The 183367-nt window shown below is 60.9% G+C and carries 159 protein-coding genes, 1 tRNA gene, 1 rRNA gene, 7 pseudogenes and 1 riboswitch; of the genes and pseudogenes, 82 read left to right on the forward strand and 86 right to left on the reverse strand.

Translation table 11 applies throughout. From position 1 onward, the window contains the following. From rrf to CAF73_RS20690, 4 genes are all read left to right on the forward strand, one after another. A 5S ribosomal RNA gene (rrf, locus tag CAF73_RS20675) occupies positions 1-97 on the forward strand; the annotation flags it as partial. A 124-nt stretch (positions 98-221) separates the two neighbouring features. Continuing rightward, positions 222-677 carry a VOC family protein gene (locus CAF73_RS20680; protein WP_085703668.1) on the forward strand — a complete coding sequence of 152 codons (456 nt, stop codon included), beginning with the start codon at positions 222-224 and terminating at the stop codon, positions 675-677. Between the two features lie 79 nt (positions 678-756). Next, a complete protein-coding gene (locus tag CAF73_RS20685) occupies positions 757-2301 on the forward strand; it encodes a class I SAM-dependent methyltransferase (protein ID WP_085703669.1) in 1545 nt (514 codons plus the stop codon). Positions 2302-2430: 129 nt separating this feature from the next. Then, a complete protein-coding gene (locus CAF73_RS20690; RefSeq protein ID WP_085700411.1) occupies positions 2431-3564 on the forward strand; it encodes a diguanylate cyclase in 1134 nt (377 codons plus the stop codon). Positions 3565-3586: 22 nt separating this feature from the next. Here the strand turns inward: CAF73_RS20690 and CAF73_RS20695 are convergent, their stop codons facing one another. The 3 genes from CAF73_RS20695 to CAF73_RS20705 all read right to left on the reverse strand — a co-directional run bounded on the left by CAF73_RS20695 (position 3587) and on the right by CAF73_RS20705 (position 7387). Next, positions 3587-4525: an AraC family transcriptional regulator gene (locus CAF73_RS20695; protein ID WP_085703670.1), complete on the reverse strand. Its 939-nt coding sequence runs from the start codon at positions 4523-4525 to the stop codon at positions 3587-3589. 21 nt (positions 4526-4546) lie between these two features. Next, on the reverse strand, positions 4547-5380 hold the full coding sequence (locus CAF73_RS20700) for an oxidoreductase (protein WP_085703671.1): 834 nt from the start codon (positions 5378-5380) through the stop codon (positions 4547-4549). Between the two features lie 147 nt (positions 5381-5527). Further along, complete coding sequence (locus CAF73_RS20705) at positions 5528-7387, reverse strand: ABC transporter ATP-binding protein (protein ID WP_085700408.1); 1860 nt, start codon at positions 7385-7387, stop codon at positions 5528-5530. A 168-nt stretch (positions 7388-7555) separates the two neighbouring features. Here CAF73_RS20705 and hchA point away from each other — a divergent pair, with 168 nt between their 5' ends. From hchA to CAF73_RS20720, 3 genes are all read left to right on the forward strand, one after another. Continuing rightward, entirely contained in the window at positions 7556-8434 is an 879-nt protein-coding gene (gene hchA, locus CAF73_RS20710; protein ID WP_085703672.1) for a glyoxalase III HchA, read from the forward strand. Further along, positions 8431-9150, forward strand: coding sequence for a PA1136 family autoinducer-binding transcriptional regulator (locus CAF73_RS20715; RefSeq protein ID WP_085703673.1), 720 nt, complete (start codon positions 8431-8433; stop codon positions 9148-9150). The genes hchA and CAF73_RS20715 overlap by 4 nt, the downstream gene beginning before the upstream one ends. A 120-nt stretch (positions 9151-9270) precedes the next feature. Further along, positions 9271-12153, forward strand: coding sequence for a winged helix-turn-helix domain-containing protein (locus CAF73_RS20720; protein WP_085703674.1), 2883 nt, complete (start codon positions 9271-9273; stop codon positions 12151-12153). On the opposite strand, the gene CAF73_RS20725 is transcribed toward CAF73_RS20720, so the two are convergent. The 3 genes from CAF73_RS20725 to CAF73_RS20735 form a co-directional block, all read right to left on the reverse strand. After that, a complete protein-coding gene (locus CAF73_RS20725) occupies positions 12140-12754 on the reverse strand; it encodes a response regulator transcription factor (protein WP_085700404.1) in 615 nt (204 codons plus the stop codon). The genes CAF73_RS20720 and CAF73_RS20725 overlap by 14 nt on opposite strands. A 78-nt stretch (positions 12755-12832) precedes the next feature. Further along, complete coding sequence (locus CAF73_RS20730) at positions 12833-13204, reverse strand: response regulator transcription factor (RefSeq protein WP_085700403.1); 372 nt, start codon at positions 13202-13204, stop codon at positions 12833-12835. Beyond that, a complete protein-coding gene (locus CAF73_RS20735) occupies positions 13204-15165 on the reverse strand; it encodes a PAS domain-containing sensor histidine kinase (protein ID WP_085703675.1) in 1962 nt (653 codons plus the stop codon). The genes CAF73_RS20730 and CAF73_RS20735 overlap by 1 nt, the downstream gene beginning before the upstream one ends. 339 nt (positions 15166-15504) lie before the next feature. Here CAF73_RS20735 and CAF73_RS20740 point away from each other — a divergent pair, with 339 nt between their 5' ends. Further along, positions 15505-16470 (forward strand): quinone oxidoreductase, encoded by a 966-nt coding sequence (locus CAF73_RS20740; RefSeq protein ID WP_176247752.1) that lies wholly within the window; start codon positions 15505-15507, stop codon positions 16468-16470. Here the strand turns inward: CAF73_RS20740 and CAF73_RS20745 are convergent. Continuing rightward, positions 16457-17686 (reverse strand): MFS transporter, encoded by a 1230-nt coding sequence (locus tag CAF73_RS20745; RefSeq protein WP_085703677.1) that lies wholly within the window; start codon positions 17684-17686, stop codon positions 16457-16459. The two genes, CAF73_RS20740 and CAF73_RS20745, sit on opposite strands and share 14 nt — an antisense overlap. 216 nt (positions 17687-17902) lie before the next feature. On the opposite strand from CAF73_RS20745, the gene CAF73_RS20750 reads away from it, so the two are divergent. The 4 genes from CAF73_RS20750 to CAF73_RS20765 all read left to right on the forward strand — a co-directional run bounded on the left by CAF73_RS20750 (position 17903) and on the right by CAF73_RS20765 (position 21699). Then, positions 17903-19249, forward strand: a complete 1347-nt coding sequence (locus CAF73_RS20750) for an epoxide hydrolase family protein (RefSeq protein WP_085703678.1) — start codon at positions 17903-17905, stop codon at positions 19247-19249. 71 nt (positions 19250-19320) lie between these two features. Beyond that, positions 19321-20364 (forward strand): alpha/beta fold hydrolase, encoded by a 1044-nt coding sequence (locus CAF73_RS20755; protein WP_085703679.1) that lies wholly within the window; start codon positions 19321-19323, stop codon positions 20362-20364. A 24-nt stretch (positions 20365-20388) separates the two neighbouring features. Then, positions 20389-20898, forward strand: coding sequence for a cytochrome P460 family protein (locus CAF73_RS20760; protein WP_085703680.1), 510 nt, complete (start codon positions 20389-20391; stop codon positions 20896-20898). A gap of 24 nt (positions 20899-20922) precedes the next feature. Continuing rightward, positions 20923-21699, forward strand: coding sequence for an alpha/beta fold hydrolase (locus CAF73_RS20765; RefSeq protein WP_085703681.1), 777 nt, complete (start codon positions 20923-20925; stop codon positions 21697-21699). A gap of 46 nt (positions 21700-21745) precedes the next feature. Here the strand turns inward: CAF73_RS20765 and CAF73_RS20770 are convergent, their stop codons facing one another. Further along, positions 21746-22960, reverse strand: coding sequence for a CynX/NimT family MFS transporter (locus CAF73_RS20770; protein ID WP_085703682.1), 1215 nt, complete (start codon positions 22958-22960; stop codon positions 21746-21748). A gap of 134 nt (positions 22961-23094) precedes the next feature. Here CAF73_RS20770 and CAF73_RS20775 point away from each other — a divergent pair, with 134 nt between their 5' ends. From CAF73_RS20775 to CAF73_RS20785, 3 genes are all read left to right on the forward strand, one after another. Further along, positions 23095-23910, forward strand: coding sequence for a helix-turn-helix transcriptional regulator (locus tag CAF73_RS20775; RefSeq protein ID WP_085703683.1), 816 nt, complete (start codon positions 23095-23097; stop codon positions 23908-23910). 134 nt (positions 23911-24044) lie between these two features. After that, positions 24045-24794: a creatininase family protein gene (locus tag CAF73_RS20780; protein ID WP_085703684.1), complete on the forward strand. Its 750-nt coding sequence runs from the start codon at positions 24045-24047 to the stop codon at positions 24792-24794. Positions 24795-24860: 66 nt separating this feature from the next. Then, on the forward strand, positions 24861-25322 hold the full coding sequence (locus tag CAF73_RS20785; protein ID WP_234204888.1) for an aldehyde dehydrogenase family protein: 462 nt from the start codon (positions 24861-24863) through the stop codon (positions 25320-25322). Between the two features lie 57 nt (positions 25323-25379). Here the strand turns inward: CAF73_RS20785 and CAF73_RS20790 are convergent, their stop codons facing one another. From CAF73_RS20790 to CAF73_RS20800, 3 genes are all read right to left on the reverse strand, one after another. Beyond that, positions 25380-26813 (reverse strand): catalase, encoded by a 1434-nt coding sequence (locus CAF73_RS20790; RefSeq protein WP_085700392.1) that lies wholly within the window; start codon positions 26811-26813, stop codon positions 25380-25382. A 136-nt stretch (positions 26814-26949) separates the two neighbouring features. After that, on the reverse strand, positions 26950-27366 hold the full coding sequence (locus CAF73_RS20795; protein ID WP_085700391.1) for an organic hydroperoxide resistance protein: 417 nt from the start codon (positions 27364-27366) through the stop codon (positions 26950-26952). Between the two features lie 40 nt (positions 27367-27406). Next, the gene (locus CAF73_RS20800; RefSeq protein ID WP_085703685.1) at positions 27407-27811 is read right to left on the reverse strand and encodes a hypothetical protein; all 405 of its coding nucleotides are present in this window, start codon (positions 27809-27811) and stop codon (positions 27407-27409) included. 811 nt (positions 27812-28622) lie between these two features. Here CAF73_RS20800 and CAF73_RS20805 point away from each other — a divergent pair. The 6 genes from CAF73_RS20805 to CAF73_RS20830 are packed head-to-tail and all read left to right on the forward strand — an operon-like array spanning position 28623 to position 52599. Next, a complete protein-coding gene (locus tag CAF73_RS20805; protein ID WP_085703686.1) occupies positions 28623-37631 on the forward strand; it encodes a non-ribosomal peptide synthetase in 9009 nt (3002 codons plus the stop codon). Beyond that, on the forward strand, positions 37628-41740 hold the full coding sequence (locus tag CAF73_RS20810; RefSeq protein ID WP_085703687.1) for a non-ribosomal peptide synthetase: 4113 nt from the start codon (positions 37628-37630) through the stop codon (positions 41738-41740). Before CAF73_RS20805 ends, CAF73_RS20810 begins: the two co-directional genes overlap by 4 nt. Then, positions 41740-50829, forward strand: a complete 9090-nt coding sequence (locus tag CAF73_RS20815; RefSeq protein ID WP_371918977.1) for an amino acid adenylation domain-containing protein — start codon at positions 41740-41742, stop codon at positions 50827-50829. Before CAF73_RS20810 ends, CAF73_RS20815 begins: the two co-directional genes overlap by 1 nt. Beyond that, positions 50826-51515 (forward strand): hypothetical protein, encoded by a 690-nt coding sequence (locus tag CAF73_RS20820; RefSeq protein ID WP_085703689.1) that lies wholly within the window; start codon positions 50826-50828, stop codon positions 51513-51515. The genes CAF73_RS20815 and CAF73_RS20820 overlap by 4 nt, the downstream gene beginning before the upstream one ends. Next, positions 51508-51714, forward strand: a complete 207-nt coding sequence (locus CAF73_RS20825) for an MbtH family NRPS accessory protein (protein ID WP_085700385.1) — start codon at positions 51508-51510, stop codon at positions 51712-51714. The genes CAF73_RS20820 and CAF73_RS20825 overlap by 8 nt, the downstream gene beginning before the upstream one ends. 15 nt (positions 51715-51729) lie before the next feature. Beyond that, the gene (locus CAF73_RS20830; protein WP_085703690.1) at positions 51730-52599 is read left to right on the forward strand and encodes a TauD/TfdA family dioxygenase; all 870 of its coding nucleotides are present in this window, start codon (positions 51730-51732) and stop codon (positions 52597-52599) included. A gap of 45 nt (positions 52600-52644) precedes the next feature. Here the strand turns inward: CAF73_RS20830 and CAF73_RS20835 are convergent, their stop codons facing one another. From CAF73_RS20835 to CAF73_RS20855, 5 genes are all read right to left on the reverse strand, one after another. Then, the gene (locus CAF73_RS20835; RefSeq protein WP_176247753.1) at positions 52645-53334 is read right to left on the reverse strand and encodes a hypothetical protein; all 690 of its coding nucleotides are present in this window, start codon (positions 53332-53334) and stop codon (positions 52645-52647) included. Continuing rightward, positions 53303-54343 carry a GSCFA domain-containing protein gene (locus CAF73_RS20840; RefSeq protein WP_085703691.1) on the reverse strand — a complete coding sequence of 347 codons (1041 nt, stop codon included), beginning with the start codon at positions 54341-54343 and terminating at the stop codon, positions 53303-53305. The genes CAF73_RS20835 and CAF73_RS20840 overlap by 32 nt, the downstream gene beginning before the upstream one ends. Positions 54344-54380: 37 nt before the next feature. Beyond that, complete coding sequence (locus CAF73_RS20845) at positions 54381-54896, reverse strand: GNAT family N-acetyltransferase (RefSeq protein WP_085703692.1); 516 nt, start codon at positions 54894-54896, stop codon at positions 54381-54383. A gap of 166 nt (positions 54897-55062) precedes the next feature. Next, positions 55063-55476, reverse strand: coding sequence for a cupin domain-containing protein (locus tag CAF73_RS20850; RefSeq protein WP_085703693.1), 414 nt, complete (start codon positions 55474-55476; stop codon positions 55063-55065). Positions 55477-55508: 32 nt separating this feature from the next. Continuing rightward, positions 55509-56264, reverse strand: coding sequence for an SDR family oxidoreductase (locus CAF73_RS20855; RefSeq protein WP_085703694.1), 756 nt, complete (start codon positions 56262-56264; stop codon positions 55509-55511). Between the two features lie 250 nt (positions 56265-56514). Here CAF73_RS20855 and CAF73_RS20860 point away from each other — a divergent pair, with 250 nt between their 5' ends. Beyond that, positions 56515-58083 (forward strand): winged helix-turn-helix domain-containing protein, encoded by a 1569-nt coding sequence (locus CAF73_RS20860; protein ID WP_085703695.1) that lies wholly within the window; start codon positions 56515-56517, stop codon positions 58081-58083. Positions 58084-58099: 16 nt separating this feature from the next. Here CAF73_RS20860 and CAF73_RS20865 read toward each other — a convergent pair whose 3' ends face one another. The 4 genes from CAF73_RS20865 to CAF73_RS20880 all read right to left on the reverse strand — a co-directional run bounded on the left by CAF73_RS20865 (position 58100) and on the right by CAF73_RS20880 (position 61940). Further along, entirely contained in the window at positions 58100-58615 is a 516-nt protein-coding gene (locus CAF73_RS20865; protein WP_256574764.1) for a phage infection protein, read from the reverse strand. Between the two features lie 83 nt (positions 58616-58698). After that, positions 58699-58953, reverse strand: coding sequence for a transmembrane sensor/regulator PpyR (locus CAF73_RS20870; protein ID WP_085700375.1), 255 nt, complete (start codon positions 58951-58953; stop codon positions 58699-58701). 227 nt (positions 58954-59180) lie between these two features. Beyond that, the gene (locus CAF73_RS20875) at positions 59181-59819 is read right to left on the reverse strand and encodes a response regulator transcription factor (protein ID WP_085703697.1); all 639 of its coding nucleotides are present in this window, start codon (positions 59817-59819) and stop codon (positions 59181-59183) included. Between the two features lie 153 nt (positions 59820-59972). Then, positions 59973-61940 carry an alkyl/aryl-sulfatase gene (locus tag CAF73_RS20880; protein ID WP_085703698.1) on the reverse strand — a complete coding sequence of 656 codons (1968 nt, stop codon included), beginning with the start codon at positions 61938-61940 and terminating at the stop codon, positions 59973-59975. Between the two features lie 105 nt (positions 61941-62045). Between CAF73_RS20880 and CAF73_RS20885 the strand changes: the two genes are divergently transcribed. The 3 genes from CAF73_RS20885 to CAF73_RS20895 all read left to right on the forward strand — a co-directional run bounded on the left by CAF73_RS20885 (position 62046) and on the right by CAF73_RS20895 (position 64543). Continuing rightward, positions 62046-62969, forward strand: coding sequence for a LysR family transcriptional regulator (locus CAF73_RS20885; RefSeq protein ID WP_085703699.1), 924 nt, complete (start codon positions 62046-62048; stop codon positions 62967-62969). 91 nt (positions 62970-63060) lie between these two features. Beyond that, positions 63061-64281, forward strand: coding sequence for a colicin E3/pyocin S6 family cytotoxin (locus CAF73_RS20890; RefSeq protein WP_085703700.1), 1221 nt, complete (start codon positions 63061-63063; stop codon positions 64279-64281). A 7-nt stretch (positions 64282-64288) separates the two neighbouring features. Further along, positions 64289-64543: a colicin E3-like toxin immunity protein gene (locus tag CAF73_RS20895; RefSeq protein WP_007958170.1), complete on the forward strand. Its 255-nt coding sequence runs from the start codon at positions 64289-64291 to the stop codon at positions 64541-64543. 68 nt (positions 64544-64611) lie between these two features. Here the strand turns inward: CAF73_RS20895 and CAF73_RS20900 are convergent, their stop codons facing one another. Then, entirely contained in the window at positions 64612-65943 is a 1332-nt protein-coding gene (locus CAF73_RS20900; protein ID WP_085703701.1) for an amidohydrolase, read from the reverse strand. A gap of 193 nt (positions 65944-66136) precedes the next feature. Between CAF73_RS20900 and CAF73_RS20905 the strand changes: the two are divergent. Then, positions 66137-66571: pseudogene (locus CAF73_RS20905) on the forward strand (FAD-dependent oxidoreductase); the annotation flags it as partial. A 710-nt stretch (positions 66572-67281) separates the two neighbouring features. Here the strand turns inward: CAF73_RS20905 and CAF73_RS20915 are convergent. Continuing rightward, complete coding sequence (locus CAF73_RS20915) at positions 67282-67644, reverse strand: DUF6124 family protein (protein ID WP_085703702.1); 363 nt, start codon at positions 67642-67644, stop codon at positions 67282-67284. Positions 67645-68191: 547 nt separating this feature from the next. Between CAF73_RS20915 and CAF73_RS20925 the strand changes: the two genes are divergently transcribed. Continuing rightward, positions 68192-69406 (forward strand): aldose 1-epimerase family protein, encoded by a 1215-nt coding sequence (locus tag CAF73_RS20925; RefSeq protein ID WP_085703704.1) that lies wholly within the window; start codon positions 68192-68194, stop codon positions 69404-69406. A 13-nt stretch (positions 69407-69419) separates the two neighbouring features. Here the strand turns inward: CAF73_RS20925 and alaE are convergent, their stop codons facing one another. Then, positions 69420-69881 carry an L-alanine exporter AlaE gene (alaE, locus tag CAF73_RS20930; RefSeq protein WP_085703705.1) on the reverse strand — a complete coding sequence of 154 codons (462 nt, stop codon included), beginning with the start codon at positions 69879-69881 and terminating at the stop codon, positions 69420-69422. Between the two features lie 20 nt (positions 69882-69901). After that, positions 69902-70162, reverse strand: a pseudogene (locus CAF73_RS20935) (LysR family transcriptional regulator); the annotation flags it as partial. Between the two features lie 5 nt (positions 70163-70167). Here CAF73_RS20935 and CAF73_RS29915 point away from each other — a divergent pair. Further along, positions 70168-70335, forward strand: a pseudogene (locus tag CAF73_RS29915) (GABA permease); the annotation flags it as partial. Between the two features lie 209 nt (positions 70336-70544). Here the strand turns inward: CAF73_RS29915 and CAF73_RS20940 are convergent. Together CAF73_RS20940 and msrA are read right to left on the reverse strand one after the other, a co-directional pair. Beyond that, a complete protein-coding gene (locus CAF73_RS20940; protein WP_085703706.1) occupies positions 70545-72056 on the reverse strand; it encodes a sensor domain-containing diguanylate cyclase in 1512 nt (503 codons plus the stop codon). 149 nt (positions 72057-72205) lie between these two features. Beyond that, complete coding sequence (gene msrA, locus CAF73_RS20945; RefSeq protein ID WP_085703707.1) at positions 72206-72712, reverse strand: peptide-methionine (S)-S-oxide reductase MsrA; 507 nt, start codon at positions 72710-72712, stop codon at positions 72206-72208. 374 nt (positions 72713-73086) lie between these two features. On the opposite strand from msrA, the gene ycaC reads away from it, so the two are divergent. Beyond that, a complete protein-coding gene (ycaC, locus tag CAF73_RS20950) occupies positions 73087-73719 on the forward strand; it encodes an isochorismate family cysteine hydrolase YcaC (protein WP_085700364.1) in 633 nt (210 codons plus the stop codon). A gap of 87 nt (positions 73720-73806) precedes the next feature. Here the strand turns inward: ycaC and CAF73_RS20955 are convergent, their stop codons facing one another. After that, positions 73807-74796 carry a zinc-dependent alcohol dehydrogenase family protein gene (locus CAF73_RS20955; RefSeq protein ID WP_085703708.1) on the reverse strand — a complete coding sequence of 330 codons (990 nt, stop codon included), beginning with the start codon at positions 74794-74796 and terminating at the stop codon, positions 73807-73809. Positions 74797-74922: 126 nt separating this feature from the next. Between CAF73_RS20955 and CAF73_RS20960 the strand changes: the two genes are divergently transcribed. Next, positions 74923-75804: a LysR family transcriptional regulator gene (locus CAF73_RS20960; protein WP_085700362.1), complete on the forward strand. Its 882-nt coding sequence runs from the start codon at positions 74923-74925 to the stop codon at positions 75802-75804. 11 nt (positions 75805-75815) lie between these two features. On the opposite strand, the gene CAF73_RS20965 is transcribed toward CAF73_RS20960, so the two are convergent. The 4 genes from CAF73_RS20965 to xylA all read right to left on the reverse strand — a co-directional run bounded on the left by CAF73_RS20965 (position 75816) and on the right by xylA (position 81044). Next, the gene (locus CAF73_RS20965; RefSeq protein ID WP_085700361.1) at positions 75816-76952 is read right to left on the reverse strand and encodes a sugar ABC transporter permease; all 1137 of its coding nucleotides are present in this window, start codon (positions 76950-76952) and stop codon (positions 75816-75818) included. Next, the gene (xylG, locus tag CAF73_RS20970; RefSeq protein ID WP_085703709.1) at positions 76953-78509 is read right to left on the reverse strand and encodes a D-xylose ABC transporter ATP-binding protein; all 1557 of its coding nucleotides are present in this window, start codon (positions 78507-78509) and stop codon (positions 76953-76955) included. 74 nt (positions 78510-78583) lie between these two features. After that, the gene (xylF, locus tag CAF73_RS20975; RefSeq protein ID WP_085700359.1) at positions 78584-79585 is read right to left on the reverse strand and encodes a D-xylose ABC transporter substrate-binding protein; all 1002 of its coding nucleotides are present in this window, start codon (positions 79583-79585) and stop codon (positions 78584-78586) included. A gap of 142 nt (positions 79586-79727) precedes the next feature. Next, positions 79728-81044, reverse strand: a complete 1317-nt coding sequence (xylA, locus tag CAF73_RS20980; RefSeq protein WP_085703710.1) for a xylose isomerase — start codon at positions 81042-81044, stop codon at positions 79728-79730. Positions 81045-81247: 203 nt separating this feature from the next. Here xylA and CAF73_RS20985 point away from each other — a divergent pair, with 203 nt between their 5' ends. Beyond that, entirely contained in the window at positions 81248-82423 is a 1176-nt protein-coding gene (locus CAF73_RS20985; protein WP_085703711.1) for a XylR family transcriptional regulator, read from the forward strand. 8 nt (positions 82424-82431) lie between these two features. Here the strand turns inward: CAF73_RS20985 and CAF73_RS20990 are convergent, their stop codons facing one another. From CAF73_RS20990 to CAF73_RS21010, 5 genes are all read right to left on the reverse strand, one after another. Next, entirely contained in the window at positions 82432-83694 is a 1263-nt protein-coding gene (locus CAF73_RS20990; RefSeq protein ID WP_085703712.1) for an FAD-binding oxidoreductase, read from the reverse strand. Continuing rightward, positions 83684-85276 (reverse strand): aldehyde dehydrogenase (NADP(+)), encoded by a 1593-nt coding sequence (locus CAF73_RS20995; RefSeq protein WP_085703713.1) that lies wholly within the window; start codon positions 85274-85276, stop codon positions 83684-83686. The genes CAF73_RS20990 and CAF73_RS20995 overlap by 11 nt, the downstream gene beginning before the upstream one ends. Before the next feature lie 80 nt (positions 85277-85356). Beyond that, on the reverse strand, positions 85357-86304 hold the full coding sequence (locus CAF73_RS21000) for a dihydrodipicolinate synthase family protein (protein ID WP_085703714.1): 948 nt from the start codon (positions 86302-86304) through the stop codon (positions 85357-85359). Positions 86305-86359: 55 nt separating this feature from the next. Beyond that, on the reverse strand, positions 86360-87286 hold the full coding sequence (locus tag CAF73_RS21005) for a 4-hydroxyproline epimerase (protein WP_085700353.1): 927 nt from the start codon (positions 87284-87286) through the stop codon (positions 86360-86362). Positions 87287-87308: 22 nt separating this feature from the next. Further along, positions 87309-88940: an APC family permease gene (locus CAF73_RS21010; protein ID WP_085700352.1), complete on the reverse strand. Its 1632-nt coding sequence runs from the start codon at positions 88938-88940 to the stop codon at positions 87309-87311. 224 nt (positions 88941-89164) lie between these two features. Here CAF73_RS21010 and CAF73_RS21015 point away from each other — a divergent pair, with 224 nt between their 5' ends. The 11 genes from CAF73_RS21015 to catA all read left to right on the forward strand — a co-directional run bounded on the left by CAF73_RS21015 (position 89165) and on the right by catA (position 99928). After that, entirely contained in the window at positions 89165-89935 is a 771-nt protein-coding gene (locus tag CAF73_RS21015; protein WP_085700351.1) for an AraC family transcriptional regulator, read from the forward strand. Positions 89936-89993: 58 nt separating this feature from the next. Beyond that, entirely contained in the window at positions 89994-90275 is a 282-nt protein-coding gene (locus CAF73_RS21020; RefSeq protein WP_085703715.1) for a hypothetical protein, read from the forward strand. A gap of 142 nt (positions 90276-90417) precedes the next feature. After that, positions 90418-92544 (forward strand): TonB-dependent receptor domain-containing protein, encoded by a 2127-nt coding sequence (locus CAF73_RS21025; protein WP_085703716.1) that lies wholly within the window; start codon positions 90418-90420, stop codon positions 92542-92544. Positions 92545-92692: 148 nt separating this feature from the next. Beyond that, positions 92693-93649 (forward strand): AraC family transcriptional regulator, encoded by a 957-nt coding sequence (locus CAF73_RS21030; protein WP_085700348.1) that lies wholly within the window; start codon positions 92693-92695, stop codon positions 93647-93649. A 141-nt stretch (positions 93650-93790) separates the two neighbouring features. Then, entirely contained in the window at positions 93791-95146 is a 1356-nt protein-coding gene (gene benA, locus CAF73_RS21035) for a benzoate 1,2-dioxygenase large subunit (protein ID WP_085703717.1), read from the forward strand. Next, positions 95146-95634, forward strand: coding sequence for a benzoate 1,2-dioxygenase small subunit (benB, locus tag CAF73_RS21040; protein ID WP_011333747.1), 489 nt, complete (start codon positions 95146-95148; stop codon positions 95632-95634). The genes benA and benB overlap by 1 nt, the downstream gene beginning before the upstream one ends. Before the next feature lie 46 nt (positions 95635-95680). Then, positions 95681-96688 carry a benzoate 1,2-dioxygenase electron transfer component BenC gene (gene benC / locus CAF73_RS21045; protein ID WP_085703718.1) on the forward strand — a complete coding sequence of 336 codons (1008 nt, stop codon included), beginning with the start codon at positions 95681-95683 and terminating at the stop codon, positions 96686-96688. Positions 96689-96715: 27 nt separating this feature from the next. Continuing rightward, positions 96716-97477 (forward strand): 1,6-dihydroxycyclohexa-2,4-diene-1-carboxylate dehydrogenase, encoded by a 762-nt coding sequence (locus tag CAF73_RS21050; protein ID WP_085703719.1) that lies wholly within the window; start codon positions 96716-96718, stop codon positions 97475-97477. Positions 97478-97499: 22 nt separating this feature from the next. Beyond that, positions 97500-98621, forward strand: coding sequence for a muconate cycloisomerase family protein (locus CAF73_RS21055; RefSeq protein WP_085703720.1), 1122 nt, complete (start codon positions 97500-97502; stop codon positions 98619-98621). An 18-nt stretch (positions 98622-98639) separates the two neighbouring features. Further along, positions 98640-98930, forward strand: coding sequence for a muconolactone Delta-isomerase (gene catC / locus CAF73_RS21060; protein WP_085700343.1), 291 nt, complete (start codon positions 98640-98642; stop codon positions 98928-98930). 83 nt (positions 98931-99013) lie between these two features. Next, complete coding sequence (catA, locus tag CAF73_RS21065) at positions 99014-99928, forward strand: catechol 1,2-dioxygenase (protein WP_085703721.1); 915 nt, start codon at positions 99014-99016, stop codon at positions 99926-99928. A gap of 165 nt (positions 99929-100093) precedes the next feature. On the opposite strand, the gene CAF73_RS21070 is transcribed toward catA, so the two are convergent. Both CAF73_RS21070 and CAF73_RS21075 read right to left on the reverse strand, forming a co-directional pair. After that, on the reverse strand, positions 100094-101125 hold the full coding sequence (locus CAF73_RS21070) for an NAD(P)-dependent alcohol dehydrogenase (RefSeq protein ID WP_085703722.1): 1032 nt from the start codon (positions 101123-101125) through the stop codon (positions 100094-100096). A gap of 51 nt (positions 101126-101176) precedes the next feature. Then, positions 101177-101422: a hypothetical protein gene (locus CAF73_RS21075; protein ID WP_085700340.1), complete on the reverse strand. Its 246-nt coding sequence runs from the start codon at positions 101420-101422 to the stop codon at positions 101177-101179. A 164-nt stretch (positions 101423-101586) separates the two neighbouring features. On the opposite strand from CAF73_RS21075, the gene CAF73_RS21080 reads away from it, so the two are divergent. Both CAF73_RS21080 and CAF73_RS21085 read left to right on the forward strand, forming a co-directional pair. Continuing rightward, on the forward strand, positions 101587-102234 hold the full coding sequence (locus tag CAF73_RS21080) for an ATPase (RefSeq protein WP_085700339.1): 648 nt from the start codon (positions 101587-101589) through the stop codon (positions 102232-102234). A gap of 86 nt (positions 102235-102320) precedes the next feature. After that, the gene (locus CAF73_RS21085; RefSeq protein WP_085700338.1) at positions 102321-102662 is read left to right on the forward strand and encodes a hypothetical protein; all 342 of its coding nucleotides are present in this window, start codon (positions 102321-102323) and stop codon (positions 102660-102662) included. A gap of 264 nt (positions 102663-102926) precedes the next feature. On the opposite strand, the gene CAF73_RS21090 is transcribed toward CAF73_RS21085, so the two are convergent. From CAF73_RS21090 to CAF73_RS21115, 6 genes are all read right to left on the reverse strand, one after another. Beyond that, positions 102927-103001, reverse strand: a tRNA-Gln gene (locus CAF73_RS21090). Positions 103002-103230: 229 nt separating this feature from the next. Further along, entirely contained in the window at positions 103231-103437 is a 207-nt protein-coding gene (locus CAF73_RS21095) for a hypothetical protein (protein ID WP_085700337.1), read from the reverse strand. A 96-nt stretch (positions 103438-103533) separates the two neighbouring features. Next, positions 103534-104997: a GDL motif peptide-associated radical SAM/SPASM maturase gene (locus tag CAF73_RS21100; protein ID WP_085703723.1), complete on the reverse strand. Its 1464-nt coding sequence runs from the start codon at positions 104995-104997 to the stop codon at positions 103534-103536. A 103-nt stretch (positions 104998-105100) separates the two neighbouring features. Continuing rightward, on the reverse strand, positions 105101-105679 hold the full coding sequence (locus CAF73_RS21105) for a DUF1842 domain-containing protein (protein ID WP_085700335.1): 579 nt from the start codon (positions 105677-105679) through the stop codon (positions 105101-105103). A 39-nt stretch (positions 105680-105718) separates the two neighbouring features. Next, on the reverse strand, positions 105719-106345 hold the full coding sequence (locus CAF73_RS21110; RefSeq protein WP_085703724.1) for a DUF1842 domain-containing protein: 627 nt from the start codon (positions 106343-106345) through the stop codon (positions 105719-105721). A 34-nt stretch (positions 106346-106379) separates the two neighbouring features. Then, positions 106380-106565: a DUF1843 domain-containing protein gene (locus CAF73_RS21115; RefSeq protein ID WP_085700334.1), complete on the reverse strand. Its 186-nt coding sequence runs from the start codon at positions 106563-106565 to the stop codon at positions 106380-106382. A 245-nt stretch (positions 106566-106810) separates the two neighbouring features. Here CAF73_RS21115 and CAF73_RS29920 point away from each other — a divergent pair, with 245 nt between their 5' ends. From CAF73_RS29920 to CAF73_RS21125, 3 genes are all read left to right on the forward strand, one after another. Next, positions 106811-107140, forward strand: a complete 330-nt coding sequence (locus CAF73_RS29920) for a hypothetical protein (protein ID WP_139834858.1) — start codon at positions 106811-106813, stop codon at positions 107138-107140. Positions 107141-107256: 116 nt separating this feature from the next. Then, on the forward strand, positions 107257-107964 hold the full coding sequence (locus CAF73_RS21120; protein ID WP_085700333.1) for a TetR/AcrR family transcriptional regulator: 708 nt from the start codon (positions 107257-107259) through the stop codon (positions 107962-107964). Further along, positions 107954-108730, forward strand: coding sequence for a pyrroline-5-carboxylate reductase (locus CAF73_RS21125; RefSeq protein WP_085703725.1), 777 nt, complete (start codon positions 107954-107956; stop codon positions 108728-108730). Before CAF73_RS21120 ends, CAF73_RS21125 begins: the two co-directional genes overlap by 11 nt. Before the next feature lie 48 nt (positions 108731-108778). Here the strand turns inward: CAF73_RS21125 and CAF73_RS21130 are convergent, their stop codons facing one another. Continuing rightward, positions 108779-110815 carry an NADH:flavin oxidoreductase gene (locus CAF73_RS21130; RefSeq protein WP_085700331.1) on the reverse strand — a complete coding sequence of 679 codons (2037 nt, stop codon included), beginning with the start codon at positions 110813-110815 and terminating at the stop codon, positions 108779-108781. Positions 110816-111021: 206 nt separating this feature from the next. Here CAF73_RS21130 and CAF73_RS21135 point away from each other — a divergent pair, with 206 nt between their 5' ends. Next, positions 111022-111918: a glycine betaine ABC transporter substrate-binding protein gene (locus tag CAF73_RS21135; protein ID WP_085703726.1), complete on the forward strand. Its 897-nt coding sequence runs from the start codon at positions 111022-111024 to the stop codon at positions 111916-111918. A 103-nt stretch (positions 111919-112021) separates the two neighbouring features. Continuing rightward, complete coding sequence (locus CAF73_RS21140) at positions 112022-112939, forward strand: LysR substrate-binding domain-containing protein (RefSeq protein WP_085703727.1); 918 nt, start codon at positions 112022-112024, stop codon at positions 112937-112939. 37 nt (positions 112940-112976) lie between these two features. Here CAF73_RS21140 and leuD read toward each other — a convergent pair whose 3' ends face one another. From leuD to CAF73_RS21165, 6 genes and pseudogenes are all read right to left on the reverse strand, one after another. Continuing rightward, a complete protein-coding gene (gene leuD, locus CAF73_RS21145; RefSeq protein ID WP_085703728.1) occupies positions 112977-113585 on the reverse strand; it encodes a 3-isopropylmalate dehydratase small subunit in 609 nt (202 codons plus the stop codon). A gap of 3 nt (positions 113586-113588) precedes the next feature. After that, positions 113589-115010: a 3-isopropylmalate dehydratase large subunit gene (gene leuC / locus CAF73_RS21150; RefSeq protein WP_085703729.1), complete on the reverse strand. Its 1422-nt coding sequence runs from the start codon at positions 115008-115010 to the stop codon at positions 113589-113591. Positions 115011-115138: 128 nt separating this feature from the next. Further along, positions 115139-115651, reverse strand: coding sequence for a GNAT family N-acetyltransferase (locus CAF73_RS30515; RefSeq protein WP_256574772.1), 513 nt, complete (start codon positions 115649-115651; stop codon positions 115139-115141). Beyond that, positions 115649-116206, reverse strand: a pseudogene (locus tag CAF73_RS30520) (HD domain-containing protein); the annotation flags it as partial. The gene CAF73_RS30515 and the pseudogene CAF73_RS30520, both read right to left, overlap by 3 nt. Before the next feature lie 85 nt (positions 116207-116291). Continuing rightward, complete coding sequence (locus CAF73_RS21160; protein ID WP_085700325.1) at positions 116292-116849, reverse strand: helix-turn-helix transcriptional regulator; 558 nt, start codon at positions 116847-116849, stop codon at positions 116292-116294. A 78-nt stretch (positions 116850-116927) separates the two neighbouring features. After that, positions 116928-117332, reverse strand: a complete 405-nt coding sequence (locus CAF73_RS21165) for a RidA family protein (protein ID WP_085703731.1) — start codon at positions 117330-117332, stop codon at positions 116928-116930. A 134-nt stretch (positions 117333-117466) separates the two neighbouring features. Between CAF73_RS21165 and CAF73_RS21170 the strand changes: the two genes are divergently transcribed. Next, positions 117467-118384 carry a LysR family transcriptional regulator gene (locus tag CAF73_RS21170; protein WP_085703732.1) on the forward strand — a complete coding sequence of 306 codons (918 nt, stop codon included), beginning with the start codon at positions 117467-117469 and terminating at the stop codon, positions 118382-118384. On the opposite strand, the gene CAF73_RS21175 is transcribed toward CAF73_RS21170, so the two are convergent. Further along, a complete protein-coding gene (locus CAF73_RS21175) occupies positions 118371-119231 on the reverse strand; it encodes a LysR substrate-binding domain-containing protein (RefSeq protein ID WP_085703733.1) in 861 nt (286 codons plus the stop codon). The two genes, CAF73_RS21170 and CAF73_RS21175, sit on opposite strands and share 14 nt — an antisense overlap. 137 nt (positions 119232-119368) lie before the next feature. Here CAF73_RS21175 and CAF73_RS21180 point away from each other — a divergent pair, with 137 nt between their 5' ends. Genes CAF73_RS21180 through CAF73_RS21195 form a run of 4 tightly spaced genes read left to right on the forward strand, consistent with a single transcriptional unit; the run spans position 119369 to position 123605 of the window. Beyond that, the gene (locus CAF73_RS21180) at positions 119369-120421 is read left to right on the forward strand and encodes an agmatine/peptidylarginine deiminase (RefSeq protein ID WP_085703734.1); all 1053 of its coding nucleotides are present in this window, start codon (positions 119369-119371) and stop codon (positions 120419-120421) included. A gap of 3 nt (positions 120422-120424) precedes the next feature. Further along, entirely contained in the window at positions 120425-121333 is a 909-nt protein-coding gene (gene aguB, locus CAF73_RS21185; RefSeq protein ID WP_085703735.1) for an N-carbamoylputrescine amidase, read from the forward strand. A 1-nt stretch (position 121334) separates the two neighbouring features. Then, the gene (locus CAF73_RS21190; RefSeq protein ID WP_085703736.1) at positions 121335-122438 is read left to right on the forward strand and encodes an extracellular solute-binding protein; all 1104 of its coding nucleotides are present in this window, start codon (positions 121335-121337) and stop codon (positions 122436-122438) included. A gap of 48 nt (positions 122439-122486) precedes the next feature. Further along, positions 122487-123605 (forward strand): agmatine/peptidylarginine deiminase, encoded by a 1119-nt coding sequence (locus tag CAF73_RS21195; RefSeq protein ID WP_085700317.1) that lies wholly within the window; start codon positions 122487-122489, stop codon positions 123603-123605. A gap of 105 nt (positions 123606-123710) precedes the next feature. On the opposite strand, the gene CAF73_RS21200 is transcribed toward CAF73_RS21195, so the two are convergent. From CAF73_RS21200 to CAF73_RS21210, 3 genes are all read right to left on the reverse strand, one after another. After that, positions 123711-124118, reverse strand: coding sequence for a RidA family protein (locus CAF73_RS21200; protein WP_085703737.1), 408 nt, complete (start codon positions 124116-124118; stop codon positions 123711-123713). A 24-nt stretch (positions 124119-124142) separates the two neighbouring features. Next, entirely contained in the window at positions 124143-124637 is a 495-nt protein-coding gene (locus tag CAF73_RS21205) for a PaaI family thioesterase (protein WP_085700314.1), read from the reverse strand. A 115-nt stretch (positions 124638-124752) separates the two neighbouring features. Then, complete coding sequence (locus CAF73_RS21210) at positions 124753-125037, reverse strand: DUF4880 domain-containing protein (RefSeq protein WP_085700313.1); 285 nt, start codon at positions 125035-125037, stop codon at positions 124753-124755. Positions 125038-125251: 214 nt separating this feature from the next. On the opposite strand from CAF73_RS21210, the gene CAF73_RS21215 reads away from it, so the two are divergent. Further along, entirely contained in the window at positions 125252-127162 is a 1911-nt protein-coding gene (locus tag CAF73_RS21215) for a tyrosine-protein phosphatase (RefSeq protein ID WP_085703738.1), read from the forward strand. Positions 127163-127190: 28 nt separating this feature from the next. Here the strand turns inward: CAF73_RS21215 and CAF73_RS21220 are convergent, their stop codons facing one another. Both CAF73_RS21220 and CAF73_RS21225 read right to left on the reverse strand, forming a co-directional pair. Next, a complete protein-coding gene (locus CAF73_RS21220; RefSeq protein ID WP_085703739.1) occupies positions 127191-128117 on the reverse strand; it encodes an AraC family transcriptional regulator in 927 nt (308 codons plus the stop codon). A gap of 171 nt (positions 128118-128288) precedes the next feature. Beyond that, positions 128289-129965: an MFS transporter gene (locus CAF73_RS21225; RefSeq protein ID WP_085703740.1), complete on the reverse strand. Its 1677-nt coding sequence runs from the start codon at positions 129963-129965 to the stop codon at positions 128289-128291. A 397-nt stretch (positions 129966-130362) separates the two neighbouring features. Between CAF73_RS21225 and CAF73_RS29925 the strand changes: the two genes are divergently transcribed. Then, positions 130363-130608, forward strand: coding sequence for a hypothetical protein (locus tag CAF73_RS29925; protein ID WP_139834859.1), 246 nt, complete (start codon positions 130363-130365; stop codon positions 130606-130608). Positions 130609-130803: 195 nt separating this feature from the next. Here the strand turns inward: CAF73_RS29925 and CAF73_RS21230 are convergent. Continuing rightward, positions 130804-130971 (reverse strand): annotated as a pseudogene (locus tag CAF73_RS21230) (transposase); the annotation flags it as partial. Positions 130972-131264: 293 nt separating this feature from the next. Between CAF73_RS21230 and CAF73_RS21235 the strand changes: the two are divergent. After that, complete coding sequence (locus CAF73_RS21235; RefSeq protein WP_085700308.1) at positions 131265-132623, forward strand: hypothetical protein; 1359 nt, start codon at positions 131265-131267, stop codon at positions 132621-132623. A 125-nt stretch (positions 132624-132748) separates the two neighbouring features. Here CAF73_RS21235 and CAF73_RS21240 read toward each other — a convergent pair whose 3' ends face one another. Then, complete coding sequence (locus CAF73_RS21240; RefSeq protein ID WP_085700307.1) at positions 132749-133132, reverse strand: DUF6124 family protein; 384 nt, start codon at positions 133130-133132, stop codon at positions 132749-132751. A gap of 504 nt (positions 133133-133636) precedes the next feature. Between CAF73_RS21240 and CAF73_RS21245 the strand changes: the two genes are divergently transcribed. After that, positions 133637-134017, forward strand: coding sequence for a RidA family protein (locus CAF73_RS21245; RefSeq protein ID WP_085703741.1), 381 nt, complete (start codon positions 133637-133639; stop codon positions 134015-134017). A 126-nt stretch (positions 134018-134143) separates the two neighbouring features. Further along, complete coding sequence (locus tag CAF73_RS21250; protein WP_085703742.1) at positions 134144-136132, forward strand: U32 family peptidase; 1989 nt, start codon at positions 134144-134146, stop codon at positions 136130-136132. Positions 136133-136205: 73 nt separating this feature from the next. On the opposite strand, the gene CAF73_RS21255 is transcribed toward CAF73_RS21250, so the two are convergent. After that, positions 136206-137516, reverse strand: coding sequence for an MFS transporter (locus tag CAF73_RS21255; RefSeq protein WP_085703743.1), 1311 nt, complete (start codon positions 137514-137516; stop codon positions 136206-136208). A gap of 464 nt (positions 137517-137980) precedes the next feature. Here CAF73_RS21255 and CAF73_RS21260 point away from each other — a divergent pair, with 464 nt between their 5' ends. Beyond that, positions 137981-139006 carry a GlxA family transcriptional regulator gene (locus CAF73_RS21260; protein WP_085703776.1) on the forward strand — a complete coding sequence of 342 codons (1026 nt, stop codon included), beginning with the start codon at positions 137981-137983 and terminating at the stop codon, positions 139004-139006. A 21-nt stretch (positions 139007-139027) separates the two neighbouring features. Here CAF73_RS21260 and CAF73_RS21265 read toward each other — a convergent pair whose 3' ends face one another. Then, entirely contained in the window at positions 139028-140092 is a 1065-nt protein-coding gene (locus CAF73_RS21265; RefSeq protein WP_085703744.1) for an alpha/beta fold hydrolase, read from the reverse strand. Positions 140093-140302: 210 nt separating this feature from the next. Then, on the reverse strand, positions 140303-140497 hold the full coding sequence (locus tag CAF73_RS21270; protein WP_007955366.1) for a PLDc N-terminal domain-containing protein: 195 nt from the start codon (positions 140495-140497) through the stop codon (positions 140303-140305). A gap of 167 nt (positions 140498-140664) precedes the next feature. Here CAF73_RS21270 and CAF73_RS21275 point away from each other — a divergent pair, with 167 nt between their 5' ends. The 3 genes from CAF73_RS21275 (at position 140665) to CAF73_RS21285 (ending at position 142950) form a co-directional block, all read left to right on the forward strand. Beyond that, entirely contained in the window at positions 140665-141501 is an 837-nt protein-coding gene (locus CAF73_RS21275; RefSeq protein WP_085703745.1) for an AraC family transcriptional regulator, read from the forward strand. Positions 141502-141552: 51 nt separating this feature from the next. Beyond that, entirely contained in the window at positions 141553-142149 is a 597-nt protein-coding gene (locus tag CAF73_RS21280; protein WP_085703746.1) for a LysE family translocator, read from the forward strand. A 105-nt stretch (positions 142150-142254) separates the two neighbouring features. After that, positions 142255-142950, forward strand: coding sequence for a tRNA (adenine(22)-N(1))-methyltransferase TrmK (locus CAF73_RS21285; protein ID WP_085700301.1), 696 nt, complete (start codon positions 142255-142257; stop codon positions 142948-142950). Positions 142951-142958: 8 nt separating this feature from the next. On the opposite strand, the gene CAF73_RS21290 is transcribed toward CAF73_RS21285, so the two are convergent. After that, complete coding sequence (locus tag CAF73_RS21290) at positions 142959-143855, reverse strand: AraC family transcriptional regulator (protein WP_176247754.1); 897 nt, start codon at positions 143853-143855, stop codon at positions 142959-142961. 138 nt (positions 143856-143993) lie between these two features. Between CAF73_RS21290 and CAF73_RS21295 the strand changes: the two genes are divergently transcribed. The 5 genes from CAF73_RS21295 to CAF73_RS21315 all read left to right on the forward strand — a co-directional run bounded on the left by CAF73_RS21295 (position 143994) and on the right by CAF73_RS21315 (position 146939). Further along, a complete protein-coding gene (locus CAF73_RS21295) occupies positions 143994-144737 on the forward strand; it encodes an SDR family NAD(P)-dependent oxidoreductase (RefSeq protein WP_085700300.1) in 744 nt (247 codons plus the stop codon). Positions 144738-144752: 15 nt separating this feature from the next. Next, the gene (locus tag CAF73_RS21300; protein WP_085700299.1) at positions 144753-145154 is read left to right on the forward strand and encodes a VOC family protein; all 402 of its coding nucleotides are present in this window, start codon (positions 144753-144755) and stop codon (positions 145152-145154) included. Then, positions 145151-146128, forward strand: coding sequence for a trans-acting enoyl reductase family protein (locus tag CAF73_RS21305; protein ID WP_085703747.1), 978 nt, complete (start codon positions 145151-145153; stop codon positions 146126-146128). Before CAF73_RS21300 ends, CAF73_RS21305 begins: the two co-directional genes overlap by 4 nt. 67 nt (positions 146129-146195) lie before the next feature. Next, complete coding sequence (locus tag CAF73_RS21310) at positions 146196-146660, forward strand: nuclear transport factor 2 family protein (RefSeq protein WP_085700297.1); 465 nt, start codon at positions 146196-146198, stop codon at positions 146658-146660. A 114-nt stretch (positions 146661-146774) separates the two neighbouring features. Continuing rightward, positions 146775-146939 carry a DUF2986 domain-containing protein gene (locus CAF73_RS21315; RefSeq protein ID WP_085700296.1) on the forward strand — a complete coding sequence of 55 codons (165 nt, stop codon included), beginning with the start codon at positions 146775-146777 and terminating at the stop codon, positions 146937-146939. Positions 146940-146967: 28 nt separating this feature from the next. Here CAF73_RS21315 and CAF73_RS21320 read toward each other — a convergent pair whose 3' ends face one another. Beyond that, positions 146968-149358 carry a DUF3772 domain-containing protein gene (locus CAF73_RS21320; RefSeq protein WP_085703748.1) on the reverse strand — a complete coding sequence of 797 codons (2391 nt, stop codon included), beginning with the start codon at positions 149356-149358 and terminating at the stop codon, positions 146968-146970. Between the two features lie 158 nt (positions 149359-149516). Between CAF73_RS21320 and CAF73_RS21325 the strand changes: the two genes are divergently transcribed. The 4 genes from CAF73_RS21325 (at position 149517) to CAF73_RS21340 (ending at position 155626) form a co-directional block, all read left to right on the forward strand. After that, entirely contained in the window at positions 149517-149858 is a 342-nt protein-coding gene (locus tag CAF73_RS21325) for a hypothetical protein (RefSeq protein ID WP_085703749.1), read from the forward strand. Positions 149859-149958: 100 nt separating this feature from the next. Next, positions 149959-151215, forward strand: a complete 1257-nt coding sequence (locus tag CAF73_RS21330) for a TolC family protein (RefSeq protein WP_085703750.1) — start codon at positions 149959-149961, stop codon at positions 151213-151215. Beyond that, the gene (locus CAF73_RS21335; RefSeq protein ID WP_085703751.1) at positions 151212-152459 is read left to right on the forward strand and encodes an efflux RND transporter periplasmic adaptor subunit; all 1248 of its coding nucleotides are present in this window, start codon (positions 151212-151214) and stop codon (positions 152457-152459) included. The genes CAF73_RS21330 and CAF73_RS21335 overlap by 4 nt, the downstream gene beginning before the upstream one ends. Then, the gene (locus CAF73_RS21340; protein WP_085703752.1) at positions 152456-155626 is read left to right on the forward strand and encodes an efflux RND transporter permease subunit; all 3171 of its coding nucleotides are present in this window, start codon (positions 152456-152458) and stop codon (positions 155624-155626) included. Before CAF73_RS21335 ends, CAF73_RS21340 begins: the two co-directional genes overlap by 4 nt. A 63-nt stretch (positions 155627-155689) precedes the next feature. Here the strand turns inward: CAF73_RS21340 and arsH are convergent, their stop codons facing one another. The 5 genes from arsH to CAF73_RS21365 all read right to left on the reverse strand — a co-directional run bounded on the left by arsH (position 155690) and on the right by CAF73_RS21365 (position 158910). Beyond that, positions 155690-156379, reverse strand: a complete 690-nt coding sequence (arsH, locus tag CAF73_RS21345) for an arsenical resistance protein ArsH (RefSeq protein ID WP_085703753.1) — start codon at positions 156377-156379, stop codon at positions 155690-155692. An 11-nt stretch (positions 156380-156390) separates the two neighbouring features. Further along, positions 156391-156861: an arsenate reductase ArsC gene (locus tag CAF73_RS21350; protein ID WP_085700293.1), complete on the reverse strand. Its 471-nt coding sequence runs from the start codon at positions 156859-156861 to the stop codon at positions 156391-156393. Positions 156862-156870: 9 nt separating this feature from the next. Beyond that, on the reverse strand, positions 156871-157218 hold the full coding sequence (locus CAF73_RS21355) for a metalloregulator ArsR/SmtB family transcription factor (RefSeq protein ID WP_085703754.1): 348 nt from the start codon (positions 157216-157218) through the stop codon (positions 156871-156873). A 117-nt stretch (positions 157219-157335) separates the two neighbouring features. Beyond that, the gene (locus CAF73_RS21360; protein ID WP_085703755.1) at positions 157336-157956 is read right to left on the reverse strand and encodes a LysE family translocator; all 621 of its coding nucleotides are present in this window, start codon (positions 157954-157956) and stop codon (positions 157336-157338) included. 144 nt (positions 157957-158100) lie between these two features. After that, positions 158101-158910 carry a DUF1206 domain-containing protein gene (locus CAF73_RS21365; RefSeq protein ID WP_085703756.1) on the reverse strand — a complete coding sequence of 270 codons (810 nt, stop codon included), beginning with the start codon at positions 158908-158910 and terminating at the stop codon, positions 158101-158103. A 207-nt stretch (positions 158911-159117) separates the two neighbouring features. Between CAF73_RS21365 and CAF73_RS21370 the strand changes: the two genes are divergently transcribed. After that, positions 159118-159348, forward strand: coding sequence for a hypothetical protein (locus CAF73_RS21370; protein WP_085700289.1), 231 nt, complete (start codon positions 159118-159120; stop codon positions 159346-159348). Positions 159349-159453: 105 nt separating this feature from the next. Then, a complete protein-coding gene (locus tag CAF73_RS21375; RefSeq protein ID WP_085700288.1) occupies positions 159454-159693 on the forward strand; it encodes a hypothetical protein in 240 nt (79 codons plus the stop codon). A gap of 171 nt (positions 159694-159864) precedes the next feature. Here the strand turns inward: CAF73_RS21375 and CAF73_RS21380 are convergent, their stop codons facing one another. After that, the gene (locus CAF73_RS21380; RefSeq protein ID WP_085703757.1) at positions 159865-160782 is read right to left on the reverse strand and encodes a helix-turn-helix domain-containing GNAT family N-acetyltransferase; all 918 of its coding nucleotides are present in this window, start codon (positions 160780-160782) and stop codon (positions 159865-159867) included. Positions 160783-160838: 56 nt separating this feature from the next. Next, positions 160839-161531 carry a phytanoyl-CoA dioxygenase family protein gene (locus CAF73_RS21385; RefSeq protein ID WP_085703758.1) on the reverse strand — a complete coding sequence of 231 codons (693 nt, stop codon included), beginning with the start codon at positions 161529-161531 and terminating at the stop codon, positions 160839-160841. A 244-nt stretch (positions 161532-161775) separates the two neighbouring features. Between CAF73_RS21385 and CAF73_RS21390 the strand changes: the two genes are divergently transcribed. After that, entirely contained in the window at positions 161776-162222 is a 447-nt protein-coding gene (locus tag CAF73_RS21390) for an anti-virulence regulator CigR family protein (protein ID WP_085703759.1), read from the forward strand. A 79-nt stretch (positions 162223-162301) separates the two neighbouring features. Here the strand turns inward: CAF73_RS21390 and CAF73_RS21395 are convergent, their stop codons facing one another. The 4 genes from CAF73_RS21395 to CAF73_RS21410 form a co-directional block, all read right to left on the reverse strand. Then, positions 162302-162523, reverse strand: a complete 222-nt coding sequence (locus CAF73_RS21395) for a hypothetical protein (protein ID WP_085703760.1) — start codon at positions 162521-162523, stop codon at positions 162302-162304. A 99-nt stretch (positions 162524-162622) separates the two neighbouring features. Beyond that, positions 162623-163549 (reverse strand): ABC transporter substrate-binding protein, encoded by a 927-nt coding sequence (locus tag CAF73_RS21400; protein WP_085703761.1) that lies wholly within the window; start codon positions 163547-163549, stop codon positions 162623-162625. After that, a complete protein-coding gene (locus CAF73_RS21405; RefSeq protein WP_085703762.1) occupies positions 163546-163905 on the reverse strand; it encodes a ferredoxin in 360 nt (119 codons plus the stop codon). Before CAF73_RS21405 ends, CAF73_RS21400 begins: the two co-directional genes overlap by 4 nt. Then, a complete protein-coding gene (locus tag CAF73_RS21410) occupies positions 163905-165842 on the reverse strand; it encodes a TonB-dependent siderophore receptor (RefSeq protein ID WP_085703778.1) in 1938 nt (645 codons plus the stop codon). Before CAF73_RS21410 ends, CAF73_RS21405 begins: the two co-directional genes overlap by 1 nt. A 90-nt stretch (positions 165843-165932) precedes the next feature. After that, positions 165933-166139, reverse strand: a riboswitch (cobalamin riboswitch). 195 nt (positions 166140-166334) lie between these two features. Here CAF73_RS21410 and CAF73_RS21415 point away from each other — a divergent pair. Further along, positions 166335-166592, forward strand: coding sequence for a DUF2790 domain-containing protein (locus tag CAF73_RS21415; RefSeq protein WP_085703763.1), 258 nt, complete (start codon positions 166335-166337; stop codon positions 166590-166592). 45 nt (positions 166593-166637) lie between these two features. Here CAF73_RS21415 and CAF73_RS21420 read toward each other — a convergent pair whose 3' ends face one another. The 5 genes from CAF73_RS21420 to CAF73_RS21440 form a co-directional block, all read right to left on the reverse strand. After that, complete coding sequence (locus CAF73_RS21420; protein ID WP_085703764.1) at positions 166638-167573, reverse strand: LysR family transcriptional regulator; 936 nt, start codon at positions 167571-167573, stop codon at positions 166638-166640. Positions 167574-167644: 71 nt separating this feature from the next. Then, on the reverse strand, positions 167645-168595 hold the full coding sequence (locus tag CAF73_RS21425; protein WP_085700276.1) for an aldo/keto reductase: 951 nt from the start codon (positions 168593-168595) through the stop codon (positions 167645-167647). Between the two features lie 22 nt (positions 168596-168617). Next, entirely contained in the window at positions 168618-170036 is a 1419-nt protein-coding gene (locus CAF73_RS21430; protein ID WP_085703765.1) for an efflux transporter outer membrane subunit, read from the reverse strand. Between the two features lie 18 nt (positions 170037-170054). Beyond that, complete coding sequence (locus CAF73_RS21435) at positions 170055-171521, reverse strand: DHA2 family efflux MFS transporter permease subunit (protein WP_085703766.1); 1467 nt, start codon at positions 171519-171521, stop codon at positions 170055-170057. Then, entirely contained in the window at positions 171521-172645 is a 1125-nt protein-coding gene (locus CAF73_RS21440; protein ID WP_085703767.1) for an HlyD family secretion protein, read from the reverse strand. Before CAF73_RS21440 ends, CAF73_RS21435 begins: the two co-directional genes overlap by 1 nt. 223 nt (positions 172646-172868) lie before the next feature. Here CAF73_RS21440 and CAF73_RS21445 point away from each other — a divergent pair, with 223 nt between their 5' ends. Continuing rightward, positions 172869-173492, forward strand: a complete 624-nt coding sequence (locus CAF73_RS21445; protein ID WP_085700272.1) for a TetR/AcrR family transcriptional regulator — start codon at positions 172869-172871, stop codon at positions 173490-173492. Continuing rightward, on the forward strand, positions 173489-174001 hold the full coding sequence (gene mug / locus CAF73_RS21450; protein WP_085703768.1) for a G/U mismatch-specific DNA glycosylase: 513 nt from the start codon (positions 173489-173491) through the stop codon (positions 173999-174001). The genes CAF73_RS21445 and mug overlap by 4 nt, the downstream gene beginning before the upstream one ends. On the opposite strand, the pseudogene CAF73_RS21455 reads toward mug, so the two are convergent. Next, positions 173965-174324 (reverse strand): annotated as a pseudogene (locus CAF73_RS21455) (TetR/AcrR family transcriptional regulator); the annotation flags it as partial. The gene mug and the pseudogene CAF73_RS21455 sit on opposite strands and share 37 nt — an antisense overlap. Here CAF73_RS21455 and CAF73_RS30525 point away from each other — a divergent pair. Then, a pseudogene (locus CAF73_RS30525) lies at positions 174311-174421 on the forward strand (O-methyltransferase); the annotation flags it as partial. The pseudogenes CAF73_RS21455 and CAF73_RS30525 overlap by 14 nt on opposite strands. A 100-nt stretch (positions 174422-174521) precedes the next feature. Here CAF73_RS30525 and yfcF read toward each other — a convergent pair. Both yfcF and CAF73_RS21465 read right to left on the reverse strand, forming a co-directional pair. Next, positions 174522-175154, reverse strand: a complete 633-nt coding sequence (gene yfcF, locus CAF73_RS21460) for a glutathione transferase (protein WP_085703769.1) — start codon at positions 175152-175154, stop codon at positions 174522-174524. A gap of 84 nt (positions 175155-175238) precedes the next feature. Next, entirely contained in the window at positions 175239-176201 is a 963-nt protein-coding gene (locus CAF73_RS21465; RefSeq protein WP_085703770.1) for a GlxA family transcriptional regulator, read from the reverse strand. Positions 176202-176307: 106 nt separating this feature from the next. Here CAF73_RS21465 and CAF73_RS21470 point away from each other — a divergent pair, with 106 nt between their 5' ends. Beyond that, positions 176308-177108: an SDR family oxidoreductase gene (locus CAF73_RS21470; protein ID WP_085703771.1), complete on the forward strand. Its 801-nt coding sequence runs from the start codon at positions 176308-176310 to the stop codon at positions 177106-177108. A gap of 196 nt (positions 177109-177304) precedes the next feature. Here the strand turns inward: CAF73_RS21470 and CAF73_RS21475 are convergent, their stop codons facing one another. The 3 genes from CAF73_RS21475 to CAF73_RS21485 form a co-directional block, all read right to left on the reverse strand. Next, positions 177305-177664, reverse strand: coding sequence for a DUF6124 family protein (locus tag CAF73_RS21475; protein ID WP_085700267.1), 360 nt, complete (start codon positions 177662-177664; stop codon positions 177305-177307). Between the two features lie 355 nt (positions 177665-178019). After that, positions 178020-178376 carry a hypothetical protein gene (locus tag CAF73_RS21480; RefSeq protein ID WP_085703772.1) on the reverse strand — a complete coding sequence of 119 codons (357 nt, stop codon included), beginning with the start codon at positions 178374-178376 and terminating at the stop codon, positions 178020-178022. Between the two features lie 222 nt (positions 178377-178598). After that, entirely contained in the window at positions 178599-178817 is a 219-nt protein-coding gene (locus CAF73_RS21485; RefSeq protein WP_011333849.1) for a hypothetical protein, read from the reverse strand. Between the two features lie 375 nt (positions 178818-179192). Here CAF73_RS21485 and CAF73_RS21490 point away from each other — a divergent pair, with 375 nt between their 5' ends. Together CAF73_RS21490 and CAF73_RS21495 are read left to right on the forward strand one after the other, a co-directional pair. Beyond that, entirely contained in the window at positions 179193-181280 is a 2088-nt protein-coding gene (locus CAF73_RS21490; protein WP_085703773.1) for an ATP-dependent endonuclease, read from the forward strand. Then, a complete protein-coding gene (locus CAF73_RS21495; RefSeq protein ID WP_085703774.1) occupies positions 181265-183187 on the forward strand; it encodes a UvrD-helicase domain-containing protein in 1923 nt (640 codons plus the stop codon). Before CAF73_RS21490 ends, CAF73_RS21495 begins: the two co-directional genes overlap by 16 nt. Positions 183188-183367: the final 180 nt, after the last annotated feature.

Raw genomic sequence — 183367 nt, forward strand, 5'->3', positions numbered from 1 at the left:
TGGAACCACCTGATCCCATCCCGAACTCAGAAGTGAAACGATGCATCGCCGATGGTAGTGTGGGGTTTCCCCATGTAAGAGTAGGTCATCGTCAAGATTAAATTCCGAAACCCCAATTGCGAAAGCAGTTGGGGTTTTGTTTTGCCTGCAGGAAAGTTTTTGCTCGCGTCAGCGAGCACGTTGACGGTTACCATGAGCGTCCGTTTTCCAGGAGGCAGGCAATGCAACTCCAGTTCAGTCACGTCGATGTACTCGTCAATAACCTCGAAGAAGCCTGTGCGTACTACGCTCGGATATTGAAGGCGAGAATCTCCAGGACACTGTTGTGGGAGCGGGGCGGCTTGCATGTGCGATATGCGATTGCGTTGATCGGGCAGGAGCGTTTCATGCTGGTCCAGCCATTGGCCGGGAATCTGCGAAAGCTCCTGGATAGCGCGGGCGAGGGCATGATCTACCGCCACTGCTATTCGACTCCCGACATCGAAAAAGCCTACGACGAACTGGTCGCCGATGGGGTACAGCCAGAAGATGAAAACGGTAACCCGCTGGCTCGCGAACACCTGCAATCGCCGGCAGGGGCACGCATCATCTGGCTGCCCAAACGCTTTGGCCACTTCTCGATTGAAATTCTGGAGGAGGCGACGTTGGAAGCGTTTATCAAGGACGCGTTTGCCTGACGTTTTTCCTCTTGTGATACGCCACGACTACCCCGTATAAGAGCGACTTTCACTTCCGATATAAGAAAAGGGTGCACGCATGAGCAATGCCTGGAACGAAGGATATTTCACGGACGAAGGCTACACCTACGGGTATAGCCGGGAAATCAATCCGGTTTTCCAGCGTTATTGCCTGCTGTTGCGCGGTTTCGCCACGCTGGAAAGCACGGACGGTTACCACTGTGAGCTGGGCTTCGGTCAGGGCGTTTCGATCAACATCCATGCTGCGGGCAATCCGGGCTCCTATGTCGGCACCGACTTTCACCCCGGGCAGGCGTCCCATGCCATCGCTCTGGCCAGAGACTGGGGCAGCGATGCGCGACTGTATGACGATAGCTTCGAGCAATTGCTGGCCCGTCACGACTTACCTCAGTTCGACAGCATCAGCCTGCATGGCATCTGGACCTGGGTCAGTCGAGACAACCACAAGCTGATCGTGGAGTTCGTCCGCCGTCATCTCAAGCCAGGTGGAATGCTCTACGTCAGCTACAACTGTTTCCCGGGCTGGTCGCCTCAGGCACCCTTGCGCCAACTGTTCAGTTTGCACGACCGGTTCGCCAGTCCGGCCTCTGTACGTCCTGATCAACGTATCGACGCTGCGCTGCAGTTTTCCGAAGCGCTGCTGGCTGCAAACCCCAAATATGCCAACTCGGCGCCTGGGCTGGATGCCAAGCTTCAGAGCATTAAAGGCCAGGATCGCCAGTACGTCGCCCATGAGTATTTCAATCGCGACTGGAACTGCATGTATTTCACCGACGTGGTTGATGCCCTGGCGCCCGCCAAGCTCGATTACGCCACGACAGCCGTGCCGTTGGACTCCGTCGACCCGCTCAACCTGAGCGCCGAAGGCATGGACTTTCTGGAAGGTATCGAGCATCCCGTCATGCGTGAGCAGGCGCGTGACTACTTTGTGAATCAGAGTTTCCGGCGGGACCTTTATGTACGCGGCGCCAACAGACTGTCCGCCTCCGAGCACCGCGAGCGTATGCTCAGCACGCGCTTCGTCCTGTTGCAGGTGGCCGAGAGTGTACCGGTCAACGTCACCGGTCCGGCAGGCGCAGCCACTTTGCAGGCAGAAATCTATGGTCCGGTACTCTCTGCACTGGCGGATGACGCTTATGTGCCGAAGACCCTGCGGCATTTGCTGGATCTCGTGCCCTCATTGGGCTATGGCGATGTGGAGCAGGCGCTCAACGTGTTGATCGGCATGGGAGCCGTGGCGCCCTGTCAGAGCGAGGCAGCCGAAAAACTGGTGCAGGCCCGCTGCAATACCCTCAATCTGCAGCTGTGCAAGCGTTCGTTGTATGGCAACAAAATTCAGACTCTGGCGAGTCCAGTGACGGGGGGAGGTGTGACGGTCAGTCGCTTCCAGCAGTTGTTCCTGATATCGATCAAGCAGGGCAAAAAGCACCCGGCTGAATGGGCGCAACTGGCATGGGGCATCATTGGCGGCCAGGGCGAAGGTCTGCTGAAGGATGGCAGGGCCCTGACCACCGCCGAAGAAAATCTTGCCGAGCTGACCGGGCAGGCCCAAGTGTTTGCCGACAGTACGCTGGTCATTCTCAAGGCGTTGCACATCGTTTAGGCACGAGAATTGATGGAGGACAGGCGCCAGAACGAGATTCTGGCGCCTTTGTATCAAAGGCGTCGTCACGGGCGGCGCCGAAATGGGCTTCTGTCGGTTTTATGTAGCAGTCAGGCGTGGGTGGATCGAATGGAGTTATCAGATCTTCGGCGTGAGCACGGTGCTTCGATCGACGAGCAGGTCAACACTGATCGATTGCATCAGTTGTTTCGCCAATCCGTTTCAGCCGTTATCGGCAGCTACCTGGCCGCGCTCATGCTCTGTGGGCTGTGTTGGGATCGTTTTGAACAAGCCTGTATTTTCGTGTGGCTCGGCCTGCTGACGGTGTCCACGTTGTTGCGTATATCGATGTTCGTCGCCTGGTTTCGCAGCGATGAGAGCGAGCGAACACCCAAGCGCTGGGAGCGCAAATACTGGGCAACCCTGGTGCTGTCCGCCGGCATATGGGGCGCAGGTGCGTTGATCATCATGCCGGCCGACGACCTGTTGGCGCAGGCATTGGTCATGCTCTTCACGGTCGGGATGTCGGTCAGCGCGGTGTCCTGTTATTCGGCTTATCGATACATGACGCTGGTCTCCGTGGCTCTGGTGCTGCTGCCGTGTACGTTCTGGCTGCTGTTTCAACCGTCCACGCTTCAAGTGGGCATGGCGCTGGCGGTCCTTGTCTTTGCGTCGTTCGTCGCCCGTGCTACGCGCAAAATGACTGAAGCGCTGGAGGCGGCCTTTCGCCTGACCCGGGAAATGGAGCGCGCGCACAACATCTCCAGGCTCGCCGCACGAACCGACGAACTGACTGGCCTGAACAACCGGCGGGCGTTTTTCGAGCGGGCACAGCAACTGTTCGATGAGTGCCGGCGACGCCAGTCGAACCTGTGTGCCGTCATGCTGGACATGGATCATTTCAAACACATCAATGACACCTACGGCCACCAGGTCGGGGATCGTGTTTTGCAGCAGATGGGGAGCATCATCTGTACATATTTTCGGGACACCGATGTGCATGGTCGATTAGGCGGCGAAGAGTTCGCGATCCTGCTTCCGGATACCTCGATCGAGAAGGCGCTGGAGCTGCTGGAAAACCTGATTGTGACCATGCCCAGGATCATGACCGGCCCGGTTCATCGCATCACCGCCAGCCTGGGCGTTGCTTCGATGCAGAACGAAGACTCGGATCTTCACAGTTTGATGAACAACGCCGACAAAGCCTTGTATCGGGCCAAAGCCCTTGGACGTAATCAGATCGTGGTGGCTGAAACGGTTTAATCAAGCGCGCCCGAGCACGGCGTCAATGCGAAGACACATAAACAGACGGCGACGTCGGTGCAGGCAGCGCATACGTTGCCTTCATCCATTCAATCTCCGCCTGCGGCGTTCGCCCGAAAAAACGTTTGAACTCGCGGCTGAACTGCGAGGCGCTTTCATAGCCGACACTGAACGCCGCCGCTGATGCCGTCATTGCGTGGCGCAACATCAAAAGTCGCGCTTGATGCAGGCGCGTCGACTTCAGGTACTGCATGGGCGAGGCATCCGTCACGCTGCGAAAGTGCAGGTGAAAACTGGGCACGCTCATGCTTGCTTCGCGGGCCAGTTGCTCGACGTCCAGGCGCTCCTGATAGCTGCTGTGGATCTTGCGGATCGCCCGCGTCACCTTGCCGAAGTGTCCCTGTCGATTGAGTGCGGCACGCATCGAACCGCCTTGTTCACCGGTCAGGATGCGGTAATAGATCTCGCGCAACAGCGACGGTCCCAATATCTGCGCCTCACCCGGAGTGCTCATGGCTTGGAGAAAACGCAGCGTCGAAGCGCGCAGGCGGTCGTCCATCGGTGAGGCAAACATGCCCTTGGGTGGCGCGCCGCTCGGACCGTGAACGTCATCCACTTGCTGCATCAACTCGCTGGCCACCTGGAAATCGAGTTGCATATAGATCGCGAGCATTGGCTCGTCTTCAGAGGCATCGGTCTCCATGGTGAAGGGGATCGGAACCGACACCACCAGATAATGCTGAGCGTCATAGACGTAGACGTCATTGCCCAGATACCCGCGCTTCTGCCCCTGACAGAGAATCACGATGCCGGGATCGTACAGCACCGGCGTGCGAGTCAGTGGCCGGTTCGAGCGCAGGAAGCGCACGCCCTCCAGTGCACTGAGGTTGTAGCCCTCCACCGGTGCGAGCGCTTCCATCAGCTGCACCATGCGAGAAATACTTGAGTCGGCCTGTTTCATTGCGTTCTCTCTGTGGGCCGTTCAATGGTCGGTGGAGCGCGTCAGCGTTTCCCATTGATCGATCTCGCTCGCGGCGCGTTTCAGCTCGTCGCGCACCAGGCTTAATGCATCGCTGCCCAGCAACAGATGCGCTGGTGGAGCAGGGCTGGCAATGATCTGCAACATCGCTTGCGCCGCTTTCTGCGGATCCCCGAGCTGCTTGCCGCTTTTGTCTTCGCGCGCCTTGCGCACGGGGTCGAAGCTGGCGTCATAGTCAGCGATGCTGCGGGGTGTACGCTGCATCGAACGACCGGCCCAGTCGGTTCGAAATGAACCCGGCGCGACGGCGGTCACGAAGATATTGAATGGCGCCAGTTCCTTGCTCAGCGTATCGGAGATGCCCTCAAGCGCAAACTTGCTGCCGCAGTAGTACGCAATGCCCGGCATGGTGATCGTGCCGCCCATCGACGTGATATTGAGAATATGGCCCGCCCGCCGCCGGCGAAAGAACGGCACAAACGCCTTGGTCACGGCAACCGCGCCGAACACGTTCACGTCGAACTGGCGGCGCATGTCCTCCAGCGGCGATTCTTCGAAAATGCCTTCGTGGCCGTAGCCGGCGTTGTTGACCAGCACATCGACCGGGCCGTGTGTCGCTTCGACGGTCGCCACGACGCTATCGATCCGGTCGAAGTCCGTGACATCCAGCAGCACGCCGTATGCCTTATCGATGGACAGCGCCTGAAAGGCTTGCAGGTCGGCTTCGTTGCGCACGGTGCCGATGACGCGGTGACCGGCTGCCAGCGCTTCCTTGGCCAGCGACTGGCCGAAGCCGCTGCTGACGCCGGTGATGAAGAGGGTTTTGGTGTCAGGCATGACGTTCTCCGCAAATCAGGTGTGCCGTCATGGTAGCCAGCGATAAATGGTTCACCTATGCCGGTTTGTCTTCGAGCCTTGCCTAATCCTCTCAGCGGCGATCAGCCCCACAGTGGTCATCGCGGGGCTGATCAACGTGACCCGGATTTATGCCTGATCCAGCGTCTCGGCCACGCCCTGATCTTCACCCAGAAACCCGCCGCTCTGATGCTGCCACAGCCGCGCATAGGTGCCGTTTTTAGCCAGCAGTTCAGTGTGAGTGCCTTGCTCGATGATGCGCCCTTCATCCATGACAATCAGTCGATCCATCGCCGCAATCGTCGACAGACGATGGGCGATGGCGATCACGGTCTTGCCTTGCATCATTTCATCGAGACTTTCCTGAATGGCGACTTCGACTTCGGAATCCAGCGCACTGGTGGCCTCGTCAAGTAGAAGGATTGGCGCGTTCTTGAGCATCACCCGTGCAATGGCGATACGTTGGCGCTGGCCACCGGAAAGCTTGATGCCGCGCTCGCCCACCAGCGTGTCGTAGCCGGTGTGGCCCTGACGGTCGCTCAACTGGTTGATGAAACCGTCGGCCTGGGCGTTCGCCGCAGCGCGCTGGATTTGCGCGTCGGTCGCGTCCGGCCGGCCGTAGGCGATGTTGTCGCGAATGGAGCGGTGCAGCAAGGACGTGTCCTGCGTGACCATGCCGATCGCGCTGCGCAGACTGTCCTGCGTCACCTGTGCGATGTTTTGCCCGTCGATGCGAATCTCGCCGCGATCGACGTCATAGAAGCGCAGCAGCAGGTTGATCAGCGTGGACTTGCCGGCACCGGAGCGGCCCACCAGACCGATTTTCTCCCCCGGCTGGATGCTCAGGCTCAAGCCGTCGAGCACCTGGCGTTCGCCGTTGTAGTTGAAGCTCACGTTGTCGAAAGTCACTGCACCGCCGGAAGGCACCAGCACGCCGGCGTCCGGTGCATCCTGCACCTTGGGGCCTCGGGTCAGGGTGCCCATGCCGTCCTGCACGGTGCCGATGTTTTCGAACAGCGACGTCATCTGCCACATGATCCAGTGCGACATGCCATTGATGCGCAACGCCATGGCCGTGATCGCCGCCACGGCGCCGGTACCGACTTCGCCCTGATGCCACAGCCACAAGGCGTAACCGCCGGCACCCATGATCAGCCCGACCACCAGCGCCTGATTGACGATCTCGAACTGGCTGACCAGACGCATCTGGCGAAAACCGGTCTGTTTGAAGTCCTCCATCGCCGCCCGCGCAAAGTGCGCCTCACGTTTGGAATGGGAGAACAGTTTCACCGTGGTGATGTTGGTGTAGGCATCTGAAACCCGCCCCGTCATCGATGACCGCGCATGAGCCTGCTCTTGTCCAACCTGGCCCAGGCGTGGCACGAAATACAGCATCGCCAGCCCGAACAGCACGACCCAGGCAATGAACGGCAGCATGAGTTTCAGGGCGAAACCGCCGGCCAGGGCGATGATCGCGATGAAGTAAACGCCGATGCCGGGGGCGATTTCGATGACGGTGAACAACACCTCGCGCACGGCCAGTGCGGTCTGCATCACTTTGGTCGTGACCCGGCCGGAAAACTCGTCGGAAAAGAACGAAAGACTCTGCCGCAACATCAGTCGATGGAAATCCCAGCGCAGGCGCAGCGGCAGATTGATCGCCAACACCTGATGCTGAACCATCGTGCGCAACGCCACCAGCCCGACGCTAGTCAGCAGCACGATGCCGATGCCCCACAGCACGCGGCTCTCTTGGCCGTTCACATCGCCGCCGGCCTGCCAGCTCGAGAGCAGGTCCACGACCTGGCCCAGAAAGGAAAACAACCAGGCTTCGTAGATCGACACACCGGCACTGAGCAGCGCCAGCGCGAGGATATAACCACGAGCACCGCGGGTGCAGGCCCACAGAAACCGCGCCAGACCGACCGGCGGTGGCGGCGCTTCGTCGGGCGGGAAGGGGTCGAGCCGTTGTTCAAACAGGCGAAGCATTGTGGGTCTCCGAAACGATCAATTGCGGGGATTCTGCCATCTAACGACGCTCTTGAGGGTTTGCAGGTTCCCGGACATGTCCTCGTTGAGGGAAAACCCTCATTGCCGGAATACCGTCGCGTTACTAGCATGAGGGCTCGGCAATCGACCCTTTCGATGGAGAGCACCATGGCTACCACGCAGACTGACGACAAGCGCCCAACCCCCGATCCGGCTGAGGACAACGCTTTTTTCCCCTCGCCGTATTCCCTCAGCCAGTTCACCTCGCCCAAATCCGATCTCAGTGATGCCGAGTACCCTAATCGCTACAAGGGCGGGCGCTGGAAGATCCTGATGATCGGCGCGGACGAACGCTATCTGTTGACCGACAACGGCACCATGTTCTCCACGGGCAATCAACCGGTTGAAACCTTGCTGCCGATGTATCACCTGGACAAGGCCGGTTTTGGCTTTGACGTCGCGACGCTGTCGGGCAATCCGGTCAAGTTCGAATTCTGGGCCATGCCCTCCGAAGACGCCGAAGTGAAAGGCTTCTACGAGCACTATCGCGATCAGTTCAAGCGTCCGCTCAAACTGTCCCAGGTGATCGAAGACGCGCTGGGCGAGGACTCGGATTACATCGGCGTGTTCATCCCTGGCGGGCACGGTGCGCTGATCGGCCTGCCGGAAAGCGAGGACGTGAAAAAGGCCCTGCAATGGGCCGTCGCCAAGGACAAATTCGTCATCACTCTGTGCCACGGCCCGGCGGCGCTGCTGGCGGCCGGCCTCGGTGAAACAAAAGACTCGTGCATCTTCAACGGTTACCGGATTTGCGCGTTTCCCGATGCTCTGGATGCGACAACCCCTGACATCGGTTACATGCCTGGCCACCTGACCTGGAAGTTCGGCGAGCAGTTGCAGGCGCTCGGTGTGGAAATCACTAACCAGGACATTTCCGGGGCCACGCTTCAGGATCGCAAGTTGCTGACCGGTGACAGTCCGCTGGCGGGCAACGCGCTGGGCAAACTGGCGGCCGCCGCGCTCCTGAAAGAGGTCACGTCGGGGTGAGTCCCGGACCTGCCGAAGCACTCTTGCGCGCCGCCCTCGAGATCGAGGTGGCGCCCACGCTGGTGGCAATCCAGAAGGCCGTCCGCGGTTTCGCGGGGTCCTATGGTTACGATCGATTCGTGCTGTTCTCTGCCACCTCGACGGCAGAGGAAGTGGTCGAGCGCATTTACTGGGTGGAGGGCGACTGGTTCGGCGACGACATGGCTGTCGACGCCCAGACCTATGTTCAGCGCTGCCCCGTGACTCGCCATCTGCTGGACACCCGCGAATCCTTCTTCTGGAGCAAAGTGCAGGAGCCGAGCGGTGAACTCTATCGGGTGGTTCGCTTGCCAAGCGGGCCTGGCCTGCATGGCTTGCAGATTCCGGTCTTCGGCCCGCGAGGGCTTGAGGGCGCCATGAGTCTGGGTGGCGAGCAGATCGATGCTTCTGCGCGGATTCGTCTGGTGCTGGGCATGCTCGCTTCGGTGGCGTTTTATTCCGCTCGACGCTTGCTCGAAGCGCCGCTGGACGAGACGTCCGGCAAACTCTCGACCCGCGAGCGCGAAGTGCTGGCGTGGGTCGCTGCCGGTCGCCGGCAGGCGGACATCGCCGCTACGCTCGGCCTCTCCGGACGCACGGTGGAAAATCACCTGCGTTCGGCTCGTCGGCGTCTGGGGGTGGCAACCACTGCTCAGGCCATCAAGATTGCCATTCGCAAGGGTGAAATAAAGGGGTGAGGTTCTCACTCTGCCCGTGCCGCGCTTGAACGGTCGAGCAAAACTCCTATGATGCAAAGGGCCTGCGCTGGCTGCCTGTAACCGGCGCCGCCCCTATGCTTTTTAGAGAGATCGATCCTCGTGGAGTCTTTTCCGGACGCATTGCACGAATCCCTCACGACTGAATTCATGTTCGGTCCGTTCTGCGTCGTACCAGGCAAACGGCTGCTGACCCGCAACGGGAGGGCGGTCGAGATCGGCGGACGTGCTCTGGATCTGCTGATTGCCTTGCTCGAGCAACCGGGGCGCGTGCTGTCCAAGTACGATTTGATCGACAAAGTCTGGCCCGACAGCGTGGTGGCTGAAGGCAGCCTGCGCTTTCATATGACCGGTTTGCGACGGATTCTCGGGGATGGCGAGGAGCAGGCGCGCTACATCGCGACTCAGGTGGGTGTGGGTTATGCCTTCGTCGCGCCGCTGGAAAGAAAACAGACTGCTGTTCAACCGACGCCCATCGTGTCCCGAGCCACCGAGGGCGTCTGCAGTTTGCCGCCCCGGGCCAGACTGATCGGCCGCGAGACCGACCTGCAACTGGTCATCGACCACATGCAGCAACCAAGACTGTTTACCATTGTCGGCCCCGGTGGTGTCGGCAAGACCAGCCTGGCCATCGAAGTGGCGCATCGCATTGCCGCCCAAGGCTACGAGCGCGTCTGCTTCGTCGATCTGGCGCAGGTGGAAGACTGTGCGCTGGTGCCGTCGGCGCTGGCCCGATCACTGGACATTCCGGTGCAGGCGGAGGACCCGATGTTCGTCCTGCTCGCGCATCTGCGTGAGCAGCGGTTGATGCTGGTGATCGACAACTGCGAACACCTGATCGACGCGGTGTCGACGCTCCTGGAACAGATCAGCGATACCGCGCCGGATGTCGGGGTTCTGGCCACCAGCCGCGAACCGCTGCGGGTGCGTGGCGAATACGTGCACTGGCTCAATCCGCTGGAATTTCCCCGTGAGTCGCAACACCTTTCGGTTGAGGAACTGCTGGCATTCCCGGCCATCAAGCTGTTTGTCGAACGCGCGTCGTCGAGCAATGCGGCGCTGTTGCTGGAAGCGGGCGGAGGGCAAATGATTGCGGACATTTGCCAGCGGCTGGAGGGCATGGCATTGCCGATCGAACTGGCGGCGATGCGGGTCGCCAGCCACGGATTGAAGGCCACCCACGCGTTGCTCGGTGAGCGCTTTTCGCTGGGCTGGTCGGGGCGCAGGACGGCGGTGCCGCGCCATCAGACCCTGCGCGCCATGCTCGACTGGAGTTATGACTTGTTGTCGCCGCAAGAGCGTTTGGCGCTGGAGCGGTTTTCGGTCTTTGTCGGGCCGTTTTCCCAGGAAGCCGCCGCTCAGGTGGTGGCCGAGTCGCAACATGGGAGCGCTGCGGCGGCCGCGATCCTTGACGATCTGGTGTGCAAGGGGCTGGTCACGGTCGATCACAGCGATTCGACAGATTCTTATCGATTGCTGGAGATGACGCGCGCCTATGCCCGGGAGAAGTTGACGGCGCGGGGCGACGCCGAGGTCAATGCGCTGGCGTTCCGGCACGCAGCGTTTTACATGGATCTGCTTGGGCATCTGGGGACTTCCCCCGACGAGATCTTCCGTAATTCGACGCGCCTGGCCAGCCAGTTGGGCAATGTTCGCGGTGCGCTGGAATGGAGCTTCGGCCCCCAAGGCGATCCAGGGCTGGCGTTGCCGCTGGCGGCTGCGAGCGCGCCGTTGTTCCTGCATTTTTCATTGCTGGTCGAGTGCCGCACCTGGTGCTCCCGGGCGGTGGAGCTGCTGCAGCTGGGATACTACGGCACGCCCACCGAAATGGAACTGCAAGCCGCGCTCGGGCTTGTGCTGATGTTCACCCGAGGCAACAGTGAAGCCGCCGAAAAAGCCTTGCTTCGCGCCCAAGACATTGCAGTCGCGCTGAATGACTACGGCTCACAATTGCGGCTGCTGGGCCGCTTGCAGATCTTCTACGAGCGCATCGGTGATTTCCCTTCGTCGCTGGCGTGGGCAGAGCAGGCCGCCGTGGTCGGCAACATTCTCAACGAGCCCGCTGCCATCGCGATTGCCTCATCGCTGACCGGCATCTCCCATCATCTGCTCGGCAACCAGCGTCTGGCCCGTGAGGAGCTGGAAAGCTCGCTGCGCAACAGCTTGCCGTCTCATCCCAGCAACACGATTTACTACGGCTTCGATCATCGCAATCGCACGGGGCTGGCGCTGGCGCGTTCACTCTGGCTGCAGGGCTACCCCGATCAGGCCCGGCGCCGGGCCGAGCAGATCGAGGCCGAAGCGTCGGCGCTGCAGCATCCGGTCACTTACTGCATCGCAATGGTCTGGATTCTGTGCATCTATATCTGGACCGGTGATCTGGCGAAGGCAACTGCCAGCCTCGAACGGTTCAGTACCATCGCCGAAACCAACGCACTCGGCCCCTATATTGCCGCCTGCCACGGGTTGCGCGCGGCGATCGCCATCCGCGCCGAAGAGCCGGGGGAGGCAGTTGCCATGCTGGAAGAGAGTCTGGCGCGGTTGCGCGGCATGCGATACGAACTGCTTACCACTTCATTCGAAATTGCACTGGCCGAGGGCCTGATTCTGGGGGGGCAACACGCAAAGGCCCTGACGCTGGTCGAAGGCACCATCGATCACTGCCGTCGAAGCGGCGATGCTTTTGCACTGCCGGAGTTGCTGCGAATCAAGGCCGGTATTCTCAAGGCCATCCACGTCGATGATGACCAGGCCATGCTGGCGGTTCTTGAGGACTCCATAGCGCTGAGCCGCGAGCAGGGCGCGTGGGCGTGGGAGTTGCGGTCATCGATGGATCTGGCGCGGTTCTGGCTTGAGCAGGGTCGACCGGATCAGGCCCGGGAGTTGCTCGGCGCCTGCCGCGAGCAGGCTTCGGAAGGCTTTGACAGCCTCGATCTGCGGCGGCTGGAACGCTTCTGGCAGAGCCTGCCTGCTACGCCGGCGTAATCAGTGCCGCCATTTTCACCAGGTCTGCCAGCGAGCGGGCCTTCATTTTGCGCATCACCTTGCCGCGATGGGCCTTGACGGTGATTTCGCTGATGTTGAGGTCGGCGGCGATCAGTTTGTTCAGCCGTCCGCTGACCACCGAAGCCATGATCTCCTGTTCGCGCGGCGTCAGGGTCTTGTAGGCCTCGAGCAGGGAGCGCAGGTTCTTTTCGCCCTCGAGCGCCACGCGACTGCTTTGCAGCGCATCGGCCATGGCGGTGAGGATCACCTCGTCGTTGAACGGTTTGGTCAGAAACTCCACCGCACCGGCCTTCAACGCCCGCACCGTGCGCGGAATATCGCCGTAGCCGGTGATGAAGATGATCGGCATGTTGTGACGTTCATCGGCAAGGGCGGTCTGCAGGTCCAGGCCGCTCAGGTCGGGCAGGTTGATGTCCAGCACCAGACAACTGGGCACCAGCGTCCGAGGCGCGTCGAGAAACTCCTGCGCGGACTCGAACAGCCGTGGCTGCCATCCGGCGAAACGGATCATCAGCTCCAGCGACTCGCGCACGGAAATGTCGTCATCGACAACGAATACGACGGGCGTGACATCACTCATCGGTATTGCTCCACGAGAAAGGGCCATTGCGTTGTTCGCGTTCAACATGTCGATTCCTTGTTCTGTTCGGCTGCACGCTCAGTCGAGGGGCAGGGCGGCACTCAGGGCCTTGAGCAATTGAGCTTCGCTGAACGGCTTGAACAGGCACTCCACCGCGCCACTGTTCAGCAGCTTTGCCTGTTCGCTGGTGTCGCCGTGAGCCGTGATGAAAATCACCGGAATGCGATAGTCACGGCGCAGCAGTTCCCGTTGCAGATCAGGGCCCGACATGCCGGGCATGGCCACGTCGAGAATCAGGCAATGCGTCAGGTCCAGGTAGGGCGATGACAGAAACGCCTGCGCCGAGGCAAATGCCTGGACGGTAAAGCCGAATTCCTTGATCAGGTCAGGCAGTGATTCACGAACCGATTCGTCGTCATCGACCACCGATACGAGCAAATGCGTACCCATCAATCATTCTCCACGGTGCGATCGGTGAGGTCGCGGTTAGCGGTTTGCGGCAAGTCCGTCGAATTCGGGATGGCAAAGGTAAACGTCGCGCCCGGGCCATCGTTGGCGGTCGCCCAGAGTTTGCCGTCGTGGCGCTCGATGATGGAGCGACTGATGGACAGACCAACGCCCATGCCCGAGCTTTTGGTGGTGTAGAAGGCATTGAAGATGCGCTCGATGTCCTGCGGATCGACGCCGTTGCCGCTGTCCTTCACCGCCAGGTAAACGCTCTCGTCCGGCGCCAGACCGGTGCTGACGATCAATTGCCGGGCCCGCTCGTGGATCGCACTCATGGCCTCGGCGGCATTCATGATCAGGTTGAGGATCACCTGCTGAAGCTGAACCCGGTCCCCCCTGACCAGCGGCAGGGCTTCGGCAAACTCCGGATGCAGCACCACACCATTGCGTTGCAGTTCGCCCAGCAGCATGGCGATGACTTCCCGTGCCGCGTCATTCAGATTGACGTCTTCAATGGTGATGCTTTTCTTCGAGAACAGCGCCCGCAGTCGGTTGATCACATCGGCAGCACGATTGCCATCGCGAATGGTGCGGCGCGCGGTTTCCCTGGCGCCATCGACGTTCGGCGGGTCGGCACCGAGCATGCGCAGGCAGGTGCTGGCGTTGGTGATGATGCCGGCCAGCGGTTGATTGACCTCGTGGGCAATCGACGCCGTCACCGCGCCGAGGCTGGCGACTCTGGCCAGGTGCGTCAGTTCCGAGCGCGCCTTGCTCAAGACCTCTTCGGCAAGCCGGCGCTGGGTGATGTCCTGCAGCGCGGCGATGTATTCGAAACCGTCCGGTGCGTGGGGGATCGAGTGCGCCACCAGCCGCACGTATTTCACCGTACCGTCGGGCATCAGCAGCCGGTGCTCATGTTCGAAGTCACGCCCCTTGCGGCGCTGGCGCTTGATCATTTCCCGATGGCTGGAAATGTCGTCCGGGTGCACGCGGCGATAGATCGCATCGAAGCCGGGCGGGGTGTCCGGGTCCAGTTCAAGGATGCGGTAGACCTCGTCCGACCAGGTGATCTCGTCGGTGCTCACCCGCCAGGAAAACGTACCGGTGGCGCTCAGGCGCTGGGCCTTGGCCAGAAAGACTTCCGCCCGTTTGCGGTCTTCGATGTCGGTGTTCTCGCCGTACCAGCGCACGACCTGCCCGGTGTCATCGCGCTGTGGCACGGCGCGGATCAGAAACCAGCGGTAAATCCCGTCGAAGCGCTTCAGGCGGGCCTCGTACTCACCGGCGTTGCCCGATTGCAGAATCGTTTGCCAGTAAACCGCCAGCCCCGGCGCATCGTCCGGGTGGATGGACGCCGTCCAGCCATGGCCGCAAGCCTGTTCGAGGGACATGCCGGTGTAGTCGCACCAGCGTTGATTGACGAAACCGACGCTGCCTTCAGGCGAAGCGCTCCAGACAAAACCGGGAACGGCATCGATGATCCCGCGCAGACGTTCTTCCGAAGCGCTGACTTCGGCGAGGGCACTGGCGATCAAGATCTTGTCCCGCCGGCGTTCATCGATATCGACCTGCAGCACACACCAGCGCGTAATGGCACCTTCGCTGTCTCTGATCGGCAGGCCGCGCACATGGAACCAGCGATAGACACCGTCGGCGCGACGGATGCGATGCTCGTTCTCATAGGGTGTGCCGGTGCCGACTGAATGCATCCACGCGGCGATGACCGAGGGCAGGTCGTCCGGGTGCACGGTTTCGCTGGTCTGCCATTTTTTCAGTTCGTGGAGCGGGGCGCCGATGTAGTCCATGATTTGCCGGTTGACCTGTTCCAGCTCACCGGAAGGCGTCATGAAGGCGACCATGGCCGGGATGCTGTCGATGATGGCTTCGACCCCCGGCGCTGGCATGACCGCGTCATCCGCGCGGCCTGAAGCGTCCTCGATGACGCGCTCCTGCTCGTTCGTCATACCGATTCTCGTTGTGTGCAGTCACCGTTGAACAAAGATGCGCCTTCGGATGGCGCGCGCCCATCATACTTTGGTGTCGCCCGTCGCGAATATCGGCCGCCATCGCACGCTGCGACGGACATCACAGTGGCACTTTTGTAAGCCACTGTATCTACGGCCCCTCGAGCCATACAAACATGCAAATCAGCCTGTTCGAGAAACCGCGAGGATACATCCGCCGCGCAGTCTTGGCCCTGGTTTCAACGTCCTCCGACGATTGAATGAAAACGATGTGACGTCCGCACTCCTGCCACCGCAAAGGCAGCAGGACAGGCCGTCCCTTTGACAGGGCAGAACATTATGAAAGCAGTGGTAATCGAGGCCTTCGGCGGGCCTGAAGTCTTGATGGTGAAAGACATTCAACTGGCAGAACCGGGGCCCGGACAGGTCCTGGTCAAGGTCATGGCGGCGGGTATCAATTTCATGGACACCGGTGCCCGACGCGGGCTCGGCGCTGCCTGGGAACTGCCGCTGACACTGGGCGCAGAAGGCGCCGGCATCGTTCTGGCCACCGGCCCGCAGGTGACGGAGTTCAGTGTCGGTGACCGCGTGGCCTGGCATTACGTGCCGGGCAGCTACGCTGAACAGGTGATCGCCCCGGTCAGCCAGTTGGTGCCGTTGCCGGACGAGATCGACTTCACCACCGCCGCCAGCCTGATGATGCAAGGCCTGACCGCCAGCAATCTGGTGGACAAGGTGCATGCGATCCAGCCGGGCGACGTAGCCTTCGTGCATGCGGCGGCCGGGGGCGTGGGGTTGATGCTGACCCAACTGATCAAACTGCTGGGCGGCAAGGTCATAGGCCGGGTTTCTCATGCCGACAAGGTCGAGGCGGTACTCGCGGCGGGGGCGGACTATGTGGTGATCGGGCGGGCGCAAAACATTGCCGGACAGGTCCTGCGCCTGACCGACGGCCAGCGGGTGAATGTGGTGTACGACGGCACGGGCGCGGAAGGTTTCGCCGACTCGCTGGAGATGTTGGACTACTTCGGCACACTGGCCTTGTACGGACCGTTCATGAACCCGACACCGCCGATCGATATCTTCAGCATGCCGCGCAGCATCAAGCTGACGTATCCCTCGGTCATGCACTACGTGCGCAACCGCGAGGTGCTGCTGGAAAAATCCCGGCAACTGTTCGCGTGGGTCAGTGCCGGCAAACTGAAAGCCGTGATCGGCAAGCGTTATTCACTGGATGATGCGCAACAGGCCCATCGCGATATCGAGTCGCGCAACACGACGGGCAAGTTGATCATCGTTCCCTAGTGCCACGCCGGATCAGCAGGACCGCCAACACCTGGCTAGCGGCGAAAAACATGAACAGGTGTTGTGCGGTCCATCCGGCATCCAGCAGAAACCCGGCGACCACCGGCGAAATGATCGCCCCCAGACGCCCCATCGCCAGCACCACACCGACGCCGGTCGTGCGAACCGACGTGCAGAACGCTTGAGGGGCCAGGACAAACAGAGCCGCGACTGCACCATTGAGCATCAGCCCCAGCGTGACCGCCACGAGTGCCGCCAGACCGGGGACGTGCGAGGCCGGCACCATCAGCGGCAGCAGTGCTGCGTCAAGCAGCAGAAAACCCGACAACAAACGTCGGCAGCCGAAACGATTGGCTGCCAGACCCAGAAACAGGGCGCCGAGCATGCCACCCAGCGCCAACAGCATCCCGATCCGGGCGCCTTGCTGGTCGGTAAAGCCATTGTCGACCAACAGGGCCGGCGTCCAGCTCATCACGAAGTAAAAGCAGAACATCAACAGAAAGAGTGCCAGTGCCAGCGACAGAGTCTGTTGCCACTGACCGGGTGAAAACGGCTGGCTGACGTCGTCAGGCGATAGAGGAGGAATTGGCGCGCGGTGTTCAAGTGCCAGAAATGACGGCGACTCTCGCAGCCAAAAGACACCGGCCAACGCCGCCGCCAGCGTGATGCAGCCCCCGGCGAGAAAGACATACCGCCAGCCCATCAAGTCATTCAGTCCATGCGCCAGCACACCGCCCAGACTGGCGCCCATGGCGAAGGCGAGAGATTGCAACGCGACGGCCAGATTGCGCCGCTGCGGGCTGGCGTGTTCGAACGTCAGCACGTTCGCGCCGACCAGCACCGCCCCAGTGCCGATGCCGGTCAGCAGACGCAGGAACATCAGCACGTGATGATCCGGACTCCAGAACGACAGCAACATACCCAGGCCACTGAGCAGCAGGCCGGCAAGCAATAAAGGTCTGCGCCCGAAGCGGTCGGCCCTGGGCGCAGCCAGCAACGAACCGAGCGCCATCCCGACCAGGCTTGCGCTCAACAACAGGCCCAGTTGCGCGCCGTTCAACGCCCACTCCGCCGCAACCCGGCTGGCGGTGAAGGCCATGGCCATCACGTCGAGTCCGTCGATCACGTTGAACAGCATGCACAGCCCGATCACCCACCATTGCGAAGTGGTCGATGGCGTAGTGCTCAGGCGTTCGAGCGCTGTTTCCCCACGCATCCGCAATCCTTGTTCCGCTCTGTCATTCAAATGGGCCGTTTCCCCGCCGCATTCTGCCCGTTAACCGCTGCTGAATTCGAGCGCGATTTTGCGCGCCAGGCCAGCGCGTCATACCAAGGTATCGACCGACACCATCGTGTAATCGTCCCGATGCCAGCGCGGTGGTCTGATCCGATTGGCGATGCCTTTCGAATAATGACTACAAGGAGATCCATCATGGTTGCGGTTCTGTCCGGTCTCACCTGGCGCCATTGCCTGGCGTCATCCATCAGGGGCGGCGCGCTCGGCCTTGCCGTACTCGCTGGCAGCAGCGGCGCCTGGGCCACGACGCCGGCCGCGGATTCATCGCAAGCCATTCGCCCGTACACCGTGCATGTCGACGAAGCGAAGTTGAGCGACTTGCGCAAACGCATTGCCGACACCCGCTGGCCGGACAAGGAAACGGTCAACGACGTGTCCCAGGGTGTGCAACTGGCGCAGGTCCAGGCACTGGTCAAGTACTGGGGCAATGGCTATGACTGGCGCAAGGCCGAAGCGAAGCTCAACGCCTTGCCGGAATTCGTGACCACCATCGACGGCGTCGATATCCAGTTCATTCATGTGCGCTCGCGCAATCCCAATGCGATGCCGCTGATCCTCACCCACGGCTGGCCGGGTTCGCAGTTCGAGTTCCTCAAGACCATCGGTCCGCTGACCGATCCCGTGGCCTACGGTGGCAAGGTCGAGGACTCGTTCGATGTGGTGATCCCGTCGATTCCCGGCCATGGTTTTTCCGGCAAGCCGACCGAACTCGGCTGGGGGCCTGACCGGGTGGCGAAGGCCTGGGATGTGTTGATGCAACGTCTGGGCTACAGCCATTACGTGTCCCAGGGTGGCGATCATGGTTCGGTGATTTCCGATGCGCTGGGCCGCCTGGCGCCGCCCGGCTTGCTGGGCATCCACCTGAACATGCCGGCCACCGTGCCGCCGGAACTGGTCAAACCGATCAACAGCGGTGATCCGGCTCCAGCGGGACTGACCGCACCGGAGGTCACGGCCTTCAATTCGCTCAGCCAGTTCTTCGGCCGCAACGCCGCTTACGGCGCAATGATGGTGACCCGGCCGCAGACCATCGGCTATCTGCTGGCCGACTCGCCCGCCGGCACGGCAGCGTGGATGTATGAAAAATTCGCCGCGTGGACCGACAGCGACGGTCAGCCCGAGAAGGTCCTGAGCCGCGATGAAATGCTCGATGACATCAGCCTGTACTGGCTGACCGACAGCGGGGCGTCGTCCTCCCGTTTCTACTGGGAGAACAACAACAATAACTTCAGCGCCGCCGCGCAGAAGACCGCGGACATCAAGGTGCCGGTGGCGATCACCGTATTCCCCCACGAAATCTACCGTGCGCCGAAAGTCTGGTCGCAGCGCGCCTATCCCTCGCTGGCCTACTTCAGCGAAGTCAGCAAGGGCGGGCACTTCGCGGCATGGGAACAACCGCAACTGTTCAGCGAAGAACTGCGCGAAGCCTTCCGGCCACTGCGTGCGGCTGCGCAGAAAACCGCTGCGCAGGCAGCGCGCTAACCCTTCAATCCGCAAGCCCTTCAAACCAAAGAACGGAACCGCCGCCCGGCGGTTCACGAGGGAGACTCGGCATGACTGACTCTAATGCTCTAACCCCATCCCGGCGCTTGCTCACCGTTTCGATGCTGGCGCTTGCGCTGGGCATTGCCTCGGCATACGCCAGCGCCACCGAAGTGCCCGCCGGCAAGATCGACGCCATTACCGCCGGCACCAACGTATCCTTCGGCGCGCTGAAACACGTCAAGGCCGGATTGCTGGACGTGTCCTACGCCGAAGTCGGGCCCGCCGACGGTCCGGTGGTCATCCTGCTGCACGGCTGGCCATACGATATTCACAGCTACACCGACGTGGCACCGGCACTGGCGCAGAAGGGTTATCGGGTGCTGATTCCTTACGCGCGCGGCTATGGAGACACACGTTTCCTGTCTGCCAAAACCGTGCGCAACGGTCAGCCGGCGGCGCTGGCGAAGGATCTGATCGACTTCATGGACGCACTGAAGATCAAGCAGGCCGTGCTCGGCGGTTATGACTGGGGCGCGCGCACCGCCGACATCGTCGCCGCGCTCTGGCCCGAACGGGTGAAAGCGCTGGTGGCGGTGAGCGGTTACCTGATCGGCAGCCAGGACGCCGGCAAGACGCCGCTGCCGCCGGCGGCGGAGTTGCAGTGGTGGTATCAGTTCTACTTTGCGACCGAGCGCGGCCGCCTGGGCTACGAAAAAAACACCCATGACTTCGCCAGACTGATCTGGCAGCTGGCCTCGCCGAAATGGAACTTCGACGACGCCACCTACGACCGCAGTGCCGCCGCGTTGCAGAATCCGGATCACGTCGCCGTGTCGATCTTCAACTATCGCTGGCGCCTGGGGCTGATCAAAGGGGAGGCGCAATACGATCCGCTGGAGAAAAAACTGGCGGCATTCCCCTCGATCGGCGTGCCGACCATCACCCTCGAAGGCGACGCCAATGGCGCGCCGCACCCACCGGCCGAGGCCTACGCCAAACGCTTCACTGGCAAGTACGAATACCGGCTGATCAGCGGCGGCATCGGCCACAACCTGCCACAAGAAGCGCCGCAGGCGTTCGCTCAGGCGGTGATCGATGCCGATCATCTCTGATCGCTGGCTAAAGGGGATCCGACGATGAAACTCAACCATTGGGCCGTGCTGCCAGCGGCCATTGCGCTCGCGGCACTGGCGGCTGCCGGTGTCGCTTTGGGCCAGGCCGATGACGGCGAAGCGTCGCCGATCTACGGCGTGAAGCTGCCGAAAAACTACCGCCAGTGGGCACTGATTGCTCCGGCACAGGAAGCCGCGCCGCTGAATGAACTGCGCGCGGTACTGGGCAATGACCGGGCGATCAAGGCTTACCAGGGCAAGACGCTGCCGTTTCCCGAGGGCACGGTGCTGGTGAAGCTGGCGTGGAAGCACGTGCAGTCGCCGGAATTCGAGCCAGCCTCGATTCCGGGGGCGGCCACCACCGTTCAGGTGATGGTCAAGGACTCGCGCCAATACGCCTCGACCGGTGGCTGGGGATTCGGCCGGTTCATCAACGGCAAACCCGCCGATGAAGCCCAGCACCAGACCTGCTTTGCCTGCCATCAGGCGCGGGTGCAGAACCACGATTTTGTCTTCACCCGATACGCCCCCTGAATCTGTCATACGAGGAACATCCACATGAAAAAAACACTGACTGCACTCAGCATCGCTGCCGGCCTGTGCCTGGGCGCCAATGCCTTCGCCCAAACCGCCAAACCCACGGTCGTGCTGGTGCACGGTGCGTTTGCCGACGCGTCGAGCTGGAATGGCGTGGCGAAAATTCTCGAGAAGGACGGCTACACGGTGATCGCCGCCGCCAATCCGTTGCGCGGCGTCAAGAGCGATGGCGCAGCGGTATCGGCATTGCTGAGCAGCATCCAGTCGCCGGTGGTGCTGGTTGGTCACTCCTATGGCGGCAACGTCATCAGTGAGGCAGCCAACGATCATGCCAATGTCAAAGCACTGGTGTACGTCAGCGCCTTCGCCCCCGAAACGGGTGAGACCGTCGCAGGACTCGCCGGCAAGTTTCCCGGCAGCACCCTCGGGCCAACGCTGGCGCCACCCGTTGCGCTGGCCGATGGCGGCAAGGACTTGTACATCCAGCAGAGCAAATTCCACGACCAGTTCGCCGCCGACGTGCCGGCTGCACAAGCGGCCCTGATGGCCGCGACCCAACGCCCGGTGACCGAAGCGGCGCTGAACGAACAGGCCGGAACGCCGGCCTGGAAGCATATTCCGTCGTGGTACATCTACGGCGACAAGGACAAGAACATCCCGCCCCAGGCGATGGCGTTCATGGCCAAGCGTGCAGATGCCAGGGCGGTCGAGGTGGTGAAGGGCGGCTCTCACGTGGTGATGGTGTCGAACCCGGCGCCAGTGGCCCGATTGATTGAAAAAGCCGCGGCGGCCAACTGAAACCCTGCGACGTGCCGAGGCGCGTCGCAGGTCTGTCACTTCGCGCTCAGGCAGCGGACACCTGCGGCGATCTTGCCGGTGCCAGTCTGAGCAGCGGGGTGATGCCGAGCATCAACAGCAGTACCGCGAACAGCAAGGTGTACGCCGGGCCATAGTGCCCGGCGTATCCGCGCAGGGCACCGAACAACAGCGGCCCGAGCGCGGCAATCAGGTAACCGATGAACAACATGAACACCGTCCACAATCCGGCCTGTTCGCTGGTGCTGGCGTGATCCAGCGGCAAGGTCATGGCCACGGTGAAACCCATGCCCAACCCGATGGCCGCGAGCACCACGTACAGCATCGGCCAGTACGCCGGCAGGAACGCCATGCCGCCCACCCCGAGCAGGGCCAGCAACGCCGACAACCCGAGCAAACCGCGCCGGTCGTGGGCCTTGCCCGGAATCAGTCCCGCACCCACGCTGGCGACGGCGAACACCGCCGTAAAAATGCCCAGCAGGATGCCAGGGGAAATACTCGACGTGGCCGCTTCCACCGAGGCAGGCGCCATCCAGGCGAAGAGGGCGTAGACCACGAATTGACCGGCACCGAAGTTCAACGCGATCAGCCACGCCTGCAGCTTGCCCCATGGCAGGCGTTTGCTCGGGTTCGACGGCGATTTCACCGCTGGCGCCGGTGTCGCAAAACGCCGTGCCATCCACACCCAACTGACGATGGCGGTGAGGCACAGCACGCTCCAGACTCCGGCGCTGACCCGCCAGTCCTGCGCCAGCTCGGCAATCGGCGCACTGAGCACCGCCGCGAGGGTCGCGCCCAGACTCAGGCCGCCGGCATAAATGCCCATGAACAGCGCCGGCCGTTGCGCAAAGTGGGTCTTGATCCACGCACCGGTCATTGCGCCGGCGACGGCAATACCGATGCTGGCGAAGAACGTACTGCCGAGCAGGAACAATGCGTTTGGCGAGATCGCCCGCAGCAAGGTGGAAGCGCCCAACAGTGCCAGCGCGACGACGACACTGCGATCAATCCCGAAACGTCGGGCCAGGCTCGGAACCAGCAACGCGAACACGCCCATGCACACGTCGGGAATCGAGGTCAGCAGCGCGGCCTGGGTGTAGCTCAACTGGAAGTGCTGCTGGATCAACAGCAGAATCGGGCCCACCGAGATGATCGGCGGACGCAGGGCGATGGACAGGATCAGCAGGCCGATCACCGCCGTGACGCTCTGCTGGTGGCCGGAGAGATTGCGGGTGATTGCCATGGGAAAGGCCTCATTGATGAACAATGAGCGCAAGGCTAACAATGGGCCGGCCATGGCAAATGCCAGGATTTGTCGCCAAAGTGACAATCGCCGCTTTACCACGATCAACGTCTGTTTTCAGGAGAAAACACTCGATGAAACAAGAGGTGCGCAAGGTCGTCGCAAAGCGAGAATCCGCGCCGCGCAGCGAACGTTATCCCGACTATCAGGATGTGCCGCGCGTAATGACCGTGCTGGTGCGCGATCAGGCCACCGGCGAGTACAACGAACCGCATGTACATCGACACGGGCAGTTGCTGTATGCCTCGAACGGCGTGATGCGGGTAGCCACCGAACGAGGGTTGTGGATCCTGCCGCCGAAGCGGGCGCTGTGGATTCCGCCCGGAATGATCCACGATCAGTTGATGCTGAGCGCCGTCAAAATGCGCTCGATCTACATCGACCCGCAGGTCTGCGCCGGGCTGGGCCCTCACTGCAAAGTGCTGGAGATCCCCGGACTGCTGCGCGAGTTGATTCTGGCCCTGGCCGAGCAGCCGATCGAGTATCCGCAGGAGGGGCGCAACGCGCACATCGTGGCGCTGATAATCAATGAGTTGCAGGCGGCGCGGACGTTGCCGATCGAAGTGCCGTGGCCGCTCGACCGGCGACTGGTCACGGTCTGCGAGGCGATTCTGCAGGACCCCGGACAAGACCATTCGATCGGCTATTGGGCAGACCGGGTCGGCGCCAGTTCGCGCACGCTGATTCGCTTGTTCGTCAATGAGACAGGCCTGAATTTTCGCCACTGGCTGCAGCAGGTGCGGCTGGCGACCGCCATCGACCGGCTCGACAAGGGGCAGTCCGTCGGGCTGATTGCCCGGGATCTGGGCTACGCCAGCCAGAGTGCATTCAGCGCAATGTTCAGACGGGTGATGGGCGAATCGCCCCGCGAATTTCTCGTCCGCGATTAGGGTGTTTTTACGATTCCGATACCTTCGTATTCTGTCGTTGAAGGGAGGCGGGTGGTATCAATGACGCTGCTGTTGCAGGTGCATTGAACACCCAGCCTCGTTCCGCGAGGAACCTTCGAAGAGTGAGAATCCTGATGCTTTTATACCTATCGACCTGGTCCGAAATAGCGCAATTTCTCGAACGCAGCCGCACCATCGTCATCCCGATCGGTTCCAACGAACAGCACGGGCCGACCGGCCTGCTGGGCACCGACTGGATGTGCCCGGAAATCATCGCCCATGAAGCGCAGAAGAACACCGACCTCCTGATCGCCCCGACTTTCAACATCGGCATGGCGCAGCATCACCTCGGTTTCCCCGGCACCATTTCGCTCAGGCCTTCGACCTTCATCGCTGCTATCGCCGACTGGACTCGTTCGCTGGCCGCCCACGGCTTTGAAAAGATCTTTTTCCTCAATGGCCACGGCGGCAACATCGCGTCAATCGAAGCCGCGTTTTCGGAGCTGTACGCTGAAGCGAGTTTCGCCCGCCGCAAAGCCGGGTTCGCCCTGAAGCTGTGCAACTGGTGGGACCTGGAAGGAGTTAACGAGCTGGCCCGTGAGCAGTTCCCGACCGGCCACGGCATTCATGCCACGCCTTCGGAAATCGCCGTGACCCAGTGGGCATACCCCGATTCCATCAAGTCGGCGGACTATTCGCCGCAGATCGCCAATTGGGGACCGATCCGTGAGGCGGCGGATTTTCGCGCCCGTCACCCGGACGGCCGAATGGGCTCGGACCCGGCGCAGGCTTCGCCGGAAAAGGGCCGGCAACTGGTGGAAATGGCCGCTCGCGGCCTGGTGCAGGAGGTGCAAGCCTTCAGCCGTGAATCATTACCCGACTGAGCCGTCGCCCTGACCAGCGCCCGGATTTTCCGGGCGTTGCTGTTTCAACCCTTTGGGAATATCGACATGTGGACTATCAAGCACAGCTACATCGATGGCGTGTTCGTGCCCGTTCAGGGCCGCGAAACGATCGAATGCATCAACCCGGCAACGGAATCTGTCATCGGCACCGTCACCCTGGCCAACCGAGACGACGCCAGGCAAGCCATCGCCGCCGCCCAGCGTGCGCAAAACACGATGGGGCGTACCTCCAAAGCCGAGCGTATCGACATGCTCAAGCGCCTTCAGGCGGCGGTACTGGAGAGCACCGACGAAATACGCGACACCGCCATCGAGAAATACGGCGCACCGTTGGCCCGTGCGCAATGGGTCAGCCAGTACGCGTCGCAGTCCTTCGCCAACGCAGCGCAGGTGCTGGAGAACTACGAGCTGGTCCGGTCTGTGGGGCATGCAGGGGTGATCATGGAGCCGGTCGGGGTGTCGGGGCTGGAAGCGTTTCTTGAAGCGAAAAGCATCGTAGAGGACTGACAACGGCAGCAGGGCCAGCAGGATCAATCCTGCCGGCCCTGCTTGCATCATTGCGGATCAGCCCAGCGCTTCGATGGCCTGCGCAACACCTGCACCGTACGCCGGATCGGCACGGGTGCAGTTATCGATGTGGCGTTGTCGGGTCTGGGCGCTGGCGCCATGGATCGAGCGCGCCGTGTTCTCAAACAAGACCTGTTGCCGGGCGGGCGACATGGCCCGGAACAGCGCACCCGGTTGCGAGAAGTAATCGTCGTCCTCGCGATGATTCCAGTGTCCGGCACTGCCTTTGAGGGCCAGCGGTGGCTCACTGAAATCCGGTTGCTCGGCCCACTGGCCGTAGCTGTTGGGCTCGTAGCCGATTGTGCTGCCCGCGTTCGCATCGGTGCGCATCTGGCCGTCCCGGTGATAGCTGTTGACCGGGCAGCGCGGCGCATTCACCGGGATCTGATGATGATTGACGCCGACGCGATAGCGCTGTGCATCGCCGTAGGAGAACAGTCGTGCCTGAAGCATTTTGTCCGGCGAGAAGCTGATGCCGGGCACCACGTTGGCCGGGTTGAAGGCTGCCTGTTCGACGTCGGCAAAGTAGTTGTCGGGGTTGCGGTTGAGTTCGAGCACACCGACTTCGATCAGCGGGTAATCCGCGTGGGGCCAGACTTTGGTCAGGTCGAACGGGTTGATCGGATAAGTCTCGGCATCCAGCTCCGGCATCACTTGCACGTAGAGCTTCCATTGCGGGAAGTGACCTTCCTCGATCGCGTTGTACAGGTCGCGCTGGGCGCTTTCGCGGTCATCGCCGATCAGGGTTGCGGCTTGTTGGTCGGTGAGGTTTTCAATGCCTTGCTGGGTCTTCCAGGTGAATTTCACCCAGAAACGCTCGTTCGCCGGGCTGATGAAACTGAAGGTATGGCTGCCGAAACCGTGCATATGGCGATAGGTGCGCGGCAGTCCGCGGTCGCTCATGACGATCGTGACCTGATGCAGCGCCTCGGGCAGCAGTGTCCAGAAATCCCAGTTGTTGCGGGCGCTGCGCAGGTTGGTGCGCGGGTCGCGTTTGACCGCATGGTTGAGGTCGGGGAATTTCAACGGATCGCGCAGAAAGAACACCGGCGTGTTGTTGCCCACCAGGTCCCAGTTGCCTTGCTCGGTATAGAACTTGATGGCGAATCCACGGATGTCGCGCTCGGCATCCGCCGCGCCACGTTCGCCGGCCACGGTCGAGAAGCGCACGAACACATCGGTGGTCTTGCCCACGCAGGAAAACACTTTGGCCTTGGTGAAACGGGTGATGTCGTGGGTGACGGTGAAAGTGCCAAACGCACCCGAACCCTTGGCGTGCATGCGCCGCTCAGGAATGACTTCGCGATCGAAGTGCGCAAGTTTTTCCAGCAACCAAACGTCCTGCAACAGCATCGGGCCTCTCGGGCCGGCGGTCTGTACGTTGTTGTTATCAACCACGGGCGCGCCCGCGGCAGTCGTCAGCTTGTTCATGCGCAACTCCTGGCTTTTGTCGGTTTCCCGCCATCACATCAAAAGCCCCGGGCGCGATCTATTGCACCATGGTGTCGCCGGATAGTACGAAGGTGTGGTTGGAAGACTGGGCGTTTTGCTGTGGGCAAAAGGCGGATCAGGCGAGGGTGATGCTGACCTTGATGTTGTTGCGCGTGGCCTTGGAGTAAGGGCAATTCTGGTGCGCCGCGTCGATCAGTTGTTGCGCCACCTCAGGCTCGATCTCCGGCAGTGACACCGCCAGTCTCGCCTGCAGGAAAAAACCCTGCTCCCCATGGACCAGATCGATTTGAGCATCGACTCCGGCCGTTGCCGGAAAACCGATCTTGCGCGCGTTGCAGGCATGGCGCAGTGAGCCCAGAAAACAGGCCGACCAGCACACGGCAAACAATTGCTCGGGGTTGGTTCCGCTGCCGGGTGCGCCCGGTGGAGAAAGCTTGAGATCCAGTCGGCCATCCTGACTGCGCCCTGTGCCCTCGCGACCTCCTGTGGTGTGGGTATGCGCGGAGTAGAGGGTTTTTTCGATATCAATCATGGGCATTCCCTGAAGAGCATTGCACAGCGAGAAGGGCGGTTCACGTTGCCCGTGTGGCTTCATGGCATTCGCGTATGGGCGCACCCGCTAAAGCGTCGGCCGTGGCCACGGCGTCAGTGCCGCGATGGCCCGGATTGTTGAGCAGAGTCGAGCGCGCGATCTCGATCAGCCAGGCGCGAAACGGAAAGCTCGGGTCATGGGCGGCCTGTTCCTGATAGAGCATCCTGAAAGCTTGCTGGACGAGGTTGCCGGTGTCTTCACGACGGATCCGCCCGGCCTGCGCCTGTCCCTCGTAAAAGGCGATGAGTAACGGCGTCACCGTCGCGAACAGTTGTTGCGCCTCCCCCCGGCCATGGCTGACGGCACCCGCGACCAAGGCATACAGTTCGTCATTGCCGAGCCGGTCAGCCTCGCGCAGGCAATTGTTGCGATAACCTTCAGCCATGGTCGAATCCCTCGCAAAACCATCGTTCGACTGAGCGAGGCGACCGAAAAGGTTCGCAGGTGGCCTGGCGTTCAGCGGTGAGATTCAAGCCTGCCTTCACGGCCGAATGACTGCCAGTTATGCGTTGTTAGCGTTTGTTAGCGCTGGGTGATTGCAACACGTCGCGCGGTGGTTTTTTCACTGGCCGGTCAAGACTCTGCGCGGGTTTCGAGGCCCGTTGCATGGGCGAAACGGTGGGGCGGTGTTCGAGCATTTTTGACATTCCTGTCTCTTTGCCATCGTCACAAGGGTGTAGGAAACAGCTGATATTTATTTCGTCGAATTCCTACATTTTGTTTGCCTCACCAGCAAAAAACGTGGTTATTATCCGCCGGCGCTTCGGGTCATAAACCCGGCGCCAGAAGATTGCCGTGTGTCTACAGACCCGGCAGTCGCAGCCGATCGGGACCACCCTGGCGCTGTCATCCCCGCGCAGGTTGTTCCTCGTCGTTGACCCTCAAATGGAAGTCGAGGTTTCAATTGGTCACGCGGTTTGCAATTGTCGATGCAATGAACGGGGCGACATCTGTCGCCAATGATTCGGCCCACTTTCCAGTTGCCTGCGCCGACCGCGCGGCGGCGTTCTTCTCCAGCCTGTCTCCCCCCGATTTTCTGCGTGTGCCCGCGTTCAACGCGAGTCTGCACGCGCGCGCCGCGCCATCCTCCTGAATTCGAATGACCGTGCCGGCACCTGATGCCGGGGCCTGACCGGCAGGGCGCGTGCTGTCTCTGCCTGATCACAAAAATAATGTAGTCACGGACGGTATCTCCGATGCTCGACAACACTTCCTTGCGTGGGACGAATCCCGCGCAGCCCGACTTTTCCTCGTTGAAACCGTTCGATGCAGACCTGTGCGTGCACGGTCTGTTTGAGGCGCAGGTGCTGCGCAACCCCGAGGCCATCGCTGCACGCTGGCAGGAGCAAGCGCTCGGTTACCGTGAACTGAACACCCGCGCCAATCGGCTGGCCCATCACTTGCGCAACCTTGGGGTCGGACCGGACGTGCGAGTCGGGCTGTGTCTGGAGCGTTCGCTGGAGATGTTGGTCGGCGTACTCGCCGTGCTCAAGGCCGGCGGCGCCTATGTGCCGCTGGACCCGGCATATCCGCAGGCGCGGCTGGCGCACATGCTGGCCGACAGCGCACCGCCGGTGGTGCTGACCCATGGCTTGGCGCGCGAGGCATTGCGGGCGGCGCTCGAACAGTCGGCGACTGCCCCCGCGATATTGGATCTGGCCGACGCCTCCGATTGGTCTTCGCTCCCGGCAGACAACCTCGATCCTCACGCTATCGGCCTGACATCCCGACACCTGGCTTACGTGATCTACACCTCCGGTTCCACCGGCACCCCGAAAGGCGTGATGGTCGAGCATCGCGGGCTGGTCGCCGTGAGCGCCGATTGGGCGCAGCTCTATGGCTTGGCCGGCCCGATCAACCACCTGCAAATGGCCGGTTTTTCCTTCGACGTGTTCAGCGCGGACCTGATCCGTTCGCTGGGTTTTGGCGGCACGCTGGTGCTCTGCCCACGGGACACTCTGATGGATCCTCCGGCCCTGTATCGCCTGATGCGCGAGGCGCAGATCGGCTTTGCCGACTTCGTGCCGGCACTGCTCAATCCGCTGCTGGCGTGGGTCGAAGAGACCGGCCATGACTTGTCGTTCCTGCGCACCGTGATCTGCGGCTCCGACATCTGGACCGCCCACAGCGCGCGGCAATTGCGCAGGCTTTGCGGTGATCGGGTGCAGATCGTCCAGGCCTATGGCGTGACCGAAGCGAGCATCGACAGCACCTGCTTTGAATTCACCGAAAACAGCCAGATCGACGCGGTGCTGCCTATCGGCCGGGCACTGCCCAACACCCGGATTTATCTGCTCGACGCTGACGGCACACCGGTTGCCGAGGGCGTTGCGGGCGAGCTGTACATCGGCGGCGTCGGCGTGGCGCGCGGTTATCTGAACCGGCCGCAACTGACTGCCGAACGCTTCATCGACAGTCCATTCGTGGCGGGCGAACGCCTTTACCGCACCGGGGATATGGCGCGGTATCGGGCCGACGGGCATCTGGAATTCCTCGGCCGCAACGATTCCCAGGCCAAGTTGCGTGGCCTGCGTCTGGAGCTGGGGGAAATCGAAACGCGACTGGCGGATATTCCGGGCGTGCGCGACAGCGTAGTGCTGCTGCGCCAGGACAGTCCCGGTGAACCACGGCTGGTTGCCTATTACTGCGAAAAGCCAGACACAGCGCTGAGCCCGCGTTCACTGCGTGAACAGCTGCACAAAAGCCTGCCGGACTACATGGTGCCGACCGCGTTCGTGCGGCTCGACAAGCTGCCGCTGACCGCCAACGGCAAGGTTGATCGGCCCGGTCTGCCGGCGCCGGACGTCGAGGCGTTTGATCAGCAGGAATACCAGGCGCCCCAAGGATCGCTGGAAACTGCGCTCGCCGCGATCTGGGCCGACGTGCTCGGCGTCGAGCGGGTCGGGCGACAGGATCAGTTCTTCGCCCTCGGCGGTCACTCGCTGCTGGTGATGCGCGTGCTGGCGCAGGTTCGTCATTCGCTGGGGCTGGAAGTCGCGCCTTCGACGTTGTTTGCTGCACCGGTTCTGGCGCAGTTCGCCGAACGGCTGCAAGCCAGTCAGGCTGCGGCTCGTCCAGCGATCACAAGCCTTGAACGCGTGGGCGCGCAAACGTTGTCGTCTGCCCAGCAACGCCTGTGGTTTCTGGCACAAATGGAGGGAGGCAACGCGGCGTATCACATGCCGCTGAACCTGCGTCTGCGCGGTGCGCTGGACGTGGCGGCACTCGAACGCAGCTTCAATCAGCTGGTGGCGCGCCATGCTGCGCTGCGCACGACGTTCATCGCCGTTGAGGGGGAAGGGCGTCAACGGGTGTCGCCGCCAGCGCACAGCATCCGGCTGACGGTGACTGACGTGCAGGGCCTCGATGCGCAAGAGCGCCTGACCCGCTTGATCGACGAGGAGGGCAGTCGACCGTTCGACCTGAGCCATGGCCCGTTGATGCGGGTCAGCCTGCTGCGATTGGCGGCGGATGACCATGTGTTGCTGCTGACCCAACATCACATCATCTCGGATGGCTGGTCGATGGGCGTGCTCACCCGAGAGCTTGGGCAACTGTACGCAGCGGCGCTGCTGGATCGCGACGATCCGCTGCCGCCATTGCCGGTGCAGTACGTGGATTACGCGGTGTGGCAAAAGCAGTGGCTGTCCGGCGAGGTGCTGGAGCAGCAGAGTCGTTACTGGCGCGAAACCCTCACCGGCGCGCCGGTGCTGCTGGAACTGCCGACCGATCACAAGCGTCCGCCCGTGCAGGATTATCTCGGCGGCTTCGTTCCATTGGTCTTCGACGAAGCGTTGACCGTGCGATTGAAAGCCCTGGGCATGCAGCAAGGCACCACGCTGTTCATGAATTTGCTGGCTGGTTTTTCGCTGCTGTTGTCGCGCCTGTCGGGACAAAACGATGTGGTGATCGGCGTGCCATCGGCCAACCGTCCGCAGCAGGAGCTGGAAGGGCTGATCGGTTTCTTCGTCAACACCCTCGCGCTGCGCATGACGCGGTCAGGTACGCCGTCGGTGGCGCAATGGCTGCAACAGGCGCGGCGAGTGGCGCTGGACGCTCAGGAGCATCAGGACCTGCCGTTCGAGCAAGTGGTGGAATTGCTCAACCCGACGCGCAGTCTGGCCCACAGTCCGCTGTTTCAGGTGCTGTTCGCCTGGGAGCAGGATCAGGATTCCGACCTGTTGCTGAGCGGGCTGGACGTTACACCGATCGAGAGCAGCCATCAGGTGGCCAAGTTCGATCTGCAACTGGCGCTCAGTGAGCGCGACGGGCAGATCGTCGGTGGTCTGGAATATGCCTCGGGCCTGTTCGAGCGCCGCACCGTCGAGCAGTTCGGCGAGTACCTGCGTCGGGTGCTGACGCAAATGGTCGAGGACAGCCAACAGTCGCTGGCGGGGATCAAGCTGCTGAGCGCCGAGCAACACCAGCAAATCGTTCATGACTGGAACCGCACCGCGCGCAATACCGCGTCGTTGCCCGGTTGCGTTGAGCGCTTTGAAGCCCTGGCCCGGCAAACGCCCGACGCCGTGGCGCTGCTCGCCGACCGCGAACAACTGAGCTATGGCGAACTGAATCGCGCGGCCAATCGCCTCGCGCATTACCTGATCGAACAAGGCGTCGGCCCCGAGCATCGCGTCGGTTTGTGTCTGGAGCGCTCGCCGCACATGGTCATCGGCCTGTTGGCGATCCTCAAGGCCGGCGCGGCGTACGTGCCGTTCGACCCGGCTTACCCGAGCGAGCGTCTGGCGTTCATGTTCAGCGATGCCGCGCCGACCCTGTTGCTGACGCAATCAAGCCTGATGGCCGGGCTGCCGGCGAACGAGGCGAAAATCTGCTGTATGGACACTGAAACCTCGCAATGGGCGCAACTCCCAACGGATGATCCGCAAGTCACGGTAAGCCCGGAACACCTCGGCTACGTGCTCTACACCTCCGGCTCCACCGGACGCCCGAAAGGCGTGGCCCACAGCCGTCGCGCGCTGGACAACCTGATTGCCTGGCAACTCGATCAGGCCACGGCACCGCAGCGTGTGCTGCAATTCGCCTCGCTGAACTTCGACGTCTCGTTCCAGGAAATCTGCAGCACGCTCTGCCAGGGAGGCAGCCTGTTGCTGATGACTGAAGCCAGCCGCAAGGACCTTGCCGCGCTGCGTCCGACGCTGGTGGCCGAAGGCGTGCAGCGAGCGTTCCTGCCGTTCGCCGTGTTGCAGCAACTCGCCGGTCTGACAGAGCCCGATGCGCCGACGCCCGCCGGCGGTTGCGAGATCATCACCGCCGGTGAAGCCTTGCAAATCAATGACGAGCTGCGCGGGTTTGTTCGTGGACTGGGCGGTGCTCAGTTGCACAACCAGTACGGGCCGACCGAAACCCATGTGGTCAGCCAGTTCAGCCTTGAGTGCAACGAGGCCGATTCCTGGCCGGACGCGCCGCCCATCGGACGGCCCATCGCCAACGCGCGGCTGTACGTGCTGGACGAGCACTTGAATCCGGTTCCGGTCGGCGTCGCGGGCGAGTTGCACATCGCCGGCGCCTGTCTGGCCCGTGGCTATCTGAACCGCCCGGACCTGACCGCCGAACGCTTTCTGCCGGATCCGTTCAGTGCCGAGCCGGGCGCGCGGATGTACCGCAGCGGCGACCTCGCGAAATTCCTGGCCGACGGCAACGTGCAGTACCTGGGACGCATCGACCAACAGGTGAAACTGCGCGGCTTTCGCATCGAACTCGGCGAGATCGACAGCCTGTTGCACCAGCAGCCCGGCGTGCAGGAAGCCGCCGTGCTGCTGCGTGAAGACGTCGCCGGGGACAAGCGTCTGGTGGCCTACGTGGTCGGCACCGCAACGAGTGAATTCTTGCGTGGCGAACTGCAACGCCAGTTGCCCGAACACATGATCCCGAGCGCCTGGGTGCGGCTCTCGCAACTGCCGCTGACCCGTAACGGCAAGCTCGACCGCCAAGCGCTGCCGGCGCCGGAACGCAGTGCCGGGGCGACTTACGAAGCGCCGCGTAACGACACTGAACGGCAGATGGCCGAGATCTGGGCCGAGGTGCTCAAGTGCGAGCGAGTGGGCATCCACGACAACTTCTTCGACCTCGGTGGCCACTCGCTGCTGGCGACGCGGATGATCTACGCGATCAACCAGCGGATGGGCGCGCAACTGTCCCTGAGCAGTCTGTTCCAGACGCCCGTATTGATGGATCTGGCGGCGCAGGTCTCGCGTGATGATCAGAGCATCGAGCCAGCGTTCATCCAGATCGGGCCGGATCGTGCTAATCGACATGAACCGTTCCCCCTGACCGATATCCAGCAAGCGTACTGGTTCGGTCGCGAGACCACGGTCAGCCTTGGCGGTGTCAGCGCTCACGGCTACGAAGAGCTGCGCATTCCCGGGTTCGACGCCGAACGTTTCGAGCTGGCGCTGAACCGCATGATCCAGCGCCACGACATGCTGCGCGTGATCTTCCTCAGCGACGGTACGCAACAAGTGCTGGCGCAGGTGCCGACCTATCGCATGCCTCGCAGCGATCTGCGCGGTTTACCCGCCGATGTGGCGCAGCGCACGCTGGAAGCGACCCGCGAACGCCAGTCCCATCAGGTGCTGGATGCCAGTTGCTGGCCGCTGTTCGAGTTCAGCCTGTCGTTGCTGGATGACGGCATCACCCATTTGCACATCAGCCTCGACGCGCTGATCGTCGACGCCGCGAGCACGCAGATTCTCGCCCGCGAACTGATGGCGTTCTACGTCGATCCGGTGCTGGAACTGGCCGAGCCGGGCCTGACTTTCCGCGACTACGTGCTGGCCGAACAACAGCTGCGTAACGGTCGCCGCTACGAGCAGGCGCTGGGCTACTGGCGTGAACGGGTGACCACTCTGGCCCCGGCGCCGGACCTGCCGCTGGTGCGCCAGCCCGAAAGCATCGCCAACCCGCACTTTACCCGCCGTGACCGCGACATGTCGGCGGCGCAGTGGGCGCAACTCAAAGCCGTGGCCAAACAGTTTGCGGTGACGCCGTCGGTGATGCTCCTGACTGCGTTCAGCGAAGTGCTGGCGCTGTGGAGCCGCACACCGCGCTTCACCCTGAGCCTGCCATTGTTCAACCGCATGCCGTTGCACCCGGATGTCGATGAAATCATCGGCGACTTCACTTCGCTGGTGCTGCTGGAAGTCGGTATCGACGGGGCGCTCAGTTTCACCGACAAGGCCCGCGCCGTGCAGGCGCAGCTGTGGCGCGACATCGACCATTCGGTGGTCAGCGGCGTGCGGGTGCTGCGCGAATTGTCCCAGGCACGGGGTGTGCAGCAGACGGCGATGCCGATCGTGTTCAACAGCACGCTGTCCGAGGCGGCGCCGGAACTGGCCGAATTCAACCTGGCTGACGCGTTGAATGCCAAACACATGCACAGCATCACCCAGACCCCACAGGTTTGGCTCGACCACACCTTGCTGGAGCTGGAAGGACGCCTGTTGTTCAACTGGGACAGCATCGACGAGCTGTTCCCGCAAGGCATGATCGAGCAGATGTTCGTCGCCTATAACGCGCTGCTCGACAGCCTTTGCGAGCCGGCAGCCTGGGGCGCAAACACGCCTCGACTGTTGCCGCAGGCGCAGTTGCCGGCGCCGGTCGACAATCAGCAAACGCTGCCACTGATGCACGAATTGTTCGAACGTCAGGCCCTCGCCACGCCGGATGCACTGGCGGTGATCGGCGCACGGCAGCTGACCTACGCACAGTTGCGCAACGAGGCCCGGCAACTCGGCGCAAGACTGCAAGCGCAGGGCGTGGTGCCGAACCGGTTGGTCGCGGTGGTGATGGAGCGCGGCTGGGAGCAAGTGGTTGCGACCCTGGCGATTCTGTATGCCGGCGGTGCCTACCTGCCGATCGAACCGACCCAGCCAGCGGAACGATTGCGGCATATTCTGGAGCGGGCCGAGGCGAGTCTGGCCCTGACCCAACCGGCGCTGCTCGACCAAATCGAATGGCCGGCGCAGATCACGGCCATTGCCGTGACGGATGCAGTCTCAAACGATGTGCTGGCGCTGCAACCGGTGCAGGTGAGCGAAAGCGACCTCGCCTACGTGATCTACACCTCCGGCTCCACCGGTCAGCCGAAAGGTGTGGTGATCGATCATCGCGGTGCGGTCAACACGCTGCTCGACATCAACCGGCGCTTTGCCGTCGGCCCGAACGACCGCGTATTGGCGATCTCGTCGCTGAGTTTCGATCTTTCGGTCTATGACTTCTTCGGCACGCTGGCCGTGGGTGCTGCGGTGGTCATCCTCGACCCGCAACTGACTCTCGATCCGGCGCACTGGCTGCAATTGATCAAGCGTCATCAAGTCAGCCTGTGGAACTCAGTGCCGGCGTTGCTTGGCATGCTGATCGAGTACGCGGAGGGCGAGGGTGGTGCGTTGCCCGTCAGCCTGCGCGTGGCGATGCTGTCCGGCGACTGGATTCCATTGACCCTGCCCGAGCGGGCCTGGGCCTTGCAACCGGACTTGCAGTTGATCAGCCTGGGCGGCGCCACCGAAGCATCGATCTGGTCGATCTGCTATCCGGTGCAGCATGTCGACCCGGCCTGGCGCAGCATCCCCTACGGCAAGGCCCTCGATCATCAGCGCTTCTATGTGCTGGACGAAGCGCTGCAAGTGCGCCCGACCTGGGTCGCCGGGCAGCTGTACATCGGTGGTATCGGTCTGGCGAAAGGTTACTGGCGCGATGAAAAACTCAGCGCGGGCAGTTTCTTCGCCCATCCACTGACTGGCGAGCGGCTGTACCGCACCGGCGACCTGGGGCGCTTGCTGTCGGACGGCAACATCGAATTCCTCGGCCGCGAAGACAACCAGGTCAAGGTGCAGGGCTATCGCATCGAACTGGGCGAGATCGAAGCCGCGCTCAATCGCCATCCCGGCGTGCAGAGCGCGGTGGTGCGGATTCTCGGCAGCACGCTGGGCGAGAAGCGCCTGGCGGGTTATGTACTCAAGGCCGATCCGGCGTTGCAGGCCAGCGATTTCAGCACGTACCTGAGCGACAAACTGCCGGCCTACATGATTCCGGCGTCGTTCACCTTCGTCGAGGCCTGGCCGTTGTCGTCCAACGGCAAGGTCGACAAGAAACGCCTGCCCGAACCTGAGCAGATCGAGCAGCAGGGGCCGGCGCTGGAAGTCGAGGGCCCGCAGGAACAGCGGCTGGTGGAAATCGTGCAGGGCGTACTCAAGCGCGATTCCATCGCCGCCAACGCCAACCTGCTGAACCTCGGCGCAACGTCGATCGATATCGTCCGGATCAGCAACGCCTTGTCCGGTGCCTTGCAGTTCCGCCCGCACGTGGCGCAACTGCTGGCCCAGCCGACGTTGCTGCATTTGCTCGGCATGTATCGCCAGAACCGCGCGCGTCAGGAACTGCTCGGCAACGTGCAGCAGACGCCGGAGCCCGTGCAGGACATCATCGAAGATCCCCAGCAGCGTGCGCAGTTCAAGGCTGAGCAGCGCGGTCGCCGTGAGTTTGTTCGAACCCTGCCGGCGCTGGCGCTGGATCTGCCGCAAGACCCGGCTTTCGCCCGGCGTCTGAGCGATTACCGCTCGGTGCGTCAATACGATCGGCAACCGATCGCCACCCAGGCCTTCGCGCACGTGCTGGCAGCGCTGGCCCAAGGACAACTCGACGGTGAGGTGAAATACCAGTTCCCGTCGGCGGGCGGCCTGTATCCGATTCAGGCCTACCTCTACGTCAAGGCGGATCGCGTGCTCGGTGTGCCCGGTGGTGCGTATTACTACGATCCGCGCCAGCATCGTTTGCTGGCGCTCGAGAGTGGATTGCTCGACCCGGACACCTACGACTATTTCGTCAACCGTCCGGTGTACGAGAACGCCGCGTTCTCGCTGTTCTTCATCGCCGACATGGCCGCGATCCGGCCGCTGTATGGCGAGCGCAGCCGCGACTTCTGCCACATCGAAAGCGGCGCCATGGCCCAGTTGCTGAGCATGACCGCCGTCGAACACGGTCTGGGTCTGTGCGGCATCGGCTCGGTCGAGGAGCAGCAACTGACGGCGCTGTTCGACCTCGGGCCGAGTCATGAATTGATCTACTCGATGATCGGCGGGCTGCGCACGGCCGATGAACAGCACCGCGCGCCGGTCGAGGCGTTTGCCATCGAGCCTGTGAGCGCCAGCCTGGACGACGAAGACATGGAGGAGTTCGAAGTATGAATGCCGATCAATTGCTGGCGTTGTTCGCTCGCCATGGCGTGGCGCTCGAAGTGGACGGTGACAGGCTGCGCTGCAAGGCGCCGCGCGGGTTTCTCACCGAAGAGCTGACCCAGGCGCTCAAGCGCCACAAACAGGAACTGATCGCCTTGCTCGGCGGGCACGCTGACGCGGCGATTCCCCGTCGCACTGGCGAACACGCGTCCTGGCCGCTGTCGTTTTCGCAGCGGCAACTGTGGTTTCTCGATCAACTGGAACCTGGCAACCCGTTCTACAACGTGCCCACGGCGGTGACGCTCAAAGGGCAGTTGGACGTCGCCCGGCTGGAACGAGCGTTGAATGAACTGGTTGCCCGCCACGAAGTCCTGCGCACGACGTTTTGCAAGTTCGACGGTGAACCGCGTCAGGTGGTGCATCCGTCGATGCCGCTGTCGTTGTCGGTGACGGATCTGCGCCAGTTGCCTGGCAAAGAGCGTGAGCAGCAAGTGCGATTCGCCGTCGAACAGGACGCCCGGGCGCCGTTCGATCTGGCCACCGGACCCTTGCTGCGGGCGTCGCTACTGCGTGTGGCAGACGACGAGCATCTGTGGCTGTACAGCGTGCATCACATCATCGCCGACGGCTGGTCGATGGGCGTGATCCTGCAGGAGGTGGCCACGTTGTACGGCGATTATGTGCGGGGCGAAACCCCGTCACTTGCGCCGCTGCCGGTGCAGTACGCCGACTATGCCTGCTGGCAGCAACAACGTGTGGGCGGTGCGGTGCTGGACGCTCAGCTCGATTACTGGCGGCGCAACCTGGACGACGCGCCGCTGTTGTCGACCTTGCCCGCCGACCGGCCGCGGCCGTTGGTGCAGCGTTATGTCGGCGCCACTTTCAGCTCCTCGGTCGATGGCGGCACCTTGCGCGAACTCACGGCGCTGGCCCGGCAGACCCAGGGCACGCTGTTCAACGTGCTGCTCGGCGCTTTGGCGGTGTTGTTGTGGCGCCACAGCGGTCAGCAGGATCTGTGCATCGGCACGCCGTTCGCCAACCGCAATCGCCCGGAAGTCGAGCCGCTGATCGGTCACTTCGTCAACACGCTGGTGCTGCGTCAGCGCCTGAATCCGCAGCAGACCTTCGCCGAACTGCTGCGCGAAGTGCGCGGCCAGATGCTCGACGTCCATGCCCATCAGGACGTGCCGTTCGACCGCGTGGTCGAAGCGGTCAACCCGCAGCGCGACCCCGGTCATTCACCGTTGTTCCAGGTGATGCTGGTGCTGCAGAACACGCCGGGCAACGCGGTGTCGATGCCCGAGCTGGAACTGGCGCCGTTCGGCACCACTAGCGCCACGGCCAAGTTCGATCTGGCATTCGAATGGGTCGAGCGGGCAGGGCGGCTGGACTTGCTGGTGGAATACAACACCGACCTCTACGACGTTGCGACCATCGAGCGCCTGAGCGGGCACTACCGTCATCTGCTCGAACAGATCGCCGCCGACGCCAAGCAACCGATCAATGCTTTGCCGTTGATGAACGAGGCGGAGCGCCAGCAAGTGCTGGTCGACTTCAACCGCGCCGCGCCACTGACGCAAGTGGCGCCCTGCGTGCATCAACTGGTCGAGGCGCAGGCCGCGAGCAACCCTCAGGCTTGCGCGGTGGTATTCGAGGGAGAAGCCCTGAGCTACGCCGAACTCAATGCCAGGGCCAACCGACTGGCGCGGCATTTGCGCACGTTGGGCGTCGGCCCGGATGTGCGCGTGGCGGTGTGCATCGAGCGTTCGCTTGAATTGCCGGTGGCGCTGCTGGCGGTGCTCAAGGCCGGTGGCGCCTACGTGCCGCTGGATCCGGATTATCCGCTGGGACGCCTGAGCCATATGCTCGGCGACAGCACCCCGGCGGTGCTGCTGACGTTCGGTTCGGCGCAGGGGATTTTGCGTCAGGCCGTGCAAGGCTCGACCTGGGAAGCGCCGATCCTCGACCTCGAACAAGATGCCGCGAGCTGGGCGTCGTTGCCGGTGGACAATCTCGACCCACGCAATGTCGGCGTCACCCCTGACCATCTCGCCTACGTGATCTACACCTCCGGCACCACCGGTTTGCCCAAGGGCGCGATGGTCGCCCACCGTGGCTTGAGCAACCTGCTGCTTTGGTGTTTGCAGGTGTGCGGCGAAGCGGGGGCGATGCTGCACAAGATCCCGTTCGGTTTCGACGCCTCGGCGTGGGAGACCTTCTGGCCGTTGGCAACTGGCGGACGGCTGGTGATCGCGCGGCCCGGCGGGCATTACGAGCCGGCGTATCTGGCGCGCGAGGTGCGCGAGCAGCAGGTCACGGCGCTGGTGTTCGTGCCGGCGATGTTGCAACTGTTTCTGGAGGTCGACGAGGTCAGTCAGTGTGCGTCGCTGACCGATGTGTTCAGTGGCGGCGGTGAACTGCCGCCGGCTCTGGCCCGGCGCTTCCAGGAGCGTCTGCCCCATGCGCGGTTGCACAATGTCTACGGCCCGACCGAAACCACGGTGATCAACAGCATCTGGACCCTTGAGCCCGGCGCCGACGTGCCGGCCCGGCAACTGCCGATCGGTCGGCCAATTTCCAACAATCGCTTTTACGTGCTCGATGATCGCGACGAGCCGGTGCCGGTGGGCGTGACCGGGCATCTGCATATTGGCGGCGTGGGCGTGGCCCGGGGTTATCTGGGGCTGGCGCAACTGAGTGCCGAGCGCTTTATCGACAACCCGTTTGTGTCAGGTGATCGGCTCTATCGCAGCGGCGATCTGGCGCGTTATCGCCCGGACGGCCAGCTGGAGTTTCTCGGTCGCAACGATTTTCAGGTCAAGTTGCGCGGCGTGCGCCTGGAACTGGGCGAGATCGAAGCCCGGCTCGAAGCGTTTCCCGGCATTCGCAGCGCGGTGGTGTTGATGGTCGGTGAAGCGGCGCAGGACCAGCGGCTGGTGGCTTGTTGCGTGGTGGCCGAGCCCGTTGACGAAGCGGCGGTGCACGCCCATCTGGCGACAACCCTGCCCAGAGCGGTGATCCCCGGCAGCTATCTGTGGCTGGACGCGCTACCGCTGACCGCCAACGGCAAGGTTGATCGCCCTGCGCTGACAGCGTTGGCGGATGAAGAAATGGTCAACCGTCAGGTCAACCTGAGCAGCCCGCGCGACCACATCGAGCTGGCGCTGTACCAGATCTGGAAAAGCCTGTTGCTGGCGCCGCAGATCGGCATTCGCGACAACTTCTTCAATGTCGGCGGCACCTCTATCGCCGCGATCAAAATGGCCCATGAAATCAGCCGGCAGTTCGCGGTCGAAGTGCCGGTGCGCGTGGTGCTCAGCTACCCGACCATCGAGGCGCTGGGTGGCTGGTTGCGGGTTGGCGCCAATCCGGCGCTGACCCAGAGCAACCTGATCGAATTCCGGCGCGGCAGCGGCCAGCACAACGTGGTGTGCATTCACCCGGCGGGCGGTACGGCGTTCTGTTATCTGTCGCTGGCCAAGGTGCTGCCGGATGAAACCGGCGTGTACGGGGTGCAATCGCCGGGCCTGAATCCGGGGGAGAGTATCGAACCGACGGTCGAGGCGATGGCCGAGGCCTACTTGCGCCAGATCGAACCGCTGACGCAGCAACCGCTGATCCTCACCGGGCTTTCATTCGGTGGGCTGGTGGCCTATGAAATGGCGCGGCGGTTGACGGCGGCGGGGCATCGGCAGGTGACCGTGGTGCTGCTCGACACCCAGGGTAGCGACGACCCTGGTTTCCGCGAACAGATCGGCACCGTGGACATGGCCGAGTTCCGCGACAAACTGGTGCGCTTCAACGGCATGTACCCCGGCATCGAAGACGCCCAGGTCGAACGCTACTTCAACATCTACAACCACAACCGCTTGGCCATGGCCGCCTATGAGTGCGCGCCGCGCGCCGGTCGCGTGGTGCTGATTCAGGCGCGGGAAGATTTCAGCCGCCATCAGTTGCACGAACTGCGCGGGTTCTGGCGCCGCCGCTCGGGCAGCGGCTATCTGGCGAAGCTGGTCAGCGGCGGGCACTGGGACATGCTCGAAAGCGCGGAAATCCACCGGGTCTCGCAAATCATCCGTCGGGAGCTGCAACGCTTCGACGCGCAGGAGGCGAAATGATGAGTGCACCCAAAGACATGCCGTTGCTCGCGCGTTTTGCCGAGCACGTGCGAAATAATCCGCAAGCCCCGGCAGTGATCGATCAGTCGCTCACGCTGACCTATGCCGAACTGGCCAGCGCCAGCGAACGCATTGCCCGAGGATTGCTGGCACGGGGTGTCGAACCCGGCCAGTCGCTGGCGTTGTGCATGCCGCGCTGCTGGCAGTGGCTGGCGGCAATTCTCGGCGCGTTGAAAGTCGGCGCGGTGGTGGTGCCGCTGGATCGGGCGAGCCCGCGCAAACGTCGGGAGTTGATGCTGGCGGATGCGGCGTGTGTCGGCCTGATTACTTTGGAGGAGGAACCGCAGTGGTCGCCTTCTTTGTGGCAAACCGGCATCGAGACTTTGCTCGATCAACCTGACGCTCCGCCGCAAACACTGGCCGAAGACTTTGCCGAGGTGGTGTTCCTGTTCTACACCTCGGGCACCACCGGCACGCCGAAAGCGGTCGAGGTGGGCGAGCGCGGTCTGCTGCGGCTGGCGCACACCGACGGTTATATCGAGATTTACCCGACGGACCGGTTTGCCTGCCTGTCCAACCCGGCATTCGATGCGTGCAGTTTCGAACTGTGGGCGCCGCTGCTCAACGGTGGTTGCTGCGTGATGATCGCCGACGAGGACGTGCTGGACGGGCGTCGACTGGCCGAGGTGCTGGAGCGCACGCAAGTCGACAACCTGTTCATGACGGTGTCGCTGTTCAATACCTTGATTGCCGAGTGGCCGTCGTGCTTTGCCAGCGCACGTCAGGTGTTGATCGGTGGCGAGCAGATCAGCGCCGCTGCAGTCCGGGCGTGGTATCGGGCCAATCCAGAGAGCCAGTGCCGGATTCATAACGTCTACGGCCCCACCGAATGCACCACGTTTGCGCTGTGCTGGCCGATCAGCCGCGACTTTACCGGTGACCTGGCGCCCATTGGCCGAGCGCTGCCGGATACCGGCGTGCAGGTGCTGGATGAACAGCAACGGCCGGTGCCGGCGGGAGAGGTGGGCGAGCTGTATCTGAGTGGCAGCGGCGTCGCCCGAGGCTATCGCAACCGGCCCGAAGAAACGGCTCGCCAGTTCGTCCGTTTGCCCGATCTCGACGGGGGGGCGCAGGTGCATTACCGCACCGGCGATCTGGTGCGGTGCAATGCCGAAGGCTTGATCGAGTACCTGGGGCGGGTCGACCGACAGGTGAAGATTCGTGGTTTCCGGATCGAGCCGGGGGAGGTGGAGCAACGCATGCTGGAGCACCCGGGCGTGGCGCAGGCGTACGTCTGCACGCGGCGGCTGGCGGCTGAAGATCATCAGCTGCTGGCGTTTGTCGTGCCGCGCGGGGATCTGGACTATCACGCGTTCGAAACTCACCTGCGGGCACAACTGGCGCCGTATATGCGGCCGCATCAGTTGTTCCTGCTGGAGCGCCTGCCGCTGACGGCCAATGGCAAGATCGACCGCGACGGCTTGCTGGCCCAAGGGTTGAGTACTTGGCATCCAGTCTTGACGGCAACGGATAACGAAAGCGCTTCACCGGCGCTGGACTGGTTACTGAGTCAGGCCCGTTCGCTGCTCGGCCAACCCGCTCTGAGTGCGCAGGACGACTGGCTGGCCAGCGGCGGCGATTCGCTCAAGGCGATGCGCCTGCGTTCGGCAATCCGTGTTCGTTGGCAGCGCGAGATCGCTATCGACACGTTGCTCAACGAGCCTTTCTCGTCATTGGCCGAACGACTGACCGGTCAAACCACCTGCGATTCGATCTACCCGCCGGCGCCTCCGATCAGTAGCGCCAAACGCCTGCCGGCCACCGCCGAACAGCGCCGCTTGTGGCTGTTGCAACAACGCTCGCCGACCTCGACCGCCTACAGCGTGCCGCTGATTCTGCATCTGGCGGCGGGCGTTGATGTCGCGGCGCTGGCCGAGGCCGTGGGGCGTCTGGTGCTGCGCCATCCGGGATTGCGCACGGCTTTTGCGCCCGGTGCCGATGGACTTGATCAGGTCATCGCCGAGCAGGGGCCGACCTGTCGCACCTTCGCGGTCGGGCATTTCACCGAGGATAACTGGCAGGCCTTCGCTGAATGGGTGTTCGCCGCGCCATTCGAGCTGACCACCCCGAACCTGTTTCAGTCCTGGTTGTTGCCGTTCGCCGATGGCAGCTGTCGGCTGTTGCTGAACCTGCATCACATCATCGTCGATGGCTGGTCGGTGAACCTGTTGTTCGACGACCTGGTGCAGCTCTATGCCGATATCCTGCAAGGCCACGACAGCCCGACGCCAGTTGCCCGATTGACGACGCTGGAGTTTGGTCAGTGGCAACGCCAGTGGAGCGTCAACCCGCATTATCGTGACCAGCGCCGCGCACTCGCCGAGTTGCATCGCCGTCAGGAAGAACCGTCGCCGGCCCTGATGCCAATGCGCAAAATCAGCCCGGACGCCCGTTTGCACCGGGAACCCTTGGGCGCCATCCGAAGCGCAGCCCTCGAACGCTTTTGCACCCAACAACGACTGACCCGTTTCGAAGTGCTGTTCAGTGTCTTCGCCTGGAGCCTGTACGCCCTGACCGGGTGCGAGCGGCCACGGATCGCCAGCCCGGTGTCCAACCGACCGTTGGTGGAGTTCGAAGATACCGTCGGCATGTTTGCCAACACCGTGTTGATTCCCACCACCGTTGAACACGGATTCACGCTGAGCGAGCAGTTGCGCCAACAGACCGCCACCGTGCGCGAAGTGCTGGCGTTGCAGGACGTGGCGCTGGCGGATCTGGTGGAAGACCTGCGGCTGTCGTCGAACCCTTCTTTGTTCGATTTCATGTTCGTGCTGGAAAACACCGATTACGCCGCGTTGGCCGACTCGAACCTGCGCGCCACGCTGGAATTCAACGAGCAGTTGCACGCCAAGTGCCCGCTGACCTTGTTGATGGTCGGCAGCGGGTCGCAACTGGAATGCTGGTGGGAATATCAGTGCAACTACTTCGATGCCGAACAGATGCGGGCGGTGAATGCGCTGTTCCGTCGAGGGCTGGATCTGTTGCTGGAAAGCCCGGCGGCCAGGCTCGATGATTTGCTCGGTCCGTATCGACGCAGCCTGCCACCGGCCAGCGAAGGTCCGAAGATTGCACTGCCGTTCAACACACTGGCGGACGGGTTCGAGCATCAAGTGCATTGCACGCCGCAGGCGGTCGCGCTGGTTCAAGGCCCGCAGCACCTCAGCTACAGCGAATTGAATACGCTGTCCGATGCTCTGGCAGCAACGCTGGTCGAGCGTCATCCATTGCCGACCGGGAATGCGCCGCTGCACGTCGTGCTGTTCCTCGATGCCTCGGTAGAGCACATCGTCGCCTTGCTGGCGCTGGCCAAACTCAACCTGACCGCCGTGCCGCTGGACCCTGCCTATCCGGTGGCGATCCAGCGGCAGGTGCTGGAGCAGGCGCAGCCGCATTGTGTGCTGTTCAGCGACACGACGGCGGCCGCGCTGGATGACCTGAACGCCGGACGATTTGTCACGCATCGGGTCGATCTGAACGCCAATGCCGGATCGTTCGAGCGTCCGCGCCACGCCGGTGAACGGCCGCTGTACACGCTGTTCACCTCCGGATCGACCGGCACGCCCAAAGGTGTGCAGGTGTCGGAGCGCACTCTGTGCAACCTGCTGCAATGGCAGCGCAGCGAAGGGCAGTTGCCGGCGAAAGCGGTAACCCTGCAGTTCTCGATGCTGTCGTTCGATGTGTCGTTTCAGGAGATTTTCAGCACCCTGTGCGGTGGCGGTTGTTATCACCTGATCACACCGCGCTGGCGTCAGGATGCCGAGGCGTTGCTGGATTACATGGTCGAGGCGCGGATCGAGCGTCTGTTCCTGCCGTACGTGGCCCTGCAGCATCTGGCGCAAACCGCGGTGGCCCGTGGCATTTATCCGTCGGCGTTGCGTGAGGTGATCACGGCCGGCGAGCAATTGCTCTGCACGGAGGCTTTGCGCAACTGGTTTGGCGGCATGCCGCAGGCCTCGCTGTTCAACCACTACGGTCCGACCGAAACCCACGTGGTCAGCGCCTGGCGCCTGCCGCCCGTAGCGCGGGACTGGCCGTTGCGCGCGCCGATCGGCCATGCCGTCGGTAATGCGCGGCTGTTGCTGGTCGATGAGCATGACCGTCCGGTCCCGATGGGCAGTCGCGGCTATCTGCTGGTGGCCGGGCCGATGGTTGCCCGCTGCTATCTGGCAGATCCTTCGCTGAACGCTGCGCGGTTTGTCGAACTGGCGGATGGCTGTTTGTACTACCGCACCGGCGATCTGGCGTGGGCCGATGCCCAAGACTGCCTGCATTACCTGGGACGTGACGATCAGCAGATCAAACTCAGCGGCCATCGTCTGGAACTGGGGCAGATCGAGGCGGCGCTGATGCAGGTGCCGGAAGTGGTCAACGCGGTGGTGGCGGTGCAGGCCGATCCGCCGAGGCTGATCGCCTGGCTGCAACTCGATGGCGAACCTGCAACCTCACAATTGCTGGATCGTCAGGTCGTGCGTCTGCTGCCGGCCCATGTGCGGATCGATGAATACCGACGGATCGACCTCTGGCCACGCACCCCCAGCGGCAAGATCGACCGCAAGGCTTTGGCGAATGTTGGCGAGGCGCTGGAGCGGCGCAGCACGCCACAACCGGTTGTTCAATTGACCGCGCTGGAACGACAACTGATCGAGTTGTTCCAGGCTGTGATCGGCCGTGACATCGAGCCGGAGCAGACCTTCTTCGAGGCCGGCGCCACCAGTCTCGGTCTGATGCGTTTGCATGGGCGTTACGCCGCAGAGCTGCCGCACAAGGTGACGATGGCCGATCTGTTCGAACACGTCACGGTGCGGCGTCTGGCGGCGCATCTGTCGACCGCACCGGTGGAGGTGGCGGAGCGTGTAAGGCTTTCCGATGCAGGCCATCAGCCGATGGCGATCATCGGCATGTCGGTGAATGTGGCCGGGGCGCAGAACCTGTCCGAGTTCTGGGCGATGGTGCAAGGCAATGAGTTGGGCATCGAGCACTTTGCTGCCGAAGAAGGCTTGATCGGCGCCCGCAGTCAGCTGGCCGGCATGCTCGATTTCGATCCCGAGTACTTCGGCATCAGCCGCCAGGAAGCGCGCCTGATGGACCCGCAACAGCGGCATCTGCTGATGGCGTGCGTGCAGGCCCTGCAACACGCGGCCATCGTCCCGTCGGCCGATGGCCCGCGCATCGGCCTGATCGCCAGTTGCGGCGAAACCACCTACTTCCAGCAGATGCTGCGCGAAACCGCCGAAGACGATCTGCCGGATGGTTTTCAGCTGGCGCTGCATCACGACAAGGACTTTCTGGCGACCAAAGCTGCGTATCACCTGGACCTCAACGGCCCGGCCCTGAGCGTGCAGGCCGCTTGCGGCAGTTCGCTGATTGCCGTGCACCTGGCCAGTTCGATGTTGCGTCAGGGCGACAGTGACGTGATGCTCGCGGCCGGGGTGCTGATCGACCCGACCCTGACCGAGGGCTACCGGCATCGCTCGCAGCACATCTTTTCCGCCGATGGTCTGTGTCGTCCGTTCAGCGACGACGCCAGCGGCACCCTTGGCGCCAGTGGTTACGGGGTGGTGGTACTCAAGCCGCTGGCCAGGGCGCGAGCCGATGGCGACCGGATCTACGCGCTGCTCGAAGGCTCGGCGTTGAACAACGATGGCCGGGCCAAGATGAGTTACACCGCACCGTCGGTGGCCGGGCAGAGTGCGGTTATCCGCGATGCCTTGAACCGCGCCGGGTTGAGCGGTGCCGACATCGGCTACATCGAAGCCCACGGCACCGGCACCTTGCTGGGAGATCCGATCGAAGTCGCGGCGCTGACCAAGGCTTTCGGCGATGCGCCGGCCGGCAGTTGCGCGTTGGCCTCGGTGAAGAGCCAGATCGGTCATCTGGGCGCGGCGGCGGGGGTGGTCGGGCTGATTCGTGCCAGTCTGTCGGTGTTCCATGGCGTGCTGCCGCCGAACCTCGGTTTTGGCCGGATCAACCCGCAGATCGATCTGGAGCATTCGCCGTTCTATGTGCCGACCACGTCCCGGCCATGGCCGCAAGGGCGGCGTCGGCTGGCCGGTGTCAGCAGTTTCGGGATTGGCGGGACCAATGCGCATGTCATCGTCGGCGCTGCGCCCAAGGCGCAGGAAGAGGGCGAGGAAACACTGCCGCTGCTGATGATATCGGCCCATGGCCGAACGGAACTGCTGCGCGATATCGCGGCGATTCGCGAATATCTGCAAACGAACCCGGGCCAGCACACCGCGTTGTTGCGGCACTTGCAGTCAGGTCGTCGGCAACTGCGTTGGCGCTTCGCGATGGTCTGCCGGGCAGGTGATGAGATTCCGTTGCAGCCAACTTCGATCAAGGAAATCACCGCTTCCGGCGCGCAGTTGATCGCCCGTGATCAAGCGCCGCAGGAACTGCTCGACGCCTGGTACGAAGGCGCGAATATCCAGTGGCCGCAGCGCTCGGCACCGCCACCCTGGGACTTGCCGCCGTCGTCGTTCGATCTTCAGCCGTATCGCTTCCAGACGCCTGTAGCTGCTCAACCTGATGCACCAGCCCTGGAGCGACAATCGCTGGCGGACTGGTTCCACCTACGTCAGTGGGTGCGCACCCGGCGTCTGAGCGGGATAACTACGGCCGGATCCCGTGAGGTGCTGATCCTGTGCAGCCACGAAGCGCCCGAATCGACCTTGCTCGCGAGCCTGAGCGCCGTGTACCGACGCGTGATTCAGGTCCGCGCGGGCAACGGCTTCAAACGCTTGAGTCCGGACCGTTTCGAGTTGGATCCTCTGGACACTGATGCCCTGAACCGGTTGCTCGCCGAAGTTGCTGAACCTGATCTCGGCGAACTCGACTGGCTGCATGCCTTGCCGCTGGCGGTGTCGGGCGCGGTCACCGAGCAATCGCTGGATCTGGCGCAGTGGGCCTGCCTGGATACGGTCAGTGCGCTGATGCAGGCCTGGGGGCAGACCGCGCGCACGACCCGTCTGCGCTTGTGGTTGATGTCATGGCAGGCGTGCCCGGTGGACGGCGTGGTTCAGCGTCCCGAGCTGTCGGCGCTGGCCGGCATCACCGAAGTGGTGCCGCAGGAATACCCGGTGCGTTGCCACTGGCTGGACTGGCCGTCGTCGCGCCTCGAAACCCAAGGCGCAGTGCTGGCGGCATTGCTGGCCGATCCTTCATCGTTGCCTCGGCGAATGGCGGTGCGCGACGGTTACCTCTGGCAGCCACGCCTGATGCCTCAGCCATTGACCGGCCCGGCAACCACGCCGCTTTTACCGGAAGACGGAACGTTCCTTGTGCTGGGCGGCAGCGGTGGCATCGGTCGGACCTTGTGTGAACACCTGCTCCAGGCACCCGCGCGCCGTGTGGTGCTGATCTCGCGCCAAGGGCAATTGCCTGAGTCACTGGCGACTTACAACTCGCGGATCGATTGCATCAAAGCGGATATCGCCGACCTGGCGCACTGGCCGCAGGTCCTCGATCAACTGGCGGTTCGTTACGGTCGTCTGAGCGGGGTGATTCATGCGGCGGGTGTGGGGGCGGGCAGTCTGATCCGTCATCGCGATGCCGGGCAAATGGCCGAGGCGATGGCCGCCAAGACCCGCGGCATGCTGGCGGTCGAGGCTTTGATCGAACACCTGAAACCGGGTTTTGTTCTGTACTGTTCGTCAATGTCGGCACTGTTCGGCGGCGCGGGGCATCTGGACTACGCAGCGGCCAGCGGGGTGCTCGACGGCTTCACCCACTATCGCCCGAATCCGGCCGACGCTTGCCTGCGCCTGGGGATCAACTGGGACATCTGGCGCGACATCGGCATGGCCACCACCAGCAACGGCGGAGACGCCGCGCATCTGGAGCATCTGACGGTCGGTCTTTCGGCGCAAGAGGGCTGCCGGGTGTTCGATCTGGCGATGGCGACGCAGTTGCCGCAACTGCTGATCTCCACTACCGGCATCGACACGGCGCGGCGGTTTTATCCGGTTCGCCATGGTGCCGTGGCCGCAGTGGTCGAGGCGCCAAAGGGCGTGGATCTGTCGGCGCGCTTGCGTGAGTGTCTGTGCAAGTGGCTCGGCGTGGCCGAGCTGGAAGATGACGATTCGCTGTACGACCTGGGCGCGGATTCGTTGACGCTGCTCGATCTGATCGACGAACTGCAGGCAGCCACCGGCGAGGTGTTCCAGTTGTCGCAATTCAGCCACAAGGTCAGCCTGAACGAGGTGCTGGGGCTGGTGTCGACCGCCACGTTTGAAGAGGCCGCCGTGACACTGCACGGCTGGCACGACGCGGTGCGGATCGATCAGTGGCATGCCGGTGCCGGCCGCGATTGGCTGTACCTGATCCACCCGGTGGGTGGTGATGTTCAGGCTTATCGGGAACTGGTCTCGGCGCTGCCGGCGGAACTGGGCGTGTGCGTGATCGCCGACCCGGCGCTGCGCCTGCCGCAGTTGCCGAACATCAGCGTGGAGGAACGTGGACTCTGGTATCTGGAGGCGATCAAGGCCCATCTTCCGCACGGCAGCACTTGGCGTCTGGCCGGCTGGTCGTTCGGTGCATGGGTGGCGCAGGCGCTGTGTCATCAGGCTCAGGCTGAGGGCTTCAGGCAACCGTTGTTGTACCTGATCGACCCGCCCGCACCGGATGCCGGTGCGGAGCTGGCCGGCATCGACGAACAGACCATCGAGCAAGTGTTCCAGCGCGAGTTCGCCCAGCGCTGGCCGGCGGTCGAAGGGCAGGGCTTGGCCGAGGAACGTCAGGCGTATCTGCAACGGTTGACGGTGTGCTGCCGCAACAACATGACCAGCATGATCGACTTCCAGTCGCCGGCGCTGGCAACAACAGCAGTGCGACTGTTCATCGCCGGGCACGCCAATCCTTACGGGCTGGGCAATGCCTGGAATCCGGATGACCTGCAACGCAGCTGGCAGGCCTTGCTGCCGCAGTTGCGCAGCAGGCAAACCCTGGACACCGATCACTACGGCATCGTGGCGGGCCGCTGGGCGCGGTTGTTGGCCGAAGTTATCGGTACGGATGAGCCAGCGCCATGAACGAACCGACCTTGATGCCGCAATGGTGGCTGGCCCTGACCAAGGTGCTGTGTGAAGTCGAACCGGACGAGGCCTTGCGTCTGCGCTTGAGCCGAGTCCGGGGACAGGTGCCGTTTCAGCTGTTTCATCTCTGGCAGGCTGACGTCGTCATGCCGATGCTCGGCGATGCCGTGCCTGAACATCAGCAGGCGCTGCTCGCGTTGCAAAGCCTGCACCAGCGAGCGGCGCTCGGCGTGATCGGGCGTCAGGGCGAATGGCGGGCAACGCTCAAACCGGTGTTGCTGGCGCTGTATCGCAAGGCCTATGCCTACGACGCGGCTTACGCCAAGGCCCACGCCAGTGCGCTGAGCTACGGCCTCGCGCCGGCTAACACCGCCATGATTGCCGAGCACTTCGGCGATGCCGAGGCGTTCGCCGAGTACTACGCGCAACTGAATACCGAGGCCGCTGCCACGGCGTTTGCCCAGGCCCATGCCAGCGCCAACGCCGAGGTCTCGGCCCGGGCTTTTGCGGCCGACGACGCAGCAACCTGCGCGCAGGTCTGTGGGTCGACCGTGCGGGTCTACGTCGGGGCATGTGCTTCGAGCGACGAACAGCGGCATGCCGCACTCAACCATCTCGCCGCCGGGCTCGAGCGAAGCCTGGCCACGCTGCAATCCCGTTCAACAGGAAAACGACATGAATGACGCACAACTGCAATTCGATGTGGTGATCAACGCCCAGGGCCAGTATTCCCTGTGGCCGGCGGGCAAGCCGATGGCCAGCGGCTGGAGCGAGGCGGGGATGCGCGGTGAGCGCCAGGACTGCCTGGATTACATCAATGAACACTGGATCGACATGCGCCCGCGTTCGCTGCGCGAGCAGTCATCGCTGTCGTTCCAATAAAAAAGGTGAGGGAACATGGATCAGTTGGCACTCAAGGCAATCGAGCGCATCGCCGCAGAACAGCGTGCGCCTTATCGGCACATCACGGTCGAGCGGATCACGCCGATCATCGGCGCCGAGATTGGCGGCGTCGATCTTTCGCAACCGCTGAGCAACGAGCAACTCGCGGAAATCCGCCGGGCCTTTCTGGAGAACCACGTGGTGGTGTTCCGCGACCAGCACCTGACGGTGGACGAGCACAAGGCGTTTGGCCGACTGTTTGGTGAGCTGCGGGCGCTGCCGGTGGAAGACATCGACGGCGATGACCCGGAGCTGGTGGTGATCCGCGCCAATGCGCAATCGCGCTACGTGGCCGGTGAAACCTGGCACACCGACGGCACCGCCGACCTGGCGCCGTCCATGGGCTCGATGCTGTACGTCAAGGAAACCCCGGCCATCGGCACGGGCGGCGATACGCTGTTCGCCAACATGCACCTGGCGCTGGAAATGCTGTCGCCGACGATGCAGCAGTTTCTCGGCGAATTGACCGCGATCCACGACGGCGCAATTCCGTGGAAGGGTTATGAAGCGCCGGCCAACCTGCCGAAAAACGAACACCCGGTGGTGGTTCGCCACCCGGAAACCGGGCGCAAAACGCTGTTCGTCAATTCCGGGTTCACGTCGCACATCGTCCAGTTATCCGGCGGCGAAAGTCAGATGCTGTTGAACATGCTTTTCGATCTGGTGGCGCGGGAGCCGGTCCTGAGCTGTCGCGTGCGCTGGGCGCCGAATACGTTGGTGTTCTGGGACAACCGTTGCACCCAGCACCATGCGGTCTGGGATTATTTCCCGCATTCGCGGTATGGCGAGCGGGTGACGATTCTGGGGACGCAGCCCAAGGCGTGATGACCCCCTGTGGGAGCGAGCAAGCTCGCTCCCACAGGTCCGGGTCTAAATTCCTCGTTTGAGCAGTTGCTCGACGATCAGCTCGCCAAACGCCAGGTTCCCGTGCAGCGGGTCATCCACTTCGCAGTACGCCGGAAGCTGAAAACCCTGTTCATCATTCGCTGCGGCGCGCACGTCGATCAGCTCGATGCCGAGCCCTTGCAGACGCTCGATCAGTAGCGCCTGCGCGGCCATGAACACCCGCGAGTCGGACAACTCCGGCACCCGCTGCGGTGGCAGCACGGCGAACACTTTGAGGTTCATCGCCCGGGCCTGCTCATAGAACGCCAGCGCAGGCCGGGACAGGGTGTCGACGATGGATTCGAACAACGGCCCGGCGAGAAAACCTTCATCGAATTCGCAGTCCGGCGTCTGGTAGCACGTCCAGTTCGGCGCGGTGGCGAGGTAGTGCAGGCTCAGGCCGATGGTGCTGACCAGCGGCACCCCGACCTTCGCCAGTTGCGGCACTTCGAACGGTTCAAGGGCCTGGCGATACAGGCGCTCCATCTCGGCCTCGCGAAACACCACGTCATGGCGGGTCAGGCTGAAAAAGTCCACCGCGAAATCCCGGCCGGTGCCCAGCGGGCCGCCGCTGAAAGGCAGCTCACGGGCCTGTGCCGCCTTGCCGATGACCCCGGCATGGGAATCGCCCAGCAGCAGAAACCTAGGCGTAGTAATCGAGCACGGCGTCTTCACAGACAAGCTCCTCGCTGGGCATGCAGGTGGAGGGCACGATGACCGGCGTCTGCACCGGTTGAACGGCATCGAGTCCGGCGAAAAACTGCTGCATGACGAATGCCACGCCTTCGGGTGTGACCTCACGCTGGTTGGGCTGGTAGAACGCGCCGTTGAACGGTGTGCCGGTGATGATTTCGTAGGAGGGGAAATAGTCGACGTCGCACAGGTCTTCACATAGCTGCCCGGCGACAGCGCGCAGGACCGATTTGGAATAGGTGGTGGCGCTCAGCACATGCTCACCCGTGGCGGTCGCTGTCAGGGGCACCGGTGACACGGTGAGCAGCACGCGCAGTTGCGGGTTGATCGAACGCATCAACTCCAGTGCCCTGACCATCTCGCCATAGGTGTCCATGAAGCCGAAATTGCAGAAGCGGTGCAGCTGCGGATCGAAGGTCCCCCGCACGGTGCCGGGGCACACGGGGTACACCAGACCGGTCTGACGGTTTTGCCAGGCTTCGGTCAGGCCGAGGGTAAACACGAACACTTTGGCCCGGCGCAGGGCTGTGCGGATCGCATCGAGGGTGGCTTGGCGCGATGCGAACAGCGCGTCCTCGCTGGCAAAACCGTCGGGCTCCACGGCAGGGCGGAACGGGTCGAAGAAACGCCCGTCATGGGCCCAGGTTTCGTCGGGCGGCAGGCTCACGCCCAGCGCCCATTCGAGCCATTGGCAGAGCATCGCCGGGGTGTACAGATTGCCGGTGCGAAACGAGAAAACCCCGTAGTTGTGGGCCTTCCAGTCGGTTTCGGCCAGTCCGGCCGGGGCCGGTTCTGCATCCAGCCAGTTCATGCCGCGTTCCACCAGCGCCCGGCCGATGTGCTGAGCGAAACACGAACCGGCGGTGACGATGGCGTCCTTGTTGCCGATCTCGAATTGCGGCGTCCACAGTTGATCGATGTTCAGCGCGGGCTTGTCCGCCACGGCGGTGCGCCAGAACGCGCGGGGTGGCAGGCATTGATAAGGATTCACGACGAGGGCCTCCTTGGCGGTCGCTGATAAAACGGGGTCAGCTGATTTGATAGCGGTAGATCAGGTCGTCAAACCAGCGATCGCCAATCTGATAGGCCTGCGGCACGCGGCGCTCGAATACAAAACCGCATTTCTCCAAAACCTTGCAGGACGCGATATTACCGTCGGTCACGGTCGACTCCAGCGAGTCCAGGCCGATGGCGGCGGCGTAGTCGATGATCGCCTTCCGCGACTCGGTGCCAAAGCCTTTGCCCTGATGTTCGGGCAACAGCAGACAACCCACCTCGGCACGCCCCGGCGACAGGATGCGAAACCCGGTCACGCCCAGTTCCTGCCCGCTGGCCCTGTCGGTCACCACCAGACACAACCAGTGATCCGACTGCGGCCCCCAGGCCGGAAGCCGATGCTCGAAGCCTTTGCGAACCTGGTCCTCGGCGATTTCACCGAACACGTACTGCATGGTTTGCGGCTCGGAATGCAGCCTGAGGAACAGCGGCCAGTCGGCTTCGACCATCGTGCGCAGGTCCAGGCGTTGCGTGGTGAGCTCAAGCATCCGCTGCTCCTTGCAAGTGCGAAAAGGGAAGACGGTTTTTTACTGGGTGTGGGGGGAAAGATCAATGTTTTGATCGGGCATGTTTTGCCGCGCCGACCTTGGACGCCCCTCGTCGCGGTACTCTCCGGCGGCCGGACTGCCGGAGGTGCATCGGCAAATGGATCGGCTACGGCTTGACCGGTTTGACCAGGTCGGTCTCGCTGCTGTCGAGCACGAACACCGCCAGCAGACGGGACGGTTCGGTGGTGCTGGCATTGGCACTCACCGCGTGGAAATCACCCGGTTGTTCGACGAAGTTTTCCCCGGCCTTGTAGACCTTCTCCGGCCCGTCGCCGACCTTGCTGCGCACCGCACCCTCAAGCACCGTGGCGTAAATGAACGCGGACTTCGGATGAAAGTGTGCCGGCGAAGAACCACCGGGTGCGTATTCCACCAGCACGCCCCTCATGGATTTGCCCGGAACGTTGGGCAGGGTGCGGTCGAACACCACGGTGACCTTGCCGGCCTGCGGCTCGGCGGCCGAGGCGGAGGAAATCGAAACGGCCGCAAACGCGGCGGCCAGCAGGATTCGGCTGAACATGGCGATACTCCTTCTAAGCGGATGGGGGTGTTTCAGCGCTGGGTCGATTTCGCCAGCCAGTCTTCGAAGCGCGTCGGGCCCAGGCGCGGGTTGCTGCTGCCGGGGGTGAGCGACTGGTCGTCGAGCACATCGCCGAAGTAGCGGGCGTGAACGTCCGGGATCACTTTGCGGGTGTCGTGGGTGGCGCGGAAAAAGCGCCGGACCAACTCGTCGAGCGGCATGGCTTCGGGGCCGGCAATCTCCTGCGTGCCGTTGATCGGCGCGGCCAGTGCCACGTCGGTGAGCGCTGCCGCGACATCGTCAGAAGCCATGGGCTGGATCAACGCCGGCGACAGGCGCACTTCCTCGCCGACGGTGGCGGCCTGAGCGATGCCGCCGACAAATTCGAAGAACTGCGTGGCCCGTAACAGGCTGTACGGAATGCCGGACGCCTTGATCAGATTCTCCTGCGCGACCTTGGCGCGGAAGTAACCGTTGGCGGGCAGGCGCTCACTGCCGACGATCGACAGCGCCACGTGATGGCGAACCCCGGCGGCGTCTTCGGCAGCGAGCAGATTACGGGTGGAGGTTTCGAAGAAATCGAGCACGGCCTGGTCTTCCCACGACGGCGCGTTGGACACATCGACCACAACCTGGGCACCGTCCATCGCTTCGGCCAGGCCTTCGCGGGTGATGCTGTTGATGCCGGTGTTGGGGGAGGCGGCGAGGGCATCGTGGCCGCGTTCGCGCAGATTGTTCACAAGTTTCGATCCGATGAGGCCGGTGCCTCCGATAACGACGATCTTCATGGCAACTCTCCACTTGCCGACGGCAACCATTGCTGTCGATGTGCGTTGAGCATGCCTGTGGCGCCCGGGCAAATCCTTGTGGTGACCTTGGATTTGCCTTGGTTTTTTGTCCAGACAGGCCAATCCGTCGGCAGATGCGTAGACCAATGTGCACACCGGTGCGGCGGTTCAAGGTCTGCCGTATCATTGAGCGCACGACAATCGCCCGCTCGGATACGGAGTCGGGGGCCCAGACCAGAGAACAGCCACCGTGCAATTCGTGTTTGAAGACTACGTGCTCGACCAGCAGCGCCGGGAACTGACCTGGCGCGGGGAGGTAGTGACTGTCGGGCCGCAGGTCTTCGACTTGTTGCTGGTACTGGTCGGCAACCGCGAGCGGGTGGTGAGCAAGGACGAACTGTTGAGTGCCGTGTGGAGTGGCCGAATCGTTTCCGAATCGACCATCACCAGCCACATCAACGCCGTGCGCAAGGCTATCGGCGACAGTGGTGAACAGCAGCGCCTGGTGCGCACGGTGCCGCGCAAGGGCTATCGCTTTGTCGGTGAAATCATCCCGTGCGACAGTCCTGTCGACGCACCAGAAGCACCTGCGAAACCCGAGGTGGCCGCGACACTTGTCCTGCCGGAAAAACCTTCGATCACCGTCCTTCCATTCCAGAACCTCAGCGGCGATCCCGAACAGGACTACTTCGCCGACGGCATCGTCGAAGACATCATCACCGCGTTGTCACGCCTGCGCTGGTTGTTCGTCATCGCTCGCAACTCCAGCTTCACCTATAAGGGCAGGGCGGTGGATGCACGAGGCGTCGGTCAGGAACTGGGTGTGCGTTATGTGCTGGAAGGCAGCGTGCGCAAGTGCGGCAACAAGATCCGCATCACCGGCCAGCTGATTGACACCTGCAGCGGAACGCACCTGTGGGCCGAACGCTTCGAAGGTCTGCTCGACGATATTTTCGAGCTCCAGGATCAAGTGGCCGAAAGCGTTGTGGGCGCCATTGCGCCACAGCTCGAACGCGCGGAAATCGAGCGGGCCAAGCGCAAGCCCACCGACAGCCTCGATGCCTACGATTACTACCTGCGAGGGACTGCCAAGCTGCACATCGGCACCCGAGCGGCGATCGAGCAGTCATTGGCGCTGTTCTACCGGGCGATTGAGCTGGATCCGGAATTTGCCTCGGCCTACGGCATGGCCGCGTGGTGCCACTTTTGGCGCAAGCTCAACGGCTGGATGACCGATCGGTCTCGGGAAATCGCCGAAGGTGCGCGGCTGGCGCGAATGGGTGTGGAGCTGGGGCGCGATGACGCCGTGGCGCTGACCCGTTGCGGTCATGCTCTCGCCCATCTGACCGGGGATGTCGATTGTGGCATCGCCTTGCTCGATCGGGCTCGACTGCTCAACCCCAACCTGGCGCCGGCCTGGTATCTGGGTGGCATCCTGCGTGCCTTGCGGGGCGAAACCGAGGCCGCCATTGCCAACCTCGAGCACGCCGTGCGCCTGAGCCCGCTGGATCCGGAGATGTTCCGCATGCAGGTCGGGATGGCGCTGGCGCACTTCTTCGCCGGTCGCTTCGAGCTCTCGGCTTCCTGGGCCGAGAAAGCGCAGGGAAACCTGCCCAGTCTGCTGGCAGCGGCGGCCTTGATCGCCGCAAGCCACGCGCTCAGCGGGCGAACCGACAAAGCCGGGCAAACCATGGAACGTGTGCGCCAGCTGGACCCGACCTTGCGGGTGTCCAGCCTGAGTGCGTGGCTGCCCATTCAACGGCCTGAAGACGTGGCCCGGTTCGCCGAAGGTTTGCGGTTGGCGGGGTTGCCGGAGTGACGACGCAGTCGGCCAATCAATCCATCGAAAAATGCATTCGCATGTCCATCGCGGCATCGTACTGATTGCTGGCTACACGGCGTTCGATCAGGCGATCGGAGCCGCCTTCGGCAACACGGCGTTCGATCAGGCGGTCGGAGCCGCCCTCGGCAACACGGCGTTCGATCAGGCGATCGGAGCCGCCTTCGGCGACGCGGCGTTCGATCAGGCGATCGGAGCCGCCTTCGGCAACACGGCGTTCGATCAGGCGGTCGGAGCCGCCCTCGGCGACGCGGCGTTCGATCAGGCGGTCGGAGCCGCCTTCGGCAACTCGACGTTCCATCAGCCGATCCGAACCCCCTTCGGCAATCTGGGTCGGCGCCTTTCTGGCCCGGTACTGTTGCACCGATGAAGGCTCTGAATCCGGAGTGCTGGTTTCCTGTCTGTTGGCCACCGGCATGTCGGGCAGGCAACTTGCGCCGAATGCATGAGTGGCAACTATCCAGGTGGCTGAAACAATGGCAACGGGCAATACCAATCCAATAGTTTTCATCGTGATCATCCTGAGTCGTAGTGGGATTTCGTTATTGAACTTCCGGGTTGCAACCAGACAGGTTCTAAATCAATCGAATACTCTTAATGAGGAACTCCATGTTCCTGCGCGGCCAGGCGAATTCGGTTATGCGCAATCAGGCGCATGACGTAGCCCAACTTGATCGCGGTCGGCCCGAGGATCGTCATCCCGTGGGCACCGACCAGCGTGGGCAAGGCCAGGTGAGCGTCAAACACATACGCCAGGAAGACTCCCGCCATCAACATGCCCAGACCCCCGATCAGCAATACGTGGGACAACTTCAGCACGCGGTACGAGTCTTCAAAAAAGTCATACATGTTGATCAGCCATCCCTGGGTTCGTGAATGAGTGGGTAAATGTCGACGCGCACGGAAACCGCGAAGTCAATGACTTTGCCGGCCGTTGCATCTGATGGAGGGATTTTACTGTTGGGCGTAGGGATCAACCATGTTGCATAAGTTTGGTTTTATCCTGCCCGTGTATGGAGAAGTCATACCAACGTATATAAACAACTATCAATGTGCGCTGAATAAGGGCGCTGCATCTAATGGTTGATACCCAGGCTTTCGGCCATTCGAACCAGATCGGCGAACGATTGCGCGCGCATCTTGCGCATGGCCTGGCTCCGGTGAATTTTCACGGTGATCTCGCTCAAGCCGATGGCACTGGCGATCTGTTTGTTCATCAAGCCCGAAACGGCCAATCCCATTACCGACTGCTCTCTGACCGTTAGTGCCCCATAGCGGGTGCGCAATTCATGATGGCGGCGTTCGCACTCGCGGTGTGACCTGTCCCGCGTATGCGCGGCGACCACGGTATCGATCATTGCCTGCTCGCGAAACGGTTTTTCCAGGAAGTCGACGGCACCGGCTTTCATGGCGCGCACCGTCATGGCGATGTCGCCGTACCCGGTCATGAATATGATCGGCAGGTGGATTTTGGCGTCGGCGAGCGCCTGCTGAAAGACCAGCCCGCTGGTGCCTTGCAATCGAACATCGAGCACCAGGCAACTGGGCAGGTCAGGTCGCTCGTATTTCATGAAGTCGGCGACCGATCCGAACAGCTCGACCTGCAGGCCGATGGAGCGAAGCAGGCTGCCAAGGGCCTCGCGCAGGGGGGCGTCATCATCAATGATGAAAACGATGGATTCAGGGTTTCGCTCGGGTGAAAGTTCTACGTCCATACGCGGGATGGCTTCGCGGCGATCGGGCTGCGCAGGATGCTGAACAACTCAATGGAAAGCTTTGCCCGAGCCTCCGGTTTTCATTGGATTTTGCTTGGCTAACCGTCCAGAGGCCATCGACCTGGTACTTCTTCTATCGATGGCCTTGATGGGTCAGTTTCCTGTCCGGGCGACAATCGCAAAATTCCCCGGTGCCTTTTCCAGCAACCCCAGAAATCTCACGAGATCGACCTTGCTGCCATCCACCTTCAGATCATCGGAGGTGAGCGTTTCTTTCAGCCCGGCGGTGCCGCCCAGCAACTGGACGAACAGGTCCTTGGTGACGGTCAGGGTTGCGTTGGCGTTCGCCGCGGTCGGGCCTTTTCGATAGTGCAGCACGGCGTTCTCGATCCACAGCACGAACGATTCATTCGTATCGGTCAGCACCAGATTGAACGTCCAGTGCTTGCCATCTGCCGCCGGGCCGTCGAGGCTTGCGGCCATGGCTTCGAGGAAGCGTTCGGTGGGCGTCTGCTTCATCAGTTCGATCAGGTCGGAGCGTTTGACGCCCTTGGTCGGCGGGCCGTTGCGCAGTTCCATGGCAGCGGTCAGGTAGCTGTTGCGCCAGGTCGCCGATTCCGCCTGATAGCCCATCTGTTCATACGCGCGGGCCATCAGTTCCTTGGCGGCGGTGTCGTCCGGTTTGGCGAGCACAGCCTGGTCCAGCAGTTCGGCGACCCAGCGATATTCGCCCTTGTCATAGGCCACGCGCGCGGCTTCGACCACTTTGGCGTTGCCTCCCATCAATTCGACGTAGCGCTTTGCCGACTCCTTGGGCACCAGCGGATTCAAGTGCGCGGGGTTGCCATCGTAGGCGCCCAGGTACAGCTGGTAGATCGCCTTGACGTTGTGGCGCAGGTCGCCGTAATAGCCACGGGTGCCGAAGTACGAGGCCAGCGAATCCGGCAGCTGGATCTTGTCGGCGATCTCGTTGGGCGTGTAGCCGGCGTTCATCAGGCGCACGGTCTGGTCGTGCAGGTACTTGTAGACATCGCGGTGCTTGGTGATGAATTCGCGGATCCGTTCGTTGCCCCAGATCGGCCAGTTGTGCTGACCGAAATAGACCTCGGTGTCGCCCAGTTCGTCGAGGGCGATTTGCGTGTATTCGGACCAGCGCAGCGCATCGCGCACCTTGGCGCCACGGATCGGCAAGAGGTTGTGCATGGTCTGCGCCAGCAGCTCCGCACCGCCATACGCCTTGAGCGCGGGGATCGAAAACGTCAGCTCGGCCGGGGCTTCCGCGCCGGGCATGTTGTGGAACACGAAGCTGACGCCGTCGAGTACCAGCGGCTGGACCGGCTGGTCGATGATCTGCGTCGGCGGCAGGATGCCCATGCTGCCGTAGGCGACGTTCTTGCCCAGCCCCGTGTCGACGATGCCGGTCACGCCCGGGGTCAGGTTCTTGCCGAACTGATACATCGAACGCCGCGCCATCGCCGGGCCCGCCAGGATGTTTTCGCTGGTGGCTTCCTCCATGAATCCGGCCGGCGCGACGATGGGAATATTGCGCTGGGCCACTTCACTGCTTGAGGTGATGCCCAGCACACCGCCGAAATGGTCGGCATGGTCGTGGGTGAAAATGATCGCGCTGACGGGCTTGTTGCCCAGATGCTCACGGGCGAAGGCCAGCGCTGCGGCGGCGGATTCCCGGGAGGTCAGCGGGTCGACCACGATCCAGCCGGTTTGCCCGTCGATCAGCGTCATGTTGGCGATGTCGAAACCGCGCAACTGGTAAATCCCATCGCGGACCTTGAACAGACCGATCTGCGCATTGAGCATCGCGTGCCGCCACAGGCTCGGATTGACGGTAGCTGGTGCCGGGCCTTCGACGAAACGGTACGCATCGAAATCGATCAGGGCATTGCCGTCAGCGCCGAGGATCTTGCCGGTCGGGCGGGCGATAAAACCGCGCTGGGCATCTTCCATGTCGCGGTTGTCGCTGAGGTCCAGGCCCTTGATCGACGCCTGGATCACCGCTGCCGTGGCGGGCGTGGCGTCGCCGGCTGCGACGCCGGGTTTGTTATCGCAGCCGGCGAGGGACAGCAGCGCCAAGGCGATGATCGTGTAGAAGGTCGGTTTCATTCTTGTTGTTCTCCGAGGGTCGAATGCGCTCCAGCCTAGGGGCAGGGCGGCGATGTATCCAATGCATTGTTTACATCCGGATAATGCGTCGCTAGCATCGCGCGAATGGACCTCAAACGACTCTCACACCTTCTCGCACTGGCCGATGAACGCCATTTCGGCCGCGCGGCCGAACGCGTTCACCTCAGCCAGCCAGCCCTGAGCCGCAGCATTCAGGCGCTTGAGAGCGAAACCGGGCAACGCCTGTTCGATCGCGATAGCGGCGACGTTCGCCCGACGCCGGCGGGGGAGTTTCTGATCGAGCGGGCGCGGCGGCTGCTGTTCGATGCCCGCTCGCTGGAGCGGGACATGGCGCTCTACAGCGATCTCCAACTGGGCAGCCTCGCCTTTGGCGTCGGGCCTTTCCCGGCTGCGATGTTGATGCATCAAGTGGTGCCGCGACTGCGTCAGGATCACCCGGCGGTTACGCTGCGGGTGGAAGTGAACAACTGGCAGATTCTCGAAGCGCGGTTGCGCGCTGAAGCGATCGAATTCTTCGTTGCCGACATTCGCAACTTCACGGCGGACTCCGACCTGCTGATCCGTTCGCTGGGCCAGGTCTCGGCAGGTTTCTTCGTACGACCGGAGCACCCACTGGCCGGGCGTAAAGTGGCGATGGGAGACCTGGAAGGCTATGGCATCGCCACGACGCGCCTGCCGGAAGTAGTGAAACTCGAGACCGCCCGAACCCTCGGCATCCCCACCCGCCAGGCGCTGCCCATTGTGCTGGAGTGTGATGACGTGGCGTTGCTCAAGACCGTCGCTGGCTCAACCGACACCATCCTCGGCGTCATTCATGGTGCTGTGGCTGAAGATATTCGGGCGGGGCGTTTGATCGAGCTTCATGTTGTCGACAGGCCGGGGTTTCACTCCGAAATCGGCGTGGTGAGTTTGCAGGGCAGAAGCTTGTCGCCGACCGCGCTGTGTGTGATCGAGGCGGTCGTTGCCGAGATGCAATCCGTTCACGTCGAACAATCCCCACGTCTTTAGAGATACGTCCTACAGTCACGATTTTCCTGCTTCGTTAACGTCGTGCAGCCCCTTGCGAGGGGCTGGCGATGCATGAACGAAAGGACAATCAGTGGCTGGTCAAAAGGACATTCCCCGGGTTCCCAACCCACCGGCAGGCGACGAGCATCACGTCACTTACCGCTACATGACGGCCACCGAACTGGCTGATCAGAACGACCGACAAAACAAGTACGACGCCATGCTGGCGCGGCAAGACGCCTTCGAACGCAGCCGTGAGATGGTGGCGAACAAGCCAGAGCCAGCGCGCGCCGGCTGCGTGTTTGCCAAGTCGTGCAAGCTGCCGGACGCGATTATCGATTACTCGAATCCTTCGGGAATGGTGCCGACTGACAGCCTGAAGGATTACGGCGAGCTGATTTTGCTCGGTGGGCGTGAGGCCGATGACAGCGGTGGCGTTGCACTCAAGAAAATCAGCGGCACGGCAATTTCAGCGGGGCTGGGCGCTTTTGCCCTTGCCGGTGAGGCGTTCAAGGCATTGCCCGCGATGGCCTCTGCTGCCATCAGCCCGTTGCTCGGTCTGGTGGCGATGTTCATGCCGTCGAACCTGGGCGACAGCGCCCTCTATACCGAAGACCAGTTGCTCGCCCTCAAACAGGCCCGAATCCGCGTGCGCCTGCGCGTTGAGCAGCAGGCCGATGGCAGTCTAAAGGGTTACGGCTTCTACACCGGCAAGAACCGCGATTGGGAGATGGTTGATGTCGTGCGGTTCGCTGCACGCGGTAACCGGTTTATTGCAGACCTTGGTGAAGGTGTTGAGCTGATCTGGACGCCGGCTGTGGATGGTTCCGACATTCTTGGTATTCCGGCACTGGAGGCTGCTCCGCAAGCGCCGCATATCTGGGTGTACCCGCCGACGAAAGCGGCGGACGGGATTCTGGTGAATCCGGTTTATCCGCCGGAGTATCGGGATTTCATATTGGTGTTTCCGGCGAGTTCCGGGGTTCGGCCGCTGTACATTGTCTTGAATGTTTCCAGCAGGAAGCTTCCCAGCCCCGACCACGATTACCATTCGGCACCTGAAACGGAAGAAATTGTCGGATTCCCGGGTTTGAAGGAAGCGAAGAAGAAAACACCAAAGCAGGGCGGTGGCGGTCTTCGAGAACGCTGGACGGATGCTAAAGGCAGAAACATCTATGAATGGGACTCACAGCACGGAGAACTCGAAGCCTATCGTGCAAGTGATGGCAGCCATCTAGGGGCTTTTGATCATTTAACAGGTGAGCAGATTGCCCCTCCCAAGAAAAACCGCAGCATTAAAAAGTATCTATGAGGCTGGAATGGGACTGAAAGTCAGATTGAATTGGTATGACAAAAAAACAGAGCTCGCTGAGGGAAAGGAGTACTCGGTCGATCTCGGTGATGACGGTTCAATCATCGAGTCGTTGGGTCTGCTGGAGGAAAATGAGATTTATGACGGCGGATTTGATGTACGGAATGACTGGATAGCAAAATTACAGCCATTGTTTACCCACAAAATCGAACCAGCGGTATTCGACTACCAAGTGTCCTTTCGATACAGAACAACGTGGTGAGCAACCACTAGCAAAGGGGGCGGATGTATTTACGAAAATACATCCGCCCCCCTTTTCACATAAGCCAATCAGCCCCGCTGACCCCGCCCCGGATAATTCAGCACAAACTGCACATGCGCCTTCACCCCGGTGGCCAGTGTTGCGTCATCGGCGGTGAAGTAGGGGCTGTGGTTGTTCGGCGCCTTGCTCATGTCCTGGCCTTCCGGCGTGGCGCCGAGGAACACGAACAACCCCGGCACCTTGCGCGCGTAGTAGGAGAAGTCCTCGCTCGGTGACAGGGAGGCGGGCAGGCGCTCGACCTTGCCCGGCGCTGCCAGCTCGAGGGCCGGGATCATGGCTTCGGTCAGTGCCGGATCGTTGGTGGTCACAGGTGCATTGTTCACCAGCAGCAGATTGGCCTGGGTCTCGTAGGCGCTGGCGATGCTGTTCACCAGCGGCGGCATCTTTTTCAGGATCGTGTCGCGGATGTCGGCGTTGTTGGTGCGAATGGTCCCGGTCATTTCCACGGTCTCGGGAATGATGTTGGCCGCCGAACCGCCGTTGATCGTGCCGACACTGATCACGCCCATGCCCTGCGTGAGATCGACACGCCGACTGACCAGCGTCTGCAATCCACTGATGATGCCTTGACTGGCGACAATCGGATCGACACCGCTCCAGGGCGCCGAGCCGTGAGTCTGCTGGCCCTTGACCGTGATGCGGAACGAGTCACTGCTGTTGAGCACGGTCCCGGATTTGTAGAACAGATGCCCGGTCGGATAACCCGCCATCACATGCACCCCGAACACCGCTTCGACCTTGGGCGAATCGAGCGCGCCATCGCGGATCATCGCTTGCGCACCGATCAGAGTGTCGGTCTGGAACTCATCGACATCGGCCGCGCCTTCCTCGGCCGGCTGAAACAGAAACACCACCGTCCCGCGCACCTGATCGCGATGCTCGGCCAGCACTTTCGCGGCGCCCAGCAACATGGCGGTGTGGGTGTCGTGCCCGCAGGCGTGCATCACCGGCACACTCTTGCCCAGCCGCGTGCTGGTGGCCTGGCTGGCGAACGGCAGGTTCGTCATCTCCTTGACCGGCAAGGCGTCCATGTCGGCGCGCAACGCCACGACCGGCCCCGGCAATCCGCCTTTCAGAATTCCCACAACCCCCGTCTTGCCGACCCCGGTGCGCACTTCAATGTTCGACGCTTTCAGCCGCTCAGCCACCAGCGCGGCAGTCTTGAACTCAAGATTGCCCAGCTCTGGATGCTGATGAATCGTTTGGCGCAGATCGACGACTTCCTGATTGACCGCGCTCACGGCGCTATCGACCCAGGGCGCCTCGGCGACATGGCTGGCAGTGGCAACAAACGAAGACAGAACGGCGAGGCACAGCGAGGTTTTGCAGAAACGGATCAAGGCGGGACTCTCTCTTATGGTTTTTATTGGCGTCAGAGGGTATGCCGCGAAGCAAGACGGGACAAACGAGTCTGGCCGGTAATCGCACGGCTTTTGGCTTTTCGCGTTTTTGCCTGAGCGCGGCTTTCAGCGGATTGTTTTCCATCGCCTGATCCGCTTCACTGTGGCTCTTTTGCCTGAGCGGAAATCAATCATGGAACGATGCGAAGCACTGGTCATCGGCCTCGGCGCCATGGGCGCGGCCACGGTGTATCAACTGGCGAAAGCCGGGGTCAACGTGGTCGGCATCGACCGCCACCATCCGCCGCACACATTCGGCTCCAGCCATGGCGACACCCGCATCACCCGACTGTCCGTGGGCGAGGGCGCGCAATACGTGCCCATCGTGCGTAACTCCCACCGCATCTGGCGCGAACTGGAAGCGCTGTCGGGCGAGGCCCTGTTCGAACAAACCGGCCTGCTGGTGCTGACCTCCAGCCCCGACTTCGATCCCGCCGACGAAACCGACTTCACCCTGCGCACCATCGCCCTGGCACAGACCTACGGCATCGAACACGAAGTCCTCGACGCTGCCCAGATACGCCAGCGCTTTCCGCAGTTTGCCCAGGTGCGCGACGACGCCATCGGGGCGCTTGGTGACCTCGCTGGAATGAGCGTTTTGTTCAATAGCAGCTTGGGCGAAAATAGATGCGTCCCCATTTTTTCAAATCCATCAATCCTCGATTTTTACGAGTGTTGCTAGCTCCTTAGTCAGGACCGATTGCAATCTGGATATTTTCCCCACGTGCACACGTACTCCCAGAGCAGCTTTCGCTCTAAGTGTTTGATGTAGGCAGTGGTGTAAGGCTGTCCCATGTCGACAGGACAGGCTGAGACCCAAAGATGCTCAAGTGGCGTGGTTTCCAGAAGTGTCAACCTAAAAGTATTACCTCCAGAGTGTCCGGGGCGTTCGCTGAATGCTGACGTGTTGAATTGACGCAACCGGTCTGCCAATGTCTGGCCTGTTGTCTCGCCAATGTAGATGATGAAATCGTTGTTTACCCTGTAGTTGTCAGGTTTCTTTTTACTGCGTGCGATGAAGTACACACCCGGGAGATTCTTTCCTTCGAGTTCTGTCCGTTCAGACCAAGGACGCCAATCACAAAACCCTACCTCGCCCACCATAATTTGGCCCTATCCGAAAAAAGTGTCTTTTTAACATCATCGGTGCAGCCAAGGGCGATTGTTTTTTGCGCAAATATTTGCTTTTTGGCCAATAGCTGCCATTCATCGTGGCAGCTACGGCCAACGCTCATGCCTTCTTTAGCCGCGTGCTATCTGGGCGCAGAGGGCAAGCGTTTAGGTCTTCACCTCAACATGATCCAACGCCTGATTCACCGCCAATTCACTCAACATCACCAACTGCGCAATCCCGATCGCAGTCTTGCGATGGGCTGGCTCCAGTGTGGCAGCGAAGTTGTTGAGCATTTCGCTGGCCGAGCCCAGTGATTCACTGGCGTTGGCCAAGAGAGATTCAGTGTTGTAGGCCGGGTTGGCCAGGTACATGGGATCATGCCTGGTGTGGCTGCCCATGATGCGTTGTTGTGGGGTGAGGTAATGGTCGAGCGCGCGTTCGGCCGCTTCGTTGAGAGTTCGAGAATCGGGAAATTTATAGGGCGATACCGGATCGGTTTCCGGTGGGGTCGGTGTTGGCTTGAACATGGATGAAGCTCCAGGGTGAGAAAGTGGAGCCATCAGCCTCGCTACCAAACGAGGGTGGTGGCCATACGGAGGTTGGTAGACCGGTCACCTGGATACCCGGCGCGTCCGAAGACGCCCTACGCATGGCCACCATAAAACAGAGGACGAAAGAGTCCCTGCAATCTGGTGTTGCGATGCGACAGGTAATCCGGGCTACCAAACCCGATCACTGTTTTTCAGTGACCCGGAAACGATAAAACCCGCACCCCAGACGCACAAGCCGGCGGATTCTGGCGTAGTCGTAGGCAATGACGCAAGACGCTGTAGCCGTGGGGAAGTAATGCCGGGCGTTTCTAAGCACCCTTCGGAAAACGCTTAAACACGCCGCCCTCGCCATGTCGAAATCAGACGCTCCATGCAGCTCCTGAATAATCCGATCACATCGATTTCAATTTTCCTGTCCGCACCATTCGTTCTTGGCACCTACCGACGCGCGTCACTTTTTAAGCTTGATGAAACGTTTCAGCAGGTTTATAAAAACGGCACAACTCCAAGAAAGGCTGCTCCCATGACCCCGCTCAAACTCGTTGTTGCCCTCAGCGCACTGTCCGCTGCTTCCCACGCCATGGCCTGGGATTACGTTCTGCTCGACACCGACAAAGCCGCTCAGAACTGGCAGATCACCAGCCAGCAACTCGGCGTGAAAACCGGCAAACCTTTCAGCGTCAGCCTGCGCACCTTGCATGGTGGTCGGCAGGAGGGCGTCAGCATTGTCGACATTGATAACGGCACGATGAAGCTCTCGGTGGTGCCGACGCGGGGCATGAACGTCTTGCAGGCTTCGGTCGGCAATGTGCGCATGGGCTGGGATTCGCCGGTCAAGGAAGTGGTCAATCCGTCCTTCATCGAACTCAATGGCCGCGGCGGTCTGGGCTGGCTGGAGGGTTTCAATGAGTTGGTGACCCGCTGCGGGTACGAATGGGTCGGTCATCCCGGCGTCGACAACGGCGAACTTCTGACCCTGCACGGCCGGGCCGCCAACATTCCTGCGAACAAAGTCACTCTGCACATCGATGAAACGCCACCGTACGCCATCACTCTGCGCGGTGAACTGAAAGAGCAGGCGTTCAAGAAAGTCGACTTCTCCGTCGCTACCGAACTGGTCACCGAACCCGGCAGCGCAATGTTCGCCCTCAACGACACGCTGACCAACAACGGCGACTATCCGAAGGAGTACCAGGCGCTGTACCACAGCAACTTCAGCACCCCGTTCCTGGAGCAGGGCGCTCGTTTCGCCGCGCCGGTGAAACAAGTGTCGCCGTTCAACGACAAGGCCAAGGGCGATTTGGCTGAATGGCAAACCTACCGCGCACCGACCAAGGACTACGACGAAACGGTTTACAACGTGGTGCCGTATGCCGATGCCAAGGGCGATACGTTGACCGTGTTGCATAACAAGGCTGGCAGTCTGGGCGTTTCGGTTGGCTTCAATACGCAGACATTGCCGATGTTTTCCCTGTGGAAGAACACCGATACCCAAGGTCAGGGTTATGTCACCGGGCTGGAGCCGGGAACGAGTTTTTCCTACAACCGCCGTTATCAGCGGCCACTGAATCTGGTGCCCACAATCGGGCCGAAGGAACACAAACAGTTCCGCATCAGCTACAGCTTGTTGGCGGATAAGGCGGCGGTGGATAAGGCCTTGAAGCAGGTGAGCGAGATTCAGGGCGGGCGGGAGACTGAGGTGCGGCAGGCACCGTTGGTGGATCTGAGCAAGGGGTGAAGCCGGCGGTCGTTCAACTGTTCAGCGACATCGGCTTGTCGCCAGCCGGAGGCAAGCCGAACACCTTGCGTACCCTGTTGAGAAATGCCCCGTAGGGTCGCCCCAGCGCCAGCATCATCAAGGCCGCACCGAGCGTGCCGCGCACCAGCTCACCTCCCGATGCACCACTGGAGGCAATGATCGCTGCATAGAGGGGGACCTGGAAACTGACGAGGGCGAAGCTGTCCCACAGCAGTCTGGAAACTCGACGCGGGCTGGCTCGCTTCATCACCCAGTCCCGCCACAGACCGTAAGGTCTTGCGACGGGCACCATCAATACGGCGCCTACAAGGCGCGCATGAAGAACCTGATCCCACGTCATGCCGGCAATGAATCGTTCATTGATGATGCCGGTGGTTGTGAAAAACAGGATCAGCGCCGTTGTGTCTGCGATGAATGCAGTACGGCGCATTGACTGTTGCGGGCGTTGAAGCAAATCACATCTCCTGTCCTGGTTCAGGTAGGTGCCAGCGCATCCTCCAGATGTGACAGCGGCTGCACCGCCAGGTGCGGAGATTCGCCGAAGAACTCGATCAACAGCTCGGTGTGCACGCGTATTTTCCGGGCGGGATGCGGCCCCGGCGGGCTGAGGAGGTAGGCACCTGCTGGCGGTGGGGGATGGTTTGTCATGATCTGCAACAGTGCTCCCGTTGCCAGGTGCTCATGGGTGAGGCAGTCAGGCAGGTAGGCGACGCCCAGGCCAGCAACTGCGGCAGCGGCGGGTGATCGCGTTCATCTGCGCCGCGCTCGCGGTGATGATGGTGACCCCCGAGCATCGTCTGGAAGTGACGTCGACCATTGGCCTGGCGCTGGCGATTTCCTTTATCGGGCTGGTGACCACGCGCCAGCATGGGCAGGTGAGGGCAGTGGCTTCGGCGGGCGAGGCTTAGGTTTTTTCTGGCGCTTGAACGATGGGGCTGGCCCCGGCATGACGTTGGGGTAGATCGATCACCGGGCTTTTGCCCGCAACCATCGGCCCCTCGGTGTACGCCCCTTTCATTTGCGTTGCCCCATTCACAGGCATTCCATCTACGGCTTGTCAACGCGAGTGGCTCGGGGAGGGGCATGGTGGTTTTCTCCCGCGTGGTTTCACTTGAGGCTAGATCAAGTTGGGCAGTTTCACCCACCTGTTTCGCCCCAGGGCCTTGGCACTGTAAAGCGCTTCATCGGCGGCTTCGATCAAACCTTGCACGGGGGTTAGCCGGGAGCCGGTGGCAGTGGCAATCCCGATGCTGACACTCACTCGTCCCAACGGGCTGGATTCGTGGGAAATGTTCGCTTGCTTCAATCGGTCGAGGATCAGTTGCGCCACGATCTGCGCACCTTCGCTGTCGGTATTGGGCATGATGACGCCCATCTCTTCACCGCCATACCGCGCCACAAGATCCGAGGGACGGCGCACGCACGCCTCCACCACGTTAGCAACGCGTTGCAGACAATCGTCGCCGGCAACATGCCCGTGGGAATCGTTGAACAGTTTGAAGTAGTCGATATCAATCATCAGCAATGCCAAGGATGTGCCGTCGCGCTGCGCTCGTCGCGCCTCTACGTCCAGTGTCACATCGAAGCAGCGTCGATTGGCCAGACCGGTCAGGGCGTCCTTCATCGCCAACAGCTCAAGTTGCCTGTTTGACGAAAGCAACTGCTGCTGAGTGCCCATCAACTCCGCTTCTACCTGGGTTCTGCGTCGAATATCCAGTATCAAAAACCAGCCGATGAGACCCGTAAGCGCCAGCAGGCCCGTCACCACCACGGCCGATAGCAGCGCCTCTGTTCGCCACGCGGCGAGGGCTTCGCGTTTCCCGAGTGCGACAGTCGTGATCAGCGGCAGCCGGTCACTTTTGCGAAAGGCGTAGAGCCTTTCCACACCGTCCAGGCTGGAGGTGAACGAGGCGGTGCCGACAGAGTGATCCACCAGGTACTTGGCGTAGATCGGTGACTTTGAAAAATTGCGCCCCATGTCCTGCTCGCGAAAGGGGTAGCGAACCAGCAACGTACCGTCGGTATAGGACAACCCGATGGCACCTTCCTGGCCGACATCGATCTTTCCAAACAGCCGCAGAAAGTTTTCGATGCCCAAGGTCACCGCGACCACTCCGGCAAACTCACCGCGAGCATCATTGAAACGTCGACTGACGGTAATTACCCATTCCTGATTGGTGCGGCTTTGAATGGGCGGACCGATAAAGGTCTCGGGGGAGGGATCATCGCGGTGATGAATGAAATAGGTGCGATCACTGCTATTGGCCCCGGCCGGAATCGGCCGGTTGGAGGACATCAGCCAGCGTCCCTGACTGTCGTAGATGGTGATGCCGCTGAGCTGTGGCATCAGCGACTCCTGCCGGTCGATCAGCGAACTGATCCGCTGGATCTGAACGGGGCCACTGCCTTCGGTTTCCAGGCGTTCGACGAGCCCGAGCAAAAGCGCCGAACTCTGGCGGACGATGCCTTCGGAATAGGTGACAAGCGCCTGGGTCAGGTTCAACCCGTGAATGTCCACTTCCTCCAGCGCTCGCTCTCGAGAGGCCAGCACCTTCCAGACAGTCAGTGAGGCCAGGGAGCAGCCGATAACCAACAGCAAAAGCACAACCAGGTGGGTATCTCGCTTCACGTCACTACCTTATGGAAAGTCCGTTCCAGAGGCTATTGGATCAAGGCAATGACGGCAGTCGCTTGTCCTCATCGCGTGCAAGGATACAAGCAGTCAGGTGTCGCTGCAGCAATAGATGAATGGGTTACAGCACCGAACCGCGCTGGACCTCAACCGCGTTTGGGCAGCTTCCAGTTCGGGCGAATGAAGTGGCAGGTGTAGCCATTCGGTATGCGCTCGAGGTAATCCTGATGCTCCGGTTCCGCCTCCCAGAACGGTCCCGCCGGTTCGATTTCGGTGACCACACGACCTGGCCAAAGGCCTGACGCATCGACATCGGCTGCGGTGTCTTCGGCGATATCGCGTTGTTGCTCGTTCAGGTAATAGATCGCCGAACGATAGCTTGGGCCGAGGTCGTTGCCCTGACGGTTGGGCGTGCTCGGATCGTGGATCTGGAAGAAGAATTCGAGGATCTGCCGATAGCTGATCACGGCCGGATCGAAGACGATCTCGATGGCTTCGGCATGATTGCCATGGTTGCGGTAAGTGGCGTTCGGCACATCGCCGCCGGAATAGCCGACCCGCGTCTTCAGCACGCCGCGGTAGCGCCGCAACAGGTCCTGCATGCCCCAGAAGCAGCCGCCGGCGAGAATGGCGGTTTCGGTTTGAGTGGTCATGGCTTGTCCTTCCTCTCGAATGGGTCGCAGATGTTCCTTCATATGAGGGAGTGTGGACCGATTCCAAGGTTGAACCGGTAAATAAATCGTGAAGCGTCGGCTTACGGCGTTTTCCCACTATCGGCAAGCCAACCATCAGGCTCCAGTTCTTGGCCACACGTGGCAGTTCCTTTCAAAGAATACCGCTGACTGGCGGAAACGCTGATCGGCAAACCGGGTTCTCCGGCACTCAGTCTGGAAGCAAACATTGTGGATTGTCCTCTTTCGGTTGACGGTGAAACGCGTTTCAGACGATTTATCGCTTTCAGGCGAGTCAGTAATCTGTGCCCATCTTGAACGCAAACGCACTTCCACAACTAAAAAGGGATTCAAACATGAGCACTCCAACCTACAACCGCCTGAACAAAGACGACGCCGTGGTTCTGCTGGTCGACCACCAGACCGGTCTGATTTCTCTGGTTCAGGACTTTTCGCCAAACGAGTTCAAGAACAACGTGCTGGCGCTGGCCGATCTGGCCAGGTTCTTCGAATTGCCGACCATCCTCACCACCAGTTTCGAACAAGGCCCGAACGGCCCGCTGGTGCCGGAACTCAAGGAAATGTTCCCGGACGCGCCGTACATCGCCCGCCCAGGCCAGATCAACGCCTGGGACAACGAAGACTTCGTCAAGGCAATCAAGGCCACCGGCCGCAAGCAGATCATCATCGCCGGTGTCGTGACCGACGTCTGCGTAGCGTTCCCGACCCTGTCGGCATTGGCGGAAGGGTTTGACGTGTTCGTGGTGACCGACGCCTCCGGCACCTTCAATACCACCGTGCAACAGGCCGCATGGAACCGCATGACCCAGGCCGGCGCGCAAATGATGAACTGGTTCTCGGTCGCCTGTGAGCTGCACCGCGACTGGCGCAACGACATCGAAGGCCTGGGCAACCTGCTGTCCCAGCGCATCCCGAACTACCGCAACTTGATGAATGGTTATGCAGCGCTGACCGCGCATCAGAAATAACCGGATGCCGGATAGACGAAAGCCTGCTTTGAAAAAAGCAGGCTTTCGTCGTTTCTAGCGCAAACAGGAGAGCAGGGGACTGTCACCTCAAACCGTGACGACAATCTTCCCGACCTGCTGATTGGCTTCAAGAAAGCGATGCGCCTCCTGAATTTCATCCAGAGCGAATGTCCTGGCAATGATCGGTTGCAGCGCGCCGGACGCCAGCCCATCGCCGATGAAAGTCTTGGCGCGTGCCAGGGTGGCCGGATCGGAGACGACCTCCGTGTAGAGGTAACCCTTGAGGGTCAGGCATTTGCCCAGCACGGTAAACAGCGGGAACGGCGTCGGCTCCGGGCTCAGGGCACCATACTCCAGCAGGATGCCGCCGCGCGCCATGCTTTGGGTCAGCGGTTCGAACGACGGGCCGCCCACCGGATCGAACACCACCCGCGCGCCTTTGCCGTCGGTCAAGGCCATGACTGCTGCAACCATGTCTTCCTCGTCGCTGACGATCACGTGCGCCGCGCCGGCGTCGAGCAGGGCCTGTTTCTTGGCACGGGTTCGAGTGATGGCAATCGAAGTGGCACCGACCATTTTGGCAATCTGAAAGGCTGCCAGGCCGACGCTGCTGGAGGCGGCGGTGACGATCACGAAGTCGTCCTTTTGCAGTCTGGCCTGTTCGACCAGCGCACCCCACGCGGTGACGTATTGCATCCAGGACGCCGCCGCTTGTTCAAATGACAGGTTCTGCGGGTGCTTGACCGTGAGGTGGGTTGGCACATTGGCCAGCTCGCCGTAAGTGCCCCAGCGCGCGATGTCCAGCGGCGGAATCAGGCTGACGGCATCACCGATCTTGAATTCGCTGGCGTTGGCGCCGACCGCGACCACCACGCCGGCGGCTTCGTAGCCGAGACGGCTGGGAAACTCGGCTTCCTGCAGATAAGCGTGATTGCGGAACATCACTTCGGCGCGATTCAGGCCAAAGGCTTTGACCTCGATCTGCACTTCGTCCGCCGCCGGTGCCGGGACGTCGACGTTTTCCAGTTTCAGGACGCTCGCGTCACCGTATTCATGAATCCTGACAATGCGTGCCATCTGTACTTCCTCGGTTATCGATGAAATTGCACCGGCGTAAACCGGTGCCATGGACGCCAATTTAGGCTTTGGCCTGTTCCGGATAAAGGCCTAGGATGGCGCAACACTAGAAACAACGAGTTTCCAATGGATCGCCTCACACTCATGGCCACCTTCGTCAAAGCGGTGGAGCTGGGCTCCTTCAGCGCGGTGGCGGACGAACTCAACCAGTCCCCGCAAATGGTCGGCAAGCAGGTGAAAATGCTCGAGCAACACTTGGGCGTCTCGCTACTCAACCGCACCACCCGCAAGCAAAGCCTCACGGATTTCGGCCGTACGTTCTATCAGCGGGCGAAACTGATTCTGGCCGACATGGACGCCGCCGAAGAAATGGCCGCTGTGACTCGAGGCGTGCCCAGCGGCCGGTTGCGGATCAATGCACCCGTCACGTTCGGTGTCAGCACGCTGTCGCCGAAGCTGCTGGAGTATATGGTTCGTTATCCGCAAGTGTCGGTGGATCTGACGCTGTCGAACGAACTGGTCGACCTGGTGGACGGCGGTTATGACGCAGTGTTTCGCATCGGCGAACTCGCCGACAGCGGGCTGAAGGCATTGCCGCTGATGCCCTATCACATGGTGCTGTGCGCAGCACCGTCCTACCTCGCACGCCGCCCACCCATCACCACGCCCTGGGATCTTCAGGAACATGAATGCCTGGCGTTCGCCTATTCGGACGGCCGCTCACATCTGCGATTCGAAGGCCCGGAAGGCTGCATCGACGTGCCGATTAAAAGCCGATTGACGATTAATCAGGGCGACCCGTTGCTGTCCGGAGCAGTGGCAGGGCTGGGGGTGGTGATGCTGCCGCTGGAACTGGTCAAGGATTCGCTGAGGAGCGGCACACTGGTGAGTCTGCTGCCGCAGTACAGGGTGCCGGTTTCGCCGATGAATCTGTTGTATGCACCGGATCCAAGGCTGACACCCAAACTGCGGAGCTTCATTGATTTTGTGCGGGGGGCGTTCGGGTAGTTAAAACCTGCTCACCGCCGCCCGGTCCGCGTACTCACATCCACCCAGACAGCCAACACCAGAATGCTGCCCTTGACGATCATCTGCCAGTAACTGTCGACGTCGAGCATGGACATGCCGTTGTCCAGGCTGGTGATGACCAGTGCGCCGAGAAGTGCGCCGTAGACTGTGCCGGAACCGCCGCGCATCGAGGTGCCACCGATGAAGCAGGCGGCGATGGCGTCGAGTTCGCCCATGCTGCCGGCCGAGGGCGAGCCGGCGGCCAGGCGCGCAGTGTTGACCACGCCGGCGAGGGCGCACATTACCCCCATGATCCCGAAAATCCACAGCTTCACGGCCTGCACATTGATACCGGACAGGCGCGTCGCTTCCATGTTGCTGCCCACCGAATAGACGCGTCGGCCGAACACGGTCTGGCTGGTCACGTAGCTGAATCCGCCCAGCAGAATCAGCAAAAGCAGGACCGGCACGGGAATGCCGTCGTAGCTGTTGAGGGTCTGGACGAAACCGGCCAGCACCGCGCCGATCAACAACACGCGTGCCACGTCACGCACTAATGAGTGTGCCGCGAGGCCGTGAAGGGCGCGATTGCGCCGTTGTTTCCAGGTCAGGAACAGCGTCAGTGCGAACAGCAGGACACCCAGACCGGCGCCGATCGTATGTGGCAGATAACCCTGGCCAATGTAGACGAGTTCCGGCGACACCGGCGCAATGGTCGTGCCCCCGGTGATCCCCAGCAAGATGCCCCGGAAAGCCAGCATGCCCCCCAGCCCGACGATGAACGACGGAATGCGCAGGTACGCCGCCATGTAGCCGTTGGCGAGGCCGATCAGCAGCCCGCACACCACCACAAGGCTCAGGTTCGCCAGCAGCGGTATGTGATAGACAACATCAAGAATGGCTGCCACGCCGCCGAGCAGGCCCAGCAATGAGCCGACCGACAGATCGATCTCGCCGCTGATGATGACCAGTACCATGCCGCAGGCGAGAATCCCGGTAATCGACATCTGGCGCAGCAGGTTGGAGAGGTTGCGGGGTGTCAGGAATCCGCCCTCGGTCTGCCAGCTGAAGAACAGCCAGATCAACGCCACGGCAAACACCAGTGCGAGCATCTTGTAGCGGGTGAAGAGTTGTTTGACCTGATTCATTTACGCGGATTTCCGATCTTTATTGTTATGGCTGTCGGGCTGGCTGAGCGCCGCGGCGAGCACCTGTTCCTGAGTGAGTTCATGGTTGATGAAATCGCCCTGCAACCGGCCTTCGCCGATCACCAGTACGCGGTCGGAAACACCGAGCACTTCGGCCAGCTCCGAAGACACCATGATGATCGACACACCTTCGGCGGCCAGCATCCCCATCAACTTGTAGATCTCGTATTTGGCGCCGACATCCACCCCTCGGGTCGGCTCATCGAGGATCAGAACCCTGGGCCGGGTCAGCAGCATCTTCGCCAGCACGGCTTTTTGTTGATTGCCCCCGGACAGGCTGGTGATCGGCAGGAACGGGCTCGCGGTCTTGAGGTGCAGGCGCGAAATTTCCCGATCAATGCTGCCCAGTTCGGCTTCGGCGTCGATGCGGGTCAGTTTCGAGAAACTGTCCAGCACGGCCAGGGTGATGTTCTGGCCGACCCCCAGATCGGGAATGATCCCCTGACGCTTGCGGTCTTCGGGCACCAGGCACACGCCGGCGCGGATTGATTTGAGCGGTGTGCGGGTGTCTATGGGTTGACCGTCCAGCCAGACCTCGCCTTCGTGGCGGCCGGGGTAGGCACCGAACAGCGCGGTCACAAGCTCCGTGCGACCGGCGCCGACCAACCCGGCGATGCCGAGGATTTCCCCGCGTCTGAGGCTGAACGAAATGTCGTCGACCCGTTTGCGTTTGGGGTTGTCGACGTCGTAGCAGGTGATGTGGCGCGCCTCGAAAATCACCTCGCCGATGTCGTGTGGTTCGGTGGGGTAGAGGTTGCTCATTTCCCGGCCGACCATCTGGGTGATGATCTGGGGAATATCCATGTCTTCCATGGCGGTCGTGGCGATGTGTTTACCGTCGCGGATCACCGAAATGGTGTCACACACAGCGGCCACCTCATCGAGCTTGTGGGAGATGTAGACGCAGGCGACGCCCTTGGCCTTGAGGTCGCGGATGATGTCCAGCAATACCTCGATTTCCGAACGGGTCAGGGCCGAAGAAGGCTCGTCGAGGATCAGCAGCCGTGCCTGCTTGTTCAGGGCCTTGGCGATTTCCACCAGTTGCTGATAACCGCCACCGTACTGCGAAACCGGCAGCGACACGTTCATGTCCGGCACTTTCAGTTCACGCATCAGGGCTTCGGCGCGGTGGATCATCGCCGGGTAGTTCATCCGCCCACCCGGCAGCGTCAGCTCATGGCCCATGAAAATGTTTTCGGCCACCGAGAGGTCGGGAACCAGCGTCAGTTCCTGGTGAATGATGACGATGCCGGCGGCTTCCGTTTCGCTGATCGAATGTGCCTTGAGCGGCTGACCGTCCCACAGGATTTCGCCGTCCCAGGTGCCGTGGGGATAGACCGCCGACAGGATTTTCATCAGCGTGGACTTGCCGGCACCGTTCTCGCCGCACAGCCCGACGCATTCACCGGGTCTGACCTTGAGGTCGATGCCGTTGAGCGCTTTGACACCGCCGAAGGTTTTGACGATGCCGTTCATTTGCAACAGAAAGTCGGACATGGCAGAGACTCACAAGCGGCAGATACAGGACTGAACCCGCAGGCGCAGAACGCCTGCGGGGCATTACTCAAGTGTCACTGTCCGGCGATCTGCGCCTTGGTGTAGAAGCCGTCCTGTTCCAGCAGGTCGATGTTGTCCTTGGTCAACGGAGTCGGGGTGAGCAGGATGGTGTCGACTTTTTTGCTGCCGTTGTCGTACTGCGAGCTGTAGGCGGGTTTCTCGTTGCGCGCCAGTTGCACCGAGAGTTTGGCGGCTTCGGAGGCAATCAGTTTCAGCGGTTTGTAAACCGTCATGGTTTGAGTACCGGAGATCACTCGCTTGACCGCTGCCAAGTCCGCGTCCTGCCCGGAGATCGGCACCTTGCCGGCCAGTTGTTGAGCGGCCAGGGCCTGAATGGCGCCGCCGGCCGTGGCGTCGTTGGAGGCGACGATACCGTCGATTTTGTTGTCGTTGCGGGTCAGGGCGTTTTCAACAATGCTCAGCGCCTCGGTAGGGTTCCATTCCTTGACCCATTGCTGGCCGACGATTTTGATGTCGCCCTTGTCGATGGCCGGTTGCAGCACTTTCATTTGACCTTCACGCAGGACTTTCGCGTTGTTGTCGGTGGGCGCACCGCCCAGCAGGAAGTAATTGCCCTTGGGCGCCGCGTGCAGCACACCGCTGGCCTGCATTTCGCCGACCTTTTCGTTATCGAAGGAGATGTAGGCGTCGATATCGGCGTTGAGTATCAGGCGGTCATAGGACACGACCTTGATCCCGGCCTTCTTCGCTTCGGCCACCGCATTGGTCAGCACGGTGGCGTTGAACGGCACGATGACGATGACATCGACGCCACGGGAAATGAGGTTTTCGATTTGCGAAATCTGCTTTTGCTCGTTGGCATCGGCCGACTGCACGAAGACCTTGGCGTCCATTTTCTCCGCTGCCGCAACGAAGTAGTCCCGGTCACGGGACCAGCGTTCCAGCCGCAGATCATCGATGGAGAAGCCGATTTTCGGGTGGGCAGCGTCGGCCATAACCGGCAGCGAAAGCAACGCCAGGGCGCCGGCAAACAGCGTGCGTTTTACGTTCTTCATGGTGGTGCGTCCTTTTATTTTTGTTTGAAAGACACGGCCTGACGATGAATATCGGGCTGGTGGAACTGTAGAGAATCAGCAGACACAACGGACTACAGATTTGTCGCGCAAATGTCACAGCGCCCGTAGTCCTCGTGGGCGATCAGCGATAGATGAAACGATTGACGACGTTTTCAAGCATTTCCTGCCGACCGCTGACGGCCTGCGGGTTCAGTTCGGTGGCGAAGGCGTGCTCGGCCAGTGACTGGAGATTGAACTCACCCGCCAGCACCGACTGGCCGAATGGCTGCTGCCAGCCGGCATAGCGTTGGTCCTTGAGACGCTGAAGCTGATCGTTCTGGACCATGGCGGCGGCTCGCTCGAGCGACTGGGCGAGGACGTCCATGGCGCCGACGTGACCGTGAAACAGATCGACTTCGTCGAGGCTCTGGCGGCGCACCTTGGAGTCGAAGTTGAACCCGCCGTTGCCGAACCCGCCGGCCTTGAGGATTTCATAGGTGACCAGGGTCATTTCCTCGACGCTGTTGGGGAATTGATCGGTGTCCCAGCCGTTTTGCGGGTCGCCCCGGTTGGCGTCAATGCTGCCGAAAATCCCCAGCGAGACGGCCGTCGCCACCTCGTGATGAAAACTGTGGCCGGCCAGGGTCGCGTGGTTGGCCTCGATGTTGACCTTGATTTCCTTTTCCAGACCGAACTGCTGGAGAAAACCGAACACCGTGGCGCTGTCGTAATCGTATTGGTGTTTGGTCGGCTCCTGCGGTTTGGGTTCGATCAGCAAATCGCCTTTGAAGCCGATCTTGTACTTGTGCTCGACCACCATGCGCATGAAGCGACCCAGTTGTTCGCGCTCACGTTTCAAGTCGGTGTTGAGCAGGGTTTCGTAACCTTCGCGACCGCCCCACAACACATAGTTGGAGCCTTTGAGGCGTTGAGTCGCGTTCATGGCGCTGAAGACCTGGGCAGCGGCGCAAGCGAACACTTCAGGATCCGGGTTGCTGGCGGCGCCGGCGGCAAAGCGCGGATTGCTGAAGCAGTTGGCGGTGCCCCACAGCAGCTTGATCCCGCTTTCTTCCTGATGGCGCTCCAAGTGATCGATCATCTGTGCGAAGTGGTTGCGGTACTCCTTCAGCGAATTGCCTTCGGGGGCGACATCCGTGTCGTGAAAGCAGTAGTAATCGATACCCAGCTTGGTGAAAAACTCGAACGCGGCCTCAGCCTTTCCAATGGCCATTTCCATCGGGTCACCGGCGTGTTGCCACGGGCGCTTGAATGTCCCTGCACCGAACACATCGGAGCCCGGCCAGACAAAGGTGTGCCAATAACAGGCAGCCATGCGCAGGTGTTCGCGCATGGGCTTGCCGAGGATGATCTTGTCGGCGTCGTAGTGACGGAAGGCCAGGGGAGAATCGCTGGCAGGACCTTCGTAGCGAATCCGGTCGACATCGGGGAAGTACGGCATTGGCAATGTCCTGTTGTTCTTGGTTGTTGTTCTTGGTTGTTGTTGTGGGGGGGCGTGTCCCGATACTAGCAACGGCCCTGTGCCTGCCGATTACGAAAATCACCAACACCGAGTGCGATTTTGCGTATTGAGATTCACCTTCGGCGCGCCTAGTCTGTGCAGACCGCCTCAACGGCAAGAGGCCCGGCACAAGCATAAAAACAATGAAAACCGTACCGCCCGTTCACCGCATCGCCCTGTTGTTCAACGGAAGCAAGATCTATGACCGCGGCATCATCAGTGGCATCGGTAATTACCTGAGCAGCACGCGCGCGTCCTGGGATCTGTTCCTGGAAGAGGACTTTCTCTGCCGCTTGAAAGGCATCGAGCGCTGGCAGGGTGACGGGATCATTGCCGACTTCGACGATCCGCTGATTGGCGAGGCGCTGGCCGACATCAAGTTGCCCGTGGTGGCGGTGGGCGGCTCTTATCAGGATGAGCGGGCCTATCCCAAAGGGATTCCGTACGTCGCGACCGACAATAACGCGCTGATCACGCTGGCTTATGAACACCTGATTGAGGCCGGGCTGCAGCGATTCGCTTGCTTCAGCCTGCCTGAGGCGCAGGCCAATCGATGGGCCCAGGAGCGCGAAAAGGCTTTTCTACGATTGATGCAGCGGGACGGCTTGCACGCCGAAGTCTATCGCGGCATGGGCACCAGCGCGCCGCTGTGGGACAGCGCCGTCGAACAGCTGATCGCCTGGCTGCAAAGCCTGCCCAAACCCATTGGCATCATCGCGGTCAGTGACGCCCGCGCCCGGCAGTTGTTGCAAGCCTGTCTGACCGCCGGCATCGCCGTTCCGGAGCAGGTGGCGTTGATCGGCATCGACAACGACCCGCTGACCCGCAGCCTGACCCGGGTTCCCCTGAGTTCGGTGATCCAGGGCACCGAAACCATGGGCCGCACCGCCGCGCAACTGCTGCACCAGATGCTGCACGGCAAGCCGTCAACGGGCGAACATTTCCTGATCTCGCCTGAAGCGATCAACGTGCAGGTGTCGAGCTTGCATCAGCCATTGGGCAACCCTTACGTGATGCAGGCGCTGCTGTTTATCCGTCAATATGCCTGCCAGGGCATCAAGACCGCGCAAGTCGCGGCGTATGTCGGCGTGTCGCGCTCCTCGCTGGAGTCGCACTTTCGCACGGTGCGCGGTTGTAGCGTGCATGACGAGATTCTGCGTTTCAAACTGGCGGCGGCCACTCGCGGGCTGGAAAAGTCCGACACGGCAATTGCGGACGTTGCCCGCACGTGCGGTTTCAAATCCGCGCAGTATCTGCATACGGTGTTTCGCCGAGAATTCGGATGTACGCCCCGTGAGTACCAGCAGGGCGCCCGATAGACGGCCACTCAAAAGCGATCCAGCCGATAGGGCTCGCTCGACGCAAGAATAGGAGCCGTGTTCTGCGCCGACGGCAAAACCATCCCCCCAATCATCTCCGCCGTCACCGCCGCCTGCGTCAGCCCCAGATGCTGATGCCCGAACGCAAGCAACACCCTCCCGTCACACACCCGATCAATCACGGGCAACGAATCAGGCAGCGACGGCCGGAACCCCATCCACGGCGTGGCCGCCTCGATACTCAATTCCTCACGAAACAAGCCCTTGCTCAACCGATGCAACTGCCAGGCGCGGGCCATGGTCGGCGGGGCTTCGAGGCCGGCAAATTCAACGGTGCCGGCCAGGCGCAGCCCGTCGGACATCGGGGTCATGATGAACTTGCGTTCGAGCGAGGTGACGGGGAAGGGCAGCCGGTTGTGTTCGTGAGGCAGCATCAGGTGATAGCCGCGCTCGGTGTCCAGCGGGACTTTTTTGCCGGTCAGTGCGGCGGTGAGTCTGGCCGAGTGGGCGCCGCAGGCGATCAGCACCTGGCGAGCGGACAGCGCGCCGCTTCCGGTCATCAAGTTGACGCCATGCTCGTGCAGTTGCCCGCCCTGAACCGCCTGTTTCACAAACTGCACGCCGAGGGCTTTCGCCGCCTCGACCAACTCATGAACGACGCGGTAAGGATCGATGAAATGCCCGGTGTTCGGAAAAAACAGCCCGCCCTGAATCTGTTCGCTGAGTTGCGGCGCGATCTCGCGTACCGCACCGGCCTGCCACCAATCGACCGGCACCTGTTGCTGTTGCATGCGGCGCTGCAATGCTTCGAGGGTCGGACGTGAGTCGGGGCGTTCGAACACCAGCAGCGAACCTTCCATCTTCAACAGCCCGGGACGCTGGATGTCATTGAGCAAGCGGTGCCAGGCGTCGAGCGAACTTTCATTGAGCGCGCGCAATCCGGCAACGGTGCGCTGGAACGGCGCCGAGCGCAGGTTCAGCAGCAGCCGCGCAAACCAGGGCAGGGCGCGGGGCAGGTATTTCCAGTCCAGGCGCAGTGGCCCCATCGGGTCCATGAGCATGGCCGGCAGGCGTTTGAGGATCGAACTGTCGGCAATCGGAAACACTTGCTCGGTCGCCAAGTGCCCGGCGTTGCCGAACGAGGCGCCGTGGCCGGGATCCTGCGGGTCGATCACCACCACCCGCAAGCCCTGATGGGCCAGGCGCAGAGCGCTGGCGACGCCGATGATGCCGGCGCCGACCACGGCGATGTCGTGCGGGTTATTCGGCATCTTTCGCGGCTTCCCTTTGGCCATCGAGCAAACGGCGCAGCGACAGTGGATTGGCGTGCTTGAGCGCGGTCGGCAGCAAGCTGTCGGGGAAGTCCTGATAACAGACCGGGCGCAGGAAACGCAGGATCGCTGCTGTACCCACCGACGTGGTGCGCGAATCGGAGGTCGCCGGGAATGGCCCGCCATGCACCATCGCATCGCAGACTTCGACCCCGGTCGGCCAGCCGTTGACCAGCAGCCGTCCGGCCTTGCGCTCCAGGATTGGCAGCAATGCGCGGGCCTGTTCAAGATCTTCGTGATCCAGGTGCAGCGTGGCGGTCAGCTGACCTTCCAGCTGTTCGAGTAGCTGACGGATTTCAGCGTCGCTGGCGCATTGCACGATCAACGAAGCGGCGCCGAAGGCTTCGGTCTGCAACGAATGATCCGCGAGGAAGTCGGCGGCATCGGTGACGAACACATGGGCCTGACCCTGATTCGGATCCGTTGCTCGCTGGCCGACCGCGGCAATGCGCGCCCGGGCATTTTCCGCGAAGGCATTCACACTGGATTCGTAGGCATTGAAGATCCCCGGCGTCAGCATGGTCTGCGCGGGGCTGCGCTGGATCAGTTCGGCGGTGGCGCCAATGAAGGCGTCCAGCGCCGGCCCCTTGCGGGCGATGACCAGACCGGGATTGGTGCAGAACTGACCGGCACCCAAGGTCAGCGATGCAACAAAACCCTGGGCCAAGGCTTCGGCGCGATTCTGCAGCGCTGTCGGAAACAGCAACACCGGATTGATCGAACTCATTTCCGCATACACCGGAATCGGCTCGGGCCGGGCTTGAGCCGCTTTGATCAGCGCGAGGCCGCCACTGCGCGAACCGGTGAAGCCGACCGCCTTGATCCGTGGATCGCTGACCAGTGCAATCCCGACTTCACGGCCCGAGCCGTACAGCAACGAGAACACACCTTCCGGCAAACCACAGGCCTTGACTGCCCGTGCTACGGCGCGGCCGACCAGTTCGCTGGTGCCGGGATGGGCGCCGTGGGCCTTGACGATCACCGGGCAGCCAGCAGCCAGCGCCGAAGCGGTATCGCCACCGGCCACGGAAAACGCCAGTGGAAAGTTGCTCGCGCCAAACACCGCCACCGGGCCCAAGGGAATCTGCCGCTGACGCAGATCCGAACGCGGCATCGGCTGGCGCTCCGGTTGCGCGTTGTCGACTCGCACATCCAGCCATTCACCTGCCCTCACGGTGCGGGCAAACAGCCGCAGTTGCTGGCAGGTGCGGCCCCGTTCGCCCAGCAGGCGCGGTCGCGGCAGGCCGGTTTCGGCCATGGCGCGGTCGATCAGTTCGTCGCCCAGGGCTTCGATTTCGCTCGCGATGGATTCAATGAATTCGGCCCGTGCCTCGAGCGTTGTCTCGCGATAACGGTCGAGCGCCGCCCAGGCCAGCGCGCAGGCCTGCTCGACATGTTCGGCAGAGCCGCCGGCGTAGGCCGGCTCCAAAGGCGAGTTGGTGGCGGGGTTTATCCCGTGGATGACGTCGCGGTCGCCGGTGAGGGTTTGCTGACCGATCAGCAGTTGGCCCGTCAGGGTCATGGCGCATTCCTTATCAATAGAGCAGGTCACGAATAAGGCCCGCCGCCGTGGTTGGCGGCGGGCTTGAGCGCAGCGGCAGGTCAGGCGAAGTTCTGTTCCGTCGACCAGTTTTCGTACCAGTGACGGAACAGCGTGTACTGCGCTTCTGCATAACGACGCTGCGAATCGCTGAGCGCATCGGTTTCATTGAAATGCAGGGTGTATTCCTTGTCGCCGTTGAGCACCATCAGGTGTTTGTAATACAGCACCAGATCCGTGCCTTCGTCGAAGGACGACAGTACCGCCAGCGCCGATTCCAGCTCGCGCGCCTGGCGTCGGGCCTTGGCGTCGCCCTTGGCCGCCTGCTTGCTCAGGGCCACCAGTTGCAGCACTTCGCGGGGCAGGGCATTGCCGATGCCGGTGATGGCGCCGGTGGCGTTGCAGTTGACGAAACCGTGCACGACCTGAGTATCGACACCGACCATCAGGGTCACGTCATCATCCTTGGAAGTGATGTTTTCAGCGGCGTAGCGCAGGTCGGCGCCACCGCCGAATTCCTTGAAGCCGATCAGGTTCGGGTATTCACGGCGCAGTTCGAAGAACAGGTCGGCGCGGGTGGCAAAGCCGTAGTAAGGGCTGTTGTAGATCACTGCCGGCAGGTTCGGTGCGGCTTGCAAAATCGCCGCGAAGTGGGCTTTTTGCGCTGCCGCCGAAGCGCCGCGGGACAGCACTCGAGGAATCACCATCAAACCCTGTGCGCCGACTTTCGCCGCATGGGCGGCGTGGGATACCGCTTCACGGGTGTTGACCGCGCCGGTGCCGACGATGGTCGGAATGCCGGCGGCCACCAGTCGCGCCACGCCTTCCTGACGCTCGGCTTCGGTGAGCAGCGGCCAGTCGCCCATGGAGCCGCAATACACGACCGCGCTCATACCGATGTCGATCAGCTCGCGACCCTTGGCCACCAAGGCATCGAAGTCCGGTTTGCGCGCGGCGGTGCACGGGGTCATCAGGGCGGGCATGCAGCCGGTGAAGATGTTGTCGCTCATTGTTGTTCTCCTTGGAACGGTCATTCGGATGGGATTGAAACAACAGCGCAGCGGCTCAGATGCCCCACGCAAACGGATCGGTCTCGTCGATCAGCAATGTGCTGTCGGCAGTCATGTGGGCGCGGCCGGTAATGTAGGGGCGGATGCGCTCGCCTTCCCATTCAAAGCGGCCTTCGAACTGGCTGCCGGTGATGCTCGCTTGCACCCAGCGCTCTCCCGGCGCGAGTTTTTCGTCGGCGGCCAGACACGCCAGTTTGGCGCTGGTGCCGGTGCCGCAAGGGGAGCGGTCGTAGGCTTTGCCGGGGCACATGACGAAGTTGCGGCTGTCGGCCTCGGCGTCATCGGCGAACAGTTCGATGTGATCGATGAGCGCGCCGTCCTCGCCATGGATGCCTTGGTCTTCCAGGGCCTTGAGCATTTTCCAGGTGAGGTCGGTGAGGGTTTCGACGTTGTCCATCGTCAGCGTCTGTCCGTGTTCGGAGACCAGGAAAAACCAGTTGCCGCCGTAGGCCACATCACCGAGGAAGCGCCCGTATCCCGGCACTTCCACCGCCACCTGTTTTTGCGAGCGATAGGCGGGCACGTTGCCGAGCGTCACTGCGCCGTCTTCATGCAACGTGGCACTGACCGGGCCGACCGGGGTGTCGATCTTGTGCACGCCCGGCGCGATCAGCCCCAGATGTTGCAGCGATGCAACGAGGCCTATGGTGCCGTGGCCGCACATGCCGAGGTAACCGGCGTTGTTGAAGAAGATCACCCCGCAGGTGGCGTCCGGCGACACCGGCTCGCAATACAGCGCGCCCACCAGCACATCGTTGCCGCGCGGTTCCAGCAGGCAGGCGCGGCGCCACTGGTCATGCTGGTTGCGCAGGGCGTCGCGCTTCTCGGCCATGGTGCGGCCGGACAGCTCGGGAAAACCCTTCATCACCAGGCGCGTGGGTTCGCCGCCGGTGTGGGAATCAATGACATGTACTCGTTTCATGGACAGGTCCCGTTGAGTGATTTCAGTAAGCGCCGGCAGTGCGCGGGTTGGCGGCGGAGGCTGGGGACGTCGAAGCGACTTCGCTCTCATCCTCTTCGGACTCCAGACGCAGCAGGTGTGCCGGTACGCCGGTGGCGGCGCCCCAGTAATAGATGCCCATCGCACAGGCCGCGACGACCAGGGTGTCGAACGGATGGGTGAGGATGCCCAGGCCGCCGAAGGTGCCGAGTTTCGACAGGACGATGGTCACGGCGTAGAAGGCGATCAGCCACGCGGACGAGCGCACTTGTCGGGACAGGCTGAGGTGGGCGGTCGGCACGAAGCGGCCGCAGAGCAGGTAGACGACGAACATCAGGATTTGCAGGCCAAGCAGCCAGGACACGGTGTTCCAGCCCGACCAGTAAACGATCAGCGCAGCGATGATGAACGACACCGGCCCCAGCACGCCCATGCTCTTGACCCGGAACGGGCGCGGCATATCAGGCGCATTGCGACGCAGCGCAGCCACGGACACCGGCGCCACGGCGTAGCTGAGCACCAGCGCGGCGGACACCACGTTGATCAGCGCTTCCCAGGACGGGAACGGCAGGGTCCAGAACACCGACAGGGCAAAGGTCAGCCACAGCGCCGGACGCGGGATGCCGGACTTCGCGTCGATGTGGGTGAAGACCTTGAAGAACGTGCCGGTCTGCGCCCAGCCGTAGATCACCCGAGGCGTGGCGTTCATGTAGATGTTGCCGCAGCCGCTGGGGGAGATCACTGCGTCGGCGACCACCAGATACGCCAGCCAGCCCACGCCCAGCGCCAGGGCGATGTCGCGGTACGGCAGGGCGAATTCCTTGGAAACCCCGGCCCAGCCATTGGCGAGCAGTTCGGTCGGGATGCCGCCGAGAAAGGCGGTTTGCAGCAACACGTAGATCGCGGTGGAGAGCAGCACCGACAGGATCAGCGCAATCGGAATGGTGCGCTGGGGATTCTTCACTTCGCTGGCCACCGAGATGATCGGGGTCAGGCCGAGGTAGGCGAAGATCACGCCGCCGGCGGAGACGGCCATCTCGATGCCCGAGAGCCCGAAAGGGGCGAAACCTTGAACCTGAAAATTCTCCGGTTTGAAGAAGGTGAACAGCACGCCGATCACCAGCAGCGGCACGATGAACTTGAACACGCTGACCAGATTGTTGGCCTTGGCGAAGGTTTTTACGCTGCGGTAGTTGAGCAGGAAGAACACGCAGAGCAGGCCGAACTGCACCAGCCAGCCGAGCAGGGTCGGATCTCCGCTGCCGGCCTTGGTCAGGCCGGGAAACCACGCCGCCGCGTATTGGCGCGAAGCAACCACCTCGATCGCCACCAGACTGGAAAACGCGATCAGCGTAATAAAACCCATCAGGTAACCGAGCAACGGCCCGTGGCTGTAAACCGGGTAACGCACCACACCGCCGGCCCGGGGCAGCGCAGCGCCCAGTTCGCAGTAGACGATGCCCAGCAGCAACACGGCAAACCCGCCCAGCAACCAGGAAAAAATCCCCGCCGGCCCGGCAATCGCCGACACGTGACTGGCCGCGAACAACCAGCCGGAACCGAAGATCGCCCCCAGCCCGATAAAGGTGAGGTCGATCAATGAAAGTTGTTTTTTGAACTTGCCTTGGCCTGACATGGCATCGCCTTCTTGTGAGTTATTGGATAGGCAGGTGTGAAGTCACTGGAACGGCTAAACAGTGAACTCATCAGGCGTCGGGCGATTGATGTTTTGCGCAGCTGCGGATGACGAAATCGGCACAGTTGCGAAGAAAGTCCGCGGCGCTCGACACGCCTGAAACGTTGCTGCAATCTGCACGCGAACGCCTCAGCCCGATCCACTCACCGGGGAAAACCGTCACCATGCAGAACGCATTTGCGATCCTGTGCCAAGGCGATGAGCACAATCGTCCGCACACCCTCGAGGCACTGCTGGCGGGGGTGGCACCGCTGTTGCCGATGCTCGACGTGATCCCCAACGCGGCGATCTTCATCAAGGATGTGCAGGCGCGTTACGTCCTGGCCAACCGCACACTGGTGCAGCGCTGCGGGCTGAAAGACCTGAAACCCTTGCTCGGCAAAACCAGTGCGCAGGTATTTCCGGCGCAATTGGGGCCGGGTTACACCGAGCAGGATCGGCGGGTGCTGGAGGAGGGATTCGTGCTGGAGGATCAGCTGGAACTGCACCTGTACGGCAGTCGCGAACCGGGCTGGTGCCTGACGCACAAGCGTCCGCTGTACAACCGTGACGGCGAGATCATCGGTCTGGCGGGGATTTCGGTGGATCTGCAATCGGCCAGCGAAACCCACCCGGCGTTTCAGCGTCTGGCGGCGGTCGACGAACACATCCGCGCGCATTTCAATCGGCGTGTCACTTTGGGCGAACTGACCCGGATCGCCGGTATTTCGGTGGCGCAACTGGAGCGTTACTGCAAACGGGTGTTCCACCTGACGCCTCGGCAGATGATCCAGAAAGTGCGGCTGGAACAGGCCCATCGGTTGTTGCACACCGATCTGCCGATCACCGAGGTGGCGCTGCAATGCGGTTACACCGATCACAGCGCCTTCACTCGCCAATTCAAGGCTTCGACCGGGTTCACACCGCGTCAGTATCGACAGGCGACCGCCCAGTGAATACGGACGCAGCGACTAGACTCAACGGATCGCGGTCGTCTTTCGAGGGGGAAACGGGATGAGCAGAACATTCGCGCTTCACTGCTCGTCGTGGCTCTTGATCGCCTTCAGCGTGATGCTGGCTTCGGGATGCTCGAACAGAACGCACTATCCGCCATCAGGTGTTGGCGACAGCTGTTACGCCAAGGCGTTGCCGACGGTCGGGGAGGGTGGTCTGGCCTGGGGCTCCAGCCTGAACATGGCCCGGCAAAAATCCATGGCCAACTGCATGCGTTACGCCGGACGTTCCGGGGGAACGCCGGACACCTGTCAGGTGGTGTTGGCCAAATGCAGGAATTGACGGGGGGCGGGTTTCACGAAGCTCCAATGGGCAGTTCAGCGGCCTGAGCACCTGACAAAAAACCAAATCGCCATGTGTTTCCTTCGTTCTTTCATACGTCGCAGTTGTCACTGTCCGTTCCCGCCTGTCTGGAGTTCTCTCGATGCCTTCGCTCAAAACCCTGCCCGCTGCCTTGCTGGGGCTGGCCCTTGTCTGTCCGGTCAAGGCGCAATCCCAGGGACTGGAGCTGGGGCAAGTGCTGATCGGGGCCGAGGATCAGAGCGGTGAGGATGCGTCGGTGGAGGAGGCGAAGGCTCGTCTGGCCCAGGTGCCGGGTGGCAGCAACGTGGTCGGCATGCGCCAGCCATTACAGGGCCGGGTTGCCAGCAATCAGGACGTGCTGGCGTACCAGCCGGGTGTCTATGCCCAGTCGGCGGGCAACGAAGGGACGAAGATTTCGATCCGTGGTTCGGGCATCAACCGCGCTCCCGGTGCTCACGCGTCAGGGCTGTACACGATGCTCGACGGCCTGCCGCTTACCGGTCCCGGCGGCACGCCTTACGAATTGCTGGAGCCGCTGTGGCTCGACCATGTAGAAGTGCTGCGCGGCGCCAACGGCTTTGATCGCGGTGCGCTGGCGCTCGGCGGTGCCGTCGATTACGTCAGCCACACCGGCTATAACGCGCCGCTGCTGAATGTGCGCTACGTCATGGGCAGCCACGGTTATGCCCAGCGACAAGTCAGCTCCGGTCAGGTGCTGGGCGATTTCGATTACTACCTGTCGATGACCGACGCGCATTCCGACGGTTATCAGGATCACACCGCGAGCAAGAGCCAGGGCGTGATCGCCAACTTCGGTTATCGCTTCAATCCGAATCTGGAAACCCGCTTCTACATCCGTCACCGCGAGACCGACAACGACCTCGCCGGCCGGGTGACCAAACATTCCATCGAACATGATCCACGCGCGGCCAACCCGGCCTACGTGACGCGCAACGACAGCCGCGATCAGCCCGGCAGCACCTTCATCGGCAACAAGACCACGTACTACATCGATGACGATTCGAGTATCCAGACCGGTCTGGTTTATCACGATTACCCGATGGACCTGCGCGAAGGCCCGAACCGCTTGAAGGTCGCGTACACCGATGTCAGCGGCACGTTCGACTACAAGCGCCGCGACACGCTCTGGGGCATGGAGAGCAACAGCACCGTGGGCCTGCGGGTGACCAAACACCTGCCCAACGACGGGGCCAGCGAACGGGTGCGAATTCCTGCCGGCAACACCGCCCGCTATGCGCCGGGCACGCCTATGCGCAACTTCACTTATCAGGGTTCGGATTCTGTCCTGCACGTGGGCAACGATCTGGAAATCGCCGACGACCTGTGGCTGACCACCGGCCTCGCCGCGATCTACACCCGCCGCGAAAGCGCCGTGACCTATCCCGAAGGTGGCGGCAAGACCAGCCTCGGTGACTGGGACTACGCGCCCCGTCTGGGCCTGCGCTATCAGGTGACGCCGGACCTGCAACTGTTCGGCAACCTCAGCCGCTCGGTCGAAGCGCCGCATCCGTGGTCGCTGATCTACAGCTCCAACGTGCGGTTCCCGGCCGGCAGCGGTGCCGCCACCGGCACCCAACGCGACCCCATCAAACTGCAGAACCAGACCGCGACCACTCTGGAACTCGGCGGCCGTGGCGACAGCGCGCTCGGCGAATGGAGCCTGGCGTGGTACTACGCCCAGGTGCGCCACGAATTGCTTTCGGTGTTGCCGGACGCCAACGCCACCACGCCTTACGAACTCAACGCCAGCCCGACCGTGCACCAAGGTGTCGAAGCCAGCCTGAACAGCAATCTGTGGTCAGCCAACGATGGTGGCAAGTTGAGCCTGCGTCAGGCTTACACCTTCAGCGACTTCCACTACCGCGACGACGATCGCTTCGGCGACAACCGCCTGCCGGGCCTGCCGATGCATTACTACCAAGGCGAACTGCGCTACGACTTCCCGCAGGGCTTCTTCGCGGCGGTCAACACGCAACTGGTCTCGAAAACCGCAGTGGATTACGCCAACAGTTACTACGCCGATCCTTACGCCACCTTCGGCGCGACGCTGGGCTACAACGCACCCAAAGGCGACTGGCAGACCTGGCTGGACATGCGCAACCTGACCGACAAGCACTACGCCGCAACCGTTACGCCGGGCTATGACGATAAAGGACTGGACGCCGCACGCTCCACGCCGGGCGAGGGCATGGCGATGTATGTCGGGGTGTCGTGGAGTCTGCTTTGATCCGACGAAAGCGCGGTGATTGAAACCGTTCGATCACCGGACAGCCAAACCTTCGTCCAATTGCCCGATCCGGCACGCCGGCGTACTGTGACCGGTGATGGCGCAAACCGTGACCATCACCATAACGACAAGATCGAGTGCCTTGCCCATGGACAGCCGCCTGCTGAGCGACCGCAGCAGCGTGTTTCGCCACGCTGACCCGTATGCCGTCTCCGACTATGTGAACCAGCACGTCGGCCAGCATTTCATCGGCCTGTCCAAAACCACCCACCCGCAAGCCAGCCTCAACCACCGCAAACTCGCCGACCTCGATCTGTGCCGCATCAGCTATGGCGGCAGCGTTCGCGTGACGTCGCTGGCGCTGGAAACCGTGTATCACCTGCAAGTCCTGCTGCAAGGCAACTGCCTGTGGCGCGGGCACCAGCGTGAGCATCATTTGGTGCCGGGCGAATTGCTGTTGATCAACCCGGACGATCCGGTCGACCTGACTTATTCCGACGATTGCGAGAAATTCATCCTCAAGGTGCCGGTCAGCGTGCTGGAGTCGGTGTGCGACGAGCAGCGCTGGCTGCATCCTGCCGGCGGCATCCGGTTTCTGCGCAATCATTACCGGCTCGACGAGCTGGAAGGGTTTACCCACCTGTTGGGCATGATCTGCCAGGAAGCCGAAGCCAGCGACCCGTTGCTGCGGGTGCAGGAGCATTACGCGCAGATCGTCGGCAGCAAACTGATTTCGCTGATGAACACCAACGTCAGCCGTGAATGCCTGAGTTCGCCGAGCGTCAGTTTCGAGCGGATCCTCGACTACATCGAACGCAACCTGAAGCGGGATCTGCCCGCCGAACACCTGGCGGCCCAGGCGAACATGAGCCCGCGTTCCCTGTACGCGCTGTTCGAACGCCAGCTCGGCGTGACCCCGATGCAATACATCCGCCAGCGCAAGCTGGCACGCATTCATGCCTGCCTAAGCGACCCGAGCTGTCCGGTGCGCAACCTCACCGAACTGGCGCTGGACTACGGCTTCCTGCACCTCGGCCGGTTCTCCGAAAGCTATCGCCAACAGTTCGGCGAATTGCCGTCCGTGACCTTCAAACGCCGTCACTGAATCCCCGCCCCGAAACAATCTGAAGCACCTGCCGCGCCGTCCTGCACAAAACGGATAGCGCTCTGCAGGATTCGGATATTGCCGCCCGCGTTGCCTCCCTAATCTGGCCTGGCCTGAACAATAACAATGGAGGCCCCGGCCATGTCCCTGGGAATCGACTACCTCAATGCCATGCTTGAAGAGGACCCCGAGAAGGGTGCCTACCGCTGCAAACGGGAAATGTTCACCGATCCGCGGCTGTTTGAACTGGAGATGGCGCACATCTTCGAAGGCAACTGGATCTACCTCGCCCACGAAAGCCAGATCCCCAACGCCAACGATTTTCTGACCACCACCATGGGTCGCCAACCCGTGTTCATCGCCCGCAACAAGGCCGGTGAGCTGAATGCCTTTCTCAATGCGTGCAGCCATCGCGGCGCTATGTTGTGCCGGCACAAGTCCGGCAACCGTTCCAGCTATACCTGCCCGTTCCACGGCTGGACGTTCAACAACAGCGGCAAACTGCTCAAGGTCAAGGACCCAAGCGAAGCCGGCTATCCCGAAGGCTTCAACTGCGAAGGCTCTCACGACCTGACCAAAGTCGCACGTTTCGAATCCTATCGCGGCTTTTTGTTCGGCAGCCTGAATGCCAATGTGAAGTCGCTTGCCGAGCATCTGGGCGAGTCGGCCAAGATCATCGACATGATCGTCGATCAGTCCCCCGAGGGCCTGGAAGTGCTGCGCGGTTCCAGTTCCTACATCTACGAAGGCAACTGGAAACTCACCGCCGAAAATGGCGCCGATGGCTATCACGTCAGCTCCGTGCACTGGAACTACGCCGCTACTCAGAACCAGCGTCAGCAGCGCGACGCCGGTGAAGAAATCAAGACCATGAGCGCCGGCAGCTGGGCGAAGAGGGGCGGCGGTTTCTACTCGTTCGACCACGGCCATCTGCTGCTCTGGACCCGCTGGGCCAACCCCGAAGACCGTCCGGCCTACGAGCGCCGTGATGAGCTGGCGCGGGACTTCGGCCAGGCCCGTGCCGACTGGATGATCGAGAACTCGCGCAACCTGTGCCTGTACCCCAACGTGTACCTGATGGATCAGTTCAGCTCGCAGATCCGCATCGCCCGGCCGATCTCTGTCGACAAGACCGAGATCACAATCTACTGCATCGCCCCCAAAGGCGAGAGCGCAGAGGCCCGAGCCAAACGCATCCGCCAGTACGAAGACTTCTTCAACGTCAGCGGCATGGCCACCCCGGATGACCTCGAAGAGTTCCGCTCGTGTCAGACCGGCTACGGCGCCGGGCGCGGCTGGAACGATATGTCCCGTGGTGCGACGCATTGGGTCGAAGGCGCGGACGCGGCGGCCGAGGAAATCGACCTCAAGCCCTTGCTGTCCGGCATGCGCACCGAGGACGAAGGCCTGTTCGTGCTGCAACACAAGTACTGGCAGGAAACCATGCTCAAGGCTGCTTCGACCGAGCCGGATCTGATTCCCGTGGAGGCTGTGTGATGAGCAATCTCTACGACACCGTGCGCGATTTCCTCTACCGCGAGGCGCGCTATCTGGACGACGGCCAGTGGGACCAGTGGCTGGAACTCTACGCCGCCGACGCCAGTTTCTGGATGCCGGCCTGGGACGACCACGACACCCTGACCGAAGACCCGCAAAGCGAAATCTCGCTGATCTGGTACGGCAACCGTGGCGGCCTCGAAGACCGGGTATTCCGGATCAAGACCGAGCGCTCCAGCGCAACGATTCCCGACACCCGCACCTCGCACAACCTCAGCAACATCGAGATCGTCGAGCAGGGCGAAGGCCAATGTCAGGTGCGCTTCAACTGGCACACCCTGAGCTTTCGTTATCAGGTCACCGACAGTTACTTCGGCACCAGCTTCTACACCCTCGATCTGCGCGGCGAACAGCCGTTGATCAAGGCCAAGAAAGTCGTGCTGAAGAACGATTACGTCCGTCAGGTCATCGACATCTATCACATCTGATCGAGACGGCGGCGAGCCGGGCTCGACGCTGTGAGCGAGGTGCACCATGAGTTTCCAGATCGCACTGAATTTCGAAGACGGGGTCACCCGTTTCATCGAGGCCTCGGGCCACGAAACCGTTGCCGACGCGGCCTACCGCCAGGGCATCAACATTCCGCTGGACTGCCGCGACGGCGCCTGCGGCACCTGCAAGTGTTTCGCCGAGGCCGGGCGATACGACATGGGCGACAACTTCATCGAAGACGCCTTGAGTGAAGACGAACTGGCCCAGGGTTACGTTCTGACTTGCCAGATGCGCGCCGAAAGCGATTGCGTGGTGCGGGTGCCGGTGGGCTCGCAGGTCTGCAAGACCGAGCAGGCGAGTTATCAGGCGACGATCAGCGATGTTCGTCAGCTCTCCGAAAGCACCATCGCGCTGTCGCTCAAGGGTGAGTCCCTGAGCAAACTGGCATTCCTGCCGGGGCAATACGTCAACCTGCAAGTGCCGGGCAGCGAGCAATCGCGCGCCTATTCCTTCAGCTCGTTGCAGAAGAACGGCGAGGTCAGTTTCCTGATCCGCAATGTCCCCGGCGGCTTGATGAGCAGCTTCCTCACCGGGCTGGCCAAGGCTGGCGACAGCCTGAATCTGGCCGGGCCGCTGGGCAGTTTCTACCTGCGCGAGATCAAGCGGCCGCTGTTGCTGTTGGCCGGCGGCACCGGGCTGGCGCCATTCACGGCGATGTTGGAGAAGATCGCCGAGCAGGGCAGCGAGCACCCGGTTCACCTGATCTACGGCGTGACCAACGATTTCGATCTGGTGGAACTCGACCGCCTCGACGCCTTCGCCGCGCGGATTCCGAATTTCAGCTTCAGCGCCTGCGTGGCCAATCCGCAGAGCCAGCACCCGCTCAAGGGCTACGTCACCCAGCACATCGAGCCGCGCCACCTCAACGAAGGCGACGTCGACGTGTACCTGTGCGGCCCGCCGCCGATGGTCGAGGCGGTCAGCCAGTACATCCGCGAACAGGGCATCACGCCGGCGAACTTCTACTACGAGAAATTCGCGGCGGCCTGAGTCTTCTTTCTGAATTGCGAGGTTGTCATGAACAACAGATTCGCCAACAAGGTCGCGCTGGTCACCGGCGCGGCGCAGGGCATCGGTCGCCGGGTGTGCGAGCGCTTGCTGAAGGAGGGCGCGCAGGTCATCGCCGTCGACCGCTCCGGGCTGGTTCACGAACTGCAGGGCGAGAGCGTGCTGTCGCTGACCGCCGACCTTGAGCAATACGCCGATTGCGCCCGGGTGATGAACGCCGCCATCGATGCGTTCGGGCGTCTGGATGTGCTGGTCAATAACGTCGGCGGCACCATTTGGGCCAAGCCGTTCGAGCATTACGAAGTCGAGCAGATCGAGGCCGAAGTGCGCCGCTCGTTGTTCCCGACGCTGTGGTGCTGCCACGCCGCGTTGCCATACATGCTCAAGCAGGGATGCGGCGCGATCGTCAATGTGTCGTCGATCGCGACCCGCAGCCTGAACCGCGTCCCCTACGGCGCGGCGAAGGGCGGAATCAATGCGCTCACAGCCTGCCTGGCCTTCGAGAATGCCGAGCGCGGGATCCGGGTCAACGCCACCGCGCCCGGCGGCACCGAAGCGCCGCCCCGGCGCATCCCGCGCAACACCGCCGAACAGTCCGCGCAGGAACAGGCCTGGTACCAGGAAATCGTCGCGCAAACCCTCGATAGCAGCCTGATGAAACGCTACGGAACCATTGATGAACAGGTCGGCGCGATCCTGTTTCTCGCCTCGGACGACGCCTCCTACATCACCGGCGTGACCCTGCCGGTCGGCGGCGGTGACCTTGGTTGATCACGCTTGAATGGACACTGAAATGAACCGGATCCTGATTGAAAACCTGTCGGCGATCATTGTCGACCTGCCGACCATCCGCCCGCACAAACTGGCGATGCACACGATGCAGAACCAGACGCTGGTGATCCTGCGCCTGCGTTGCAGCGACGGTATCGAAGGCATCGGCGAAGCCACCACCATCGGCGGCCTGGCCTACGGCTACGAAAGCCCGGAAAGCATCAAGGCCAACATCGACGCGCACCTGGCGCCGGCGCTGATCGGCATGGACGCAGACAACATCAACGCCGCGATGCAGAAACTCGACAAGATCGCCAAGGGCAACACCTTCGCCAAGTCCGGCATCGAGAGCGCTTTGCTCGACGCCCAAGGCAAACGCCTCGGCCTGCCCGTAAGCGAACTGCTCGGTGGCCGGGTCCGCGACAGCCTCGAAGTGGCCTGGACCCTGGCCAGCGGCGACACCGTCCGCGATATCGCCGAAGCCGAACAAATGCTGGAAGCGCGGCGGCACCGGATCTTCAAGTTGAAGATCGGCGCCAACCCGCTGGAGCAGGATCTCAAACACGTCGTGGCGATCAAAAAAGCCCTGGGCGAACGCGCCAGTGTGCGGGTCGACGTCAACCAGTACTGGGACGAGTCGCAGGCGATTCGTGGCTGTCAGATGCTCGGCGACAACGGCATCGACCTGATCGAACAGCCGATCTCGCGGGTCAACCGCTCCGGGCAGATTCGCCTGAACCAGCGCAGCCCGGCGCCGATCATGGCCGACGAATCGATTGAAAGCGTCGAGGACGCGTTCAGCCTCGCCGCCGACGGCGCCGCCAGCGTATTCGCCCTGAAAATTGCCAAGAACGGTGGCCCGCGCGCCGTGTTGCGCACCGCGCAAATCGCCGAAGCCGCCGGCATCGCTTTGTACGGCGGCACGATGCTTGAGGGTTCCGTCGGCACTTTGGCCTCGGCCCACGCTTTCCTCACCCTCAGGCAACTGACCTGGGACACCGAGCTGTTCGGCCCGCTGTTGCTGACCGAAGACATCGTCACCGAGCGCCCGCAATACCGCGACTTCCACCTGCACATTCCACGCACCCCGGGCCTGGGCCTCGCGCTGGATGAAGAGCGTCTGGCGCGTTTTCGCCGGCATTGATTCCCCAAGGAGAACGCCATGCTGTTCCACGTAAAAATGACCGTGAAGTTGCCCGCCGACATGGACCCGGCCGTTGCCACCCGGCTCAAGGCCGACGAGAAGGAACTCGCCCAGCGCCTGCAACGCGAAGGCCAGTGGCGCCACCTCTGGCGCATCGCCGGGCACTACGCCAATTACAGCGTGTTCGACGTTCCGAGCGTCGAAGCCTTGCACAACACCCTGATGCTGCTGCCGCTGTTTCCCTACATGGAAATCGAAATCGACGGCCTCTGCCGCCATCCCTCGTCGATCCACGCCGACGACCGCTGAGCCCAAAAAATGAATCCACCGCTGAAACCTGTGGTTGATCCGAGAGAGCTGAGTAAACACAACAACAAGATGAGGTGAACACCATGACCGTGAAGATTGCCCACACTGCCGAACTGCAAAAGTTCTTCGAACAAGCCGCCGGTTTTGCCAACGATGGCGGCAGCTCACGCTTGAAAACCATCGTCCTGCGGGTGTTGCAGGACACCGCCCGGATCATCGAAGACCTCGAGATCAACGAAGACGAATTCTGGAAAGCCGTCGACTACCTCAACCGTCTGGGTGGCCGCTCGGAGGCCGGGCTGCTGGTGGCCGGCCTCGGTCTGGAGCATTTCCTCGACCTGCTGCAGGACGCCAAGGATGCGCAGATCGGCTTGACCGGCGGCACGCCGCGCACCATCGAAGGCCCGTTGTACGTGGCCGGCGCGCCACTCTACGAAGGTGAATGCCGGATGGACGACGGCCGCGAAGAGGGCGTCGCCACGCTGATGTTGCTCGAAGGCCAGGTGTTCGACCCGCAGGGTCAGCCGCTCGTCGGCGCCACGGTCGACCTGTGGCACGCCAACACCAGGGGCACCTATTCGTTCTTCGATCAGAGCCAGTCCGAGTACAACCTGCGTCGGCGGATCATCACCGACGCCGAAGGCCGCTATCGCGCCCGCAGCATCGTGCCATCCGGTTACGGCTGCGACCCGCAAGGCCCGACCCAGGAATGCCTGAACCTGCTCGGCCGCCACGGCCAGCGCCCGGCTCACATTCACTTCTTCATTTCTGCACCGGGGCATCGACACCTGACGACGCAGATCAATCTGTCGGGGGACAAATACCTGTGGGATGACTTCGCGTACGCGACCCGGGAAGGGTTGGTCGGGGAGGTCGAGTTTCTGGAGGATGCAGCGGGACGCCGAGCCGAACTGAAATTCGACTTCCAGTTGCAGCAGGCGCCTGATGCGCTGGCTGAACAGCGCAGCCAGCGCCCGAGGGCATTGCAGGACGTCTGAAGGCAGGAAAGGGAGCCCATGGCTCCCTCTCTTCTGAAAAACGTAATGCTAAATCGGCAGGTGCTGCGCTTATGGAATAAGTTCGAAAGCTCAGATCTGCACGGGCTTGAAGGTGTTTCTCAGGCAAAAAAGGCGCGTGAGTTTTTGGCTCACGCGCCTTTGGGTTCATTTGCTGGCGTTCAACACAATCCGGTATCGCGCCTTGCCGCTGCGCAGATGGTCAACAGCTTCATTGACCTTGCTCATCGGAAATTCCTCGACCTGCGGCAGGATCTGATGCCGCGCGCAGAACTCAAGCATGGTCGCTGCGGTGGCGGGCGAGCCGACCGGGGAGGCTGACAGGGATTTCTGTTGAGGGATGAGGTTGAACACATGCACAGGAATCGCGTCGGGCACGATGCCGACGAAGTGCAGCCGCCCCTTGCCGCGCAGGGTGGCGAGCATGGCCGTCCAGTCAAGGTTGGCGTTGGCGGTGATCAGCAGAAAGTCCAGGGTGCCGGCAATCGCTTTCAGCGCCTCGCTGTCGGTGGAAGCGACGACCTTGTGGGCGCCGAGGCGTTTGGCTTCGTCCTGTTTGCTCAGGGAAGAGGTGAACGCGGTGACATCGCAACCCCAGGCATTGAGAAATCGCAGTGCCAGATGGCCGAGGCCGCCGATGCCCACCACGCCGACCCGGTCGGTCGGCTTGATGTCGAATTCCACCAGCGGATTGAAGACCGTGGAGCCGGCGCAGAACAGCGGACCGGCGAGTGCCGGGTCGAGGTTGTCCGGCAGTTTCAGCGCCCAGGCCCAATGCGTGCGCAGCCGATCGGCGAAACCGCCGTGGCTGCCGATAATCGTCGGTTTTGCGGTGGCGCACAGGTGATGGGAACCACCGATGCAGGACGAGCAATGCATGCAGCTGCCCTTGTACCAGCCGATTCCCACGCGCTGACCGATTTCCAGACCGCGCACCTGCGGGCCGGTGCGCACGATGCGGCCGACCACTTCATGGCCGGGAATGAAGGGGTATTGGCTGATGCCCCAGTCGTTGTCGATCAGCGACTGGTCGGAATGGCAGACGCCGCAATATTCCACGGCGACTTCGACTTCTTCGTCCCCCAGCGGGCCGGGGTCGTAACTGAAGCGCTCCAGCGGCGCGCCGGCCGAGGTGGCGGCCCAGCCGGTGAATGTCGTGGGTTCGGTGTTATTGCTCATGGGACACCTCCAGGTCTGGCGCTGCGGGCGCAGCCTGAAGAGTCTAGCGTGTCATCGAGCGGGCGCTAGCCAGGTGTTCAGCACGCGCCGGTCCAGCTCTTCCCAGTCCGCCATGCCCAGCACTCGGGTGGTATTGAGGCCGCGCAGATAACCGCGCAACTGATTGGCCACGGCTTGTACCGACTCTGAATTGTCCGCTGACTGGCTCAGTACGGTTTCGTATTCGACCAGGTATTCGGCCACCCGGTCGCGGAACTCGGGCAGGACGGCATCGCGGATCAGGTCAAAGGTTCGCACGGGTAATCCTCATCTGTTTTCGTTGTGATTGAGTGTGGCGCAGTCTGCATGCGGTTCAACTATTGCTTCAAGTAATAGTGACCATCAAGAAACGCAAGTTCTGCTTTGGCGCCGATGGGCGGAAAATCGCCTCCATCGAACACGCCGCTGAAGGAATTTGCGCGATGAAGACTTTGACCCGACTGGCTGTAGTCGCCCTGCTGATGGGCGGGGTGGCCGCTACCGTAGCCCCGGCTTATGCAGATGATGCCCAGTCGTGCCATTTTCTGCCCGTCGCCGCCAGCAGCGCCGCGCTGCAGCACTCGCAAACCGTCGGTGTGCTGTACAGCGAAAACACTCTGGACAACCTGCAATACCTCGAGCGTTACCACGATGTGGCGGTGAACGGCGCCAAGGATGCGCTCGATGCGCGGATTCGTGACGCCTTCGTCGACAGCTCCGATCCGGAGCTGGCCATCGACTGGCTGATGAGTTCGCTGCAACAGCAATTTCTCTCGGTAACCGTCTATGACAGCCTCGATGCGCTGGTGCAGGCCCATCCGGACGTAGTGGTGATGCTCGACACTCACAACCGCTTGCTGACCCAACGCAACAGTCAGGTCGAAGCGCGGTTCGCCGCACGCTTCTACGACGCCAACCTGCAATACATCGGCAAGGCTGAAGGCGCGGTGGAGAAGCAACTGCCGTCGGTGTGGGTACACAACAAGGCAGCGCCTGAAATCGCTGCCGGGATCGAACAGCAGCGCGACCTGCAACTGAGCGCCTTGAAACAGTTCGATGACTCGCTCAAGGCCCTGGTGAGTGCAGGCTGAACCCCTTGATCAAAAACGGCAACGTCAGTGCCCGTGACACTGAACGTTGCCGAAGAACCGAACCTTTTATTTTCAGGATTTTTTCCATGCGTACCTTTGTTATCCCTGTCATGGCCTGCGCCACTTTGTTGCTGACCGCTTGCGCCTCCGCGCCGAACGACCCGACGTTGACCCTGCAGACGCACAAGACGCCTGCCCAGTACGCCGAATGCGTGGTGCCGAAACTGCAGGGCAGCGCGCTGAACCCGACGGTGTCGCAGACCCAGCGCAGCTACCGGATCGTGGTGCCGAGCAAGGTGGCGGCGGACAACGTGCTGGAAGCCTACAAGGCACAGGACGGCGGCAAAGTGTTTTTGTATGAGCGCCACTTGCTGGCGTCGAGTTTCCTGCCGTCGAGTTTTGAACGGGCTGCCCAGGAGTGCCTGTAACGCCTGTCGGTTAACGCTTTTGAAGATGCTCCTTTGGTTGGCCGCAACCAACCAATTCTTTGCCCCGCACCTTGCGGGGCATTTTTTTTGCCCAAAAAAAATCGCCGCTTTCATCAGCTCTGCAAACGAAACGCGAGGGCTGATGAAAGCGGCGATTTATTGATTGTTCGGGCGTGAAGAAATACGCCAGGTGCACATGCAAACAGGAAAGGATCGATAACGAAAAAACGAGAGGGAACTGGAGAGGGTGAAACGAGGAAAAAATGGCAGGGGCGGCTGGATTCGAACCAACGCATGGCAGGATCAAAACCTGCTGCCTTACCGCTTGGCGACGCCCCTGTAGCTATTGGTTTCAGTCCCGGGAGGACCTCTGCAACAGTGGGCGGCACTTTACCAGCGCTCTTTCGATCTGTGAACCCCTGAAACAGATAAATTTCATGGAAAACAGCTACTTATTTCCCGGACGGCATCGCCGCTCAGGTTTTTCGGGCTTTTCAGCGAGCGCCATCAAAACTGGCGCGAGCGCTGTAGCCCGAAAACCTGGCGAAAACCTGCCTCGACGAACCGATCAGTTGCCGTCCGCAACCTTGCGTTCGATTTCGTCGACCTTGCGTTGCAACTCCTCCGCGTCCTGCTCCTTGGTGCGGGTCGATGAGGGCGTGATGACCTCATCCACGCCGCGGGTGGCGTCGTCCCGATCCTCAAGATCGCGTTTCACCACATTGACCGGTTTGCCGGACGTATCAGTGGGTGGGGCTTTGCTGTCGTTGTTCATGGCGCTGACCTCCGTTGGCTTAAATGTTGGATACAGCGCCACCGGGCGAGTTCGAGATTTTTAGCGGCAACCGGGCGAACGGCAGCCGCTGCCGTCTCAGCTCACCGAACTCGGCATTCCCGCCAGCAAACCGGTCAGCGTCTTCATGATCGCCTGCTGACGCGCCCGGTCGGTCAGGTGCCGGGCCTCGGCGGCGGCGACATCGGCATGGCAGTGCGGGCAGATCGATTCGTGCGGGTGGATGTATTGCAGGCAGTCGCGGCACAGGGCCAGTTGCGTCGGCAGGCGTCCTTCCTCGGGGGAGGACTGGCCCTGATTGATCCAGGCGAGCTTGATCACTTGCCCGCTGTCGCTGACGCTGCTGACTTTTTCGCCGGTGTCGATGCGTTCGGTGATCAGGTCAAAACGTCCGACCGCAAACGAGCGCTGGGCGGCGTCTTCGACTTTGACGATGCGCTCGCGCAAACCCTGCTTTTGCAATTCCAGGGTTCGGTAATGGCAGTAAGGATTGTTGCCGGGTTTGCCCAGCAGCGAATGCGACGTCCAGGTGCAGCCGCCCCGGCAGACGTCGTTGTAATAGCAGCTTCGGCAGTAACCCCACAGGTCATCGACCGAACGCAGGCGGCCGAAGTGCATGCCTTCGCTGTAGTGCCAGATGTCGTGCAGGCTCATGTTGCGCACGTTGCCGCCGGAAAACCCGACGGTCGCCAGTGACGGGCAACCTTTAACCGTGCCGTCCGCTTCCAGCGCCAGCACGGTCTGGCCGGCCGCGCAGCCGCTCCAGTGAACGCGTTCGTCGCCGAAGCCGCGCCACAGATGTTCGTAAGGGCCGTAATAACCGATGTTGTTGCCGACGTTCATCAGCAGGCCGCGATCCAGTCCTTCGCGGTACAACCGGGCGAGTAGCGGCATCACTTCCAGCAGCTTGTACGGCTGGAGCAACAACTCAGGATGGTCGACGGCGTTGCCCATGGCCACCGTGATCTGGATCTGCCAATGGGTGGCGCCGAGCTCGATGATGGTGTCCATCAGTTCCGGCAGATCCGGCAACGTGGCCGCGCCGATCTGGGTGTTGACGCTGACGGCCAGCCCTGACGCCTTGGCCCGGCGCAGGGTATCGACAGCCTTGTCGAACGAGCCGGGTACGTTGCGCACCTTGTCGTGCAGCGGCGCGAGTCCGTCCAGGGAAATGCCGACCCCGTTGAGCCCCGCTTCGACCGCTGCCTGCATCTTCGCCGGGGTCAGATTGCGTCCACCGGTCTGGATCGCGCAGTACATGCCGTGGTCGTGGATGGCGCGGATCAGTTGCGTCCAGTCCTTGCGCAGATAGGCTTCGCCGCCGATCAGGGTGATCTCGCGGGTGCCCAGGGCGGCGAGGGAATCGATCACGTCGAGGCATTCGCGGGTGTTGAGTTCATCGGGGCGCCGATGCCCCGCGCGGGAGCCGCAATGCAGACACTTGAGGTCGCAGGCGAGGGTGATTTCCCAGACCACGTGCACCGGCACGTAGCGTTTGAGATCGGTGTCGCTGAGGTAGCGGGCAGGGCGGTTGTCTGTCATGGGAGATCCTTGCGCACGGGCCTGTGCGCGGCACGATTGGACTGACCTCGATTGGCTGGAAGACCGGGGGCGGTCACCCGTGACCGCCCCCGGGCCGTACGACTTAGCGCGCTTCCAGTCGCGCGATTTCCGCATTCAGCTGTTCAAGGGCACTGCGCAAGGCACCCTCGTGGGCCAGCTGTTGTTCGCCTTGCTGCACCGCGACTTTCAACTGCGCCAGATCACCGCTTTCCTTCGCCGTTTGCACGGCCACGGCGTACAGCGGCTGGACATGATGCTCGGGCGGAAGAGGCTCGACGCTCGGTGCCTGATGCACGGCGACGTGCCGCACGTCCTGCCACTGGCCGCCGTCGTTGTAGCGGTAATCGATAAAACCGCTGGTCCAGTCGTTCAGGATGCCCTTGAGGTGGAAGGTCTGGGCAATCTGACTCAGCGGGCCGCTCGGGCTGCCATCAAGTGTGAGAATGATGTAGGTCTCGGTGGATGGCGTCAGCCTGGCCTCGGAGTAGTCGCCCCAGACCCGGGCATGGAAATTCACCGGTGGCCAGGTGCTCTGGAACACGCTCGCGGTTCCGCTGACTTTTTTGCGAACGGTATCGACCACGATATCGAGGGTCAGAACCGGGGCGCCCAGCAGTGAGTTACTGGCGATGAGGCGGGTGTGAAAAAGTCCGATCGACATGATGCTGCTCCTTGTGAAAGTAATGGTTCCATTAGCCGATCAGCGACTTTGCACGCGGCTGATTTCTTTGTTGGCGTCGTCCACCGCTTTGCGCAACAGCGGCAGTTGCTCCAGCTGCTGCCTGGCCTGCGCGGACAGGCTTTTCATCTGCGCCAGATCTCCGCTGGCGATGGCGCCCTGAATCGGCGCGGCATACAGCGGCAGAACCGGTTTGTGCGGCTCGATCACCGGGCCGGGATTGAACGGCTGAAGCACTTTCGAAGGCACCTCCACCAGATGCGCCGGCACGTTGTTCAGTTCGTGCCAGCGCTGGCCGTCGAAGTACTCATAGTTGGCCACGCCTTCGCGCCAGTCGGTGCCAACCACCAGGTGGATCTTGAAGTTGATGATCGAGTTGGAGCCGGGTCCGCCATGGTTGCCCTGGGCGGTGATCAGGATCTTGCTGACACCGGGCTTCATCACCGTCATGTAGGTGTATTCGCCCCAGACGTCCGAGTCGATATCGAGCGGCGGATTGGTCGCCTGAGTCACGGCGGCGTTGCCGGTGACATGCTGCTGCGGCGTGGACACCAGCAGGTTCAGCGCAAGGCTCTGCGCCCCTGGCTGACCCGTACCGATCCGGTAGCTCACCGGGAACAAGCCGACATTTTGCTGAGTAGCTGACATGTTGATTGCCTCCATTGCAATGTGGGAAATGGCCTTAGGGTTTTTCCAGTCTGGAAACTTCTTTGGCCAGGTTTTCGTACGCGGTTTGTAGCTCCTTCGCTTCCGGCTTCGTTGAATCGCGCTGCTTCAACAAAGTCTTCATCTTCTGCAGATCGCCGCCGGTGATCGCGCTCTGGATGGCGACGCCGTAGGGCGGGATGTTGTGATTTGAACCAGTCATATCGAGGCCTTCCTCGTGGGTGTTTGCCGCTCGACCCCTTGCGCAGAAGGGGCGCCTTTCCTGACAGGCAGGCGAACGACATCGGCCGCAATCACCGGCAACCGGGATTCTCGGGGACGTGACAGCCTGATCCGTCGGGATCTGATCAATCCGTAAACAGGGTTCGCGCAGGGACGGCGCCGCAACGCCGGCCCAGATCGTCAGCCAAAACCGTCAGGCCTGGCTTCGGGCGTCAATGAAGGGGGTTGCCGGTGGGGCAATCGGGGGAATCTCGCCTGTACGTTGGTCATCTTTCTGTCCTTGATAGAAAGCAACGAAACACAGGGATAGGTCGTTCACTCTTCAAGAGTGCAATACCCGCGCAAGCACAAAAACCATCCCTGATTTTTCTTCCAGTGCTGCTGATGGCGCTCGTCGAGCGACGTTTGCCAAATGGCCAGCATTTTGCCAGCCACGCAACCCTAGACCCGTTTTTGCAGGGCTGCCAGAAAAAGCGCCGAACGGTCATTTCTGTTCAACGCAGGAATTCTGGCGCAGGCTCGGTCGGCCTTTCGGCGGCGCTTTCAAGCGATTGAAACAAGATCGACATGGGCGCTGAAGCGCGTTCGGAAATGAAAAATGTACGCCGATGTACATTGCGTGTACGGCGCGTGTAAAGTCCGGTCAAAGTCTCAAAGACAGGTGCATTGCAATGACGCAGGCAGGACGGACAAAAAACAAGGCTCAGGATTCAGGATGGCGCGGTTCCGTGGACGTCTGGCTGGACGCCGCGTATGAGGCTTTGAAGGAATCCGGAGTCGACGCAGTCAGGGTGATGCCGCTGGCCAAGCGCCTGAACCTGTCGCGCACCAGCTTCTACTGGTTCTACGAAGATCGAGAGCAACTGCTCGCGGCGCTGCTGGCCCGTTGGCGGGACAAGAACACGGGTGGGCTGGTGGGGCAGTGCGAGCGTTATGCCGAAAGCGTGTCCGAGGCGATCCTCAATGTTTTCGAGTGCTGGCTGAACCCCGCGTTGTTCGATTCGCAGTTTGAATTCGCAGTGCGCAGCTGGGCGTTGCAATCGGATGAAGTCGCCGCGCAAATCGCGCTGGCCGACGACGCGCGGATCAATGCGCTGGCCGCGATGTTTCGCCGTTTCGGTTACGAGCCGGGGGCGGCCGATGCCCGCGCCCGGACGATCTATCTGACGCAGATCGGCTACATCTCGATGAAAACCACCGAAGACGTGATCGTGCGATTCCGGCGAATCCCGCAGTACGTCACCGTGTTCACCGGAAAGTCCCCAAAACGACGCGAACTGGATCGGTTTTTCGGTCAGTTCGGCTATGCCGAGACGGAGCCGGGGGTGTTTGTCCCTCTGGTGGAAACCTTCGAAGAGGCGCTGCCCGATGACCAATAGAACGCTGGGAATCATCGGCGGCACGGGCTGGCTGGGAAAGGCGATTGCCGAGTCGTTGCTGGCTCCGGGGTTCATCAGGCCGAGCGAGCTGCTGATCTCTAACCGTTCGGGCAGTGCTGATGTTGCGCCGGGAGTGCGCGTGTTGAGTGACAACCAGTCTCTGGTCGACCGCAGCGATATCGTCATGCTGTCTGTGCGGCCCGAGCAGTTTCGCGAGTTGCAGATCGATGCGCGGGGCAAACCGGTGGTATCGCTGATGGCTGGCATTTCAGCGTCCGCCCTCAGTGCCGCGACAGGCGCGCGAGTGGTGGTGCGGGCCATGCCGAACGCGGCGGTGGATATCCGCCAATCCTATACACCGTGGTTCGTGGCCGGCTCCCTGGCCGACGAGGAGCGCGACTGGTTGCAGCGATTGTTCGAGTGCGTGGGCACGGCGGACGAGGTGCCCGATGAAGACTGCATCGATTATCTGAGCGCGTTGTCCGGCACCGGGCCGGCGTTTCCGGCGCTGCTGTGCGCTGCGCTCGCCAGTCAGGCCGAAGCGGCCGGCATTCCCGCACGGATTGCGCAGCGGGCGGCACGGGCGGTGGTGGTGGGCGGCGGTCAACTATTGGCCGAGCGGGAACCGCAAGCTCTGCTGGATGCCTTGATGGCTTATCGCGGCGTCACGGCGGCAGCGTTGCAGTCGATGACCGTTCAGAACATCGAAGACATTGTGGGACGAGCCATACAGGCCGGCGCCCAGGTTGCCCGGCGCGGCCTGTAGTTGGTCGATACGGCAACTTCCCTCCCGCAACAGGAGGGAAGGCCGGTTTCAAAGGTCTTTCATCAGCCGTAACGCGTCGTAAATGGCCGCATGGGTGTTGCGTGCGGCCACGGCGTCACCAATCCTGAACAGCTGAAAACGTCCCTGCGGGTGAGTGACGATGTCCTGAGCCTTGCCGGCAATCAGGTTGTGTTGTTCCACCGCGCCGCCGTTGCTCGAATGCGCGCGCAGGTCGAAATACAGATCATCCAGCGGAATCGTGCCGTGATTGACCACCACCTGATCCACCACCCGCTGCTTGTGCACCGTACCGTAATCACTGCCGAGCGTTGCCACCAGGCGCCCGTCGCGGCGCTCGACCGAATCGACGCGATAAGTGACGGTAAAGGTGACATCCAGATCCTGCAGGCTGCGCATGTAAGGCACCAGATTCATCGCCATGACTTCCGGAGCAAAACTGCGATCGGGGGTGACGATTTCGACACTCGCACCGCTGGCGGCGATGACCTCGGCAGCCTGTAGCGCAGCGTGGTCGCCGGCATCGTCATAGATCAAGACATGCCGGCCCGGTTTGATGTCACCGGCGATGATGTCCCAGGTTGAAACCACCAGGTCGTTGCCGGCACTCAGCACGTCCGTGTGGGGCAGACCGCCGGTGGCGACAATCACCAGATCCGGTTCATGCTGCAGCACCGTGTCGGCTTCGGCCCAGGTGTTGAAGTGAAACTTCACGCCCAGACGTTCGCACTGCGCCATGCGCCAGTCGATGATGCTGATCATCTCCCGCCGCCGTTCGCTGAGGGCGGACAGACGGATCTGCCCGCCGGGGCGATCCGCCGCTTCCAGCACCGTAACGTCATGACCGCGTTCACCCGCGACCCGCGCGGCTTCAAGTCCCGCAGGGCCGGTGCCGATCACCAGCACCTTGCGTTTGCGTGCGGCCTTGGGAATTTCGTGGGGCATGGTGGTTTCCCGGCCGGTCGCCGGGTTGTGGATGCAGTAAGCGGCGCCGCCCTGGTAGATGCGGTCCAGGCAATAGTTGGCGCCGACGCAGGGACGGATATCGTCCTCACGTTTTTCGATGATCTTGCGCACGATATGCGGATCGGTCATGTGCGCCCGGGTCATGCCAACCATATCGACCTTGCCTGAGGCGATGGCATGGCGAGCGGTGGCGACGTCAGGGATTTTCGCCGCATGGAAGGTCGGGAAACCGGTGGCCGCGCGGATTTCACCGGCAAAATCCAGGTGCGGCGAATTGCGCATGCCCTGGATCGGAATGACATCGGTCAGGCCCGCATCGGTGTCGATGTGGCCGCGTACGACATTGAGAAAATCCACCAGCCCGCTGTCTTTCAGCAGGTGAGAAATCTGCAAACCCTCGCTGGCATCGAAGCCACCGGGCAAGCCTTCATCGCCGGTGTAGCGCACGCCCAGCAGGAAGTCCTCGCCGACCCGCTGACGAATCCCGCGCAGAATATCGAAGGTGAAGCGCATGCGGTTTTCCAGCGAGCCGCCGTACGGCCCGTCGAGTTCGTTGGTCAAGGGTGACCAGAACTGGTCCATCAGATGCCCGTAGGCTTGCAACTCCAGACCGTCCATGCCGGCAGCATGCATCCGCTCGGCGGCGTCCACATAGTCCTTGATGATGCGTTGGATATCCCAGTCTTCCATTTTCTTCGGGAAGGAACGGTGCGCCGCTTCGCGATGGTGCGACGGCGAAACCACTGGCAACCAGTCGGCCTTGTCCCAGCGGGTGCGGCGGCCCAGATGCGTCAACTGGATCATCACCGCCGCGCCATGCTCGTGGCATTCGTCGGTCAGGTCTTTGAGCCACTTCACCACCTCATCCTGGTAGGCGAGCACGTTGTTGAACACCGGCGGGCTGTCCCTGGAAACGGCGGCGGAACCGGCCGTCATGGTCAGCGCGACACCAGCCTTGGCACGTTCGACGTGGTAGGCGCGATACAAATCCTTGGGCATGCCGTCTACCGGGTAGGCCGGTTCGTGAGCGGTGGTAATGATCCGGTTTCTGAGCGTCAGGTTCTTGATTTTGTAAGGCTGCAACAGGGGATCGCTGGACATGGTAATGCGCTCCGGGGTGGGCTTGATCAGGCTCGGCGACTTGAAATTAGGTCAACTGTACAGGCGTGTCAATCATGGTTGACACATGTGTACATTTTGCTTGCGCGGTGCTTCGGCCAGGCATAGGATTGCGCCAGACGCCTCAACCGCAAGGCCGTCCAGATTGAGACATACCTGCCGATCCCACCTCCACAGGAAGACGCTTGATGAACGCTCATTCGCCTTATCGAAATACGCTTTTCGCCCTGATTCTGGCCACGTTCGCTGCACAGGCCCAGGCCGCCGAACCTGCACCCGTGCGCATTGGCTGGGTCAACTGGTCGGACACCGAAATCACTGTCAAACTCGCCAGCGCCGCGCTTCAGGATCACCTCAAACAACCGGTGAAACTGGTGATGGCCGATATCGGCATTCAGTTTCAGGCCTTGGCCAACGGCAATATCGACCTGATCCCGATGGTCTGGTTGCCGAGTACCCACAAGGCGTTCTACGACAAATACAAAGATCGCCTCGAAGACCTCGGCGTGCTGTATGAAGGGCGGATCGGCATGGCCGTCCCGACCTCGGTGCCGATCAGTGAAGTGGCCAGTGTCGAGGATCTGAACAAGCCGCAAGTAAAGGAAAAACTCGAAGGCAAGATCCTCACCTCGGAGGTGGGCAACGGCCAGTACAAGCTCACGGTCAAGGCGATCGAGGAGTACAAGCTAGATGGCTACAAACTGGTGGCGTCTTCGGAAAGCGGCATGCTCAATGAGCTGGATCGCAACCTGAAGCGGGACAAATGGTCACTGGTCAATGCCTGGAGCCCGCACTGGATGTTCTCCAAATGGTCGTTGCGCTACCTGGATGATCCGAAGCAGATTTTCGGTGGTGCCGAGCAGATCCATGCGATGGCGCGCAAGGGGTTCAGCCAGGAATATCCGCAGGTGGCGTACTTTTTCGCTCACTACTCGATCCCGCAGGCAGATCTGGAAACCTTGATGATGCAGGCACGCCAGACCTCATCGGACCAGGCGGTCGCGGCCTATTACGCGGCTAACAAATCGCGGTTCGAAGCAATGTTCGAGCCGGGCACGCAAACCGCCAGTACTCGACAACCCTGATCACGGCGCCGGGGCTCAGCCCACGCCGGGCCCCGGCTGGCGAGGCGTTGATTCGATGTTATCCTTCGCAAAATGTGCGACAAACAGCGAGGGCGACCGGCCTATGAACACGAATCGTGACCAGTTTCCCCTGCCAGAAGACCTCAGGGTCTTCCTTACCGTCATCCGCAAGAACGGCTTTGCCAGCGCCGCCGATGAGTTGGGCTTCTCACCGGCCTATGTCAGCAAACGCATCTCGGTGTTGGAAACCACGCTGGCGAGCAAACTGCTGCACCGCACCACCCGGCGCATCGCGCTGACCGACGACGGTGAGCGGGTGCGGATTTGGGCCGAGAAACTGCTGGGAGATTTCGATCAGTTCCTCGGCGAGATTTCCCAGGCCCGGCATCAACCGGCGGGGTCGCTGCACATTTGCAGCAGCTTCGGTTTCGGCCGTAATCATGTGGCGCCCGCGATCAGCCAGTTGTCTCGAACGTGCCCGAAACTCGATATCCGGCTGGACGTATTCGACCGCGTGGTCGATCTGGTGGGCGAGGGCTTTGATCTTGAAATCCTCGTCGGGGACGACGTGCCGGGTCAGCACATCGCACGCAAACTGGTCAGTAACCGGCGCGTGCTGTGCGCCACGCCCGAATACCTTGAACGCCGGGGCACGCCGCAATCCCTTGAAGACCTGAAAGACCACGATTGTCTGGTACTCAAGGAACGTAACAACGCGTTCGGTATCTGGGCCCTGAGCAAGGACGGGCAAGAGGAGACGGTGCGCGTCAATGGCCCGCTGTCCTCCAACAGCGGCGAAATCGTGCTGGAGTGGGCCTTGAGCGGCGGCGGGATTCTGTTGCGCTCGATGTGGGACGTCAAACCGATGCTCGAGCAAGGGCGGCTGGTGCAGGTGCTGGAGGAGTACACCCAAAGCGCCAACGTCTGGGCGGTCTATCCGGTGCGGCTCAGTGAGTCGGCGAAATTGCGGGTGTGCGTGGAATTTCTGGAAGAGTACTTCCGCGATTTGTCTGTGGAATGAAAACGGGCGACTCAAGTGAGTCGCCCGTTTTTTGTGTTCAGCGCAGCCAGGGATTGTCCGCCAGATGCCGCGCTTCAAAGGCGCGGATCTGCTCGGTGCGTTGCAGCGTGGTGCCGATGGCGTCCAGTCCCAGCAGCAGTGATTGCTTGCGCAACTGATCGATCTCGAACGTGACCTCTGTGCCGTCTGCCAGCCGGATCGTCTGTCGGGGCAAGTCCACGCTGATCTGTGCGGTCGCCGGGTCGCTGATGACATCGGCAAGTCGCTTGAATCGAGCCTCGTCGAGCTGAATCGCCAACACGCCATTACGCTGGCAGTTGTCGTAGAAAATTCCGGCGAACGAGGTGCCGATCAAGGCCCGGATGCCGACTTGCTTCAAGCCCCACACCGCATGTTCGCGGCTGGAACCGCAGCCGAAGTTGGGGCCGGTCACCAGAAACGCCGCGTCTTGCCAGGCCGGTTGGTTGAGCACGAATTCAGGGTTGGGTTCGCCGGAAGCGAGAAAGCGCAGATCGAAGAACAACCCGCGATCCAGCCCCCGACGATCGATGCCCTTGAGAAACTGCTTGGGCATGATCACGTCGGTGTCGATGTTGGACGCAAGAAACGGCGCGGCGCTGCCGCTGACAGTGTCGAAAGGTTGCATGGTTCAAGCCTCCAGCGCGACGCTGCGCACGTCAGTCAAATGACCGGTGATGGCCGCCGCTGCGACCATTGCCGGGCTCATCAGGTGGGTGCGCGCACCGGCGCCCTGACGGCCTTCGAAGTTGCGATTGGTGCTCGACGCACAGCGATCACCCGGCGCGAGCACGTCATCGTTCATCGCCAGGCACATCGAGCAGCCTGATTGCCGCCATTCGAAACCGGCGTCGAGAAAGATCTGCGCCAGGCCCTCGTCCTCGGCCTGATTGCGCACCAGCGTCGAGCCGGGAACGATCATCGCCCGCACGTGGGCCGCCACACGCTTGCCGCGCACCACGCGGGCAACGTCACGCAAGTCTTCGATCCGCGCATTGGTGCAGGAGCCGATGAAGGCATGGCTGATCGTCACTTCGTTCAGCGGCATGCCGGGTTTCAGTCCCATGTAGTCGAGGGCGCGCTGCAGGCCCTGACGCAGGATCGGATCGGGCTGCGAGGCCGGGTCCGGCACGTGTCCGCTGACCGGTGAGGCCTGATCGGGGCTGGTGCCCCAGGTCACCATCGGCTCCAGCGCGGCGACGTCGAGGCTGACTTCACGATCAAACACCGCGCCATGATCGCTGTGCAGGGTTTTCCAGCGCTCGACGGCCTGTTCCCAGATCTTGCCCTTGGGCGCACGCGGCTTCAGTTGCAGATACGCGAACACCTTGTCATCGGGCGCCATGAATGCACCTCGGGCGCCGGCTTCGACGGCCATGTTGCAGATGGTCATGCGCACCTCGACGCTGAGGGCGCTGATGGTCGGGCCGGTGAATTCGATGGCGTAACCGGTGGCGCCGGACGCGCCGATCTTTTCGATCAGCGCCATGATGATGTCCTTGGACGTGACGCCTTCGGCCAGCTCACCGTTGACCATCACCCGCAGGGTTTTCAGGCGTTTGTAAACCAGAGTCTGTGTCGCCAGCAGGTGCTCGATTTCCGAAGTACCGATACCAAAACCGAACGCGCCCAGTGCGCCGTAAGTGGTGGTGTGGCTGTCACCGGCCGCGACCACCATGCCCGGCAAAATGAAGCCTTGTTCCGGCGCCACCACGTGTTCGATGCCCTGGCGTTTGTCCAGTACATCGAACAGTTCGATGCCGAAGTCGCGGCAGTTTTCTTCGAAGTACGACACCTGCCGCGCGCCCCCGGCGTCAGGCATGGTCGCGATGCGTTTCGGTGCGGTGGGATTCACATGATCGACCACCGCCAGTGTCGCAGCAGGTCGCCAGACATCGCGCCCGGACTCGCGCAATCCGCTGAAGGCTTGCGGGCTGGTGTATTCGTTGGCGACCTGGCGGTCGATGTAAAGCAGCACGTGGCCCTGATCGTCGAGGGTGCAGACGGTGTGACTGTCGATGTGCTTCTGATACAGGGTTCTGGGGCTGGGCATGGCGTTGGCTCTTTTCTGTCAGTGCAAAAACAACGTACGGACAGAGTCATTGATCGCCGAAACGGCATCAAGAGCGCTTTGGTGAAGCCATAGACCACGAAATGTGAGCAATCAAAAGCGATGGGGCGCTACTCGGTAGCCTCGAACGCCTCGTGATATTTCACCACGCCCACCGGCAACTCCCCGCCAAACGCCAACGCCTGAAAGTACTCCGCCGGAATCCCCGGCAACTCCAGACCGGCATGGGCCTTGAAGCCAAAACGTCCGTAATAGCCCGGATCACCCAGTACCACGCAGCCAACGCCGCCAATACGCTGCAACTCCGCCAGCGAAGCTTTCATCAGCGCCGAACCGATGCCTTGCTGCTGGCGGGTCGGGCACACGGAGATTGGGCCCAGGCCATACCAGCCTTGAGTGCCGGAGGAAATCGTCACCGGTGAAATGGCCACATGGCCGACCACCGTGTCGTTCTCCACTGCCACCAGCGAAACGCTGAGCTGGCCGGCGTGGCGCAAGGCGTTGACGATGAATTGTTCGGTGTGGCTGGAGTGTTCTTCGTGCTGGAACGCGGCCTCGGTGATTCGGGCGATGGCGTCGATGTCTTCGGGGTGTTCGTTGCGGATTGTGATGTTTGTGTTCATGCGCTCTCGGGTATCGCGGTCGATCAGGGTTCGAAGGGTTTCGAACAGCGGATCGGCATTGGTGTATTGCTTGCCGTAGGCCAGGTTGAAGCCATAGTCGAAGTCTGGCGGATTCTTCCCTTGCGTGTGTTGTAAAAGTGTTTCCAGCTTGTCGAGGGCCTTCACGGCTTTGGCTTCGGGAGAACGGGCGTTTTCGTAGTCGTCCCAGAGCGCGAGGATTTCGTTTCTCAACGCGTCGTCCAGGGAGCGGGTGAGCAGCAGCAAGTCATTGCGCTCCTGTTCGCCCTTGTCGGGAAAACCGGCTTGATCGACCGCCGGAATGTCACCGTTGATGGCTTCGCCGAGGTCGTGGATGACGCACATTTTCAGGACTTTCAGCACATCGAGCCCGGCCAGGTCGTCGGCGAACACGATCGCCATCAGGCACAGGCGCCAGCTGTGTTCGGCGGTGCTTTCGCTGCGCCCGGAGGAAGTGTGCGCGCTTCTGAGGACGTCCTTGAGCCGTTCTGCTTCGCGCAGGAAGTCGAGGCGTCCCTTGATTTTTTCGAGGTTCATACGGTGGCCGGGATAAAGAGAGCAGGGCTCAAAGCCTAGGCCCGGCCTCGATCATCGTCCACGCATAAAATATGCGGCGGATGGCCTACAGCGTTTCCACCAGCCGTGCGGCGGTGCCGTCGGAGAGGGCGATCCGCGTCCAGCGGCAGAGGCCCGGCTGGATCGGCACGAGGGCGGAGTCATTGCTGCCCGTCAGAAATTCCAGAGCCGGCGGCGCCTGGACTTCTCGCCAACCGGCGTCATCCAGCAAGGATTCCTTGTGCCGGATTTCCACTGTCGCAAAACGCCACAGCGACTGCCCCAGCAGATCGCTCAGGGGGCTGGCGAACTGTGCGGCGCGAGCCGGCGAACAGGCCAGCAGGCGATGGGTCAGGTCGCAGACGAGGTGAACCGGGCGCGCGCTGTCCGTGACCAGTCGCGCGAGGGCCTGATCGGCGGCGCTGTCGAGTCGCGCCGCGAGCAGCCTTTCGAGCTGAAGATGGGCGTCCGGGTCCATCGCCTGCACGCCGCTTTCCCAGCGGGAAATGGTCGACTGAGTGACCTTGAACAACTCGGCGGCATGGCCCTGCTTGACGCGGTGCAGCACGCGCCAGCGGCGTAGGGCAATGCCGGGCAGACTGGGCTTCAACAAGATGTCGGGCATGGCGATGGATCGCAGAAGGAATGCGGGCCGACAGTCTGAAGACTGTCGGCCCGTGCTGCAAATCGATGCGATGTCAGGTCATTCCGGCAGTTTGGCAATCACCTTGATCTCGAATTGAAACCCGTATAGCCACGTCACGCCGACCGCTGTGATGGTCGGATGCGGCGCTTCACCCCAGAACTCCGGCACCACCTCCCAGATGGTTTCAAACGTGGATTGCGGGTCGACCATGAACACCGTCACGTCCACCACGTCGTCGAAACTGCCGCCAGCCGCGCCCAGAATGGCGTTGAGGTTGGTGAAGGCCAGTCGCACCTGTTGCTTGAGATCAGGTTCCGGCGAACCGTCCTCAAGGCTGCCGACCTGGCCGGAAACGAACAGAAATCCTTTGGAACGAACCGCCGGCGAATAGCGATTGCGTTCGTACAGGGCATGGCGTCCAGGTGGGAAAACCACATCGCGTTTTGGTTGGGCACGGGTCATGAGGTGTCTCCTTCAATGGTTTGAAAACCTGCGATGGAGAAACTTTAGGGGCTTGCGCTGACACGATAAACGCGCAACCTTGGCGTTCACTGTTTGCAAATCCCAAACAATCGAACCGCTATCAGAGGTGGGGTATGGACCGTTTCGATGCGATGCAAGCCTTCGCCCGTGTCGTGGAGGCGGGCAGTTTCACCAAGGCCGCCGAAACCCTGCACATGAGCAAGACCACCGTGACTCAGCTCGTCCAGCAACTGGAGGCGCGGCTGCGGGTCAAGTTGCTCAACCGCACTACGCGCAAGGTCAACGCCACGGCGGACGGCGCGGCCTATTACGAGCGGGTGATCAAGTTGCTGGCGGACATGGACGATGCCGAAACCAGCCTTCCCGGTGCCGCGGCTCAGCCTAAGGGGCGCTTGCGGGTCGATGTGCCAAGCCCGCTGGCCAATCTGATTCTGGTGCCGGCGCTGCCCGAGTTTTATGAGCGCTATCCGGAGATCCAGATCGACATGGGTGTCAGCGACCGGATCGTTGACATCATCGATGAAAACGTCGATTGCGTGGTGCGCGGGGGCGAGTTGCGGGATCAGTCGCTCATGGCCCGGCGGGTCGCCGATCTGCAACTGGGCGTGTATGCCGCGCCGAGTTATCTGGCCCGTGTCGGCACCCCGACGCATCCCCGAGAACTGGAAGACTCTCATCACCGGGTGGTCGGTTTCCTCTGGGCACGCACCGGCAAACCCGTGCCTTACGCCCTGCACAACGAACACGAAAACTTGCAGATCAAGGGGCGCCACGTGCTGGCGGTCGATGACGGCAATGCTTATTTGTCGGCGGGGCTCGCGGGGCTGGGTGTGTTGTGGTTGCCCAAGTACATGTCCAAGGCACATGAGGCAAGCGGCGCGCTGATCCCACTGTTCGAAGACTGGCAGCTCGAACCGATGCCGCTTTACGTCGCGTATCCGCCGAACCGCCACATCAGCCGTAAGTTGCGGGTGTTCATCGACTGGATCGCCGAGGTGATGGCCCGCCATGCACCGGTCATGGATCGCTGAGGTTCGCCAGCAACCACTCGGTGAAACGTCGCGCCATCGGGTCATTCTCGCTGTCGCGATGGGTCAGCATCGCCCAGTTCGGGCCGCGAATGGTGTCGTCCACCAAGGGCTGCAACAGCCCGTCGGCCCGGGCCTTACGGCTGAGTAACTGACTGACCAGCGCAATCCCCAGACCTGAGCAAGCCGCATCCAGCAACAGGCCCGGATCAGAGAAATTCAAACCCTGATCCTGCTGGCCGACATCGATTCCCGATTCCACCGCCCAATGGCTCCAGTCCATTTCCCGCTCGCCGTGCAGCGTTGTCCGCTGCGCGCCCGGTACGCCCAGCAGGCTCGGATGACACGCCGGATAGAGCCGATCAGCGTGCAGCACCTTGAAGCTGCATTCAGCCTGGGAACTGATGTCGTCGCGCACGGCGATGTCGATGGTTTGTGTCGCCATGTCCGGCACTTCGTCGGTGCTGAAGATCCATAGATCGACCTGCGGGTGCTGTTGTCGGAAATCCGCCAGACGCGGCAGCAACCAGTGCCGGGCAAACGCCGGCGTGGTGTTGAGCACCAGTTGATTGGGCTTCTGGTATTGCCCCAGCCGCCGAATGCCCACCGACAGCTGCTGCAGCATGGCCTGAGTCGTGCTGAGCAGGTCGTGGCCGGCGTCGGTCAGGGCGACGCTGCGCCCGCGGCGGAAAAACAGTGGCTGTTCCAGATACGCCTCAAGGCTGCGGATCTGCTGGCTGATGGCCGACTGTGTGAGGCTCAGTTCCTCGGCGGCTTTGTGAAAACTGCCCAGCCTTGCGGCGGCTTCGAAGCCGCGCAACGAGCTGAGGGGTGGCCAGTGTTTCAGCATGATCGATAAGTTCCTCTAATCAGTTTTCCGCTAAATCCATCGTTTGTTTGCCCGTAAGGCCGCCATTAGCATGCACGTCAACGCCGCCAAGGCTGTTTTCATTGAACACAATGGCTTAACTCAGAGGGCTTTTTACCATGCAGCAGAACAAAAACAACAACAGCGGTTGGATGATGCCGGCAGAGTGGGTGACGCACGCGGCGACCTGGATGGTCTGGCCCCACAACAAGGCCCTGTGGGAGTCTGGCTGGCGCGTGACCCTGCCGTTGGTGCAGGAAGATTTCGCCCGCGTTGCCAATGCCATCGCCCGGTTCGAACCGGTAAAAATGGTCGTCGATCCGTCGGCCATTGCCAGCGCCAGAGCCTTGTGCGGGCCGAACATCGAACTGATCCCGCTGGCGGTCAACGACAGCTGGTGCCGCGACTCCGGTCCGAGCTTCGTCGTTCATCCTGAGCAAGGTCTGGCCGGGGTGAGCTGGCGCTTCAACGCCTGGGGTGGCAAGTCGGCCCACGAGCTGGACGAAAGTCTGGCCCGTCGCGTGCTCAATCACCTGGGCGGCGAGTGCTTCGGCACGGCGCTGAGCAACGAGGGCGGCGCGATCCACGTGGACGGCGAGGGCACCTTGATCACCACCGAATCGGTGCTGCTCAATCCCAACCGCAACCCCGGCGTGAGCAAGGCCGAGATGGAGGAAATCTTCAGCCGCCTGCTTGGTGTGAAGAAAACCATCTGGCTGCCGGGCGATCCGGATTACGTTACCGGCGACATGACCGATGGCCACGTCGATGGCGTCTGCGCCTTCGCCCGTCCCGGTGTGTTGCTGGTGGACGCGACTCACGATCGCAGCTCGGTGTACGCCGAAGTCGTGCGGGAAAACCGCCGTGCACTGGAACTGGCGACCGACGCTCAGGGCCGCCAATTCGAGTTGATCGAGCTGTACGAAGCCACCGACGCGGTGGATACCGAAGCCGAAGTGTTCTGCGCCTCGTACACCAATTTCTACATTGCCAACGGCGCGATCATCATGCCGGCGTACGGCATCGAGGCCGACCATGTCGCGGCAGAAACCCTGGCCAAGGCGTTCCCTGGCCGCGAAGTGGTGCCGGTGCAGATCAATCACCTGGCCCATGGCGGCGGCGGTGTGCACTGCATCACCCAGCAACAGCCCGCCTGGCCGGTGGAGGGGTGACCGATGACGATGCTCAAAGTCGCCACCACCCAGATGCCGTGCACCTGGGATCTGAAGAGCAACCTCGACCGCGCCGAGCAGTGGGTGCGTGAAGCGGCCGCGCAGGGCGCGCAAGTGATCCTGTTGCAGGAGCTGTTCGCCACGCCGTATTTCTGCATCGAACAGAGCCACCACCATATGGCGCTGGCCGAGGAGTACCGCGACAGTCAGGTGCTGTCGCGTTTCGCCGCGCTGGCCCGTGAACTGGGCGTGGTGCTGCCGCTGAGCTGGTACGAGAAGGCCGGCAATGCCTACTTCAATTCCCTGAGCGTGGCCGATGCCGACGGGCGCCTGTTGGGCGTGTACCGCAAGACCCACATCCCCAACGCCATCGGCTATCAGGAGAAGGAATATTTCAGCCCCGGCGACACCGGTTTCAAAGTCTGGGACACCGCGTTCGGCCGTCTGGGCGTGGGCATCTGCTGGGACCAGTGGTTCCCCGAAACCGCCCGCTGCCTGGCATTGATGGGCGCAGAAGTGTTGCTGTTCCCGACCGCCATTGGCTCGGAACCGGGCTGTGCGGATCTGGATTCGCGCGACCACTGGCAGATGACCATGCGTGGCCACGCGGCTGCGAATCTGTTGCCGGTGATCGCCTCCAACCGTGTTGGCCGCGAAGTGGCGGGAACCGATGCGGCGCTGCAAATGAATTTCTACGGCTCGTCGTTCATCTGCAACCACAAGGGAAAAATGCTCGCCGAAGCCGACCGCGCCAGCACCGGCGTGCTGGTGCAAAGCCTGGATCTGTCGGCCATGCGCGAAGAGCGCCTGAGCTGGGGCATCTATCGCGACCGTCGCCCGGACATGTACGGCGCTTTGCTCAGCCAGGACGGCCGTCACCTTAACGCCCGCTGGAATCCTCAAGGAGTCTGATATGCACACCTCACACAAGTGGTTGCTGGGCGCTCTGGGTCTGGCGCTGGCCGGTTTGATGCCGGCCGTGCACGCCGAAGACAAGACATTGCGCCTGTACAACTGGGCGGATTATTTCGCCGAAGACACGCTGACAAAGTTCACCGCCGAAACCGGGATCAAGGTGATCTACGACGTGATGGACGGCAGCGAAACCCTGGAGGCCAAGATGCTCTCCGGCGGCAGCGGCTACGATCTGATCTTCCCCGGTGACACCGTGGCTGAACGCCTGATGCGCGCCGGCAGCCTGTTGCCGCTGGATCCTTCGAAAGTCGCGGCGATCAACGACATCGAACCGGGCCTGCAAAAACTGCGCAGCCGTTACGAGCATTCGAACAAGGCTACGGTGCCCTACACCTGGGGCACCATCGGCCTGACCTACAACGCCGAGCAGATCAAGCAGCGCATGGCCGATGCGCCGGTCAACAGCCTCGACATGCTGTTCAAACCGGAGTTGGCGGCCAGGTTCGCCGATTGCGGAATCTCGATGATCGACTCGCCGGACGAAGTGCTGGCCGTGGTGCTCAATTATCTGGGGCGCGATCCGCGCAGCGCCAAGCCTGCGGATCTGGCAGCGGCCAGTGACTTGCTGATGAAGCTAAGGCCGTACATTCGCAAGTTCCAGTCGCAACCGGTGACCGATCTGGTCAACGGCAACCTGTGCCTGTCCCTCGGCTACAGCGGCGACATGACCCAGGCCCAGCGCACCTCGGACAGCGCCGGCAAGCAGACCCGCTTCCAGTACCGCGTTCCCCGCGAGGGCACCACGGTGTGGATGGACACCATGGCCATTCCGGTCGATGCCAGACATCCGGAATACGCCTACGCGTTCATCAACTTCGTGATGCGCCCGGAGAACATGGCTGCGATCAGCAATTTCACCGGTTACCCGACCTCCAACGCCAAGGCCCGGCCAAGCGTGGATGAGGCGATGCGCAACAACCCGGACATCTACCTCGACGATGCGACCTATGCTCGTCTGATACCGGGCAAGGATATTCCCCAGGCTGACATGCGCGCCCGCATGCGCACCTGGACCAAGTTCAAGACCGCCACTGCCAAGTGATTTTTCCGGGCCGCTTCGGTGGCCCCCTTACACATCAGGAACGTACACATGCCGACTCGTCGCGAGTTCATCAAACAGGTTTCAGTCGCCGCCGGCGTAGGCGCTGCCGTCATGGGCCTCGGCCTGTCACCGGCACGCGTGCTGGCGGCCAGCGAAGGTCGCTGGTTCATGCCCGACGAGGGCGACAAGCACGAACGCGCCTATATGGCCTTCGGCGCGCAGGACGCAATCTGGGAAGACTTCACCGAAGACGTCCAGGAAGCGCTGGGCCGGATCGCCCGTGCCATCGCTCGCTACGAACCGCTGACCATCTACTGCCGCAGCAGCGAACGCAGCCTGGCGGAAGAGATTTGCGGCACGTCCAACATCACCTACCAGATCGCCAACCTCGACGACATCTGGATGCGCGACATCAGCGCCAATTTTGTCATCGACGACAAGAACGGCCTGGGCGCAGTGGACTTCAACTTCAGCGGCTGGGGCAACAAGCAGCAGCACTCGAAGGACGCGAAGATCGCCAAACGTGTAGCGCAAGACGCGCAAGCAACCTACATTCGCAGCGAACTGGTGGGCGAGGGCGGCGGCATTGAAGTCGACGGCCACGGCACCGCGATCATGACCGAAAGCTGCTGGGTCAACGAAAACCGCAACCCCGGCTGGAGCAAGGCTGATGTCGAGGCGGAACTGAAAGCGCGCCTCGGTTTGCGCAAGATCATCTGGCTGCCGGGCATTAAGGGCAAGGACATCACCGATGCCCACGTCGATTTCTACGCGCGCTTCGTCACGCCCGGCGTGGTGATCGCCAACCTCGACACCGACCCGCGCTCCTACGACAACAAGGTCACGCTGGCGCACCTGGAAATCCTGAAAAAGGCCACCGACGCTGACGGTCGCCCGTTGCAGATCCACACCGTTTCGCCACCGCTGAAACCGCGCAGCACCAAATTCAACAAGGACAACGACGACTTCGCGGCCGGTTACATCAACTACTTCGTGATCAACGGCGCGGTGATCGCCCCGGAGTTTGGCGACAAGGACGCCGACAAGAAAGCCTTCGACCTGCTGAAAAAACTCTACCCGAACCGCGACGTGGTGCAGATCAACATCGACGCCATCGCGGCCGGCGGTGGCGGCATTCACTGCGTGACCAGTCACCAGCCGGCATAAGGCCAGGCCTCAGCGGAAACGTTGGGGCAGGGCCTCGGCAAAGGGATGGAAGTCAACTGTGTTCCAGCATGTCGCAGGCGGGCCTCGCGGTGGTGATTAAAGGCACTACACAGGTATAGCGCGCCTGCGCACTGCCACACATTTGATTTCCACCAGCAGCCCCGGATGGGCCAGTTCGCTGACGCCGATGCAGGTCCAGGCGCAGAAGCCTTTGGGGAATACGCGGTTCTTCACGTCACGAAACACCGGCATATGTTGGCTCATGTCGACGTGATAGGTGGTCATCTCCACCACATCGTTGAAGGTGCAACCGCCGGCCTTCAACACCTCGTCGAGGTTTTCCCAGGCACGAATGAATTGTTGCTCGGGATCTTCGATGACCTTCAAGTCAGCCGTCCGGCCCACCTGGCCGGCGCAATAAAGCGTGTCGCCGACCAGAACCGCCGGGGCGTAACCGGCGCGTTCGACGATGGGTTTCATGGATTCGGGGATGATGATTTTGCGATCGGGCATGCTGTTTTCCTTCAGTGACAGGTCTCAGCGACCATGAGCGGCCGCCGCCAACTGCTCGGTATCGACCCGAACAAACACCGAATCACCCACCGCCGTCAGCACATCCCCGGCGTAGACCTCGCAGATCACCCGGGTTTTACGTCCGACTTCACCGTCGACTCGGGCTTTCAACGTCAGCGGTACGCCCATTGGCGTCGGCTTGATGAATTTGATACCAAGGTTGCCGGTGACGCAGTTGATGCGTGGCAGGCTTTCGGCTTCACGGCCTTCGGCGCGGTAGTGGTAAGCCATCGCGGTCCAGTTGGAATGGCAGTCCACCAGCATCGCGATCAAACCGCCGTAGACCAGCTCCGGCCAGCCGCAGTATTTGGCCTCGGGCACATGCTCGGCCATGACGTGCACGCCATCCTCGTGCCAGAAACTCTTGATGTGCAAGCCGTGCGGATTGCTGCTGCCGCAGCCGAAACAGACGCCGTCGGGGGCGGCGGTGTCTTGCAGGGAGGTGTCGATGGAGGACATGCCGGGATCATCCTTAAACTGGTTAGCCGAACCCGGGGGATTCTAAACCTGAATCAAGAACAAGGCGTTGTCTCAAATGACGCCTTCTGCTGTTGGCGTCGATCCTCGCACGATGCTAATTGCGCTGCGCCAGGTTGCGTTGAAATTCTTCGAAGCTGCAAGGCAGGCTCGTGGCTTTGCGTTTTTTCGACTTGTCGTGCTCGTCTGGCAATTGATCGCTCAACTCCCAGACCTCAAGCATCTTCGCGTACTCGAAGGCGTGGCGCGGACTGCTCTGAATCCAGTGCTGGAACGCCTGGCGTTCGTCAGGTGTGCAGGTTTCGTCTTGCAGACGCAGGCACCAGTGCGCTGCCTGATTGAGGATTTCATCGTCGGCGTCTTGAGGGCTTTGGAGGTTCATTGACTGCTTCCAGGATGGCCGGAGAGGGCACTTTAACCTGCCTCTTGCAAAAAAAACGTCAAAGTTCGACAGGGATTTAGCCTGCCTGACGGACAGAACGCGCGCCCACCGGACAGATCGCGCCGCCATTTACGCTTTTCGAGGTTTTGCCATATTCAGTCACATTTCGTTATAGATAGTGGGCAGCCCAACCGGTTTCCAATGAGGCTGCATCGTGTTTCCACGTCTTCTGTGTTCGCTGTCCGTGTTGAGTCTGTCCATTGCCGCCGCCCACGCGGCCACCCTTGATACCCCGCGCCTGCAGGGCATCGACAACTTCCGCGATGTCGCCGGTATCACCACGGCCTACTCCACGACCCATGACGGCACGATGCGCGCCGGTGTGTTCTACCGCTCCAACGCGCTGACGCCGACGGCCTCGGATCTGACAGCCCTCAACGGTCTGGGGATCAAGGCCGTTTATGACCTGCGTACGCCCAGCGAAATCGCCGGTACGCCGGACACCGTGATCAGCGGCGCGACTTACCAGAACATCGACATCATCGGCGCCACCACCTCGGGCGCGAACATCACCACGGTCTCGTTCAAGAGCGCAGCCGATGCGATAGCGATGATGCAGGAGACCAACCGCGCCTTTGTCAGCGACGCCGGCATGCGCGGTCAGTTGGGCGTGCTGTTCAATGAACTGGCGGGCGTCGACGGTGCCGCGCTGTTCCATTGCACCGCCGGCAAGGACCGCACCGGCTGGACGGCCGCCGTGTTGCAAAGCATCGCCGGGGTGGACAACACGACGATCATGAGCAACTACCTGGCGACCAACGACTACACCGCCGCTCGTGTGGCCAAGACCCTGGCGATGATGCCGCCGAGCATGGCCGCGGTCTACGCGCCACTGCTGGGCGTCGAGGCGAGTTACCTGCAAGCCGGTCTGGATCAGGCGACCGCGCAATACGGCAGCATAGACAACTACCTCAAACAGGGCCTGGGTCTGTCCCAGGAAACCATTTACGTGCTGCGCGGCAAAATGGTCGAGTACAACAGCCTGCCGGGTCAGGTCGGCCTGATCGGCAACGCCGCTGCCGGCGCGCAACTGTTGCAGGAGTTGCAGAACAGCAAACTGTCGGGCACCTACAGCGCCTACAACTACTACCTGCAATCGGCTATCGACGCAGGCACGCTTGGCGGTGTCGAGTCCACGGTCGGCGGTCAGGTACACGCCGATGCGGCGAGTTACCTGTTGCGTCAGAACGCGATGATCGAGCAGGCCGCCGCGCCATTCGCCAGCGGTACCGACCTCAAGGTCGGCCAATACCGTTTGTGGAGCACCGCGCTCGCCGGTTATCTGGGCACCGACGGTTCGGCCCATGCGCAAAGCAGCAACGAACACAGTCAGGGCCTGATGGTTGGCGTTACTCAGCGCTTCTCCGAACAGCTCAGCGCGCGCGGCGGGATCGGTTACAGCAAAGGTTCGGTGGGTGGCGCAGGTGGCGAGGCCGATACCGATTTCACTTTCCTCGACATCGGTGCGCGTTATGGCTTCACCAGCCTTGAGCGTGGCCTGTTTGCCGATGCCAACCTCAGCGCCGGTTACGTCGATTACGACAGCAAACGCGACCTCGGCGGCGGTCTTGGCTCGGCGAAGGGCGACACTCACGGCAACCTCAGCGGCGCCACGCTGGCGCTGGGTTATCGCCTGCCGATGAACGATGTGGTTCTGGAGCCGAGCCTCGGCGTGCGGGTCAGCCGTCTGGACCTGTCGGGCTTCCAGGAAAAGGGCAGCGAACTGGCCCTCGACGTCGACAGCCTCCAGCAAACCCGCCGCAGCGCCGTGGCCAATCTCGACGTCTCGTTCGCCCCGATGCCCATGGGCGCGTGGCAACTGGTGCCGGGCATGCGGGTCGGTTACGAGCGTGTGCTGGGCGATCATCAGGTCGACAGCGAAGGCCATTTGTTGGGGCTGGATATCGAACAGCGCGCGGCGTTCGACAACCGCGATCAGTTCAGTGGCGGCGTCAACCTGATGGCCAACCTCGGAGCCCTGAGCCTGGGTGCCGAAGTCGGCGCCAGCGGTGGAGGCGACAGCCACGGTTTCAGCGGCGCTCTCAAGGCCAGCTATCAGTTCTGATCAACCACAGGTGAAGAAAAGGACTGCCTCAGCGCAGTCCTTTTCGCATTTCTGCGGGGCTCACACCGTAGGCATCCTGAAAGTACTGGCAGAACCGGCCGACGTTGCTGAATCCGTATTGCAGGGCCACGTCGGTTACGGATGACGATTGGTCTTGCTTCAACATTTCGCAGGCACGCTCCAGCCTGACCTGGCGTTGGTAAGCGACAATCGAGGTGCCGACAAAGCGCCGGAAACCTTCCTGCAAGGCCCGCAGGCTGACGTTCACCAGCCCCGCCAGATCCGTTCCGCTGACCAATTGTTCGGGATGCGCCTGAATGTACTCGATGGCTTGCTTCACATGCCGTGGCGCAATCGATGCTTCGGGGCGGCGCAAGGCTTCGCTGAAATTGTGCGGCCAGGCTTCCAGCACGGCGTCCACCAGCATCTCCCGCAGGCGCGATGGCATCAGCGAACCGGCGTTCAACAACAGGTCGAATTCGGTGCCGGTGGCCAGGTCGATCAATGCGCGAATGCCCTGAAGCGCCGGGCTGTTCAGATCCACCCTCGGCTCGAAATGCAGCTTGTGCACGATCGGTCGTCCCAACAGCGACGACAGCCGTTCAGTGAGCGCCGCACGGCTGATCGACATGCCGTGCTGGGCATGATTGTCGACGAAGCGCATCGAGCGCAGATCCGCCTTGTCGATGGCCAGACCGATGTGCGGCAGGCCCAGGGATTCGGCGGAGTCGTTGAAGATGATCCGGCCGGCGGTGGGAATCACGAAGGTGATTTCGTCGTAGGGCTCGGGGAACGCCACCGTGAAATCGCCCCGGTAATGCATGCGCCGGAAACTGACCCCGTCGTGCCGGCCGTACACGCCACCGATGATGATGTCCTTGGGCGGCGGCGGTGTGTCGCCGTAACGATTGCCGAACATACGGGAGAACAACGTGCCGAAGTCGTCGCAGGACATATCGGCGGATCTGAGGATGATGGTCTGGCGCGTCGGGCTTGAGGACACCGGGAAGGTCACCTTGGCAGTCGGAGCAAAGAGGCGCGAGGACGTTAGCAACCAACAATGACGCCGATGTGACAACGCTCGATGCTGTGCGTGGCGCTATGCACAGCATCGAGCGGAGTCGGGTCAGGTGTGATGAATCTCCCGATCCTTGGTCTCCGGCAAGAAGAAGATGCCGAGAATCGCCGTCATCACCGCGATGACAATCGGGTACCACAAGCCGTAGTAGATATCCCCGGTGGCCGCGACCATCGCGAACGCCACGGTCGGCAGGAACCCGCCAAACCAGCCGTTGCCGATGTGGTAGGGCAGCGACATCGAGGTGTAGCGGATGCGCGCCGGGAACAGCTCGACCAGCCAGGCCGCAATCGGGCCGTAGACCATGGTCACGTAGATCACGAGGATGGTCAGCAGGAGCAAGACCATCGGGTAATTGGTCTTGGCCGGATCAGCCTTTTCCGGATACCCGGCTTCTTTCAGCGCGGTGCCGAGGCTGGCGGTGAAGGCATCGTTGCGGGTCTTGAAGTCGGCGGCCGGCAGGGCCGTGCCTTCGAAACTTTCGATGACTTTATCGCCGATGCGCACCTGAGCCACGGTACCCGGTTCCGCCACTACGTTTTCGTAAGGGATCGCCCGTTTGGCCAGGATGGTCTTGGCCAGATCGCAGGAACTGGTGAATTTGGCCTTGCCCACCGGATCGAACTGGAACGAGCACTGGTCAGGGTTGGCGATCACTTTGACCGGGTTCTTCTCCTGGGCGACGAACACGTCGGGGTTACCGTACTGGGTCAGCGCGTGGAAGATCGGGAAGTAGGTCACCGCCGCCAGAATGCACCCGGCCATGATGATGCCCTTGCGCCCGATGCGGTCGGACAGGCTGCCGAAAATCACGAAGAACGGCGTGCCGATTAACAGCGAGCCGGCAATCAGCAGGTTGGCGGTCTGCGGGTCGATCTTCAGGGTTTGCAGCAGGAAAAACAGCGCGTAGAACTGCCCGGTGTACCAGACGACCGCTTGGCCGGCGGTACCGCCGAGCAGGGCCATGATCACGATTTTCAGGTTGTCCCAACGGGCGAAAGATTCGGTCAGCGGCGCCTTGGAGTGTTTACCTTCTTCCTTCATTTTCTTGAACACCGGTGATTCGTTCAGCTGCAAACGGATGTACACCGACACTGCCAGCAGCAGGATCGACAGCAGGAACGGAATCCGCCAGCCCCAAGCCTCGAATGCCTCGGTGCCCAGCGCAGTGCGGCAGGCCAGAATCACCAGCAGCGAGAGAAACAGCCCCAGCGTCGCGGTGGTCTGAATCCACGACGTGAAATACCCGCGTTTGCCCTTCGGTGCATGCTCGGCCACATAAGTCGCCGCACCGCCGTATTCACCGCCCAGCGCCAGACCTTGCAGCAGCCGCAGGGTAATCAGAATGATCGGCGCCGCGACCCCGATGGTCGCGTAACCCGGCAGGAAACCCACAATCGCCGTCGACACGCCCATGATCACAATCGTGATCAGAAACGTGTGCTTGCGCCCGATCATGTCCCCCAATCGCCCGAACACCACCGCACCAAACGGCCGCACTGCAAAACCGGCGGCGAAGGCGAGCAGGGCGAAGATGAACGCCGTGGTCTCGTTGACCCCGGCGAAGAAGTGCTTGGCGATGATCGCGGCGAGCGAGCCGTAGAGATAGAAGTCGTACCACTCGAATACGGTGCCTAAGGATGAAGCGAAGATGACCTTGCGTTCCTCTCGGCTGACGCTGTGGTGCGGGGCACTGCCGGTGGACATGCTGTCGAGTACGGCCATGGGGGTTCTCCGTCGTGCTTGTTTTTGTAGGCCGGAGCACTTCATCAACGTCGCGTACCCGAGGCCTGTGGCGGATGCCGGATCAGGTGTTTCGTGGAGCGTGCACAGAATCACCACCCCGCGGGAGGGCGGGGTTTCTTTGAGCATAATTGGGATTGTGGGGATATCCAGTGGGGGCGGTGGATGGAGAGGGGGGACGGTTTAGTGGCGGAATGAGCTTGATGAATTTGCATTCTTGTTTTCTTATGTTTTTTCATGACTTCGATTGTTCCGAATTGGTATTAAAAACTGTTATTTCTGTCAGGTGTTGTGGCGGCTATTGTTGGAGATACTTTGTTTGCCGGGGGGGGCAGAAAATTGTCCCTTTTGTTTCTGTTAAAAATGGAGGTGCAAAATTTTGCAAAAAACTAATATAGATTCGTCTCCCGATATACCGGGAAAATTGCAGGATTTAGGAGGTAAAAAATATCTAACTGTATATGGTGTGGATGGACAGGTTTATGAAGGTAATAGTCCATCACTGGATTGGCGGTCTAATCACATGACAGGGAGTTTCGTTCTTACAATTAACCTGTTGTCTGGAGGTGTTAAGGTTTTTAATGATGCAGTAGCTGAGGTTCAAGCTATTACCAGGCATACTTGATTCAATTTTAATCAAAGGGGACAAATCAAAGGGGACAGATTTATTTTAGGTCAAATCAAAGGGGACCAATCAAAGGGGACAGATTTATTTTAGGTTATTTCTATCAGGTGAGATTGCGGCTATTTGTGTTGATGCTTTGCTTGTGGGGGCGCAGAAATAAATCTGTCCCCTTTGATTTTCGTCCCCTTTGATTTTCAGGCAGTAGGCATAAACTTTTATACCCAAGGCTTCCTTGAGCTCACGCAGGTCAGAAAGATAGCGTTCGTAATCGGCCGGTTCGGCGAACACAACCTGCCTGTTGTGGCCGCGCTGCACGATGTGGTGTGGGTAGTGGGGTAGCACGATGCGTCCCGTTCTGGGCATGAGTCTTCCTACGTCCTTGTTTTGACGGATGAAGTTTAGAAGGTGGCGAGGCTGAGGCAGGTTGGATGTGTCAGAGAATGTATCTGCCGAAGCTAAGCGAATGAATTAAATAAGCCAGAATTCGCGGCCTCTTATAATCGCTCAGGGTTTTGGTTGTTCTGAATCAGTATTAAAAACTGTTATTTCTATCAGGTGTGTTTGTGGGTTTTCGTGTTGATACTTTGATTGTGGGTGCGCAGAAAATAAATCTGTCCCCTTTAATGCATTAATGGATGACTTGATGGAGCAAGATAATGGGACAACAACAAGGAATCACCAGTCCAGGCACTCTGGATCCAGCTTTCAATAAAACCGGCATTCTTGAATTTCCTATTCCTGAAATTTCTGGTATCGAACCGAGCGCTGTATTGGCTCTGCCTCAAGGGAAACTGCTCACTGTCATCCCGTTGAGTGGAATCAATGCTGGCTACGCGGTGGCGCGTCTGAACGCGGACGGATCGCTGGATAAGGAGTTTGGTGCAAATAAACACGGTTTTGTGCTTGTGCCGCTCGATACCGTTCAGGATCTGAGCGTTTTCGGTATCAGCCCGGCGGTCAATGGCGGATGCCTGATTGTTGGTCAAGCTATCACAGACACCTCAGGCGGCCTGTTGATCATGCGCCATCTCCCGGATGGTCGATTGGACACGTCCTTGAATGAAACCGGCATTCTCTACATTCCCTACGAGGATTTCGGCAGCTCCGGGTACAAAGGAGTAATGGCGAAGGGGACTCCTCGCGATAATAAAGAGGCAGATGATGCCGAGCAGTCTTCTTTTGCCAGTTCAACTTCAGCGAGCGTACAGGCTGATGGCAAGATCCTGCTGCTCGGCAATGCCATAGATGAATTCGGAATACCGAAAGGCATCGTTCTGCGGCGTCACCCGGACGGCTCTCCCGATGAGACGTTCAACGGCACAGGCGCTGCGCTCATTGAACTTGAAGGCTTTGCATTCGAGTATAGTTCTAGCGATGGCATCGAATTACAGGCGGACGGGCGGATACTGGTTTGTGGGAGTTTCTATTCCAATGACGGTCAAACTGCCTATGTGACCCGTCTCACTGCCACTGGCAGGGTCGATCCCGACTTTAATGGGGGGCTTGCTGTCACCGTTTTCAGTCCGTCTTTGATTAGGTTGAGGGCTATGACGGTCCGGGAAAGTGATGGCAGAGTTATTGCGGTAGGCTCAGCAAAAATGGCGAGAGGTGAGCCTTGGAAAGGCCTGATAGTCGCTCTGAACTCTACGGGGTCCTACAACCTCCCATTTAATAACGGAAAGCCGCTATTTGCCGATTTTGTATCGGCGGGGCTCAGTTGGGAGCATTGCGTGACACAGGCCAATGGATCAATCGTCGTCTCCGGCTTTACCGGCAACGGTTTTGTCACAAAAGAGTTAAGTATCCTAACCGCGCGTTATCTTTCTGACGGTTCTCCGGATACTACGTTCAACGGTACAGGTTTTGCCGTGTTTGATGACGATTTGTTCATAGAATCTATCAGCGGCATGTCGATGAAAGGAACAGATCGTATTTTTGTGTGCGGTGCATTGTGGACGGACGCCGAATCTTGGCCATACATCAGTGGTGGTGTGCTGTTGTGTTACCGCGCCTGACGCCTTGAAGTGAATCCCGCCGTCGTTTTGCCTGAAGGCTGAAGTTGAATCAAAAGGGGACAGATTTATTTAATCGTCCCCTTTTGATGTTGTGTGATAGCAAAGAGCATCTTCGCCGCTGCGACTTACTCCGTTGGCACAACGTTATCCAACACCTGATTCACCGCCAGTTCCGCAAGCATCACGATCTGCGCGATGCCCTGTGCGGTCTTGCGGTGGGGGCCTTCGAGGAGGTCGACGAAGTTGTTGAGCATGACGTTGGCCGAACCCAGCGTTTCGACGGCGTCGGCGAGCAGGGATTCGTTGTTGCTGGCCGGGTTGGCCTGGTAGAGGCGGTTGGGGTAGTAGGGCGCGGCCATCATTTGGGCTGAGATCGGGCCGAGGTGGTAGTCGAGGGCGCGGGTGGCGGCTTCGTTGAATTTCTTGGAATCAGGGCATTCGTAAGGGGAGGTTGGGTCGGTGATGCTGGCCGGTGCGGTGACCGGAGGATTTGGCGTTACTTTGAACATGTTGGGTAACCTCTAATTGAGGCTGCAACCATCTCGCTGCTAAACGAAGGGGGTGGCAGCTGTGCGCAAGTTAGCAGACCGGTGAGGTTCCCAAACCCGGCGCGCCCGAGGGCGCCATGCGCACAGCCACCATCAAATGCAGGGCAATACCTGACTGATTGATGTACTTGCAACATTGGGAAAACACACCGGGCTGCTAAACCCGATCACTGGAAATCAGTGACCCGATCCAAGTTACCGGCCGACCCCAAGGCGCACAAGCCGGCGGATTCTGGCGTAGCCGTAGGCTCTGGCGCAAGGATTTGTGGGCAATTGCGCGTAACTCCAGATGTCTCTAAACACACGCATCGAAACATGTTTATTGGCCCACAAAACACACCGAAACATCCGTCAGAATCCACCCCGAAAACCGCCATTGCTTCAAACCCGCCGCCGCGTCTGTAAACTGGCCGCCCGAAACGGCGCGCGATGGCGCCGTCCTCACTGCCAGCGAAGGACTTTCCCATGGCCAACCAAGACATCACCTACACCCCGGATCCGGATGCAGACTCGATCTCTTCGGACGTGACCGAATTCAACGGCATCCTGATGTCGACCCAGATTCCGACCCGTGCCGACGGCAGCCTGGAACTGGGCGACGTCACCGCGCAAAGCGAATGCACGTTGCAGGCGCTGAAAGTAGCGCTGGAAAAGGCCGGCAGTTCGATGGACCGCGTGCTGCACCTGACCATCTACCTGACCGACATGGCTGATCGCGCAGCCTTCAACGAGGTGTACAAGCGCTACTTCGCCAGGCCATGGCCGGTGCGCGCAGCGGTTGGCGTGGCGGCGCTGGCGGTTGAAGGGATGAAGGTGGAAGTCACCGCGATGGCCGCCAAGGCCTGAGTTTGCGGTTCGGTAGGGCAGCTCTGCCGTGAGCAGGGCTGCCACCCGGCAGCACAGGCGTGCCGCCCACGCGTTTCGCGGCTACAATGCGCGCCTCGACCGTGACAGCCTGACTAAAAACTATATATGTCCTTGCCCAAACATCACCTGGAACTGCTCAGCCCCGCCCGTGACGTGGCCATCGCCCGCGAGGCCATCCTGCATGGCGCCGACGCGGTGTACATCGGCGGCCCGAGCTTCGGTGCGCGCCACAACGCGTGCAACGAGGTGAGCGAAATCGCCGAACTGGTGGAATTTGCCCGTCGCTATCACGCGCGCATCTTCACCACCATCAACACCATCCTGCACGACAACGAACTGGAGCCGGCGCGCAAGCTGATCCATCAGTTGTACGACGCCGGCGTCGATGCGCTGATCGTCCAGGACCTGGGCGTGATGGAGCTGGACATTCCACCCATCGAGCTGCACGCCAGCACCCAGACCGACATCCGCACCCTTGAGCGGGCGAAGTTCCTCGATCAGGCCGGTTTCTCGCAGCTGGTACTGGCCCGTGAACTGAACCTCAAGGAAATCCGCGCAATTGCCGATGAAACCGATGCCGCCATCGAGTTCTTCATTCACGGCGCGTTGTGCGTGGCGTTCTCCGGTCAGTGCAACATTTCCCACGCGCAGACCGGGCGCAGTGCCAACCGGGGCGACTGCTCCCAGGCCTGCCGTCTGCCGTACACCCTGAAAGACGAAAAGGGTGGCGTGATCGCCTACGAAAAACATCTGCTGTCGATGAAGGACAACAACCAGAGCGCCAACATCCGCGCGCTGGTCGAGGCCGGTGTGCGTTCGTTCAAGATCGAAGGACGTTACAAGGACATGGGCTATGTGAAGAACATCACCGCCTATTACCGCCAGCGCCTCGACGACGTGCTCAACGACCGTCCGGATCTGGCCCGTGCTTCCAGCGGCCGCACCGCGCATTTCTTCCTGCCGGACCCGGAAAAGACCTTCCACCGTGGCAGCACCGACTACTTTGTCAGCGAGCGCAAGATCGACATCGGCGCGTTCGATTCGCCGACCTTCACCGGTCTGGCGGTGGGCACGGTCGAGAAAGTCGGCAAGCGTGACATGCAGGTCATCACCCACGAGCCGCTGTCCAACGGCGACGGTCTCAATGTGCTGGTCAAGCGCGAAGTGGTGGGTTTCCGCGCCAACATCGCCGAAGCCAAGGGCGAGTTCGAGGAAGAAGGCGAGAAGCGCTACCGCTACCGCGTCGAGCCGAACGAAATGCCGGAAGGCCTGTACAAGCTGCGCCCGAACCACCCGCTGAACCGCAACCTCGATCACAACTGGCAGCAGGCCTTGCTCAAGACCTCCGCCGAGCGTCGTATCGGCGTCAGCTGGCTGGCGAAGCTGCGTGAAGAGCGTCTGGAACTGACCGTGACCAGCGAAGAGGGCATCAGCGCCAGCGTCGCGCTGGACGGCCCGTTCGGCGTCGCCAACAAACCGGAACAGGCGCTGGAGACCTTGCACGATCTGCTCGGCCAGCTCGGCACCACCGAGTACCACGCGACCTCGATCAAACTGGATGCGCCGCAAGCGTTCTTCATCCCGAACTCGCAGCTCAAGTCGTTGCGCCGTGAAGTGATCGAAGCGCTGACCGCCGCCCGCGTTGCCGCCCATCCGCGCGGTTCGCGCAAGGCCGAGACCACGCCACCACCGGTGTACCCGGAGGCGCATCTGTCGTTCCTGGCCAACGTCTACAACCAGAAGGCTCGCGACTTCTACCACCGTCACGGCGTGAAGCTGATCGACGCGGCATACGAGGCCCACGAAGAGGCGGGCGAAGTGCCGGTGATGATCACCAAGCACTGCCTGCGGTTCTCCTTCAACCTGTGCCCGAAACAGGCCAAAGGCGTGACCGGCGTGAAAACCAAAGTCGCGCCAATGCAGCTGATTCACGGCGATGAAGTGCTGACCCTGAAGTTCGACTGCAAGCCGTGCGAGATGCACGTGATCGGCAAGATGAAGGGCCACATCCTGAACATGCCGCAGCCGGGCAGTGTGGTGGGACATATCAGCCCTGAGGACCTGATGAAGACCATTCCTCGGGCTCCGCACTGATTCAGAGGCTGCTGTGCGATAAATAAAAAAACCGGTGACGAAAATCACCGGTTTTTTTATGCCTGCCAGAAACTCAACTGGCTTCGTAGCGCGATCCCGTTGGCGGCGCTGCTTCGCCACTCAACGCATCGACCATCGGCGGATGGTCCTGCGCCGCTTGACGCAAGTCTTCGGTCACCCGCAGCTCGGCGCCAGTTGGCGAGAACGTCGCTGCCGCCGCAAACGGCGCCGGGTTGGCCGGCACCGGACGCTTGCCACGGCGCCAGAAGAAGAACGTCACCATGGCCAGGTTGACCAGCGCAAAGGCCCAGAACAGCCGGGTTTCGCCGTGGGCGTTCATCGCTGGCGAGATCAGCAGCGGGCTCATCGCCGAGCCCAGCGAGTTGATCAGCAGCATGCCCTGAATCATCGGCACCAACGTTTCGACCGGCGCGCGGTCGGCCGCGTGACTGACCGCAACCGGGTACAACGCGAACACGCCGCCACCCAGCAGAAACAACATTGCCGCAAGCAGGGCCGAGGACAGCGGTACCAGCACGATCACCAGCGACAGCACGGTGCACGCGGCGCACAGCACGGTCAGCACTTGCAGGCGATCCTTGCGGTCGGACCAGCGTCCGACCGGGTATTGCAGCAGCATCGCGCCGAGGATCGTCCAGGCCATCATGCTGCCGACTTCGCCGACGTTCAGGCCGATGCGTTGCAAGTACAGCGGCAGCAGAGTGTAGATAGCCGCGATGGTCACACCGGAGCCGAAGCAGCCGACCAGACCGGTTGGCGATACGCCCAGCAGTGCCCGTGGCTTGAGCGGTTCGACCTGTTCCAGCAACGGAGAAACGCGCGGCAGGATCACGATCGGCAACACCGACAAGGTCGCCAGCATGCCGGCGACCATGAACGGCGCGGTATCGCCCAGACCGGTGATTTTCCCCAAAAACGCCTGCCCCAGCACCCCGGCGCCGTAGAGGACGATCATGTACAGCGCCAGCAGACGGCCGCGAATCTTCGCGTCACCGGCCAGCAGCAGCCAGCTCTCGATCACCAGAAACACGCCGACCGTGGCCCAGCCGTTGATCAGACGCAGGACGACCCAGCCCCAGGTGTCATAAAACAGCCCTTGCAGCAGGATGGTCGCGGCGATCAGCGAGGCGAAGCTGCTGTAGGCGCGGATGTGGCCGATGCGCAGGATCAGGCGATCGTTGAAGATCGCGCCGAGGGTCAGGCCGATGAAATAGGCCGAGGACACGATGCCGATCATCGTCGCCGATTCGCCGGCCGCGCCCAGGCGCAGAGTGGTCAAAGAAGACAGAAAGCCGTTGCCCAGGGCAACAATGAATAGCCCGAGCAGGGGCGCCAGCGCCATGGCCAGCAAACGCGGTGTCATAAAAACCCCAAGTGATCGAACAGCGGAACGTGCGCCTCTGCGCATGCGAGTGCCAAGCCGAAGTGTGTTGAAGACAAACGACCGCCGAACGGGCAGGACGATTGAGCCTGGCGCACTTCGTGAAAGTGGCCGGCTGTTCAAACCTGAGGGTTGTCATGGCTGCGGGCAGGCGCCGTTCGGGCGACTGCAAGAGGAGGCGCGATTTTAAGCGTTGTCTGGCGTTTGCCAAGATGCTGGCCCTGCGACGTTGGGACGCAGCCCGGCAGGGCTGGGTGATGATCGTTCCCACGCTCCGCGTGGGAATGCAGCCCGGGACGCTCCGCGTCCCTTCCAACGGCGGACGCAGAGCGTCCATGGAGGCATTCCCACGCGGAGCGTGGGAACGATCTACCTTGTGGTGCTTGCGTCGTTTGCGAGTAATTTGCTGCGGCGCCAGTTAGCATGGCGCTACAACAATGAAACCGATGGGCCACACCTTGATCGAACGACGCCAATTCAGCGGTGGCATGAAGGGCAAGAACCTTCGCTACCTGAACGAGCCCGCCAGCGGGCCGGGACACATGACCCGCACCGGGTTCGTGTTGCTGGAGCATTTTTCCCTGCCGGCCTTCACTCAGGCGCTGGACACCCTTGTCACCGCCAATCTGCTGCGCCCCGGTCTGTTTTCCACGCGCACCTTCGGCCTGAACGACGGCGAAGTGATCAGTGATCTGGGGCTGGTGATCCGCCCTGACGCGCGTCTGGAAACCAGCGTGTTGCAGGAACTGGATCTGCTGGTGATCTGTGGCGGTTACCGCACGGAATTGAAGGCGAGCGACGAGTTCATCAACCTGCTGAAAATGGCCGCCGAGGCCGGCGTGATGCTGGCCGGGTTGTGGAACGGCGCGTGGTTCCTGGGCCGGGCTGGGGTGCTGGAAGGTTATCGCTGTGCGATTCACCCGGAGCATCGGCCGGCATTGGCGGAGATTTCCAAGGCGACCCAGGTCAGCAGCGAACCTTACGTGATCGACCGCGACCGGTTGACCGCATCCAGTCCGTCCGGCGCGTTCCACATGGCACTGGACTGGATCAAGGGCCTGCACGACAAGGCGCTGGTCGAAGGCATCGAAGACATTCTGGCGTTCGAGGAATCGCGTTACCGGCGGATCAAACCGACCGAGAACCTCTGCGTCAGCGCGCCGCTGCGTGAAGTGGTGAAGCTGATGGACGCCAATCTGGAGGAACCGCTGGAGCTGGAACAACTGGCGGTGTATGCCGGCCGATCCCGGCGTCAACTGGAGCGACTGTTCAAGGAACAACTGGGCACCACGCCGCAGCGTTATTACATGGAACTGCGTATCACCGAGGCCCGGCGTCTGTTGCAACACACCGAGCTGTCCCAGGTGGACGTGCTGGTGGCCTGCGGGTTCGTGTCACCGAGTCATTTCAGCAAGTGCTACAGCGCTTACTTCGGTTATCGCCCGTCCAAAGAAAAACGGCTCGTCAAATGACGAGCCGTTCGGCGTGCCGCTTCAGAGGCGATCGGCGTCGATGATCGCCTGAGCGAAAGCTTTCGGGTCTTCCTGCGGCAGGTTGTGACCGATGCCGCCATTGATCAGGCGGAACTGATATTTGCCGGTGAAGCGTTTGGCATAGTCCTCGGGGGCCGGGTGCGGCGCGCCGTTGGCATCGCCTTCCAGGGCGATGGTCGGCACGCTGATCGACGGTGCGGTGGCGAGTTTCTGTTCCAGCGCATCGTACTGGCTTTCACCCTGCACCAGGCCCAGGCGCCAACGGTAGTTGAACACGGTGATCGCGACGTGATCCGGGTTCTGCAAGGCCTTGGCGCTGCGGTCGAAGGTGGCGTCGTCGAACGTCCATTTCGGTGACGCCAGTTGCCAGATCAGCTTGGCGAAATCATGGGTGTTCTTGGCGTAGCCTGCTTCACCGCGATCAGTGGCGAAGTAGAACTGATACCACCATTGCAGTTCGGCCTTGGGCGGCAGCGGGTTCTTGCCGGCGGCCTGGTTGCCGATCAGGTAACCGCTGACCGAGACCAGCGCTTTCACCCGCTCAGGCCACAGCGCCGAAACGATGTCCGCCGAACGCGCGCCCCAGTCATAACCGCCGAGCACGGTTTGTTTGATTTTCAGGGCATCCATGAAATCGATTACGTCACTGGCCAGCGCCGCCGGCTGACCGTTGCGCACGGTCTTGTCGGACAGGAAATGCGTGTCGCCATAACCCCGGGCGTACGGCATCAACACCCGATAACCCTTGGCCGCCAGCAGCGGCGCCACGTCATCGTAGCTGTGGATGTCATACGGCCAGCCGTGCAGCAGAATCACCACCGGGCCGTTAGCCGGGCCGGTTTCGGCGTAGGCCACGTCCAGCAGGCCGGCCTTCACATGTTTCAGCGGGCCGAAGGGCAGGTCGGCCTTGACGCTGGCGGCTTCAGTCTTGACCGGCCCGGGCGCTGCGGTTTGTGCCTGGGCGAGCGCGCCGAACTGCAACAGCGCGGTGGCGAGCATCGACAGGCCCAGCAGGCGGCGACGGTTTTTCCCGGTGGTGACGGTGGCGAGTGGTGCGTGCTTCATGGCAAGTCTCCTTATGATCGGCGAGGGCCGGGTTCTGGCTGAACCCTTCGAATCTGGAGTCCATTAAAGGCTGGCCACGTATCCGGGCTGTTTCCGTTTTTGTTGGCTGATGCGCGGGCATGTATCCGGGAGGCATTCGTACACACTGCGATACAAACCCGTGGCCAACAAAAAGCCCCGAATGTTCGGGGCTCTTGCTTGCCTTGGGCTTCAGGCCTGAGTGACGTGCTTGGGCCCGGCCAGCGCCCAGGCGATCAGCCCGAACAGTGGCACAAACACGATCAATACGATCCAGACGCCTTTGTTGCTGGCTTTCCCCTCACTCTTGCGCACCCTGTTGATCGCCCACAATTCGATGAGCAAAAGAACGACGGCCAGTACGATCCACGTGGTTTCAAGTTGCATGGGCTACCTCCTGATGGTCATTGGCTTAGGCGGGGCATACCACTCAGGGTTCATTAAATTTGCTTGATGGTTTGCCTGGCGCACGTGCACAAATGTTCTAAACCCACCGGCAAAGTCGCGGTAACGTAGACGCCTTTGACGAACAACCACTGCTTTCGGAGCCTGGCGTGGACAAACGCAACTGGATCGAGCTGTCTCAGGATGCCGACACCGGTATCGAGTCGATTCGTGCCCATTTCCAGGGCCATGCCTACGATCCGCACTGGCATGACAGCTTTCTGGTGGGCGTCACCGAGCAGGGCGTGCAGCAGTTTCATTGCCGGCGCGTGCGGCATCTGAGTACGCCGGGCAAGATTTTCATGCTGGAGCCGGGGGAGATCCACGACGGGCATGCGCCGACGGAGGAGGGTTTCACCTATTCCATGCTCTACCTCGATCCACATTGGCTGGAGCGCGAATTGCGCGTGCTGTTCGAGCATGCGCCCGACAACAGCCAGCTCGGGTTCACCGATACTCTGAGCCAGGATCCGCGCCTGTCCACCGCCATCAACCAGGCCTTCAACGCCCTGCATCAGGGCGATTTGCGCATCGTGCGCCAGACCGCCATCGACACCTTGCTCGGTTCGCTGACGTCCCACCTCGACTGGCGAAAGCACCAGCCTTTCGATCCGCGCCTGCCACGAGTGGCCCAAGTGGCGCGGGACTATCTGCATGCGCACGCCTTCGAGGACATCGGGCTGGACGACGTGGCCCAGGCCTGCGGGGTTGATCGCTTTCGACTGACCCGTGCGTTCAAGGCTGCTTTCGGGTTGGCGCCACATGCCTACCTGATTCAGTTGCGCCTGGCCCGCGCCCGCCAGTTGCTGGCGCGCGGCGAAACACCCGCCAGCGTCGCCAGCGCCCTCGGTTTCGCCGATCAGAGCCATCTGGGGCGCTGGTTTCGCCGTGCCTATCACCTGACGCCGGCGGATTACCGCAAGCGCTGCTCAAATCTTCCAGACTGAACCCCGCACAACCGCGACCATGACTTCCTGTTTTGATTCGGGAGTCCTGTCATGGAATCGTTGCTGCCTTTTCTGCTGTTTTCCTTCGTCGCCTCGATCACCCCGGGGCCGACCAATATTCTGGTGATGAGCCACAGCTCGCGGCGCGGTCTGACGGCCACGGTGCCGATCATCTTCGGCGCATGTGTGTCGGCGGCGCTGGTGGTGTTGGTGGTCGGCCTCGGCGTGGGGGAAACCTTGCTGCGCTATCCCCGTGTGCAGCAGGCGATGGCCTGGGCCGGCGTGTTGTGGTTGAGCTGGCTGGCGTGGCAGATCTTTCGCAGCACGCCGCCGTCGCTGGACTCGGCGCCAACGGGTGATGGCGGCTTCAGCGTGTTCGGCGCCGCCGGCCTGCAACTGATCAACGCCAAGGTGTGGATGATGGCCGTGGCGGTGGTGAGCGTGTTTGCCGGTGGCAGCGAGGACAGCGCCCGGATGGTGCTGTTGTCGCTGGCGTTTCTGCTGGTCAGTCTGCCATGCATGACGGCGTGGGCGCTGCTGGGTGTGGGCAGCGCACGGTTCTTTGGCTCGCCACGGGCATTCAGGCGCATGAACGCCGGGCTGGCGTTTTTGTTGTTGCTGTCGGCTTGGTTGACGGTGTTGGTGTAGGCGTCGCGGTTGGTCATATAAATTTGAAATACCAGACATTGCCCCCCAGAATCGCGCCCCGATCCGGCCACCAGCGCCGGACGTTCAGTGTGAAAGGGGGTGCGGTTGAACGAACAGACATTGTCCATGCGCCTGGAGCAGGTGGCGGCACACGTGCCCGCTGGTGCGCGGCTGGCCGATATCGGCTCGGATCACGGTTACCTGCCGGTGGCCCTGATGCGCCGTGGCGCGATCGCGGCGGCGGTGGCGGGCGAGATGGCCGAGACGCCGTTCCGTTCGGCGCAACGCACCGTGCGCGAAAACGACCTTGAGCAGCAGATCACCGTTCGCCTGGCCAATGGCTTGATGGCTGTCGAGCCGGTCGACGGGATCACGGCGATCACCGTGTGCGGCATGGGTGGCGAGACCATCCGCGACATTCTCGAAGCCGGCAAGGCGCGCCTGAGCGGCCGCGAGCGCCTGATCCTGCAACCCAACGGCGGCGAACAACCGCTGCGACAATGGCTGATGGACAACGGCTACCGAATCCTCTTCGAGGAAATCCTGCGGGAGAACCGCTTCGACTACGAAATCATCGTGGCCGAGCGGGGCGGGCCGGTGAGCTACACCGCCGAGGAGTTGTTCTTCGGGCCATTGCAATTGCAGGCGCGCAGTCCGGCGTTTGTCAGCAAATGGCAGCACCGGCTGCGGCACAAGCAGCAGACGCTGGCTCATTTCGGGCGGGCACGGCATGGGGTGTGCGAGCGCAAGGTGCAGGATCTGAAGCAGCAAGTGCGCTGGATTACTGGCGTGCTGGCGTGAAGGGGTGATCAGTGCTGCGCGCTGCTTCGGGTCTCTGCGAGAATCCGCGTCGCATCCCGCGAGGGCGGCAAGCCGAACACCCGTGCGTAATCGCGGCTGAATAGCGTAGCGCTTTCATAACCGACTTCGAACGCTGCGCGGGTGACGCTGCTGGCATTGGCCACCATCAGCGTCCGGGCCTGAAGCAGGCGAACACGCTTCTGATACTGCAACGGGCTCAGCGCCGTAACGGCTTTGAAATGTCGATGAAAGGCTGACACGCTCATCGACGCAAGCTGCGCCAATGCGTCCACGCGAATCGGTTCGGCAAAGTCCTGACGAATGTGCTGAATGGCCAGGTTGACGCGGGCCATGGCGCTGTCGGGGGCCGCAATGTCGCGCAGCATCCAGCCGTGGGGGCCTTGCAGGACGCGATACAGAATTTCCCGTTCGTAGACCGGCGCGAGGGCCGCGATCTCCTCCGGCCTCCCCATAAGGCGCAACATGCGCACCCACGCATCCATCAACTCAGGCGTGACAGCAGCGACCGAAAACCCGCTGTCCTGTTCATGTTGCCCGAGCGGTTTGGGCAAGTCGGCCAGCAGGGTCGTCAGCACCATCGGATCCAGCGTCAGGCTGACCGCCAGGTAAGGCTCGCCGCTCGCTGAGGGGTGAACCTGTCCCACTGCCGGCAGATCGATGGACATCACGAAGTAGGTCGCCGGGTCGTAGTGAAGCGTGCGGTCGGCGATGGTCATGGATTTGCTGCCCTGCAGAATCAGGTTGATCATCGGTTCGTAAACGGCGGCCAGCATGTGCTCGGGGATTTCACCCTGAACCATGGCGACGCGCGGGATACCCGTCTCCGTGCGGCGGTTTTCGGCGTGTTGCGCCAGGGCGCGAAGTTCTGTCAGTTGATTATTCATGCCCGGCATCTGAACCTACGCGATCACTCCCGCGCAAGCAAAAAGCAGAAACAGGCAGGTTTCGAAGAGGAACGGCTGCGCTCACCTCGAAGCCGATGGCTACTGTGGTCACTCACCACAGAGACATTGGAGCAACGCATGAGCGTTATCGTGATTACCGGTGGCAGTCGTGGCATTGGCGCAAGTACCGCCGAACACTGTGCCCGCATCGGGATGGGCGTCATCCTGACCTACAAGAGCAATGCCGATGCGGCCGCTGCTGTTGTGCAACGGATTCAGACGTCGGGCGGCACAGCCGTGGCGCTTGAGCTGGACGTTGCGGATGTCAGTCAATTCGACCGTTTCCGTGAGGCCGTGCGACATAACCTCGACAGCCTCTGGGGCGTGGCTACGCTGGCTGGACTGGTCAACAACGCGGGCCATGGCTTGTTCAATCCGCTGGCAGCCGTCACCGAGGCGCAGTTCGACGGTTTGTTGAACGTTCATCTCAAAGGCCCGTTTTTCCTCACGCAAACCTTGTTGCCGCTGATGGGCGAGGGCGCCAGCATCGTCAACCTGACCAGCGCCACCACCCGGGTCGCTACCGCCGGGGTTGCGCCGTATGCAGCGTTCAAGGGCGGGCTGGAGGTGTTGACCCGCTACATGGCCAAGGAGTTCGCGGACCGGCGCATACGGGCCAACGCTGTTTCGCCGGGAGCGATCCGAACCGAGCTGGGCGGTGGTTTGAACGACGAATTCGAGGCATTGCTCGCCTCGCAAACGGCTCTGGGCCGGGTTGGCGAACCGCAGGATGTTGCGCGCGTCATCGCCATGTTGCTGTCCGAGGAGGGCGGCTGGATCAACGCCCAATCCATTGAAGTCGCGGGCGGCTATTTCATTTGAAGGCGAGGTAACTCCATGCTTGATCACATCTTTCTGTCAGTCAGCGACATTGAGCGCTCCATTGATTTCTACACCGCCGCGCTGACCCCGCTGGGCATTACCGCCAGGCTTGATTACGACGGCAAGGACGGCCCACCCGGCCATCCGGATCTGAAAGGTTTCGGTGCCCATGGCCGGATGTTTTTCTGGTTGCGCGAAGGCGTGGTGGAAGGGCGGGCGGTGCACGTCGGGTTTGTCGCCAACAGCAAGGCCGAAGTTGACGCAGCTTACGCGGCGGCGATCAACAGTGGTGCTGTCGATAACGGCGCTCCAGGCGCACGTCTGCATTACGACCCCGATTACTACGCTGCCAATGTCCTCGATCCGGACGGTTACAGCCTCGAATTTGTCTTCAAAAAATGGCAGCACGGCCAATGAGCACACTGATGATCTACGGCGCGACCGGGTACACCGGGCGCATGGCAGCCGAACATGCCAAGGCACTGGGGCTGGACCTGGTCATCGCTGGGCGCACGGCCGAAACGCTCGAGTTGCTCGCTGCGCAACTGGATGTTCCTTTTCGGGTGTTCAAGCCCAATGAACTGACAGCTCAATCATTGGAGGGTATCGCGGTACTGCTGAATTTCGCGGGTCCGTTCGCCCAGACGGCAGACGCCTTGATGCAGGCGTGCATCCAGGCCGGTGTCGACTATCTGGACATCACGGCGGAAATCAATGTCTATCGGCGTGCCGAGCAGTTGGGTGCTCAAGCAGCCAGTGCGAACGTGATGTTGTTGCCCGGCGTCGGCTGGGATGTGGTGCCGACCGATTGTCTGGCGATGCGTGTTGCTCAACGGGTGCCACAACCGCGTTCATTGAAAATCGCCTTGCAGGTCGCGGGCTCGATGTCGCGCGGCTCGGCCCTGAGTGTCGGCGAAATCATTGGTGCAGGCCTGTTGGCTCGGGCCGATGGACAACTGGTCGCAGCGCCTGACGCGCAGCCCCGTCACTTCGATTTTGGTGACGGGCCGGTGCTCTGTGCGCCCCTGTCATTCGGTGATCTGGTGACCGGCTGGCATTCCACCGGTATTCCCGATATCGTCATGTTCGTGCACATCAGCGGTGACGCGTTTCCGGAAGGCGATCTGGCGCAACTGCCAGACGGCCCAAGCGTCGAACAGCGCGAGGCACATCGCGCCCGAGCGGTGGCTGAAGTCAGCGGCGCCAACGGCAGCGTTGCATGCTCGGTGATCGAGACCGTCAACGGCTACACCTACACGCCGCTCGCAGCTGTCGAAGCCGCGCGTCGTGTGTTGAGCGGGGAGCGACGGCCGGGTTTTGAAACGCCGGCCCGGGTGTTCGGCATCGGGTTTGCCGAAAGTATCGCAGGCACAACCGTTACTGATTTCTGAAACGCGAGTCCGCTTCGGCCTAGCGCCTGGCGAAATCCTCAAGCTCACTTCACCTAAGGCTTCAAGTATGTCATCCACACAGTTGCAGGACACCGCAGACAAACTTGCGGTGGTTGAAACGCTGTACCGGTTTGCCGCTGGAATCGATCTGCGCGACGAAGCATTACTGGCGTCGGCGTTTACCGAGGATGCGATTTCCGACTTCCGGCCCGCCGCTGCAAAGGCCGGGTTCGAATACCCTGTTCTGGAGGGGCGTCAGACCATCTTGGCGTCGCTTTCAGGTTCACTTGCCGGTATCGATACAACGCACTCTGTCAGCAATCCGCGAGTCAGCGTCGTTGGCGATCGGGCGCAGGTTGATGCACTCGTGGAAGCCCAGCACGTGCCGCAAAGTGATCACTCACGGCACTACCTCATGAAAAACCGTTACGACGTAAAACTGGTGCGGGCAGGCGACGCCTGGCTGATTCAAAGCGTCACGGTTGACAATGTGTGGCGCACGGGCGACCCCGGGGTGCTCTCCGGCGTTTAACCGGATTTGCGAGCCGGTTAGCGTGAAGGCTTGATTGAGCGTGAGGTTTCGCCTGCCTCTGCGCCGGCTGATTCAGCTGTTATCATTCAAGCCTTTACAGCCGGGTAGATGACCATGAATCGCCAGAAAAAACTGCAGCAACTTTTCAAGGAAAAATCCAGAAAGGCCAACGCCAAACTGGCACCCAAGAGCAACAAGCCGAAGTACATCAGCAAGGCTGATCGGTTGAAAATGGCGGCCGAGGCCACTCCCGAAGCAGTCGACACACCTGAGTCCTGATCAGGCAGTCACAGCGCAGCGCTCCCCCTCAGCCAGCCGGCTGTGCAGGTTTGGCCAACTCAATCCCCGCCGCCCCCAGCCGCTTGAGAGTCTCGAACAACAGATCACTCTTGGTCTTGCCGACAATCCTCGGACTGTCGACGTAGCCGGTCACGGTCAACGTGATGCCATCGGGCGATAGCTTGCTGAAGCGCACGAACGGTGCTGGTTTATCGAGGATGGTTTCGTGTTCGGTGTAGGTGTCGAGCAGCAGGCTTTTGACCTGTTCGGGGTCGATATCCAGCGGGAACATCAGCTCCAGCGTCGCCACGCCCTGGGCGCTGCCGCCGAGGGTGACGTTGCGCAGGTTCTGCGAGATCAGCTGCGAGTTGGGCACGATCACGATCGAACGGTCGCTGAGCTGGATTTCGGTGGCGCGCACGTTGATCCGGCGGATGTCGCCCTCGACGCCGCTGATGCTGATCAGGTCGCCGACCTTGACCGGGCGTTCGGTGAGCAGGATCAGCCCGGAGACAAAGTTCTTCACGATCTCCTGCAAGCCGAAGCCGATGCCCACCGACAGGGCGCTGACGATCCACGCCAGATTGGTCCATTGCACGCCCAGCGATGACAGGGTCAGCAGGATCACCACCGCATAACCGATGTTGGAAAACAGCGTGCTGAGCGAGGCGCACATGCCCGGGTCCATGTCGGTCTTGGGCAGAAACTCGTTGTCGAGCCAGCGGCGCAGGGCGCGGATCAGATAGATGCCGATCAGCAGCGCCAGCACGGCGTTGAGCAAGTGGCCGGGGACGATGTTCAGCTTGCGCAGACCGGCGCCGCCGAGGATCGTGCCGATGTTTTTGGCCAGTTGGCCCAGGGTGGTGCCGATCCCGCCGACAAACAGCGTGATCACCGCCAACAGCAACAGTGCAGCCCGACCAAAACCGGCCAGCAGGGTCGAGGCCTGTTCGAGACGCCGATCACCGACACCCAGCAGCTGTTTCAGCGCCTTGCCGCTGGAATGGCGGGGAGAAAAGAAGTACTCGCAGCTGTCCTTGAGCAACTGCATCAGCAGGTAAAACCCGGAAAACACGATAAACGCCCACACCAGTTCGTAGGTGATGAAACGCGCGAGCGACACATACCCGGTCAGCAGGGTGCCGAACGACAGCACCATTGCCAGGGTGGCCACGGTGTAAATCACCCCGGCAAACGTGTTGCCCGTTACCTGCGTATCGCCAGCCGCCGCCAATACTTTGCGCACCCTGCCGACGCGCATCAGCAACGTCGTGACGATGACCAGTACCATGAGCGCAATGATGCCCCGGCCGGCAATCACGATCTGGCTGCTCATGCCAGAGGCGTTACTGACCTGCACCGACGTCACCAGCACCAGCAGCGTCGCGGCGAGGATCGGCGCGAATGGCTGCAGCGTGTCTGCGACCTCGTCGGCCACCGCCGGCAACCGCCATGACGGGTGCTCGGTGGACAGCAAGGCGCGGCTGAGCCCTGTGATCAACACGCAGGCGTAAACGACTTTCTCGAACTCATCGGAAAACGTCGCCAGCATCGGCGGCAATGGCACGTGACGGGTGCACGCGTAGTACAACAACTCCAGGGCGATGGCGGTGGTCGCAAGTGTTGCCAGTGCCGAGGCAAACGCCAGCGAACTGCGACGCAGCCGACCCTCCGGCATGCGGTGAATGCACACCCAGGCCATCCAGCGGTCAGCGAGCTGCCGTCCAAACGTCCAGACGATAAACGCCAATATCACCAGCAACGCGGTGTAAAAGCGCTGGCCGGGTCGCCACGCCTCGGCGCCGGTCTGTTGTACCTGTTCGACGAAAACCCGCAGGCGCTGGCGGTCATCAGGCGAAGGATTGAAAAGAGGCGTCCAGAAGCCTGGATTCAGAATGCTGTGGGTGCTCAGCATCAGTTCGCTTTCGAGCAGCGTGCGGCGGATTCCGGCGATCTGCGTGATCAGATCCGTGGCGCTTTGCTTGAGGGTGGCGAGGTTTTTCAGCGCCGTATCGACTTTGGTTTTCTGCTCGATCAACGTTGCCCGTTGCGCGGCGATATCAGCTTGTTCGGCGGCCACCGCTTCGGTCGGCGCTGCTCCCAGCACGCCCAATTGCACGGCCAGTTGCGCCTGCTGCGGCAACAGCGACGCCGACAGTCGGTCAATGTCCAGAATGAACGTCTGCACCCGATCCTGCGGGCCTTCGAGCTGGTTGTAATTGTTGGCGGACGAGATCTGCTGCTTGAGGCCGTCGAGGCGCAGTTGCAGGGCTTGCAGATCGCTTTGCGTGACGCCGGGGAGCGGGGCGCCAGTGCTGACATCCGGTGTGCCAGGCAATTCGGCGGCCGACACCGCCACGAACCCTGAACCGAGCACGATCAAGGCGATGAACATCAATGACTTCAATGCATTACGCATGGGACTGGGCGATTCCGGTTGATCACACAAGCATTGAGGTTAGGTGATCGGGCGCCTGCTGCATCATTTTCTGCTGCTAATCCTGGCTTAATGCGTGTCCGGTGAGATCGCCGGGCAGCCGATTGTAGGCGCCCGTTTTCACGACTAGACTCCCGGCCATGAAACGCTATCTGCGGTTTTGTCTCGTTTTCCTGATCAGCCTGGCGCTTCCCCTCAGCGGGATGGCGGGCGTGCAGGCACCGACAGAACCGTGCCCGATGCAAACCATGGGCATGGCGATGATGGACGGCATGAACATGGATTGCTGCAAGGACATGAAGAGTCCTGCCGACCATGGCTCCCCCTGCAAACCCGGCCAGGAGTGCAAGACCGGCGGCTTGCTGCAAGTCGCGATCCTCAAGCCGCCCGTTACCGTTTTCAGCCCTGTCACGCATTCGTTCTTCAGTGACTCCCTGCCGCTAGCGGCCCCGTCCGGGGTCTGGCGACCGCCCCGCACCTGATTCCTGTCCCCCCCTCGAAGCTCATTCCGCCCAGGCGGAGTGATTTGGCTGTGCGCGTGTTTTACGCCGCGCGCAGTGGACGATCACAGGAATCGTAAACATGACATTCAAGTGCAATTGCGCGGGTTGGCCTCTGGTGGCCGGCCTTGCGGCAAGCGTGCTCGCGTGGCCGGGTTTCGCCGCCGCGCTGACACTCGATCAAGCGCTGCGGCTGGCCGAAAACAATGCGCCGTCGCTGACCGCACAAGATCAGAAAATCCAGGCCGCCAGCAGCGCGGCAATTCCGGCGGGCGAGTTGCCCGATCCCAAGCTGTTGCTCGGTTTGCAGAACTACCCCGTGGGCGGCCCGGATCGCTGGAGCGTCGATCAGGACTTCATGACCATGCAGATGGTCGGTTACCGGCAGGAGATGCCCAACGCAGACAAACGCAAGGCGCGCATCGAAGTTGCCGACGCCGCTATTGAGCGCGCGGCGGCCGAGCGCAGGGTCGAGCGTTTGAAGGTGCGTCAGGCGACAGCGCTGGCGTGGATCAGCGGCTATTCGGTCGAGCGTAAGGAAGCGCTGTTCCGGGATCTCTTCAAGGAAAATCGCCTGCTGAGTGAGACCGTCCGGGCGCAGATCGCCGGTGGCCGCGCGCAACCTGCCGACGCGGTGACGCCGAAGCAAGAAGCGGCCCGACTCGCCGAGCAACAGGACAGCCTGACCCTCGAGCGTACTCTGGCCCGAGCCGCGCTCAAACGCTGGATCGGCAGCGCCGCCAACGACAAGCCCGAGGGCGGTTTGCCCGTGTGGCCGGTCGATGCCTCGACCTTCAATCATCAACTGCAACACCATCCCGAACTCGCTGCTTTCGCCCCCATGACCCGCGAAGCCCAGGCCAGGGTGCAAGAGGCGGTGTCCGAGAAAAAGTCCGACTGGAGCTGGGAGGTGGATTACCAGCACCGGGGGCGCGAGTTTGGCGACATGGTCAGCGTGCAGTTTTCCTGGGATCTGCCGCTGTTTCCCGAGACGCGGCAGAACCCGAAAATCGCCGCCAGACAGGCCGAGGTCAGCCAACTGCAAGCCGAGCGCGAGGCCCTGTCCCGCGAGCACACCGAACAACTGGAAAACCAGTTGGCCGATTACCAGCGCCTCGATCGGGCCGTACGCCGCACCGAAGAAAGCCTGGTGCCGCTGGCCAGAGAGAAAGTCGATCTGAGCCTGGCCAGTTATCGCGCCGGCCAGGGCGATTTGAACGCGGTGGTCAACGCCCGCCGCGAACTCATCGAGGCCCGCCTCAAACAGATCGACATGGAAGAACAACGCGCACTGACCGCTGCGCGTCTGCATTTCGCTTATGGGGAGACCAGCCTGTGAACCGTAAACAATGGAACGGCGTGTGGCTGGCCGGCCTCGCGCTGGCGGTGGGCGTGGGTGGCGGTTACGGATTGGCCTATCAGCGAATGAACGGAGTAGCGGCTTCAGCCCCTGCGCCGAGCACTGAGCCCAAGGCCTTGTACTGGTATGACCCGATGTACCCGCAGCAGAAGTTCGACAAACCGGGCAAGTCACCCTTCATGGACATGCAACTGGTGCCCCGATACGCCAGCGGCGAGGAGGGCAGTGCGACCGTCAGCATTGATCCGGGGCTGAGTCAGAAACTCGGTCTGCGTGTGGCGCCGGTCAGTCGCGGCGCCTTCACCTCAAGCCTCGATGTGAGCGGTGTGCTGGGGTTCAACGAGCGCGATGTCGCGGTGATCCAGGCGCGCACCAATGGGTTTGTCGAGCGGGTTTACGCCCGTGCGCCGGGGGACGTGCTCACGGCTGGCACGGCGTTGGCAGACATTCTCTTGCCGGAATGGACGGCGGCCCAGAGCGAGTTTCTGGCGCTCAGGCGTAGCGGCGATGCTGACCTCATCGCGGCGGCGCGCCAGCGCTTGCGGCTGACCGGGATGCCAGCAAGCTTGATTGCTCAAGTGGAGCGCAGCGGCAAGGTGCAGTCCGAACTGACGGTCACCAGCCCTTTGGGCGGTGTGCTGCAAGCACTCGATGTGCGGGCGGGCATGACCGTGGCGAGCGGTGAAACCCTGGCGCGGGTCAACGGGCTGAACAGTGTCTGGCTCGCTGTGGCGGTGCCGGAATCGCACACCGGCTCGGTTGCCGTGGGGCAGGCCGTCGAAGCACGCCTGCCGGCCTTTCCCGGCAGAGTATTCAACGGAACGGTCAGCGCGATTCTGCCGGACACCAACCCGGACAGCCGAACCCTGCGCGTCAGGGTTGAGCTGACCAATGCCGACGGCCGATTGCGGCCGGGGATGACGGCGCAAGTGCGGTTGAACCGATCTACCGGGCAAGACAGTTTGTCGGTGCCCAGCGAGGCAGTTATTCGCACCGGCAAGCGGGCATTGGTCATGCTCGCCGAAGACGCGGGGCACTATCGCCCGGTGGAGGTGCGCCTCGGTCAGGAAAGCGACGGCAGAACGGTGATCCTCGAGGGCCTGGCAGAAGGGCAGAGCGTCGTGACGTCCGGCCAGTTCCTGCTCGATTCGGAGGCCAGTCTCAAGGGCATCGTCGCCGAGCCGCTTGAATCGGGCGGGAACGTTTCGGGGAGCCAGCCATGATCGCCGCGCTGATTCGCTGGTCCGTCGCCAATCGTTTTCTGGTGCTGCTGGCGACGCTGTTCGTCACGGGTTGGGGCGTGTGGTCGGTGCAGAACACACCGATCGATGCGCTGCCGGATCTGTCCGATGTGCAGGTGATCATCCGCACGCCGTACCCCGGACAGGCGCCGCAGATTGTCGAGAATCAGGTGACCTATCCGCTGACCACCACCATGCTCTCGGTGCCGGGGGCGAAAACCGTACGCGGTTATTCGTTCTTCGGTGACAGCTTCGTTTACGTGCTGTTCGAAGACGGCACCGATCAATACTGGGCGCGCTCGCGAGTGCTGGAGTACCTGAGCCAGATCCAGAGTCGCCTGCCTGCCGGCGTCAAACCGGGATTGGGTCCGGATGCGACCGGCGTCGGCTGGATCTATCAGTACGCGCTGGTGGATCGCAGCGGCGGGCATGATCTGGCGCAGCTTCGGGCGTTACAGGACTGGTTCCTCAAGTTCGAGCTCAAGACCCTGCCCGACGTCGCCGAGGTCGCTACCGTTGGCGGCATGGTCAAGCAGTATCAGGTGCAGCCCGATCCGGTGCGGCTGGCCAGTTTGGGTATCACTCTGGCGCAGGTGCGCGAAGCCATCGGCAAGGCCAATCAGGAAACCGGTGGCGCGGTGCTGGAAATGGCCGAAACCGAATTCATCGTGCGCGCTTCCGGCTACCTGAAGACGCTTGATGATTTTCGGGCTATCCCGTTAAAGCTCGGTGCTGGCGGGGTGCCGGTAACTCTCGGCGATGTCGCAACGGTTCAGACCGGGCCGGACATGCGTCGGGGCATCACCGAGCTAGACGGCCAGGGCGAAACCGTCGGCGGCGTGGTAATCCTGCGCAGCGGCAAGAACGCCCGCGAGACCATCGCGGCGGTCAAGGCCAAACTCGATGACATGAAAAGCAGCCTGCCGCCCGGCGTCGAGATCGTCACCACCTACGATCGCAGCAAACTGATCGATCGCGCCGTGGAAAATCTCAGCCACAAACTGCTCGAAGAGTTCATCGTCGTCGCGCTGGTGTGCGGGATCTTCCTCTGGCATTTGCGCTCTTCGCTGGTGGCGATTATTTCGTTGCCGATGGGCGTGCTGATCGCCTTCATTGTGATGCGTTATCAGGGCTTGAACGCCAACATCATGTCGTTGGGCGGGATCGCCATCGCCATTGGTGCGATGGTCGATGCGGCGGTGGTGATGATCGAGAACGCCCACAAGAAAATCGAAGCGTGGCACGCAGCCCATCCGGGGCAGGCGCTCAAGGGCGAGCGCCATTGGCAGGTGATGACCGACGCGGCAGCGGAGGTGGGGCCGGCGCTGTTTTTCTGTTTGCTGATCATCACGCTATCGTTCATTCCGGTGTTCACCTTGCAGGCCCAGGAAGGGCGGCTGTTCGGTCCGCTGGCGTTCACCAAGACCTACGCCATGGCGGCAGCAGCGGGACTTTCTGTGACGCTGGTACCGGTGCTGATGGGCTACTGGATTCGCGGGCGGATTCCGGATGAACGCTACAATCCGCTCAACCGCTGGTTGATCCGGATCTATCAGCCGGCTCTGGATGCGGTGTTGCGGCGGCCGAAACTCACTCTGTTGGTGGCATTGCTGGTATTCGTCAGCGCGGCCTGGCCGATTTCGCGGCTTGGTGGCGAATTCCTCCCGCCGCTGGACGAGGGCGATCTGCTGTACATGCCTTCGGCCTTGCCGGGTTTGTCGGCGCAAAAAGCCGCGCAACTGTTGCAGCAGACCGATCGGCTGATCAAGTCAGTGCCCGAGGTCGAGCATGTATTCGGCAAGGCTGGTCGTGCGGAAACCGCTACCGACCCGGCACCGCTGGAGATGTTCGAGACCACTATCCAATTCAAGCCCCACGATCAATGGCGTCCGGGCATGACCCCGGAAAAACTCGTGGAAGAACTGGATCGCGTGGTGCGAGTGCCGGGCCTGACCAACATCTGGATTCCACCTATCCGCAATCGCATCGACATGCTCGCCACCGGGATCAAAAGTCCCATCGGCGTGAAAGTCGCCGGCAACGATCTGGCCCAGATCGACGCCGCGACCCAGGCCGTCGAGCGGGTGGCCAAAGGTGTGCCCGGCGTCAGTTCGGCACTGGCCGAGCGCCTGACCGGTGGCCGCTACATCGACGTGGATATCGACCGCAACGCCGCCGGCCGCTACGGGCTGAACATCAGCGATGTGCAATCCATCGTCTCCGGTGCCATTGGCGGGGAAAACATCGGGGAAACCATCGAGGGGCTGGCGCGGTTTCCGATCAACATCCGTTATCCACGAGAGTGGCGTGATTCGCCCGGCGCGCTGGAGCAATTGCCGATCTACACGCCTTCCGGCAGCCAGATCACCCTCGGCATGCTGGCGAAGATCAAGGTCACGGACGGCCCACCAATGCTCAAGAGCGAGAACGCCCGGCCGTCCGGTTGGGTGTACATCGACGTGCGCGGGCGGGACATCGCTTCGGTAGTGGCCGATCTGCGTCGCGCCGTCAATGAACAGGCGAAATTGCAGCCCGGTATGAGCCTGAGCTATTCCGGGCAGTTCGAGTTTCTGGAGCGGGCCAATGCGCGGCTGAAACTGGTAGTGCCTGCCACGCTGCTGATCATCTTCGTGCTGCTCTACCTGACCTTCGCTCGCTTCGATGAGGCGCTACTGATCATGGCCACGTTGCCGTTCGCATTGAGCGGCGGTGCGTGGTTCCTGTATTTGCTGGGCTACAACTTGTCGGTCGCGACCGGGGTTGGCTTTATTGCACTGGCCGGGGTTTCGGCCGAGTTCGGCGTGATCATGCTGCTCTACCTGAAAAACGCCTGGGCCGAGCGCGAAGGCCTCGGCGACCACTCTGAACGTGGACTGGTCGCGGCGATTCGCGAAGGCGCTGTGCAACGCGTGCGCCCCAAGGCGATGACCGTGGCCGTGATCATCGCCGGCCTGTTGCCGATTCTGCTGGGCAGCGGCACCGGCAGCGAAGTCATGAGCCGCATCGCCGCGCCCATGGTCGGCGGTATGGTCACGGCGCCGCTGTTGTCCCTGTTTGTCATACCGGCGGCGTATCGCCTGATGCGCCGTCGACGGTTGCCCGCTGAAAACAAGTCACCTCAAAGCGACGATGCTTCCATCCAGCCGTAACCCGGCGACGAAAAAAAACCGGTGCGAACGTTCGCACCGGTTTTTTATTGTGAGGTCTGGTCATCAGATCGACCGCTGATTGACCCGCTGCATCAACTCTTCTGCCGATTCCTTGCGCTCCGAGTAGCGATCCACCAGATCCGGGCGATCTCGCAGCAACAGCGTGAATTTCACCAACTCTTCCATCACGTCCACCACCCGGTCGTACAGCGCCGAAGGCTTCATGCGGTTGCCTTCATCGAATTCCAGATAAGCCTTGGGCACCGACGATTGATTGGGGATGGTGAACATGCGCATCCAGCGGCCCAGCACGCGCAGTTGATTGACCACGTTGAAGGATTGCGAACCGCCGCAGACCTGCATCACCGCCAGGGTCTTTCCTTGGGTCGGACGCACCGCGCCAAGTGCCAGCGGCACCCAGTCGATCTGCGCCTTGAACACCGCCGACATGGCGCCGTGACGTTCCGGCGAGCACCAGACCTGGCCTTCCGACCATTGCATCAGTTCGAGCAGTTCCTGGACTTTCGGGTGATCGCCCGGCGCATCGTCCGGCAGCGGCAGGCCCGAAGGGTTGAAGATTCGCGTCTCGGCACCGAAGTGCTCCAGCAGGCGGGCGGCTTCTTCGACCAGCAAACGGCTGAAGGAGCGCGGGCGAGTCGAGCCGTACAGCAACAGGATGCGCGGCTTGTGGGCGCCTTCGTCACGAGTGGTTTTCTGAACCAGTGAGGGATCGAGGTTGGGCAGGTCGGTCATGTCGGCTCCGGTTACAGCGTGCTGATGCGGTCGAGCTCGCGCTTGAGGGCATCACGGTCAAGTTGGGCGAAGGGCAGGGCGAGGAAGGCCCGGCAGCGGGTTTCGATTCGGGCGAGGGTGGCGCGGAAAGCAGCGTCGATGGTGCGCTCATCACCGCGCACGTCCGACGGATCTTCCAGCCCCCAATGGGCTTTCAGGGCCGGGCCGAAGTACACCGGACAGGCTTCACCGGCGGCCTTGTCGCAGACGGTGATGACGATGTCCGGCGGATTGTCTTCGAAGGCCTCGTTGCCCTTGCTGCTCAACCCGGCGATGGAAATGCCGGCTGCCTGCAACGTAGTCAGACTGCGCGGCAGCACCTGGCCCTTGGGGAAACTGCCGGCACTGACCGCTTCGAAACCGGCCGGCGCCAGGTGGTTGAACATTGCCTCCGACAGAATGCTGCGGCAGCTGTTGGCGGTGCACATGAATAGAACGCGCATGATTGATCCTCAGCAGCAGGCGGATGTATTGAGCGGACGGTCGCCCATGGCGTCGAGGCGGGCGCTGTTTTCTTCCAGCCAGGCGCTATTGGCGGCGAGTGTGGTTTCAAGCAGCGTGCGAATCCATGTCGGCAGGTCGGGGTTGAGCCGGTAGTAAACCCACTGGCCCTGACGGCGATCCAGCAACAAACCGCAGGTGCGCAGTTGTGCGAGATGGCGGGAGATTTTCGGCTGACTGTCGTCCAGCGCGCAGACCAGTTCGCAGACACACAACTCACCTTCTCGGGTGATCAGCAGCGTGGCCCGGGCGCGGGTTTCGTCGGCGAGGCATTTGAAAACGGAGGCGGGGTTGAGCATGGCGACGCCTTGAGTACATATGGTTGGCCGAATATACGGATATCCATATGTGATGGGCAAGCCTTGATTTTGGTGTAGTGGCAGGTCTCGACCGAAGGTTTGTTTAGCGTGGGCACTTCAACGCTTGCTGAACGCCAACCGCGCGGCAAACAACACGAAAATCACCCCGGTGGTGCGATCCATCCAGCGAATCACTTTCTCACGGCGCAGAAACCCGGACAGCGGCTGCGTCGCGCCAATCAACACCTGCGACCAGATCAGCCCGAGCACCACATGAATGCTCACCAGCCCGAACGTCCACGGTACCAGCGGCTGACCTTGCGCAATGAACTGTGGCAGAAACGACACGTAGAAAATCCCGATCTTCGGATTCAGCACATTCCCCAGCATGCCCTTGAAAAACCAGTTCGCCCCCGGCTTGCCGTCGGCCTCGGCCGGTGCCAGCGAACGGCGAGGGCGCAGCAGCATGTTCAACCCCAGCCACGCCAGATACGCTGCGCCGCAATACTTCAACAGGTTGTAGGCCAGCTCCGACACCGCAATCAACGCCCCCAACCCAAACGCCACCGCCGCGCCCCACAACAGGCAACCGGCGTTGATACCCAACGCTGCGCGCAAGGCCTGTTGCTTGCCTTCGACGGTGGCGGTGCGCAGCACCAGCGCGGTGTCGAGGCCGGGTGTCAGCGTCAGCAGCGTGGCGGCGAGGGTGAAGGCGAGGAGGTTGTCGGCGATGGACATTGCGCTTGGGTTCCTTGTTCCGGATGGGGAACGGTAACGGTTTCAGGCGGGGGATCCAGCCGAAAAGTCAGGCGCGGATGGATGCGGCCGGTTGCATCTTAGCAATATGAACGGTGCGCATGGCTTACCTCAATGCCGGGCTTTTCATTTGGCTACGCCTGGCACATCCATATTTATCTTGCGCCAACACGCTTCAGAGAAACTGTAAACCGAGAAGGCAATCAGCCCCAGGGCCATCACCATCAAGACGAGCCATCCGGCGGGTAGGTTCTGGAGTGCGTCCAGCGCTTCCTTCATGCCTGGTGGGTCCATGGCTTGATAAGCGGAACCGCTCACTGCCAGCAGCAAAGCAATTTCCATAAACACGACTCCACGGGCCATCAGGCCGAATTGTGACACCGGACGGACATAGCGCATGACCTCTTCGTCGGCCTCAAAATACTTCTCGAACGAGGCCTTCCATCCTTTGATGATGTGAGCAACGCCAACGCCCAGTGGTATGAGAGCGATCAGATACAACAATAAATTCGAGTGTTCCCACGACAGAAGGTGCGCCAGCCAATCTTTGGTCTGCTCGCCTGAATGGCTCGAATTTCGGGTGCCGCTCACGAGCAGGCCCAACGCAAAAAACGCTAGAGCACCGTTGACCAAACCTCCTGCAAACAGGCCTGCACGAATCACCAGACCCTTGAATTGCGTGCCGTGATGATCGACATCGCGTACGGCTTGCAGGACACGCCAGGCCGAAAATGCAAGCAGACCCGCCACCACAACGCCCACCAGAAAATAGCCGAACGGTTGGCTCAGCAAAGCCTCAAGGCTCTTGTGACTGTCTTTCGGTTTTGTTGAGTCATGGGCTGCCATTAACGCGAATATACCGATGATCAAATAGAGCACTCCGCGAGAGGCGTATCCACCCCGGGCGAGTATTACCAGATTGCGCTGCGCGGACATTGGAGTTCCTTGCGAGAGGTCATGAAAGAGCAGACCGTCCTTTCTGGAGGGGGTTCTATTACACGTCGTAGATCACCGGGCAACCTGTGGTCCCAAGGGCAATGTGTGCTGTTGTTGCGGGTTGAGCGATCCTGACCCATCATTTGGGTTTCATCGGTTATCGGCGTCGTTTATTGGATGTCGAATTAAAGGTATTTGGGTGGGGATGTGGAAGGCGTAGTGTTGGGCGAGAAGATTCAGCGTGAAGCGGATCGACTGCTGGCGCAGATTGTCCGGGCAGATTCGATGATCATTGCTGTCAAGGCTGGGGCGCGGGCGGATGGATTCGTGCTGGGACTGGAAACCGGCGGAGCTTTGCGTGTCGGCGATGCCGAGAGGTTGTACATCATTTTCGAGGCCGCTCTGGTGGAGCGTCTGAAGTCCTTGTCGCGAGGCTGATCAGAACAGGTGACTGGATCGAAATTCATGAACCGCATTTACTTGAACTATAAGCTGACCACTCAGTCAGGATAGGTGCCGATTACTATTCTGAGGGAGTCATCCATGCGCAATTACACGATCACGTACCTGTTCAACGACCAGCCCCGTACCCATCAGCTTGAACTGAAGCAGCCTGAATTACCCATTCAGGACGCGGCCATGCACTTGTTGCAGTTACATTTCGGGGATGGCGAGAACAGCCTGATCATGCCTGATGCAGACTCCACACCCGACGAGATAATCGAGCAGGCGGGTCTGGTCGGAATCACTCGAATCGACGTGGTGGGTGCCCAAGGCGAGTAGGGCGATCTGCGCCGGCTGAGCCGATGTTCATACCGACGCCGAACACAGCGTCCTGCCATCGAGCGTCTGGAAATTGGATCTGGCCACCATCGGCGACGTGTACTCTGGCCGATCGCTGCCACAGCAGCTTCGGTCAGCGTTGACTACGTCAACTCACTGCGGGCCCAAGCTTCACAACTCAATCGCCCACGTCTGGCTCACCAAATCCTTGCCGAAGCTGTGAATCGGCTCTTCCTCGACCAGCTCAAACCCCGCCCGCTGATACAACCGGCGGGCATCCACCAGATTGCTGGTGGTCCACAGAATCATCTTTTTGTAGCCGACATCCCGGGCGAACCGCAGGCATTCCTCGACCAGGCGATTACCGATCCCCAAACCCCGCGCACTGGCATCCACGTAGAGCATGCGCAGTTTCGCGGTGGTTTGGTCGTGGCGGATGACGAATACCGAACCCACCACCTTGCCGTCCTTCTCCGCGATCCAGCAGCGCTCGACCGTGGGGTCGAATTCGCGCAGGTACTTGGCGACGACCTCTGACACCAGCGCTTCGAACTCCGAATTCCAGCCGTATTCACGGCTGTAGATCGCGGTTTGCTGATGCACCACCAGCCCCATGTCACCGGGTTGCGGATCGCGCAGCAGGTAGGTCGTTGACTGGCCGCCCTCGAGTAGCGTCTGGATCTGCTTCATCGATGCGATCAGTTGCAGTTGCTGCGGTTCGGACAGGCGTTCGAGCAGAGTAATGACTTCTTGCCGCGAGGCTTGCTCCAGCGGCGCGAGGATCTCGCGGCCGAGGTCGGTGATGTGTAACTGACTGGCGCGGGCGTCGGTGGCGGAGGGGGCCTTCTGGATCAGGCCTTTTTTGTCAAAACCGCTGATGAGCCGGCTCATGTAGCCCGCGTCGAGGCCGAGCATCTGGCGCAGGTCGGTGCTGGTCAGATCGCCCTGGGACGCGAGTTCGTAGAGGATGCGCAACTCGGTGAGCGAGTACTCGCTTTGCAGCAAGTGTTCCTGCAACACGCCGATCTGGTGGGTGTAGAAGCGGTTGAACTGCCGGACGATGTCGGCGCGGTCGTTGATCGTGGACATGGTGGACGCTCATTTGTTTGCCTGAGGCAACTATATAGTTGCCTCAGGCAATCAAGTCAAATGAATGATCCCGCAATCGCGAACGCAAAGTCCGTCGGATCGAGCCGCTCAGACGTGTCCATTCGTATGTTTCTGAGGTTCACCGTTTCCAGGTGTGTGGCGTAGAGCGATTCGGAAAAAAAGGTGATCAACAGGGTACGACGGCGTGCGCCACTGGAGTTCAGGCTGCCGGCGTGGATCAGGTCGGCATCGAAGATCAGGATATCGCCCGCGCTGCCCGTCAGTTGTACGGATCGGGATTCGTCCGTGAAGTTGAACGGAAGGTCGCTGAGGGCAGGGCGGTGGCTGCCGGGGACGATGCGGGTTGCACCGTTTTCCGGGCCGTAAGCGTCGAGGTACACCAGCGCATTGATCGTGTCGCCGGGGCGTTGCGCCGACAAGTCGCGGTGCAGCTGCTGGTGGCCGCCATGGATAAGCGGTTCGCGGCCCTCGACCTGAGAGAGGAAGAAGCGCTCGCCGATCAACTCGCCGACCACCGCCAGCAAGGGTGGCAATCGGCACACGGCCTGAACGGTGGCGTCAGTGTCCAGCTGCGAATGGCGCCAGTCGATGCCACGGGGCACGGGCCATTCACCGGAAGGTTTCACGCCTGCATCGAAGACTGCACGCAGAGTGTCCAGCCATGCTGGCGCAATTGCCTGGCGCAGCAGCACGTAACCGTTTCGATGGAGTTGCTCGCGGTCAGCCACAGATGTCCTCGGTTTGGTTGGCTAACGCAGAGCGTAGACAAAAGCCTCAATCAATGAAGGCTATTCGATGGCGAATTTTCTCCCGGCAGTGCCACGGCGTCGGATTTGCCCAAGGATATGAAGCTGAAATCTGCCCCCCTTCGGCTGAAAGTCGTCCCAGAACCCCGATGACAGGGCCGTCTCAGCATGCCTGTAAAAAAACTGACTAGAATCCACAGACACCCGTCCATTCAAGGAACGACCGATGTCCGGTTTACGCACATTGATTGCGACCACGACCTGTATTGCAGTGCTGAGCAGTTCGCTGACAGCGCTGGCCGATCCTGGCAACGGAAAGGGGCAGGGCAAAGGCAATCCGCATAACAGCCAGGATCATGGCAATCAGGGGAAAAAAGGCGGGGGCGGCTATCAGGGGCATGGACCGAGTATCGACCACGCCGGGGTGATCGGCATCGTGGACGGCTATCGCGGCTACTGGACGCCGGGCCCGGCGTTGCCGCCCGGCATCCAGAAAAACCTGGCCCGGGGCAAAACGCTGCCGCCCGGTATTGCGAAGAAGCTTGATGGTCGACTGGTCGGCAGGCTGCCGCACTACGACGGCTACGAATGGCAGCAGGTCGGCACCGATCTGATCCTGGTCGCACTGGCCACCGGGCTGATTTATGAGGTGCTCAATGGCGCCTTTGATTGAAAAATAAATCTCTCTACATATGAAAAAGCCCGGCGGATAAGGCCGGGCTTTTGTCGAGTACTGCGGTAGAACCTTGCATTCAGACGTTACGACGTTCGATCAGACGGTCAGAACCACCTTCGGCAACCGCATCACTGAACAGCGGATCTGTTTCGGTCGCGGCGACGGCGTCACTAAACAGCGGATCGGTCTGAGTCGCTGAGGCAACCGCATCGCTGAACAGCGGGTCGGTTTCAGTCGCTGCAAAAGCATTCAGGGCGAAGAGCGAGAAGGCGATACCAAAGAGGGTCTGGCGTTTCATGGTTCTGTACTCCGTGTGCAGTGGGTTGGTGTGGAGCAGATCCTACGCTTTGGACTCGATATGAGAACTTCATTGAATTAATGGTTGTTATTGATGTGGTCAATGATCGGTCTCGGTCGCCCGAATTGCTTTGAACTGCTGCGCCAAATCCAGGGCCACACGACCGCTGTCCACCGTGGGCAGCAGGTCAGTGAAGGGAATGTCGATCATCCTTTTCTCGCGTACCGCCCGCAGGGTCGACAACACCGGATCCTGCCCGAGCAAGTGACGCTTGCGACTGGCCGGCGACCATTGCGCGTCGGCCAGCAGGATCACGTCCGGATCGCTGGAGAGCAGGGTTTCGCGGCTCACGGTTACCCGGTACTGGTTGATATCGGCGAACAGATTTCGCGCGCCGGCAGCAGCCAGCAGCGGGGTGACGAAACCCCGTCGACCCTCGCTGTCGAGGCCGTTGACCTCATTGTCCAGATAGAACACCGAGAGCGGTTTGTCCGAGCCGGCCAGTGCTCTCGCACGATTCAGATCGGCGTCCAGCTTATCGCTCAGCTCGCGCGCACGCGACTGCTTGTGCAGCAGCGCGCCAAGGGTCGAGAGGTCGTTGCGGATGTGTTCGAAGTAGTCCAGCGAATGCCCGTTGCACGCTGACTCCAGCAGATAGGACGCCACACCGTTGCGCCACAACCCGCTGCGTGACGTCACGCCGTTGCCGAAGGCCGAGGCGAACCCGCCGATCACCAGATCCGGCTTCTGCGCGTACAACACTTCGCTCGAGGGGTAGCGGGGCGCAATGACTGGCACGCCGAAATATTCGGACTGCGGTGCGCCGGTGTCGTCCAGATAGGCGACGCCCGCCAGCGCCGGGCCTGCACCCAATGCCAGCACCAGATCGGCGGCGTGCTGATTGAGGGCGACGATCCGCGACGGTGGCGCGGCCGGCGCGTTCCAGGTCTCGCCGCAGTTGCGGTAACTGTCGCCCCAGACCGGGCACGCGCAGAGCAGGGCGCCCAAAAAAACGAGTCTTCTCATGAGCGCGCCCTGATCAACAAATCCTCGACCACTTCATCGCCCACCAGATGCCCCTCAACCAGTCGTTGGGCATCCGCGTGACTGCGCACGCCGTACCAGCACTTCTCCGGATACACCGTCACAATCGGCCCCAGATTGCACGGGAACTGACAATGGGTGCGGGTCAGCAGAACGCCGCCCGGCGTTTCTATGCGGTCATGCGCCAGCAGGTGCCGGCGCAGGGTTTTCCATAACTGCAAGGCGCCGCGCTGGGTGCAGCGCGGGCCGGTGCAAAGGAACACATGGCGCGCATGCTCGGGCACCTGCGACCAGTCCGGATGCGAATCAATGCCGTCGGTAGTGATGATGTCAGTCATCAGAAGCGGTACGTGTAGCGGACTTCGGAGGTGAACGGCCGCCCGAGGTTGTCGACGTTGTTCGAGCGACTGGTGACGTAGTCGCGGTCCAACAGGTTCTCCACCAACAGACTCAGGCGATGCTGATGGGCGCCGTCGAGGTAGCGATAAGCATCGGCGTCCACCACCGAATAATGGCCGTATTCGATCTGTTTCGAGCTGATCACGTCGCGGATATAGCGGATCGCACCGCCGGCGCCCCACATCCGGTCGACCGACTCGTAGCCAATGCGTGAGCGGGCGAAAAAGCTTGGCACATCGTTCAGCGTTACTCCCGAGCGCGACTCGGTGAGGTTGCGGGTCATGTCGGCCTGCAGGCTCCATTGCTCGTTGAGCGCCAGTCTGGCGTCCGCCTCGAAACCGCGCATCTGCACCCGGCCCTGGCCGTTGACCCACTGGATGTCGTCGAGGGTGATCAGGTCATCGATCTTGCGTTTGAACAGGGTGACGCTGGCGCTGAACTCGCGGTCGAGCAGCAGGCCTTTGTAATCCAGACCGAGTTCGGCGTTGCGGCTTTTCTCCGGTTTCAGATTACGGTTGCCCAACTCATCACCGGGCTCGTTGACGAACAATTGCTCGGCGTTCGGCAGTTTGTAGGCCGTGCCGTACTGCCCGCGCAGGGCCCAGTTTTCATTGAGGTCATACAGCGAAGTGAGCATGCCGACCGTGGCGCTGTCGCCACCGCCCATGGCTTCGTGACGAATGCCGATGCTCGGGTGCCAGTCGGGCAGGGAGTCAATCTGCGGGCGCAATTGGGTATACAGCGCGTGAGCTTCGGCCTTGTCGTTATCGATGATCAGCACATCGTCCTGACCTTTGAACCACTGGTTGTCCGTGCCGAACACCAGTATGTGCCCGCCGGGCAATTGCGCCTTGCCTTCGGCCTGTACGCCCCAGTCGGTGAAGCCCCAGTAGTCGTTGTGATTGATGGTTCGGGTGCCGCCATTGGCGGTGTTGTTGATGCGCGTGTAGCGGGTGTCCCAGTCGTTGATATGACCTTTGACGAAGTAGCTCAGGCGCTCGTTGAGAGTCTGTTCGAAGGTCGCCGTGGCGATCTGCTGGACGCGGTCGTTGGTGGTCTTGTGGTTGTCCACCGGGCGGGCGAAATCGAGGTTGGCGTCGGCGTATTGGTAGAACAGCTCCAGTCGTTTGTCATCGCCGAAGGACTGAATCGCCTTGCCGCCGAACGTTGTGACTTCATAGGCGCGTTTCTTTTCGGAGACGTTTTTCAGGTCGCGATTACGAAACGGCTGATAGCCGTCCGAGACGTTATGGCTGACATAGGCCAGCAAGCCCAGATCGCCAAAACCGTTGCTGAAAATGTTCTCGGCCCGCGCATCACCGGTGGTGCCGCCGTAGGTGTCCAGGCCCATGTTCACTTCACCGGAGGCTTTGCGGCTGTGCGGGCTGCGGGTGACGATGTTGATCACGCCCGACACCGCTTGCGTACCGAACAACAGGCTTTGTCCACCCTTCAGCACTTCGATGCGTTCGATGGCATTGGCCGGCAAAGTGTCGAGGTACAAACCGCCGTACAGGCGATTGTTCAGACGCACGCCGTCGAGCAGGATCAGCGTGTCGTCGTTGCGCCCGCCCAGCAGGGAATAAGTGCCGTAGTCGAACGGGCCGTTTTTCGGCGCGACGTACAGACCGGGAATGAACATCTGCATCACGCGGCTGACATCGGCGCTGGGGCCCGCGCGCTCAATCTGCTCACGGGTGACAATCTCGACCTTGCTGCCGAACTGCGCCATGTCGGCCACCGTGGTGGACTCCACGGACGGCGCGGAAACGATTTGCTGATGGAGTTCGAGCGGCGTGTCATCCGCCAGCAACAGGGGGCTGAACAGACAGCCGAACAACAGGGATGGAGCCGGAGTGTTGAAAGGTTTGATCATCGTCTTCTCGAAAGGATCTTCGCAGAAGAGCATGCAGGAGAAGGCATCGCGCACACGCCGACACCGGCCCATGCCCGCCCACCGCAGGAGTTTGCCAAAAGCATTTCAGGCCGGTCTCCGGGCTCGCGCGTCTGGACGCTTTCACCTTCCCATGGCCGACTGGCCACAGTGGTGTGTCGAAAGCATCACGCGCCTACCGTTGCGGGGGCAGCACCGGACTTGTTCGAAAAGAACGTACCGGTTTCCCGTTTCACCCCATGCACGGCGGCATGGGACACCTGAAACAGGGCGGCATCTGAACATTCGGGTGGGCGTGCGTCAACCTGGACGGTCGATGGATGACGTTGAAGGCGGTTTTGCAGGCTTGATCCGATTCATACGAAATCCAGCAACAGTGTTTGTCCAACCCGCCGATATTTCCTCGCCACCCCAACCCTTAGCATCGTCTCCAACCCGTGAACAAACACGGTCCTCAACGAGACGGTGAACATCATGAGCTTCAAGAAAATCGCGCTGGTTTTAATGCTTGGCAGTTTCGGTGCACACGCTTACGCCGATAACGCGGACGCGGCGAATATCCCGGTCGAGACCTACAGTTCTTCGACAAATCTGGATATCGAGCACGTCATCTCCATTACCGAACCGGCCAACGAATGCGCCCCGGTGCCGGTGCAGATGACCTACGAAGATTCCCATGGCGAGCGCCACGTTCTGCAATATCAGGTGATGGGCACTGGCTGTTCCAGTTGAGTCAGGTGCAGAGGATGGAGGGTCGACACTCCATACTTGCCACGCTCAAACCGCTTTCGCTCCAACCACGTCTTCATCCGATGCCAGTAACTGCGGGATCGACTGCTTCAGAAACTCAACCCAGGTCTTGATCTTCGCATCGACGAACTTGCGCGACGGATAGATCGCAAACAGGTTCAACTCCTCCAGCCGGTATTCCGGCAGCACCCGCACCAGTGTTCCCGCCCTCAGGCCATCCACGGCCGATGCGATCGGCTGAATGCCGATGCCCATGCCTTTTCCGATCGCGATGGTCATGCCGTCGGCGGTGTTGATGTGAAAGGGCGACACGGGAATGGTGATGGTTTCCATGCCTTCGGGCCCTTCGAAAGTCCAGTTCTCCACCGGCATTACCGTGTTGACGATGCGCAGACACTCGTGCTCGCAAAGCTCACCCGGTGTTTGCGGCAATCCGCGTTTTGCCACGTAGGCGGGCGAGGCGCAGAGGATGCTGTAGGTGATGCCCAGACGTTGCGCGACGAAGCCGGAATCCGGCAGGTCGCGGGCCAGCACGATGGACATGTCGAAGCCTTCTTCGAGCAGGTCCGGGACGCGGTTGGTCAGGGTCAGGTCGAACATCACCGTGGGGTGAATTTCCCGATAGCGGGCGATGGCGTCGATCACGTAGTGGTTGCCGATGGCCGACATGGTGTGAATTTTCAAGCGGCCAACGGGCAAGGTCTGGGCGGTGCCGGCTTCTTCGTCGGCTTCGCGCACGTCATCGAGGATTTTTTCGCAGCGCTCCAGATAACGCATGCCGGCCTCGGTCAGGGCCAGACGCCGGGTGGTGCGGTTGATAAGCCGGGTGTGCAGACGCGCTTCGAGGGCGGAGATGGCTTTGGAGACGTTGGTGGTGTTGGTGTCCAGCAACTCGGCCGCGGCAGTGAAGCTGCCGCTTTGGGCGACGGCGATGAAGAAACGCATGCTCTGGAAAACGTCCATCGGTGTCGTCTCAACAGGCAGGTGGAAAGAATATAGGGGCGACCTCACAGTAGACCGCCCCTTCGCCATGGTCACTTTTTGCGGGGAATGAAACCGGGTACGCCCGTCTCGACCACCGAGTTGAAGCGGATTCGCGTCGTGATCTCTTCCCTGATCTCGCGCATCGCCCGGTGCGGCAACGTCGTGATATCGAAGTTTTCCTGAATCCGGCTCGGGTTCGCCGAGGTCGTCAGGAACGCCGTTCCCCGCTGCACCGCCCAGGCCAGGGCCACTTGCGCCGGGGTTTTCTGTACGTGCCGGGCGATCCCGGTGAGCACCGAATCCTCAAGCACATTCGGCTCCATGCCATGGCCCAGCGGGGCGAAGGCGAGCAGGATGATGCCGTGTTCCTTGCAGAACTCCAGCATCTCCCACTCGGGCAGGTACGGATGGGATTCGATCTGCACCACCGCCGGTTTGATTCGCGCGGCGGCGACGATGTCCTTCAGCGCGTCGAGGGTGATGTCGGAAAGCCCGATGGACTTGCAGCGACCGTCATCCACCAGCGCTTCGAGGGCACGCCAGGTGTCGATCAAACGGGTTTCGCCATCGTAGATCACGTGCCCGAACACATCCCGTGGGTCCTGATCGTCGCCGGGCTGGAAGGCGAACGGCGTGTGGATCAGGTAGCAGTCGAGATAGTTGACCTGCAGCCGCTGGCAACTGGCTTCGAACGCCGGTTTGACCCGCTCGGGGCGGTGGTTGGTGTTCCACAGTTTGGTGGTGACAAACACGTCTTCGCGACGGATCTGGCCCGCCGCAAACACCTGCGCAAAGGCTTCGCCAATCTGCGTTTCGTTGCGATAGCGCTCGGCGCAGTCGAAGTGGCGAAAGCCCACTTCCAGCGCGCATTTGACTGCTTCGGTAGTGGTGCTCAAGTCGCGAAACAGCGTGCCGAACCCCACGGCCGGCATCGAACCAGCACCGTTGTTCAACGCTATGCGGGTGTCGCGAAGTTCATCGTGAAAGGCTTCGTAAGTCATGTCGTGTCTCCGGTATTTGCCGTTAAAGAAGGGATGAGGTCTTGCGGGCGGCGAGTTTCTGATCAAGCACACCCACCGAGTTGCCACCCAGCGCCACGAACAGGCGCACCGAGTCGAGATAACGCGCGGTCTTCACTTGAATCTGTCCGAGCAAGGCTTGCTGATAGGCGCGTTCGGCTTCCAGCACCTGCAGCAGGCTGTTTTCGCCCTGGGCGTAGGCCTGGCGATTGAGGCGCAGGCTCGCGTCGGCGGCGCGCAGGGCATCGTCCTGCGCCAGGTTTTGCTCGGCGCCGTGGTTGAGCGCCTGCAAGGTGTCCGCAACCTGGCCGAAGGACTGAATCACCGTTTGTTGATAGCGGGCGAGCGACGCGTTGTAGCCTTCGACGGCGCCTTCGCGTTCAGCCTTGAGCGTGCCGCCATTGAAGATCGGCGCCGTCAGCCCGGCGGCAAATCCCCAGAGCGCGGCACCGCCATTGCCCGACGCGGCTTGCATCAGCGAGGCCGACAGCTCGACATGCGGGTAAAGATTGGCGGTCGCGACACCCACCGCCGCGCTGGCGAAGTGCAGTTCGGATTCGGCTTGCAGGATGTCCGGCCGGGTGTGGGCCATGGTCGACGGCAGGCTGACCGGAATGTTCGACGGCAGGGCGAACTCGTCGAGACTGAAGTCCGGCGCAATCCAGTCCGCCGGACCTTTGCCGGCCAGAATCGACAACGCATGACGCGCTGCATCGCGCTGCTGGGCGAGGGGCGGCAGCAACGTGCGATCCTGAGCAAGGCGGGTTTCGGCCAGCGACACGTCGATTTGCGTGGTGCTGCCGCTTGCCTGTGCCCGGCGCACCAGATCGAGGTTTTTCGCGTCGTTGGCCAGCAGGGTTTCCACGGCGTTGATCTGCGCGTTGGCCGAGGCCAGCAGCAAAGCCTGGCTGGCGACATCACCGGTCAACGTCAGCCAGGCTGCTTCGTAACGATGCTTTTGCAGATCGGTCAGCGCTTGCTGCTGTTCGATCGTGCGTTTGTTGCCGCCAAAAACGTCCAGATCGAACACGACCCGTGGCCCGATCCCGTAGAAATTGGAAACCACCGGTTGCGGCCCGTTGTGCGTACGCTGGCGACCGGCAGAGGCACCGAAATCGACCTGCGGATAAAGCACACCTTCCGCCGCCGCGACCGAAGCAGCGGCCTGGCGAATAGTCGCGTCAGCGGCGGCCAGTTCGAGATTGCCGTCGATAGCGCGACGCACAACCTGATCGAGTTTTGGTGAACGAAACGCTGACCACCAATCACCGTCGAGTCGCTGGCCCATCGCGAAATGCTGTTCGGCAGCTTGATCGTAATGCAACGACGGGCTCTCGGCAGGCCGTTGAAAATCTGGGCCGACGGTGCAAGCGGACAACATCACCAGCATCGCCAGCGGTGTGAGGCGCATTGAAGCTTTCATGGTTCAGACTCCACGTCATCAGTTGGCCGCAACGGGCTTGCGCAGGAACATCACCAGCGGACTCACCACGAGCATCGCCAGCATCAGAATCTTGAATTGGCCCATCACCGCGACGAACGCCGCCTGATGGGTGACCAGATGGTTGAGGCCTTCGAGCGCCGGCAACGACGTCGGCATGGCCAGGCGATAAGGCGTGAGCTGACTCACCAGCGCCGAGTGCATCGCCTGGGTGTTGTTGAAGAAAAAGATCTGCACCACGGCCACGCCGAGGGTGCTGCCGTAGACCCGCATCAGGTTGAAGAAACCGGTGGCTTCCGGGCGCAGCTTGGGGTCAATGGTGCTGAACGCGGTCTTGCTAAGCGCCGGCATCAGAATGCCCAGCCCCACGCCCTGGATGAACCCGGTGACGGCCACCGGCGTCCAGTCCATCAGCGGCGAATAACCGAGCATCAGCCAGTTGGCGTACACCACAAGCGCGATGCCGGCGGCGACAAACAGTCGCGCGTCAATCCATGCCGGCGCTCGCATCATCAACAGAAACGCACCCACCAGCCCGATGCCACGGGGAACGGTCAGCAACCCGGTGGTGTCCGGCGGATAGCCGAGGATTTCATCGAGCATCGGCGAGGTCAGCGCCATGGTCGACAGCAACACGAAACCCAGGGCGAAGAACATCACGGTCGACAACATGAAGTTGCGGTCGCCGAACAAACCCTTGCTGAGAAAGTGGGTCTTGCGGGTCAGCGCATGGACGACGAACAGGTACAGGCCGAGGGCGCTGGCGAGCGCTTCGATCCAGATTTCCGGCGAGTCGAACCAGTCCAGCCGTTCGCCGCGATCGAGCAGCATCTGCAGGCCGATCATGCCGACCGTGAAGCTGGCGAAACCGAAGAAATCAAACGCTGGGCGCGAGTCTGCTTTCTTCTCGGCGAGCAGCAACGACACCACAATCAGGATGTACGCGGTCAGCGGCAGGCTGAGGTAGAACATCGGGCGCCAGTCGAAATACTCGCAGATCACGCCGCCGATGCTCGGGCCGCTGACGATGCCGAACAGCACCAGCGCGGTCCATTTCGGGCCGAACGCCGGGCGGTGTTCAGCAGGCAATGACTCCATAGCGATAGCCATCGACAACGGCGCAATCACGCCGCTGGCCAGGCCTTGCAGAATGCGTGCGGCGATGAACTCCAGCGGCGCGCCGGCCAGCGTGCCGAGCCACAGACCGAGGGCGAACAGCACCAGCGCTGTCTGATAAACCCGCTTCAATCCAAAGCGTCCGGCGAGCCATTGCGCCACGGGCATCGTAATGGCGCTCGCCGCGAGATAAGCGGTGAAAATCCATCCGGCCTGATCGTCGGTCATCGACAGACTGCCCTGAATCAACCGCAGCGCGGCGTTCGGCAACGGCAGGTTGGCTGACTGCATATAGGTGGCGAGCAGGGCGACAAACCGCAGTGCCCGCGCATCGGCTGTTGAGCTGTTCATCACGAATTACCCGCAGACAACAACGACTTGAGCGGATGCCACCATGGCGTGCGGTGCCCGGTATCAACCTTGACCGTGGCGCTGGTGCCGGAGAACAGCGGCAAGGCAGGATCGGCCTCGTCCAGTTCCAGACGAACCGGTACCCGCTGCACGACCTTGACCCAGTTGCCGGTGGCGTTCTCCGGCGGCAATAGCGCGAAGTCGGCACCGGCACCGGGGCTCATGCTGATCACGTGTGCCTTGAACGGGCGATCCGGGTAGGTATCGAGGGTGATGGTCGCGGTCTGGCCGGGGCGCATGTGCGTCACCTGGGTCTCGCGGAAATTCGCCTCGATCCAGATTTCCCGGTCGGAAATCAGCGCGAACGCCGGTGCGCCGTTGTTGACGTAATTGCCCACCTGCAAATCATCGACCTTGGCGACGATGCCGTCGTCCGGCGCGGTGACCGTGGCGTAGGACAGATACAACTGCGCTTCGTCGAGTTGCGCCCTGGCCTCGCGCACGGTGGGGTGATCGTCGAGGGCAATGTCCGGGTTGCCGTTCAACGCGACGACGGTGCTGGCGATCTGTTGCTCGATGGACGCGATGCGCTGGCGCGAGACTTTCAGGTCGGTTTCGGCGCGCTCGTAAAGAGCCTTCGACACGAACTCGGTGGCGATCAAGGCTTTCTTGCGGGCGAACTCCTTCTGGTCGTAATCCGTCGAAGCTTTCGCCGATTGCAGCTCGGCTTGCTGCTGGCGATAGCTGGCCTTGAGGCCATCGATGCGCAAGCGAGCATTGGCCAGTTGTGCTTCGGCCCGGTCGACGGCGATCTGCAACGGCTTGGGATCGATGCGAAACAGCACCTGGCCTTTGCGCACGGGCTGGTTGTCGTCGACCGCGATCTCGACCACTTGCCCGGAAATCCGCGCATTTATCGAGGCCTTGGCCACGCGGGCATAGGCGTTGTCGGTGGAAACGAACGGCTCGTTGGCAACGTACTGGCCGTAGCCAATCGCGGCGAAAAGCGCCGGAACGCCGAACATCAATACGGGGCGCAGATGCTGCTTGAGTGGCTTCTTCGGCGGCGCGTCGACGGGGTGAGCGCGGGCTTGTTCTGCGGTGAGATCTAATGGCTGATTCATGAACGGCTCTCTCCAAAGTGCTGGGCGGCGTTGAATGCGGTGCGTCATCAAGTCAGTGCGCGGTGCAGGAGGGGTGCTCTGTTGCCGCTGTTTCGTCGTCGCCAGCCTCGGTTCGAGCGCTGTTACAACAAACCTGCCGATCAAGGAATTTCTGATTCCTTAATTTTGTGCGATGGTGTAAGAATATGAGCGACTTCATTTCCCCGCAAGGAATTTGTACGACATGGCACAAAATAAACCGACAGAAGGAAAAGGCCGTGGCCGTCCACGGGCCTATGACCCGCAAACCGCTCTGCAACAGGCACTTGGCGTGTTCTGGAACACAGGCTATTCCGGCGCGTCACTGGACAGCATCGCCAGCGCCGCCGGCATGAACCGCCCCAGCCTGTACGCCGCGTTCGGTGACAAACACGCGCTTTACATCAAGGCCCTCGATCAGTATTGGGACACCGCCCACGCCGCCATGCAGGCCGCGCTGAACGACAGCAGCCTGACCCTGGAACAGGCCCTGACCGGTTTTTACGAAGGGCAACTGGCGATCTATTTTTCCGGCGACGGCCAGCCACGCGGCTGTTTCGCCATCGGCACCGCGACCACCGAAGCGGTCGAGGACCCGGAAATCCGCAACGTGCTGTCGCAGCGCTTGAGCCAGCTCGATGCCGATCTTGAAGCCCGCCTGCAACGGGCGATTGAATCCGGCGAACTGACCGGCGATGTGGATGCCGCCGCACGAGCCATGCTCGCGTCATCGCTGCTGCACAGCATCTCGATCCGCGCCCGCGCCGGTAAATCCCGCGAAGAACTGGCGGGGCAGGCGCGCGATGCGGTGAAGGTGATCTGCGGTTGAACGGGCTTGAGGACATCCTCACTCAAGGTTTGTCCGTGGTGTTCTGCGGAATCAATCCGGGGTTATTGGCCGCAGAGCAGGGCCATCACTTCGCCGGCCGCAGCAACCGCTTCTGGCGCACGTTGCACCTGGCCGGTTTCACGCCCCATGAAGTGCGTTCGGAAGACGACCGCTCGATTCTGCAATTTGACTGCGGCCTGACCGCCGTGGTCGAGCGGCCGACAGCGAGTGCGGATCAACTGTCTGCCGAGGAATTCACCGCAGCCGCTGCCAGCTTCGAACGCAAGATCGCCCGCTACGCGCCACGCTTCGTGGCGTTTCTCGGCAAGGCGGCGTACGCCGGTTTATCCGGCAGGAAGTCGATTGAATGGGGGCTGCAAGAGGACATGTTCGGCGGCGCTAGAGTCTGGATTCTGCCCAATCCCAGCGGCCGCAACCTGGCGTTCAATCAAGCGCAACTGGTGGCGGCGTATCAGCAGCTTCGACGGGCTTCGAGTGTCAGCACATAAGCACTGAACATGTCCGCCATACCCTCGGCGCGGGCGGTGATTTCTTCGTCGGTGCGCGGGCTGAGTGAAAAATCCTTTCCCACCGAACTGAGCGTGGCCAGGATCAGATCGCAGGCTTGCGAGCGAATGGCTTCGCTGGCCCCGGGCAGCAACTCCACCATGAATGTCGCAAAGATCCGCTTGCCCACCGCCCGCACTTCATGGGCCTGCGGCGCATCGCGATAAAGCGGCGCCGCATCACTCAACGCGCCACGCATCTGCGCCTCCTCGCACTCCGAACGAATGAACGCATGCACCAGCGTGCGCAGGCGTTCCAGCGGCGGCGGTGTGCTGATCGGCAGCGAGTTTGAACCGTCGAAGATCGAACTGGCTCGGCATCATTTTGTTGAAGGCGGGGTGAGTGATCTGATTGAAATTCGGAGAAAAAGGGACAGAAAAGGGGACAGAAAAGGGGACAGATTTATTTTCTGAAAAAATAAATCTGTCCCCATTTCCATTTTCACTGAGTCCCCGTTTTTTCCTAGATTCGAGGTCGTTGCAGCTTGACCCACTCTTGCACCGTCGGGCGTTGCCACTGGCGCTGCGCGTAATCCTCCAGTTGAGCCGGCACAGTGTCCCCGTTGAGTATCAACCGGTTCAGCATCAATGCCAGATCAACATCGGCGATCGACCACTCACCAAAAAGGTAATCCGGATTGTCGGTCAGCAGCCATTGAGCGACATCAACCAACTTTTGCCTGGCAGCCTCAGCCGACGCTGACAACGGGCCGTATTTGACGCCGTAGAACACGACAAGCGTAGAGCGCTCCTGTCGGATCGGTAGAAGATCACTCCGAAGCCACGCTTGAACTTGTCTCGCCGCTGCGCGTTTCTGTGGGGCCTCAGGGTAAACAGGTATTTGGGGAAACACGTCTTCCAGGTATTCCGTAATCGCCGATGACTCCGACAACGCAAAGTCGCCCCGCACGAGGGTGGGCACCCGTTGAGTCAGCGAAAGACGGGCGTAATCGCTGGCCTGGTTCTCCAGTTTGTCCAGATCCAGGGTACTCATTTCGAACTCGATTCCCTTTTCTCGAAGGGCCACAAAGCACGACATTGCGTAGGGACTGGTGAATTGAGCATCGACGTAAAGGCGCAGGCTTGAATCATTCATAGCGTCATCTCCATATGCGGAGTGGCCACGCTAAAAGATTGGGCGGCCTAAATAAAATTCATGTTTTTTATGGGGGCATTCCTGTCAGGAATGCAGTTCCGTCACAACCCGACGAGCATCGCGCCGCACCGCTTGCGGAGGCACGCCGAAGCCTCGGATGAAGGCTTCACGCATATGCCGGCGATCACGAAAACCCGATTCGCTGGCGATGACATCGAGGGAATGCCGGCTCTGTTCAATCATCAAACGAGCGGCCTCCAATCGCAGGCCTTCGATGGCCTTGGCGGGCGACTGACCGGTTTCCGCGCTAAAAATACGGGTGAATTGGCGCGGGCTCAGGTGTGCTACGCCGGCCAGTTCTTCGACACTGAGCGCGCGATTCAAATGTTTTCGCGCATAGTTCAGAGCGCTCTGGATACGGTCGGACTTGGGCGCGAGGTCGAGCATTTCCGAGTGCTGCGACTGCCCGCCGGACCGGTGCTGGTGCATCACCAGTTTGTGTGCCACCGAGCGGGCGACCTCGGCCCCCAGATCCTTTTCCACCATGCCGACCGCAAGGTCCAGGCCTGCGGTCATGCCCGCTGACGTCCAGAAAGGGCCATCGACGATATAGATGCGATCGACTTCGACGCTGATTTCGGGATGGCGCTTCTGCAAGGTCTGGGCGTAGGCCCAGTGGGTTGTCGCACGTCGGCTGCTCAACAAACCTGCCTCGGCGAGGATGAAACCGCCCGTGCAGATACCGACGGTGCGCCTGGCTTGCGTGCCAGCCTTGCGTACGAAATCGAGCACTGCCGTGGGCGTTTCGTTTTTCACGGGGTCGTTGACCCCGACAACGATCCACGTATCGGCCAGCCCGGGCGCCTGAAGCGGACGCGTTTCCAGGGCCAGCCCCAGCGAGGATCGCACCATGCCGCCGTCCGGCGAGAAATTCTCGACGCTGTAGAAGGGCTCCTCGGCGACCTGATTGGCGAACTCGAAAACAGCCTGGGTTGCCAGCGAGAGCACCTGAAAGCCGTCAGTGAGCAAATAGCCGATGCGATGCATGGTTTTATCTCGAATGTCCTGAATCACTACCTTATACGTCATTTGAGATATCGCCTAGCCGTCGCATGCTGTCGTCCAGTGCTTCCCACCAACCTGGAGACTCGACATGACTCAATCCCGCCTCGGTACTGCCCTCATCACCGGCGCCTCGTCCGGCATCGGTGCCGTTTATGCTGAACGCCTGGCCCGACGTGGCCACGACCTGATCCTGGTCGCGCGAAATCGCGAACGCCTCAATGCCCTCGCCAAACGACTGAGTGACGAAACCGGTCGCAACATAGAAGTCTTGGCCGCTGACCTGTCCGACCGTGCCGATCTGGCACGGGTCGAGGAGCGGCTGAAGACCGATGCCAGCATTTCTCTGCTGGTAAACAACGCCGGGATTGGCGCGACTCAGCCACTGCTGGAATCAAACGTCGACACACTCGAAGACTTGCTCACGCTCAACGTGAACGTGCTGATGCGACTGACCTACGCGGCTGTTCCGGGGTTTGTCACCCGTGGCGGCGGCACACTGATCAACATCGCCTCGATCGTGAGCATTGCTCCGGAGTTGTTGAACGGCGTTTACGGCGGCTCCAAGGCCTTCGTTCTGGCGTTCAGCCAATCCTTGCGTCATGAACTGGCGGACAAGAATGTGCGCGTTCAGGCAGTCCTGCCCGGCGCGACGGCCACCGAGTTCTGGGGCGCGGCCGGCACACCGCTGGAGCATCTGCCGGAAGCCATCGTGATGCGCGCGGAAGACATGGTGGACGCGGCACTGTCCGGCCTCGATCAGGGCGAGTTCGTCACCATTCCGGCGCTTCCGGACATTGCCGATCTGGATGCCTATGAGGCTGCGCGTCAGAAGCTCATGCCCAATTTGTCGTTGAGTAAGGCGGCTGCACGTTATCGCACTGAAGACTGAGGCAGGCATTAACGCAAAAAATGAGGCAGACCTTTTATCCCGTCACCGGATAACAGATCTGCCTCATTTCATTGGCGATCTTGAGGCCGGCACGATATCCCGTGCCGGCCTCAGTCGCACTTGTTCCAGTCACAATACGGACCGCGATGATTCGCTGTAGAAGTAGCCAAGGACTGCTCCTGCAGCCATCGTGAGATTACGCGGCCTCGACGTGATCCAGCGCCTGATTCACCGCCAGCTCGGCAATCATCACGACCTGCGCAATACCGATCGCCATCTTGCGATGGGACGGATCGAGCGTTGCCGCGAAATTGCTCAGCATCTCACTGGCCGCCCCAAGGTTTTCGCTGGCGTTGGCCAGTAAGCATTCGGTGTTGTACTTCGGATTGGCCAGGTACATCCGCTCGGGTTCGTTGCAGGACGACATGATCCCGGCGGCGGGGCAGAGGTAGTGATCCAGCGCGCGCTCTGCGGCGTCGTGGAGTTTTTTGGAGTTGGGGGATTCGTAGGGAGAGGTGGTGTCGGTTTCGGGTGGGTTGGGTGTTGGTTTGATCATGGTGAAACTCCTACATCGTCAAATGGGAGCCGACACTCTCGCTACCAAACGATGGGTGGCGGCCATGCTCAGGTTGGTAGACCGGGACGTAGGAACCGGCGCGCCCGAAGACGCCCTGTGCATGACCACCATGACGCGGAGTCTTTCAGACACTGCACATCATGATGCTTATGCAACCTACGATAATCCGGGGCTACCAAACCCCATCACTGTTTTTCAGTGACCGGGAAACGATAAGACCCGCGTCGTAGACGCACAAGCCGGCGGATTCTGGCGTAGTCGTAGGCAATGACGCAAGGCGTTGTAGCCTCGAGGAAGTTACGGCGGGTTGCTTTAAACGAACCTGTTTAAGCGCTCAAAGCCTTGAGGAAATCTCTTTCCAGATGTAGCCGTAGTTGTATTGCAGCCAGCGAACCAACGCCTTATCAAACTGCCTGCGAAACCAGCTGTTCTCCCTGGCAGCCAGCCTTTCCTCAATCATTGCCCTAAGCGAGTCTGGATCAAAGCCAGTCCATACCGGAGGCACAGCGGCCGCAAGGTTGGTGAAGCACACCGGCGCGACCTCTGAATAAAGGATTTCGTAGAGCGCGTCAGGATCGATGCCTCTGACCTCCGCCGCTACATAGTCGTATTCGACCGGCAAATCGTTGAAAGGCCAGGAGAGTGCAGCTCTGACGTCGGTCAGTTGCGGCTCAGTCAGAAGATGTCCCAAAACCAAAACTCCTTTAGTTCGCCACTCAGTGGATGAGGACAAGGGACGGGGATATTTCTTGAGAGATAGTACTGGGCTTTATTGGCAGAAAGGGAGCGGCGGGATTTTCAGGGTTTCAAAAAATGCGGGGTTTATGCGAGCCATTCGCGGTGGGCGAGAGCGCTTGGCACGGAACCAAGCGCTCAGAGTAGGGCGGGGCACTTACGACTCCACCCTGATGTTTCAGTTTTTGCTGGCGTTCAGCTTGCGCAGTTCTTCGTAGGTCGCCGACTGGACGAACCAGAAGCCGGAAATGATGCACCAGCAAAGGGTGCCTGCCACGAAGATACCCAGCGCCGGCAAGAACCCGCTGGTGAAAATCGCGACGATAGCGACCAGCCAGATGAATGCCAGGGAGAGATACAGGACGGTGTTGTTGACGCTGATGACGAAGTCTTTCACGAGGGCATATTCCTTGCGGGATGTAGAAAAAAATCCCCTCTCCGGGGGGAGGCGCATGCTATCACAACGCCTTCATGGGGCGAGAAAAGGGGCTCTCAGAACTGGTCCAGTACAAAGTTCTCTGATTCACGCGTCCAGCGTGTATTGCGTATGCATTTTGATGGCATTGAGCTATACCTCAATGACTGCATTGTCTAGGGGGCGATGAATGACGAGAGAATTTGAAAAACTGACAAGACTTTGGATCAAGGTGATGGGTTTGAGGTAACTAAGGACTTTGAAATATGTGTCTGAAAATGAAAAAGCCTTCAGGGTATATAACGTGATTTCGTTTATTCATAAGACTAAGAAATCAATTTATTGGTGGTGTGCGCAATGAAAGTTTCAAAAGTTGAAATTTTAAATTATCGGCTTCTGCGGAATTTTTCGTTAGATCTAGAGAATGAGCTTTCGCTAGTAATAGGAAAAAATAACTCAGGGAAAACTTCTCTATTGTCAGCGTTTGAAAAATTTGTCGTTGAGAGTAGTAAAATTTCCATTGATGATTTTAATGTAAATCTAAGGGAGAGACTTCGCGAGCTAGTCTCAGGAGAAAAGCCAGTTCCCACAGAGGAGGAGTATGTTTCTATTGGTATGCACTTAAGGATGACAATAAAATATAATGAGCAGGACGATCTGGGTCAGGTTTCGGAACTTATTATGAGTCTGGACCCGGAAGATAATTTAATTAATCTAGGATTCGATTATAAATTATCTCATTCTCAACTTGTTTCTTTCTGTGGTGCGTATCAGGAAGATAAAGATGATTATGATAATGATGCGCTGCTTTATATTTCGGAAAAACACGGAAAGTATTTTGGTGGTGTTGTTCGTAAAAGCTACCTCAGTGGCGATTTTTCTAAATATACGGATTTAACAAAAGAAAAAATTTCGCTTGAGGAGGTGTTGTCGTTTAGATCGATTAGCGCGAAGAGAAGCGTGACGAACAAGGATAATGACAAAACTCTCTCGGTGCAAACCGCTAGGATTTATAAAAGAACGGATGAGACTGAAGAGCAGAAACAAACCGTAAATTTATTCAAGAAAAAGCTAAGGAGTACTGATAAGGATTTGAGTGCGGTCTATCAGAGCATGTTTGCTAAGCTTCTTGGTAGCGTGGAAAAGTTTGGCGGTGTCTCCCACGCAGAAACTTCGTTGACTATTTCATCAACTTTACAGCACAGGGAACTGCTTGAGGGTAATACTACTGTCCTTTATCGACATGAAAATCACGACTTGCCTGAGCATTTTAATGGTTTAGGCTATATGAATTTGATCAGTATGATTTTCGAAATTGATTTGCTGATGACGTCGTTTAGGCGAGCACTGAATCAAAGGCCTGCCGCCATAAATATACTATTCATTGAGGAGCCAGAGGCTCATACCCATCCTCAAATGCAGTACATCTTTATTAAGAATATCAAGGCGCTCTTGGCCGAAGGAATAAAGCGAGAGGATGGAGTAAACGTAAATCTTCAGACTGTAATAAGTACGCATTCTTCGCATATTGTCGCCGAATGCGATTTTGACGACATAAAATACATGAAAAGATCTAATGGGGAGGTGCTTTGTAAAAGCCTGAAAGCCCTGAAAAATGATTATTTGGAAGCGAATGATGAGGAAGGAGTTGGGCACTTTAGATTTCTAAAGCAATATTTGACCTTGCATCGCGCGGAATTGTTTTTCGCGGATAAGGTTATCTTGGTTGAGGGAGATACAGAAAAAATACTGCTTCCCGCCATGATGAAAAAACTAGATCAAGAGTATCCTGTAGAAGGCGTCGCTCCTTTATTGTCGCAGAATGTTTCCCTCGTCGAAGTCGGCGCTCATTCTCAGATATTTGAAAAATTTCTTCGTCTCGTCGGAGTAAAAACACTCATTCTTACAGATATTGATACCGGGAAAACTACCTTAGAATCAGACGAAAGTGGTAAAGAAAAGAAAGTAACCCAAAAGTGCCCGCCGCTCGATCCTGAAACTGATCATACCTCCAACAATGCACTCTGCTTTTTCTACGGTAAGAAAAGGGAGGATGTTAAGTTTTTCCTCGATTTGAAAAAGGATAATAAAGTATTGTCTTATTCTGGCGGTTGGATACCTAGCAAAGAGGGAGATTTATTCGTTGGATTTCAGACTGAAGAGGAAGGGTATCGTGGGAGAAGCTTTGAAGATGCTTTTTTTAGTATTAATAAAAAATTCTTAGGTAATGACTCCGCCAGATTTCCTTCGCTCGTTGCAAAGCATTTTCAGCTTTATGTTGATGGAACTCATACTCCCTATGAGTTTGCAGAAAAAGCTGTAGATAAGAAGGCTGGCTTAGCTATTGATATTCTATTAAATAGCGTTGCGTCTGAAGAGTCAGCATTTTCCAATTGGAAGACGCCCGCATACATTCAGGAGGGATTGGAATGGCTTCGCAACTGATAAAGAATATATATAGTGAGGAGACAAATGAAATTCTCGCAGCTACAAGAGAGGGTAGAAACTTCCTGCTAAGTGGTGGCGCTGGAAGTGGTAAAACTTATTCGCTTGTTGAAACTATTTCTGGTCTGATCGAACAAAAGCCTCTTGCTGAAATTGCCTGTATTACGTATACGAATGCTGCTGCACAAGAAGTTGAGCACAGGGCAAGCCATGAAAATCTTTACGTGTCGACCATCCACGATTTTTTATGGTCAACTATCAAACATTTTCAAGTGGAGCTAAAGGAAACGCTGATTTTTCTGATTAATGATGATGGTCAGAATTTATTTAAAGTGACTTTGGATAATGGTGAACCTGATAGGGTTGAGTCCATTGATGGTGATGTTGAATATAAGGAATATGTAAGGCTGAGAAGTGGGATTGTTTCTCATGATCAAATTCCTGTATTGGCTCATGCAATGTTTTTAAGTTATCCAAAACTGTGTAGGATAGTAAATGATAAATTCAAATTTATCTTGGTTGATGAATATCAGGATACCAGTCACCTTGTGGTGGAAATACTGCTTGAGCACCTCGCACGTACGGAAAGACGCAACGTAGTAGGTTTTTTTGGGGATGCAATGCAATCGATTTATGATAAAGGCATTGGAGATCTTGAGGCCTACAAAGGTGTAGGTAAATCCAAAGTTACGGAGGTCAAGAAAAAACAGAACAGAAGAAACCCCGTCTCAGTGATAAATCTGGCAAATAAGTTTCGTACTGATGGACTTTTGCAAGAGCCTTCGAATGATATCGACGCCCCAAATATGGAGGATGGAAAACCAATAATTGGTACTGCGAGATTTTTTCACTCAAGAAAATCCAATGTTGAAGTTGCAAGGAGTTATTTGCGGTGGAGCGATTCGTCTTTGCTTACAAAAGAGTTAAATCTTACTCATAATTTGATAGCAACGAAGGCTGGTTTTCCCGAGTTGATGAGAGTTTATGATGGAGACAAAATCTTAGAATATGTAAATAGACTTAGATCGTTTATTAAGACGACTGTCCCAAGGTACTGTCCAGAAGGTAAGACGTTAGAGGAAGTGGTTGCGGATTTAACAGCAGGTAAGATCGGGAATGAGTTGAAGAAGGTGCTTCCGACAGATGGTCAGGCTGGATATATTGCGAAATACCCTGAGTCTTACCGTTTGGCGTTGCAACAGCATTTTCTCGATTTAACTTCAATATACATTGACAAGGATATGCTCATTGATGATCAGAAAGCAGATCAAAGCATGCTCGGGGGAGGAGGAACGACTCGAGATAGTTTGATTAAGCATGTCCATAGGATCCAAACGCTAATTAAACTTTACCAAGAGGGGGCGTTTAATGAGTTTGTGAGGGCGACAGATCTAAAAATATTATCTCATAAAGATAAATTTAATCTTCGAGAAGAAATCAGAAGTCTAGCTGATTTGGAAGGTAAAACAATCGGAGAAGTTATTGAACAAGCGCATAAGAAGGGTTTGGTTAGAAGGGATGATCGTTTGGAAAATTTTATAAGGCAGAGGTTTTATGTCTATGCGCAAGTTTGCGATCTGGCTTTCTCGGAGTTTCAAAGCTTATACAGATATATAGACGGAAAGACGCCATTTTCGACTCAGCACAAAACTAAAGGGCGTGAATTCGATAATGTGCTAGTCGTTATGGATAATGGAAGATGGAATAACTATAATTTCGAAGCATTCTTTACTGGTGATGGTAAAGATACCGTTATAGAACGCACTAATAAAATTGTATATGTGTGCTGTACTCGTGCTAAGAAGAATCTAGCTTTTTTCTATCCGGAGCCATCGGATGCTGTTATAGAAAAAGCAAAGGAGTTATTCGGTGAAGATAACGTGATCGATTTGGATAAGTTCAAATAACTCGTCAGGATTGGGTGCTCAAGTTAATGGAGTAGGCAGCATAAAACTGGCTACAAGGCCGAAGCTCTTAGAGTAACGGCCTATATTCAGATATGGGGGCTAATCATTGGCGATGCTACATCGATAGGGAGTAATTGATTGCCACGACTTAAGCCTTAACCCACCGCCCCCGCCCCCAAC

This window comes from Pseudomonas sp. B15(2017) (assembly GCF_002113215.1).
GTDB lineage: Bacteria > Pseudomonadota > Gammaproteobacteria > Pseudomonadales > Pseudomonadaceae > Aquipseudomonas.

What these genes read in the sequence shown, in the direction of transcription:
- CAF73_RS21255 (WP_085703743.1), bottom strand. Translation starts at nt 137,516, where the DNA reads ATGACACCGCGTTTGCTGGCCATGGCGCTGGCGCCCCTGCTCGGGCTA.
- yfcF (WP_085703769.1), bottom strand. Translation starts at nt 175,154, where the DNA reads ATGAATGATTCAAGCCTGCGCCTTTACGTCGATGCTCAATTCACCAGT.
- CAF73_RS21375 (WP_085700288.1), top strand. Translation starts at nt 159,454, where the DNA reads ATGCGCAATTACACGATCACGTACCTGTTCAACGACCAGCCCCGTACC.
- CAF73_RS20990 (WP_085703712.1), bottom strand. Translation starts at nt 83,694, where the DNA reads ATGCCGAATAACCCGCACGACATCGCCGTGGTCGGCGCCGGCATCATC.
- CAF73_RS20985 (WP_085703711.1), top strand. Translation starts at nt 81,248, where the DNA reads ATGAAAACCGTACCGCCCGTTCACCGCATCGCCCTGTTGTTCAACGGA.
- CAF73_RS21095 (WP_085700337.1), bottom strand. Translation starts at nt 103,437, where the DNA reads ATGAACAACGACAGCAAAGCCCCACCCACTGATACGTCCGGCAAACCG.
- CAF73_RS21100 (WP_085703723.1), bottom strand. Translation starts at nt 104,997, where the DNA reads ATGACAGACAACCGCCCTGCCCGCTACCTCAGCGACACCGATCTCAAA.
- CAF73_RS21110 (WP_085703724.1), bottom strand. Translation starts at nt 106,345, where the DNA reads ATGTCAGCTACTCAGCAAAATGTCGGCTTGTTCCCGGTGAGCTACCGG.
- CAF73_RS21135 (WP_085703726.1), top strand. Translation starts at nt 111,022, where the DNA reads ATGAACGCTCATTCGCCTTATCGAAATACGCTTTTCGCCCTGATTCTG.
- CAF73_RS20960 (WP_085700362.1), top strand. Translation starts at nt 74,923, where the DNA reads ATGGATCGCCTCACACTCATGGCCACCTTCGTCAAAGCGGTGGAGCTG.
- benB (WP_011333747.1), top strand. Translation starts at nt 95,146, where the DNA reads ATGAGCAATCTCTACGACACCGTGCGCGATTTCCTCTACCGCGAGGCG.
- CAF73_RS21130 (WP_085700331.1), bottom strand. Translation starts at nt 110,815, where the DNA reads ATGTCCAGCGATCCCCTGTTGCAGCCTTACAAAATCAAGAACCTGACG.
- CAF73_RS20845 (WP_085703692.1), bottom strand. Translation starts at nt 54,896, where the DNA reads ATGCTTGAGCTCACCACGCAACGCCTGGACCTGCGCACGATGGTCGAA.
- CAF73_RS21320 (WP_085703748.1), bottom strand. Translation starts at nt 149,358, where the DNA reads ATGCGTAATGCATTGAAGTCATTGATGTTCATCGCCTTGATCGTGCTC.
- benA (WP_085703717.1), top strand. Translation starts at nt 93,791, where the DNA reads ATGTCCCTGGGAATCGACTACCTCAATGCCATGCTTGAAGAGGACCCC.
- CAF73_RS20955 (WP_085703708.1), bottom strand. Translation starts at nt 74,796, where the DNA reads ATGGCACGCATTGTCAGGATTCATGAATACGGTGACGCGAGCGTCCTG.
- CAF73_RS30515 (WP_256574772.1), bottom strand. Translation starts at nt 115,651, where the DNA reads ATGAACACAAACATCACAATCCGCAACGAACACCCCGAAGACATCGAC.
- xylG (WP_085703709.1), bottom strand. Translation starts at nt 78,509, where the DNA reads ATGTCCGACTTTCTGTTGCAAATGAACGGCATCGTCAAAACCTTCGGC.
- CAF73_RS21490 (WP_085703773.1), top strand. Translation starts at nt 179,193, where the DNA reads ATGAAAGTTTCAAAAGTTGAAATTTTAAATTATCGGCTTCTGCGGAAT.
- CAF73_RS21000 (WP_085703714.1), bottom strand. Translation starts at nt 86,304, where the DNA reads ATGAGCGACAACATCTTCACCGGCTGCATGCCCGCCCTGATGACCCCG.
- catA (WP_085703721.1), top strand. Translation starts at nt 99,014, where the DNA reads ATGACCGTGAAGATTGCCCACACTGCCGAACTGCAAAAGTTCTTCGAA.
- ycaC (WP_085700364.1), top strand. Translation starts at nt 73,087, where the DNA reads ATGAGCACTCCAACCTACAACCGCCTGAACAAAGACGACGCCGTGGTT.
- CAF73_RS21430 (WP_085703765.1), bottom strand. Translation starts at nt 170,036, where the DNA reads ATGAAAGCTTCAATGCGCCTCACACCGCTGGCGATGCTGGTGATGTTG.
- CAF73_RS20825 (WP_085700385.1), top strand. Translation starts at nt 51,508, where the DNA reads ATGAATGACGCACAACTGCAATTCGATGTGGTGATCAACGCCCAGGGC.
- CAF73_RS21435 (WP_085703766.1), bottom strand. Translation starts at nt 171,521, where the DNA reads ATGAACAGCTCAACAGCCGATGCGCGGGCACTGCGGTTTGTCGCCCTG.
- CAF73_RS21115 (WP_085700334.1), bottom strand. Translation starts at nt 106,565, where the DNA reads ATGACTGGTTCAAATCACAACATCCCGCCCTACGGCGTCGCCATCCAG.
- CAF73_RS21250 (WP_085703742.1), top strand. Translation starts at nt 134,144, where the DNA reads ATGTCCTTGCCCAAACATCACCTGGAACTGCTCAGCCCCGCCCGTGAC.
- CAF73_RS20780 (WP_085703684.1), top strand. Translation starts at nt 24,045, where the DNA reads ATGCTTTTATACCTATCGACCTGGTCCGAAATAGCGCAATTTCTCGAA.
- CAF73_RS21245 (WP_085703741.1), top strand. Translation starts at nt 133,637, where the DNA reads ATGGCCAACCAAGACATCACCTACACCCCGGATCCGGATGCAGACTCG.
- CAF73_RS21020 (WP_085703715.1), top strand. Translation starts at nt 89,994, where the DNA reads ATGAGCAGAACATTCGCGCTTCACTGCTCGTCGTGGCTCTTGATCGCC.
- CAF73_RS21390 (WP_085703759.1), top strand. Translation starts at nt 161,776, where the DNA reads ATGTCCGGTTTACGCACATTGATTGCGACCACGACCTGTATTGCAGTG.
- CAF73_RS21270 (WP_007955366.1), bottom strand. Translation starts at nt 140,497, where the DNA reads ATGCAACTTGAAACCACGTGGATCGTACTGGCCGTCGTTCTTTTGCTC.
- CAF73_RS20925 (WP_085703704.1), top strand. Translation starts at nt 68,192, where the DNA reads ATGACCCCGCTCAAACTCGTTGTTGCCCTCAGCGCACTGTCCGCTGCT.
- CAF73_RS21080 (WP_085700339.1), top strand. Translation starts at nt 101,587, where the DNA reads ATGAAGACTTTGACCCGACTGGCTGTAGTCGCCCTGCTGATGGGCGGG.
- CAF73_RS21470 (WP_085703771.1), top strand. Translation starts at nt 176,308, where the DNA reads ATGACTCAATCCCGCCTCGGTACTGCCCTCATCACCGGCGCCTCGTCC.
- CAF73_RS21195 (WP_085700317.1), top strand. Translation starts at nt 122,487, where the DNA reads ATGCCGACTCGTCGCGAGTTCATCAAACAGGTTTCAGTCGCCGCCGGC.
- CAF73_RS21415 (WP_085703763.1), top strand. Translation starts at nt 166,335, where the DNA reads ATGAGCTTCAAGAAAATCGCGCTGGTTTTAATGCTTGGCAGTTTCGGT.
- CAF73_RS20815 (WP_371918977.1), top strand. Translation starts at nt 41,740, where the DNA reads ATGAGTGCACCCAAAGACATGCCGTTGCTCGCGCGTTTTGCCGAGCAC.
- CAF73_RS21180 (WP_085703734.1), top strand. Translation starts at nt 119,369, where the DNA reads ATGCAGCAGAACAAAAACAACAACAGCGGTTGGATGATGCCGGCAGAG.
- CAF73_RS21170 (WP_085703732.1), top strand. Translation starts at nt 117,467, where the DNA reads ATGGACCGTTTCGATGCGATGCAAGCCTTCGCCCGTGTCGTGGAGGCG.
- CAF73_RS20730 (WP_085700403.1), bottom strand. Translation starts at nt 13,204, where the DNA reads ATGGGTACGCATTTGCTCGTATCGGTGGTCGATGACGACGAATCGGTT.
- CAF73_RS20725 (WP_085700404.1), bottom strand. Translation starts at nt 12,754, where the DNA reads ATGAGTGATGTCACGCCCGTCGTATTCGTTGTCGATGACGACATTTCC.
- CAF73_RS21120 (WP_085700333.1), top strand. Translation starts at nt 107,257, where the DNA reads ATGACGCAGGCAGGACGGACAAAAAACAAGGCTCAGGATTCAGGATGG.
- CAF73_RS21380 (WP_085703757.1), bottom strand. Translation starts at nt 160,782, where the DNA reads ATGTCCACGATCAACGACCGCGCCGACATCGTCCGGCAGTTCAACCGC.
- CAF73_RS21395 (WP_085703760.1), bottom strand. Translation starts at nt 162,523, where the DNA reads ATGAAACGCCAGACCCTCTTTGGTATCGCCTTCTCGCTCTTCGCCCTG.
- CAF73_RS21410 (WP_085703778.1), bottom strand. Translation starts at nt 165,842, where the DNA reads ATGATCAAACCTTTCAACACTCCGGCTCCATCCCTGTTGTTCGGCTGT.
- CAF73_RS20800 (WP_085703685.1), bottom strand. Translation starts at nt 27,811, where the DNA reads ATGGCTGAAGGTTATCGCAACAATTGCCTGCGCGAGGCTGACCGGCTC.
- CAF73_RS20740 (WP_176247752.1), top strand. Translation starts at nt 15,505, where the DNA reads ATGAAAGCAGTGGTAATCGAGGCCTTCGGCGGGCCTGAAGTCTTGATG.
- leuD (WP_085703728.1), bottom strand. Translation starts at nt 113,585, where the DNA reads ATGCAACCTTTCGACACTGTCAGCGGCAGCGCCGCGCCGTTTCTTGCG.
- CAF73_RS20755 (WP_085703679.1), top strand. Translation starts at nt 19,321, where the DNA reads ATGACTGACTCTAATGCTCTAACCCCATCCCGGCGCTTGCTCACCGTT.
- xylF (WP_085700359.1), bottom strand. Translation starts at nt 79,585, where the DNA reads ATGAAGAACGTAAAACGCACGCTGTTTGCCGGCGCCCTGGCGTTGCTT.
- CAF73_RS20770 (WP_085703682.1), bottom strand. Translation starts at nt 22,960, where the DNA reads ATGGCAATCACCCGCAATCTCTCCGGCCACCAGCAGAGCGTCACGGCG.
- CAF73_RS21190 (WP_085703736.1), top strand. Translation starts at nt 121,335, where the DNA reads ATGCACACCTCACACAAGTGGTTGCTGGGCGCTCTGGGTCTGGCGCTG.
- CAF73_RS21175 (WP_085703733.1), bottom strand. Translation starts at nt 119,231, where the DNA reads ATGCTGAAACACTGGCCACCCCTCAGCTCGTTGCGCGGCTTCGAAGCC.
- CAF73_RS21440 (WP_085703767.1), bottom strand. Translation starts at nt 172,645, where the DNA reads ATGAATCAGCCATTAGATCTCACCGCAGAACAAGCCCGCGCTCACCCC.
- CAF73_RS20690 (WP_085700411.1), top strand. Translation starts at nt 2,431, where the DNA reads ATGGAGTTATCAGATCTTCGGCGTGAGCACGGTGCTTCGATCGACGAG.
- CAF73_RS20680 (WP_085703668.1), top strand. Translation starts at nt 222, where the DNA reads ATGCAACTCCAGTTCAGTCACGTCGATGTACTCGTCAATAACCTCGAA.
- CAF73_RS21140 (WP_085703727.1), top strand. Translation starts at nt 112,022, where the DNA reads ATGAACACGAATCGTGACCAGTTTCCCCTGCCAGAAGACCTCAGGGTC.
- CAF73_RS21005 (WP_085700353.1), bottom strand. Translation starts at nt 87,286, where the DNA reads ATGAAACGAGTACATGTCATTGATTCCCACACCGGCGGCGAACCCACG.
- aguB (WP_085703735.1), top strand. Translation starts at nt 120,425, where the DNA reads ATGACGATGCTCAAAGTCGCCACCACCCAGATGCCGTGCACCTGGGAT.
- CAF73_RS20735 (WP_085703675.1), bottom strand. Translation starts at nt 15,165, where the DNA reads ATGACGAACGAGCAGGAGCGCGTCATCGAGGACGCTTCAGGCCGCGCG.
- CAF73_RS20745 (WP_085703677.1), bottom strand. Translation starts at nt 17,686, where the DNA reads ATGCGTGGGGAAACAGCGCTCGAACGCCTGAGCACTACGCCATCGACC.
- CAF73_RS21030 (WP_085700348.1), top strand. Translation starts at nt 92,693, where the DNA reads ATGGACAGCCGCCTGCTGAGCGACCGCAGCAGCGTGTTTCGCCACGCT.
- CAF73_RS21010 (WP_085700352.1), bottom strand. Translation starts at nt 88,940, where the DNA reads ATGTCAGGCCAAGGCAAGTTCAAAAAACAACTTTCATTGATCGACCTC.
- CAF73_RS21240 (WP_085700307.1), bottom strand. Translation starts at nt 133,132, where the DNA reads ATGTTCAAAGTAACGCCAAATCCTCCGGTCACCGCACCGGCCAGCATC.
- CAF73_RS21160 (WP_085700325.1), bottom strand. Translation starts at nt 116,849, where the DNA reads ATGCCCGACATCTTGTTGAAGCCCAGTCTGCCCGGCATTGCCCTACGC.
- CAF73_RS20885 (WP_085703699.1), top strand. Translation starts at nt 62,046, where the DNA reads ATGGACCTCAAACGACTCTCACACCTTCTCGCACTGGCCGATGAACGC.
- CAF73_RS21405 (WP_085703762.1), bottom strand. Translation starts at nt 163,905, where the DNA reads ATGACTGACATCATCACTACCGACGGCATTGATTCGCATCCGGACTGG.
- catC (WP_085700343.1), top strand. Translation starts at nt 98,640, where the DNA reads ATGCTGTTCCACGTAAAAATGACCGTGAAGTTGCCCGCCGACATGGAC.
- CAF73_RS21495 (WP_085703774.1), top strand. Translation starts at nt 181,265, where the DNA reads ATGGCTTCGCAACTGATAAAGAATATATATAGTGAGGAGACAAATGAA.
- CAF73_RS20785 (WP_234204888.1), top strand. Translation starts at nt 24,861, where the DNA reads ATGTGGACTATCAAGCACAGCTACATCGATGGCGTGTTCGTGCCCGTT.
- CAF73_RS21070 (WP_085703722.1), bottom strand. Translation starts at nt 101,125, where the DNA reads ATGAGCAATAACACCGAACCCACGACATTCACCGGCTGGGCCGCCACC.
- xylA (WP_085703710.1), bottom strand. Translation starts at nt 81,044, where the DNA reads ATGCCGTACTTCCCCGATGTCGACCGGATTCGCTACGAAGGTCCTGCC.
- CAF73_RS21475 (WP_085700267.1), bottom strand. Translation starts at nt 177,664, where the DNA reads ATGATCAAACCAACACCCAACCCACCCGAAACCGACACCACCTCTCCC.
- CAF73_RS21200 (WP_085703737.1), bottom strand. Translation starts at nt 124,118, where the DNA reads ATGCCCGATCGCAAAATCATCATCCCCGAATCCATGAAACCCATCGTC.
- CAF73_RS21360 (WP_085703755.1), bottom strand. Translation starts at nt 157,956, where the DNA reads ATGTCCATCGCCGACAACCTCCTCGCCTTCACCCTCGCCGCCACGCTG.
- CAF73_RS21365 (WP_085703756.1), bottom strand. Translation starts at nt 158,910, where the DNA reads ATGTCCGCGCAGCGCAATCTGGTAATACTCGCCCGGGGTGGATACGCC.
- CAF73_RS21050 (WP_085703719.1), top strand. Translation starts at nt 96,716, where the DNA reads ATGAACAACAGATTCGCCAACAAGGTCGCGCTGGTCACCGGCGCGGCG.
- CAF73_RS20765 (WP_085703681.1), top strand. Translation starts at nt 20,923, where the DNA reads ATGAAAAAAACACTGACTGCACTCAGCATCGCTGCCGGCCTGTGCCTG.
- CAF73_RS20775 (WP_085703683.1), top strand. Translation starts at nt 23,095, where the DNA reads ATGAAACAAGAGGTGCGCAAGGTCGTCGCAAAGCGAGAATCCGCGCCG.
- msrA (WP_085703707.1), bottom strand. Translation starts at nt 72,712, where the DNA reads ATGACCACTCAAACCGAAACCGCCATTCTCGCCGGCGGCTGCTTCTGG.
- CAF73_RS21235 (WP_085700308.1), top strand. Translation starts at nt 131,265, where the DNA reads ATGGGACAACAACAAGGAATCACCAGTCCAGGCACTCTGGATCCAGCT.
- CAF73_RS20760 (WP_085703680.1), top strand. Translation starts at nt 20,389, where the DNA reads ATGAAACTCAACCATTGGGCCGTGCTGCCAGCGGCCATTGCGCTCGCG.
- CAF73_RS21290 (WP_176247754.1), bottom strand. Translation starts at nt 143,855, where the DNA reads ATGAATAATCAACTGACAGAACTTCGCGCCCTGGCGCAACACGCCGAA.
- CAF73_RS21300 (WP_085700299.1), top strand. Translation starts at nt 144,753, where the DNA reads ATGCTTGATCACATCTTTCTGTCAGTCAGCGACATTGAGCGCTCCATT.
- CAF73_RS20870 (WP_085700375.1), bottom strand. Translation starts at nt 58,953, where the DNA reads ATGTATGACTTTTTTGAAGACTCGTACCGCGTGCTGAAGTTGTCCCAC.
- CAF73_RS20855 (WP_085703694.1), bottom strand. Translation starts at nt 56,264, where the DNA reads ATGAAGATCGTCGTTATCGGAGGCACCGGCCTCATCGGATCGAAACTT.
- CAF73_RS21205 (WP_085700314.1), bottom strand. Translation starts at nt 124,637, where the DNA reads ATGTCCTCCATCGACACCTCCCTGCAAGACACCGCCGCCCCCGACGGC.
- CAF73_RS20685 (WP_085703669.1), top strand. Translation starts at nt 757, where the DNA reads ATGAGCAATGCCTGGAACGAAGGATATTTCACGGACGAAGGCTACACC.
- CAF73_RS21225 (WP_085703740.1), bottom strand. Translation starts at nt 129,965, where the DNA reads ATGGCCGTACTCGACAGCATGTCCACCGGCAGTGCCCCGCACCACAGC.
- leuC (WP_085703729.1), bottom strand. Translation starts at nt 115,010, where the DNA reads ATGCCCAGCCCCAGAACCCTGTATCAGAAGCACATCGACAGTCACACC.
- CAF73_RS20700 (WP_085703671.1), bottom strand. Translation starts at nt 5,380, where the DNA reads ATGCCTGACACCAAAACCCTCTTCATCACCGGCGTCAGCAGCGGCTTC.
- CAF73_RS20865 (WP_256574764.1), bottom strand. Translation starts at nt 58,615, where the DNA reads ATGAAAACTATTGGATTGGTATTGCCCGTTGCCATTGTTTCAGCCACC.
- CAF73_RS21340 (WP_085703752.1), top strand. Translation starts at nt 152,456, where the DNA reads ATGATCGCCGCGCTGATTCGCTGGTCCGTCGCCAATCGTTTTCTGGTG.
- CAF73_RS21165 (WP_085703731.1), bottom strand. Translation starts at nt 117,332, where the DNA reads ATGACCCGTGCCCAACCAAAACGCGATGTGGTTTTCCCACCTGGACGC.
- CAF73_RS21055 (WP_085703720.1), top strand. Translation starts at nt 97,500, where the DNA reads ATGAACCGGATCCTGATTGAAAACCTGTCGGCGATCATTGTCGACCTG.
- arsH (WP_085703753.1), bottom strand. Translation starts at nt 156,379, where the DNA reads ATGACCGACCTGCCCAACCTCGATCCCTCACTGGTTCAGAAAACCACT.
- CAF73_RS21025 (WP_085703716.1), top strand. Translation starts at nt 90,418, where the DNA reads ATGCCTTCGCTCAAAACCCTGCCCGCTGCCTTGCTGGGGCTGGCCCTT.
- CAF73_RS21420 (WP_085703764.1), bottom strand. Translation starts at nt 167,573, where the DNA reads ATGGACGTTTTCCAGAGCATGCGTTTCTTCATCGCCGTCGCCCAAAGC.
- CAF73_RS20995 (WP_085703713.1), bottom strand. Translation starts at nt 85,276, where the DNA reads ATGACCCTGACGGGCCAACTGCTGATCGGTCAGCAAACCCTCACCGGC.
- CAF73_RS20965 (WP_085700361.1), bottom strand. Translation starts at nt 76,952, where the DNA reads ATGAATCAGGTCAAACAACTCTTCACCCGCTACAAGATGCTCGCACTG.
- CAF73_RS20750 (WP_085703678.1), top strand. Translation starts at nt 17,903, where the DNA reads ATGGTTGCGGTTCTGTCCGGTCTCACCTGGCGCCATTGCCTGGCGTCA.
- CAF73_RS21425 (WP_085700276.1), bottom strand. Translation starts at nt 168,595, where the DNA reads ATGACTTACGAAGCCTTTCACGATGAACTTCGCGACACCCGCATAGCG.
- CAF73_RS21315 (WP_085700296.1), top strand. Translation starts at nt 146,775, where the DNA reads ATGAATCGCCAGAAAAAACTGCAGCAACTTTTCAAGGAAAAATCCAGA.
- CAF73_RS21445 (WP_085700272.1), top strand. Translation starts at nt 172,869, where the DNA reads ATGGCACAAAATAAACCGACAGAAGGAAAAGGCCGTGGCCGTCCACGG.
- CAF73_RS21295 (WP_085700300.1), top strand. Translation starts at nt 143,994, where the DNA reads ATGAGCGTTATCGTGATTACCGGTGGCAGTCGTGGCATTGGCGCAAGT.
- CAF73_RS20805 (WP_085703686.1), top strand. Translation starts at nt 28,623, where the DNA reads ATGCTCGACAACACTTCCTTGCGTGGGACGAATCCCGCGCAGCCCGAC.
- CAF73_RS20790 (WP_085700392.1), bottom strand. Translation starts at nt 26,813, where the DNA reads ATGAACAAGCTGACGACTGCCGCGGGCGCGCCCGTGGTTGATAACAAC.
- CAF73_RS20915 (WP_085703702.1), bottom strand. Translation starts at nt 67,644, where the DNA reads ATGTTCAAGCCAACACCGACCCCACCGGAAACCGATCCGGTATCGCCC.
- CAF73_RS20830 (WP_085703690.1), top strand. Translation starts at nt 51,730, where the DNA reads ATGGATCAGTTGGCACTCAAGGCAATCGAGCGCATCGCCGCAGAACAG.
- CAF73_RS21465 (WP_085703770.1), bottom strand. Translation starts at nt 176,201, where the DNA reads ATGCATCGCATCGGCTATTTGCTCACTGACGGCTTTCAGGTGCTCTCG.
- CAF73_RS21280 (WP_085703746.1), top strand. Translation starts at nt 141,553, where the DNA reads ATGGAATCGTTGCTGCCTTTTCTGCTGTTTTCCTTCGTCGCCTCGATC.
- CAF73_RS21015 (WP_085700351.1), top strand. Translation starts at nt 89,165, where the DNA reads ATGCAGAACGCATTTGCGATCCTGTGCCAAGGCGATGAGCACAATCGT.
- CAF73_RS21310 (WP_085700297.1), top strand. Translation starts at nt 146,196, where the DNA reads ATGTCATCCACACAGTTGCAGGACACCGCAGACAAACTTGCGGTGGTT.
- CAF73_RS21265 (WP_085703744.1), bottom strand. Translation starts at nt 140,092, where the DNA reads ATGAAGCACGCACCACTCGCCACCGTCACCACCGGGAAAAACCGTCGC.
- CAF73_RS20880 (WP_085703698.1), bottom strand. Translation starts at nt 61,940, where the DNA reads ATGAAACCGACCTTCTACACGATCATCGCCTTGGCGCTGCTGTCCCTC.
- CAF73_RS20705 (WP_085700408.1), bottom strand. Translation starts at nt 7,387, where the DNA reads ATGCTTCGCCTGTTTGAACAACGGCTCGACCCCTTCCCGCCCGACGAA.
- CAF73_RS20820 (WP_085703689.1), top strand. Translation starts at nt 50,826, where the DNA reads ATGAACGAACCGACCTTGATGCCGCAATGGTGGCTGGCCCTGACCAAG.
- hchA (WP_085703672.1), top strand. Translation starts at nt 7,556, where the DNA reads ATGGCTACCACGCAGACTGACGACAAGCGCCCAACCCCCGATCCGGCT.
- CAF73_RS21400 (WP_085703761.1), bottom strand. Translation starts at nt 163,549, where the DNA reads ATGAGAAGACTCGTTTTTTTGGGCGCCCTGCTCTGCGCGTGCCCGGTC.
- CAF73_RS21350 (WP_085700293.1), bottom strand. Translation starts at nt 156,861, where the DNA reads ATGCGCGTTCTATTCATGTGCACCGCCAACAGCTGCCGCAGCATTCTG.
- CAF73_RS21085 (WP_085700338.1), top strand. Translation starts at nt 102,321, where the DNA reads ATGCGTACCTTTGTTATCCCTGTCATGGCCTGCGCCACTTTGTTGCTG.
- CAF73_RS20850 (WP_085703693.1), bottom strand. Translation starts at nt 55,476, where the DNA reads ATGTTCAGCCGAATCCTGCTGGCCGCCGCGTTTGCGGCCGTTTCGATT.
- CAF73_RS21220 (WP_085703739.1), bottom strand. Translation starts at nt 128,117, where the DNA reads ATGTCCTGCGACGACTTCGGCACGTTGTTCTCCCGTATGTTCGGCAAT.
- CAF73_RS21105 (WP_085700335.1), bottom strand. Translation starts at nt 105,679, where the DNA reads ATGTCGATCGGACTTTTTCACACCCGCCTCATCGCCAGTAACTCACTG.
- CAF73_RS20795 (WP_085700391.1), bottom strand. Translation starts at nt 27,366, where the DNA reads ATGATTGATATCGAAAAAACCCTCTACTCCGCGCATACCCACACCACA.
- CAF73_RS20875 (WP_085703697.1), bottom strand. Translation starts at nt 59,819, where the DNA reads ATGGACGTAGAACTTTCACCCGAGCGAAACCCTGAATCCATCGTTTTC.
- CAF73_RS21260 (WP_085703776.1), top strand. Translation starts at nt 137,981, where the DNA reads ATGGGCCACACCTTGATCGAACGACGCCAATTCAGCGGTGGCATGAAG.
- CAF73_RS21355 (WP_085703754.1), bottom strand. Translation starts at nt 157,218, where the DNA reads ATGCTCAACCCCGCCTCCGTTTTCAAATGCCTCGCCGACGAAACCCGC.
- CAF73_RS21305 (WP_085703747.1), top strand. Translation starts at nt 145,151, where the DNA reads ATGAGCACACTGATGATCTACGGCGCGACCGGGTACACCGGGCGCATG.
- CAF73_RS20810 (WP_085703687.1), top strand. Translation starts at nt 37,628, where the DNA reads ATGAATGCCGATCAATTGCTGGCGTTGTTCGCTCGCCATGGCGTGGCG.
- CAF73_RS21330 (WP_085703750.1), top strand. Translation starts at nt 149,959, where the DNA reads ATGACATTCAAGTGCAATTGCGCGGGTTGGCCTCTGGTGGCCGGCCTT.
- CAF73_RS20895 (WP_007958170.1), top strand. Translation starts at nt 64,289, where the DNA reads ATGGGACTGAAAGTCAGATTGAATTGGTATGACAAAAAAACAGAGCTC.
- CAF73_RS21210 (WP_085700313.1), bottom strand. Translation starts at nt 125,037, where the DNA reads ATGAACCTCCAAAGCCCTCAAGACGCCGACGATGAAATCCTCAATCAG.
- CAF73_RS21125 (WP_085703725.1), top strand. Translation starts at nt 107,954, where the DNA reads ATGACCAATAGAACGCTGGGAATCATCGGCGGCACGGGCTGGCTGGGA.
- benC (WP_085703718.1), top strand. Translation starts at nt 95,681, where the DNA reads ATGAGTTTCCAGATCGCACTGAATTTCGAAGACGGGGTCACCCGTTTC.
- CAF73_RS20695 (WP_085703670.1), bottom strand. Translation starts at nt 4,525, where the DNA reads ATGAAACAGGCCGACTCAAGTATTTCTCGCATGGTGCAGCTGATGGAA.
- CAF73_RS21325 (WP_085703749.1), top strand. Translation starts at nt 149,517, where the DNA reads ATGAAACGCTATCTGCGGTTTTGTCTCGTTTTCCTGATCAGCCTGGCG.